Origin of the sequence: Streptomyces sp. NBC_01750 (assembly GCF_035918095.1) — a bacterium.
Taxonomy (GTDB): Bacteria; Actinomycetota; Actinomycetes; order Streptomycetales; family Streptomycetaceae; genus Streptomyces.
This window is the reverse complement of sequence record NZ_CP109137.1, coordinates 2,172,115-2,400,877: the sequence shown is the minus strand read 5'-3', so window position 1 is coordinate 2,400,877 and position 228,763 is coordinate 2,172,115. Positions and strand designations below refer to the sequence as shown.

The following is a 228,763-nucleotide window of genomic DNA, read 5'->3' as shown; positions in this document are numbered from 1 at the left end:
TCGGCTCGGGCGCGACCTCACTGCTGCTGGCCGTACGGGGCCGCATCGCGCGCGCCGGACTCGTCCAGGGACTCGCGCTGATCGTCGGCGCCGGGGCGATCGCCGTCCTCGCCATGGTGGCGCACATCGCCGCCGCGGTCGGTGTCGCCGTGATGATCGGACTGCTCGCGGGGCTGAGCGGCGCGCTGTGCAACGCCCTAGTGCAGACCCGGACCGATCCGGCCTACCTCGGTCGCGACCTTCTTCAGCCTCGGTGTCGCACCGCTCAGCTTCCCGGTCACCGGCGCGGCCGTCGGCCTGTGGGGCACCGCGCCCGTTTTCGGCTTCAGTGCGGCCGTCTGTGCCCTCGGAGCGGTCTACGGACTGTGCTCCGAGGGACTGCGCCGTGCCGAGCTGCCGCGCTGAGCCCCTCGTGCCGAGCCGCGCAGCCGCCGCGCCGAGCCGCCACTGGTCCGGCACGCTCATACCCCGCCGGGCTACATCCCGAGCTTGGCCTCGTACAGCCGCGCGATCGCGTCCTTGTCGCCCTCGAGGTCCACCTGCGCCGCTCCCTGCCGCCCGAACATGAAGATCGTCAGCTCGCTCGGCTCCCCGGTCACCGTCACCACCGGGGTGCCGCGGTGCCCGACCGCCGTCTGCCCGTTCGAACGGCGCAGCACCAGCCCGACCGGGGACCTGCGGCCCAGCAGTCGGGACGCCTTCTCCAGCCGTGACCACAGGGCGTTCTCGAAGATCCGGTCCAGCTCGCGACGCTTCCAGTCCGGCTGTGCCCGCCGTACATCCTCGGTGTGGACGAAGAACTCGACGGTGTTCGCCGCCTCGTCGATCTGCTTGATCGCGTACGGGGACATCCGCGGCGGTCCCGTACGGATCAGCTGGACCAGCTCCGCGTAGGGCTTCGCGGCGAACTCGGCCTGCACCCGGTCGAGGCGGCTCTTGAGCGGGCTCAGCACGATCCCGGCCGCCGCGTCCACCCGCCGCTCCCGGACCACCACATGGGCGGCGAGCTCCCGGGTGTTCCAGCCGTCGCACAGGGTCGGGGCTTCGGGGCCCGCCGATTCCAACATCTCGGCGAGCAGAAGTCGTTCACGCTTCGCATGGGTCGACATGACCGCCAGGGTACGACCGCGGCGCGGGGTCCGCCCAGTGGACGCACCGTCCGGCGACCCCGGCGGGCACGGCACAATGGCCCTATGACCAGCAGTGTCCCCACAGGTTCCCTCGATCCCGCCGTCGCCGACCGGCTCAAGCGCAGCGCCGACGGCCTGGTTCCGGCCATCGCGCAGCAGTACGACACCGGTGAGGTGCTGATGCTCGGCTGGATGGACGACGAGGCCCTGCACCGCACCCTGACCACCGGCCGCTGCACCTACTGGTCCCGCAGCCGCCAGGAGTACTGGGTCAAGGGCGACACCTCCGGCCATGTCCAGCACGTCAAGTCCGTCGCCCTGGACTGCGACGCCGACGCCGTCCTCGTCAAGGTCGACCAGGTGGGGGCCGCCTGCCACACCGGGGACCGTACCTGCTTCGACGCCGACGTCCTTCCTCTGGGCCAGTAGGGTCGGGCGCCATGGATCTCGACACCTTCCGCAAGCTCGCCGCCGACCGCCGTGTCATTCCCGTCAGCCGCAAGCTGCTCGCGGACGGCGACACCCCGGTCGGGCTCTACCGCAAGCTCGCCGCCGAGCGTGAAGGCACCTTCCTGCTGGAGTCCGCCGAGAACGGGCGCTCCTGGTCCCGGTACTCCTTCATCGGCGTACGCAGCGCCGCCACGCTCACCGAGCGCGAGGGCCAGGCTCACTGGCTCGGCACCCCGCCCGTCGGCGTACCGGTGGAAGGCGACCCGCTCCAGGCCCTGCGCACCACCGTCGAGGCGCTGCACACTCCCGCTACGCCTGGCGGTGTGGGAGGTACCCCCACGGACGACCTCGCCTCCGGGATGCCGCCCTTCACCGGCGGCATGGTCGGCTATCTCGGCTACGACATCGTGCGCAGGCTCGAGAAGATCGGGCCCGGCGAGCGCGACGACCTGCAGCTTCCCGAGCTGACCATGCTGCTCACCTCGGATCTCGCGGTGCTCGACCACTGGGACGGCACCGTCCTGCTGATCGCCAACGCCATCAACCACAACGACCTCGACACCGGCGTCGACGAGGCGTACGCGGACGCAGTCGCCCGCCTCGACGCCATGGAGGCGGACCTCTCGCGGCCGCTGGCCTCCGCGCCCGCCGCGCTGCCGCCCTCCGAGCTGCCGGAGTTCTCCGCGCTCTGGGGCGGCAAGGACTACCAGGACGCCGTCGAGGACATCAAGGAACGGATCAGGGCGGGCGAGGCCTTCCAGGTCGTACCGTCGCAGCGGTTCGAAACGCCCTGCCACGCCAGCGCGCTGGACGTCTACCGGGTGCTCAGGGCCACCAACCCGTCGCCGTACATGTATCTCTTCCGCTTCCACGGCTTCGATGTCGTCGGCTCGAGCCCGGAGGCCCTGGTCAAGGTCGAGGACGGGCGCGCCATGGTGCACCCGATCGCCGGCACCAGGCCGCGCGGCGCGACGCCGCAGGAGGACCAGGCCCTCGCCGACGAGCTGATGGCCGACCCCAAGGAGCGCGCCGAGCATCTGATGCTCGTCGACCTCGGCCGCAACGACCTGGGCCGGGTCTGCGAGCCCGGCAGCGTCGAGGTCGTCGACTTCATGTCGGTCGAGCGGTACTCCCACGTCATGCACATCGTCTCGACCGTGACCGGCCAGGTCGCCGCGGGCCGCACCGCCTTCGACGTACTGACCGCCTGCTTCCCGGCGGGCACGCTCTCCGGCGCCCCCAAGCCCCGCGCGATGCAGATCATCGACGAGCTGGAGCCATCGCGGCGCGGACTGTACGGCGGCTGCGTCGGCTATCTCGATTTCGCCGGTGACTCCGACACCGCGATCGCCATCCGCACCGCACTGCTCCGCGACGGGACGGCATTCGTGCAGGCGGGAGCGGGTGTGGTGGCCGACTCGGACCCGGTCGCCGAGGACACCGAATGCCGTAACAAGGCGGCCGCGGTGCTGCGCGCCGTCCATACCGCGAACCGCCTCAACAGCTGACGGGACGGTAAGGGATAGTGGGGGACGTGAGTGCTGTACCCGTACCCCAGCCCCGCGCCGAAGCCGCCTCCGCCGCCACGAGCAGCCGCCGTAGCCTCGCCGCCGCCCTGTTCCTCGGCGCCGTCGGCGCGGTCGTCGTGCTTCTCGCTGCCGGTCAGATCTGGGCCGAGGGCGAGGCCGCCGTCGGCGGCGGCAGCCTGCCGCTCGACGCCGAGGGCAGCGATGTCACCGGTGTCCCCACGGCGCTCGCCATCGTCGGCCTGGCCGCTCTCGTCGCCGTCTTCGCGGTACGCAGCGCCGGCCGGCTGCTCGTCTCCGCGCTGCTTGCCCTGAGCGGTGCCGGCGCGGCCCTCGCCGCCTTCCTCGGTGCCTCCGACAGCGCGGCACTCGACGAGAAGGCCGCGCAGACCACCGGTGACACGGCGGCCACGGTGGACGCGCTCACCCACACCGCCTGGCCCTACGCGACCGCGGTCGGCGGTCTGCTGATCCTGCTCGCCGGGCTGCTCGCGCTGCGCTACGGCAGGCAGTGGCCCGCCATGTCGGGCCGCTACGAGCGCGACGGCACCCCACGGCCGCGCAAGGCCGCGGTGGTGGACCCGGACCGGCCCGAGGACCTGTGGAAGGCTCTGGACCGCGGTGAGGACCCGACACGCGAGGCGTGACGCACCCCACGTCATGCCGCGCCACGGCGTACGGGACAATGAGAGGTGAGCTTCGCGCTCACCACCGAACAACAGCTCAGCCAAGCACATCGACGAGGAGCACATTCATGTCGGGCACCAGCCACGGACACACCCCGGCCGCCTGGACCGGTGTCACCATCTCGTTCATCGGCTTCTGCATCGCAGGCCTCTTCATGGTGGCGGCCAACCCCCTCGGCTTCTGGGCCGGTATCGGCGTCATCGCGCTCGGCGGTGTGGTCGGCGCGGCCATGAAGGCCGCCGGTCTCGGCATGCCGAAGGAGTCCGAGGCGTCGGTGCGGGCCAGGCACCACGCCGCCCAGGCGACGGCGCAGCCCGCACCGGCTCAGACCACCGCCTGACGCCGCGGTCCGGCCCCACGAGGCGCAGCCCTCGGGTCCGGCCCGACGAGGCGCAGCCCGAGCGAACGGGCTGCGCCTTTCCGTATGAGCTGCGCCTTTCCGTACGAACGGAGAGAATCACGGGGTGGACGTCATGCCTTCCTCCGCCACACGGGCCGGCGAGCCCGGCCAGGCCCCGCTCGCGCGGCGCCTGGCCACTCCGCTGGCCACCCTCGCCGTCGTCGCGGCGGCCTTCGCGTACGTCGGCGCGGTCGATCCCAATGAACCGGGCCACTACCCGGTCTGCCCGCTGTTCCGCGTCACCGGGATCTACTGCCCCGGCTGCGGCGGGCTGCGCAGCGCCCACGCTTTCATCCACGGCGATCTGGGCGCCGCCATCGGGTCCAACGCGGTGGCAGTCGTGGGCTATGGAATCTTTGCCGCGGTGTGGGTGATGTGGCTGATTCGCGCCGTACGGGGAGTGCCCCTGCGGATCACCCTCGGGCCCGCCTGGTGGTGGTCGCTCGGCGGCGTCCTGCTGATCTTCAGCGTGGTGCGGAACCTGCCGTTCGGCTCTGCGCTGGCTCCGTAAAGTCCCAGGTAGTGGGACGGGCGCCAACCGGATGCGAGCTCGAGGCCATCCTGCGGATACCATCGACATGGCTGATCCTGATCCATCTCCACGTCCCGGAAGGGGGCCGCTCGCGTGAGTGTGCTCGACGAGATCATTGAAGGCGTACGCGCCGACCTCGCAGAGCGGCAGGCGCGTGTCAGCCTCGACGAGCTCAAGGAACGTGCCGCCAAGGCTCCTGCGGCCAAGGACGGCGTCGCCGCGCTGCGTGGCGAGGGCGTCAAGGTGATCTGCGAGGTCAAGCGCTCCAGCCCGTCGAAGGGCGCGCTCGCCGCGATCGCCGACCCGGCCGCGCTCGCCGCCGACTACGAGGCGGGTGGCGCCGCCGTCATCTCCGTACTGACCGAGCAGCGCCGTTTCGGAGGATCGCTCGCCGACCTCGAAGCGGTCCGCGCCAAGGTCGACATCCCGGTGCTGCGCAAGGACTTCATCGTCACCGCGTACCAGCTGTGGGAGGCCAGGGCCTACGGCGCCGACCTCGTGCTGCTGATCGTGGCCGCCCTCGAGCAGGAGGCCCTGGTCTCGCTGATCGAGCGCGCCGAGTCGATCGGGCTCACCCCGCTCGTCGAGGTGCACGACGAGGACGAGGCCGAGCGGGCGGTCGAGGCCGGTGCGAAGATCATCGGTGTCAACGCCCGCGATCTGAAGACGCTCAAGGTCGACCGCACCGTTTTCGAGCGGGTCGCCCCCGAGATCCCGGCGCATATCGTCAAGATCGCCGAGTCCGGTGTGCGCGGTCCGCACGATCTGATCGCCTACGCCAACGTCGGTGCCGATGCCGTGCTCGTAGGCGAGTCCCTGGTCACCGGCCGCGATCCGAAGTCGGCCGTCGCCGACCTGGTCGCCGCAGGTGCCCACCCGGCCCTGCGGCACGGCCGGAGCTGACCGACTGATGACCGCCGCCGCCCGCACCGCCGCCACGCCGTACCGGACGCCTTCGCGCCCGGCGACGGCGGACGCGGCCCTGTGCGGATCCGCGGCTGCGGACTCCGGCGCCCCTCGGGGCGCCAGGACCGGCGCGGCTTCCCGAGGCGCGGCTTCCCGAGGCGCGGCACTCGTAGCGGCGCTCGTAGCGGCGCCGGGAACGAGCCCGGCGGCGAGCGCCGCACGCGACCCCTACGCTCGGCTCGCCCGTGGCTGCAAGCCCCGTGGCTGCCGGGCCCCGGCCCGCCGGGTGCACGGCCGCCGGGTGCGCTATGTCATCGGCTCCGAGCCGGGACAGGTCAACGGCATGCGATGGCGCCCGCGCGCCGCGCACCACTGCCGATAGGCACCGCCCGTCCCTGAGCCCCGCGCGCACTGTGCGCGGACGCGCAGCGGCTGCGGCCGGTGGTACCGCTGATCCGCTGTCGTTCGGCTTCGCTCCTCGTCGCCCGGACCCGCTGCGGCCGAAGCGGCCCGCCTGTCCGTCCGCCGCCGTGTGGCTTCTCGCCGCCCGGGGGCGTTGCGGCGGGTGCGGCATCACCGGTCCGCCGTACGGCTTTCCGCCGTCGCGCGAGCAGCGGGGCTGTCGGCATCGGGTTGTACCCGACGGCGGCCCCGGGCAGCCACGGCGGTTCGTGGCCGGGTGGTGATCCGTGATCCGATCACCGCGTCCGCAAGGAGCGGACCGCGGCGGCGCGTGCGCATACCGTGACCAGTGTCAGCCAGACTTCTGGGGCATACGCCCCGACAAGGAGCACGTCGCAATGTCGAGCGACTTCTTCATCCCGGACCCGGAGGGTCAGGTTCCCAGCGCCGAGGGCTACTTCGGCGCGTTCGGCGGCAAGTTCATCCCCGAGGCGCTCGTCGCCGCGGTCGACGAGGTGGCCGTCGAGTACGACAAGGCCAAGGCCGATCCCGCCTTCGCCGCGGAACTCAACGACCTGATGGTCAACTACACCGGCCGCCCGAGCGCACTCACCGAGGTTTCCAGGTTCGCCGAGCACGCCGGCGGTGCGCGGGTCTTCCTCAAGCGGGAGGACCTGAACCACACGGGATCTCACAAGATCAACAATGTGCTGGGCCAGGCGCTGCTCACCAGGCGGATGGGCAAGACCCGGGTCATCGCCGAGACCGGTGCCGGCCAGCACGGCGTGGCCACCGCGACCGCCTGCGCGCTCTTCGGCCTCGAGTGCACGATCTACATGGGCGAGATCGACACCCAGCGCCAGGCCCTGAACGTGGCGCGGATGCGGATGCTCGGTGCCGAGGTCATCCCGGTGGCCTCCGGCAGCCGGACCCTGAAGGACGCCATCAACGAGGCGTTCCGCGACTGGGTCGCCAATGTGGACCGTACGCACTATCTCTTCGGCACGGTCGCCGGGCCGCATCCCTTCCCGGCGATGGTCCGCGACTTCCACCGGGTCATCGGCGTCGAGGCCCGTCGCCAGATTCTGGAGCGGGCCGGGAGGCTGCCGGACGCGGCCGTCGCCTGCGTGGGCGGGGGGTCCAACGCGATCGGACTGTTCCACGCCTTCATCCCGGACGCGGATGTACGTCTCGTGGGCTGCGAGCCCGCGGGCCACGGCATCGAGTCCGGCGAGCACGCGGCCACCCTGACCGCGGGCGAGCCCGGCATCCTGCACGGTTCTCGCTCGTACGTCCTGCAGGACGAGGAGGGCCAGATCACCGAGCCGTACTCGATCTCCGCCGGGCTCGACTACCCCGGCATCGGCCCCGAGCACTCGTACCTCAAGGACAGCGGCCGGGCCGAGTACCGGGCGGTGACCGACGATGCGGCCATGCAGGCGCTGCGCCTGCTGTCCCGTACCGAGGGCATCATTCCGGCGATCGAGTCCGCGCACGCGCTGGCCGGAGCGCTGGAAGTCGGCCGGGAACTGGGCAAGGACGGGCTGATCCTCGTCAATCTGTCCGGCCGCGGCGACAAGGACATGGACACTGCCGCCCGTTACTTCGGGCTGTACGACGGGGAGGGGGACGCGAAGGTCGCCGCCGACGCCTCCGCGGAGAACGGTTACGCCGAGATCAGGAGGGACGCGAAGTGAGCGGCAACATTCAGTTGTTGAGCGACACCCTGGCGCAGGCCAGGGGCGAGAACCGGGCCGCGCTCATCGCCTATCTCCCGGCCGGCTTCCCGACCGTCGACGGCGGCATCGAGGCGGTCAAGGCCGCCCTGGACGGTGGCGCCGACGTCGTGGAGGTCGGGCTGCCGCACAGCGACCCCGTCCTCGACGGCCCCGTCATCCAGACCGCCGACGACATCGCGCTGCGCGGCGGAGTCAAGATCGCCGATGTGATGCGTACGGTCCGCGAGGCGCACGGGGCCACCGGCAAGCCGGTGCTCGTCATGACGTACTGGAATCCGATCGACCGGTACGGCATCGAGCGCTTCACCGCCGAACTGGCCGAGGCGGGCGGCGCGGGCTGCATCCTGCCCGACCTGCCGGTCGAAGAGGCGGGCGTATGGCGCGAGCATGCCGAGAAGCATGGCCTCGCCACCGTCTTCGTCGTCGCGCCGAGCAGCCGGGACGCACGGCTGGCGAAGATCACGGAGGCCGGTTCCGGCTTTGTGTACGCGGCTTCGCTGATGGGTGTCACGGGTACCCGCGCGTCCGTGGGCGAGCAGGCCCAGGACCTGGTCCGGCGCACCCGGGCCACCACCGCACTGCCGGTCTGCGTGGGCCTCGGGGTCTCCAATGCCGAGCAGGCCGCCGAGGTCGCCTCCTTCGCGGACGGCGTGATCGTCGGCTCGGCGTTCGTGAAGCGGCTGCTCGACGCGCCGGACCAGGCCGCGGGCCTTGAGGCGGTACGGGAGCTGGCGGCCGACCTCGCCAAGGGCGTGCGCAGGGGCGCGTAGCTCATACGGGTGGATATGGGGCCGGGGAGGCATGCACATGCCTCCCCGGTTCGTTTGCGGGATGTGAGCGAGAAGAACCAGGGACGTAGGCAGACCGCGCGCGAGCGGCTCCAGCAGGAACGTCAGCGGGTGAAGGCGCGCGACAAGCGCCGGCGGACCCTGATCGTGGTGGCGGCGGTGGTGGGCGTACTGGGTCTCGCCGCCGTGGTCGGCGTGATCGCCGCCAACTCCGGGAAGAAGAAGAGCGGCTCCGAGGCCGGTTCGCTCCTCGCACCCGCGGGCGCGCAGGGCAAGGACCAGCTCGCGATCCCGGTGGGCGCGAGCGACGCCCCGTCCACGCTCACGGTGTGGGAGGACTTCCGCTGCCCGATCTGCGCGCAGTTCGAGACCGCCGTCAGGGACACCGTCCACGAGCTGGAGCGGACGGGGCAGGTCAAGATCGAGTACCACCTTGCCACGATCATCGACGGGAACATGGGCGGCGCCGGCTCGCTTCGCGCCGCGAACGCCGCGGCGTGCGCGCAGGACGTCGGGAAGTTCGTCCCGTACCACGATGTCCTCTACCAGAACCAGCCTCCGGAGACGGACGACGCCTTCGGCGACAACAGCAGGCTGATCGAGCTCGCGGGCAAGGTCGACGGGCTCGACACACCGGAATTCCGCCGCTGCGTCGAGGACGGCAAGCACGACAGCTGGGTGGAGAAGTCGAACACCGTCTTCCGGCACAGCGGCTTCCGCGGCACGCCGACCGTGCTGCTCAACGGAGAGTCGATCTTCCCGGACAAGGGTGGCGAGCGGATCTCCGCGCCCAATCTGAAGAAGTGGGTCGAAGAGGCGAACAAGGGCAAGAAGCCGGGCACCGAGCGGTCGACGCCGAGCCCGGCTTCTCCGGCCTCCTGACGGGCCTGACGAGCCGCGCCGGGCCGCGGCTCGTTATCCATACGTTGCCGGGTGGGTTGCCGCGCGTCCCACCCGGCAGGGTAGCGTCGGTCCTGCCATGGATATTGCCTACATTCCCAGCCCGTCGACCGGAGTGATCCATCTCGGACCGCTCCCGCTGCGCGGCTACGCCTTCTGCATCATCATCGGTGTCTTTGTGGCCGTCTGGTACGGCAACAAGCGCTGGATCGCACGGGGCGGCAAAGCCGGCACCGTGGCCGACATCGCCGTCTGGGCGGTGCCCTTCGGCCTCGTCGGCGGCCGGCTCTACCACGTGATCACCGATTACCAGCTGTACTTCAGCGAGGGTGAGAACTGGGTCGACGCCTTCAAGATCTGGGAAGGCGGCCTCGGTATCTGGGGCGCGATCGCGCTGGGCGCGGTCGGTGCCTGGATCGGCTGCCGCCGCCGCGGGATTCCGCTGCCGGCCTGGGCGGACGCCCTCGCGCCGGCCATCGCCTTCGCGCAGGCGATCGGCCGCTGGGGCAACTGGTTCAACCAGGAGCTGTACGGCAAGCCGACGGACCTGCCGTGGGCCCTCAAGATCACCGAGGGGACCAACCGCGAAGCGGGCTTCTACCACCCCACCTTCCTGTACGAGTCCCTGTGGTGCGTCGGTGTCGCTGTACTCGTCATCTGGGCCGACCGCCGCTTCAAGCTGGGACACGGCCGGGCGTTCGCGCTGTATGTCGCCTCGTACTGTGTGGGCCGGGCCTGGATCGAGTACATGCGCGTCGACGAGGCGCACCACGTTCTGGGGCTGCGCCTCAACGTGTGGACCTCGATCGTCGTCTTCGTGCTGGCGGTGACCTACATCGTGATCTCGTCGCGGGTGCGGCCGGGGCGCGAGGAGATCGTCGAGCCGGAGACGGCGAAGTCGGAAGTGGCGAAGCCCGAGGCGGATGCCGCGGACGACAATTCTGCTGCGGACACGCCGGCGGATACGTCGGACGGGACAGCGCGGGACTCGGCCGGCGTGACGGCGCAGGACACGGCCGGCGGGGACGGGAAGACCGACGCGGACGCGGAGTCGGCCAAGAAGGGCTGACAACACGGGTCGTACGCAAGGCCGCCGGAATCGCGAGGATTCCGGCGGCCTTCGCATGTTGAGGACGTGCACGACGAGTCCTCAGGAGTACGCCGAGCCGTAGGGAATCAGGGTTCCTCGCGTCGTGCGAGGGCGAGGGTGCGCTGCGCCGCGGCCACGACCGCCGCGTCGACGAAGCGGCCGTCCGGCAGGGCCAGCGCGCCCTCGTCCGTGGCGGCCGCTTTGACGATCTCCTCCGCCGCCTCGATCTCCTCGGGTGTGGGGCGGAACGCTCGCTCGATGACCGGGAGTTGGTCGGGGTGGATGGCGGCCCGGCCCAGGAAGCCCAGGGAGCGGCCGTGGGTGCAGGAGGCGTAGAGGGCGTCCAGGTCGCGGATGTCGGGGAAGACGGACTGGGCGGGTGGGGGCAGTTGCGCGGCACGGGCGGCGATCACGATGCGGGTGCGTGGCCAGTCCAGGCCGGTGCCGTCCCGTATGCCGAGATCCGCCCGGAGATCGGACTCGCCGATGGCGATGCCGCGGACGGCGGGGTGGGCGGTGGCGATCGAGTACGCGTGCTCCACGGCCAGCGCGGACTCGAGGAGCGGGTAGAGCGGGACGCCCGGGGCCCGGGCCGCGATCCGCTGAATGTCAGTGGCGCGTGCGACCTTGGGGATACGCAGCGCACAGAGGCCCGGGAGTCCGGTGAGGGCCTCGATGTCATGGGGGGTGTTGATACGGACATGGACCGGGAGGGGATGGCGGGAGCCGAGGAGTTCGACGGTGGAGGCCAGCGCGTACTTCTTGCGGCCCGGGGACACCGCGTCCTCCAGGTCGACGATCACCACGTCGGCGGCGGAGGCGAGGGCCTTGTGCACGACCTCGGGCCGGTCCCCGGGGGCGTACAGATAGGTGAGGGGGATGGTCATAGGGCGCCCTGGGTGCGCAGTGCGGCGATATCGGCCCGGGACAGGCCGAGTTCGGTGAGCACCGCGTCCGTGTCGGCGCCGTGCGGGCGGCCCGCCCAGCGGATGGAGCCGGGCGTCTCGGAGAGGCGGAAGAGGACGTTCTGCATACGCAGGGGGCCGAGTTCCGGGTCGAGGACTTCGGTGATGGTGTCCAGCGCCCGGTACTGGGGGTCTTCCATGACATCGCGGATGTCGTAGATCGGAGCGATCGCCGCTTCGGCCTTCTCGAAGGCGTCCATGGCTTCGGAGCGGGTGCGGCGGGCGATCCAGTTGCCGACCGCATCGTCGAGTACGTCCGCGTGCTCCGCGCGGCCGCTGCCTGTGGTGAACCATGGCTCGTCGATCAGCTCGGGGCGGCCGACCAGATGCATGACGCGTTCGGCGATGGACTGGGCCGAGGTGGATACGGCCAGCCAGCAGCCGTCGGCCGTGCGGTAGGTGTTGCGCGGTGCGTTGTTTCGGGAGCGGTTGCCGGTGCGCTGCTGGATGTGGCCGAGCTGGTCGTACCAGAGCGGCTGCGGGCCGAGCACGGTCAGGATCGGTTCGATGATCGCCATGTCGACGATCTGGCCACGGCCCGTCGCGGTGCGGGCGGTGAGCGCGGTCATCACGGCGTAGGCGGTGGCGAGCGCCGCGATCGAGTCGGCGAGGCCGAAAGGAGGGAGGGTCGGCGGACCGTCGGGCTCGCCGGTGATGGAGGCGAAGCCGCTCATCGCCTCGGCGAGGGTTCCGAAGCCGGGGCGGTGGGAGTACGGGCCGAACTGCCCGAAGCCGGTGACGCGGGTGAGGACGAGGCGCGGATTGGCGGTGCTCAGTTCGTCCCAGCCGAGCTGCCACTTCTCCAGGGTGCCGGGGCGGAAGTTCTCGATGATCACGTCGGCGGTGCTCGCGAGGAGGAGGAGGGTCTCACGGCCGCCGGGGCTGGACAGATCGAGGGTGACGGTGCGTTTGTTGCGGCCGAGCAGCTTCCACCAGAGGCCGACCCCGTCCTTGGCGGGGCCGTGGCCGCGGGAGGGATCCGGCCGGGTGGGGTGCTCGACCTTGATGACCTCCGCGCCGAAGTCGCCGAGCATGGTCGCGGCGAGCGGGCCGGCGAAGAGCGTCGCCAGGTCGAGGACGCGCAGTCCGTGCAGGGGAGTTGGGGTCATGAGGCGTCGATCTCGGTGCGGTACGGCATGGAGGTGGACGCGCCCTCGCGCTGGACACACAGGGCTGCGGCGGCCGAGGCCCAGCTGAGGGCCTGCTGTACGGGGCGGCCCTCGACGAGCGCGACGGCGAGGGCGCCGACGAAGGTGTCGCCCGCCGCGGTGGTGTCCACGGCGGTGACCCGGGGCGCCGGGACGGTGAGGGGCACGGCCCCTCTCCGGGCGTACAGGCTGCCTGCCGCGCCGAGTGTGATCACGACCTCGGGGACCTGACGCAGCAGCGCCTCCGCCGCGGCGTGCGGGTCGGCGATGCCGGCGAGGGTGGCCGCCTCGTGCTCGTTGGGCACCAGCAGGTCGGTGGCGGCGAGGAGTTCTGGAGGGAGGGGCTGGGCGGGGGCGGGGGTGAGAACGGTCCGTACACCGTGGCGGCGGGCGGCTTCGGCGCCGTCGAGCACGGCGCTCAGCGGGAGCTCGAGCTGGAGGAGCAGCGCGTCGGCGGTGGCGATGAGGGCCTCGTCGCCGGGGACGAGGTGGGTGACGGCGCCGTTCGCGCCGGGGATCACGACGATCGAGTTGCCGCCTTCGTCGTCGACGACGATGTGCGCGGTGCCGGAGGGGCCGTCGGCGGTGCGGAGGAGGTCGGTGTCGACGCCGGAGGAGACGAGCGTCTGCCGCAGACGCACGCCGAAGTCGTCCGAGCCGACCGCGCCGATCATCGCGACATCGCCGCCTGCGCGGGCGGCGGCGACGGCCTGGTTGGCACCCTTGCCGCCGGGGATCGTACGGAACTCACGTCCGGTGACGGTCTCTCCGCGTTTCGGCGCGTACGCGACGTACGCCACGAGGTCCATATTGGTGCTGCCGAGCACCACGATGCCGCTCATGGGCGGAATGCCTCCTGGTGGGTGAGGTGGGCGAGGGTGTCGAAGCCGATGCCGTCGAAGCCGGCGACGGAGGTGGCGAGACGGTTCTTGAGCGGTGCGGTCCAGCGGTCGGGGATGGCGCCGGGGTGGCCGGCGAGCAGCCCGGCGACGGAGCCGGCGGTCGCACCGTTGGAGTCGGTGTCCCAGCCACCGGACACGGCGCGGCAGATGGAGCCGGTGAAGTCGCCGTCGGCGTGGGTGAGTGCGGCGGCGAGAAGGGCGGTGTTGGGGAGGACATGGACCCAGTGGTACTGGCCGTAGACGGTGTGGAGCCGGTCGACGGCTTGGTCGAAGTGCGGTTCCTTGTGGGCGGTGTCGATTCCGAAGCGGACGGCCTGTGCGAGGCGGGAGCGCGGGGGGACGACGCGGAGGCCGGTCCGCAGGCACTGGTGGACATCGCTCCGGCCGCCGGCCGCGGTGGCGATGGTGGCTGCGATGAACATCGCACCGTAGACGCCGTTGGCGGTGTGGGTGAGCACGGCGTCGCGGTGTGCCTGCGCGGCGGCGGCCGCGGGGTCGCCGGGGTGCGTCCAGCCGTGGACGTCGGCGCGGATGGTGGCGCCGATCCACTCCCGGAAGGGGTTGCGGTGGCGGGCGGTGAGCGGGGGCTCGATGCCGGAGAGGAGGTTGCGGTAGGCAACGCGCTCGGCGGTGAAGGTCCGGCCGGCCGGGAGCTCGTCGAGCCAGAGCTGGGCGACCTGGTCGGTGGTGAAGCTCCTTCCGTGGCGCTGGAGGAGGACCAGGTTGAGGAGGGGGTAGTTGAGGTCGTCGTCCTCGGGCATGCCGTCGATGTTCTCGGCGAGGGAGGTGGCGGCGGACCGGCGGTTCCAGGGGTGGGCGGCGGCGAGCTCGGCGGGGAGGCCCCTGGCGGTGAACCAGGTGTTGAGGGGCCAGTTGCCGGTGGCGCGGGCGAGGTCGCGGATGGCGATGAGGGGGAGCTTCTCGACGGGCTTGCCGAGAAGACACCCGACGGCACGGCCGAGCCAGGCGGCGTGCACGCCGTGGAGGTGGCTTTCGCCTGACCGCCCCGTCCCGGAACCGGGCGGCAGGCCACCGGACCCCGGTGCCCACGCCGCTGCGCGGGAGGAGTCGAGGTACGGCCAGAGGGCCGGCTGAGGGCCCGGCGCTTCCCACGAGCCGGACGGGGGTGGGTCGCCTTCGGCCCCGGGCGCACTCTGTGCCTCGGACGCGTCCTGTGGGGGCGGGCCGCCCTCGGGCAGCTGCGCCGCCTCCTGGGGTGGGCCGTTGGGCGTCGGGCCGTCGAGGTTTCGCGCCGGGTGCGACTCCGGCGGAGGTGGCCAGGTGGGGCAGGCCGTATGGATCATGGACAGGTCTGTCGGTTCCGCGTCCTTCAACGGGGAGGACAGCCGGGCGAGTTCGGCCAGGAGCTCGACCGCCAAGGCGCGCAGGTGCGGCGGGGCCGGGGTCGGGGAAGCCCCCGCGCGAGGTGGGGTTCCGGGGCCGCCCGCCGTCTGCCAGCGGGTACGGATCTCCGTCGTGTCGCGGCCGTCCTCCTCCGCCTGGCGCAGTTCATGGCCCAGCAGGTCCTCCGGCTGGACCCAGGTGAGTCGCAGGGCTGTCATCGTGCCTCCGTCAGGGTCTCGAACGCCGATTCGTGCGATCGGCGTCGTTCCGTGTCGCGGGTGAAGACCTCGCGGGTGACCGCGGCCAGTTCCCGGGCCGGCGCGTGCAGGTCGAGGCGGCTCGCCTCGGCCACCGCCTTCGCCCACTCGCCGGGGATCGCGGACTCGCCGTGGAGCGCTCCCGCGATCGCCCCGGCCATGGTCGCGATCGAGTCGCAGTCGCGGCCGTAGTTGATGGCGCCCAGGACCGTGCTGCGGTAGTCGCCCCCGCCCACCAGCAGCATTCCGAGCGCGATGGGGAGTTCCTCGATGGAGTGCAGCCGAGAGGGCCGGCGGGCGGCTAGGGAGGGGGTGCGGTAGTCCGGGCCGACTGTGTCGAAGGGGGCGACCGCCGTACGAAGAGGAGCGAGGGCCGATTCGAAGTCCGAGTGGCGCGCCGCGGTTTCTGCCACCGCCTCGATCGCCGACTGGGTGCCGTCCTTGGCCAGTGAGAGCGCCGTGTCGACGACCGAGGCGGGGGTGGCGCCGGGCACGCAGGCCGCGGAGACCGCCGCCGCGAAGACGCCCGCCCCCTCTCGCCCGTACGAGGACTGGTGCGCGCCCGCGATGTCGATGGCCTCGGCATAGGCGGCCTCGGGATGTGCCGCGTTCACCAGGCCCACCGGCGCCATGTACATCGCCGCGCCGCAGTTGACGATGTTGCCCGCGCCTGCCTCGCGCGGATCGTTGTGCCCGTAGTGGAGGCGGGCCACCATCCATTTCTCGGCGAGGAAGACGCGCTGCAGGGGCAGCGCCTCCGCCTCGAGCTCCGGGATCCAGCGGGGGCTCGACATGAGGTCGGGGACCAGATGGTCGGCGACGGCGTACGCGTCGAGATGGTCGCGTACGGCCGCGTACACGCGGATCAGCGCGTGCGTCATGAGGGTGTCGTCGGTGATGTGGCCGTCGCCCTTGTGGTACGGCGCGATGGGGCGGGCGGTGCGCCAGGCCTCGCCGTTCCACGGGCCGACGATGCCGTTGATGCGGCCGCCGTGCCGTTCCACGATCTGTTCCGGGCTGTAGCCCTCGACCGGGCCGCCGAGCGCGTCACCGACGGCCGCTCCGATGAGGCTGCCGGTGATCCGGTCATCGAGTGCGAGTGTCGTCGCGAGTGTCGTCGTCATGTCGGAATTGTCCACCCCGGGTGGTCAGTTCCGTGTGTGCGAGCAGCCCGGCGAGTTCGACCAGATCCGTGCCGGCGAGCCGGGGGAGCGCGCATCCTGCGAGGGTGCGGCAGGCGTCGCGCCAGGTGGCGGGGACGGATTCGCCGCCGCCCAGCGCGCCGGTCAGCGCGCCGGCGAGTGCGGGGGCGGAGTCGGCGACGCGGGAGAGGCAGGCTGCCGCGGGCACGGCTTCGGCGACCCGGCCGCGGGCGGCGGTGGCGAGGGCGAGGGCGACCGGGACGGTTTCGGCGGCGGCGATGCCGTAGCTGTAGACGTGGTCGACGATCTGGTGCTCGAGGAGCGGTACGAGTTCGAAGGCACCGTTCGCGTCGCGGGCGAGTTTGACGGCGTGCTGGGCGTTGCGGCCGATCTCGGTGGCGGCGGGCAACTCCGCGAGGGCGGCGTCGACGGCGTCGTCGACGGACGCGCCGCCGAGCGCCGCGGCCACGGCGGCGGCCATGGCGCGTGCGCCGTGCACTCCGTCGCCGTCCTGGGTGTAGCGCGCGTCGAACTCGGCGAGCGTCGCGGCGGCGAGCGGGTCTCCGGGGTGGACGACGGCGAGGACGGCGGCGCGCACGCAGGCGGCGTCGTCGAAGTAGTGCGGGTTGTCGTGGCCGGTGGCGGGCGGGCGGAGGCCGGTGGCGAGATTGCCGAGTCCGGCGCGTACGGAGATCCGGGCGCGGAGGGGGAGCACGGCGGACTCGACCTCGGGGGCGCGCTCGGCGGCTGCGGCGATCTCACTGGCGAGGGAGTTCCAGGCGAGGTCGACGGCGGCCCGCATACGGCGGCCGGGGGCGAGGCCGGCGAAGAGGTCACCGGCGGCGGTGAGCACGGTCTCGGCGGCGAAGGCGGCCCACTCGGCGTCGTCGGAGGGGCCGAGGAGGAGGGGTTCGGGGGGCTGGTTGAGGGCGATGGGCACAGGAAGGGTGGTGGTGGCGTTCTGCTCGGCGAAGGTGTCGAGCTCACGGGTGAGACGGCGGGTCCACTCGGGCATCCGGGCCGCGCGATGGCGGGCGGCGGGCCACCCGGCCGCGTCACCGGCGGCGAGCCCGAGGAGAAGACCTTCGATGGGGCGGGGCGGGTGACCCTCCCCGGTCCCGCCCGTTCCCGAAACCGGGGGCAGGCCCTGGGCCTCCCGGGGCGCGCTCGGCGCTTCGCGCGAGCCGGGGGCTCCGCCGGGTACGGGTTCCTGCGGGTCTGCCGGGCTGGGCGTTCCGGGTGGGCCCGGGCGCCCGTCGGGTACGGGGGGTGGTTCTGCGGGACCCGGTCCTTCGCGCGGGGCCAGGGGGCTGTCGGGCTCCCCAGGGCTCTGCCCCCCGGCCCCGGCCGGTGCGGGCTCCCGGAGGCCCGTCGCGGATTGCCCCTCGGGCCCGGCGGCCGCCGCCTCGCGCTCGGGCGTCATGACGCCACCTGCGGGTCGTCGTCCGGGGTCAGGAGCTCCGCGATGTCCAGCACGTGGTAGCCGCTCATCGACGGGAGACAGCTGCCCCGGACCGGGCCGATCGCCGACGACCATTCCGCCGGGATCGCCGTGGCACCCGACACCGCTCCCGCCAGCGCGCCGGCCACCGCCGCCGTCGTGTCCGCGTCGCGGCCCATGTTCACCGCGGTCAGGACCGACTTACGGAAGTCTCCGCGGGCCGCCGCGAACGCGCCGAACGCCAGACCCACCGCCTCCGGAGCCAGGTCCGTCCACGGGTAGCCCCCGATCACGACCGCTGAGCGGACCGCCCGTTCCATGGAGAGCGCGTCCGCGTACGTGTGCTGCGCCGCGACGACCGCTCGGCGCAGCGAGCGGGCCGTCCAGGAGTCCATCGGGACCACGGACAGGGCCGCCCCGATCACCCCGGCCGGTCCCGCTCCCGCCATCGCCGCGGCCACGCCGGCGGCCACCGCCTGGCCGCCGTAGATGCCCTCGCCACCGTGGCTGACGCCGCCGTCGATCGCGACCAGCCGCGCCGCCTCCGCCGGGTGGCCCGCAGCGAAGACGCCGAACGGCGCGGCGCGCATCGCCAGGCCGTCGCTCCAGGCGTGCCGGTGCTGCGCCGAGATGGGGGCGGCGAGCCCGCGCCGCAGGTTTTCGAGCGTGCCGCGTTCACTGAATCCCGCGCCCCGGAACGGGCCTTCGTCGAGGTCCGCGATCCATTGGTGCCACGCCTTCTCCACATGGGCCACGGTCAGGGCCGAGCCGTGCCGGGCGAGGAGGAGGCCGGAGAAGATGGCGTACTCCGTGTCGTCCGTGCCCGCCGGATGCTCGCTCACGAAGCCCTCGATACGGCCCCACCGGCGGCGGATCTCGGACGGCCGCATGTTCTCGGCGGGAGCGCCCAGGGCGTCGCCCACCGCGAGACCGAGCATCGCGCCGCAGGCCCGCTCGCGGATATCGGCGGAGGAGGGGCCGGCCGGATCAGCGGGATTGCATGCAATCAACTCCATGGGGCGGGCCCCTTTCGCGCGCACCGAGCCTGTTCCTCCATCTGTGCCACATGTGACGCGCGAGGAGTCTGAGAAACGTGTCTGTCACCCGGACTGTCTCCAGTTCCGTATCCGGACCGCCCCCAGCCGCACAGCCGCCCAGGTAAGTACGGCCTGCCTTGCTGGCGGACCCCTTACATCGTGCGTATTTTCGAGGGTGTTGGGGGAGCGGGACCACCGGGCCCGCCGTCGGACAAGGGGAGAACTGTGTCCATCATCGAGACCGAGGCGACGCTCCACGAGGCGCACCGCGACAATCACACACACCGTGATGTGAACGGCGGCTGGCTGCGCCCCGCGGTCTTCGGCGCGATGGACGGACTGGTCTCCAACCTGGCGCTGATGACCGGTGTCGCGGGCGGCTCGGTCTCCCAGCAGACCATCGTCATCACCGGCCTCGCCGGTCTCGCGGCGGGCGCCTTCTCCATGGCGGCCGGCGAGTACACCTCCGTCGCCTCCCAGCGCGAGCTCGTTCAGGCCGAACTGGATGTCGAGCGGCGTGAGTTGCGCAAGCACCCCGTCGACGAGATGGAGGAGTTGGCGGCGCTGTACGTCGCGCGCGGCGTGGAGCCCGAGCTCGCCCGCGAGGTGGCGATGCAGCTCTCCAGGGACCCCGAGCAGGCGCTGGAGATCCACGCCCGCGAGGAGCTCGGCATCGACCCGGACGACCTGCCGTCGCCGGCCGTCGCCGCGGTCTCGTCGTTCGGTTCGTTCGCGCTGGGCGCGCTGCTGCCCGTACTGCCGTATCTGCTCGGCGCCACCGCGCTGTGGCCGGCGGCGCTCCTGGCGCTCGTCGGGCTCTTCGCCTGCGGCGCTCTCGTCGCCCGCGTGACGGCACGCAGCTGGTGGTACAGCGGGCTGCGCCAGCTGGCCCTCGGCGGCGCGGCGGCGGCCCTCACCTACGGCCTCGGAGTGCTGTTCGGCGCCGCGGTCTGACACCCGGACCGTCCCCCGCCCACCTGCGCACCGGCCCCTCTCCAGGGAGCCGGTGCGCAGTCGTACGGGGACGGTCCGGCAAGTTGTGACGCACGTCCTCTCCACGGATCCGGCGAGGAGTGAGACACTATGCGAGCTACTACATAAGTAGCCGTTTACTCGGCGGTTTCGAGTTCTTAACCACCGGGCATGAGCCATAGACGCTGTGGGCAATGAAGCCTGCTCTGCGACGGGCCTGCGGACAACCGATCTGTCCGGCTCGCCCCAACTTCACCGCTTCGCGCGGTGTCCGCATGTTGGAACCAGCTATCCACTTTTCGAGAAGCACTCCATCATGTAATCTGCACGAAATTTCGCGGAGGGCCAACGTCGTCCCTCGGCAGTTGCATTTGCCACGACGACGACGGGAGAGCCGATGCGTTCCGACGCCTGGTCGCCCATGGACGGTCGCCCCGCCCCCCAGGGGATGTACGACCCCCGTAACGAGCACGACGCATGCGGCGTCGGGTTCGTGGCCACCCTCACCGGTGTTGCCAGCCATGAGCTGGTCGAGCAGGCACTGACCGTACTGCGGAACCTGGAGCACCGCGGTGCCACCGGCTCCGAACCGGACTCGGGTGACGGCGCCGGCATCCTGCTTCAGGTCCCGGACGCCTTCCTTCGCGAGGTCAGCGATTTCGACCTTCCCGAGGCCGGTGCGTACGCCGTCGGAATCGCCTTCCTGCCGGCCGACGACAGCACCAACGCCGTCTCACACATTGAGACGATCGCCGCCGAGGAGGGCCTGAACGTCCTCGGCTGGCGCGAGGTCCCGGTCACCCCGGATCTGCTCGGCAACGGCGCCCGCGCCACCATGCCGGCCTTCTCGCAGCTCTTTGTATCGGACGGTACGAGCACGGGCATCGCGCTGGACCGCAAGGCCTTCGTGCTGCGTAAGCGCGCCGAGCGCGAGGCCGGTGTCTACTTCCCGTCGCTCTCCGCCCGCACGATCGTCTACAAGGGCATGCTGACCACCGGCCAGCTGGAGCCCTTCTTCCCGGATCTCTCCGACCGGCGCTTCGCCACGGCCGTCGCGCTTGTCCACTCGCGGTTCTCCACGAACACCTTCCCGAGCTGGCCGCTGGCCCACCCGTACCGCTTCGTCGCGCACAACGGCGAGATCAACACGGTCAAGGGCAACCGCAACTGGATGCGCGCCCGTGAGTCGCAGCTCGTCTCCGACGCGTTCGGCTCTGCCGACAACAACGGAAGCGAGAAGCTGGCGCGGATCTTCCCGGTCTGTACGCCGGACGCCTCCGACTCGGCCTCCTTCGACGAGGTGCTCGAGCTCCTCCACCTCGGCGGCCGCTCACTGCCGCACAGCGTCCTGATGATGGTCCCCGAGGCGTGGGAGAACCACGACTCCATGGACCCGGCCCGGCGCGCCTTCTACCAGTACCACTCCACGATGATGGAGCCCTGGGACGGCCCGGCCTGTGTCACCTTCACCGACGGCACCCAGGTCGGCGCGGTCCTCGACCGCAACGGTCTGCGCCCCGGCCGTTACTGGGTCACCGACGACGGACTCGTCGTTCTCTCCTCCGAGGTCGGCGTCCTCGACATCGACCCCGCGAAGGTCGTCCGCAAGGGCCGCCTCCAGCCCGGCAAGATGTTCCTCGTCGACACCGCCGAGGGCCGCATCATCGAGGACGACGAGATCAAGTCCTCCCTCGCCGCGGAGCAGCCGTACCAGGAGTGGCTGGAGGCCGGCGAGATCGAGCTCGAGGACCTTCCCGAGCGCGAGCACATCGTCCACACCCACGCCTCGGTCACTCGCCGCCAGCAGACCTTCGGTTACACCGAGGAGGAGCTGCGCGTCATCCTCGCGCCGATGGCCCGTACCTCCGGGGAGCCGCTCGGCTCCATGGGTACGGACTCCCCGATCGCGGCCCTGTCCCAGCGGCCCCGGCTGCTCTTCGACTACTTCACCCAGCTCTTCGCGCAGGTCACCAACCCGCCGCTGGACGCCATCCGTGAGGAGCTCGTCACCTCGCTGCGCTCCTCGCTCGGCCCGCAGGGCAACATCCTGGAGCCGACCGCCGCGACCTGCCGCAGTGTCACCCTGCCCTTCCCGGTGATCGACAACGACGAGCTGGCCAAGCTCATCCACATCAACGCCGACGGCGACATGCCGGGCATGACCGCCGCGACGCTCTCCGGTCTCTACCGGGTCAGCGGCGGCGGCGACGCCCTCGCCGCCCGTATCGAGAAGATCTGCGCCGAGGTCGACGCGGCCATCGAGGACGGCGCCCGGCTGATCGTCCTCTCCGACCGGCACTCGGACGCCGAGCACGCGCCCATCCCTTCGCTGCTGCTCACCTCGGCCGTGCACCACCACCTCATCCGCACCAAGCAGCGCACGCAGGTCGGTCTGCTGGTCGAGGCCGGCGATGTCCGCGAGGTGCACCATGTCGCGCTCCTCATCGGCTACGGCGCCGCCGCCGTCAACCCGTACCTGGCGATGGAGTCGGTCGAGGACCTGGTCCGCGCCGGCACCTTCATCGAGGGCCTGGAGCCCGAGCAGGCCATCCGTAACCTCATCTACGCCCTCGGCAAGGGCGTCCTGAAGGTCATGTCCAAGATGGGCATCTCGACGGTCGCCTCCTACCGTGGCGCGCAGGTCTTCGAGGCCGTCGGTCTCGACGACGCCTTCGTCGAGAAGTACTTCAACGGCACCGCCACAAAGATCGGCGGAGCCGGTCTCGAGGTCGTCGCCAAGGAGGTCGCCGCCCGGCACGCCAAGGCCTACCCCGCCTCCGGCATCTCCGCCACGCACCGTGCGCTGGAGATCGGCGGCGAGTACCAGTGGCGCCGCGAGGGCGAGCCGCACCTCTTCGACCCGGAGACGATCTTCCGGCTGCAGCACGCCACGCGCTCGCGCAGCTACGACATCTTCAAGAAGTACACGGACCGGGTCAACGAGCAGTCCGAGCGCCTGATGACGCTCCGTGGTCTGTTCGGCCTGAAGACAGGTGAGAACGGCAGGTCGGAGCGGGAAGCGATCTCCATCGACGAGGTCGAGCCGGTCTCCGAGATCGTCAAGCGCTTCTCCACCGGCGCCATGTCGTACGGCTCCATCTCCCGCGAGGCGCACGAGACCCTCGCGATCGCCATGAACCGGCTGGGCGGCAAGTCCAACACCGGTGAGGGCGGCGAGGACGCGGACCGGCTGTACGACCCGGAGCGCCGTTCCTCCATCAAGCAGGTCGCCTCCGGCCGCTTCGGTGTGACGAGCGAGTACCTGGTCAACGCGGACGACATCCAGATCAAGATGGCGCAGGGCGCGAAGCCCGGCGAGGGCGGCCAGCTGCCCGGTCACAAGGTCTACCCGTGGATCGCCAGCACCCGGCACTCCACCCCGGGTGTCGGTCTGATCTCGCCGCCGCCGCACCACGACATCTACTCCATCGAGGATCTGGCCCAGCTGATCCACGACCTCAAGAACGCCAACCCGGCCGCGCGTATCCACGTGAAGCTGGTCTCCGAGGTCGGTGTCGGCACGGTGGCCGCGGGTGTCTCCAAGGCGCACGCGGACGTCGTCCTCATCTCCGGCCACGACGGCGGTACCGGCGCCTCGCCGCTCACCTCGCTGAAGCACGCGGGCGGCCCGTGGGAGCTCGGCCTCGCCGAGACCCAGCAGACCCTGCTGCTCAACGGCCTGCGCGACCGCATCGTCGTACAGACCGACGGTCAGCTGAAGACCGGCCGCGATGTCGTCATCGCCGCGCTGCTCGGCGCCGAGGAGTTCGGTTTCGCGACCGCGCCGCTCGTCGTCTCCGGCTGCGTCATGATGCGCGTCTGCCACCTGGACACCTGCCCGGTCGGCATCGCCACGCAGAACCCGGTGCTGCGCGACCGGTTCTCCGGCAAGGCCGAACACGTCGTCAACTTCTTCGAGTTCATCGCCGAGGAGGTCCGCGAGCTCCTCGCCGAGCTGGGCTTCCGTACGATCGAGGAGGCCGTCGGCCACGCCGAGCTGCTGGACACCGAGCGGGCCGTGGACCACTGGAAGGCACAGGGCCTCGACCTCGAGCCCCTCTTCTACGTCCCCGAGCTGCCGGACGGCGCCGTACGCCACCAGCTGGTCGAGCAGGACCACGGTCTGGAGAAGGCGCTCGACAACGAGCTGGTCGAACTCGCCGCCGAGGCCCTGAAGGCGGCCTCCGCCGAGGCCGCCCAGCCGGTCCGCGCTCAGGTCGCGATCCGCAACATCAACCGCACGGTCGGCACCATGCTCGGCCATGAGGTGACGAAGAAGTTCGGTGGTGCGGGCCTGCCCGACGACACCATCGACATCACCTTCACCGGATCGGCCGGCCAGTCCTTCGGCGCGTTCGTGCCGCGCGGAGTGACGCTGCGGCTGGAGGGCGACGCCAACGACTACGTCGGCAAGGGCCTCTCCGGCGGTCGCATCGTCGTCCGCCCGGACCGGGGCGCCGACCACCTCGCCGAGTACTCCACCATCGCGGGCAACACCATCGCCTACGGTGCCACCGGCGGCGAGCTGTTCCTGCGCGGCCGGACCGGCGAGCGGTTCTGCGTCCGAAACTCCGGTGCCACGGTCGTCTCGGAGGGCGTGGGCGACCACGGCTGCGAGTACATGACCGGCGGTCACGCGGTGGTGCTCGGCGAGACCGGACGCAACTTCGCGGCCGGTATGTCCGGCGGTATCGCGTACGTCATCGACCTCGACCGCGACAACGTCAATGTGGGTAACCTCGGCGCTGTCGAGACCCTCGACGAGTCCGACAAGCAGTGGCTGCACGATGTCGTGCGCCGCCACCAGGAGGAGACGGGCTCGACCGTCGCGTCGAAGCTGCTGGCCGAGTGGCCCAGCGCGGTGGACCGCTTCAGCAAGATCATCCCGACCACGTACAAGGCAGTGCTCGCCGCCAAGGACGCCGCTGAGCTCGCCGGTCTCTCCGAACAGGAGACCACCGAGAAGATGATGGAGGCGGCGACCAATGGCTGACCCCAAGGGCTTCCTGACCACCGGCCGAGAGGTCGCAAAGACCCGCCCCGTCGCGGATCGCCTCAAGGACTGGAACGAGGTCTACGTTCCCGGTTCGCTGCTGCCGATCATCAGCAAGCAGGCCGGGCGCTGCATGGACTGCGGCATTCCGTTCTGCCACAACGGCTGTCCACTGGGGAACCTCATCCCCGAGTGGAACGACTACGCGTACCGCGAGGACTGGTCGGCGGCGAGCGAGCGGCTGCACGCGACCAACAACTTCCCGGAGTTCACCGGGCGGCTGTGCCCGGCGCCCTGCGAGTCGGCCTGCGTCCTCGGCATCAACCAGCCGGCCGTCACCATCAAGAACGTCGAAGTCTCGATCATCGACAAGGCGTGGGACACCGGTGACGTCAAGCCGCAGCCGCCGGAGCGTCTGTCCGGCAAGACGGTCGCGGTCATCGGCTCGGGCCCGGCGGGCCTCGCCGCCGCCCAGCAGCTGACCCGGGCGGGCCACACGGTCGCCGTCTACGAGCGCGCGGACCGCATCGGAGGCCTTCTCCGGTACGGCATCCCCGAGTTCAAGATGGAGAAGGTGCACATCAACCGCCGTATCGAGCAGATGCGCGCGGAGGGCACCAAGTTCCGCACAGAGATCGAGATCGGTCGCGACATCGACGCGGCGAAGCTGCGGAAGCGGTACGACGCGGTGGTCATCGCGGCCGGTGCGACCGTCTCGCGCGACCTGCCGGTCCCGGGCCGGGAGCTGAACGGCATCCACTTCGCCATGGAGTACCTGCCGCTCGCCAACAAGGTGCAGGAGGGCGACTTCGTCGCTCCTCCCATCACCGCGGAGGGCAAGCACGTCATCGTCATCGGCGGCGGTGACACGGGCGCGGACTGCGTCGGTACGGCCCACCGACAGGGCGCGGCCTCCGTCACGCAGCTGGAAATCATGCCGCGACCCGGCGACGACCGTCCGGCGGGTCAGCCGTGGCCGACCTTCCCGATGCTCTACAAGGTCACCTCGGCGCACGAGGAGGGCGGCGAGCGGGTCTACTCCGTCTCCACCACCCACTTCGAGGGCGACGAGGACGGCAACGTCCAGTTCCTGCACCTCGTGGAGGTGGAGTTCAAGGGCGGCAAGCTGGAGCAGAAGCCGGGCACGGAGCGGAAGATCCCGGCGCAGCTGGTCACTCTGGCGATGGGCTTCACGGGCACGGACCAGGAGAACGGGCTGGTCCAGCAGTTCGGACTGGCGCTGGACGAGCGCGGCAACATCGCGCGGGACGCGGACTTCGCGACCAGCGTGGGCGGCGTGTACGTCGCCGGTGACGCGGGCCGTGGACAGTCGCTGATCGTGTGGGCGATTGCCGAGGGCCGCTCGGCGGCGCGCGGTGTGGACCGCTTCCTGACCGGTGTCAGTGAGCTGCCGGCCCCGATCCGCCCGACGGACCGTGCGCTGACTGTCTGATCACCGCGTCAACCCCTCATACGGTCCCGTACAACGGCGTACGGAACTCAACGCGGCGCCTGCCCTGTCCCCGACCGGACACTGGGTGGGCGCCGCGGCATGTTCCAGGGGTTCGCGCGGCTCATGGCGGTGCTCGTACCGGTCGAGGGCGTCGCGAGAGCCCGCTCACGGGTGACGTAGCCTCAACTCTCCCGTCGTAGCGAACGAACGGAGCCCCGCATGCCGGCCATCAGCCTCCGCAAGGTGCAGGAGACCGCGCCCGCGCTGGTCAGCCTCTACAAGAGCGCCGGTGTCTCGTTGGAGAAGCACCGGTTGAACGAGGAGCGCGCCGCCGTCTATCTGGTGCTCGACTACTCCGGCTCCATGAAGGAGTACTACAAGGACGGCAGCGTGCAGGCCCTCGCCGACCGGGTGCTCGGTCTGTCCGCCCATCTCGACGACGACGGCCGGGTGCCCGTCGTCTTCTTCTCGACGGACGTCGACGCGGTCACGGACATCGCCCTGGACAACCACCACGGGCGGGTCGACCAGATCGTCTCGGGCCTCGGGCACATGGGCAAGACGGCCTACCACCTGGCCATGGACGCCGTCATCGACCACTACCTCGACAGTGGCGCGACCGCTCCTGCGCTCGTCGTCTTCCAGACGGACGGCGGGCCGATCAGCAAGCCCGCCGCGGAACGCTATCTGTGCAAGGCGGCGAAGCTTCCGCTGTTCTGGCAGTTCATCGGCTTCGGCAACAAGCGCAGTTCGCAGTTCGACTTTCTGCACAAGCTCGACGAGCTGGCCGTACCTGCCAAGCGGGCCGTCGACAACGCCGGCTTCTTCCATGCCGGACTCGACCCGCGCCAGGTCCCGGACGCCGAGCTGTACGACCGGCTGGTCGCCGAGTTCCCGCTGTGGCTGACAGCGGCGCGTGCGCACGGCATCGTGCGATGACGGTACGGGTGCTGCGCGCTGCCGACCGTACGGCCGTGCCCTGGAAGAACGGTGGCGGCGTCACCCGCGAGATCGCCGCCTCGCCCGATGGCGCGCCCATGGACGCCTTCGACTGGCGGATCAGCCTCGCGGACGTCGGCGCGGACGGACCTTTCTCCGCGTTCTTGGATGTGGACCGGACCCTGACCGTGGTCGAGGGCGCGGGGATGGACCTCACGGTCGGCGGGCGGCGCACGCTCGCGGACGAGCGGTACCGGCCCTACGACTTCCCCGGCGACGAGGAGACCGAGGGTCGGCTGCTCGGCGGGCCGGTCGTCAACTTCAACGTCATGCGCCGCAGGAGCCGCACGGCGTGCCTGACCTCGGTGGTACGGGGCGAACTGCTGGTCGCGGTCCCGTCCGGCTCGACAGTGGTGATCGTCGCGCTGGACGGGACGACGGTCCTCGACGAGGCGGGCGTGACGCTCGGGCAGTACGACGCCGCGGTGCTGGACGCCTCGCCCGGCTCGCTGCACACGCACGGGCACGCGGCGATCGTCACACTGCTCAGTCGGTGAGCGGGTTCCGGCGGACCATGTACGCCCGGGAACGGCACGGGGGCCGCACCAAGAAGTGAATCCCGACAGAAGATGTCGTGATTTCGCGGTTCGATGGCGTCATGACATCGAGTACCTGGGCAGATTTCCGGACGGCGGAGCCGGACTTCGCCGAGACCGTTCAACAGCGGTTCCAGCAGTACAGGCACCATGTCCTGGCCACCCTCCGCAAGGACGGATCCCCGCGGGTGACCGGGCTCGAAGTGGACTTCCGCTTCGGCGAGATGTGGCTCGGCATGATGCCGGACTCCCGCAAGGCCCAGGACCTCCGGCGCGATCCGCGCTTCGCGGTGCAGGCGAATCCGGGCCCCGACGACTCCATGGCCGGCGGCGACGTCCGGATCGGCGGGCGTGCGGTGGAGGTGACGGATCCTGAGGTGGTCGGGCGATTCGTGGCGGAGGTCGGGCCGCCGCAGCCGTTTCATCTGTTCCGGGTCGAACTGGGCGAGGTGGTGCGGACGTCCGTCGAGGGAGATGAACTGGTCGTACGGTCCTGGCGGCCCGGCCAAGCCGTACGCACCGTAAGCCGTCGTTGAGTTCTCCGCTCATCCGGACAGCACTCGCGCCCTGCACCGGGCGGGGGTGCCCCAGGCATCCCGCAGCGGTCGTGCCTTGCGCAGCCATAGCGAGAGGTCGAGCTCATCGGTGTAACCGACCGCGCCGTGCAGCTGAAGAGCGGTGCGGGCGGCGGCGTACGCGGCCTCGCCCGCGGTCGCCTTGGCCGCGGCGATATCGGCGGGAGCCATCGAGAGGGCTGCTCCGTAGAGGAGCGGCCGGGCGAATTCGAGTCCGATCAGAGTGTCGGCCAGCCGGTGCTTGACCGCCTGGAAGGAGCCGATGGCGGCGCCGAACTGACTGCGCCGCTTGGCATGGGCAACAGTCCGGTCGAGCAGCGCGAGCCCGACGCCGAGGGCCTGCGCGGCGGTGGCGAAGGCGGCGACATCCGCGGCGTACGCGGCGGCGGCGGCCACGTGGGGCCCTTCGGCAAGGATCTCGCCCCCGGCGCCGGGTACGGACAGCCGCCGCGCTGGGTCGGCGGACGCGTGTACGGGGCCGTGCCCGGGGGCGATGAGCAGCCGCGCGTGCGGAGAGCCGCCGGGCGCGCCCGCGCGGGGGCCGACGGGTTTCGCGCCCGCGCGGGGAGTGACCTGCCCGGGGCGCGCGCCCGTGCCGGCTCGGGCTCCCGTACCCGTGCCGGCGGCTGTCGGTGGCCTCGCCTCCGTGCGGGGCGCCGCGCGGGGAGTGGCCTGCCCGGGGCGCGCGCCCGTGCCGGCTCGGGCTCCCGTACCTGTGCCGTCGGCTGCCTCCGGCTTCGCGCCTGTGCGAGCCGTCGCCCGCCCGGAGCCGGTGACCGTATCGCCCCACCCGCCCGCCGCGTCCTCTCCCGACACCACCAGTGTCACCGTCGCCGCGTCCGCGTCCAGTGCGTACGGCCCGCACCCCGCCGTCGACAGCGCCAGCGTCGCCGTCGACTCGCCCGTCGCCAGCCCCGGCAGCAGTCGCTTCGCCGGCGACGTGTCGCCGTGCTCGGCCAGATGGGTCAGCAGCGCCGCCGTCGCGACCGTCTCGACCACTGGGCCAGGTACCGCGTGGCGGCCCAACTCCACGAAGGAGACCGCCAGTTCCACCGGTAGCATCCCCACCCCCTCGTACGCCTCCGGGACCGCCAGCGCGAAGACGCCCGCCTGCGCGAGGCGCGAACAGAGCGCCCGGCCGGGGGCGTGGTCGCCCGCCGACCACGCCCGTACCGCCGCCGGCGTGTCCGCGGCGGTCAGCATCGCGTCCAGCGAGCGCGCGAGAGCCCGCTGTTCGTCGGTGAGCAGAAAACGCATCAGCGGCGGCCCTTCGGGAGGCCGAGCAGACGCTCGGCGATGATGTCGCGCTGGATCTCGTTCGTACCGGCGTAGATGGGGCCCGCCAGCGCGAAGACATAGCCCTCGGACCAGTCGGAGTCGGCCAGCTCCCCCGCCGGGCCCAGCAGATCGAGCGCGGTCTCGTGCAGCGCGATGTCGTACTCGGACCAGAAGACCTTGTTCAGGCTGGATTCGGCGCCGATGCTCTCGCCCGCCGCGAAGCGCGACGCGTTGGCGTAGGTGAAAAGCTGGTAGGCGCGTGCACCGATCACCGCGTCCGCCACCCGGTCGCGGAGCGCGGTGTCGTGACCATCCGGCCGCTCGGCCGTCGCGCGCCACTGCCGCAGCAGACGCTCCGCCGCAGCCAGGAAACGGCCGGGCGATCTCAGTGTCAGCCCCCGTTCGTTGCCGGTCGTGGACATCGCGATCCGCCACCCCTGGCCCGGCTCGCCGATCACGTCCCCGTCGGGGACGAAGACATCGTCGAGGAACAGCTCGGCGAAGGCGGGCTTGCCGTCGAGCCTGCCGATCGGCCGGACCGTCACACCCGGCGCCGACAGGTCGAACATCAGATACGTCAGCCCCTGATGCGGCCGCGGCCCCTCAGGACCGGTGCGGAAGATGCCGAACGCGCGGTCGGCGAAGGCGGCCCGCGACGACCAGGTCTTCTGGCCGCTGAGCAGCCAGCCGCCGTCCGTGCGCAGGGCCCGCGACTTCAGCGACGCGAGGTCCGAGCCGGACTCCGGCTCGGACCAGGCCTGCGCCCAGATGACCTCGCCGCTCGCCATCGCGGGCAGCACCCTGGCGCGCTGCTCCTCGGTGGCGTGGTCGAAGAGCGTCGGAGCGAGGAGGTTGATGCCGTTCTGCGAGACCCGTCCCGGCGCGCCCGCCGCGTAGTACTCCTCCTCGAAGACCAGCCAGCTGAAGATGTCGACGCCCCGGCCGCCGTACTCCCGCGGCCAGGAGACGACTGACCAGCGGTCCGCGTGCAGCCGCGCCTCCCACGCGCGGTGGGCCGCGAACCCCTTCTCGGTCTCCAGGGAGGGGAGGGGCTCGGCGGGCACGTTCGCGGCGAGCCAGGCGCGGGCCTCGGCCCGGAAGGCTGCCTCGCCGGCGTGGTCCAGGTCCATTCACCCAATCCTTCCCTAACAAGTGTTTGGTAGGTTAACGTGCTGTTGTGATGAGCAACAGGGCGCAGTACGTACCCGGTCATGGCCTGCTGAAGGGCCGTACCGCCGTCATCACCGCCGCGGCCGGAGCCGGGATCGGCGGAGCGACCGCCCGCAGATTCCTGGAGGAGGGCGCGCGCATCCTCATCAGTGACGCGCACGCCCGCCGCCTGAAGGAGTCGCGGGAGGCGCTCGCCGAGGAGTTCGGTGCGGCGGCCGTGTCATCACTGCCCTGCGACGTCACCGACGAGGCCCGGGTCCAGGCGCTGTTCGACACGGCCGTACGGGAGCACGGCGGCCTCGACATCGTCGTCAACAACGCGGGCCTCGGCGGCACCGCTGCCCTCGTGGACATGAGAGACGACCAGTGGGACAAGGTCCTCGACGTCACCCTGAACGGCACCTTCCGCTGCACCCGCGCCGCCCTGCGCGCCTTCAGGACTTCCGGACGCGGCGGAGTGATCGTCAACAACTCCTCCGTCGCCGGCTGGCGCGCCCAGGCCGGCCAGGCCCACTACGCCGCCGCCAAGGCCGGAGTCATGGCGCTCACCAGGTGCGCGGCGATCGAGGCGGCCGAGTACGGCGTACGCGTCAACGCCGTGGCCCCCAGCCTCGCCATGCACCCGCACCTGGTGAAGGTCACCTCGGCCGAACTGCTGACGGAGCTGACCGCCAAGGAGGCCTTCGGGCGATACGCCGAACCCTGGGAGATCGCCAACGCCATCGTCTTCCTCGCCAGCGGCTACTCCTCTTATCTCACCGGTGAGGTCGTCTCCATCAGCAGCCAGCATGCGTAGGACGAGAATGGTCCTGTGCCGACAAGAAGCAAGAAGAAGAACCAGGTGAGCGCCTCACCCGAGCGCCGCCGCGAGCTCCTCGACACCGCCGCCGAGGTGTTCGCCGCGCAGGGTTACAACGCCACCACCGTCCGCGAGATCGCGGACCAGGCCGGGATGCTCGCCGGCAGCCTCTACTACCACTTCGATTCCAAGGAATCGATGCTCGACGAGATCCTCTCGACCTTCCTGGACGAGCTCTGGCAGGGCTACGACGCCGTGCTCGCCGCCGGGCTCGGGTCCAGGGAGACCATCGAAGCGCTCGTCACCGAGTCCTTCCGGGAGATCGACCGGCACCGCGCCGCCGTCGCGATCTACCAGAAGGAGTCCAGGCATCTGGCGGCTCAGCCGCGCTTCCACTACCTCACGGACTCGCAGCAGAAGTTCGAGAAGGCGTGGCTGGGGACGCTGGAGCGCGGGGTCGCGGACCAGGTCTTCCGTGCCGACCTGGACATCCGGCTCACGTACCGGTTCGTGCGCGACACGGTGTGGGTCGCGGCGTCCTGGTACCGGCCGGGCGGGCAGCACAGCCCGGAGGAGATCGCCCGTCAGTACCTGTCGATGGTGCTGGACGGTATCGCCGTACGCAGCTGACCGATCGAGGAGTCGTCATGGCCGAGGCCTACATAGTCGGAGCGGTTCGCACGCCGGTGGGCAGGCGCGGAGGGGGCCTCGCCGCAGTCCACCCGGCCGACCTCGGCGCGCATGTTCTGGGGGCCCTGGTCCTGCGGACCGGTGTGGACCCCGCGGCGGTCGAGGACGTCGTCTTCGGCTGCCTGGACACGGTAGGGCCGCAGGCCGGCGACATCGCCCGTACGGCATGGCTGGCGGCCGGTCTGCCCGAGGAGGTGCCGGGCGTGACGATCGACCGGCAGTGCGGCTCCTCGCAGCAGGCGGTCCACTTCGCGGCACAGGGGGTGCTCTCCGGCACCCAGGACCTGGTGGTCGCCGGCGGCACCCAGAACATGACGCAGATCCCGATCGCCTTCGCGTCCCGGCAGGCGGCCGAACCGCTCGGGCTGACAGTGGGCCCCTTCGCGGGCAGCGAGGGCTGGCGGGCCCGCTACGGCGACCTGCCGGTCAACCAGTTCCACGGTGCGCAGTTGATCGCCGAGAAGTGGGGGATCTCGCGGCGCGACATGGAGGAGTTCGCGCTCCGTTCCCACCAGCGGGCGGTCCGCGCCGTCGACGAGGGCCGCTTCGAACGGGAGCTGGTGGCGTACGGCGAGGTCACGGCGGACGAAGGGCCGCGCCGCGACACAACGCTGGAGAAGATGGCGGGCCTCAAGCCGGTCCTGGAGGGCGGCACCATCACGGCGGCCTGCTCCTCCCAGGTCTCGGACGGCGCGGCGGCGATGCTGATCGCGAGCGAACGGGCGGTCGCCGAGCACGGTCTTGTGCCGCGCGCCCGTATCCACCACCTCTCGGTACGCGGCGAGGACCCGATCCGGATGCTGTCCGCCCCGATCCCGGCGACGGCGTACGCGCTGAAGAAGACCGGCATGTCGATCGACGACGTCGACCTGGTCGAGATCAATGAGGCCTTCGCGCCCGTGGTGCTCGCCTGGCTGAAGGAGACCGGCGCCGACCCGGACAAGGTCAATGTGAACGGCGGAGCGATCGCGCTGGGTCATCCGCTGGGCGCCACGGGCGTGAAGCTGATGACCACGCTGCTGCATGAACTCGAGCGCACCGGTGGGCGGTACGGACTGCAAACGATGTGTGAAGGCGGAGGCCAGGCGAACGTGACCATCATCGAGCGGTTGTGATCACGGGCCTTCTGGGCCCGTTCGTGCTACGGTAGCGGCGTTGCAGTTTTGGTACCCATGAACTTCGTGTGCGCCTGACGGGAATGCTTCCTCAGGCGCATATTTTGTTTGCCGGATTCTCCGGATGGGGCTCAATACAACAACGGGAAATTCGCGAAGTGTGAGTTTCCGGCTTGCCCCTGTTTTAGGAGAATGACATGGCTACTGGAACCGTGAAGTGGTTCAACTCGGAAAAGGGCTTCGGCTTCATTGAGCAGGACGGCGGCGGCGCCGACGTCTTCGCCCACTACTCGAACATCGCCACCTCGGGCTTCCGTGAGCTCCAGGAAGGCCAGAAGGTTTCCTTCGACGTCACGCAGGGCCAGAAGGGCCCGCAGGCGGAGAACATCGTCCCGGCCTAACATCCGGACGCGAACCTCGCAGCCGGGGCCCGCACCGTCAAGGTGCGGGCCCCGGCTTGTGCTGTCTCACATGCCCAGGAGGGCAATATCCGCATGACTCGCTCCGAACGCCCGGCCCGCCCGACTCGAAAGCGCCCGGTCAATTCCCGCGCCAATGGCCCCGCGAAGGGCTCCGGCAAGGCTCCCGCCCGCAAGGTGGCGGCCCCGCAGGAATTCACGTTGCCGGAATCCATCACCCCCGCGCTGCCTGCCGTCGAGGCGTTCGACGAGCTGGACATGCCGGCCGCCCTGCTGAAGACCCTCGTGGCCCAGGGCGTGACCGAGCCCTTCCCGATCCAGGCCGCCACGCTGCCGAACTGTCTCGCCGGCCGGGACATCCTCGGCCGCGGGCGCACCGGCTCGGGCAAGACCCTCGCCTTCGGGCTCGCGCTGCTCGCCCGCACCGCGGGCCGGCGGGCCGAGCCGCGGGCGCCGCTCGCGCTCGTGCTCGTACCGACGCGTGAGCTCGCGCAGCAGGTCACCGACGCACTGTCGCCGTACGCGACCTCGGTGCAGCTGCGGATGACCACGGTCGTCGGCGGTATGTCGATCAGCAAGCAGGCGGGCGCGCTGCGGCGTGGCGCCGAGGTGCTCGTGGCCACGCCCGGGCGGCTCAAGGACCTGATAGAGCGCGGCGACTGCGCGCTCGACCGGGTGTCGATCACCGTCCTCGACGAGGCCGACCAGATGGCCGACATGGGCTTCATGCCGCAGGTCACGGCGCTGCTCAAGCAGGTCGAGCCGGACGGTCAGCGGATGCTCTTCTCGGCGACGCTGGACAAGAACATCGACCGCCTCGTACGGATGTTCCTGACCGACCCCGTCGTGCACTCCGTCGACCCGTCCGCGGGCGCGGTCACCACGATGGAGCACCATGTGCTGCACGTCGCGGACGAGACGGACAAGAAGGCCGTGGCCACGCGTATCGCGGCCCGTGACGGCCGGGTGATCCTCTTCGTGGACACCAAGCGCGCGGCGGACCGTTTCGCCAAGCGGCTGCTGTCCAGCGGTGTACGGGCGGCGGCGCTGCACGGCGGCCGTTCGCAGCCGCAGCGCAACCGCACCCTCGACCAGTTCAAGAACGGGCAGGTCACCGCGCTGGTCGCCACCAATGTGGCGGCCCGCGGCATCCATGTCGACGATCTCGACCTGGTCGTGAACATCGACCCGCCCGTCGACCACAAGGACTATCTGCACCGCGGCGGGCGCACCGCCCGGGCCGGCGAGTCCGGCAGCGTCGTCACGCTTGTGCTGCCCGAGCAGCGCCGTGAGATGACCCGGCTGATGGCGGACGCGGGCATCAGCCCGCGCACCGCCAGGATCAAGTCCAGCGACGATGAGCTCAGCCGCATCACCGGGGCGCGCGAGCCCTCCGGTGTCGCCATCACCATCGAGGTGCCCGAGCCGGTGGTGCAGCAGCAGCGCCCGCAGCGCCGTCGTGCCCAGGTCCCCGGCCAGGGACAGGGCGGACGTTCCGCGCAGGGCGGCGGCAGTGGCGGCGGCAGTGGCGCCGGCCGCAGCCGTGGCCGGCGCGGTGGGCAGGGCGGGCAGAGTGCTCAGGGCGGACAGGCCCGTCAGAGTGCGCAGGGCGGACAGGCCCGTCAGAGTGCGCAGGGCGGACAGGGCGGACAGGGCGGACAGGCCCGGCAGGGCGGCCGGCCGGCGCGTGGTGCGCAGGGTGGTCGCCGAACCGCGGCGTAGCACCGGTCCTGTCGGGGCTCCGCCCCGAACCCCGCGCCTCAATCGGCGGCGGGGCTGATTGTCGCCGGAGGGGCTGGTATGGGCGGGAACCAGCTCGTCCGGCGATTGAGGACACGGCCGAAGGCCGCACGGGATCCGGGGGTTTGACCCCGCTCACGGGAAGGGGCGGGGCGGGGAAGAATCCCGCGGTAGCGCGCCGAGTACCCGCGCCGCCTCGGTCATCACGCGGGCGACGAGCTCCGCACAGCTCGGCAGATCCTCGATCAGCCCGGCGATCTGCCCCGAAGCCATCACTCCGAGGTCGGTTCGCCCCTCGACCATGGAAGCCTTCAGCAGCATGGGCGTGTTGGCGGCGAGCAGGACCTGGCTCCAGCTCAGGTCCCTGCCGTGCTTCATCGCCAGGCCGTCGCGGATCATCTGCGACCAGGACAGATCCGAGAGCTTCTTGAAGCCGGCGGCACGGCGTACGGCCTGCGCCAGGGCTCTCCAGCGGCCCGCCCGCTCGAGCGAGTCGACCAGTTCCGTACGGAGCATGCGGTGCGGGAGCCCGTCGACGGCCGTGGTGACCGTGATGTCCTTGACGGTCGCGGCGAGGTAGCGGGCCTTGACCGCGTCCGGCACCGTCGAGTCCGAGGTGAGCAGGAAGCGGGTGCCCATGGCGATGCCCGCCGCTCCGTAGGCGAGCGCCGCGACCAGTCCCCGCCCGTCGTGGAAGCCGCCTGCCGCGATCACCGGGATATCCACCGCGTCGACAACGTGCGGCAGCAGCACGGTCGTTGCGACATCGCCGGTATGACCGCCGCCCTCACCGCCCTGGACGATCACCGCGTCCGCGCCCCAGGCCGCCACTTTCTCCGCGTGCCGCCGGGCCCCGATGGACGGGATCACGACCACGCCCGCGTCCTTCAGTTCGGCGATCAGCTCGCGGGACGGCGCGAGCGCGAAGGACGCGACTTTCACGCCCTCGTCGATGATGATCCGGACCCGGTCACGGGCATCCCCGGCATCGGCGCGGAGATTGACCCCGAAGGGCGCGTCCGTACGGGACATGACCTCGCGGACGGCCTGGCGCAGCTGGTCGGCGGTCATCGTCGCGGAGGCGAGAATGCCGAGTGCCCCCGCGTTGGCGGTGGCGGAGACCAGGCGGGGCCCGGCGACCCAGCCCATGCCGGTCTGCACGATGGGGTGCCGGACTCCGGTGAGTCTGGTGAGGGCGGTCTCCATCACGCGGGGACCTCGCGCTCGCGCGTGCCCTTCGGGTCGATCACCTCGCGGATCAGGCGCAGTTCGGCGGCGGTGGGCTCGCGGGTGTACGGGACGTGGGCGGGGATCGTGAGCGCGAAGCCGGTCGCCCGCCGGATCTGGTCGACCGTGACACCCGGGTGCAGGGACGCGAGCCGCATCGAGCGGTCGGGGGTCGCGAAGTCGAAGACGCCCAGATTGGATACGACGCGCGGGATGCGGTGGAAACGGGACGCGGACGGGCCTGCGGCGGCCGCATTGTCGTAACCGACGCCGCTGACCATGTCGACGCGCTCGACGAAGACGCGGGAGGAGTGTCTGGGCACCCAGTAACTGACCTGATTGTTGAGGGTGTTGACGGGCGCGCCGCGTACGCCGAGCAGCTGGCGCGCCGGCCGCTCCCAGTCGCCTATGCAGGAGATGTTCTGGTTGCCGAAGCGGTCGATCTGGCTAGCTCCCATCATGACGTGCCGCTTTCCGCCGGTGACCATGGCCAGGTGCTGGCGGTACGGCAGCCAGCCCTCCGTCGCGCCGCCGAGGTCGACGAGCATCGCCTCGCCGTCGGTGAGGAGGAGGTCGGGGGAGAAGGTGCGCTTGGCCAGCCGGGCGCCGAAGGAGGAGACGGGGGCCATGGTGGCGGCCAGTATTTCGCCATTGCCCCGCCAGGCCTCGGCGCAGGCGACGACGCAGTACTCGGAACGGCTGATGGTCACTGCTGCTCCTTGTGCCAGGTCCGGACGGCGCACTGGTAGTCGCGCTCGGTCGTGCCGGAGAGGAAACGCTCGGCGAACTCCGGCCAGGGGGTGGACGCGTACAGCTTCTGGAAGGTCTCGTCACGGCCGTACTCGGGAGCGCAGGAGGTGAAGTGCGCGCCGTTCGGTGTCTCGACCACGCCGGTGACCGAGTGACGTTTGACCAGCAGGGTCTGCGGCGCGGCGTCCTTGGTGAGTTCGGCGGTCTCCACGAGTCGCTCGCAGGAGACGTACGCGGCGTCGGCGGCCTCGCAGAACAGATCGTCGAAGTACGGATCGGGACCCAGGTACTGGCCGTTGCCGAACCGGTCGGCGCGGTTGAGGTGGACGAGCGCCGCGTCCATCCGCAGGGCCGGTACGGCGACGAACTCCTCGCCGTCCTCGTACGGTGAAGTGACCGTCCGCAGCCCGGGGTTGACCCGCATGACGTCGGATCCGATTCCGGCCCGCACCGGGAGGAAGGGCAGCCGGTTGGCGGCGGCGTGCAGCCCCCACATGAACATCGCTTCGTCGATCTCGGTGAGCGCGAAGTCGCCGCGCTCGCGGGCGGCGCGGAAATGCGGTTCGAGCGGGATCGAGTCGAGGGTGACGAAGGCCGTCACGAGTCTGCGGATCCGGCCGGCGGCAGCGAGGAGGCCGATGTCGGGGCCACCGCAGGACACGACGGTGAGATCGGTGATCTCGGTACGCAGCAGTGCCCGCACCAGCGCCATCGGCTTGCGACGCGAGCCCCAGCCGCCGATACCGATCGTCATTCCGCTGCGGAACCCGGACACCGCCTCGTCGGGCGTCATGGTCTTGTCCGTCACGCTCGGTCCTCCTCGCCGAAGGTGTCCTTGCCGAAGGTGTCGCGGACGCGGTCGGCGACACCGCTGAGGTTGGCCTCGAAGGTGAAGCCCTGCTCGAAGCGGTAGCTGCGGTGTACGTCGACGGGGTCGATGCCGTTGATGGCGGCCTTGGCCAGCCGGATCAGGTATCCGTCCTTGCGTGCGATCTCCCGCGCCAGCTCCAGGGCCGCGGCGGTCAGTTCCTCGCGCGGGACGACCCTCCAGACCGAGCCGTGGGCGTGCAACTGCTGCGCGGTCGCGGTGCGCGAGGTGTAGTACAGGGCGCGCATCAGATGCTGCGGGACGAGACGGGCGAGATGAGTGGCCGCGCCGAGCGCGCCCCGGTCCAGCTCCGGCAGCCCGAAGGTGGCGTCGTCGGAGGCGACGATCGCGTCCGCGTTGCCGACAAGGCCGATACCGCCGCCCAGGCAGAAGCCGTTCACCGCCGCGACGACCGGCACCTCGCACTCGTAGACGGCGGCGAAGGCCTCGTAACAGCCGCGGTTGGCGCCGACGAGCGCGGAGTGTCCGGTGTCGCGCTGCATCTCCTTGATGTCGACGCCCGCGTTGAAGCCACGACCGGCGGCGGCCAGGACGACACAGCGGGTCCCGGGGTCGCGGCCGGCCGCGCGGAGGGTGTCGGCGAGGTCGTACCAGCCCTGTACGGGGAGGGCGTTGACGGGTGGGAAGTCGGCCGTGACAACACAAATGCCCTTCTCGGGGCGTGCGGTGGAGACACCCATGAGTGGATCAGCTACCTTTCCACCAAACATTTGTTAGGTGAGGAAGGTAGCAGCCGATGGAGCTGGACGGGAGGGTCGTCGTCGTCACCGGCGGCACACGGGGCGTGGGCGCGGGGATCGCGCGGGCCTTCCTGCGGGCGGGCGCCGAGGTGGTGGTCTGTGCCCGCAGGCCGCCGGAAGTCCCCGTCGCCGGAGCCGAGTTCGCAACCCTTGATCTGCGCGAACCGGCCGCGGTGGGGGAGTTCTTCCACTCGGTCGTGGCGCGGCACGGCCGGCTCGACGCCCTTGTCAACAACGCGGGCGGGACACCGTACCGGCTGCTCGGCGAAGGCGAAGCGGCCCGTCATGCCCGCGTGATCGAGCTCAATCTCACCGCGCCGCTGACCGCCTCGCTCGCGGCGTACGAACATCTCAAGGCGGCCCGCGGATCGATCGTGATGATCGGCAGCGTCAGTGGCGGCCGGCCGTCCCCGGGCACGGCGGCGTACGGGGCGGCGAAGGCGGGACTGGAGAACCTGGCCCGCTCCATGGCCGTGGAGTGGGCGCCCGAGGTGCGCGTGAACACGCTTGTCCTCGGCATGGTCCGCACCGAACTGTCCCCTCTGCACTACGGGGACGACGAGGGCGTGGCGGCGGTCGGCCGTACGGTGCCGCTGGGCCGGCTGGCCGAGCCGTCGGAGATCGGTGACGCGGCCGTCTTCCTCGCCTCGGAGCGGGCGGCGTACGTGAGCGGAGCCTCGCTGCTGGTGCACGGGGGCGGAGAGCGCCCCGCGTTCCTCGATGCCGCAACTGTCAACAAGGAGACGTGAGATGACTGGGGCAACCGGGATCTGTGAAGGACGCGTTGTGATCGTCACAGGTGCGGGGCGCGGTCTGGGGCGGGCCCATGCGCTCGCCTTCGCAGCCGAGGGGGCGAAGGTCGTCGTCAATGACCTCGGCGTCGGGCTGGACGGGGCGGGCTGCTCGGAGAGCCCTGCCCAGCAGGTCGTCGGCGAGATCACGGCGGCGGGTGGTGCTGCGGTGGCGCACGGCGGCGACATCGCCACGACCGACGGTGCCGCGTCCCTCGTCGCCGCCGCGCTGGAGACGTACGGCCGACTCGACACCCTCGTCAACAACGCCGGGTTTCTGCGAGACCGGATGCTCGTCAACCTCGACGAGGACGACTGGGACGCCGTCATGCGGGTGCATGTGAAGGGCCACTTCCTGCCGCTCAAGCATGCCGCGGCGCACTGGCGCTCCGAGGCCGGGGCGGGTCGGCCGGTGGCGGCCCGGGTGGTCAACACCACCTCCGGAGCAGGGCTGCTGGGCAGTGTCGGCCAGGGCAACTACGCGGCCGCCAAGGCCGGGATCATCGGGCTGACGCTGGTCGCCTCGGCCGAGATGGGCCGGTACGGCGTCCAGGTCAACGCCATCGCGCCGGCGGCCCGTACCCGTATGACCGAGGACACCTTCGCCGGTCTGTCCGCCCTGCCCGAGGACGTCTCGCCGCTCGTCGTCTGGCTCGGCTCCGCCGCCAGCACGGGCGTGACGGGCCGGGTCTTCGAGGCCGAGGCGGGCCGCATCACCGTCATGGAGGGCTGGCGGCCGGGACCCACCGCGGACAAGGGTGCGCGCTGGACCCCGTCCGGGGCGGGCGAGGCCGCACGGAAGCTGCTGGCTGACTCCGAGACTCCGCAACCGGTCTACGGCGCGCGGTAATGGCGCGGGCGTAAGCGGTGAGGATGCCGCCGGCCCGGGGGAGCGGGCCAAGTCCTTCACGGCGCCGGAGTCCTGCGTCCACCCAGGTTAACTCGTAGAAAACTAAAGGGCTTTGGGGTTGACGCGTTCATGTCTACGCGCGTCATGATGTCGGTATGCGAATCCCCCCACGAATCGCCGTTCTCGGCGGCATCGCCGCCCTCGCCTCCACCCTCCTCATCGGCGGACAGGCCACGGCCACCCCGACGACCGCGGCCGCGGTCGGTGACGTCTGCTACTCCGCCCTCCCCTCCCAGGCGCACGACACACTCGACCTGATCGAGTCCGGCGGGCCGTTCCCGTATCCCCAGGACGGCACCGTCTTCCAGAACCGCGACGGCGTCCTGCCGTCGCATTCGACCGGCTACTACCACGAGTACACCGTCAAGACGCCGGGCTCCTCCAACCGCGGCGCCCGCCGCGTCGTCACGGGCAACACGGCCCAGGAGGACTACTACACCGCCGACCACTACGCCTCGTTCGACCTCGTCGACTACGGCTGCTGAGCCGGTATCCTCCGCCCCGTGACGAAGACCTATGTGATCGACGGGGCGGAGGTCACCGACCTGGAGAGCTTCTGGCGGGTGATCGGCGAAGCGGTGAACGGGACCGGCGGGTACTTCGGCCGCAATCTCGACTCGTTCGCAGACTGCCTCGGCGGCGGCTTCGGTACACCGGACGACGGCGACTTCGTCATCGAGTGGCGCGACCACGAACTCTCCCGCCGGGCACTCGGGCGGGACGAGACCGTACGCCGGCTGCGGCTGCGGCTGGAACGCGGCCATCCGCTGAACAGGGCCGCCGTCCAGGCCGAGTTGGACGAGGCGGAGGCCGGTCGTGGTACGACCGTCTTCGACTGGCTGGCGCAGATCATCGAGGAGCGGAAACCCGGCGGGCTACGGCTCCGCTGAACCGGGTCAGCGGCAGCGCGGCGACGTCTGTTCCAGCCGACGCCTGAGCTGTGGGTCCTGCAGCTGCCGCACCGCGTCCACCGCCGTGTCCCGGGCATACCCGTCCGGATCCTCGTCGGCGAGGATCCTGGCCAACGCCGCGGCGGCACGCGGATCCTGACGCATCGCCAGTCCCCGGGCCGCCTCCGCCGCCGTGTCCGCGTCCGGGTCGTTGAGCCGTGCCGCCAGTGCCTCGCGGATCTCGTGACTATCGGCCTCGATGCCCGCCAGCGCCATCGTCGCCCAGTCCCTGACATGGGTGTCCGCGTCCCGGCTCAGAGTGATCACCGCCTCGACGCCCTCCGTATGGCCGCCCGGAACCAGCCCGCACAGCGCCAGCGCCACCCGGTGGCGTACCTCCGCGTCCGGATGCCCGGCATGCCGCAGGATCTCGGGCAGCGCGGCCGGATCCCCGTGGTGCCCGAGACCGAGCACGGCCGCCTGGATCAGCTCCGGATCCCGCGCCTCCCGGGACAGCTCGCGCAGCAGCGGCAACGCCCGCGCGGCGAACGGCCGCCGCGGGCCCGACCCGTCGGGCCCGGCGTCCTCGTCCGGCCCCGGACGCACGAACCCCAGCTGTGCCAGCACGTCCGCCGCGAACGCCTGGCGCAGGGGATCGTCGCTCGCGCACCACGCGGCCGCCGCCTGGAAGGTCTCCTCGTCGCCGCGGCTCCACAGCGCCGTCACCGACTCGACCCAGTCGTCCTGATCGGGATCCCCGCAACGCAGGGCCCGTTCGGCGAGCTCCGCGTACGGAGTCATTGTCCCCAGCTCGCCTTCCAGAAGTGTCGCGATCGCACCGTGGCCGGTCTGCCGCTCATTGCCGGCCGACGGGCTGCCGTCCCGTAGCAGCTCGACGACGACGGTCACCCCGCCGTCCTCCTCGACCCGGCGCGTGAAGATCTCGTACTCCTCGCTGTCCGCCACCTCGTACGCCCGCAGCAGCCCCTCCCGCAGCTCCCGCTCCACATCCCGTACGAGCCACTGCCTGGCCTCGGTCAGCGCTGCCTCCGTCGCGCCGGCGCCGTGCCGCAGCAGGGCCCGCACCGTCGAAGGAGAGCCGCGCCGGGCGGCGAGCACCAGTGGCGGCTCGCCGCTCGGGCCCGGCAGATCGGGGTCGGCGCCGTACTCCAGCAGCACCTCCACCGTCCCGGCGTGCCCCTGCTCCACCGCCCAGACCATGGCCCTGAAGCCGTACGCCTCCGGAAGATCGGGCCTGGCGCCCGCAGCGAGCAGCGCCCGCACCACCTCGGTGTGTCCGCCGACCGCGGCCCCGCACAGCGGCAGGTCCCCGGCGTCGGGGCCGCCCGCGCGCTCGGGCGCGGCTCCCGCGGCCAGCAGCAGCCGCACGATGCCCACCTCGTCGCTCACCGCCGCCAGATAGAGCGGCGTCTGCCCGTCCTCGTCGGTCACATCGGCGGGGATTCCGGCCCTCAGCAGCCCTACGACAGCGTCGTCCGCGCCGCCGTGCACCGCCTCGAACAGCTCGCGGGCGCCCGCTGTCGGCTCTTTCGTCATGGTTCGACCCTACGGAAGATCGGTCAGGTGTCGCATTCCAGAATCGTGCGGCACAGCCCGCAGCGGACCCGCGCCCGCCCCCTCACGGCAACCCGGATGCGCTGATGGCAGGTGGGACACGAGAAGGAGACGAGCAGCCCGTCAGCCCCGCGTTCGAAGGCGTAGGCGGACGATCCGGCAGTCGCGTGGGCGGAGCCCGGGTGCTCCCGGGCGTGGCGCCGGTCCTTGGCGTAGCGATGGCGGCCCGTCCAGCCCGCGGTCGTCAGCGGCGGCTGCTGTGCGTCGCGCAGTGCCTGGGCGCGGCCCTTGGTGTAGGCGGTGTACCCCTGCGGGCTGGTGAACCAGGGGGAGGGGTCCTCGTCGAAGGCGATCGCCCGCTTGGCGAGGACGTAGCCGAACTCCTCCGGGGTGAGGTAGCCGAGCTTCTGGCTGGAGACGCTGTCCTCCCGGAACGCGTCGAGGAGCAGCCAGCCGGAGCCGAGATACGTGGTCGCGGTGTCGGTGAGGATCTCGTTGTCGCGGGTGCCCGGGAAGGACAGGTCGAGCCGGTGCAGCAGCACATGCATGATCTCGTGGGCGAGGGCCGCCCCGATGTCCCTGCGATGGGTGCGGAAGCGGTCGTTGAGCTCGATGAAGTACTCCGGTCCCGCGGCGAGTTCGACGCTGGCGGCATGCTGCATCTCGCGGAAACTCACGATCATCCGGGCGTCCGGCAGCCGCAGATGCTGTACCAGGGCGCGGGCGACGCGCTGCGCGCCGAGATGCAGATCGTCCTGGTCGGAGAAGGCGACATCGGCCGGGACGACGCTCGGGGCGTAGGAGAGCACGGTATCCGGCGAGAGGCGCCTGTAGAGCGCGGTGATCGCCGCACGCACGGTGTCGAGGTGCGGAAAGCCGTGTACGACCTCGCTGCCGTTCGCCACCACGTCCCGTAACCCCCCATGCACGTCGGTCGGCCTGAATCAACTGTACGGGGGAGAGAGGGCGGATCCCCGCTGGTGACAGTGGCCGAAAACTGCTCCTTGTGGCCTGGTGATCCACTCTTCATAATCCGGATCACGCTTGTCCGGCCCATGTCAGCGCGCGCGATGCTGCGGCGGATTCCGGCGCGGGCGTAAGTCTCAACCCCCCACGAAAGGCACTCCGTTGAAGAAGCAGCTTGTGCGTGTGCTCCAGAGATGCGCCGCAGCCGGCGCCGTCGTCCTCGCGGCGATCAGTCTTCAGCCCGGCTCGGCCTCGGCCGCCACGCCGCCCGTCGTCGGCGGAACCCGGGCCGCTCAGGGCGAATTCCCGTTCATGGTCCGCCTCTCCATGGGCTGTGGCGGCGCGCTGTACGCCAAGAACATCGTGCTGACCGCCGCCCACTGTGTGAACGGCTCCGGCAACAACACCAGCATCACCGCGACCGCGGGCGTCGTGGACCTGCAGAGCTCCAGCGCCATCAAGGTGAAGTCGACCAAGGTCCTGCAGGCGCCCGGCTACAACGGCACCGGCAAGGACTGGGCGCTGATCAAGCTCGCCAAGAACATCGACCTGCCCACCCTGAAGATCGCCGACACGAAGGCCTACGACAAGGGCACCTTCACGGTCGCCGGCTGGGGCGCGGCCACCGAGGGCGGCGGCCAGCAGCGCTACCTCCGCAAGGCCCAGGTGCCCTTCGTCTCCGACGCCAGCTGTAAGCAGGCGTACCCCGAGCTCGTGTCCGGCGAGGAGATCTGCGCCGGGTTGCAGCAGGGCGGCGTGGACACCTGCCAGGGTGACTCCGGCGGCCCGATGTTCCGCAAGGACAACAACAACGCCTGGATCCAGGTCGGCATCGTGAGCTGGGGCGAGGGCTGCGCACGGCCCAACTTCCCGGGTGTCTATACCGAGGTGTCCACCTTCGCAGCCGCCATCAAGTCCGCGGCGGCAGGCCTCTAGCACTTCGAGCGGTACGCGCAAAGGGCCGGTCCTTCATGTGGGCCGGCCCTCTCCCGTGCGTACCGCCGGGAGAACCCGTGCGTACCGCCGGGAGAACCCGTGCGTACCGCTCACGAGAAGTGGGCGAACCGGTCGCCCGAGCCCTCCAGCTCCAGCACCCACACCTCGTTCGTGCCCACGCGCAGCACCGGCCCGGGAACGTACAGCGTCCGCTGCGGTCCTGCCGACCAGTAGCGGCCGAGACCGAAGCCGTTCACCCACACGAAACCCCGTGTCCAGCCCGGCAGTTCCAGCGACGCGTCGCCGGGTTCGCTCACCTCGAACGGGGCCCGGTACAGACCCGTCGCCCCGTCCTGCGCCGTCTCGCGGAACGGCACTTTCCCGACCGCGCCCGCTTCCTCGAAGGCATCCAGCCGCAGCCCCCGCGCCCGTACGCCGTGCAGATACTGCCGCTCGTGCAGTACGCCGCCGGAGATGCCCTTCGGCTCGCCCGTCCGCGGCCCGTAGTTGACGCGCCCCAGCGACTCCACCCACAGCTCCACCGCGGCGGGCCCGGCCACCGGTTCATCGAGCGCGGCGTCCTCGTCGCTCAGTACCCCGGCCCGCATCCCGTCGACGTACACGACGGCCCGGTCCCGCAGACCGGACACACTCAGCGGATACGGCTGCCGCGGGCCCGGAACGCCGACCCGGTAGCGGACCAGACCCCGGTCCACGCCAAGTTCCTCGAAGGTGGGTGGAACAGGCCCCTCCGACTCCTCGTCGCCGAGCGTCTCCAGTACCTCGTCGAGCGGTGCCCATTCGGTGAGCTCCGCCCGCACCGGCGCGCCCAGAACGGCGGGCGCCGGCGGCAGGTCCGGCAGCGGACCCTCCTGGTACAGCGCGAGCACGTCCCGGAACAGCCGGAACTTCTCCGTCGGCCGCCCGTACTCGTCGATCGGCGCGTCGTAGTCGTACGACGTGACATCCGGCTGGAACCCGCCCATGTGCAGGGCGCCGCCCGCCCGGTTGGCACCCGCCCAGCCGGCAAAGTTCGTGCCGCCGTGCGCCATATAGACATTGACCGAGGCGCCGCACTCCAGGATCTCGCGCAGCGCCGCCGCGGCATCCCCCGGATCCCGTACGACATGGTCCCCGCCCCAGTGGTCGAACCAGCCGCACCAGAACTCCATGCACATCAGCGGCCCCCGCGGCCGATGGCGGCGCAGCGTCGCGAAGCACTCACGGGCCCCCGACCCGAAGTTCACCGTCGCCAGCACCCCGGGCACCGAGCCGCCGGTGAGCATATGGTCCTCGGGCCCGTCGGAGGTGAACAGCGGCACGGTCACCCCGCAGCCCCGCAGCAGATCCACGAGATGACGCAGATAGCCCTGGTCGCAGCCGTAACTGCCGTACTCGTTCTCGACCTGCACCATGATCACCGGACCGCCGTGCCCGATCTGCCGCTCCACCACCTGCGGCAGCAGCCGGGTGAACCACCGCTCCACATGCCCCAGGTACTCGGCGTCGTCCGAGCGCACCCGCCGTCCCAGCCGTCCGGTCAGCCAGTACGGCAGCCCGCCGTTCTCCCACTCGGCGCAGATGTACGGCCCCGGCCGCACGATCGCACACAGGCCCGCCGCCTGCGCGGCGTCCAGGAACCGGCCCAGCGCGTCGGCGTCCGCGTACCGGCCGGGCTCCGGCTCATGCAGATTCCACGGGACGTATGTCTCGACGCAGTTGAGGCCCATGGCGCGCAGCATGGCCAGCCGGTGCTCCCACTGCGCCTCGTGCACCCGGAAGTAGTGCAGCGCTCCCGACAGCAGCCGCACGGGCCGCCCGTCCACCAGGAAGTCCGCATCACTCACAGTGAAATCAGCCACCGTCCACCCCTCGCTCGGCCTCGTACCGCGGCCAACCATCGCCCCCTGGCGGCGGGCCGGTCCATGGACAAAGATCGGCGCTGTTTGGACGCAACGCCGGCACCCGGAGCCCAGGGAGAGGACAGAGGCGGATGTACCACACCTGGATGCGCTATTTCACCCCGAGCCCCGTCCATCACCGCCTCGGTCTGGCCTGTCTCGGCGTCGGCCTCCAGCACGGCGTCCTGCCCACCGTCGGACCCCGTACCCTCGACCACCATGTCGCCGTCGTGATCAGCGCCGGCAGCGGCTGGTTCCGGGGCCCCGACGGACGGCGCGCCACCGTGACCGCGCCCGCTCTGATCTGGCTCACGCCCGGCGTTCCGCACCACTACGGTCCCGATCCGGCAGGCGGCTGGGACGAGAGCTTCGTCGACTTCACCGGGCCCGCGACCGCCACCTACACCGAGCTCGGCTACATCGAGCCGGACCGGCCCGTCGTCCCGCTCGCCGACGCGGCCGGGGCCCGCGCAGCCGTCGGCCGGATCGCCCGCGCCGCGCACAGCGGCAACCCGCTCCTCGAGGTCGAGACGGGCGCCGCTGTCCATGAACTCCTGGTCGCGCTGCGCCGCGCCCGCGCCGACACCAACGCCGAGGGCGACCCGGTGCTCACCGCGCTGGCCCGCGACGCCTTCCAGTCGCTGTCCGTCGCCGAACACGCCGCCCGGCACGGGATGACCCCCGCCGAACTGCGCGCCGCCGTTCGCCGCGGCGCGGGCCGCAGCCCCAAGGAGTACCTGCTCGGCATCCGCCTCGGCCGTGCGAAGGAACTGCTCGTGGCCACCGAGCTGCCCGTCGCCGCCGTCGCCCGCCGCGTCGGCTACGAGGACCCGGCGTACTTCTCCCGGCTGTTCACCCGTCGCGTCGGCATCGCGCCCGTCCGCTTCCGTGAGCAACAGGGCCACACCGTCCCCGGCGGCTGGAGCAACCGGATCCCGGACCCGGACCACCCCCCGACGATCACTATGGGATCGACGTAAGCTCGCTGACCATGACCACGAGTGACATCGACGATGCCGTACGCGCCGAACTGAACAGCCTGCGCGAGAGCATCGACAACATCGACGCGGCGGTCGTCCATATGCTCGCCGAGCGTTTCAAGTGCACCCAGCAGGTCGGCCACCTCAAGGCGCGGCACAATCTGCCGCCCGCCGACCCGGCCCGCGAGGCCCGCCAGATCGAGCGGCTGCGGCAGCTCGCGGAGAGCGCCAAACTGGATCCGGCGTTCGCCGAGAAGCTGCTGAACTTCATCATCGCCGAGGTCATCCGGCACCACGAGACGATCGCCCGCTCCTGACAGCTCGCCCCTGTGTACTTCATAAGGGGGAAAGCGCCGCACGTTGCTGGAAGTGCCGCGCGCCACTCGTAGCGTGGGTGCTATGACCACAAGAGTGCCGATCCGCCGGCTTCAGCAGCACGCGAGCGAACTCATCGAGAGGGTCGCGTCCGGGGAGCGCGTGGAGACCACGCGCAACGGCAGGCTCGTTGCGGTGCTCGCCCCGCCGGACCCGGAGCAGCGGGTGATGGAGGACCTCGTCCGCACGGGCACCGTCGACACGGAGAACGCGGAATCCGCGCGCGGGCTCGGCGACCGGCAGCCACTGGCCGCCCGTCCCGGTCCGCCCGCCCGGCTCTCCGAGGTCCTGCCGGCGATGCGAGAGGAAGAGGACCGTTGATCTACCTCGACTCCTGCGCGCTGCCGAAGCTGCTCCTCCCCGAGCCCGAGACGGACGCGCTGCGCACCTTTCTGGCCGCACGTGCCGCGGAAGGCCATGTCACCGCCGCGCTTACCCAGACCGAGGCGGCCCGCACACTCGTACGCGCAGGGGCGGACCCCGAAGTGGGGGACGCCGCCGAGGAGATGCTCGACCGCGTACTGCGCATCCGTCTCACCGACCCGATCCTGCGCGCGGCCGGCCAGTACCCGCAGCGCCACTTGCGCAGCCTCGACGCGATCCACCTCGCGTGTGCCGAAGACCTCGAACAGGCGCTGACCGCGTTCGTCACCTGCGACAAGCCGCTGGCCGCGGCGGCCACTGAGCGGGACTTGCCGGTCGAGGCCCCCGGCGCGTAGAAGCGCGTGCGCTGACAGCAGAACCCCCACCCCGTGTGCGGACCAGGACCCATCGGGCAGCATTGCCCTCATGCCCGTACTGACGCGCGACGAAGCGCAGACCCGAGCCCAGCTCCTCGACGTCCACCGGTACACGATCGACCTCGATCTCACCACCGGCGTGGGAGTCCCCCCGGCGGAGCCCGGGGAAGAGACCTTCACTTCCCGCACCGTCATTCACTTCACCGCGCGCGCGGCCGGGGACACCTTCGTCGAACTCAAGCCCGCCGTGCTGCGCGCCGTCACCCTCGACGGACAGCCGCTCGACCCCGAGAAACTGACCGGGAACCGGCTCGCGCTCACCGGTCTCACCGCGGGGGAGCACGAGCTGCGCGTCGAGGCGGACATGCGCTACTCCCGCACCGGCGAAGGCATGCACCGCTTCACCGACCCCACCGACGGTGAGGCGTACGTCTACACCCAGCTGTTCATGGAGGACGTCCAGCGCGTCTTCGCCGCCTTCGACCAGCCCGACCTCAAGGCCGTCTTCGAGCTGTCCGTCACCGCGCCCGAGGGCTGGAGCGTGCTCGGCAACGGCATCGCCACCCAGACCGCCCCGGGCCGCTGGACCTGCGCGGCAACGCCGCCGCTCGCCACCTACTTCGTCGCCGTCGCCGCCGGCCCCTGGCACTCCGTGCGCAGCGAGCACGCCGGACTGCCCTTCGGCATCCACTGCCGCCGCTCGCTGGCGCCGTACCTCGACGCGGACGCCGAGGAGATCCTCGAGATCACACGCCAGTGCTACGACCGGTACCACGAGAAGTTCGAGGAGCCGTACCCCTTCGACTCGTACGACCAGGCCTTCGTGCCCGAGTTCAACGCCGGCGCGATGGAGAACCCCGGCCTGGTCACCTTCCGTGACGAGTTCATCTACCGCTCCGCCGTCACCGACACCGAGCGGCAGACCCGCGCCATGGTCATCGCCCACGAGATGGCGCATATGTGGTTCGGCGACCTCGTCACCCTGAAGTGGTGGGACGACATCTGGCTGAACGAGTCCTTCGCCGAGTACATGGGCTACCAGACCCTCACCGAGGCCACCCGCTTCACCGACACCTGGGTGGACTTCGGCATCGGCCGCAAGTCCTGGGGTTACGACGCCGACCAGCGGCCCTCCACCCACCCGGTCGCTCCCGACCCGGACGCCGTCCCCGACACCGCGTCCGCGATGCTCAATTTCGACGGCATCTCCTACGCCAAAGGCGCCTCGGCGCTGCGCCAGTTGGTAGCCTGGCTGGGCGAGAAGGACTTCCTCGCCGGTATCAACACCCACTTCGCCCGGCACAAGTTCTCCAACGCCACCCTCGCCGACTTCATCGACTCACTGGCCCACGCCACCGACCGCGATGTGCACGGCTGGGCCGAGTCCTGGCTGCGTACGACCGGCGTCGACACCCTCACCCCGGCGATCTCCGAGTCCGAGGGCGGCTGGTCGCTGACTGTCGCGCGCGACGGCAGCCGCCCGCACCGCATCGCCGTGGGCACGTACGACGCCGACCCGGTGGACGCGGGCCGGCTCGTGCTGCGCGACCGTATCGAACTGGACATCCCGCAGAGCCGGAACGGCGCCCACCCGGGCCGCCGCCCGGCCCTCGTCGTCCTCAACGACGGCGACCTCAGCTACGCCAAGGTCCGCCTGGACACCGCCTCCTGGAACACGGCCGTACGTTCCCTGTCCGGCATCCCGGACCCGCTGACCCGCACCGTCGTCTGGAACGCCGCACGCGACATGGTCCGCGACGGCGAACTCGCCCCCACCGCCTATCTGGAGGCGGCCCGCGCCCACCTCCCGAGCGAGTCGGACCTCGCGGTCGTCCAGGGCATCCTCGCCTTCGCCGCGACGCAGCTCGCCGACCGCTATCTCCCCGCCGGGGACCGGCCCGCCGCACTCGCCGCACTCAGGGACATCTGCCGCGCACTGATGCGCCGCACCGAGGACGGCAGCGACCCGGGCCTGCGGCTCACCGGCGTACGTCACTTCATCGACGCCGCCGCGCAGCCGGAGACGCTCCAGGAGTGGCTCGGCGACGGCAGCGTGTCCGGCGGCCCGGAGCTCGACCCCGAGCTGCGCTGGCGCATCCTGTACCGCCTCGCCGTCCTCGGCGCGACCGACAACACCGCCATCGACGCGGAACTGGACCGGGACCCCAGCGCCACCGGCCAGGAAGGCGCGGCCCGCTGCCGTGCCGCGCTGCCCACCCCGGAGGCGAAGGCGGCCGCCTGGGATCGTCTGTTCACCTCCGACACCCTCTCCAACTACCTCTTCACCGCCACCGCCCAGGGCTTCTGGCAGCCCGAACAGGCGGATCTGGTACGCGAGTACGTGCCCCGTTACTACCAGGACTCGGTCGGGCTCGCCGCCCGCCGCGGCCCCGCCATAGCGGAAGCCGCGGGCCGCTACGCCTTCCCGCTGCACGCCGTGGACGCGGAGACGCTGCGCCTGGGCGAGGAGTGTCTGCGCGACGCGGAGATGATCCCTGCGCTGCGCCGCAAGCTTGTCGACCAACTCGACGATCTACGCCGGGCGTTGGCGGTACGCGGCGGGTAGCCGGTGCGTCCGGGGCTGCGTCCCCGGACGCCCTTCGGTGTGTCCTCGACCGCCGGACGGGCTGAGATCCAGCCCGTCCGGCGGAACCGGAACCCCGCCCGCCACATACCAGCGACCCCCACCCCCAACTCCCGCCCTTCCCACCGCAGTACCACTTTCGGGTCCGGATCGTTGAGCTCAGCGGACACCCCACGGGATTGCCCGTACACCCTGGGTTGTGCCACGTCCGCGCTCCCCGAAGGACCCCGTATGAGTACGCCGCAGCCCGACCCGGCCCTCGCCGGAGGCACCGCAGGACCCGACGCCCTGCGGCCGCTGCTCGCCGTCGTGCTCGAGGCACTCCACGACGGCGCGGCGGAACGCGGCGGGCCGCTCCCGGCAGGCGGCCCCGAGGCCGTGGCCGCGCGGGTGCGCGAGGCCGCCGAGCCGCTGTTCCCCGAGCGCGGCACCGGAGCCGAAGAGGCCCTCCGCAGCCTCGTCCGCGCCCTCGCCCAGGGCGCGGCCGACCCGGCGGACCCGCTGTGCGCCGCCCATCTGCACACCCCGCCGCTCGCGCTCGCCGTGGCCGCCGACCTCGCCGTGTCCGCGCTCAACCCCTCCATGGACTCCTGGGACCAGGCACCGGCGGCCTCAGAGCTGGAGGCCGCCGTCACCCGCACCCTCGCCGTCGAGGTCTATCCGAGCGGCCCCGACCCCGACGCCCTTGTCACCACCGGCGGCACCGAGTCCAACCAGCTCGCGCTGCTGCTGGCCCGCGAACGACACGGCGCCGTCCAGGTCGTCTGCGGAGCCGGCACCCACCACTCCGTACACCGTGCCGCCTGGCTGCTCGGCCTGCCCGAGCCGGTGACCGTCCCCGCACCCTCCGGCACCCTCGACCCGGCCGCCCTGGACGACGCCCTCACCGGTCTGTCCGGCCCGCTCCTCGTCGCCGCCACCGCGGGAACCACCGACACCGGGCGTATCGATCCGCTGCCCGAGATCGCCGGCCTCTGCGAGCGGCACGGCGCCGAGCTCCATGTCGACGCGGCCTACGGCGGACCGCTGCTCTTCAGCGCGTCCCGCCGCTCCCTGCTGAACGGCCTCGACCGCGCCCATTCCGTCACCGTCGATCTCCACAAGATGGGCTGGCAGCCGGTCGCCGCAGGCCTGCTCGCCGTGCCGGACCGGTCCCGCCTCGCCCCGCTCGGCCACACCGCCGACTACCTCAACGCCGACGACGACACCGAAGCGGGCCTGCCCGATCTGCTGGGCCGCTCCCTTCGTACGACACGACGCCCCGACATCCTCAAGATCGCCGTCACCCTCAGAGCGCTCGGCCGCACCGGCCTCGGCGCACTCGTCGACCGCACCTGCGCCGCCGCCCACCAGTTCGCCGATCTCATCGAGAAGACCCCCGGTCTCGAACTGTACGAACGGCCCACGCTCTCCACCGTCCTGTTCCGACCGGTCGCGGCCACCGACGAACGGACCGCCCGCATCCGCCGCACGCTCCTCGCCGAAGGCCGCGCCGTCCTCGGCCGGGCCCGCGCGAAGGACCGCCTCTGGCTCAAGGCCACCCTCCTCAACCCCCACGCCACCCCCGGTGACCTGGCAGCTCTGATCCAGGAAGTCCTGACCGAACTCGTGGAAGGCAGCACCCCCCGATGACCGGCACCCCCCTCACCGAACTCGATCAGCCCCGCGACCTCGTGGGCATCGGCATCGGCCCGTTCAACCTTTCCCTCGCCGCGCTCGCCGACCGCGTCCCCGGTGGTATCGCCGCCACCTTCTACGAGCAGCGGCCCGCCTTCCACTGGCATCCCGGCCTGCTGATCGAGGGCGCGACGCTCCAAGTCCCCTTCCTCGCCGACCTGGTGACCCTCGCCGACCCGGCCAGCCCCTGGACGTTCCTCAACTACCTGCGCGACCGGGACCGGCTCTTCCCCTTCTACTTCGCCGAGCGGTTCCACATCCAGCGCGCCGAGTACGACGCCTACTGCCGCTGGGTCAGCGATCACCTCCCGAGCCTGCACTTCGGCCACCAGGTCGACGCCGTCCGCTGGAACCCCGAACGCGCTCTCTTCGAGGTCGACTTCACCCAGCTCGACGCCGACGGCGGGGCGGAGGCGCTGGGCCGCGCGTACAGCCGGCACATCGCACTCGGCGTCGGCACCGAGCCCTACATCCCCGAGCCGCTCAAGCCGCTCGCGGACGCCCCCGCCGTCCCGGTCATCCACTCGGCGGACTATCTCGAGCACCGCGAACGGCTGCTGGCCGCCGAACACATCACGATCATCGGCTCCGGACAGTCGGGCGCCGAGGTCTTCCTCGATCTGCTGCGAGTCAGGCCCGAGGGAGCCGAGAAGCTCCACTGGCTGGCCCGTTCCGAGGCGTTCGCGCCGATGGAGTACTCCAAGCTCGGCCTGGAGCACTTCACACCCGACTACACGCGCTACTTCCACGCCCTGCCCGAGCCGACCCGCGACGCGCTCGTCCCGCGACAGTGGCAGCTCCACAAGGGCATCGACGCCGACACCATCGCCGCGATCCACGACGAGCTCTACCGCCGCACTCTGCACGGCGGCTGGCCCGATGCCGTCCTCACTCCGGGCGTCTGCGTACGCACCGCGGGCCGCGTCGCCACCACCAAGGTCGAACTGCACCTCGAACACGCCCAGCAGGGCACCCGCTCCCGCCTCACCACCGACGCCGTGGTCCTCGCCACCGGCTACCGCGAGCGCCCGCTCGACCGGATGCTCGCCGGCCTCGATCCGTATGTGCGCCGCGACGCGGCGGGCCGGCCGCATATCGACGAGCAGTTCCGGCTGGTCCTCGACGGCTCGGTCACCGGCTCCGCATACGTACAGAACGCCGAACGGCACACGCACGGCGTCGGCGCTCCCGACCTCGGCCTCGCAGCCTGGCGCAGCGCGAGCATCCTCAACTCCCTCACCGGCAAGGAGCCCTACCCGCTGCCGCGCCGCACCGCCTTCACCAGCTTCGGCCTGGAACGGCGCGAGGCGCCCAGCATCCCCGCACCGGCGCCGGAGCTGACGCCCCTCACCCGGGGAAACTGAACGCCTCGCGACGAGAGGGCTAGAAGACGGGCGTGCCGTCCCTGGTCAGCTTCCAGCCCACGGTCGCGAACTGCGCGGGGTCGACCGTGCCCTTCGCCTTCACCCAGTTGATGATCGTGTTCCGGATCTCCTCCGAATTCGCCCACAGCTGCTGGGACTTGGCTACATGCGGGAAGTTCCCGCCGCCGCTGGCACGGTAGTTGTTGACGGCCAGCACGAACTGCGCCGCGGCGTCGATCGGCTTGCCGTCGAAGGACAGATTCACGATCCGCGAACCCGCCGGCCTGGCGACGTCGATCTCGTACGTCAGACCCGAGACGGCGTCGTAGTTGTAGTCCGGAGTGTTGTCGGCGTTGGTCAACTTTGAGGTGTCGACAGGACCGCCGGCCGGAGTCTGCACGTAGTACCGCGCCGAGAACTCCAGATAGTCCTTGAGCTGCCCGCCGGTCAGCAGCCGCGCCTCCAGGGTGTTCTCGAAGACGTAGAGCCCGGCCGCGTCCCTGATGGTCACCTGGCCGGCCGGGATCGCCGCGGTACGGGAGAAGCAGGACGCCTGCGAGAGGACGGGCAGCGCCGCGTACTGGCCGCCGGCCAGCGCCGCCTTCACCGTCTCCGCCTGGACGTGATTGATCAGATCGATGATCGGCTCGTCCTTCCACGGCGCGTCGGCCGTGGTCATGGCGGTGGTGGAAGTGCCGATGACCTGGTTGACGTACGCGACGACCTTCTTGTGCTCGTCGCCGAGCAGCCCGGTGATCTTCGGGTCCTCATCGGCCGTGTTGGAGTTGAGGACCTGGGCGCCGACCTTCTCGACCGTCCAGCGGCCCTTCTCCCATACGAGGTCGAAATCGAACAGCGTGAGCCGCTGACCCCACTTCAGCGGCTCGGAGAGCACGACCTTCTTGCCGGTCTCCTTGTTGGCGACGAAGTACTCGGCGATCTCGGTGTGCGCGTGGCCGACCAGTATCGCGTCAATACCGGGCACCTGCTCCGCCACCAGACCGGCGGCGTTCTCGATGTACGGGAGCTGGTCACCGTAGGAGGAGGTGCCGCTGGAGCCCGAGTGGGCGGAGACGATCACTACGTCCGCGCCCAGGGAGCGCAGCTTCGGCACCCACTTCGCGGCCTGCTCCTCCAGGCCCGGGAACGTCATCTTCCCCTGCACATTGGCCTTGTCCCAGATGGCGATGCCGGGGTTGGTGAGGCCGAGGACGGCGACCTTCACATCGCGGCCGCACGGGGTACGCAGCCGGTGCATGCTGTACGGGCGGAAGGCCGGCCGGAGCGTCTTCGCGTCCAGCGCATTCGCACCGAGCAGGGGGAAGTCGCACTGCTCCTCGAACTTGCGCAGCACGGGAATGCCGTAGTTGAACTCGTGATTGCCGAGCGCCGCGGCGTCGTAGCCGATGGCGTTCATGGCCTGCGCCATGGGGTGCACGGGACCGCGCTTGGCCGTGATCGGGTCGACCTTGGCGTAGTAGTACGAGAGCTGGGTGCCCTGGATGGTGTCACCGGCGTCGATGAGCAGCGTGTTGCGCCGGCCCTTCTCCTTGCGGATCTTCTCCACGAGCGTCGATATCTTCGCCAGGCCCACATCGTTGTGGGTCTTGTCGTCGAACTCCTTGTCCGTGAAGTAGTCCCAGTTGAAGACATTGCCGTGCAGGTCCGTGGTGCCCATGACGGTGAAGGAGTACCGCTTCGGCGAATGTCCGTGGCCGTGGCTCTGTTCGGCGGCGCCTGCGGGCAGGGCGGTGGCGCCCGCGATGGCCACGCCGGCGCCGGCGGCGGCCGACCGCTCCAGGAACGTCCTACGGTTCAGCGGCATTTCGTCTCCCTCGTTTCGGTACACAACGCGCGTAGATTCTGGCGCAGGAGCAGTATCCGGCAACACCCCTCGAGGGTTTCGATCTGGTGTCCGCCGGTTGTCCCGCGCGGGATGCGAGAGTGTTCATGACGTTCCGGCACGACCACGACGTACGAGGGAGCCTCCCGTGACCACCGACGCACCCAACACCGCCGCGCCGTACGGCACACCGGAGACGCCGCGGGTCGCCGTGCGCGGCGAGGCGCGCCTGGAGTTCGACCCGGAGATCGCCAGGATCGGCGTCGCGGTCAGCGCGCGCGGCACGGACCGGCGCAGCGCGCTGGAGGACCTCACCCGCCGCAACTCCGCCGTCCTGGACCTGATCAAGTCCTACGGCGAAGCGGTGGAGAAGCTGGAGACCGGCGCCTTTTCGATCACTCCGGAGCTCACGCGGCACGGCCGCGGCGAACGCGTCCGCGCCTACTACGGCCGTGTCCACATCACCGCCGAGCTCAGCGACTTCACCGCGCTCGGCGAGCTCACCACGCGCCTCGCGGATCTCGAGCTGACCCGGGTGGACGGCCCCTGGTGGGCCCTGCGCCCGGACTCGCCGGCCCACGGTGAGGCCCGCCGTCAGGCGGTGAAGGAGGCCGTCCAGCGGGCCCGCGAGTATGCCGAGGCCCTGGGTGCGCGGCTGGCCGCGCTGGTCGAGCTGGCCGATCTCGGCGCGGAGAACGCCGTCGCGTACGGAATGCCTGCGGCACCCGGCATGCGCATGGCCGCGTACGGCGCGGCCGACAGCGCGGAGATGGCCCCGGCCCTCGATCTGGAGCCGCAGCGCCAGACCGTCTACGCCCAGGTCAACGCCCGCTTTACGATGACGCCGCCGCAGCTGTAGCGGGACGTGCTCCGGGGTGCGCCCCGGCGATAGGAAATGCTCATCGGAGCACCCCCGCGCACAATTCAACACTTGTCAATAAGGCTTCACGTAAAGGTTGTTGAGTAGTCATGCGCGGCCAATTCTCTACCGGCCGGTAAGCTCTAGGCTCGAATCATGCGCCGAGCAAAGATCGTCTGTACTCTTGGGCCCGCCACCGACACATACGACCAGATCAAGGCACTGGTCGAAGCCGGAATGGACGTCGCCCGCTTCAACCTCAGCCACGGCACCTACGCCGAGCACGAGGAGCGCTACCAGCGCGTACGAAAAGCCTCCGACGAATTGGGCCGCAGCGTCGGCGTCCTCGCCGACCTTCAAGGTCCGAAGATCCGTCTCGGACGCTTCCGTGAAGGACCCGTACTGCTTGAACGCGGCGATGAATTCACCATCACGGTCGAGGAGATGGAAGGCGACCGCCGGATCTGCGGCACCACCTACCAGGGCCTCGCCGGCGATGTGACCACCGGAGAGCGCATCCTCGTCGACGACGGCAAGGTCGCCCTCGAAGTGACCGCGGTCGACGGCCCCCGGGTCCACACCACCGTCGTCGAAGGCGGCATGATCTCCGACCACAAGGGTCTCAACCTCCCCGGTGTGGCCGTCTCCGTGCCCGCGCTCTCCGAGAAGGACATCGAAGACCTCCGCTGGGCCCTGCGCATCGGCGCCGACATCATCGCCCTCTCCTTCGTACGCAGCGGACGCGACATCCAGGACGTGCACCGCGTCATGGCGGAGGAGGGCCGCCACCTTCCCGTGATCGCCAAGGTCGAGAAGCCCCAGGCCGTCGAGAACATCGACGACATCGTGGCCGCCTTCGACGGCATCATGGTCGCCCGCGGCGATCTCGGTGTGGAAATGCCGCTCGAGCAGGTCCCGATCGTCCAGAAGCGCGCCATCAAGCTCGCCAAGCGCAATGCCAAGCCGGTCATCGTCGCGACCCAGATGCTCGACTCGATGATCGACAACTCCCGCCCCACCCGCGCCGAGGCGTCCGACGTCGCCAACGCCGTCATCGACGGCACCGATGCCGTGATGCTGTCGGGCGAGACGAGCGTCGGGAAGTACCCCGTCGAGACGGTGAAGACGATGAGCCGCATCGTCGAGGCGGCCGAGGAGGATGTCCTCGCCAAGGGCCTGCCGCCGCTGACCGAGCGCAACAAGCCCCGTACGCAGGGCGGCGCGGTGGCCCGTGCGGCAGCCGAGACGGGCGACTTCCTGGGCGCGAAGTTCCTGGTCGCCTTCACGCAGTCCGGTGACACCGTCAGGCGGCTCTCCCGCTACCGCTCGCCGATCCCACTGCTGGCCTTCACACCCGACGTGGCCACCCGCTCCCAGCTCAACCTGACCTGGGGAGTGGAGACCTTCCTCGGTCCGCACGTCGGGTCCACCGACGCCATGGTGGCCCAGGTCGACGAGGAACTGCTGAAGATCGGCCGCTGCGCGAAGGGCGACATCGTCGTCATCACGGCAGGCTCCCCGCCCGGAGTCGCGGGCTCCACGAACCTCGTGCGGGTACACCACATCGGCGAGGACGACAGCCCGAAGTAGGTGCAGGGGAAGCAGCTGTCGGGCCGGGGCGTCAGTACTTCGGCCCGACGTGTGCGTCCATGAGCGCGATGGACGCACACGGCCACCGAGATGTTCTGGGCCGCTCGACTCCCGCGAGCCGACTTCCACTCGACTGCCGTGATCTCGAAGAGCAGGCCTCGCATCGAAGGGAGGTTCACTGGCGTGAGTGAAGATCCCCGAAATGTGAGGTGACCTTGGAATTGAAGTAAAGGTGCCCCGGGTCGGACTCGAACCGACACTGTATGGGTTTTGAATCCATTGCCTGCTGCCAATTGGGCTACCGGGGCTCGCAGAATCAAAGGTTCCCCCCGACCTGCTGCAGCACCACCTTACCGCAGCTGGGTAGGCTCTTGGAGAGCTGTATATGTCCCGCACCGAGGAGTCCCGTGACCGCCCCCGACTCGCCCCAGCCCGCCCACGAGGACGACAAGTCGCACGTCCCTCCGCTGACGACCCGCGTCGTGATCGCCGAGGACGAGGCGCTCATCCGGCTCGACCTCAAGGAGATGCTCGAGGAAGAGGGCTACGCGGTGGTCGGCGAGGCCGGTGACGGTCAGCGGGCCGTCGAGCTCGCCCGGGAGCACCGCCCCGACCTGGTCATCCTTGATGTGAAGATGCCCGTCCTGGACGGGATCTCCGCGGCCGAGAAGATCGCCGAGGAGTCCATCGCCCCCGTCCTGATGCTGACCGCGTTCTCGCAGCGCGACCTCGTGGAGCGGGCCCGGGACGCCGGAGCCATGGCGTATCTGGTGAAGCCGTTCAGCAAGAGCGACGTCGTGCCGGCGATCGAGATGGCGGTCTCCCGCTTCGCCGAACTGAAGGCGCTGGAGCAGGAGGTCGCCGACCTTTCCATGCGGCTGGAGACGCGGAAGCTGGTCGACCGCGCGAAGAGCATTCTGCAGACGCAGTACGGGCTGACCGAGCCCGCCGCGTTCCGCTGGATCCAGAAGACCTCGATGGACCGGCGGCTGTCGATGCAGCAGGTCGCCGAGGCGGTCATCGAGGACGCCGAGGAGAAGAAGGCCGCGAAGGGCGAGTAGGGCATACGGAGAGGCCCGCACCCCGAGCTCGGGGTGCGGGCCTCTCCGTATGCGCGTACGGCTCAGTCCTCGCCGAGATACGTCTTGCGGACGTTCTCGTCGTGCAGCAGGTCCTGGCCGGTGCCCGTCAGCTTGATCTCGCCGACCTCCATCACATGGCCGTGGTCGGCCAGCGAGAGGGCGGCCTGGGCGTTCTGCTCGACGAGCAGGATGGTGGTGCCCTGGGACTTCAGCTCGACGATGGTCTCCATGATCTTCTGCATCATGATCGGGGAGAGACCCATCGACGGCTCGTCCAGCATCAGCAGCTTCGGCTGCGACATGAGCGCGCGGCCCATGGCCAGCATCTGCTGCTCGCCGCCCGAGAGCGTGCCGGACGCCTGCTTCCTGCGCTCTCCCAGGATCGGGAAGAGGTCGTAGGCGCGCTGGATGTCCTTTTCGATGCCCGCCTTGTCGGTGCGCAGGAACGCACCGAGCTGGAGGTTCTCGGCGATCGTCAGCCGCGGGAAGATGTGCCGTCCCTCGGGCGAGTGGGCCAGGCCCAGCGCGACGATCTTGTGGGCCGGAACGCCGCTCAGCGGCTTGCCGTCGAAGATGATCCGGCCGCCGGAGGGCTTGAGCAGCCCGGACAGCGTCCGCAGGGTGGTGGTCTTGCCCGCACCGTTGGTGCCGATGAGGGTGACGACCTGGCCGGCCTCGACGCTGAAGGAGATGCCCTTGACGGCTTCGATCTTGCCGTAGGCGACCCTGAGGTCTTCGACCTCGAGCAGAGCGGTCACTGGGTTTCCCCTTCCGTGCTGGTGGTGCTCTGTGCCTCGGCGGCCTCTACCTCGGCCGCCTCCGCCGCGCCCGGATCGCCCTCGAAGGGCGTGCCGAGGTAGGCGGCGATGACCCGCTCGTCGCCCTGGACGACCGAGGGCGTGCCCTCGACCAGCTTCTCGCCCTGGACCAGGCAGGCGACGCGGTCGCACAGATTGAAGATGAAGCGCATGTCGTGCTCGATGACGAGAACGGCGATGCCCTGGTCCCGGATGGCGAAGATGAGTTCTTCGGTGACCCGGGTCTCCTGCGGGTTCATTCCGGCGGTGGGCTCGTCGAGGAGCAGCAGGCCGGGCTCGCTGGCCAGGGCGCGTGCGATTTCGAGCTTGCGCTGCTCGCCGTAGGGGAGGTTGCGGGCGAGGTGATCGGCCTTGTGCGCCAGGCCGATGAACTCCAGCAGCTCCATTGCCCGCTCGTGCGAGGCGGCTTCGGCCTTCTTGAAGCCGGGGCCGCGCAGCAGGGCGGACCAGAGACCTTCCTTGGTCCGGGTGTGGCGTCCGACGAGGACGTTCTCCAGGACCGTCATGTTGGCGAAGAGCCGGATGTTCTGGAAGGTCCGGGCGACGCCTGCCTTGGTGACGAGGTGGGGCTTGGGCGGCAGGACGGTGCCCTTGTAGGTGACCTTGCCCTCGGTGGGGATGTACAGACCGGTGAGGCAGTTGAAGAAGGTGGTCTTGCCCGCGCCGTTGGGACCGATGAGGCCGACGATCTCGCCGGCCCGGACCGTGAGGTCGACCGAGCGTACGGCGGTGAGGCCGCCGAAGCGCATGGTGACTCCGCTGGCGTCCAGCACGGTGTCGGTCGTGGTGTTCGTGGTGGTGGTCGTCATGTCCTTCACGCCCCCGCCTTGGCGATGCCGACGCCGGAGTCCGGAAGGCCCTTGTCGGGTACGTCGAGTTGGTCGGTCTCGTGGAATTCGAGCTGGGCGCGGCGGTTGGCGATGAGGCCTTCCGGACGGAAGCGCATCAGCAGGATCAGCGCGATACCGAAGCCGAGGAGCTGGTAGTCCTGGAGGAACTGCAGCTTCGCCGGGATCATGTAGAGCAGCGTGGCGCCGATGAGAGGTCCGCTGATGGTGCCCATGCCGCCGAGGATGACGGCCGCCAGCAGGAAGGCGGAGTTGGGCGGGACCGGACCGGCGAACTGGTACATCTCGGGGACCACGGTGTGCTGGACGTGAGCCTGCACGGTGCCGGCGAGGCCGGCCAGAGTGGCGCCGAGGGCGAACGCGATGAGCTTGACCCGGAAGCCGTTGATGCCCATGGCGGTTGCCGCGGTCTCGTCCTCGCGGATGGCGACCCAGGCCCGGCCGATACGGGAGCTGCCCGCCCGGCTGAAGACCAGGATGACCAGGATCATCGCGAGCAGCATCAGCAGATAGTAGTTGGCGTAGCTGCCGAGCTCGACGCCCAGGACCGTGTGGGGCTCGCCGAAGTTGAACCCGAAGAACACCAGGTCCGGGATGTTCGGGATGCCGTTGGGACCGTTGGTGATCTGCGGTCCCGATACGCCGTCGAGGTTGCCCACGGTGATACGGAAGATCTCACCGAAGCCGAGGGTGACGATGGCGAGGTAGTCGCCGCGCAGTCGCAGGGTCGGAGCGCCGATGACGACTCCGAAGATCAGCGAGACGGCGGCGCCGGTGAGGACGGCGGCCCAGAAGGGGAACTGCACGTCGAACGCGGACGCCGTGGTCCCGGAGACGAGTGCGGCGGTGTACGCGCCGACGCCGAGGAACGCGACGTATCCGAGGTCGAGGAGACCCGCGAGACCGACGACGATGTTCAGGCCCAGGGCGACGGTCGCGAAGATGAGGATGTTGACCGCGATGAGTGTGTACGTGTCGGTGTTCTGCGTGAACGGGAACGCCGCGGCCGAGACGAATGCGGCGATGAGCGTCACCTGGCGGTACTTGGCGGTGAGCCCTGAGAGCCGCCCGACGAGGCCAGCCTTGAAGAGCGCGGCGACGGCGAAGCCGACGGCGATGAGGTAGCCGGTGAACAGCTCGGCGTACTCGGTGTCGATGCCGTAGGTGACCACGTACATGCCGACGCCGAAGGAGCCGACGATGATCAGGATCTCGGCCCAGGAGGGGAGCTTCCGTGCGGTTGGCACGGTGCGGTCGATGCGGCCGAGCCGGACGTACCGGTAGAGCGCGTAGAACACGAGGCCGAGGACGACCGCGAGGAACCAGTTCCACTTCGGCAGATCGGCCTTGGTACGCCGGTCGAGCGGCAGCCCAAGCGCACCGATGACGGCGATCAGGCTTCCGGCTGCGGCGACGTAGCCGCCAGGCTCCAGGTTGGCCAGGCCGCCCAGTTCGACCGCGATCGCGATGATGGCGAACCAAGTCGTGGCCAGGGAGCCGAAGGCCAGTACAGCTGTGGGGTTGTTGCTCCCCGCGGGGTTGAGCCAGCCGAGACCGCGGACTCCATAGCCCGCGACGGTGAACAGGAGCGTGACGATCCCGGCAACCAGCGTGAGGACTTGGAGTCCGCCCGGGTACCCGGTGACTGTGAGGTTGCCGGGGAAGTCGGCGGTCCATGTCCATGCGAGGAAGGTGGAGGCGATGGTCAGTACCGCGCCCGCTGTGGTGACCGCACGTGCGACGGCCGGCGACAGCGGGATGACCGGGGTCGTCTCAGTGGTGGTGTCGGTGGTCATGGTTCTCACGCCCGATCCGCGACGCGCTCACCGAGCAGACCCTGTGGCCTGACGAGAAGCACGACGATGAGAAGTACGAAAGCCCAGACGTTGGACCAGGCGCCGCCGCCGAGCTGCTGCATGCCGGGGATGTGCTCGATGTAGGCGATCGACAGCGATTCGGCGAGGCCCAGGACGATGCCGCCGACCATGGCGCCGTAGATGTTGCCGATGCCTCCGAGGACTGCGGCGGTGAACGCCTTCAGTCCGAGGATGAAGCCCATCTCGAAGTTGATCTGGCCCTTGTCCAGGCCGTAGGCGACCGCGGCGACCGCGGCGAACGCGGCGCCGATGGCGAAGGCCATCACGATGATGCGGTCGGTGTTGATGCCCATCAGCTTCGCGGTGTCCGGGTCCTGCGCGGTGGCCTGCATGGCCCGGCCGCTGCGGCTCTTCGAGACGAAGATGCCGAGGCCGAGCATGCACAGCGGGGCGAGGACGAGGACGAAGGCGTCGGCGCGCTGGATCGACAGGTTGTCCAGGATCTTGAAGGACTCACCCGTGAACTCCGGGAAGCTCCTGGCCTTCTTGGCGTCCGGGTAGAAACCCCAGACGAGTTGCTGCAGGGCGATGGAAAGGCCGATCGCGGTGATCAGCGGGGCCAGCCGTGGCGCACTGCGCAGCGGCCGGTAGGCGAAGCGTTCCGCGGCGGTGGCGACGGCGACGGAGGCGATTGCGCCGCCGATGATCATGAGGGGTATCGCCACCAGAAGTGAGGTTCCGCTGGGGAGCCAGATGTAGGTGGTGAGGGCGCCGAAGCCCCCGATCATGAAGATCTCGCCGTGGGCGAAGTTGATGAGCTGGACGATGCCGTAGACCATGGTGTACCCGATGGCGATGAGGCCATAAAGGGCACCGAGGGCAAGGCCGTTGGCCAGCTGTTGCGGCAGTTCGTTCACCGCAGGGCCTCCGATGAGCGTGTCGGATATGACACCGCGCGAGGGCGCTTGTTGCGCCCTCGCGCGGTCTGGTTCATTTGGTGCGGGGCAATGCGGTGGATCAGTCCTTGAACGTGGCGCTCTTGACGTCCGCCCAGTTGTTGCCCTTGACGGAGTAGACGGTGAGCTGCTTGTTCGTGGTGTCACCGAACTCGTCGAAGGCGACCTTGCCGGTCACACCGTCGAAGGAGACCTTGGACATGGCCTCGGTGACCTTGGCGCGGGCGTCGGCCGGCACCTTGCCGTCGTTGGCGGCGACGACAGCCTTGACGGCCTGGATGACGGCCCAGGCGGCGTCGTACGAGTAGCCGCCGTACGCCGCGTACGGGTCCTTGTAGCCGCCCGCCTTGTAGTCATCGATGAACTTCTTGGCGGTCGGGAGCTTCTCGACCGGGTAGCCGACGGACGTCGCGAGGTCGCCGTCGTTCGCCACACCGGAGGCCTTGATGAAGGCGGGGTCGTAGATACCGTCGCCACCCATGGTGGGGATCTTCGCTCCGGCCTTCTTGACCTGGTCGGAGAGGAGACCGCCCTCGGGGTACTGGCCACCGAAGTAGACCGAGTCCGCTCCGGAGGACTTGACCTTGTCGGCGGTGCTGGAGAAGTCGGTCTCCTTCACCGTGACGTGGTCGGTGCCGGCGATGGTGCCGCCGAGACGCTTGAACTCGTCGGAGAAGATCGCGGCGAGGCCGGCGCCGTAGGTCTGCTTGTCGTCGACGACGTAGACCTTCTTCTTCTTGGCGTCGTTGTACAGGTATTGGGCGGCGAACTTGCCCTGGACGACGTCCGTGGTGGCGGTGCGGAAGTACGTCTTGAACGTGCGCTTCTTCTCGCCCGAGCCCCACTTGTCGCCCTGGGTCAGCGACGGGTTGGTGTTGGCCGGAGAGACCTGCGTGAGGTTCGCCGTGTTGAAGACGCCCTGCATGGACTGCGAGACGCCGGAGTTCAGCGGGCCGACTACACCCAGAACGTCCTTGTTGCCTACGAGCTTGGTGGCGTTGGCCTGACCGGAGGCAGGAATTGCCTGGTCGTCGTAGGATTCGACCTTGAATTCAATGCCGGGGACTTCGTTGTTCTTGTTCGCGGTCTTGGCGGCGAGGTCCACGGAGTTCTTGATCCCCTGGCCCAGTGCGGACAGCGAGCCGGTCAGCGGTGCGTCGACGCCGATGACCACAGTGGTCTTGTTGCCGCTGTCGGTCCCCTTGCTGTCGTCGCGCGAGCCGCAGGCGGAGAGTGTGAGTGCTCCCGTGGTGACCACGGTGGTGAGGATGAGCAAGGAACGCTTTCGCACGATAAATCCTTTCCCTGGCGCGGCACCTCTCCTGAGGTGCCGTTTGGTCGCCGGGCCGTACTGGGGGGTACACGGCCGTGCTGTGATGCGCCCGGCGGCGCGGTGACTGGCCGTGACTCTAAGGGCAGCCGACGGGGTCAGGGAGGCAGGGAGTCAGGATGTGACGTTCTTGTTATGCCAAGGCCAAGGCTCCGTGGGGGGACTGTGGACAGATCGGGCTTTCGGCGCCCCGGAGTTTCGACCACATGGTGAGAACGTGCAGTTCCGCTATGGGGATTGAGTTGATCTTGAGGCCGGTGGCGGACAGGGGGCGCGGAGAGCCCCGGCAAGATCGGCGGCGCAGGCCCGGTTGGCAACGAAGCCCGGATTCTCGTTTACGCCGTTGTTACGTAGCGTTACGTCAAGGAAGAGCGGCACCACCTCGCGGGGATCCCCGCGCAGCTTCGCGCCAGTGGCTTGAACGGTGACGGTGTGGGTCGTACCAGGGCGTATGCGAAAGGCGGGGGGCCGGCCGGACGCTGGTCCGCATCATGGCGCCGGTCGGCGGGCGTCGTCACCGGTGACCGGTGATCGATGATCGGTGATCGGTGATTCGCGGGCGACGGCGCGTCGAAGGTGCGGTGTGGAAGACACGTGCGCGGACGTCCGGTTGGCCGATCGGCCCTTCGTGCGTGATGCGCGCATACGCGTGACGAGCCCGGATCGGGGTGGAGGTTCGGGCCGGTGCGGGGCGAGCTGGGCCGCGGTGGGGGCCGGAGCAGTGGCCGCGGCTGCAGCGAGCGCGTGGTGAGGCCAACGAGCCGTCCGGTAATCGGTGTTGGCGTTGCAGACGATCTCGGGCGGCTCGGTGTGCGGACCGCCGGTGGACAGTTCTACCGGTCCGAAGGTGCCGCTGATTTCGGCGGACGCCAGTTCTCCGAGCTGCCGGTCGCGCCGTTCCGGGCGGCGCACTTCTGCCGGGCCCGGACGTCGATCAAGGCGAGGGCCGCGTCCCGGCCTTGGCGCTTTTCCTCGGCGCGGGCCGCGGCGACGATCTCCTCGTGGATGGCGTACTGCTCGTTGGACAGCCCCTTCTGCTCCCAGTCGATTCCCGACCACTTGCTGCCCTTGAGTGTCTCTTTCGCCCAGTAGGAGACGAGACTTGTGCATATATCGGCAGGCGAGGACTTCTGCGGTACGGGTGTTGGCGTGGTGGGCTGCCCGGACGAGGAGGATTCCGTGCAGCCCGCCACGGCAAGCGTGACCAGAAGCGCGTAGGTGGCGTACCCGACCGAGATGTGCGGCTTGGTCCCCATGGGGGCAAGCTAGGCCGTCACGATCCGTGGCACAACAAGCCTGCGGATGATCAGCCGCTGAACCCGGCCGGCCCGTCGGAGTCGCGCAGCAGACAGGTGAGCCGGGCCGTACAGAGCCGCTTCTCCTGCTCGTCGGTGATGATGATCTCGTACGTGGCGGTGGAGCGGCCGCGGTGCACCGGTGTGGCGATTCCGGTGACCAGGCCGGAGCGGACGCCGCGGTGGTGGGTGCAGTTCAGGTCCACGCCGACGGCGATCTTGGAGGTCCCGCCGTGCAGCATCGAGCCGACCGAGCCGAGGGTCTCGGCCAGCACGGCGGACGCGCCGCCGTGCAGGAGCCCGTAGGGCTGGGTGTTGCCTTCGACCGGCATCGTGCCGACGACCCGCTCGGCCGAGGCCTCGAGGATCTGCACGCCCATGCGCCGGCCCAGATGTCCGGCGGAGAAGAGCGCGGGCAGATCGACCCCGAGCGCGGCGTATTCGTCGATGACCTCTTGCGGGAATTTCACATTGGTCTGCTCGCCCATGGGGTCCGGCTCCGATCGTCAGTACGTTGCGTGCTGTGTGCACCGTCTTATCAGATGCCTGAGCGAACGCTTAGACGGGAGGTCTCATTCCCCGTGCTCGAACCGGATCACCACGGACTTGCTCGCCGGGGTGTTGCTGGTGTCCGCCGTGGAGTCCAGCGGCACCAGCACATTGGTTTCCGGGTAGTACGCGGCCGCGCAGCCACGGGCAGTGGGGTAGTACACCACCCGGAAACCGGGGGCACGCCGCTCCACGCCGTCCTTCCACTCGCTGACCAGATCGGTGTACGAGCCGTCCGCCAGGCCCAGCCCGCGAGCGTCCTCGGGGTTCACCATGACCACCCGGCGACCGCCCTTGATACCGCGGTAGCGGTCGTCCAGGCCGTAGATCGTGGTGTTGTACTGGTCGTGCGAGCGCAGCGTCTGCAGCAGCAGCCGGCCGACGGGCAGCTCGGGAAACTCGACGGGTGCGGCGGTGAAATTGGCCTTGCCGGTGGCCGTGGGGAAGCGGCGTTCGTCGCGCGGAGCGTGGGGGAGCGTGAAGCCGTCGGGACGGGCGATCCTGGTGTTGAAGTCCTCGAAGCCGGGCACCACGCGCGCGATGCGGTCGCGGATGGAGCCGTAGTCCTTCTCGAAGTCCTCCCAGGGCGTGACCGAGCCGGGGCCGAGCACGGCACGCGCCATCCGGGCCACGATGGCCGGCTCGGACAGCAGATGGGGACTCGCCGGAGTGAGATTGCCGCGTGAGGCGTGCACCATGCCCATCGAGTCCTCGACGGTCACGAACTGTTTGCCCCCCGCCTGTACGTCCTTGTCGGTACGGCCGAGGGTGGGCAGGATCAGCGCCCTGGTGCCGGTGACGGCGTGCGAGCGGTTCAGCTTCGTCGACACATGCACCGTGAGGCGGGCCCTGCGCATCGCGGCCTCGGTCACTTCGGTGTCCGGCGTCGCGCCGACGAAATTGCCGCCCATGGCGAAGAAGACCTTCGCCTCCCCGTCGCGCAGCGCCTGAATGGACCGTACGACGTCGAAGCCGTGGTGACGCGGCGGAGCGAAGCCGAACTCCTTCTCCAGGGCATCCAGGAAGGCCGGGGCAGGCCGCTCGAAGATGCCCATGGTGCGATCGCCCTGGACATTGGAGTGCCCGCGCACGGGGCAGACGCCGGCGCCCGGGCGGCCGATGTTGCCGCGCAGCAGAAGGAAGTTGACCACCTCACGGATGGTCGGCACGGCATGCTTGTGCTGGGTCAGACCCATCGCCCAGCAGACGATGGTGCGCTTCGACGCCAGGACCATCTCGAGCGTCTGCTCGATCACGGCGCGTTCGAGGCCGGTCGCGACGAGGGTCTCGTCCCAGTCGGCGGCACGGGCCGCGGCCACGAACTCCTCGTAGCCATGGGTGTGTTCGCGTACGAACGCCTCGTCGACGGCCCCGTCCGTCTCGAGTATCAGCTTGTTCAGCAGCCGGAAGAGTGCCTGGTCGCCGCCGATGCGGATCTGCAGGAAGAGGTCGTTGAGCGCGACGCCCTTGACCATGCCCCGCGGGGTCTGCGGATTCTTGAACCGTCCAAGGCCGGCCTCGGGCAGCGGATTCACCGAAATGATCTTCGCACCCGCCGCTTTGGCCTTCTCCAGGGCCGAGAGCATCCGGGGATGGTTGGTGCCGGGGTTCTGCCCGGCGACGATGATCAGGTCCGCCTCGTGGATGTCCTCCAGCGAGACGCTGCCCTTGCCGATGCCGATCGTCTCGGTGAGCGCCGAGCCGGAGGACTCGTGGCACATGTTCGAGCAGTCGGGAAGATTGTTGGTGCCGAATTCGCGGGCGAAGAGCTGGAACAGGAACGCCGCTTCGTTGCTGGTGCGGCCCGAGGTGTAGAAGAGCGCCTCGTCGGGCGATGCCAGCGCCGTGAGCTCCTCCGCGATGATCGCGAAGGCTCGCTCCCAGGTCACCGCCTCGTAGCGGTCGGCGCCTTCCGGCAGGTACATCGGCTGCGTGATACGGCCCTGCTGCCCCAGCCAGTACCCGCTGCGCGAGGCGAGGTCCGTGACGGGATGCGCGGCGAAGAAGTCCGGCGTGACCCGGCGCAGCGTCGCCTCCTCGGCGACCGCCTTCGCGCCGTTCTCGCAGAATTCCGCCATGTGCCGCTTGTCGCCCTCGGGCCAGGCGCAGCCCGGACAGTCGAAGCCGTCCTTCTGATTGACCTTGAGCAGGGTCTGCGCCGTGCGGCGCACCCCCATCTGCTGCTGGGCGATGCGCAGGGTGTGCCCGATGGCGGGAAGACCGGCCGCCGCCTGATGCGGGGCCGCGACCTGCGGCGCGTCCTGGACCGGGTCACCAATGGGAGGCTTGCTGGCCATCGAGCTCTCCTTCGAGCCTGCGGCGTGCTGGGTGCCCCGATCCTGCCACGGTCGGGAATGTCAGTGGTACGTGGCAGGATCGGGGCCGTGGCTGAGACGGCATCGAAGAAGACCCCAGACAACCGACCGCGCCTGCTCCTCATGGACGGGCACTCCTTGGCGTACCGGGCGTTCTTCGCGCTGCCCGCGGAGAATTTCACGACCGCGACCGGTCAGCCGACCAACGCCATCTACGGCTTCGCGTCGATGCTGGCGAACACGCTGCGCGACGAGTCGCCCACGCATTTCGCGGTGGCTTTCGACGTCTCACGCAAGACGTGGCGCTCGCAGGACTTCCCCGAGTACAAGGCGAACCGCTCCAAGACCCCGGACGAGTTCAAGGGCCAGGTCGAGCTGATCGGTGAGCTCCTGGACACCATGAACGCCGTGCGGTTCGCGGTGGACGGCTTCGAGGCGGACGACATCATCGCCACCCTCGCCACCCAGGCCGAGGCCGCCGGCTTCGAAGTGCTGATCGTCACCGGCGACCGCGACTCCTTCCAGCTGGTCAGCGAGCACACCACCGTGCTCTACCCCACCAAGGGCGTCTCCGAGCTGACCCGCTTCACCCCGGAGAAGGTCGAGGAGAAGTACGGCCTCACGCCTCAGCAGTACCCGGACTTCGCCGCCCTGCGGGGCGACCCCTCGGACAACCTGCCGGGCATCCCGGGTGTCGGTGAGAAGACCGCCACGAAGTGGATCAGCCAGTTCGGTTCGTTCGCGGAGCTGATGGAGCGCGCAGAGGAGGTCAAGGGCAAGGTCGGGCAGGCCCTCCGCGACCACCTGGACTCCGTCAAGCTCAACCGCCACCTCACCGAGCTGGTGCGGGACGTGGAGCTGCCGAAGGCCGTCGCCGACCTCGAGCGCGCGCCGTACGACAGGAGCGCGCTGAAGGGGTTCCTGGAGGTCCTGGAGATCCGCAACCCGAGCCTGCGCGAGCGGCTCCTCGCGGTCGACCCGGGCGCCGAGGAAGAGGAGGCCCCGGCCCCCGCCGCCGGCGTCGAGCTGGACGGCACGGTGCTCTCCACCGGCGAGCTCGCCCCCTGGCTCGAGCAGCACGGCGGGCAGCCGCTCGGCGTGGCCACCGTCGACACCTGGGCACTGGGCACCGGCAGCGTCGCCGAGATCGCGCTCGCCACGGCCGCGGGACCTGCCGCCTGGTTCGACCCCACCCAGCTGAACGAGGCCGACGAGCGGGCCTTCGCCGACTGGCTCGCGGACGCCGGCCGGCCGAAGGTCATGCACAACGCCAAGGGCGCCATGCGGGTCTTCCCCGAGCACGGCTGGAGCGTCGACGGCGTCACCATGGACACCGCGCTCGCCGCCTATCTGGTCAAGCCCGGCCGCCGCTCCTTCGCGCTGGACGCGCTCGCCGTCGAGTATCTGGGCCGTGAGCTCGCCCCGGCCGCCGCCGACGGCCAGCTCGCCTTCGGCTCGGACGAACAGGCCGAGGCCGACGCCCTGATGGCGCAGGCCCGCGCGGTCCTCGACCTCGGCGAAGCGTTCACCGCCCGGCTGATCGAGGTCGGTGCGGCCGACCTGCTGCACGATATCGAGCTGCCCACTTCGGAGCTGCTGGCCCGGATGGAGCGGCACGGCATCGCGGCCGACCGCTCCCATCTGGAAGCGATGGAGCAGCAGTTCGGGGGTGCCGTGCAGCAGGCGGTGAAGGAGGCGCACGCCGCCGTCGGGCACGAGTTCAACCTCGGCTCGCCCAAGCAGCTGCAGGAAGTCTTCTTCGGCGAGCTGAATCTCCCCAAGACCAAGAAGACCAAGACCGGTTACACCACCGACGCGGACGCGCTGGCCTGGCTGGCGGCCCAGACCGAGCACGAGCTGCCGGTCATCATGCTGCGCCACCGTGAACAGGCCCGGCTGCGCTCCACCGTCGAGGGCCTGATCAAGACGATCGCGGCCGACGGCCGTATCCACACCAGCTTCAGCCAGATCGTGGCCGCGACCGGCCGGCTCTCCTCCACCGACCCGAATCTCCAGAATGTGCCGGTGCGCACGGACGAGGGCCGCGCCATCCGCCACGGCTTTGTCGTCGGCGAGGGCTTCGAGTCGCTGATGACCGCCGACTACAGCCAGATCGAGCTGCGCGTGATGGCGCATCTGTCCGAGGACGAAGGCCTGCTGGAAGCGTTCGCCTCCGGTGAGGACCTGCACACCACCGTCGCCTCCCAGGTGTTCGCCGTGGAGCGGTCCGCGGTCGACGCGGAGATGCGCCGCAAGATCAAGGCCATGTCGTACGGACTGGCGTACGGCCTCTCGGCGTTCGGCCTCTCCCAGCAGCTGAACATCGAGGCGGCCGAGGCGCGCGGCCTGATGGACACCTACTTCGAGCGGTTCGGCGGAGTCCGCGACTATCTGCGCCGCGCCGTCGACGAGGCCCGCGCCACGGGATACACGGAGACGATGCTCGGCCGACGCCGCTATCTCCCCGACCTCAACAGCGACAACCGGCAGCGCCGCGAGGCCGCCGAGCGGATGGCGCTCAACGCCCCGATCCAGGGCACGGCCGCGGACATCGTCAAGATCGCGATGCTGAACGTGGACCGGGCCCTGCGCGAGGCGAAGCTCTCCACCCGGCTGCTGCTCCAGGTCCACGACGAAATCGTCCTGGAGGTCTCGCCGGGCGAGCGCGACCGGGTTGAGGAACTGGTCCGCAGAGAGATGTCCTCGGCCGTGTCCCTGCGCGCACCGCTGGACGTCTCGGTCGGCGTCGGCCCCGACTGGGAGTCCGCCGCGCACTGACCGGACCGTGTGCCTTCCGGCTCGGGATCAGCCCGATCCCCTGCCGGAACGCACCGGCGGCAGCGAGGAGCCGGGAGCGTCCGCGCGCGAGCGGTGCCGCAGCCGCACCCCCACGGCATACAGCACCAGCCCCAGGGCGAGACCCGCGCCCGCCCCGAAGCACGCCGTCGGGATGATGTCGAGCGGCGTGTGGATCTCTCCCCAGTACGCGTACCAGCGCAGGCACCGGTGCACGCCCCCGGCCGCCACGCACCCCGCCAGCAGCGCCCAGGCCCACCACCGCTCCCGCCCGTGCAGTACGGGGAGGGAGTCGGGCGCCTGGGAGCGGGGCTGCCGCCACAGGGCGGACCCGGTGAACCAGCCGAGGACCAGCAGGGCGAGCGCGGAGCCGCCGTACTGGAAGTAGAGATACATCGGGAAGCCCGCCACCACCTCGCCGAGCAGCGGGAAGACCTTCATGCCCCAGCGGTCCAGATGAGTGAAGCTGTCCCACACCACATGGGTGGTCGATCCGAGGACGGCCGAGACATAGAACAGGGCCGCGAGCGTGGGGAGTCCACGCCCATGCCAGTCCTGTCCCCGGACAAAGGCGTAGGCCCTGCCGCGCCACGCGTGCGGCACCAGGGCCAGCAGCGGCTCGCGCAGCAGAAGCCACACCCCCGTCAGCGCCGCGGCGATCAGCACGTCCACCGTGAAGATGCCGACCACCGAGTGCGTCACATCGCCGAACTCCATGGCGCCCGGGATCGCGGTGTCGGCGAAGTAGGTCATGTCGGGGGCGAACGAGCCGGCGACGAGTGCCGACGCGACGAGCGGTCCGCGCGCGGTCCCGTCTCTCCTGATGCCCGGCAGCACCGCCGCGGCATGGCTCAGCGTGAACGGCATGGTGTCCCCCTGGACCGTCGTCGATCAATGGCGCCCAGTATGCGTGATGTTGCCGATCCGGAATCCGGGCGACCGGGAGGTGGCGGCTGGGTGAAAAACGGTCAAGGTCCGGTGTCCCGCGGCCCGTAGTTGTCGTAGGGTCACGTGAGTCCGCGCTGGGGAGCGCGAACAACCGCCGACGGGGAGGGAACAGACGTATGGCAGCGCAATTCGGCCGCCGACTGCGCAAGGGAGCGACGACGACCGCGGTTGCCGCGGTTGCCGTGGCCGCACTCTCCGCCTCGCAGGCGCCCGGCGTCACGCACGCCGCCTCGGGCGGCAGTCGGGAAGCGTCCGAGGCGACCCCGCCCCCCGGCACCCCGGTCACCGGCAACTCCCCGTACTACACCGACCTTCCGCCGCTGAACACGCCTGACAAACCGGGTACTTCGATAGATCTGCCCGCGACAGGCACGGCCGAAGCGGGCATACCGGCTACCGTCCTCGCGGCCTACAAGCAGGCCGAGCAGACCATCGCGGGCTCGGATCCCGGCTGCCATGTCCCGTGGCAACTGCTCGCCGCGATCGGCAAGGTGGAGTCCGGACAGGCTCGCGGCGGCAACGTCGACGCCAACGGCACCACGCTCTCCCCGATCCTCGGGCCGGTCCTCAACGGCGTCGGCTTCGCGAACATATCGGACACCGACAACGGCGCCTACGACGGCGACGCGACGCACGACCGCGCGGTCGGCCCGATGCAGTTCATCCCCTCCACCTGGGAAAAGTGGGGCGAGGACGCCAATAGCGACGGACGCAGGGACCCCAACAACATCTATGACGCCGCGCTCGCCGCGGGACGCTACCTCTGCGCCGACGGCCGCGACCTGGCGGTCAAGACCCACCTCGACCGCGCGATCCTCGGCTACAACCACTCGCAGGAGTATCTGCGTACGGTCCTGTCCTGGTTCGAGTACTACAAGCGCGGCACCCATGGGGTGCCGGACGGCACCGGTGTGCTGCCGGTCGGCAGGACACCCGACAGTTCGGTGCCTGCGCCGACCCACATTCCCACGCCGGCCCCGTCCACTCCCGGCAGCACCGGCCCGACCCCGACCCCGACTCCCTCGCCGTCGAAACCGGGTGGCCCGGGCGGAAAGCCCACCCCGACCCCGACCCCCACGCCGACGCCGACGCCGAGTCCCTCGCCCGTCACCCGTCTCGAGGACGCGGGCACCACGGAGCTGGCCGCCATGGCCGGCCACGAGTTCACCGCGCGGCCCACGGTGCGGGTGAAGAACGCCGCAGGCCGGACCGTCCCGCTGCAGGCCGTGGGCTTCGAGATCGTCGGCGACACGGATGCCCTTTTCGCCGGCGGGAAGAAGAGCGTCGTCCTCCACACCGGGGCGGACGGAACGGTCACGGCACCGGTCCTCCAGGCCGGTGAGAAGACCGGCACGTTCACGGTCCGGGCCAAGGTGGTGGGCCCACGGGTGCCCGTCGTCGACTTCACCGCGACCGTCACAGTCCGGGCCGCGGACGCGATCGCGAGGACCGAGGAAAAGGTTCTGACCGCCGCCCCCGGCACCGAGTTCGCAGACGCCGTCGAGGTCAAGGCCACCTACAAGGGCGCCATCGCCTCGGGTGTGGCGGTGACCGCCACCATGATCACCGCCGCGGACGACCCGGCAGTCAACGACAAGGGTCCGTACTTCAAGGACGCCGACGGCAAGACGGTCCGCACGCTCACCGAGCTGAAGACCGACCCCAACGGAGTCCTGAAGCTCCCGAAGATCTATGCGGACGATGCGACGGGCACCTTCCTGCTCCGTCTCACCACCGCCGGCGGCGCGACCGTGACCATTGAGCTCAAGGTTGCCGCACCGGCTGCCTGACCCGGCCGCCGGACCCGCCGGACTGCGCTCCCGCACCGCCCCTCTGCCGTGACAGGGCAGAGGGGCGGTTCGATGTGCCGGCGGTGCAACGTGTTCTCATCTCGCGGCCGGATTGCTACGGTGCCCTCGCCCTGACGCCGTATCAGATCCGAATCCGATCCGGATACGGGGTCCGATCCGAACTCCCCGGGAGGCCGAGCATGCGTGCCCTCGTCGCCGCCGCCCTCGGGCTGGCCGCCGCCTTCGCCCTCGTCCTCACCATCACCGCGATCGGCGCCCCTCCCGGCGAGACCTCGCCCGAGCCGCTGCTGACCACCGTCCCGGGCCCCAAGAAGTAGGAGGGCCGGACCATGCGCCGCAGAGCCAGCCTCGTACTCCTCGCCTTCGCCGTCTTCTTCACCGCGCTCTCGCCACTGCTGCGCTGGTACGCCTTCCCTCGGCTGGTGAAGATCCCGCCCAGCCAGTACCAGGAGATGGTGCTGGAGGCGAAGCCCGCGACCCTGCTCGACTACGGCACCCTGCAGGCGAAGCGGGTCGAGAAGGTCACCATCGTGCAGACCCTCAAGGGCAATGTGGAGGAGTCCGAGAAGATCGAGCGCAGCGCCGGCCGTGACGTCGTTGTCTGGGACTCGCTCTCCTACGTCCAGGGGCCCGACGGCAAGATGGTCTCCCAGATCCCCGAGCGCTACATCTTCGACGCACACAGCCAGGCGCCCGTGCACGCCACCGGCGAAATGGTCGACGGCGACGCGGTGCGGCGCGAGGGCATCGAGTTCAAGTGGCCGTTCCTCACCGAGAAGCGGGACTACCAGTACTTCGACGCCCAGGCCCGTACGTCGGCGCCCATCCACTACAAGGGGACGAAGAAGTTCCGCGGGCTCGACGTCTACTACTTCGAGCAGACCATCCCGTGGACCAAAGTGCCGTACCCGAGAAAGATGCCGATTCCCGGCGTCGACGCGACCACGCTGGAGAAGCAGACCGGCACCACCCGCTGGTACACCACCAAGCGGATGTTCTGGGTCGACCCGGTCACCGGCGGTCCCGTGAACGGCGAGGAGATCCACCGGGAGGAGCTGCGCGGCGGCACGCTGCTGGGCGGCCGGGACAAAGTGACCGCGTTCGCCGGGCATGTGAGGATGCGCCCGGACTATGTGGACTCCACTGTCGAACTGGTCAAGTCCCAGCGACAGTTGGTGCTGCTGATGACCTCGTACCTGCCCTGGGGCTTCCTGCTCCTGGGCGGTGGACTGCTGGCCCTCGCGCTGGTCCTCGAGGCGCGCGGCCGGCGGCCGCGCGCCCCGGCCGAGGAGCGCGAGCCGGAGCCGGTCCCCGCCTGACCGCACCCTGCGGCCCGCCCCCTCGGCTCCCGTGATCAGCCCCGGATCGGCTGATCAGGCCGTGATCCGCTCCGGATCGGCCCCGGATCGGCCCCGGATCGGCCCCGGATCAGCTTCCGGCTTCCCTGCCGAGCCGCGCCTTGGTGTGCCGGGTCGGCTCCGCCGTTGACGGGTCCTCGGGCCAGGGATGCTTGGGGTAGCGACCGCGCAACTCCGCGCGTACGGACCGGTATCCGTCCTTCCAGAAGGACGCCAGGTCCGCGGTGACCGCCGCGGGCCGTCCGGCGGGGGAGAGCAGATGCACCAGCACCGGCACGCCCGAGACCGTGGGAGTCTCCCGAAGACCGAACAGCTCCTGGAGCTTCACGGCCAGGACCGGCTGAGCCCCGCCGTACTCCACCCGGATCCGCGAGCCGCTCGGCACCTCGATCCGCTCCGGCGCCAGCTCATCGAGCCGGGCCGCGTCGCCGCTCGCCCATGGCAGCAGCCGCTGCAGCGCCTGACCGGCCTGGATACGCCCGAGATCGGCCCGCCGCCGGGCCCTGGACAGCTCCGGTTCCAGCCACTCATCGGTACGGTCCGGCAGCGCGGCATCCGACACATCCGGCCAGGGCGCGCCCAGCTCCCGGTGCAGAAAGGCGAGCCGCTCGCGCAGGCTCTGCGCCTCCCGCGTCCAGCGCAGCAACTGGAGCCCCTCGCGCCGCAGCCCCTCGAGCAGGGCTTCGCGTACCAGAGCGGGGTCCGGATTCTTCAGCGCGCGCACGGAGAGCTCGACGGCCCCGAGCCGCTCCACCTCGCGGGCGACGACATCGCCGTTCTCCCAGTGGACCTCCTCGCCTGCGACGAGCAGATGCGATGCGGCAGTACGCGCCGTGTCCTCGTCGATGACGGCGGCGAGGCGCACACGCGCCGAGGCGGCGTGCGCGGGCCGGTCCGCGACGGCGACGGCGAGCCAGGGCGCGCTGCGCAGCCGCGACCCGTCGGCGAGCTCGCCCCCGGTCCCGGAGGCCATCAGAAACGCGCCCTCGCCCCGGGCACGGGCCACCCGCTCGGGAAACGCGAGCGCCGCGACGAGGCCGGCGACGGCGTCGTCGGAACCAGGCCCCGCCGGCGATCGAGGCGCGGAGTCCGGGGCGGAGCCCCGCCCACTGCCGAGCCGCGAAGTGTCTGAGGAGGAAGCGTCGGAAGAGGAAGGGGCAGGGTGGGGACCGGGCAGCGACGACGCCAGCCGCCGGGCCTCCTGCCGCCAGCGCCCCGCATACCCGTCGCCACCACGGCGCGCCGTGCGCCAGGCCGTGGCCAGGTCGTCGCCGTACTCCCGCGGCGGCTCCTCACTGAGCAGCGCGACCACCTCGGCCGCCCGGCGCGCGCCCACCTCATGCGCGCCGTCCAGCAGCGCCCGCGCCAGCCGCGGATGCAGGCCCAGCCGGGCCATCCGCACGCCCCGTTCGGTCGCCCGGCCCGCCGCGTCCAGCGCGCCGATGGCGGCAAGAACCGAATGCGCCGCGGCCAGCGCGCCGGCCGGAGGCGGGTCGAGCAGCGCCAGGCCGGAGGCCGTCGGATCGCCCCAGCACGCCGCCTGCAGCGCGAACGCCGTCAGGTCGGCAACCTTGATCTCGGGCGAAGGGAAGCGAGTCAGCCTGGCGTCCTCCGCCTCGGTCCAGCAGCGGTACACCGTGCCAGGAGCCTCGCGGCCGGCCCGCCCCCCGCGCTGCCGCGCCGTCGCCTGCGAGGCCCGCAGTGTGGTCAGCGCGCTCAGGCCCCGTGCGTGATCGGTACGCGGCTCGCGCGCCAGACCCGCATCCACGACGATCCGCACTCCTGGCACCGTCAGGCTCGATTCCGCGACCGAGGTGGCCAGCACCACCCTCCGTCCTTCCGAAGAGCCCGCGAGCACCGCGTCCTGCACCGCCGCCGGGGCTCGCCCGTGGACCTGGAGCACCTCCGCCCCGATCTCCGCCAACTGCCTCGCGACCCGGCCGATCTCACCCACTCCGGGAAGGAAACACAACACATCGCCCGCGCGCTCGGCCAGCGCCCGCCGCACCACCGAGGCCACATGCGTCAGCAGCGCCGGATCGACCCGCATGCCGTGCGGCGGCCGCACGGGCTGCGGCGGCGGCGCCCAGACCACTTCCACCGGATGTGCGATCCCGGCCGCCTCCACCACCGGCGCATCGCCGAGCAGCCGCGCCCAGCCCTGCGCGTCCGTGGTCGCCGAGGCCGCGACCAGCCGCAGCTCCGGCCGCAGCGCGGCCCGTACATCCAGAAGAAACGCGGCCACGGTGTCCGCGTCCAGGTGCCGCTCGTGGCACTCGTCGAGGATCACCACGTCGACCCCGGCCAGCTCCTGGTCGCGCTGCAGCCGCTGCAGCAGCACACCGGTGGTCACGACCTCCACCACCGTCCCGCGCCCCACGACCCGCTCGCCGCGCACGGTGAAACCGACCTTCCCGCCGACCTGCTCGCCGAGCAGCCACGCCATCCGCCGGGCCGCGGCACGCGCCGCGATCCGCCGCGGCTCGGCGACCACCACACGCCGCACAGGACCGCCACCCACCAGCCCGGACAGCACCAGCGGTACGAGCGTGGTCTTGCCGGTCCCGGGCGGCGCGCACAGCACCGCGCAGCCGTGCGTGTCGAGCGCACGCCCGAGCGCGGGTACGGCGCTCTGTACGGGCAGGCCGGCGAGGACGTCTTCGCGGATCACCGCCCCAGTCTCGCAAGATGCCGGGACGGCTGATTCAGAAGGTGGCGTTCAGTAGGTCGCGCCATGCCCCCGACGCGACGGGGACGAGCGACCACCGCCCGGCCTCAGTCGCGCTCGCAGACGAAGATCGCAGTCCCCGGGATCAGATGTCCGCGCAGCGGGGACCAGCCACCCCACTCCTGGCTGTTCCAGGCAGGCCACTCCGGCTCGACCAGGTCCACCAGCCGGAAACCTCCCGCCACCACGTCCCGGACCCGGTCGCCGAGTGTCCTGTGGTGCTCGACGTAGACCGCGCGCCCCTGTTCGTCCTGTTCGACGTACGGAGTGCGGTCGAAGTACGAGGAGGCCACCGAGAGACCCTCGGGCCCCGGCTCGTCGGGGAAGGCCCAGCGGATCGGGTGTGTGACCGAGAAGACCCACCGCCCGCCCGGCCGCAGTACACGTCGTACCTCCTGGAAGACCTTCACCGGTTCGGCCACGAACGGAACCGCGCCGTAGGCCGAGCACGCCAGGTCGAAGGAGCCCTCCCGGAACGGCAGCGCCCCCGCGTCCGCCTCCACCAGCGGTACGCGGCCGGCGCTGTCGCCGATCCGGAGCGCGTGCTGGAGCTGACGGTGGGAGAGGTCCAGGGCCACCGGGCGCGCGCCCTGCGCGGCCAGCCAGCGCGAGCACTGTGCCGCGCCCGCGCCGATCTCGAGGACAGCGAGTCCCTTCAGCGACCCGGCGGGCCCCAGCAGACCGGCCTCCGCCTCGTCGAGACCTTCCGGCCCCCAGACGAAACGGTCGTCCCCGAGGAACGCACCGTGCTCGGTCTGGTACTCGTCGGCGTTCCGGTCCCACCAGCCGCGGCTGGCGCGGCTGCTCTCCGAGTCCCCGGCATTACGGCGGGTGGCTTCCGGCTCAAAATCTTGGAACATCGTCACCGTCGTTGTAGTTTGCGTTCAGCGCGACCACTGGCGGCCTGGCGGCCTCGGCAAACATTAGTTGTGCCGGGTATGGGACGTTCCGCCCCGGGTGTGCGCCTTCGCGCATTGACCGTGCCCGGCTGCCCCCGTATGCTACAAGTTGCGCTGCGGGCCTGCGCGCCTCAGACAGAGCAGGCCGCGCTCGCATCTGTATGCATGTCCCCTCGGTTCACGAGGCGCCGCCCAGGTTTCTTGGGTCGGCGCTTCCCAGGCTGTCCGGCTTCTGCAGCTGCGATACGGGCTCTCGGCGTAGCAGTACCTACGACTCACCGTCCGTACCGGAGCCCTTACCCACATGACGAGCAGCACCGAGACCACCGCCACCACTCCGCAGGTAGCGGTCAACGACATCGGTAACGAGGAAGCCTTCCTCGCCGCGATCGACGAGACGATCAAGTACTTCAACGACGGCGACATCGTCGACGGCGTCATCGTGAAGGTCGACCGGGACGAGGTCCTGCTCGACATCGGTTACAAGACCGAAGGTGTCATCCCGAGCCGCGAGCTCTCGATCAAGCACGACGTCGACCCGAACGAGGTCGTCAAGGTCGGCGACGAGATCGAAGCCCTTGTTCTCCAGAAGGAGGACAAGGAAGGCCGCCTGATCCTCTCGAAGAAGCGCGCTCAGTACGAGCGTGCCTGGGGCACCATCGAGAAGATCAAGGAAGAGGACGGCATCGTCACCGGTACCGTCATCGAGGTCGTCAAGGGTGGTCTCATCCTCGACATCGGCCTCCGTGGCTTCCTGCCGGCCTCCCTCGTCGAGATGCGCCGCGTCCGCGACCTCCAGCCCTACGTGGGCAAGGAGCTCGAGGCGAAGATCATCGAGCTGGACAAGAACCGCAACAACGTGGTCCTGTCCCGCCGCGCCTGGCTCGAGCAGACCCAGTCCGAGGTTCGCCAGACGTTCCTCACCACCCTGCAGAAGGGTCAGGTCCGCTCCGGCGTCGTCTCCTCGATCGTCAACTTCGGTGCGTTCGTGGACCTGGGTGGCGTCGACGGTCTCGTCCACGTCTCCGAGCTCTCCTGGAAGCACATCGACCACCCCTCCGAGGTTGTCGAGGTCGGCCAGGAAGTCACCGTCGAGGTCCTCGACGTCGACATGGACCGCGAGCGCGTCTCCCTGTCGCTCAAGGCGACGCAGGAAGACCCGTGGCAGCAGTTCGCCCGGACCCACCAGATCGGTCAGGTCGTCCCGGGTAAGGTCACCAAGCTCGTTCCGTTCGGTGCGTTCGTCCGCGTCGACGAGGGCATCGAGGGTCTGGTCCACATCTCCGAGCTGGCCGAGCGCCACGTGGAGATCCCGGAGCAGGTCGTCCAGGTCAACGACGAGATCTTCGTCAAGGTCATCGACATCGACCTCGAGCGTCGTCGCATCAGCCTCTCGCTGAAGCAGGCCAACGAGTCCTTCGGTGCCGACCCGGCCTCGGTCGAGTTCGACCCGACGCTGTACGGCATGGCCGCGTCGTACGACGACCAGGGGAACTACATCTACCCCGAGGGCTTCGACCCGGAGACCAACGACTGGCTGTCGGGCTTCGAGACCCAGCGCGAGGCGTGGGAGACCCAGTACGCCGAGGCGCAGCAGCGCTTCGAGCAGCACCAGGCCCAGGTCATCAAGTCCCGCGAGGCCGACGAGGCCGCTGCCGCCGAGGGCGCTGCTGCCCCGGCCGGTGGTGCCCCCGCGGGTGTCTCGGGCGGTTCGTACTCCTCGGAGTCGGACGACAACTCCGGCGCCCTGGCGTCGGACGAGGCCCTGGCTGCCCTGCGCGAGAAGCTGGCCGGCGGCCAGAGCTGACGCTCTGCCCCAGCTGGTGACTAGCTGAAAGTAAGGCCCGCTCCATCTGGGAGCGGGTCTTACTTCATTCCGCACTGCTGCATTCATTCCGCGGCGGCTCCTGCCTGGCCGGCCGGCAGGTCCGGACCGGTTCGGTGTGAACCCCCCTCTCGCTAACTCGGCTTCCCCTCCGAGGTGTTCATCGCGGCAGGCGGGAATGCCCGTACGTCACCACGCGTTCTCCTCTACGAACACGAGGAGGAGCGGTAATCGTGCTGGATCCGCAGGATTTGTACGAATGGGAGCCGAAGGGCCTCGCGGTCGTCGACATGGCGCTCGCGCAGGAGTCGGCGGGCCTGGTCATGCTGTACCACTTCGACGGATACATCGACGCGGGTGAGACCGGCGAGCAGATCGTCGACAACCTGATCGAGACGCTTCCCCACCAGGTCGTGGCCCGCTTCGACCACGACAGGCTCGTGGACTACCGGGCCCGACGTCCACTGCTGACCTTCCGGCGCGATCGCTGGAGCGGCTACGAGACCCCGACGCTCGACGTCCGGCTCGTCCAGGACGCCACGGGCGCACCGTTCCTGCTGCTGTCGGGACCCGAGCCGGATGTGGAGTGGGAGCGCTTCGCCGCCGCCGTCGCACAGATCGTCGAGCGGCTCGGAGTGCGCCTCTCGGTCAACGTGCACGGCATCCCGATGGGCGTGCCGCACACCCGCCCTGTCGGCCTCACCCCGCACGGCAACCGCACGGACCTCATGCCGGGTCACCGCAGCCCCTTCGACGAGGCGCAGGTGCCGGGTAGCGCGGAGTCGCTGATCGAGTACCGCCTGATGGAGTCCGGCCACGATGTCCTGGGCGTTGCCGCGCATGTGCCGCACTATGTCGCCCGTTCCTCGTACCCGGACGCGGCGCTGACCGCCCTGGAGGCGATCACGGCCGCGACGGGCCTGGTCCTGCCGGGCGTTGCGCACTCGCTGCGTACCGAGGCGCATCGCACTCAGACCGAGATAGAGCGGCAGATCGGCGAGGGAGACGAGGAGTTGGTGGCGCTGGTGCAGGGACTTGAGCACCAGTACGACGCCATGGCGGGCGCCGAGACCAGAGGCAGTCTGGTCGCCGAGCCGGTGGACCTGCCGTCCGCCGACGAGATCGGCCTCGAATTCGAACGCTTTCTCGCGGAGCGGGAGGGTGACGCGTAGAGCGCTCGCGTAGGCTGCGGATCATGCTGAAGGTGGGCCTGACCGGCGGAATCGGAGCCGGCAAGAGCGAAGTCTCCCGTCTGCTCGTCTCGTACGGAGCGGTACTGATCGACGCCGACAAGATCGCTCGCGAGGTCGTCGAGCCCGGAACCCCTGGGCTGGCCGCTGTCGTCGATGCCTTCGGCTCCGGGATCCTGGCCGCGGACGGCACCCTGGACCGGCCGAAGCTCGGCTCGATCGTCTTCGCCGACCCCGACCGGCTGGCGGCGCTCAATGCGATCGTCCATCCGCTGGTCGGAGCGCGCTCGATGGAGCTGGAGGGCACGGCAAGGCCGGACGCGGTCGTGATCCATGACGTGCCGCTGCTCACCGAGAACGGTCTGGCGGCGCTGTACGACCTGGTGGTCGTGGTGGACGCATCGCCCGAGACGCAGCTGGACCGGCTCGTACGGCTGCGCGGAATGGCGGAGTCCGAGGCGCGTGCGCGGATGGCCGCGCAGGCCACGCGGGAGCAGCGGCGGGCCGTCGCGGATCTGGTCATTGACAATGACGGGCCGCTGGAACAGCTGGAGCCGCAGGTACGGAAGGTCTGGGCGGAGCTGACCCGGCGGGCCGCCGCGGAGTCCGGCTCCCGTTAGGAATCCGCCCCTCGTGGGGTCGTGCCGCTGGGTGTCCTGCCGGCTTCGGGGAGCAGAGTGCACACCGAGTCGGCGTGCGGTCGCCCTGCCGAGCTGTCGGTTTGTCTTCTGTTCGGAATACGGCTGCCGGACCCGGTGTTGGAACCGTCCCAGCTAGGGGAAGGATGTGACCGTGCCCAAGAGCAACCCGGATACGCACGTCATCGACTACCGAGCGGCCGAGCATCTGCTGGCCGCGAGGGATCCGCGCGGGGCCGTGAAACTGCTGGACTCGGTCATCGCTGCCCACCCGGAGAACACCGCGGCGCGGCTGCTGAGGGCCCGTGCTTTCTTCGCGGCGGCACAACTGCGCCCGGCCGAGCTCGAGTTCGAGCTGGTCCTGGAGCGCGAGCCGGACAATGCTTTCGCGCACTTCGCACTTGCCCGCACCTTCGAGCGGGCCGGTCGCCCGGAACAGGCGAAGCGTCACTTCCGCCTGGCGGCGGCGCTGGACCCGAAGCCCGAGTATCTGAAGGCCGCGCGCTTCGACGCGGAGGCCTGAGGGAATCGCGACCAGGCCTGAAGGAAGCGCGACCAGGCCCGAGGAAGCGCGACAAGGCCCGACGGAGGCCTTGGGAAGGTCGTCCTGCTCCGTTGTCGGACCCACCCCCGTAACGTCGTGGACGAGGAGCCTGTCCTGGACGGACCCTTGCGAGCCTGGCGGCAGGCCGCATCCGCCGGCCTCGGGCTGTTCGGGGCCAACGTCCACATCTACTGACCGGGTCTGGGCCGACGGCCGCCGTGGTCCGGTTCGTACGGCGGTATGTCGCGACCGGGCTGGTAATGCGGGCCCTGGTGGATATGACGCAGAACCATGGCCAGATCGATCGTGACGATCAGCATCAGCGCTCCGCAGGCTGCCGCCCAGCCGGGGCGTCCGGCCAGGGTGAAGGCCGCTGTGCCCGCGGCGGCCCAGATCAGGCCCCATACAGTCAGCCAGAACCGCAACCGCAGGGGACTGCGTGCAGTTATCGGTTCACTCCCAGTGCGCATGACATTCGCATCTCCTACTCCAGGATGCACCAGTATCCGGTCCGTGTTCGGTCCGTTCCGGTCCCATTTTCCGAGTCCGATGTCGAGGAGCCGGGAAGTGGACAGGCAGCCCATGGCAGAGCACGGCAGTCCGCGGGCCGGGATCCGCGGATGTCCGGGGGAGGAGTCACTGGTGACAAACGCGTGGGTGGAGCTGCCGGCCGCGGACGGCCTGGCCGAGGCACTGCTGGATCTGGCGGTGCCGCACGAGGACATCAATGAACTCCTCGCCCTGCGGGACCCGATGATGGCGGACCCCGGTCTGCGCCGGCTCCTGGAGTCGGGGGTGCGGGAGCTGGTCCAGGACATGGGGAAGATCGGCGGTGGCGGGGAACTGCCGCGGCTGCCCGAGGAGTCGGGGGCGGTCGGCCGCTGGCTCCCGGTGTACGTCTTCGTCGCCGCGCTCCCGTATGTACGGGCGTACCACTGTGAGCAGTCCGTCCCGGACGATGTTTCCCGCCGTACGCTCGCCGACCTCGGGCGCAATGTCCTTGTTCACCGACGGCGCCGCGGCACGGGCGGGCTGTTGATACCGGGCTGGATCGGCCTGCACTTCCGGGGCGAGATCTACCAGTTGGGGCGGCTGCAGTTCCAGCGTTCCCGGCTCGGTGGCCGGACCGGTGCGGCCGTGCGGGCGGCGGGGCTGCCTTTCGGGCCCGGCGACCTCGCACTGAATGTGCACATCCCGGATTTCCTCGGGCCGATCACGCCCGAGGCATGCGACCGATCCCTTGCGAGAGCCCGGGAGTTCTTCGCCCGTCACTTCCCCGAAGAGCCGTACCGCGTGGCCACCTGCCACTCCTGGCTGCTCGACCCGCAGCTGGCCGAGTATCTGCCGAAGGACTCCAACATCGTCCGCTTCCAGGACCGTTTCCGGACCGCGTACAAGGAGAAGGAGGCTGACGACGGCGCTCCGCTCGCGTTCGTGTTCGGCGATCCGGAGCGGCCGCTGGACTCGCTGCCGCGCCGAACCGGCGTGGAGCGCGCCGTCGGCGACCATCTGCGAGCGGGCCGGCACTGGTACGGCGGGCACGGCTGGTTCGCGATATGAGCCGACCCAAAGCGCAGCCGGACAAGCGAAGTTGGGGATCCTGAAGTGGTGCCCCGGAGAGCGATGAGTCCTGGGCACCCTCCCGGTCTACCTCTGTGAAAGCACTGAGGAACGCATACCGGAGGAGACCACAATGTCCGCAACGAGCGCCGTCACCACCACGAACGTCACGGCCGCCACCGCCCCCGGAACGACGCTGAGCCGCCGCTCGCACCTCGCGGTACGCACGCTCCAGATCGTCCTCGCGGTGTTCATGGCGATCCCGAGCGCCGGGCCCAAGCTTGTCGCCCATTCCTCCGCGACGGAGGCTTTCGACAAGATCGGCTTCGGCGACTGGTTCATGTATCTGACGGGCGGTCTGGAGCTGGCCGGTGCGATCGCGGTCGTGATCCCGGTCCTCTCCGGACTTTCTGCGCTCGCCTTCATGGGCCTGATGATCGGCGCCTTCGTCACGCAGATGACCGTGTTCGACGGCCAGTACGCGATCACGCCCGTCATCCTCTTCGTCATCTTCGGCGGGATCGCCTGGGTGCGGCGCAATCACACGGCCGAGCTCGTCGCCCTCGTGCGCAAGCGCCTCTAGAAGTCGCTCCTGGCGGTTGGCGTCCGGCCTTCCTGCTGAGGCGGGGCGGCGGGGGGTGGTGAGGGCTCGACCAAGGGGGCATATCGGGCATACCGTAGTAATTGACATCCGGCTCGGACGGTAGGGGGTGCCCTGATGGTCGAGGAACTGGTGGCTGCCGGCGCGGCGGCAGCGTCCGCTTGTGTGCTGTACGCGATAGCGGGCGCGAGGGTGGTCAAGCAGTACGAGCGGGGCGTGGTCTTCCGCCTGGGCCGGCTGCGCAACGAGGTCCGGGCCCCGGGCTTCACCATGATCGTCCCCTTCATCGACCGGCTGCGTAAGGTCAATATGCAGATCGTGACGATGCCGGTGCCCGCGCAGGACGGCATCACGCGGGACAACGTGACGGTCAGGGTCGACGCCGTGATCTATTTCAAGGTCGTGGACGCCCCCGATGCCATTGTCCAGGTGGAGGACTACCGTTTCGCGGTCTCGCAGATGGCGCAGACATCACTGCGGTCGATCATCGGCAAGAGCGATCTGGACGATCTGCTCTCCAACCGCGAAAAGCTCAATCAGGGGCTGGAGTTGATGATCGACAGTCCGGCGATCGGCTGGGGTGTGCAGATCGACCGCGTCGAGATCAAGGACGTGTCCCTGCCCGAGGCCATGAAGCGCTCGATGGCGCGCCAGGCCGAGGCGGACCGGGAGCGCCGGGCACGGGTCATCAACGCCGACGCCGAGCTCCAGGCGTCCAAGAAGCTGGCGGAGGCCGCCAAGGAGATGTCCCAGCAGCCGGCCGCCCTTCAGCTGAGGCTGCTGCAGACCGTCGTCGCCGTCGCGGCCGAGAAGAACTCCACCCTGGTGCTGCCCTTCCCGGTGGAGCTGCTGCGCTTCCTGGAACGGGCCCAGCAGCCCGCGCAGTCCCCGTCCGAGGAGCAGCGGGCCCTGCAGTCACATCCCGCACAGCCGGCGTCGCAGCCCGAGTCACCGCCGGTGGAGAACCCGCCGGTGGAGTCGTCGCCGGTCCAGCCGGTGCCGCCGCTGCCGCCCGCGGTGCCTCCCGCCGCCTGAACGCCGCCGCGCAGGTCTCACCCAAAGCCCGCGGCCGCGCTGCCCGGGTGAGAGCGCGGACCCGGCCGGGTAGGAGACGTCCCGGCGCCCTGACGAGGGATGCCTGCCCCGGCCGAAGGAGCCTGACCTGTGACGCATGGTGAACCGGTGTGCACGACTCGGCAGGGTGTGGTCCGCGGCCGTCTCACCGGCTCGGGGGTGTCGGCCTTCCTGGGCATTCCGTATGCCGCCGCGCCCCGGTTCGCGCCGCCGGTCGGGCCCGAGTCGTGGCAGGGCGTACGAGAGGCATCGGCGTGCGGTCCGACCGCGCCCAAAGCCCCGTACGCACCGCCCTTCGACGCACTCATCCCCGAGGACTCGATCCCCGGAGGTGACGGCGAGCACGGCAGGGACTTCCTCAATCTGAACGTCTGGACGCCTTCGCCGGGGCCGGGCAGTCGGCTGCCGGTGCTGGTGTGGCTGCACGGCGGTGCGTTCGCGAACGGCTCAGGGTCGGCGTCGGCGTACAACGGCAGTGCGTTCGCGCGCGACGGTGTGGTGTGCGTGACGCTCAACTACCGCCTGGGTGCGGAGGGTTTCCTGCATCTGGACGGCGTACCGGACAACCGCGGGCTGCTCGACCAGATCGCCGCACTGGAGTGGGTACGGGACAACATCGGGGCCTTCGGCGGTGATCCGGACCGGGTGACCGTGTTCGGTGAGTCGGCGGGGGCGATGAGCATCGGCGTACTGCTGACGATGGACCGGTCGCAGGGCCTGTTCCGCCGGGCGATCCTGCAGAGCGGCGCCGCTCACCATTTCCTGCGTCCGGAGTCCGCCCGGCTGATCACGGCCAGGCTGGCGGAGAAGCTGGCCGTCACCCACCCCACTCGCGAGGCTTTCGCCGCCGTACCCCTGCCTGAACTCCTCCGTGCGCAGGCGGAGCTGAGGGCCGAGATCGGCGCGCGTCCCGACCCGGCGCTGTGGGGTGAGGCGGCGCTGAACATGATGCCCTTCGAGCCGGTGACCGACGGCCTGCGACTGCCGGCGCCGGAGTGCGGTGTCGAACTGCTCGTGGGCAGTAACCGGGAGGAGTACCGGCTGTTCCTGGTACCGACCGAGCGACTGGACGTGCTGTCCGAGCGGAAGCTGCGGGCGACGGCGGCGGCATACGGCCTCGATCCGGACAAGGCGCTTCCGGTCTACCGTGAGGCAAGGCCGGAAGCGGTGCCCGGAGAGATCTTCGACGCGTTGGCGACGGACTGGTTCTACCGGATTCCGGCGATCCGGCTGGCCGAGGCGGTGCCCGGCTCGTACATGTACGAGTTCGCCCGGTGCTCGCCGCGCTTCGACGGCAGTCTGGGGGCATGCCACGGCTCCGAGCTGGCGTTCGTCTTCGACAACCTCCACGATCCGGCGTACGCGCCCATGATCGGTGACGGGCCGCAGCAGGAGGTCGCGGACGCCATGCACGGAGCGTGGGTGGCGTTCGCGACGAGGGGGGACCCGGGCTGGGCTCCGTACGACGCCGGCGGATCGCGCACGACGATGGTCTTCGACGAGGTATCGGGGCCGGTGACGGACCCGCGGGGGCAGGAGCGGGCACTCTGGGACGGGGTGCGCTGAGGGTTGTCCGCGGGGCGTCGGCCGAGGCGTCCCGGCCGACTGCCGGAGCCCGTTGTCAGACCCCACCCGTAAGGTCGTAGATCCAGTACTTCGGTACGTGATCGGCAGAGGGAGGTGACCCGATGACGTCCGACATGCGGGAGCTGCTGCACACCTGCGCGGCGGTCTTCGTGCCGGCCGCACTGCCGCGCGAGGGGCGGGTCGCCTTCTGGGACCCGGACGGCGACCGGCTCCGGGACGCGAGCGACGAGCTCACGGTCGTGCGCGGGCACGGCACCGGCGTCCGCAGCCGCACCGTCCCCGCCACGCTGCTGCCGGTCGCGGAGGCCGTACCGCTGCTGACCCGGGCCCGCCGGAATCCGGCCGCCCACCCCGCCGCGGCCTGCTGGGGCGCGGCCGCGCTGCACGCAGTCCATCTGGTGGCGCGCGGCAGGCTGCTGCCCGGCCTGACCACGACCGACCATGACGCATGGCGGGCGGGCCCGCTGGACGCCGACGACATCGCCCAGCTGCGGGCGATCGCCGCCGCCATGCCGTACGAGGCGCATGCCGTCCCCGTCGGTGATGTGCGGCCGCTGCGGCTGCCGGATCCTGAGGCGCTGGTCCGGTCGTTCTTCGACGCCGTGGCCGACGGCCTGCCACGCACGCCCGCAGCCCCGTATGCCGCGGGAGCGCCGTTCGCGGCCCTTCCCGCGCAGCATCTGCCCGCCGCGCGGGAGTGGGCGGCGGAGGCCGCGGCGGGTATGGACGCGGGAGTGCGCGTCTCGCTGCGCCTCGACCTGTCCGCCCTGGAGCTCTTCGACATCGCCGAGGAGGACGGCGCGGAGCGCAATGCCGGCGCCGCCCTCGTCCAGGTGCACAGCCTCGCCGACCCGACGCTCGTCATCGACGCGGCCCGGCTGTGGGCGGGGGACGGCGACGAGGACTTCGGACCGCGCGCCAGGATCGACGCGGTGCTGGCGCTGCGCCGCGCGGCCCGTGTCTGGCCGCCCCTCGCCCGGCTGCTGGAACGGGACGTGCCCGATGTGCTCCCGCTGACCGAGAACGAGCTGTACGAGCTGCTGGGGCCGGGCGCGGCGCGCCTGGCCGCGGCCGGGGTCGCCGTGCACTGGCCGAAGGAGCTGGCGCGTACGCTCTCGGCCGCCGCGGTCGTACGCTCCGCGCCCGGCTCGGCGACGGACGGCACGCCGTTCTTCGACAGCGAGGAACTGCTCAAATTCAACTGGCAGTTGGCGCTGGACGGCGATCCGCTGACCGAGCGGGAGATGGACGCGCTGGCCGAGTCGCACCGCCCGATCGTGCGGCTGCGCGACCAGTGGGTGGTCGTCGACCCGGATCTCGTACGGAAGGCGCGCAAACGGGAGTTGGGGCTGCTCGAGCCGGTCGACGCACTGGCCGTGGCGCTGACCGGCACGGCCGAGGTGGACGGCGAGACGGTGGAGGCGGTCCCGACCGGCGCGCTGGCGGCATTGCGCGACCGGCTCACCGCTGCCTCCGCACCTGTCGCGCCCCCGGCGGGCCTCGCCGCCACACTCCGCGACTACCAGCTGCGGGGCCTGGCCTGGCTGGATCTGATGACCTCACTCGGACTCGGGGGCTGCCTCGCGGACGACATGGGCCTCGGCAAGACGGTCACGGTGATCGCCCTCCACCTCCACCGTGCCCGTACGGCCCCGACGCTGGTCGTCTGCCCCGCCTCGCTGCTCGGCAACTGGCAGCGGGAGATCACCCGCTTCGCGCCCGGCGTGCCGGTACGCCGCTTCCACGGCGCCGACCGGACACTTCCCGAGCCCGACGGCGGCTTCGTCCTCACCACGTACGGCACGATGCGGACGAGTGCGGACCGGCTGGCCGCGCACACCTGGGGGATGGTCGTCGCCGACGAGGCGCAGCACGTCAAGAACCCGTTCTCGGCGACCGCCAAAGCCCTGCGCACCATCCCGACCCCGGCCCGCGTCGCCCTCACCGGCACCCCCGTCGAGAACAACCTCTCCGAGCTGTGGGCGCTGCTGGACTGGACGACTCCCGGACTGCTCGGCCCGCTGAAGGCCTTCCGCTCCCGGCACGCGCGCCTCGTCGAGAACGGTGAGGACGACGACGCGGTCGAGCGGCTGTCCCGGCTCGTCCGCCCCTTTCTCCTGCGCCGCAAGAAGTCCGATCCGGGCATCGTGCCCGAGCTTCCGCCGAAGACAGAGTCCGACCATCCCGTCGCGCTCACCCGCGAGCAGGCGTCCCTCTACGAAGCGGTCGTACGGGAGACGATGGCGGCGATCGAAGGCGCGGAGGGCATCGCGCGCCGCGGTCTGGTGATGAAGCTGCTCACCGGGCTGAAGCAGATCTGCAATCATCCCGCGCAGTATTTGAAGGAGTACAGCCTGAAGGAGTACAGCCTGAAGGAGCACAGCCTGACGGGGCACGGCGCCGCGACGGGCGCCGGCACTGTCCGGCTGGCGGGCCGCTCAGGCAAGCTGGCTCTCCTCGACGAACTGGTGGAGACGATCCTCTCCGAGGACGGCTCGGTCCTGATCTTCACCCAGTACGTCTCCATGGCGCGCATCCTCTCGGCGCACCTCACGGCCCTGGCGATCCCTTCCCAGCTCCTGCACGGCGGCACCCCCGTGGCCGAGCGGGAGCGCATGGTGGACCGCTTCCAGTCCGGTGAGACCCCGGTCTTCATCCTCTCCCTCAAAGCCGCCGGCACCGGTCTGAATCTGACCCGGGCCGGCCATGTCATCCACTTCGACCGCTGGTGGAACCCTGCCGTGGAGGAGCAGGCCACGGACCGGGCGTACCGCATCGGCCAGACACAGCCGGTGCAGGTCCACCGACTGATCGCGGAGGGCACGGTGGAGGACCGCATCGCCGAAATGCTGGCGTCCAAACGCGCGTTGGCGGACGCGGTCCTCGGCTCCGGAGAGGCGGCCCTGACCGAACTGACCGACCGTGAGCTGGCCGATCTCGTCTCCCTGCGGAGGCCCTCATGACCCCGCGCTCGCAACCCGCCGGTCCCCGCCACGACGACCGCCGCCGTACGTTCCCCGCCCTGGAGCCGCTCACCGGCGAGGAATTCGCGTCCAGTTGGTGGGGCAACACCTGGGTGGCGGCGCTGGAGGGCTCGGCACTGGACCGGGCCCGCCTCCTCCGGGGCCGTGCGTACGCGGGTCGCGGCCATGTCGACGCGATCACGGTCACGCCGGGCCGGGTCGTGGCGTACGTACACGGCACCAGACCTCGCCCGTACCGTACGGAGATCCGCCTGCGCACCCTCTCCGACGACGACTGGGACGACTTCCTGGCCGCGGCGGCCGCCCGCCCCGACCACATCGCGGCCCTGCTCGACAAGGATGTGCCGCACGCGCTGGCGACCGTGGCGGACCTCCTGCCCACACCGGGCGACCTGATCCCCGACTGCTCCTGCCCGGACGACGGCTATCCCTGCAAGCACGCGGCGGCGCTCTGCTACCAGACGGCCCGGCTGCTGGACGAGGACCCGTTCGTGCTGTTCCTGATGCGCGGCATGGGCGAACGCGAAATCCTCGCCTCCCTCGCCCATCGCAACGCGGCCCGCTCGGCCGCCGAGCGCACCACCGCGGCCGCCGCCACCGCCGCGCCGACGGTCCCGGCCCACGAGGCGCTCGCCCCTCGCTCGCTCCCCGTCCTTCCGCCGCCGTTCCCGGCTCCGGCTCACCCGGGCCGTCCGCCGTCCTACCCCCACTCGCCCGGCGGGCCCGACCCCCTTGCCCTGGATCTCCTCGCCACCGAGGCGGCCGCCCGCGCCCACACCCTTCTCACCACCGGCACGGACCCCACCGCGGAGCTGACGGAATGGCAGGACGCGGTCCGCCTTGCCGCCGCCCACCCCGGCTCGGGCCTGACCGCCTCCACCCGCGCCCTCTACCGCGATCTCGCAGGCGCCACCGATCACACTCCCACCGACCTGGCCCGCGCGGTGGCGGCCTGGCGCCAGGGAGGGCGCGAAGCCCTCGCCGTACTCGAAGAACCCTGGGACCCGCCCGCCGGGCCCTTCGACCGCGCCCGCCCGGCCCTGATCGCTGCCGACTTCCCGCACTTCCGGCCCTGGCGCAACCACCTCTCCACCAGCACGCTGCAGCTCCGCTTCGGCCGCAACGGCCTCTGGTACGGCTATGAATCGGACGCGGACCGCGAGGAGTGGTGGCCCCGCGGTACTCCGGACACCGACCCGGTCGGCGCGCTCGCCGCACTGCTCGGCAGATGACGACCGAGCGACCGGGCTGCCTGCTTCAGGACCACGGATGTGTCGTCGGCCCGCCGGCAGGTCGGCCGCTTCCAGAGGCTGACGGGATCCTGGCCCAGTGATGCGGCCGAGTCACCTCGGCCACAGCGCCGCAAGGGCATCAGTGCACGGTCGATCCGGCCAACACGAGTTGATGTGTCAATCAACGCGGCGCTAATCTCGATCAGAATTTAGTAAATATATCAACCGTTATGTCCTGCGATCTCTGATCGGCATGACCATGAGCGCGACGCGTGTGTGCACCCGGACGGCGGATCAGCGCAAGGCTCTCTTCCAGCTCCCACCGGCGCCCACGGTGCCGCGCTCCGCCCGTCGGCTCGTCGAGGACGTCCTGGCCGATTGGTGCATCCCCATGGGCTGGTGGAGAGCCTACGGCTACTCGCGAGTGAACTGGTCACCAACGCCGTGGCCCACGGCGACGGCCGGGTCGGCCTCGCGCTCTTCTTCGCGGCGGCAACGGATGACAGCCCCCGCGCCGTCCTCCGGATGGAGATCGCCGATGCTTCCCCGAGCCCGCCCGCCAGGGACGGCTCGGGGGAGACGACGAGCACGGCCGTGGGCTCCTGCTCGTGGATGCGCTCTCCGGCCAGTGGGGTCAGGATCGTCTCGCGGAGGGAAAGCGCGTTTGGTGCGAGTTCGCTCTGGCTGGGGGCCCCGAAGGGTGCGCGCCCCGAGTCCTGAAGGAGACCGTGAGGCCGCAACCGGAAAGTCACGATCATGACGGATTCGCCCCACGCGCCGGAAGGTGACCGCGTCATGTCCGTCCATGCTCACCGCGAGGCGCTTCGCGTACTCGTGCTGTGCGGCTCCTTTCGGACCGGCTCAATGAACTCCCGGCTGGCGGCGCTGGTCGCCACGCTTGTGCACCGCAACGGCGCCACGGCCGAACTCGCCCACCTCCGTGACTTCGACACGCCCTCATACGACGGAGATGTCGAGGCGGCCCAGGGGCTGCCCGAGGGGCGCCTCCGCACTGCGCGACCGCATCCAGGAGGTCCATGCGGTCATCATCGCCTCCCCCGAGTACAACGCCTCGGTACCGGGCGTGGTGAAGAACGCCATCGACTGGGGGTGTCACGGTTCCGGCCTCAGCCGTTCAAGGACAAACAGGCGCTGCTCGTCTCAGCTTCCCCGTCCATGCTGGGCGGCAACCGAGGTCTGTGGTCGCTGCGCGTTCCGCTGGAACACCTCGGCGCCCGCGTCTACCCCGACATGTTCAGTCTCGCGCAGGCCCATCAGGCCTTCGCTGAAGACGGAGAACTGGTCGACGACGTACTTCAGGAGCGGCTGACAGCGACAGTCCACTCCTTCCTCGACCTCGTCGAGGCGGACACTCTCTACCCCTGCCTGCAGCGCCGCTGGTACGAGTTCCTGGGCGACTGTACGAGTGCCCCCGTGACACAACGCACCGAGTAGTGACCGATGTTCGACCGAAGGGCCCGGAGATGACGACCGACTTCCCCGGCGGAGCGGAGTTGACCCATCTGCTGGTGGTCGGCGACCTCTCCCGGTCCCGCGACTTCTACCGCGACGTCGTGGGCGCCGATCTCGTCCGCGAGTACGGTGGAACCAGCGCCGTCCTGCGCCTCTGCGGGACCTGGTTGCTGCTGGTCACTGGCGGCGGGCCCACAGAAGACAAGCCCACCGTGACATTCACCCCGCCCGCGGACGCCGACCGGGTGAGCCATGAGATGACCTTCCGCGTGGTCGACTGCCGCGCGGCCCATGCCACGCTGCGCGCCCGGGGCGCGCAATTCTTGACCCCGCCCGTGGAGCACGATGCGGAGGTTCGCTGCTTCTTCCGCGATCCCGACGGCCACCTGCTCGAACTGAGCGAAGGGCGCTGACACTTCACGGTCCGCTCCCGGCCGACTGGGGCACCGACCACAGTGGTCCGGTCTCGAAGACCGTTTGGTGCTCGATCGCCCCGGGCCCCAGCGTCGCTGGGGCCCGGGTCACAGGCCCTCCGCCCACCTGACCAGCGTGGCGAAGTCCTCCTCCTGCAGCCCCCGCCTCGGATGGATCCGCAACAGCAGTGCGGGAGCGTCGTGTTGGGCCGCGACGTGTGCCGTGTCCAGGTCCGAGATCATGTCGTCCACCCAGGCGAACGGGCGGCCCGCCGCCCACTCCAGCAGCGGCCGGGTCTTCCAGTACAGCCCGTCCGGGTCCTTCGCGAAGAGTTCCGGCCACTCGATCACCGGGAGGTCGGTGGGCAGGCCGATGCCCGGGGCGATCATGGTGTTGGCCTCGTGCATCCAGGTGGTGGCCCACGCCAGTTCAAAGGGAAGGCCCGTCAGCCTCGGCCCGTGGGCCGGGTTGAGATGGATGCGTAGGCCCCGGCGGTGGCGGCGGGAGCCCGGGGGCTGGTGGGAGAGCCAGTACGAGGGGTGCAGGCGGTGCGTCGCGTAGCCCCGCAGGCGCGGCAGACGCGCCGCGTACGGGTTGAGCGGGCCGTCGACGTCGAGGAGGAGCAGTGGGCGATCCGTCATGGGAAAGAACTGCCCGTTGCGCCGGCCGCACAAGCGGCTTGTCCGGGGCGGGCCATGGCCGCTTCCGTGCCGTCGACGGTACGCGCGACCGAGCCCGGGGCGCTGTCAGAAGTCGGCGAGCGTCGGCTCGTCCAGCCTGGCCACGGAATCCTGCGCGTACGCCTCGATGTACGCCTGTCTGATCCGCTCGATCAGCGGACCGCGGGTGGGGGCCTCGCCTGCCGGGTACAGCAGGATCAGCTCGTACGAACGCTCCTTCTCGATACTGCCGTTGGAGTCCCGCCACTGCCCGCGGCCGTCCTGGACCGTCAGCCCGGACGGGAAGCCCGGCGTCACACTCCGGTCGACGAAGGCCATGAACTGTGCGTCGGTCACATCCGGCCCGCCGTCCGGCCGCTCGGTACCGAAGAACAGCCGCGTCTCGATGTACGCGGCACCGCGCGCCGCGGCGTACGAGCCCGACGCGGCCGTGGGCGCCTTCGCCTGTTCGCTGTCGAGCGCGCCGGTGGCGGCGGGCGCACTCACCGCCAGTACGGCGACAGTTGCACCGGCGGCGGCGAGGAGAGTGCGCTGCTTCACAGTGGGCACGGGGATCGGGCCTTTCCTTCGGGGACCGCGGGGCGGCCGCGGCGTGCGTTGCGACTTTGGCAAGCAGGCCACGAAACCGTGCGTCGGCAATCCGGATTCGGCCGGCAACCACCCACATGAGCCGTAGGGCGTCGTATCCCGGCTGGGAAAGAAATTCGATAAGACGCACACTCGATGGAGTGAAAGGCGTATTTTTCCATAACTCGAATGGCCTCATCGGCGTTGGTTCGGGAGCGGGCGAGTGCCCGCGAATTTCTCCTGAAGGCAGGGAACCCATGAGGCAGGTTCACCGAAAGGGTCTGGTCACCGTGATGCTCACGGGTGGCGCGCTCGCCATGGCGGGGCACGCGCACGCAGACTCGAACGCGGACGGCGGTGCGGCCCACTCGCCCGGACTGCTGGCCGGCAACACGGTGCAGCTTCCGGTGAACGTCCCGGTCAACGTGTGCGGCAACACCGTCAACGTCGTGGGACTGCTCAACCCGTCGGCAGGCAACGACTGCGCCAACACCTCGCACGGCGCGCAGCTGAGGCCGGGCGCACACACGGCAGGCGCCGGCGCCGGAGGCAGCAAAAAGGATTCACCCGGAATTCTCTCCGGCAACGGCGTTCAGGTCCCGGTCGACCTGCCGGTCAATGTCACCGGGAACTCCGTGAACGTCGTCGGCATCGGCAATTCCGCCGGCGGCAATTCCTCGTCCAACACCTCCGGCAAGCCGCCCGTGCGGCCGAGGCCCGCCACGCCGCCGAAGGCAGCAGCGCCGCACAGGCCGACGCCCCGCGCAGTGACGCCCGGGCCCTCCGCCGCTCTGGCGCACACCGGTTCCGGACAGGTCGCCTTCGCCGTGCCCGCGAGCGCCGCGCTGCTGCTCGGCGGCATCGTCCTCTACCGCCGTACCCGGCCCGCCAGGGAGCGCGGCGGCGCGGCCTAGAAGCGCTCCGCCCAGGAGCACTTCACCCAGCAGCCGCCCTAGGCGCGCCAGGACGCCAGTACCGCATCGATCACCGACGCCACCCCGGCCCGCGCTTCATGGCGGGCGACTCCGGTCATCAGCAGGGTGTCGTACTCCGTGTCGAGATGCCGTACGGAAGCCCGCACCGCGGCCGTCACCGCTCCCTCCTCCAGGGAACGGCCCGCCGCGGTGCGGCCGACCCGGCCGCTGCCGCGCACCGAGGCGTGCGCGGCCACCTCGCGGGCACGCGCAGGCGGACAGCCCGGGAACAGCCGCAGGATCTCCGCGGCGAACGACGCGGTGAAACGCACATCCTCGGCCGCGCGGCGGACCACGTCCCGCTCGCGGCGGCGGGCCCGCGCGTCGGCGTCCGCAAGACACGACAACTCCGCCCTGGCCAGCGCCGCCTCCTCGACCAGCAGCCCCTGGCGTTCGTACCGCCTGCGGCGGCGATTGAAGCGGATCACCACCGCGCACAGCGAACTCGCCTCGCGGGCCCGCCGGGTGAGAGCCGTGGAGCCCCGCGGCAGATACACCAGATGGGCGAGGTCCGCACAGTCAAGACAGACCGGCGCGTTGAACTCGAGAAGATGCAGCGGAAGAGGGCCCTGACGGCACTCCGCGCAGTGCCGGCGCTTCAGTGGTTCGATCACCACCAGGTCCATGTCCGCAGCGTACTCACCGGGTACGCTCCGCTGCCATGACGCTGCACTGTGCCGTACTCGACGACTACCAGGATGTCGCGCTGTCCATGGCGGACTGGTCGGCCCTCGCTCGGGACATCGAAGTGCGGTCGCTGCAAAGCCACTTCACGTCCGAGCAAGAGGTTGCGGAAGCCGTCGGCGACTGCGAGATCCTTGTCGCGATGCGCGAACGCACCCCCTTCTCCGCATCTCTCTTCGCCCGCCTGCCGCTCCTCGAACTGCTCATCACCTCCGGTATGCGCAACGCCTCCATCGACCTCGAAGCCGCAGCCCGCCACGGCGTCACCGTCTGCGGCACCGCCAGCAGCTCCGAACCGCCCGCCGAGCTGACCTGGGCGCTCATCCTGGGACTGGCGCGGAATGTGGTCCAGGAGGGCTCGGCCCTGCGGCAGAACGGACCCTGGCAGAGCACGATCGGCGCCGATCTGCACGGACGCCGGCTCGCGCTGCTGGGCCTCGGCAAGATCGGCGCGAAAGTGGCCCGCGTCGGTCAGGCCTTCGGCATGGATGTCATGGCGTGGAGCGAGAACCTCACCGACGAGCGGGCCGCCGGGATCGGCGTCGCACGAGCCCGCACGCTGGGGGAGTTGCTCGAGGCCGGTGACTTCGTCTCCGTACATCTGCAGCTCGGCGACCGCACCCGCGGACTGATCGGCGCGAGCGAGCTCAGGCGAATGCGGCGTACGGCCTATCTGGTCAACACCTCGCGTGCGGCGATCGTCGATCAGGCGGCGCTGGTGCGGGCGCTGCACGACGGCTGGATCGCCGGCGCGGGCTCCGACGTTTTCGACACCGAGCCGCTGCCGGCCGACGATCCGCTGCGGTCCGCACCGAACTTCCTCGGCCTGCCGCACCTCGGCTACGTCACCCGGCGCAATTACGAGGGCTATTTCCAGGAAGCTGTCGAGGACATCGCCGGCTATCTCGAGGGCCGTCCACTGCGCATTCTCAGCGCACGCCCGGCGCCGCCGCCCCGATGAACTCGGACAGCGTCTCGCGGGCCTGCTCCGAACGCTGCGAGCGGTCTGCCTCGTCCGGTGCCTCATGCATGCAGTTCGTGACCTCGAAGGCGTACGCGGCCAGCTCCAGCGCCGCCGCGTCGTCGCAGACCAACTGGACACGGATCAGCGCTTGATGGGCGGAGGAACGCAGCCGGTAGGAGTCGATACGCGCCTCCTCGGCCACCGCGCTGTCCGGCCTCTCCTTCGCCCGGTGCCAGCGGTCGTTCTGGCCGCGCCGGTAGTCGACGAGCGCGCCCGCGAAGGCGCTGTACGCGGCGATCCGCTCCTGGCGGAGCTGTTCGGCACGGGTGAGAGCAGCGGCGCGCTCGGCGGTCTGGCGCTGGAAGTAGTGAGTGGCCACTGAGCCCAGCAGAGTGCCTATGACCGCAATGACGGCTGTCTCCATGGTCTTACTCCCCGAGGGATCTGAAAAATCGTTCGAGCGTGGGTGACAGGCGTTGCTAACTTGATCGACGTGGCGAAACTCAATCAGATCATCGCAGTGGAGAAAGGCGTCAAGTCCAAGGCGCACCAGGACCTGACGGCGGCCCATCACGGGCTGCAGAAGCCTGCGCTGCTGGCCGGCATCTCCCGTACGTACCAGCCCAAGGACGAGGAGGGTGAGCAGCTGCCGCCCGAGTCCACGCGGGTCCAGGTCAAGGCCGAGGACGTGCTGCGCGAGACCGCGAAGACGCTGACCCGGCTGTTCGACGTCACCGCCACCAAGGACTGGGCCAACTGCGCCGCGCGCGCCGATGTGACGGTGGACGGACGCGTCCTGGTGAGCGAGGTGCCGGTGGCGTATCTCCTCTTCCTCGAGAAGCAGTTGACGGACATCAACACCTTTGTGCGCAAGCTGCCTGTGCTGGACGCTTCGGAGTCGTGGACGCAGGACCCGTCGACCGACGCCTGGAAGACCGAGTCGGTACGGACTCTGCGTACGAAAAAGGTCCCGCGCAACCATGTGAAGGCCGAGGCGACCGAAAAGCACCCCGCGCAGGTCGAGGTGTACTACGAGGACATTCCGGTGGGTTACTGGACGACCGTGAAGTTCTCCGGTGCGCTGCCGGCCCGGCGGGTGAATGAACTGCTCGAGCGGGTGGAGAAGCTCCAGCAGGCCGTGAAGTTCGCCCGCGAGGAGGCGAACGGCGCGGATGTCACCGACCAGCGGGTGGGTGACGCCGTTTTCGGCTATCTGTTCGGGTAGTCTCAATGACTCCCCGTCCGCCTGTGTGCGGACGGGGTGCGCGAGGAGCGCAAGCTGAAACTGAAGCTTGTCGTGACTGAGCGGTTCCAGTGGAGGTTCGATTCCTCCCCGCGGCATTTTCCGTACGTGCGGGCCGCGGTAGCCCAATTCGGCAGAGGCAGACCGCGATCAATCTCAGACTATTGCTCCAGACTCAGCATTCGCCGCCGATCGCCGGATCGACCGGGCCCGGGCCCTGGTGCGTCGAGATGCCGGTTCAAGTCCGGCCCGCGTAGCTCGATACGCGGTGGTCCAAAGGCAGGACGCGGCGACATAACGACTGACCCGGGTTCTCAAGTGTGCCGGCGTGCGACATGGGTGGCATCACAGGGCTCGGGGGCCGGCTACGCCCCCGGGCCCGCTCCGTTTCCCGGCCCCTTTTCCAGGACCCCATTTCCTGCCCCTGTTTCCGGCTCCTGTTCCGGGAGCCTTTCCGGTCCCGGTCCCGACGCCGCTGCGGGGCCGAAGGAGACTCCCCGACCCGCGAAGAAGCGGGCGAAGTCGGCCAGCGGGAGGTCGGCCGCTCGCGTCCGAGGCGTCGTCCCGGACGGATTGTGGAAGTGCACGCGGTCCTCCGTGCGAGCGGTGAGCAGCACCAGATGGCCGCCTCTGCCCGGCGCCGGGCGGTCCGGGTTGCGGATCTCGTAGTGCACCGAAGCCATCACCGTCCGGCCCTCGTCGAGGAGCGCGAGGATCTCCTGCGGCGCCAGCCGGCGGTGGACGGTGGCGGTGAGCGCGTGTACTTCCCGCGCGTACGAGGCGAGCGGCGCGTAGATCAGGCCGCGGATGACACCGTCGGAGTCCTCGGTGTAGGCGCCGTACTTCAGCGCTCCGTCGCGCAGTTCGAAGAGCGAGGGGGATCCCGGACCGAGCGCCATGCGCAGACAGGTCATACCGCACAGATGGCCGCACCAGCGCCCGTACTCCTCCCGGGTCATCGCGCCCGAGGACTCCCAGGCCGGGTCGGTGGCCGGGTCCAGCCCGCCGTACACGATCTGCTCGATCAGGTCCGGGGAGGCGAACTGGGTGTGGACGGGGACGGAGCAGGTGGAGCAGCAGGTCATGGGAGGTATCCACTCAGGAAGCGGCGGATTCGGCAGGGACGGCAGATTCGGCAGGGACGGCAGGGACGGCAGGGACGGCAGGGACGGCCGATTCGGCCGACAGGGCTGATCGTGGTGTCGGGATCGTCAGCGTACGCGCCCGATCCGGCGCCCATCGGATACCTTGGGGCAGTTTTGGCGACGGTGTGGGCGGGTGTTCGCGAGGGAACGCCGGGGCCGCGCGGAGGAGTTGGAGGGTTCCATGGGGTTCAGAGGATTGCTGCCGCGGAACAGACGGCAGGGGCGTGCCCGCACTGCGATGGTCCTGGTCGGCTGTCTGGCGGCGCTCGCCACCGTGCCGTCCGCCGCGAACGCCACCCCCGGCAGCGGCGTCTCGGCGACGGTGCTCGCGCAGGGCGTGTCCCAGGGGACCCTGAAGCTGAAGGCCAAGGGCCGCACCGATGTGGTCGTACGGACGATCACCGTGGCGCCGGGCGGGTACACCGGCTGGCACACCCACGCCGGACAGCTCCTCGCCGTCGTCAAGTCCGGGACGCTGACGCGGACTCTCGACGACTGCTCCGTCGAGGTCAGCCCGGCCGGCACGGCCTTCATCGAGCCGTCCGGCAAGAACCACCGGCACATCGGGCGCAACCTCGGCAGCGAGCCGGTCGTGCTGTACGTGACGTATCTGCTGCCCGCGGGCAGCCCGCTGTCGGACGACGCGGACGCTCCGCCCTGCGCCGGTAAATCCGGTAAATAGGGGGTGGCCGGGCCGGCGGGCGGCTCCTGCGTGCCGCGCCGACACCCGGCAAGGCGATGATGAACGCGTGCGACTCGAAGCGATCACCTGGGATCGGCTGGCCGAGGCCCTCGTCGACCGGGTCATGGAGACCGGGGCCGAGGACGGCAGTCCGTGGCTGCGCGTCGGCATCGACGGGGCGCCCGCCTCCCCGGCAGGTGCGCTCGCGGAGCGGGTCGCCGAGGCGCTGCGGCTGCGCGGGCGGGGCGTGCTCGTGGTCGGGACGGGCGGGTTTCTGCGGCCCGCCTCGCTGCGGTACGAGTACGGGCGCGAGGATCCGGACACGTACTACAGCGGCTGGTTCGACACCGGGGCTCTGTGGCGGGAGGTCTTCGGGCCGCTGGAGGCGGGTGGCAGCGGGCGGGTGCTGCCCGATCTGTGGGATCCGGCGACCGATCGGGCGACCCGCAGCCCACATGTCGAACTTCCGCCCGGCGGCGTGCTGTTGCTGCATGGGCCGTTCCTTCTCGGGCACTGGTTCCCCTTCGATCTCTCCGTGCATCTGCGGCTGTCGTCCGCTGCACTCCGACGGCGTACGGAGGAGAGCGAGCGCTGGACACTGCCCGCGTTCGAGCGGTACGAGGACGAGGTGGGCCCGGGAGAGGCCGCCGATGTGCTCGTACGGGCCGACGATGCGAACCGTCCGGCGTGGGGCGGACTCGGCTGACGCGCTACGGCCGGCCGCCGATCACCGTCACCGCCTCCGCGCCGGCACGGCAGCCCTGCGCGGCGGCCTCGCGGGCCTCAGCCCCTGCCAGCCGGGCGGCGAGGAAGGCGCCGGTGAAGGCGTCGCCGGCGCCCGTGGAGTCCACCGCCTCGGCGGGGACCGGCGGGACGCGGGCCGTGACCCTGCCGGACTCCGCGACCAGCGCTCCCTCGGCACCGAGGGTGACGACGGTGAGCGGGACTCGGCGGCTCAGTACGGCGGCGGCGACGGCCGGGTCGGCGAGGCCGGTGAGCAGGCGGGCCTCGTCGGCGTTCGGGATGAGGACGTCCGCGCCGTCGACCGCTGCCAGCACGCGGTCCACGCCGAGTTCGGCGATGAAACCCGCCGAGGCGGGGTCCACGCTCACCGGTACGCCCCGGGCCCGCGCCGACTCAAGGGCAAGCAGAGCGAGTTGGCGACTGGTGTCGGCGAAGAGCAGATAGCCGGAGAGATGCAGATGGCCGACGCCGTCCAGCAGCGACGGCGACCAGTCGGTGGGGGATATCCGCAGTACCGCGCCGCTGTCGGTGAGGAACGTCCGCTCGGCGGTGCCGTCGACGAGGGCGATGACGGTGGCGGTCGGGGCCTCCTGGTCCGGGACGAGGAGAGGACGGACGCCCGCGTCCCGCAGCCGCTTCTCGTGCCAGCCCGCTTCGCCGTCGCCGACCCGCCCCAGCAGCCGGACGTCCGTGCAGCCCCAACGCGCCGCCCAGCAAGCCGCGTTGGCGCCCGCACCGCCCGGCAGGACACGGATCCGGGCCGCCGTGTCCGTCCCCCGGGCGAGCGGGGAGCGGTGGCGGGCCACCACATCCGTGACGACATCCCCGATGACGAGCAGCGCCCCTTTCGTCGTAGCGCCCCCGGCCGTCGTGTCCCTGGCTCTCGTGTCCCCGGCCGTCGTGTCCCCGGCCGTCGTGTCCGCGGTCAGGGCCTCCTCGGGCCCTGCCCCCTCGGTCACAGGGCCGCCGCGATCCTCGCCGACAGCCGCACATTGCCGCGCACCGCCGCCAGGTTGGCCTCCACCGAAGCCCCCTCGGTCTGCCGCATCAGATGGTCGAGAAGGAACGGGGTCACGGCCTGGCCGCTGATGCCCCGCTCCCGGCATTCGTCCAGCGCCTCGCCGAGCACCCGGTCGTGCAGCGCCGGATCCAGCTGCTCCCCCTCCGCCACCGGATTGGCGACGATCAGCGCCGACTCGGGGCCGCCGAGAGCCTCTTTCGCCCGGATCACTTCCGACACCTCTTCCGGAGTGCGGACCGTCCAGTCGACGGGCTCGCCGGACGAGGTCAGATAGAAGCCGGGGAAGCGGTCGGTGCCGTATCCGAGGATGCCGACGCCCAGCGTCTCCAGCCGCTGCAGCGTGGCCGGCACATCCAGGATCGACTTGACGCCCGCGCACACCACCGCGATCCGCGTCTGCGCCAGCAGCCGCAGGTCCGCCGACTCGTCCTGTGTCTCGGTCCACTCGCGATGTACACCGCCGAGCCCGCCGGTCGCGAAGACCCGGATACCGGCCCGCGCCGCCAGGAACGCCGTCGCCGAGACGGTTGTCGCCCCGCTGGCCCCGGCCGCCAGCGCGGGCGCGAGATCCCGATGGCCGAACTTTCGTACGTCGTCGTCCCGTGCGATCCGCTCCAACTGAACCTTGTTCAGTCCGATATGGGCCCGGCCGTCCAGTACGGCGACGGTGGCCGGAACGGCGCCCCCGAGCCGTACGAGCTCCTCCAGCTCCTCGGCGACGGCCAGATTGCGCGGACGCGGCAGTCCGTGCGCGATGATCGTCGACTCCAGGGCGACGACGGGGCGGCGCGCGGCGAGCGCTTCCCGCACTTCCTCGGACAGCACGAGTTCATGTGATGGCATGTCACCATCTCTGACACAGCGGCGGGTTGCGCAAACGTCAGCCGCACTTCGGCGGTTTCGGCAGCCGGTCCGCCCGTACCACCCGGATCACCGAGCGCGAGCCCGCCGCCTTCGTATCGCCCTCGCTGTGGGCGACGCCGGCGCACTGCCTCTGGCCTGGGCGTAGCCGTACTGCGGGGTAATGCGGGGGGTACGCCGCATAGCGGAGACCGAGGGCGTACGCGGCCTCCGGCGTACGCCAGGTGACCAACTCGCCGCCGATGCGCACCCGGTCGATTCCCTTGGCCGCGGCTGACCCGGTCACTCTCGCGACAGGCCCGAGCCGCCCGAGCCGCCCGAGGCCGCCGAGCCGTCCGAGGCCGCCGAGGCCGCCGAGCGGAAGTCGCGCAGCGGCGCGGCGCGCGCATCGCCGCGAGCGACACCGCCGACAGACGGGCGGCGGTGCCGGACGCCTCGGCCTCGCGCCAGGCGAGCGGCCCGGCCTCGGCTGCGGGTGCCCAAGCCTCCTCAGCGGCCCCCGTCGGCCGCCGGAACCGGCCGGCTGAGCGCCCTGCGCACCGCGAGCGCCGCCAGGGGCAGCAGCAGGCAGGCGCCGACCAGGTTCAGCCAGCCGTAGCTCGCCCGCGCGACGATCAGGCCGGCGGCCGCGCCGCCGATGCCCGCCGTTGTGCTCATGGCCAGATCGGAGAGGCCCTGCACAGCGGCGCGGGCGGGCTGCGGCACGGAGTCCGTGAGCAGCGTCGACCCGGACACCACGCCCGCCGACCATCCCAGACCGAGCAGAAAGAGACCGGCTGCGGTCTGCCCGTGGCTGGCTCCCGCCGTACCGGCCAGCAACGCGGCCGCGCAGAGGAGTCCCACGGCCAGCCCGATCACCGCAAGCCTGCCGATACGGTCGGCCAGCCAGCCCATCAGCGGCGAAAAGGCGTACATCCCCGCGATATGGCCGCTGATCACCAGGCCGATCAGCTGGATCCCCGCGCCGTGGTGGCTGAGGGCGACCGGAGTCATCGACATGATCGACACCATCGCGGTGTGCGATACGGCGACGGTGACGAGCGCGAGCCGGGCCATAGGAGACTCGCGCACGGCCCGCATCCCGGCCCGCAGCGAGCGTCCTTCGCGCGAGCGGTCGGCCGGGGACAGGGCGCGGGCGGTCAGCAGCGGATCGGGGCGCAGCAGGACGAAGACCATTACGGCGGAGACGAGGAACACCCCGGCAGCCCAGACGAACGGGCCCGCGGCGGCCGGAATGCCGATCCCGGAGACGCTGCGGCCAGCGGGGGCCGCGATATTGGGGCCGAGCACCGCACCGATCGTGGTCGCCCAGACGACATTGGAGATGGCCCGGCCGCGCCGCTCGGGCTCGGCCAGATCGGCGGCCGCGAAACGTGCCTGCAGATTTGCCGACGAACCGGCGCCGAACGCGGCCATGCCCAGAAGCAGCAGCGGAAAGTTCTCGATGACCGCGCCCAGTACGACCACCCCCGCGCCCAACGCCCCGATCACATAGGCGAGGACAAGCCCGGGCCGCCGTCCGCGTGCCGTCATCAGCGCGGCCAGCGGCATGGACAGCAGCGCGGTCCCGGCCACGGTGGCGGTGGGGGCGAGCCCGGACAGCGCCTCGGTCCCGCTCACCTGCTGCGCCAGTACGGCGGCCAGCGCGATACCGGTCGCGACGCCGAGCCCGCCGAGGATCTGGCTGGCGATGAGTACGGCGGTGATACGCCTGCGCAGCGCGGGCAGGTCGTCAGCCGAAACGGGGGAGAGAGCCGCGGCCTTGTCGATCGAGGTCACCGCGCGTACGCCGTTCCACCGCCGGCCGCGAGGGAGGCCGCGATCCTGATGTGGGCGGCGCGCCGCTCCGCGTCGGGCACCGGAGGCAGCACTTCCTCCCACAGTGGGAGGAGCGATCCGCGCAGCTGTGTCATCCCGGCGGGCCGGGCGATCAGCCAGAAGTGCAGATGGGCGGATCCGTCGCCCCAGCGGTTGATGTGCACCCGTGCGATGCCGCCGAGGGACAGCACCGCGCGCTCGGCACGCTGGAGGAGCGGACCGAGCTCCGCCGCACGCTCCGTCGGCAGGTCGGTGAAGTCGTGGTGGCCGCGCGGCCGCAGCATGACGACCGCCGGCAGCCGGTCCTGGTCCCCGACCGGGTCCAGCCGCCAGTGGTCGTCCGCCCAGAGCGACTCCTCCACCCCACAGGCGCAGGCACGGCACTCCCCGGGCCCGCCCTCGCCGCTGCGCGGAGGCTCGGGCAGCACCGGGGCCGTGAGCGCCTTGACCCGCAGCTCCCCCGTGAACGGGAACGTCTCCCAGGTGGTGAGTGAGTGGTCCCCGAGCGGCAGCGGCTCGCCGATCGGCAGCCGGGCGACGTACCTTCCGGGCTCGGAAGCGTCGGCGGCGTCAGGGGCGACGGATATGCCAGGTGCGTCTGGGCTGGTAGTCACTGACGCAGTGTGTCAGTCCGTACGCGCGTGCGAAACCGTGTCCGGGGTGCGCGGTCCCAGGAGCCGCCGGAGTGTCCGAGCGGCCGCCTGAACAGCCGGCGCAAGGGACTCTGGGGGCAGCAGTCCGCCTGGCCAGGCGCCGGTGAGCGGTGTCGGAGCGGAGGGTGGAGCCGCAATCGGGCACGGCGTTCAGAACAGCGGCTCGGGCAGCACCCCCTCCAGCGCCAGCAGCTTCCGCTTGGTCTCCAGGCCACCACCGAAGCCGCCGAGCCCGCCGTCCGTCTCCACCACCCGGTGGCAGGGGACCACCACCGGCAGTGGATTGGACCCCATCGCCGCGCCCACGGCCTGCGCGGCACCCGGCTGCCCCACGCGCGCGGCCAGATCGCCGTACCCGACGACCGTCCCGTACGGCACGCCGTCCGCCAGCTCCAGCAGTACCTGACGGTTGAACCCGCCGGACAGCGTCCAGTCCAGCGCTAGGCCGAACTCGCGCAGCCCGCCCGCGAAATACGCCGCCAGCTGACGTATCGGCTCGGCCAGCAGTCCTGTCGCGTCCTCGACCGGCTCGGCGCCCAGCCGCCCGGCCAGCCGCCCGAGCGCCTTGTCCCGCACGGCCGCGTCGGCATGGAAAACCACGCTCACCAGACCCTCGTCGGTCGCGGCGAGCAGCAGCGGCCCGATGTCCGTGCGAACGACGGTCCACTCGAAGCTCTTCATGCGGACCACCGTACGACCAGGCACTGACAACGCAGGTTCGGCCGGGCTCGGCCCACCTCCACGCTCGCGTCGGATCAAGGGACGGTCGGGGGGTGGCAGCAGTCGGCCGACGACGGACAGGCGAAGTGTGGACACAATGTGAACGTGACCGCCCAGAACGCTTCACGTGACAATTTCCCGTGCCGATAAGTCTCCGCTCAGATGTTTGCTTACGCTGGCGCCAGCCAGACTCTCGCCCCCGGACCAGACGTTGCGTCAGGGATCGCCGGGATCACACAAGGAGCGGAGGGCATACGGGCATGCAGGGCACTGTGGATGGATTCAGTTACGGCCTCGTCACACCCGTGGCGGCGTACGTCATGGCGTGCCTCGGCGGGGCCCTGGGCCTTCGCTGCACCATCAGGTCCGTCCAGAACCGACGCTCCTTCAAGCCGGGTTGGCTCGCACTCGGCGCGACCGCCATCGGCTCGGGCATCTGGACCATGCACTTCGTCGCGATGATGGGTTTCACCGTCGCGGGGGCGCCGATCGGCTACGACAGGCCGACCACCTTCGCCAGTCTCGCCGTCGCGATCGTCATGGTCGGCATCGGGATCTTCATCGTCGGCTACCGCGGCGCGAGCCCGATGGCTCTGGTCACCGGTGGCACGATCACCGGCCTCGGAGTGGCCAGCATGCACTACCTCGGTATGGCCGGCATGCGGCTCCAGGGACGCCTCGAGTACGACACCCCGACCGTCGCCCTCTCCGTGGTGATCGCGGTCGTGGCCGCCACCTCCGCCCTCTGGGCAGCCGTATCGATCCACGGCTTCATGGCGAGCCTGGGCGCCAGCCTGGTCATGGGCGTCGCGGTCAGCGGTATGCACTACACGGGGATGGCGGCGGTCAGCGTCCATCTGCACGGGGCGGCCGACTCCGCCGGCCGGGGCAGCTCGCCCGCCGCCCTGCTGGCGCCCATGCTGACCGGCCCGGTGGTCTTCCTGCTGCTCGCCGGAGTGGTGGTGATGTTCGACCCGCTGCTGGTGATGGGCGAGCCGCACTGGCGGCTCCCCGAGGCGGGGCAGGCCGCGCGCCCCGGCGTGCCCGCCCAGCGGAAGCCGTCGCACGGGCAGCCCGCCTGGGCTGCCGACCGGTCCCCGCGCCGCGCGGCCCAGCGCCAGGAAGCACCCCCCGCCACCGACTGGTGAACGGGTGACGTGAGCCACCGCGGATTCTCGGCCGGTTGTCAGTGGTGAGTCGTACGGTGGATCCATGCGGCCCGTTTCCAAGATCGAACGTACGGTGGCGCCTTTCGAGGTCATCAGCTCCTACCAGCCCAGCGGCGACCAGCCGACGGCCATCACCGACCTGGAGCGGCGTATCCGCGCAGGCGAGAAGGATGTCGTCCTGCTCGGCGCGACCGGCACCGGAAAGTCGGCGACGACCGCCTGGATGATCGAGAAGCTTCAGCGCCCGACGCTGGTGATGGCGCCGAACAAGACCCTGGCCGCCCAGCTGGCGAACGAGTTCCGCGAGCTCCTGCCGAACAACGCCGTCGAGTACTTCGTCTCGTACTACGACTACTACCAGCCCGAGGCGTACGTCCCGCAGTCGGACACCTATATCGAGAAGGACTCCTCGATCAACGAGGAGGTCGAGCGGCTGCGCCACTCCGCGACGAACTCCCTGCTCACCCGGCGCGATGTGGTCGTGGTCGCCTCCGTCTCCTGCATCTACGGCCTCGGCACCCCCCAGGAGTATGTCGACCGGATGGTGCCGCTCAAGGTCGGCGAGGAGATCGACCGCGACGAGCTGCTGCGCCGATTCGTCGGCATTCAGTACACACGCAACGACGTGGCGTTCGCACGCGGCACCTTCCGGGTCCGCGGCGACACCATCGAGATCTTCCCGGTCTACGAGGAGCTCGCCGTCCGCATCGAGATGTTCGGTGACGAGATCGAGGCCCTCTCCACCCTCCACCCGCTCACCGGCGAGATCATCAGCGAGGACCAGTCGCTGTACGTCTTCCCGGCCAGCCACTATGTCGCGGGCCCCGAGCGCATGGAGAAGGCGGTCAACGGCATCGAGAAGGAGCTCGAGGAGCGCCTGGCCGAGCTGGACAAGCAGGGCAAGCTGCTGGAGTCCCAGCGGCTGCGCATGCGCACCACGTACGACATCGAGATGCTGCGTCAGATCGGCTCCTGCTCCGGCGTCGAGAACTACTCCATGCACTTCGACGACCGCGAGCCCGGCACCGCGCCCAACACCCTCCTCGACTACTTCCCCGAGGACTTCCTGCTCGTCATCGACGAGTCGCATGTGACCGTGCCGCAGATCGGCGCGATGTACGAGGGTGACGCCTCCCGCAAGCGGACCCTCGTCGACCACGGCTTCCGGCTGCCGTCCGCGCTCGACAACCGGCCGCTGAAGTGGGAGGAGTTCCAGCAGCGGGTAGGTCAGACCGTCTACCTCTCCGCCACTCCCGGCAAGTACGAGCTCTCGCGCGGCGACGGCTTCGTGGAGCAGATCATCCGTCCCACCGGGCTCGTCGACCCGGAGGTCGTCGTCAAGCCCACCGAGGGCCAGATCGACGACCTGGTGCACGAGATCCGCGAGCGCACCGAGAAGGACGAGCGTGTCCTGGTCACCACGCTCACCAAGAAGATGGCGGAGGACCTCACCGACTATTTCCTCGAACTGGGCATCCAGGTCCGTTATCTGCACAGCGATGTCGACACCCTGCGCCGGGTCGAGCTGCTGCGCGAACTGCGAGCCGGTGAGTACGACGTTCTGGTCGGCATCAACCTCCTGCGTGAGGGCCTCGACCTGCCCGAGGTGTCGCTGGTGGCGATCCTCGACGCCGACAAGGAGGGCTTCCTGCGCTCCGGGACCTCGCTGATCCAGACCATCGGCCGCGCGGCGCGCAATGTCTCCGGACAGGTCCATATGTACGCGGACAAGATCACCGCGGCGATGGAGAAGGCCATCGAGGAGACCAACCGCCGCCGGGAGAAGCAGATCGCGTACAACACCGAGCGCGGTATCGACCCGCAGCCGCTCCGGAAGAAGATCAACGACATCGTCGCGACCATCGCGCGCGAGGAGGTCGACACCGAGGAGCTGCTCGGCTCCGGCTACCGGCAGGGGAAGGCCGACAAGCCCGGCAAGGGAGCAAAGGCCCCGGTCCCGGCGCTCAGCGGCAAGGCGAGCAAGGCCGGCAAGAAGGGCGAGGTGCTCACCGACCGTCCCGCGGCCGAACTGGCCGGGATCATCGAGGAGATGACCGACCGGATGCGGGCCGCGGCAGCGGACCTGCAGTTCGAGGTCGCTGCGCGGTTGCGCGACGAGGTGGGCGAGTTGAAGAAGGAACTGCGGCAGATGAAGGAGGCGGGACTCGCCTGAGCCCCGCACACGTGTGTGTTTCAAGACCGACACAAAATCGAGCCAACTGTGCTGTGCGTCCGGCGCCACTGCGTAGGGTGCAGGGCAACCGCACATGGGGGCGGCTGCAATTCGGGAGAAGGGGACAGCGCGTGACGGTCAACATGACCAAGGGTCAGGCCATCAGCCTGCAGAAGAGCGACGGGGGCACCCTCACTGCGGTGCGGATGGGGCTCGGCTGGCAGGCAGCTCCGCGCCGCGGTCTGTTCGGCTCGCGCACCCGGGAGATCGACCTGGACGCCTCGGCGGTGCTGTTCGCCGACAAGCAGCCGGTGGACGTGGTCTTCTTCCGCCACCTCGTCAGCGACGACGGCTCGGTCAAGCACACCGGCGACAACCTGGTCGGCGGAGCGGGCTCGGGCGGCGACGACGAGGCGATCCTCGTCGACCTGCAGCGGGTGCCGGTCCACATCGACCAGATCGTCTTCACGGTGAACTCCTTCACCGGCCAGACGTTCCAGGAAGTGCAGAACGCCTTCTGTCGCATCGTCGACGAGACCAACGGCCAGGAGCTCGCCCGCTACACGCTGGCCGGCGGCGGCCAGTACACCGCGCAGATCATGGCGAAGGTGCACCGGGTGGGCGGTGGCTGGCAGATGACGGCTCTCGGCACCCCTGCCAACGGCCGTACCTTCCAGGACCTGATGCCTGCGATCCTGCCGCACCTGTAGGGACGGCTCGTACGCAAGACGCAGCTCCCGGAGGCACCAGGCCGCCGGGAGCTGCACCCATTACCACCACCGAACACCGCACAGCATTGAGGGGACAGAGGCGATGACGGCCGAGCTGGTCCGGGGGCAGAACCACCCCTTGCCCGACACCTGCCTGGAGATACGGGTGTCCGCCGGCCATCCGGTCGTGGCCTGCACCACCTGCGCCGACGAGCGGGGGACGGTACGGGACGAGTGGATCGCGCACCCCGGAGCGCCGACGCTGCCCGGGGTCGAGGTGTCCCCGCAGGCCACCGAAGCACCCCGGTTCACCATCGACCTGGAGGCAGTGCCTGTTGCGGTGCACCAGGTGAACGTGCTGCTCGCGCTACCCGAAACCGGTGGTGGCCCGGCTCTCTTCGGCGCCACCGCGGCTCCCTTCGTGGCGGTCGTCGGCCGGGACGGCACCGAGCTGGCCAGCTTCACCATCACCGGCCTCGACGCCGAGAACGCGCTCGTCGCGGTCGAGCTGTACCGCCGCCAGGGCGCCTGGAAGGTGCGCGCCGTCGGCCAGGGATACGCGGGCGGGCTCGCGGAGCTGCTGGCCGACCAGGGGCTGCCGAAGGCCCGCGAGACGGCCGCAGGTATCCAGCAGACGGCGGCGCCGCGCGCACCCCGGGCCGAACCGGCGCAGCTGCGTACGCGTGGCGCGGACGGTGTGTTCACCACGCCGTCCACGCCGGCCATGCCGCGGCCGGACCCCGGCCCCGCGGCCGGACCGGACGCCACACTTCCCGACGGTCCCCCCGGTCCCGGCCCCGGTCGCCAGCTCGGCGCACCGGGCGGACCCGTGAGTCCGCAGCAGACGCCCACGCCCGATCTTGCGCCGGGTCCCGGCGGGCCCATCGACTACGCGCACCCGCGCCGCCAGTCCGCCGCACCCCCGCCGCCGCCCCCGACCGCACCGCCCGCCCAGCCGGGTCGGCCGGCTCAGCCCGTCGCGGGCGACGCCACCGGCTGGTCCATGGAGGAACGGCTCTACAACCAGATCTGGGGCATGTTCGAGGATCTGGCCCGCAGCGCGGCCGCGTACCGCAGCGCCGTCGACTTCGCCGAGTCCCGGATGGACAAGGAGCTCGACACGGCCCTGTCCGACCCGCGCAGCCGTATCGGCGGCGCCGGGGACGCCGCCCGCGAGGCGGCCCGCACCAAGTACGAGCAGCTGACCGACCAGGCCCGCCAGGTCCTCGACCGGGACCTGGCCCAGCTCGCCGCCGAGTCCGACGTCGTCGAGCCGGCCCTGCCGCCCGCCTTCGCCCGCTGGGACAACCCCGCCTGGCACGCGTACCGCGTCCCCATGGAGATCCCGATGGCGCTGCGCGTCGGCGATCTCCATCTGCCCGAGAGCCCGGATCTGCGCATCCCGCTCCTGGTGCGGCTGCCGCTGGAGCGCGGGCTGTGGGTGGACAGCGGTCGCTCGGGCTCGGAGGCCGCGATGGAGCTGGACGAGGCGCAGCTGCGCAAGCTCGCCCTGGACTCTGCGGTGGCGCACGCCGCCCGACTGCTCGCGGTCTATCCCCCGGGCGAGTTCACGGTCCATGTCATCGACCCGGCGGGCACGGCGGCTGCCTCACTCGCTCCGCTGGTCGGCTCCGGGGCCCTCGCCGGGCCGCCGGCGGCCGGTGCCCAGGGCGTGAGCGCCGTACTCGCCAAGCTCACCCAGCGCGTGGACCTGGTGACGATGGCGGTGCGCGGCGGCGCGGCAGACTCGCTCCCGCCCGATCTGGACACCGCGGAACAGCTGCTGATCGTCAATGACTTCCCGCACGGCTTCGACGACCGCGCGGTCACCCAGCTGCGCTATCTCGCCGACGAGGGTCCGGCGGTCGGCGTCCATCTGCTGATGGTCGCGGACCGCGAGGACGCGAGCGCGTACGGCCCGGTGCTCGACCCCCTCTGGCGCTCGCTGCTGCGCATCACTCCGGTCCCCGACGACCATCTGGCCGACCCCTGGGTCGGGCATGCCTGGACGTACGAGCCGTTGCTGGTGCCACCGGGCAGCGGGGTGCTGCGGCAGGTACTGGATCAGGTGACCGAAGCCCGTCGCTCCTGGCGCCGCTGACCTGCGAACTTGGCATCCGCTTTACTGAAACCTTTACCTCCCTTTGGTCTTTCCTGTACTCTTCTTTGCGCGGAGGGGAGTACTCCCGACTCGCGGCGTTCCCGTCAGTACGGACCGGCATCGGTCCCGGGGCGTCGGCCCGTTCTGCGGCAGCGGCCGCTCGGGTGGAGGAGACCTCCGGCAGCGACGACGCTGATCAGTAGCCGTACGACGCCGGAGGCGCAGTGGACGTTTCATGGACCCTTTGGGCGCTCACCATTCTTGGTCTGAGCGCTCTGATCGCCATCGACTTCTTCATCGGGCGCAAGCCCCATGACGTGTCTGTCAAGGAAGCCGGAATCTGGACCGTCGTCTGGATCGTCCTCGCCGCACTCTTCGGGCTCGGTCTGCTGATATTCGGCAACAGCCAGGCGTCGGGCGAGTTCTTCGCGGGCTTCATCACCGAGAAGTCGCTCAGCGTCGACAATCTCTTCGTCTTCGTCCTGATCATGGCGAAGTTCTCGGTACCGTCCCACCTCCAGCAGCGGGTGCTGCTGGTAGGCGTGCTGATCGCTCTCGTCCTGCGCGCGATATTCATCGCCGCCGGCGCCGCGATCATCGCCAGCTTCTCCTGGGTCTTCTTCATCTTCGGCGCGTTCCTGATCTACACCGCCTGGAAGCTCATCCAGGAGGCGCGCTCCGACGACGAGGAGGACGAGTTCGAGGAGAACCGGCTCCTCAAGTCCATCGAGAAGCGCTTCGGTGTCGCCGACAGGTACCACGGCACCAAGCTCTTCATCCGGGCGAACGGCAAGCGCGTCCTGACCCCGCTGATGATCGTCATGCTCGCCATCGGCACCACCGATGTGCTCTTCGCGCTGGACTCCATCCCCGCGATCTTCGGCCTGACCCAGGACCCGTACATCGTCTTCACCGCCAACGCCTTCGCCCTCATGGGGCTGCGGCAGCTGTACTTCCTCATCGGCGGACTGCTCACGAAGCTGGTCCACCTCAGCTACGGCCTGTCGGTCATCCTCGGCTTCATCGGAGTCAAGCTGGTCCTGCACGCCCTGCATGAGAGCGGCGTGCAGGTCCCGGAGATCTCGATTCCGTTCTCGCTCGCGGTCATCTGCGGCGTGCTGGTCATCACCACCATCACCAGCCTGATCGCCTCCAGGAAGAAGGCCGAGCGGGAAGCGGCCGAGGCGGCCCAGAAGGCAGGCGTCGAAGTCTGACGGGGGGCGTATGGCGGCCTCTGCTTGCGCTGAAGTGGCGGCTGCCCCGGGGCAGCCGCCACTGCGCAGTACGGCGCTGTACGTGAAAGCGCTCAGTACGTCACGGTGATCCGGCGAGCCGGACCGTCGACGCGGACCGATCCGCCGTAGGGGATGACCAGCTGAGGGTCGGTGTGCCCGAGGTCGACGTCGAAGACCGCCATGGTCTTCGGGGCGTACGTCGCGAGCGCGCGCTGAACCGCCTCGCGCTGCTCGCCGGCGTAACGCGCGGCCGAGGACGGGTCGTTGGGCTGCTCGAACGACCAGGTCTTGGGACGTCCCATCAGGAGCGCGGGGAAACGCCGCAGCAGTCCGCGCTCGCCCATGTTCCGCAGTATCCGGAACACCTCCGTGGCAGGCGGCAGCTCTTCGGACGTCTCCAGGAACAACACGCAGCCGTCGTACGCGGAGAGGTCGGCGCGGATCTCACGATTCGCCATCAGCAGCCAGGAGAGAATCTCCAGATTCCCGCCCCAGCTCCGGCCCTCCACCACCCGCTGCGGCCCGTACCAGCTCCAGCCGCCGCCCGGCCGGGTTTCCGGCTCCGCCGCGAACGTTGCCGGGTCGGCCCAGTCGCGGTCCACGTCACGGAACCGCTCGGCAGGCCGCAGCTCGAAGGGACCCGTGGTGAACAGCGCGGCGCGCAGCGACTCCGCCGTCCGGGGAGCCATCGCTCCCGGCCGTCCCAGCTCGCACATCACGCTGGCACCGTGGTAGCCGACGATCCCGGTGTTCCACAGCCGGGCCAGCAGATTGGTGTTGTCGCTGTAGCCGAAGAAGGGCTTCGGATTGGCCCGGATCAACTCCCGGTCCAGCAGCGGCAGTACGGTGATCTGGTCATCCCCGCCGATGGACGCCATCACCGCCCTGATGGAGGTGTCCGCGAAGGCGGCATGAATGTCATCGGCCCGTTCCTGTGGTGTGGACCCCATCTTCCGGGTCGCCGGATACTCGACCGGTACAAGCCCGAAGTCCTTCTCCAGCCGCCGGAGCCCGAGTTCGTACGGCGTCGGCAGCAGCCCGGGCAGGCCGCTGGACGGCGAGATCACGCCAATCCGGTCACCGGGGCGGGGCTTGGGCGGATACGCAGGCGATTCCATGGGGGCGGAGACTACTGGGGGTGCCCCGTGGAGTCGCGCGAATTCCGGGCCCGGGCGGCACTGTCAGCGGCCCCCCGCTGGCTGTACCGCTTCCGGGAGTTGGACAAGCCCACGGAGCTGTGGGACGCCCACACCCTCGCGTACGCCGCCGACATGGCGGGGTTGCGAGAGACGGACCGCCGCGCGGTCACCGGGCCGCCCCGCCGCTGGGTGGAGATGGCCGAAGACAGCCCGCCGCTGCCGTGATCCGCCGGACTACCAGCCGCGTTCGCGCCACTCCGCCAGATGGGGCCGCTCGTCGCCGAGCGTCGTGTCCTTGCCGTGGCCCGGGTAGACCCATGTCTCGTCCGGAAGTTGGTCGAAGAGCTTCGTCTCGACGTCGTTGATCAGGCTGGCGAAGGCTTCGGGATCCTTCCAGGTGTTGCCGACCCCGCCGGGGAAGAGGCAGTCGCCGGTGAAGACGTGCGGCGGGCCGTGCGGGTCGTCGTAGACCAGGGCGATGGAGCCCGGGGTGTGGCCCACCAGATGGCGGGCGGTCAGCTCCACGCGGCCGACGCGGATTGTGTCCCCGTCCTCGACCGGTACGTCGGTCGGGACGGGAATGCCCTCGGCGTCGTAGCGGCCGGCGAAAGTGCGGGCGCCGGTTGCCGCGACGACCTCGGCCAGTGCCTGCCAGTGGTCGCCGTGCCGGTGGGTGGTGACGACGGACGCGATGGAGTCGTCACCGATCAGATGGAGCAGGGTCTCCGGCTCGTTGGCCGCGTCGATGAGCAGCTGTTCGCCGGTGGTCCGGCAGCGCAGTAGATAGGAGTTGTTGTCCATCGGGCCGACCGCGACCTTGGAGATCATCAGGTCGGTCAACTCGTGCACATCGGCCCGGCCGCCGACCTTCACCACTCCGCTGTACGTCATGCACCAAGCCTATAGCGGGGGCAGCGAGGGAAGCAGGGCTCCCGCGGTGTCCAGGTCCGCTCCGTCGCGGCGGCCCGCGAGCCAGCCGAGCAGCGAGGGGGCGGCGCCGGAGACCGTGACCGGGGTGCCGTCCTCGCCGCCGGTCCGCCACTCACCGCTGTCCGCGACGATCCGGGTCGGCGGGACGTCCGCACGGCCGGAGAAACGCTGTGCGAGGAAGGCGATCTCCCGCCCGGTGAACTCCTCCGGCAGGTCCTCCAGCTCGTAGCCGATGCCCAGATCCACGTGGTGCAGCTCGACCTCGATGAGACGGCGGAAGGGGACGCGGGCCGCGGCGTCCGTCACGCCGTTGCGGAGCTCGACGGTGCGGCTCCAGTCGGCGGGGACGGCGCCCGCGGCCTGGAAGCGGGCGGTGGTGTTCCGCACATCGGCCAGCTGGACGCCGAGGGGGCGGAGAGCGTCCCGCTCGATGTCGGCCTCGCGCGCCTCGGCGCTCACATACATGGGGCGGCCCTCGAGAATATTCACGAGTGCGTCGGCGTTACGCGAGAGATGGGCCAGGACGTGACCGCGGCTCCAGCCCGGAAGCCGGGACGGCTCGGCGCACGCTGCGTCTTCCATTCCGGCGGCTGCGGCGAGGAGCCGTTCGGTCGCTTCGCGTACAGAGACCAGGTCGCGCACGGGATCGATCATGGGGAAGACGATAGCCCCGCCACACGTTCGAGTGAAGGTGTCTTGGCACCGCCGAAAATCGAATGCACGTGCTATAGGCTCGGTGGAGGCATCCTTGACCGTCGGGCGTTCGTTTGTCCGGCTGTCATTGATCTCGTGGTCCCCCTAGCCTGGACAGTCCGGGGCGGGGGCTGTGCCCCCGATTCTTCTACGACCTCTTCAAGAAAGGTGCGGACCCGGCGTGGCCGACCGTCTCATCGTTCGTGGCGCTCGCGAGCACAATCTCAAAAACGTCTCGCTCGACCTCCCGCGTGACTCCCTCATCGTTTTCACCGGGCTCTCGGGGTCGGGCAAGTCTTCCCTCGCGTTCGACACGATCTTCGCCGAGGGGCAGCGCCGGTACGTCGAGTCGCTCTCCTCGTACGCCCGGCAGTTCCTCGGACAGATGGACAAGCCGGACGTCGACTTCATCGAGGGCCTCTCTCCGGCCGTCTCCATCGACCAGAAGTCGACCTCGCGCAACCCGCGCTCGACGGTCGGCACCATCACCGAGGTCTACGACTACCTCAGGCTGCTCTTCGCCCGTATCGGCAAGCCGCACTGCCCCGAGTGCGGCCGGCCCATCGCGCGCCAGTCGCCGCAGGCCATCGTCGACAAGGTCCTCGAGCTGCCCGAGGGCAGCCGCTTCCAGGTGCTCGCGCCGCTGGTGCGCGAGCGCAAGGGAGAGTTCGTCGACCTCTTCGCCGATCTGCAGACCAAGGGGTACAGCCGGGCGCGGGTCGACGGGCAGACCATTCAGCTCTCCGAGCCGCCCACGTTGAAGAAGCAGGAGAAGCACACCATCGAGGTGGTCATCGACCGCCTCACTGTCAAGGACAGCGCCAAGCGGCGGCTGACCGACTCGGTCGAGACCGCGCTCGGCCTCTCCGGCGGCATGGTCGTGCTCGACTTCGTCGACCTCGCCGAGGACGACCCCGAGCGTGAGCGGATGTACTCCGAGCACCTCTACTGCCCGCACGACGACCTCTCCTTCGAGGAGCTGGAGCCCCGCTCCTTCTCCTTCAACTCGCCCTTCGGCGCCTGCCCCGACTGCAGTGGCATCGGCACCCGCATGGAGGTCGACCCCGAGCTGATCGTCCCGGACGAGGAGAAGTCCCTCGACGAAGGCGCGATCCACCCCTGGTCGCACGGCCACACCAAGGAGTACTTCGGGCGACTGATCGGCGGCCTCGCCCAGGCCCTTGGCTTCTCCACCGACATGCCCTGGTCCGGACTGCCGCAGCGCGCCAGGAAGGCCCTGCTGTACGGACACAAGACCCAGCTCGAGGTCCGCTACCGGAACAGGTACGGACGGGAGCGCGCCTGGACCACCCCCGCCTTCGAAGGGGCGGTGCAGTTCGTCAAGCGGCGGCACAGCGAGGCCGAGAGCGACTCCAGCAGGGAGCGCTTCGAGGGCTATATGCGCGAGGTGCCCTGCCCGACCTGTCATGGCACCCGGCTGAAGCCGATCGTCCTCGCGGTCACAGTGATGGAGAAGTCCATCGCCGACATCGCCGCGATGTCGATCAGTGAGTGCGCGGAATTCCTCGGCGCGCTGAAGCTGAACGCCCGCGACAAGAAGATCGCCGAGCGGGTGCTGAAGGAGGTCAACGAACGGCTGAAGTTCCTGGTCGACGTCGGCCTCGACTATCTCTCGCTGAACCGCGCGGCCGGCACCCTCTCCGGCGGCGAGGCACAGCGCATCCGGCTCGCCACCCAGATCGGCTCCGGCCTGGTCGGCGTGCTCTACGTCCTGGACGAGCCGTCCATCGGGCTGCACCAGCGCGACAACCACCGGCTCATCGAGACCCTCGTCCGGCTGCGCGACATGGGCAATACGCTCATCGTCGTCGAGCACGACGAGGACACCATCAAGGTGGCCGACTGGGTCGTCGACATCGGCCCGGGCGCCGGTGAGCACGGCGGCAAGGTCGTGCACTCCGGCTCCTTGAAGGACCTGCTGGGCAACAAGGCGTCGATCACCGGTCAGTATCTGTCCGGGAAGCGGGCCATCCCGACGCCGGACATCCGCCGGCCAACTGACCCGGGACGCCGGCTCACCGTCCACGGTGCCCGTGAGAACAATCTGCGCGACATCGACGTCTCCTTCCCGCTCGGGGTACTGACGGCCGTTACCGGCGTCTCAGGATCCGGCAAGTCGACGCTGGTCAACGACATCCTCTACACCCACCTTGCCCGCGAGCTGAACGGCGCAAAGTCGGTACCGGGACGCCACACCCGCGTCGACGGCGACGACCTCGTCGACAAGGTGGTGCACGTCGACCAGTCGCCCATCGGCCGTACGCCCCGGTCCAACCCGGCGACGTACACCGGCGTCTTCGACCATGTCCGCAGGCTCTTCGCGGAGACGATGGAGGCCAAGGTCCGGGGCTACCTCCCCGGCCGGTTCTCCTTCAACGTCAAGGGCGGCCGCTGCGAGAACTGCTCCGGCGACGGCACCATCAAGATCGAGATGAACTTCCTGCCGGATGTGTATGTCCCGTGCGAGGTCTGCCACGGAGCGCGCTACAACCGGGAGACCCTGGAGGTCCACTACAAGGGCAAGTCCATCGCCGAGGTGCTGGACATGCCGATCGAGGAGGCGCTGCACTTCTTCGAGGCCGTCCCGACGATCTCCCGCCATCTGCGGACGCTCAACGAGGTGGGCCTCGGCTATGTCCGGCTCGGCCAGTCCGCGCCGACGCTCTCCGGCGGTGAGGCACAGCGGGTGAAGCTGGCCTCGGAGCTCCAGAAGCGCTCCACCGGCAGTACGGTCTACGTCCTGGACGAGCCGACGACCGGTCTGCACTTCGAGGACATCAGCAAGCTGATCCACGTGCTGTCCGGGCTGGTCGACAAGGGCAACACGGTCATCGTCATCGAGCACAACATGGATGTCATCAAGACTGCCGACTGGGTCATCGACATGGGCCCGGAAGGTGGCAATGGCGGCGGCCTGGTCATCGCCGAAGGCAGTCCGGAACAGGTCGCGGGAGTCCCGACCAGCCACACCGGCAAGTTCCTGCGGGACATCCTGGACGCCGAGCGGATCAGCGACGCGGTGGTGCCCGCGCCGCGCAGCGCCACGAAGAAGGCGCCGGTGAAGAAGACGCCGGTGAAGAAGGCCGCAGCGGTGAAGAAGACGGTCGCCGCGAAGGCGGCCCCGGCGAAGAAGACGGCCACGGCGCGCACCAGCCGGGCCCGCAAGGCCTGACGCGGTCACCGTCGTGTCCCCGAGCGCCGGGCGGGCAGGAGTTCCCAGCCCGTCCGGCGCTCGATGACGAACCGGCTGCCGGACAGCCCCGGCTCCGCCCGCAGCCGTCAGCCTTCCAGCTCCGAGGCGTACGGCGGCTCCGCACCCGTGCGGGAGCACGTGATCGCCGCCGCCCGGGACGCGAACCACAGCACCTCACGCCAGCCGTCCGCGTCCAGCGCCGCCGAGGCGTCCGCCGACAGGGCGTTTCGGCCCGCGAGGCTGTGCAGCAGCGCCGCGTTCACCGTGTCGCCCGCGCCGATCGTGTCGGCGACCGACACCGGCGTGGCCGGAACCGAGACCTCCAGTCCGCCCCGCGTCCGTACCGTCAGTCCCGCCGCGCCCCGCGTCAGTACCACCACCGCAGGCCCCTCGGGTACACCGCCGAGCCACTCCGCATCATCCTCGGAGAGCTTCAGCAGCGACACATACGGCAGCCAGCCGGCGAACCGTGCCCGATAGGCGTCCGCGTCCGGGATCAGGCCGGCCCTGATGTTCGGGTCGAGCAAGGTGAAGACCCCGCGCCCCGCCTCCCGCCGCAGCAGCGCCTCGTACGCGGTAGCGCCCGGCTCCAGCACCAGCGAGCAGGTCCCGAGCGCCAGGGCCCGTACCGAATCCGGCAACGGCCCCGGCAGCTCGAAGAGCCGGTCCGCAGTGCCCTGCACATAGAAGCCGTACCCGGCGGAGCCGTCCGTGCCGATGGCCGCGACCGCGAGGGTCGTCGGCTCGGGGCCACGCTGTACCAGCGACGTCCCGACCCCCGCCGAATGCAATCCGGCCAGCAGCGCCTCGCCGAACCCGTCCGTCGAGACACGCGAGCAGAAGGTGACCGGTGCGCCGAGCCGTCCCAGGGCGACGGCCATGTTGTACGGACCGCCGCCGAGCCGCGGCAGCAGCACCGGCAACGCCTCGCCGCCCCCCTGCGGGACCAGGTCGATCAAGGACTCTCCGGCGACGACAATCACGGCCCAGAACGTAACCCATGGCCCCAGGACGTGACAGGTGGCCCGCACGAAGGGCCACCGATCTCCGCCGGTATCGTCGGGTCTGTCACCGACACCCCGTCCGCGACGCCGCCGTCCGACCGATGCCCTGATCAGTGGAGACTTCATGTCCGGCCAGCCCACCGCCCGCCGCACCGTGCTGAAAGGCGCCGCCCTCGCCGGGGCCGCCGGGCTGGGGGTCGCCGCCTGCTCCACCGAGTCGAAGCTCGGTCACGCCGAGAACCCCACGCCGACCGCGCCCGTCGACCTCGGCGCGGCCGACGCCGTCCCGGTCGGCGGCGCCAAGCTCTACCGTGAGCAGCGCCTGGTCGTCAGCTGCCCTGCCAAGGGCCAGTACAAGGCTTTCAGCGCACAGTGCACCCACGCGGGCTGCGTCCTCGACAAGCTCGAGGGCACCGAGGGCAACTGCCCCTGCCACGGCAGCCGCTTCGACGTCACGACCGGCAAGGCGGTCCAGGGCCCGGCGACCGTGCCGCTCCCCGAGGTCCCGGTCAGGGTGACGGACGGCAAACTCGTCGCGGCCCCCGACGCGTAAGCCGTCGACAGGCCGCCGGCTCAGTCCCAGTCCCAGTCGATCCCGAGGATCCCGGGCCGTACGCCCTGCTCGACGGTGTGGACCGTACGGTGCCGTCCGCTCAGCGTCAGATCCGTCCGGGCACCCCGCGGCGTACCCGTCGTGGCCTGCGCGAATCTGCGGCACCGCACCGGCAGCGCCCCCTCGTCGAAGCGCACCTGCAATACGTACTGCCCGCCCGCGAAGCTGAAGCCCCGCACATACTCACGGCTCGGCCCGCCGGTCCCGTCCTCGAAGCCGTAACCGAAGAAGTACGTCTCACCGGCGCGCAGCCGGGCGTCGAACAGCAGCTCCGCGACGAGCACCCCGGTCTCCCGGTGCCACCGCACCCGCCCGGTGCGGCAGTTCTCCAGCGCGCTCACCTCCACCCGGGCCGGGTCACAGCCCGGGTCGCCGTGATGGATGGCCAGATAGCGGTCGATGCCGTCGCGGTGGGCGCGTACGACGTGCTGCGAGTCGCGTCCGACCAGTTCGCGCCCCGCCCCGATCCGTACCCGCTCGTGGTGCCCCACCGTGTGCAGCCCGCCGTCCGTCGGCTGCTCCAGGTCCGCCAGCAGCTGCTCGACCGCGCCGGAGGCCTCCAGCAGTGAGCGGTACGAGCGCGCGGCCGGGCGCTCGACATCGCCGCGCGCGCTGCCCTCGCCGGCACCGAGCAGCCTTACCAGTGAATTCCCGGGCAGCTCGAGCACCTCCTCCAAGGCGCGTACGGCACGCAGCGACTCGGGGCGTTGCGGGCGGCGCGCACCCTGCTGCCAGTAACTGAGGCTGGTCACGCCGACCTTGATCCCGCGGTGGGCGAGATGGTGCTGGACCCGCTGGAGCGGCAGTCCACGGACCGCGAGGGCGGCGCGCAGAGCCAGATGGAACGGGCCGGTGTGCAGCACCTGTGCCAGATCGGCCTCGGTGTGCCCCATGGTTTCTCCAGCGGATTTCAGGGATCTCAGGGATCACAGGGGTTTCAGGGATCGCGTGAATGTTCACGGGGGTGGCTAACCGCTGAGGGTGGGCGGTGACAGGCGTCCAGGTGGAGCGGGACGGAGGTTTTCACATCCCGGCCGCAGCATTCACAGCGCCGTGTCACTCCGCATTGAAGCGTGTTGACCTGGCCTCGACAAGGACTGATGCTCATCCGCAGCGTCCGGACGCGCTCTTTGCCTCCGCCGCCGCCGGAACGGGCGCCCTCGTTGCCCTCCCTGCGCGGTGCCACGGCCCTCCGGCTGCGCCGCCGGCCTTGAAAGCCCCGGGCGCCCGGCGCTACCCCCACGGTGCCGGGCGCCCGGACATGACCGCTCCGTCACACCCCGCCAGTAGGGTGGTCAACATGGCAGACCCCTCCAGCTACCGCCCCAAGCCGGGACAGATCCCCGACTCCCCGGGGGTCTACAAATTCCGCGACGAGCACCGCCGGGTGATCTACGTCGGGAAGGCCAAAAGCCTGCGCCAGCGCCTGGCCAATTACTTTCAGGACCTGGCGAATCTGCACCCGCGCACCCGCACCATGGTCACCACGGCCGCCTCCGTCGAGTGGACCGTCGTCTCCACCGAGGTCGAGGCGCTGCAGCTGGAGTACTCCTGGATCAAGGAGTTCGACCCCCGGTTCAACGTCAAGTACCGGGACGACAAGAGCTATCCGTATCTCGCGGTCACCCTCAATGAGGATTTTCCACGGGTCCAGGTCATGCGCGGCGCCAAGAAGAAGGGTGTGCGCTACTTCGGTCCGTACGGACATGCCTGGGCGATCCGCGAGACCGTCGACCTGATGCTCCGCGTCTTTCCCGTACGCACCTGCTCCGCCGGGGTCTTCAAGAACCACGCCCAGAAGGGCCGGCCCTGCCTGCTCGGCTATATCGGGAAGTGCTCGGCGCCCTGTGTGGGCCGGGTCACCCCCGAGGAACACCGCGAACTGGCCGAGGAGTTCTGTGACTTCATGGCCGGCCGCACCGGCACGTACATCCACCGCCTGGAGAAGCAGATGATGGCGGCCGCCGACGAGATGGAGTACGAGAAGGCCGCCCGGCTGCGCGACGACATAGGGGCCCTCAAGCGGGCCCTGGAGAAGAACGCCGTCGTGCTGGCCGACGCCACCGACGCCGATCTGATCGCCGTCGCCGAGGACGAGCTCGAAGCCGCCGTGCAGATCTTCCACGTCCGCGGCGGACGCGTCCGCGGCCAGCGCGGCTGGGTCACCGACAAGGTCGAGGCCGTCGACACCGCCGGCCTGGTCGAACACGCCCTGCAGCAGTTGTACGGCGAGGAGCGCGGCGAGGCCGTCCCCAAGGAGGTCCTCGTCCCCGCCCTCCCCGAGGACACCGACGCCGTCACCCAGTGGCTGAGCGACCGCCGCGGCTCGCACGTCTCGCTCCGCATTCCGCAGCGCGGCGACAAGAAGGACCTGATGACGACGGTCCAGCGCAACGCCGTACAGGCGCTCGGCCTGCACAAGACCAAGCGCGCCAGCGATCTCACCACCCGCTCGCGCGCACTGGAGGAGATCGCCGGGGCACTCGGCCTCGACTCGGCGCCGCTGCGGATCGAGTGCTTCGACATCTCGCATCTGCAGGGCGAGGACGTCGTGGCGTCCATGGTGGTCTTCGAGGACGGCCTGGCCCGCAAGAGCGAGTACCGCCGCTTCCAGATCAAGGGCTTCGAGGGGCAGGACGACGTCCGGTCCATGCACGAGGTGGTCACCCGCCGCTTCAAGCGCTATCTGGCCGAGAAGGACAGGACGGGGGAGTGGATCGGTGACGACACCCCCGATGACGACGGAAAGCCCAAGCGCTTCGCGTACCCGCCCCAGCTCGTCGTCGTCGACGGCGGACAGCCGCAGGTGGCCGCCGCCAAGCGCGCCCTCGACGAGCTCGGCATCGACGATGTCGCCGTCTGCGGCCTCGCCAAGCGTCTCGAAGAGGTCTGGCTGCCGCACGACGACGACCCCGTGGTCCTGCCACGTTCGAGCGAGGGTCTGTATCTCCTTCAGCGCGTCCGTGACACGGCTCACGACTTTGCCATCCGCTACCAGCGGAGCAAGCGGACCAAGCGCATCAGGACAAGCCCGCTGGACGCGGTACCCGGTCTCGGCGACACCCGCAAGCAGGCTCTGATCAAGCATTTCGGCTCGGTGAAGCGGCTGAAGCAGGCGACAATCGAGCAGATCTGCGGGGTACCCGGCATGGGCCGGAAGACGGCGGAGGCCGTCGCTGTGGCCCTCGCCGAGGCGGCTCCTGCCGCGCCTGCCGTGAATACGGCAACAGGAGAGATCATTGAAGAGAGCGACGGGGGAGCACGACATGACTGAGCACGATGGAGACGGAGCAGCAGACGTGAGTACGGGCACCACGACCGAGCCCGGCGGAGCCGCTGACGCGGCCATCCCCGAGCTGGTGATCATCTCCGGAATGTCGGGCGCCGGGCGCAGCACGGCCGCGAAGTGTCTCGAGGATCTCGGCTGGTTCGTCGTCGACAATCTGCCGCCGGCGTTGATCCCCACCATGGTGGAGCTCGGTGCCCGCTCGCAGGGCAATGTCGCCCGGATCGCCGTCGTCGTCGACGTACGCGGCCGGCGGTTCTTCGACAACCTCCGGCAATCCCTCGCCGACCTCGACTCCAAGCAGGTCACCCGGCGCATTGTCTTCCTCGAGTCGTCCGAGGACGCCCTGGTCCGCCGTTTCGAGTCGGTCCGCAGGCCGCACCCCCTCCAGGGCGACGGCAGGATCGTCGACGGCATCGCCGCCGAGCGCGATCTCCTGCGTGAGCTGCGCGGCGATGCCGATCTGGTGATCGACACCTCCAGCCTCAACGTCCATGAGCTGCGCGCCAAGATGGACGCCCAGTTCGCGGGCGACGAGGAGCCGGAGCTGCGTGCCACGGTGATGTCGTTCGGATTCAAGTACGGACTGCCGGTCGACGCGGATCTCGTCGTCGACATGCGCTTCCTGCCGAACCCGCACTGGGTCCCGGAGCTGCGTCCCTTCACCGGCCTCAACGAAGAGGTCTCGAACTACGTCTTCAACCAGCCCGGCGCCAAGGAGTTCCTGGACCACTACACCGAGTTGCTCCAGCTGATCGCCGCGGGCTACCGGCGCGAGGGCAAGCGGTACGTCACCATCGCCGTCGGCTGTACCGGCGGCAAGCACCGCTCCGTCGCCACGTCCGAGAAGCTGGCCGCCCGGCTCTCCTCCGCCGGGATCGAGACCGTCGTCGTCCACCGGGACATGGGGCGCGAGTGACCGGACGCAATCTCCGTCTGCGGCGGCTGCGCAGGTCCACACACGCACCGTCGGGCCGGAAACGCGGCGCGCAGCCCAAGGTCGTCGCGCTCGGCGGCGGCATGGGCCTGTCCGCGTCGCTCACCGCGCTGCGCCGTATCACCGGCGACCTCACCGCGGTCGTCACCGTCGCCGACGACGGCGGCTCGAGCGGCCGGCTCCGCGACGAGCTCGGCGTGCTGCCGCCCGGTGACCTGCGCAAGGCCCTGGCGGCGCTGTGCGGCGACGACGACTGGGGCCAGACCTGGGCCCGGGTGATCCAGCACCGCTTCCAGTCCCAGGGCGAACTGCATGAACACGCGGTCGGCAATCTGCTGATAGTGGCCCTGTGGGAGCAGCTCGGCGACCATGTCCTCGCCCTTGACCTGGTCGGCAAGCTGCTGGGTGCGCACGGCCGGGTGCTGCCGATGTCGGCCGTGCCACTGGAGCTGCAGGCGCTGGTACGGGGCCACGACCCGGCGCGCCCCGACGATGTGGACACGGTGCGCGGCCAGGCGACCGTCGCCCTCACACCCGGTGAGGTGCAGTCGGTGCACCTCGTCCCGCACGACCCGCCCGCTGTCCCCGAGGCCGTTGCCGCCGTCCTGGACGCCGACTGGGTGGTTCTCGGCCCCGGCTCCTGGTTCTCCTCCGTGATACCGCATCTTCTGGTGCCCGAGCTGCTGGACGCGCTGATCGAGACGAAAGCCCGCCGGGTCCTCGCGCTCAACCTCGCGCCGCAGCCCGGTGAAACAGATGGCTTCTCACCGCAGCGTCATTTGGAGGTTTTGGGACGACACGCGCCTAAACTCGCCCTGGACGTGGTGCTGGCCGACGAGGCCGCCGTGCCCGACCGCGAGTCCCTCGCCGATGCCGCCAAGCGGTTCGGCGCCGCGGTCGAGCTGGCGCCGGTGGCCTCGCCCGACGGCGTTCCGAAGCACGACCCGGAGCTGTTGGCCGCCGCGTACGACCGTATTTTTCGGATGCATGGAAGGATCGGCCCATGGCGATGACGGCAGCGGTGAAGGACGAAATCTCCCGGCTTCCCGTCACCCGGACCTGCTGCAGAAAGGCAGAGGTCTCGGCGATTCTTCGGTTCGCGGGCGGACTGCACCTGGTCAGCGGGCGCATCGTGATCGAGGCGGAGCTGGACACAGGGATCGCGGCACGACGGTTGAAGCGGGACATCCTGGAGATCTTCGGCCACAGCTCCGAGCTGATGGTGATGGCGCCGGGTGGACTGCGCCGAGGCTCCCGTTACGTCGTACGGGTGGTGGCAGGCGGTGACCAGCTCGCGCGTCAGACCGGTCTGGTGGACGGCCGCGGCCGCCCGATCCGAGGACTGCCGCCGCAGGTCGTCTCCGGCGCCACCTGTGATGCGGAGGCCGCCTGGCGCGGCGCGTTCCTGGCGCACGGTTCGCTCACAGAGCCGGGCCGCTCCTCGTCGCTCGAGGTCACCTGCCCCGGTCCGGAGGCCGCCCTCGCCCTGGTCGGCGCGGCCCGTCGGCTCTCCATCGCCGCCAAGGCACGTGAGGTACGTGGCGTGGACCGTGTCGTCGTACGTGACGGGGACGCGATCGGCGCGCTGCTGACCCGTCTCGGGGCGCACGAGTCCGTACTCGCCTGGGAGGAGCGGCGGATGCGGCGCGAGGTGCGCGCCACCGCCAACCGCCTCGCCAACTTCGACGACGCCAACCTGCGCCGCTCGGCGCGCGCCGCGGTCGCCGCCGGTGCCCGGGTGCAGCGCGCGCTGGAGATCCTCGGCGAGGAGGTGCCCGAGCATCTCGCCGCTGCCGGCCGGCTGCGGATGGAGCACAAGCAGGCCTCGCTCGAGGAGCTGGGGGCGCTCGCCGACCCGCCGCTGACCAAGGACGCGGTCGCGGGCCGGATCCGCCGGCTGCTGGCGATGGCCGACAAGCGGGCCCAGGACCTCGGCGTTCCGGGTACTGAATCCAATCTCACCGAGGAGATGGCGGACGGCCTCGTCGGCTGAATGTGTCCGCCCCTCCATATTTCACCCAAGCTGTCGGCGCCCTCGCGGCGCCGGCAGCGGTGTTATGTCCGCACACGGCACTCTTGACATGATCATGAGGTGATATGAGCCTGGCGTCCGGCCACTTTCGTGGCACACAACAGCAAGGGGGGCTAATGAGACGCAGAGCGAGATCGATCCTCGCAGCGGCTTCACTGCTGGCAGCCGGACTGGCGGCGGCACCGATCGCCCACGCCCAACAGGGGGGCGAGGGCGGCGACGGACTCTCCGTATGGCATGCGAAAGTCAGTCGGGCCCAGGTCCCGCTGATCCTCGCGGCAGGCACCGACGGTCATGAACTGACCGAGCAGGTGCCCGGCAAGGGCACCGCCACCGTCGAGCTGTTCCTCACCAGGAAACAGGCCGGCGAACTGCGCGGGCAGGGCGTCGACATCACCGAGCACACGATCCCGGCCAAGTCCGAGAGGCGCGTGGCGGCCGCGGGCGACGGCGTCTTCCGCCCGTACAGCGGCGACAACGGCCTGCAGCGCGAGATCCTCGCCACCGGGCAGGCCAACCCGGACCTGACCAAGGTCGTCAGCATCGGCAAGACCCTCAAGGGCCAGGACATCCTCGCTCTCAAGATCAGCAAGGGTGCCAAGAAGTACAGGGACGGCTCCAAGCCCTCCACGCTGTACCTCTCCAATCAGCACGCCCGCGAGTGGATCACCCCCGAGATGACCCGGCGGCTGATGCACTACTACCTCGCCAACTACGGCAAGGACCCGCGGATCACCAAGATCGTGGACTCCACCGAGCTGTGGTTCGTCCTCTCCGCCAATCCCGACGGCTACGACTACACCTTCACCGGCACCGACGAGCGTCAGTGGCGCAAGAACCTGCGCGACAACAACGGCGACGGCAAGATCGCCCCCGGCGACGGGGTGGACCTCAACCGCAACTTCGCCTACAAGTGGGGCTACGACAACGAGGGTTCGTCCCCCGACCCGGCCGACGAGACCTTCCGCGGCACCGGTCCGGCCTCCGAGCCCGAGACCAAGGCCCTCGACGCCTTCGAGCGGCGCATCGGTTTCGAGTACGGCATCAACTACCACTCCGCGGCCCAGCTGCTGCTGTACGGAGTCGGCTGGCAGGTCGCGACCCCGACGCCGGACGACGTCCTCTACACATCCCTTGCCGGTACGCCTGAGAAGTCCGCGGTTCCCGGCTACCACCCGCAGGTCTCGTCCGAGCTCTACACCACCAACGGCGAGGCCGACGGACACGCTGCCAACGTCAACGGGATGATGATGTACACCCCGGAGATGTCGACCTGCGGAACCGCCTCGCGCATCGACCCCAACGACCCCTGGAACCCGGCCGACTGCGCCTCGGTCTTCACTTTCCCGGACGACGAGAAGCTGATCCAGCAGGAGTTCGCCAAGAACATCCCGTTCGCGCTCTCCGTCGCCGAGACCGCCGCCCACCCCGACCAGCCGTCCTCCTCGGTCGGTCTGACGGCCGCGGACTTCACACCCGACACCTTCACCACCTCCTATGCGCGCGGCGGTGACCAGGAAGTGTCCGTCGTCGCCCGCAAGTCGGTACGCGACAAGGAGCTCAGGTACCGCGTCAACGGCGGCCGTACGCACGACCAGGCACTCAGGACCTGGAAGGGCGGCGAGACCTACGGCGGCGACGACAACATCCGCTTCGACGAGTACCGGGCCAAGGTTCGGGACGGCGACGTCGGGGACAAGGTCGAGGTCTGGTTCACCGGCGAGACCAGGGCCGGAAAGCCCACCGCCAGCGAGCACTTCACGTACACGATCGCCGAACGGCCGCGCGGCGACACGCTGGTGATCGCGGAGGAGGGCGGTACCGCCGCGGCGCAGCACACCGCCGCGTACACCAAGGCCCTCGCCGACAACCGCCACGGGGCCGCGGTCTGGGACGTCGCCACACAGGGCGCTCCGAACGCCCTCGGTGTGCTCGGCCACTTCAAGACGGTCGTCTGGTACACCGGCACCAATCAGCCCTCCGCGGCGACCACCGGGGCCGTACGGGACTTCCTCAACGAGGGCGGCAAGCTGATCAACGCCGGTGAGCAGGCCGGCGGGAGCATCGACCTCGGTGGCGCCGAGTCCAACGACTTCTCCCAGTACTACCTCGGCGCCTACAACCGGATCGGGCTCAAGTCCCCGCCGTCCTTCGCGGGCGCCGGGAGGCTCGCGGGTGCGAAGGCCTCTCTCGCCGACGCGCCGGGCAACCCGCTCGACCTGGCCGGGGCGTACACCGTCACCTCGGACACTCTGAAGCCCGAGCTGTTCCCGAAGTTCAAGAGCGCGTCCGCGGGAGGCTACCCGGGCATCCGCACCCCGTTCGAGCCGGCCGAAGGCTCCTGGTTCGCGGCGGCGAAGCACCAGGACAACGCTTACATGCGGCTGGCACGGACCGTGGACCTGTCCGGCACGGCGGCGGGAGCCAAGCCGAGTCTGCAGTTCCAGCTCAGCTACGACACCGAGCGCGGCTTCGACAACGTCATCGTGGAGGCGCACACAGTCGGCCAGGACGACTGGACAACCCTGCCGGACGCCAACGGCGGCACCACCAACCAGGTGCCCGTCCAGTGCGAGGAGGGCTACTACGTGGCGGGTCACCCCTTCCTCGCCCGCTACCTGACCGTCGCCAACAGCGGCTGCACGGCGACGGGCACCAGCGGCGCCTGGAACCGCTTCACCGGCTCCTCCAACGGCTGGCAGCCGGTCTCCGTCGACCTCAGCGCCTACGCGGGCAAGCAGGTCGAGCTCTCCATCTCGTACGTCTCGGACCCGGGCACCGGCGGAATCGGCGCCTTCGTCGATGACACCAGGCTCGTTGTCTCAGGTACCCCGCAGGGTTCCGAGGGCTTCGAGACCGTCCTCGGCCCGTGGAGCGTCCCCGGACCGCCGGCCGGCAGCCCCGGGAACGCGGGCGACTGGGCACGCTCCCAGGCGCTCTTCCAGTCGCAGGCGGCCGTCACCACCCGGGACACCGTGCTGCTGGGCTTCGGCCTGGAGCATGTGCCCGGAGCGGCCGACCGCAAGCAGCTCATCGGAAAGGCGCTGAGCGCCCTCCGACGCTGACGCCTGCGCAGCCGGGAGCGGGGCCGGACACCACTGATCGCCCTGGTCCCGGCGAGGTCCCGGCGGCTCCTGCCCCTACTGGTGGGTAGGAGTTCGCCGGGCCGCGCGCGGACCTCTCGATGTCACTCCGGGGTCGTCAGAGAGGTAGGGTCGTAAGCGGTCGGGGACATCCCATACAACTCGCCGGCGTCGAAAACCGGCGTACCAACGAGGAGATCGGTTCGTGACGATCCGCGTAGGCATCAACGGCTTTGGCCGCATCGGTCGTAACTACTTCCGCGCGCTGCTGGAGCAGGGTGCTGACATCGAGATCGTGGCTGTCAACGACCTTGGTGACACCGCGACCACCGCCCACCTGCTGAAGTACGACACCATCCTGGGCCGCCTCAAGGCCGACGTGTCGCACACCGAGGACACCATCACCGTCGACGGCCGCACCATCAAGGTGCTGTCCGAGCGCAACCCCGCCGACATTCCGTGGGGCGAGCTGGGCGTCGACATCGTGATCGAGTCCACCGGTATCTTCACGAAGAAGGCCGACGCCGCGAAGCACATCGCCGGCGGCGCCAAGAAGGTCCTCATCTCGGCTCCGGCCAAGGACGAGGACATCACCATCGTGATGGGCGTCAATCAGGACAAGTACGACGCGGCCAACCACCACGTCATCTCCAACGCCTCCTGCACCACCAACTGTGTGGCGCCGATGGCCAAGGTTCTCCTCGAGAACTTCGGCATCGTCAAGGGCATGATGACCACGGTCCACGCGTACACGAACGACCAGCGCATCCTGGACTTCCCGCACTCGGACCTGCGCCGCGCCCGCGCCGCCGCCGAGAACATCATTCCGACCACCACCGGTGCCGCCAAGGCCACCGCGCTGGTGATCCCGGAGCTGGCGGGCAAGCTCGACGGCATCGCGATGCGCGTCCCGGTCCCCACCGGCTCCGTGACCGACCTGGTCATCGAGCTCGAGCGTGAGGTCACCAAGGACGAGGTCAACAGCGCGTTCCAGAAGGCCGCCGAGGGCCAGCTCAAGGGCATCCTGGACTACACCGAGGACGCGATCGTCTCCTCGGACATCGTCAACTGGCCGGCCTCCTGCACCTTCGACTCCTCCCTGACCATGGTCCAGGGCAAGAGCGTCAAGGTCATCGGCTGGTACGACAATGAGTGGGGCTACTCCAACCGTCTGGTCGACCTCACGGTCTTCGTCGGCGGTCAGCTCTAATAAGCAACGCGAGCAGCAAGATGTGAGCGACAGGGCTCGGGCAGCGCAGCGCAGCGCAGTCCGAGCCCTGTCGCACGTCCAGCCTGAGGAGCCCTATTCATGAAGACGATCGACGAACTTCTCGCCGACGGGGTCGCCGGCAAGCGGGTATTCGTCCGCGCCGACCTCAATGTGCCGCTCGACGGCACCACCATCACCGACGACGGCCGCATCCGAGCCGTTGTGCCGACTGTCGCCAAGCTCGCCGAGGCGGGCGCGCGCGTCATCGTCGCCTCCCACCTGGGCCGCCCCAAGGGTGCCCCGGACCCGGCCTTCTCGCTCGCCCCGGCCGCGAAGCGTCTCGGTGAGCTGCTCGGCACCGAGGCCGCGTTCGCGACCGACACCGTCGGCGCTTCGGCCAAGGCCGTCGTCGCGGGCCTCGCCGACGGCCAGGTCGCCGTCATCGAGAACCTCCGCTTCAACGCCGGTGAGACCAGTAAGGACGACGCCGAGCGAGGCGCCTTCGCGGACCGGCTCGCCGAGCTCGCGGATGTGTACGTCGGCGACGGCTTCGGAGCCGTCCACCGAAAGCACGCCTCGGTGTACGACCTCCCGGCCCGCCTGCCGCACGCCGCCGGCTACCTCATCGCCACCGAGGTCCGTGTCCTCAAGAAGCTCACCGAAGAGGTCGAGCGCCCCTATGTCGTGATCCTCGGCGGCGCCAAGGTCTCCGACAAGCTCGGTGTCATCGACGCGCTGCTCGGCAGGGCCGACCGCATCCTCATCGGCGGAGGCATGGCCTACACCTTCCTCAAGGCCAAGGGCTACGAGGTCGGCATCTCCCTCCTCCAGGAGGACCAGATCCCGACCGTCACCGAGTACATGGAACGCGCCGAGAAGAACGGCGTCGAGCTGGTGCTGCCGGTCGACGTCCTGGCCTCGGGCGAGTTCCCGGACCTGAAGACCAAGGCCCCGGCCGACTACATCGTTGTCGACGCGGACAAGATCCCCGCCGATAAGGAGGGCCTGGACATCGGCCCGAAGTCGCGCGAGCTCTTCGCGTCGAAGATCGCCGACGCCCAGACCGTCTTCTGGAACGGCCCGGTCGGCGTCTTCGAGCACCCTGACTACGCTCAGGGCACCAAGGCCGTTGCCGAGGCGCTGCTCGGCAGCAAGGGCTTCACTGTCGTCGGCGGAGGTGACTCGGCCGCGGCCGTGCGCACGCTCGGCTTCGACGAGAACGCATTCGGCCACATTTCCACCGGCGGTGGCGCCAGCCTCGAGTACCTCGAGGGCAAGACGCTCCCCGGCCTCGCCGCACTGGAGGACTGACCCCCTTATGACTGACATTGCTCAGGACCGTTTCCCGATCATGGCGGGCAACTGGAAGATGAACCTCAACCACCTCGAGGCCATCGCGCACGTCCAGAAGCTCGCCTTCGCCCTGTCGGACAAGGACTACGACGCCGTCGAGGTCGCCGTTCTGCCGCCCTTCACCGACCTGCGGTCCGTACAGACCCTGGTCGACGGCGACAAGCTCAAGATCAAGTACGGCGCCCAGGACCTCTCGGCGCACGACGCCGGTGCGTACACCGGTGAGATCTCGGGCTCCATGCTGTCCAAGCTGAAGTGCACCTATGTCGTGGTCGGCCACTCCGAGCGCCGGCAGTACCACGCCGAGACGGACGAGCTCTGCAACGCCAAGGTGAAGGCGGCCTACCGGCATGGCCTGACCCCGATCCTCTGCGTCGGCGAGGGCCTGGACATCCGCAAGGCGGGCAACCAGGTCCAGTACACGCTGGCGCAGCTCGACGGCGGACTGAAGGACATCCCGGCCGAGCAGGCCGAGTCCATCGTGATCGCGTACGAGCCGGTGTGGGCCATCGGTACCGGCGAGGTCGCGACACCCGAGGACGCGCAGGAGGTCTGCGGGGCGATCCGCGGGCGTCTCGCCGAGCTGTACTCCCAGGAGCTGGCCGACAAGGTCCGGATCCAGTACGGCGGCTCGGTGAAGTCCGGGAACGTCGCCGCGATCATGGCGCAGCCCGATGTGGACGGTGCTCTGGTGGGCGGCGCGGCGCTGGACGCCGAAGAGTTCGTCAAGATCGTCCGGTTCCGCGACCAGTAAGTATGCGGTAGCGCGGATCCGTCGTACCCTTGCGGGGGCCGGGTAGGCATCATGGAAATGCCGCTCGGCCCCCGTCGTCCATTCAGTCCGAGGAAGTTGGTCCAGCCGTGATTGTCGGGTTCTCGATTGCCCTGATCGTCTTCAGCCTGCTGATGATGCTGCTGGTGCTGATGCACAAGGGGAAGGGCGGCGGTCTCTCCGACATGTTCGGTGGCGGTATGCAGTCCTCCGTCGGTGGTTCCTCGGTCGCCGAGCGCAACCTCGACCGCATCACCGTGGTTATCGGTCTGCTGTGGTTTGCGTGCATTGTCGTACTTGGTCTGCTGATGAAGCTGGACAGCTGACCGACGCCTTCCGCGTCCCGGGGTCGGGTGTAACTCCAATCACTGGACGAGCGTTGGGCCTTACGTAGACTGGGGCACTCGCGGCGCAGCCGCTGTGAGACGCTGTGCAGCACCATCACGCAGGGAGTTACGACCGTGGCAAGTGGCAACGCGATCCGGGGAAGCCGGGTCGGAGCGGGGCCGATGGGCGAGGCTGAGCGAGGCGAGTCCGCGCCACGCCTCCGCATCTCCTTCTGGTGCTCCAACGGGCACGAGACGCAGCCGAGCTTCGCCAGTGACGCACAGGTCCCGGATAGCTGGGACTGCCCGCGCTGCGGGTTCCCGGCCGGCCAGGACCGGGACAACCCGCCGGACCCGCCGCGCACCGAGCCGTACAAGACGCACCTCGCGTATGTACGCGAGCGGCGCAGCGACGCGGACGGCGAGGCGATTCTCGCCGAGGCGCTCGCCAAACTGCGGGGCGAGATCTAGAAGTTGCGGTCCGGCCGGACACCCAAGGTGTCCGGCCGAACTTTTGCTTCATTGTCAGTGGCACCCCTTACGGTTCTGAATCACGGACCGGAAGGGGATGTTGTGACGGCGACCGAAGCGGCACAGACGCGAACACCCGCATGGCGCGGGGGGTTCGGACGGCTGTGGACGGCCGCCGTCGTCTCGAAGTTCGGCGACTCGCTCCAGACGGCGGCGATGCCGCTGCTCGCCGCCTCACTGACCGACGACCCGCTGCTGATCGCCTCGGTGACGGCGTGCGGCTATCTGCCCTGGCTGCTGTTCGGACTGCTCGGCGGCGCGGTCGCCGACCGGGTGGACCAGCAGCGGGCGATGTGGGCCGTCGATCTGCTGCGGGGCGCGCTGATGGCCGCCTTCGCCGTCGCGGTGTGGCTGGACCTGAGTTCGATGGCCCTGCTCTTCGGGCTCGCCTTCGCGCTCACCACGCTCCAGACGCTCTTCGACAACGCTGCCACAGCACTGCTGCCCTCACTGGTGCCGGCCGAGGCGCTGGGCAGTGCCAACGCCAGGCTGATGACCGCACAGCAGATCGTCGGCAGCTTCCTGGCCGCCCCGGTGGTGCCGGCGCTGCTCGTGGTGGGCGCCGCCATGCCGTACGCGGCGGATGCGGCGACGTATGCCGTGGCGGCGGTGCTGGTCGCCTCACTGCGGGTCGGGGCGCCTTCGAGGGCTCCAGGAGCGGCCGGCAGCACCCTGCGCGGCGAGATCGGGGAAGGGCTGCGGACCCTGTGGCGGGACCGCGTGCAACGCGGACTCTGTATCGCCACCACCCTCTGCAATATCGGCATGGGTGCCCTCGTCGCCACCCTCGTCGTCCATGTCACCGGCTGGCTGGACGCCGGGAACGGCGGGTATGCGGCGGTGATCACGGCTGCCGGGGCGGGCAGTGCGGTCGGCGGTCTGCTGGCCCGCCGTTTCTCCGAGCGTTTCGGCCGAATACGGAGCGTGTTCGCAGCCGGCATCGTGCAGACCGGATGCCTGGTCGCGATGGGATCCGTGCGCGAGCTGTGGGTGACGATCACCTCGATGGCGGTCTTCGGGGTCATGGGCATGGTGTGGAACGTCAACCGGATGACGCTGACGCAGGAGCGCAGTCCGGCGGCGATGCTGGGCCGTATCAACTCCGCCTTCCGTACGCTCGCGGTCGCCGGAGCCCCGCTCGGCGCCCTGCTGGGCGGTGCGGCGGCCGCCGCCTGGGGACCGAACGCACCCGCTCTGCTGACGGCCGTACTCTTCGTGCCCGCTGTCGCGTCGCTGACCCCGCTGATCAATTAGGTTGGAGACGCAGTGGGGCATGCAGGCAGGTACGAGAAGAAGTGGGCTGATGTCCAAGATGCTGTGTCTTCCCGGGGGGAACCCCCCGGACCCCCGGCCGAAAAGCAGGTCAGCGGGGCTGAACCGACCGTCCACGCGAGGTGAATCTCTGTGAACGCAGAAGGCCGTACCAGGCTCAACCAGACGCCCGAATGGACTGCTCTCGGCAAGCACCGCGAGCAGCTGGGGGAGACGCATCTGCGGGAGCTGTTCGCAGCCGATACGGCGCGCGGCACCGAGTACACCCTCGAGGTCGGAGATCTGTATCTCGACTACTCCAAGCACCGGGTGACCGACGAGACGCTGGCGCTGCTGCGCGAGCTGGCCGTGGCCACCGATGTATTCGGACTGCGGGACGCGATGTTCCGCGGCGAGAAGATCAACATCACGGAGGACCGCGCCGTCCTGCACACGGCGCTGCGCGCCCCGCGTGACGCAGTGATCGAGGTGGACGGCGAGAACGTGGTGCCCGCGGTGCACGCGGTGCTCGACAGGATGAGCGCCTTCTCCGACCGGATCAGGTCGGGCGAGTGGACCGGACACACCGGCAAGCGCATCAAGAACGTCGTGAACATCGGCATCGGCGGTTCCGATCTGGGCCCGGCGATGGCGTACGAGACACTGCGCTCCTACACCGCACGCGAGCTGACCTTCCGCTTCGTGTCGAACGTCGACGGGGCCGATCTGCACGAGGCCGTAAGGGACTTGGACCCGGCCGAGACGCTCTTCATCATCGCCTCCAAGACCTTCACCACCATCGAGACCATCACCAACGCCACCTCAGCCCGCGACTGGCTGCTCACCGGTCTCCAGGCCGGCCAGGAAGCCGTGGCCAAGCACTTCGTGGCGCTGTCGACGAACGCCGAGAAGGTCGCCGACTTCGGCATCGACACGGCGAACATGTTCGAGTTCTGGGACTGGGTCGGCGGGCGGTACTCCTTCGACTCCGCCATCGGCCTCTCGCTGATGATCGCGATCGGCCCGGACTGCTTCCGGGAGATGCTCGACGGTTTCCACCTGGTCGACGAGCACTTCCGTACGGCCCCGGCAGAGGCCAACGCGCCGCTGCTGCTGGGCCTGTTGGGGGTCTGGTACGGCGAGTTCTTCGACGCGCAGACGCATGCGGTGCTGCCGTACTCCCACTATCTGAGCAAGTTCACCGCCTACCTCCAGCAGCTCGACATGGAGTCCAACGGCAAGTCCGTGGACCGCGAGGGCAATCCGGTGGACTGGCAGACGGGTCCGGTGGTCTGGGGCACGCCGGGCACCAACGGCCAGCACGCGTACTACCAGCTGATCCACCAGGGCACGAAAATGATCCCGGCGGACTTCATCGGCTTCGCCCATCCGGTCGCGGACCTGCCGCCCGGTCTGGTCGCCCAGCACGATCTGCTGATGGCCAACTTCTTCGCGCAGACACAGGCGCTCGCCTTCGGCAAGACTCCGGAGGAGGTACGGGCGGAAGGCGTCCCCGAGGAGCTGGTGCCGCACAAGACGTTCGCGGGCAACCACCCGACGACGACGGTCCTCGCCGAGGGGCTGACGCCGTCCGTGCTGGGGCAGTTGATCGCACTGTACGAGCACAAGGTGTTCGTACAGGGCGCCATCTGGAACATCGACTCCTTCGACCAGTGGGGCGTCGAGCTCGGCAAGGTCCTGGCGAGGAAGATCGAGCCGGTGCTGACCGCAGGAAAGGGCGGCGAGAACCTGGACAGCTCGACCTCGACGCTGGTCACCAAGTACCGCACGCTACGCGGTCGTTGAGCCGACGACGGGGGAGGGCTCGGTGCGGCTGCGGCCGGCGGACAACACGCCCGATGAGCGGGTCGTCGGCTGGTGGCGGGTGCGGTGGCTCCTGACCACCGCCGTACCGGTGGTGGTCCTGGCCGTGCTGGGCGCGTTGACAGCGCCCGCACGGCCGTGGCTGCTGACACCCGCCCGGGTGCCGGCGGTGCTGAGTCCGGCCTGCACCGTCTTCTTCACCGCGTGGTGGTTCCGGGTGCACCGCCGGGAGGGCACGGGGCCGCTGGAGCCGTTCTGATACGGGAGGAGCGGACGGCGGGATGCGATGCGGCCGAGGACGGCGCGACAATCCCCGTATGACCACATCCGGCTACCCCGGCACTCCGCTGGCCAAGAAGCTCGGCATCAAGCCGGGTCAGCGCGTCGCGCTCAGACACCGGCCCCAGGACTGGACACTTCCCGAACTGCCCGAAGGAGTCAGAGTCGGCGAGCGCGGCTCGCGCGACGCCGATGTGACGCTGGCCTTCTACCGTGCGCACTCCGATCCTGGCAGCCGACGCGGCGGCGCTCGTCGAGCACTTGGCGGACCCGGCCATGCTCTGGATCGCCTGGCCGCGCAAGGCTGCCGGCCATGAGAGCGACATCACCGAGAACGCGCTGCGGGACCTCTTCCTCCCGCTCGGCATCGTCGATGTGAAGGTCGCGGCGCTGGGTGAGGACTGGTCCGGGCTGAAGTTCGTCCGGCGGGTGGAGAACCGGGCGGGATGAGCGCCCGCGGCGGGGCCTGTTCCGGGACCCGCCCCTTCCCGCTGCATCGATGTCCGGCTCCGCCGCGTGGGGGCGAGCCCCGGACCCCGTACGCCGCCCTGCGGGCGCGTGGGGTCCGGGGCGGAGCCCCACGGTCAGGCCGACGCCGGCGGATACAGGCCGCGCGGCAGCTGTGCGGCCGCCGCAGCGTCCAGCAGCCACAGCGTCCGGCCGCGTCCGTACGCGCCCGCCGCGGGAGCCTGCACCTCGCCCGCGCCAGACAGCGTGATCTTCACGGCCTTCGCCTTGTCCTCGCCCGCCGCCAGCAACCACACCTCGCGTGCCGCGCGAATCGCCGGAAGCGTGAGCGAGATACGGGTCGGCGGCGGCTTGGGCGCGCCGTGGACGCCGACCACCGTGCGCTCCCTCTCGCGGACCGCGGGGAGCTCCGGGAAGAGGGACGCCACATGGGTGTCCGGGCCGACACCCAGCATCAGTACGTCGAACGTCGGCACCGGACCATGGTCCTCAGGACCCGCCGCGGCCGCGAGTTCGGCCGCGTACGCGGCAGCAGCCGCGTCCGCGTCGTTGCCGTACTCGCCGTCCGACGCGGGCATCGCGTGCACCCGGGCCCGATCCAGCGGCACTTTGTCCAGCAGGGCCTCGCGGGCCTGCGTGACATTGCGCTCCGGGTCGCCCTCCGGGAGAAACCGCTCGTCGCCCCACCACAGGTCGAGCCGCGGCCAGTCGATCGCGTCCCGGGCCGGTGAGGTGCCGAGAGCGCCCAGCAGGGCGTTGCCGTTGCGACCGCCCGTGAGGACCACCGATGCCGAGCCGCGCGCGGACTGGGCGTCCACGATCTTCGTGATCAGCCGGGCCGCGGCGGCCTGTGCCATCAACTCCTTGTCCCGGTGGACAACGAGTTGTGGAGCACTCACTTCGCAGCCGCCTTCTTGGCCGGAGCGGACTTCTTGGCCGCGGAGGCGGGTTTGGCATCGGACTCCGACGTATCGTCAGCCCCGGTTTCCTCCGGACCGGCCAGCCGGTCCACGCCGAACCGCAGCGCCGAGGCGTAGATGTCGTCCGGGTCGAGCCGCCGCAGTTCCTCCGCGATCAGCTCGGCCGTATCACGCCGGTGGAGGGCCACCGCCCGGTCCGGCTGGCCCTGGATCGACAGCGTCGCCAGCGAGCCGTCCGCCCGGTCCAGCACGATCGGACCGCAGCTGGTCTCCATCCGTACGGCGGTGAGGCCGGGACCGGCGGAGGACGAGCGCTTCACCGGCACCTTCAGCCGGTCCGCGAGCCACATGGCGAGCAGCTCGCAGCTCGGGTTGAACTCCTCGCCCTCCACCTCCGCCCCGGTGACGTCGCAGTTGACCTGGTCCAGAGCGGCCGCGAGCATCGAGCGCCACGGCGTGATCCGGGTCCAGGCAAGATCGGTGTCGCCGGGGGTGTACACCTCGGCTCGCGCCGCCAGCTCCCGCACCGGCTTCTCGGAGGCGTAGATGTCCGTCACCCGGCGCTGTGCCAGCGCGCCCAGCGGGTCCTTGGCCGGGTCGGTCGGCGCGTTAACCGGCCACCAGACCACTACCGGCGCGTCCGGCAGGAGCAGCGGCAGCACCACCGACTGGGCGTGGTTGATGACCTCGCCGTACAGCCGCACGACGACCGTCTCACCGGTGCCCGCGTCAGCGCCCACCCGTACCTCGGCGTCCAGGCGTGCCTTCGCCCGGTCGCGCGGCGAACGCGAGACCCGCTTGATGACGACGAGCTTTCGCGAGGGGTGCTCGCGGGACGCCTCGTTGGCAGCCTTCAGCGCGTCGTAGGCGTTCTCCTCGTCGGTGACCATGACAAGGGTGAGCACCATGCCGACGGCCTGCGTGCCGACGGCCCGCCGTCCCTGCACCAGCGCCTTGTTGATCTTGCTGGCTGTGGTGTCCGTAAGGTCGATCTTCATGGCCGACGCCAGCTCCGTCCGTCGCGTGCGAGCATTTCGTCCGCCTCGACCGGACCCCAGGTCCCGGCCGGGTACTGCGCGGGCTTGCCGTGCTCGTCCCAGAACTTCTCGATCGGGTCGAGGATCTTCCAGGACAGCTCGACCTCCTCCACACGCGGGAAGAGGTTGGAGTCGCCGAGCAGGACATCGAGGATGAGGCGCTCGTACGCCTCCGGGCTGGACTCCGTGAAGGACTCGCCGTACGCGAAATCCATCGAGACGTCCCGCACCTCCATCGAGGTGCCGGGCACCTTCGAGCCGAACCGTAGGGTCACGCCCTCGTCCGGCTGGACGCGGATGACCAGGGCGTTCTGGCCCAGCTCCTCCGTCGCCGTGTGGTCGAAGGGGGAGTGCGGGGCGCGTTGGAAGATCACCGCGATCTCCGTGACACGGCGGCCGAGCCGCTTGCCGGTACGGAGGTAGAACGGGACTCCGGCCCAGCGGCGGTTGTCGATCCCCAGCTTTATGGCCGCGTAGGTGTCGGTCTTCGACTTGGGGTCGATGCCCTCTTCCTCGAGATAGCCGACGGCCTTCTCGCCGCCCTGCCAGCCGGCCGTGTACCGCGCGCGCACCGTGTTCTTGGACAGGTCCTTGGGCAGCTTCACCGCGCCCAGCACCTTGGTCTTCTCGGCCGCGAGCGCGTCCGCGTCGAAGGAGGCGGGTTCCTCCATCGTGGTCAGCGCGAGCAGCTGGAGCAGGTGGTTCTGGATGACGTCACGGGCGGCGCCGATACCGTCGTAGTAGCCGGCACGGCCGCCGATGCCGATGTCCTCGGCCATGGTGATCTGGACATGGTCGACGTACGACCGGTTCCAGATCGGCTCGAAGAGGGTGTTGGCGAAGCGCAGCGCCAGAATGTTCTGGACGGTCTCCTTGCCGAGATAGTGGTCGATCCGGAAGACCTCGTTGGACGGGAAGACCTCGTGCACCACCTGGTTGAGCTCCTGGGCGGAGACCAGGTCGTGGCCGAACGGCTTCTCGATGACCGCGCGGCGCCAGGAACCCTCCTTCTGGTCGGCGAGCCCGTGCTTCTTGAGCTGCTGGACGACCTTCGGGAAGAACTTCGGCGGTACGGAGAGATAGAACGCGAAGTTGCCGCCGGTGCCCTGCTTCTTGTCGAGGTCATCTATGGTCGACTTCAGCCGCTCGAAGGCGTCGTCGTCGTCGAAGTTGCCCGGGACGAAGCGCATCCCCTGGATGAGCTGCTGCCAGACCTCCTCGCGGAACGGCGTACGGGCGTGAGCCTTGACGGCGTCGTGGACCTCCTGTGCGAAGTCCTCGTCCTTCCACTCACGGCGGGCGAAACCGACGAGCGAGAAGCCCGGCGGCAGCAGCCCGCGGTTGGCCAGGTCATAGACGGCTGGCATCAACTTTTTACGTGACAAATCGCCCGTGACGCCAAAGATGACCAGGCCCGACGGCCCCGCGATACGCGGGAGCCGTCGGTCTGCAGGGTCACGGAGCGGGTTGGCTCCGCTGAGACCGGACAAGTTGGTCAGCCCTCCGAAGGAGCGAGGCGCTTGAGCTCGGCCTCGGTCGAGTTGAGCAGGTCGTTCCAGGACGTCGCGAACTTCTCCACGCCCTCGTCCTCGAGCAGCTGCACGACCTCGTCGTAGGAGATCCCGAGCTTCTCGACGGCGTCGAGGTCGGCGCGGGCCTGCTCGTACGTGCCGCGGACCGTGTCACCGGTGATCCGACCGTGGTCGGCGGTGGCCTCCAGGGTGGCCTCCGGCATGGTGTTCACCGTGCCCGGGGCGACCAGCTCCTCGACGTACATGGTGTCCTTGTACGCCGGGTCCTTGACGCCGGTCGAGGCCCACAGCGGACGCTGCTTATTGGCCTGCGCCTTGTCGAGCGCGGCCCAGCGGTCGCTGCTGAAGACCTCTTCGTACGCCTCGTACGCCAGACGGGCATTGGCGAGAGCCGCCTTGCCGCGGGCCTCCTTGGCCTCCGGGGTGCCCTGGGCGTCCAGCCGCTTGTCGATCTCGGTGTCCACACGGGACACGAAGAAGGACGCCACGGACTGGATCCTGGAGAGGTCCAGGCCCGAGGCCTTCGCCTTCTCCAGACCGGCCAGGTACGCGTCCATGACCTCGCGGTAGCGCTCCAGCGAGAAGATCAGCGTGACATTGACGCTGATGCCCTTGCCGATGACCTCGGTGATCGCCGGCAGGCCGGCCTTCGTCGCCGGGATCTTGATGAGCGTGTTCGGACGGTCCACCAGCCAGGCCAGCTGCTTGGCCTCGGCGATGGTCGCCGCGGTCTTGTGCGCGAGCCGCGGATCGACCTCGATGGAGACCCGGCCGTCCTGGCCGCCGGTGGCGTCGAAGACCGGACGCAGGATGTCGGCGGCGTCCCGGACGTCGGCCGTCGTGATCATCCGTACGGCTTCCTCGACGGTCACCTTGCGCACGGCGAGGTCGGCGAGCTGCTGCTCGTAACCGTCGCCGCTGCTGATGGCCTTCTGGAAGATCGAGGGGTTGGTGGTGACGCCCACGACGTGCTGCTGGTCGATCAGTTCGGCGAGATTGCCGGAGGTGATCCGCTTGCGCGACAGGTCGTCGAGCCAGATCGCGACGCCTTCGTCGGAGAGGCGCTTGAGTGCGTCTGTCATGAGAATTGCATCTCCTACTTGTCGTATACCGGCGTCAGCGCGCGGCGGCTTCCAGCCCATTGACAGTTTCAAGCGAGTCCCGGGCGGCAGCGGCCACGTTGTCGGCAGTGAAGCCGAATTCGCGGAAGAGGACCTTGCCGTCGGCCGAAGCGCCGAAGTGCTCCAGCGAAACGATGCGTCCCGCGTCGCCGACGAAGCGGTGCCAGGTCAGACCGATACCTGCCTCGACCGCGACACGGGCCTTCACGGCCGGCGGCAGGACGCTGTCCTTGTACGCCTGGTCCTGCTCCTCGAACCACTCGACGGACGGCATCGAGACCACCCGGGTCGCAACGCCCGCGGCCTGCAGCTGCTCGCGCGCCTCGACAGCCAGCTGGACCTCCGAGCCGGTGCCGATGAGGATGACCTGCGGCGCCGTGCCCTGCCCTTCGGGCCCTTCGGCGTCGAACAAGACGTAACCGCCCTTGGCGGCATCCTCGTTGGCCTCGTATGTCGGCACACCCTGGCGGGTCAGCGCCAGGCCGTGCGGGGCGCCCTTGCCGAACTTCTTGGTGTAGCGCTTGAGGATTTCGCGCCAGGCGATGGCGGTCTCGTTCGCGTCGGCCGGCCGGACGATGTTCAGGCCCGGGATCGCGCGCAGCGAGGCCAGGTGCTCCACCGGCTGGTGGGTCGGCCCGTCCTCGCCCAGGCCGACCGAGTCGTGCGTCCACACGTACGTCACCGGCAGGTGCATCAGCGCCGAGAGACGTACGGCGTTGCGCATGTAGTCGGAGAACACCAGGAAGGTGCCACCGTAGATACGGGTGTTGCCGTGCAGCGCGATGCCGTTCATGGTCGCGGCCATGGCGTGCTCGCGGATGCCGAAGTGGATCGTGCGGCCGTACTTGTCCGCGCCCGGCAGCGGGTTGCCGTCGGGCAGGAACGACGACGTCTTGTCGATCGTCGTGTTGTTCGAACCGGCCAGGTCGGCGGAGCCGCCCCACAGTTCGGGAATGACCGCGCCCAGCGCCTGCAGGATCTTGCCGGAAGCGGCGCGGGTGGCGACACCCTTGCCGGTCTCGAACTCCGGGAGCTTCTCCTCCCAGCCCACCGGGAGCTCGCCGGAGCGGATCCGGTCGAACTCGGCGGCGCGCTCCGGGTTGGCGGTGCGCCACGCGGCAAACGTCTTCTCCCACTCGCCCTTGGTCTCGCGGCCGCGGTCGAGCGCCTCACGGGCGTGCGCGAGGACCTCGTCGGAGACCTCGAAGCTCTTCTCCGGGTCGAAGCCGAGGACGCGCTTGGTGGCCGCGACCTCCTCGTCGCCGAGCGCCGAGCCGTGCGCGGCCTCGGTGTTCTGTGCGTGCGGGGCGGGCCAGGCGATGATCGAGCGGACCGCGATGAAGGAGGGGCGCTCCGTCTCGGCCTGCGCCGCCTTGAGGGCCTTGTAGAGACCGGCCGGGTCGAGGTCGCCGTCGGGCTTCTGCTCGACACGCTGGACGTGCCAGCCGTACGCCTCGTACCGCTTGAGGGTGTCCTCGGAGACGGCCGTCTCCGTGTCGCCCTCGATGGAGATGTGGTTGTCGTCCCACAGCAGCACCAGGTTGCCGAGCTTCTGGTGCCCGGCCAGCGAGGACGCCTCGGCGGAGATGCCCTCCTGGAGACAGCCGTCACCGGCGACGGCCCAGATGGTGTGGTCGAACGGCGAGGTGCCCGGGGCGGCATCCGGGTCGAACAGGCCGCGCTCGTAGCGGGAGGCCATGGCCATGCCCACGGCATTGGCGACGCCCTGGCCGAGCGGGCCCGTCGTCGTCTCGACGCCCGGCGTGTGCCCGTACTCCGGGTGGCCCGGGGTCCTCGAACCCCAGGTCCTGAAGGCCTTCAGGTCATCGAGCTCCAGGCCGTACCCGGCCAGGAAGAGCTGGATGTAGAGGGTCAGGGACGTGTGCCCCGCGGAGAGCACGAACCGGTCGCGGCCGGTCCAGTCCGGATCGGCGGGGTCGTGCCGCATGAGCTTCTGGAACAGGACATAGGCGGCGGGCGCGAGGCTCATGGCCGTACCGGGGTGGCCGTTGCCGACCTTCTGTACGGAATCCATGGCCAGGACGCGGGCGGTATCAACGGCCCGCTGGTCCAGATCGGTCCACTCGAGGTCTGTGGTGGTCGGCTTGGTGCTCACCCTGGGTCAGGGCTCCTCTCCACATGTTCGTATCCCGGTGACGACGGAAGACCGGGCGCTGTCGAGCCTACCCCCGGAGCAACGCGCCTCTTTTCGAGTGCACGCCTTTCAAAAAACCGGACACAGCCAGGGTGCCGTCAGAGCGTCGTCTCCGCCTGTCGGCGGTGTATACGCGTGCCGTGCGGCCACCGCTCAACACGAGCCCACCCCCGCGAAGATCGGTGTCCGGGCAACGTCTAGAGTGGCGTGGTACGCGCAAGTCTTCACGGGTATTCACTTCCCCCATAGCCCATCGGGCATGGGAGGTACCCCCCGGAGCTTGCTGGGATTTCTCTGTCAGGGGTGTGCGTGACGGCCGTCGAGTCCCGACCCGCAGGGGTCGTCTTGACTCCCAGCCCGGGGGGCCATCGGCCGTTCGGGGCTCGCGTCAAGGCATTCGTGGCGCTGACCAAGCCACGGATCATCGAGCTGCTGCTGATCACCACAGTTCCGGTGATGTTCCTCGCCGCGCAGGATGTTCCCGACCTCTGGCTCGTGCTCACGACGTGCATCGGCGGTTACCTCTCCGCAGGCGGCGCCAACGCACTGAACATGTACATCGACCGCGACATCGACGCCCTGATGGACCGTACGTCGCAGCGTCCGCTGGTCACCGGCATGGTGTCGCCGCGCGAGTGCCTGGTCTTCGGTCTCGCCCTCGCCGTCGTCTCGACGCTCTGGTTCGGGCTCCTCGTCAACTGGCTGTCGGCCGCGCTGGCGCTGGGCGCGCTGCTCTTCTACGTCATCGTCTACACGATGATCCTTAAGCGCCGTACCTCACAGAACATCGTCTGGGGCGGCATCGCCGGCTGCATGCCGGTCATGATCGGCTGGTCCGCCGTCACCAACTCGATGTCGTGGGCCGCGGTCATCCTCTTCCTCGTCATGTTCTTCTGGACGCCGCCGCACTACTGGCCGCTGTCGATGAAGGTGAAGGAGGACTACGCGCGCGTGGGCGTGCCGATGCTTCCGGTCGTCGCCTCCAACACCGTGGTGGCCCGGCAGATCGTCCTCTACAGCTGGGTGATGGTCGCCGTCTCGCTGCTGCTGACGCCGCTCGGCTACACCGGCTGGTTCTACACCGCGGTGGCGCTGGTCACCGGCGGCTGGTGGCTCTGGGAGGCGCACTCGCTGCAGCGCCGCGCCAAGTCCGGGGCGACGGGCGGCAAGCTCAAGGAGATGCGGCTCTTCCACTGGTCCATCACCTATGTGTCGCTGCTCTTCGTGGCGGTCGCGGTGGACCCCTTCCTGCGCTAGCCGCACTCCGGCCCTTCGGACACCCGAGGACCGGGGGTCCGGGCGGGCACCAGTGGCCCACACCACGTGACCCGGCGTCGCCAGGGCGCCGTACCCGCAAGTAGCATCGATGCATGGCAGACACCAAGCAGGCAGAGCGCAAGGCGGCCAAGCTCGCCAAGCAGATCGGCGCCTTCGCCAAGGCGCACGGCGGCGCCGAGGGGCAGCTCGAGTACATCGGTCAGGCGGGCACCCGCCTCGTGCTCGTCGGCGAGGACGGCGGCTGGGGCGACCTTGTCGCGCCGAGCCACTCCATCGCACAGGCCGCGGCCGAGAAGGCCGGGATCACGCTGCACGAGTCGTTCGACGGCGAGTTCGCGGCGAAGGTCCGCACTGGGCCGTACGAGTGGACCCGGATGGCGGGCATCCAGGTCGGCGGTCCGTCCAACGACTGAGCAACACCTCGTCGGGGTGTCACCCGTTAGGACTGTGGAAGCACGGTCCACGAATGGGAGACCGGATGATCGACACCCCGACCCTTGTGGACCAGTACTGCCACGGAGTGCTCCGTACGGAGCTGGGCCTCGGCACCTTCGAGGCCCAGCTGGGCAGGACTGCGGGGCCACCCGCGCCCGGCACCACCTTCTTCGACACCCAGACAGGCTTCGCCGTACGGCGCTGGTGCCCGCCGCTGCTGGGTCTTGAGCCGCACTGCCCGCCCGCCCGCTATCTCGCCCGCCGCCGCGAGCTCGGCGTGCTCGAGGCGGGCAGACGGCTGCTGCGGGGCAGCGGAATCTCCACCTATCTCGTGGACACCGGGCTGCCCGGTGACCTCACGGGCCCGCGCGAGATCGCCGCGGCCGGTTCGGCCGACGCGCGCGAGATCGTCCGTCTCGAACTCCTCGCCGAGCAGGTCGCCGACACCTCGGGCACCGTGGAGAGCTTCCTCGCGAATCTCGCCGAGGCCGTGCACGGGGCCGCCGCCTCCGCCGTCGCCTTCACCTCGGTCACGGCCGTGGGCCACGGACTCGCCCTCGCCCCCGAGCCCCCGGGCCCCGGGGAGGTGCGCGGGGCCGCCGGACGCTGGCTGGCCGGGCGGCAGGTCGGCGGCAGACTCACCGATCCCGTACTGGTGCGGCATCTGCTGTGGATCGCGGTCGCCTCAGGTCTGCCGCTCCAGCTGCATGTCGGGGTCGAGGATCCGATGCTGCTCACCGGCTTCGCGGCCGCCACCGCCGGTCTCGGCACCGATCTGGTGTTGCTGCACGGCTATCCGTACCACCGGCACGCCGCGCATCTGGCGAGCGTCTACCCGCATGTGTACGCCGATCTCGGGCCCGCTCTCGTGCACACAGGGGCTCGGGCCGCCGCCGTCCTCGCGGAGATCCTGGAGCTCGCGCCATTCGGGAAGCTGCTGTTCTCCAGCGGTGCGCGCGGCCTGCCGGAGCTGCATGTGGTGGGTGCCCGGATCTTCCGGGAGGCGCTCAGCCGGGTGCTCGGCGGCTGGGTCGGCGACGGCGCCTGGGCCCGTACGGACGCGGAACGGGTCGCGGGGATGATCGCGGCGGGCAATGCCCGACGGGTCTACGCACTGCCGGACGCCTGACGGTCGGGCGTCCGGCAGCCGGACGCCCGACCGTCAGACGCGGGAGAGCGCCGAGTCGGCCTGCGCCGGGATCTCCGCGTCGTTCTGCGGACGCTCGCGCAGGCTCAGCGCGAGGCGCACCACCGCGATCCACATCAGCGCGGAGCCGAGCATATGGGCGGCGACCAGCGTCTCCGGGACGTGCGTGAAGTACTGGACATAGCCGATGACGCCCTGGGCGAGCAGCACGATCAGCAGATCGCGGGCGCGCGCCCGGGTGTCGTCCGGGGCGTCGACCACCCGTAGCACCAGCCACATCGCCACGGCCAGCGCGCAGACCGCCCAGGCGGCGAAGGCGTGGATATGCGCGGCGTCCGCCCAGTCCCACGGCATACGCGGTACGTCGCTGCTGTCGCCGGCATGCTTGCCGGAACCGGTCACCGTCGTGCCCAGTGCGATGAGCAGCACCGAGACGGCGACGATCGCCCAAGACAGCTTGCAGACGGGGCGCGGGACGCGCGGGCGCGGCGTGCCGTCGCCCTCGCGGGTGCGCTGCCAGGTGATGGTGGCGACCGTGAGCAGCCCGGTGGCGAGCAGGAAGTGCCCGGCCACGGTCCAGGGGTTGAGGCCCGCCCAGACCGTGATGCCGCCGAGCACGGCGTTGCCCATCACGATCCAGAACTGTGACCAGGCGAGCCGGGTCAGTCCGCGCCGCAGCGGCTTGGTGGCGCGTGCCGCGACGATCGTCCAGCCGACCGCCGCCGACAGGACGTATGTCAGCATCCGGTTGCCGAACTCGATCGCGCCGTGGATGCCCTGCTCGGGGGTGGCGAAGAGGCTGTCGTCCGTGCACTTGGGCCAGGCGTCGCAGCCGAGACCGGAGCTGGTCAGCCGGACCGCGCCGCCGGTGACGATGATGACCACGCTCATCACGACCGCGGAGAGCGCAGCGCGCCGGAGGGTCCGGGGTGTGGGCGTCCAGCGCCGGGCGATTTGGGCGAGTGGGGTCTGCACGGGCTCTATCGTAGGCGGGCGATTGTGCACGTTTTCACGAGGGGTCGGGTCCGGGGATCCCGCCGGTCCGGTCAGGACGGCGCGTACGCCAGCCGGAAGCGCGAGTCGTCGAGATGGTCCTCCTCCTCCCACCACACGGCGATCCGCCAGTGCGCCGAGGGCGGCGGGCGGTCGGGCGAGTGCAGGAACGCGTCGGCCAGCTCCGCCGCCACCGCCTCCGCGCTGCGGTCCGTGACGGCGTCCGTGCCACGCCACGGGTGCGTCAGCGGGGTCCAGGGCCCGTCGGCGCCGTCCCGTACGTCGAACCGCCACACCGCCCGCCACGACCGGGCCCGCAGGATCCGCCTGACCTCCGCGCCGTCCAGCCCCAGCCCTCCGGCGATGGCATCCGGATCCACACCCTCGATCCGTGCCGCCAGGACCGCGAGCGGCAGCAGCCGCTCCGGAAGCAGGTTCTCCGCCCGCAGATGTGTCAGTCCACCGTCGAAAGGGCAGCGCCGCAATCTGCGTTCCAGCTGGTCGTCGAGGTGCTCGAGGGCCACGGCGTGCGCCGCCTCGGGCCGGTCGCACGCGGACCACAGGGCGTGGAACTCACGCTCGGCCCGCACGGCCCAGGACGCCGCCTCCACCGGCAGGCCCAGCTCCTCCAGCCGGTCGCCGAGACAGGCATGCGCCTGAGCGAGGCCCTCCCGGTTGCGCGGGTCCGAGCGGTCGAGGCTCTCCCAGACCTCGATGGCGCGGCGGGTGGCGGTCAGGGCGGCGAGTCCGTCCTCGCGCTCGCCGCGCGAGGGCTGCTCGCCCATCGGATGGAGGGCGTAGCGGGGCAGACCCAGCTCGTCGCTGAGCGGCTCGGCCAGGTAGACGGCCTGACTGATCAGCGCGCGGGCGTACCAGCGGGCGTGCTTCTCGTCATGTCTGGCCGGCTCCTCGCAGCGCCGGATCGCAATGTCGACGGCGGCCAGCGCGTCGTCGCGGCGGCCGGTGTCGAAGTGGTGGCGCGCAAGATCGCCGTACCGCAGGCTCAGCCGCGCGGTGAGTGAGAGATCGTCCTCGGCATGCGCGGCGAGCGCCGCGATCAGGTCCGTCAGCATGCGCTCGCGCTCCCGGGGGGAGGCACCGGCCCTTCCGGACCTCACCTTCGCCCACTCCGCGTCCAGTCGCAGTGCGGCAGTCCGCTCCATAGACGCCTCCCACCGTGCCCGGATCTTGCAGGCTCATACTGGCCCGTGAGTCAGTCCCAGCGGAAGGTCCGTGCGGCTGCGCCGAGTCCGAGCACCGCCCAGACAGCGAGGATCCCGAGATCGCCCCACGGCACTCCGGCGCCGTGCTGGAGCACATCGCGCAGACCGTCCGAGAGCGCCGAGATCGGCAGCAGCGCGAGCACCGACCGGACGCCGTCCGGGAACCTGTCCAGCGGCACGATCACCGAGCCGCCCACCAGGAGCAGCAGAAAGACCAGATTGGCGGCGGCCAGGGTGGCCTCGGCCCTGAGCGTCCCCGCCATCAGCAGGCCGAGGCCGGAGAAGGCGGCGGTGCCGAGGACGAGCAGCAGGAGTACGGACGCAGGGTTGCCGTGCGGAGACCAGCCGAGCGCGAAGGCGATGACGGTCAGCAGCACGATCTGGAGGACTTCGGTGGCCAGGACGGAGAGCGTCTTGGCGCTCATCAGGGCCCAGCGGGGGAGCGGCGACGCGCCGAGCCGCTTGAGGACTCCGTACCGCCGCTCGAAGCCTGTCGCGATGGCCTGGCCGGTGAAGGCGGTGGACATCACGGCGAGGGCGAGCACGCCGGGTGCCAGGAAGTCGACGGCCTTGCCGCTGCCGCCCGTTGTCGCGGTGGGCAGAGTGAGGATGTCGACGGTGGAGAAGAGGACCAGCAGCAGCGACGGGATGACGACGGTGAGCAGCAGCTGCTCGCCGTTGCGCAGCAGCATCCTCGTCTCGAACGCGGTCTGCGCCGCGATCATGCGGGGCAGCGGCGCGGCGCCGGGCTTCGGCGTGTACGTACCGAGGCTCATGAACGCAGCTCCTTGCCGGTGAGTTCGAGGAAGACATCTTCGAGGGTGTGGCGCTCGACGGCGATCCCGTCGGGCATCACGCCGTGCTGCGCGCACCAGGACGTGACGGTCGCCAGCAGCTGCGGATCCACCTCGCCGGTGATCCGGTACGCCCCGGGCGTGAGCTCGGCCGCCGCGGTACCGTCCGGCAGCGCCTTGAGCAGCGAGCCGACGTCCAGCCCGGGCCGCCCGGTGAAGCGCAGCGTGTTCTCGGCGCCGCCCCGGCACAGCTGCTCGGGACTGCCGCCGGCGATGACCCGGCCCGCGTCGATGATCGCGACATCGTCGGCGAGCTCCTCGGCCTCGTCCATGAAGTGGGTGGTGAGGACGGTCGAGACACCGTCGGCACGGAGCTCGCGTACGAGCTCCCAGGTGGATCGGCGGGCCTGCGGGTCGAGGCCGGCGGTCGGCTCGTCCAGGAAGACCAGTTCGGGGCGGCCGACGACGGCCATCGCCAGCGCGAGCCGCTGCTGCTGGCCGCCGGAAAGCCGCCGGTATGCCGTACGGCCGCAGCTGCCGAGCCCCAGCCGCTCGATCAGCACGTCCACATCCAGCGGATGGGCGTGCAGTTTGGCCATATGGCGCAGCATCTCGTCGGCCCGGGCGCCCGAGTACACACCGCCGGACTGGAGCATCACGCCGATCCGGGGGCGGAGTCTGCCGGCGTCGGCGACGGGGTCGAGGCCCAGGACGCGCACCGTGCCCGCGTCGGCGCGCCGGTAGCCCTCACACGTCTCGATCGTGGTGGTCTTGCCGGCTCCGTTGGGGCCGAGAACGGCGGTCACGGAGCCCTGGAGGACCTCGAGATCGAGGCCGTCCACGGCCGTCTTGGATCCGTACTGCTTGACCAGGCCACGGATCTGGACGACGGGCTCGCTTCGCATGCCGGGAAGTCTAGGCGGGGGGCCGAGGGCCCCGGGGCGCGGGGGCCCGGGACCGTCGCACACCGATTCCGTCACGCGGTGGACCCGGCACCTCAGGGTGACTGCCGGTGGCCGATGCGACCCGTGCGGCGGAGCGCCGGGGGCTTCGCGGAGCTGAGCCGAGGGGACGCAGTACGTGCCCAACCTCGATCCGGCGCCGGAGGCGGCCATCCGTTCGGTCCATGACCGGGCCTCGAGTTCCGGGTCACGGACGGGGGCAGGCGGGCTGGTCAACCTGTGGTCGGTGGCACATTTCGGCAAGGCTCCGGTGCATTCGATCAGGGTCGCCGACCGCCCGGATCCGGCCGGTTGATTTCGTAGCAATGACCTGGTCAGGACCCGTCCGGCAGCCGCTGGACGGCCCCGGCGCTTAGGTGACCCTTAGTGATGAAGCGCACCGGACCACGTCTTGGACGTCGGTTGTCACGGCCAGAGGAATTACGCAACAATGGCGTTGTGAAAAACGTTGGCGAGGCTCCTCACGAGGAACTTGCGACCGGGGAGCGCTCCACGCGCAACCGGGTCGCCCGGTCCGTCCTGGACCACGGCCCGTCCACCGTGGCCGACCTCGCTACGCGCCTCGGCCTCACCCAGGCAGCTGTACGCCGTCACCTCGACTCGCTCGTCTCCGACAATGTCGTCGAGCCCCGTGAGCAGCGGATCTACGGCGCGCGCACCCGCGGGCGACCCGCCAAGGTGTTCGCCCTCACCGACTGCGGCCGGGACGCCTTCGACCAGTCGTACGACACGCTGGCCGTCGACGCGCTCCGCTGGATCGAGCGGACCGCGGGTGGCGGAGCGGCGGGAGAGGCGGCCGTCGCCGCCTTCGCCCGGGACCGGATGGCCACGCAGGCGGAGGCCTACCGCAAGGCGGTGGACGCCGCGGCGCCCGAGGAACGCACCGAAGCGCTGGCCAAGGCCCTGAGCGTCGACGGGTACGCTGCTACGGCGCGTAACGCACCGGTCGGCCAGCAGCTCTGTCAGCACCACTGCCCGGTCGCTCATGTCGCCGAGCAGTACCCCCAGCTGTGTGAGGCTGAGACCGAGGTCTTCTCTCGTCTCCTGGGAACGCATGTACAGCGTCTGGCCACCATCGCCCATGGTGACGGCGTCTGTACGACGTTCATCCCGCACAGCTCACCCCAGACCACCACACAGTCAGCATCTGCAAATACGGCCGGGAGGAACCCCGCATGACTCTCCCCACGGAGACTGCCCACCCCGAACTCGAGGGTCTGGGTACGTACGAATTCGGCTGGGCCGACTCCGACGCGGCCGGTGCCACGGCCAAGCGCGGCCTCTCCGAGGCGGTCGTCCGCGACATCTCGGAGAAGAAGAACGAGCCGGAGTGGATGCTGAAGCTGCGGCTCAAGGGTCTGCGGCTGTTCGGCAAGAAGCCCATGCCGAGTTGGGGCTCGGACCTGTCGGGCATCGACTTCGACAACATCAAGTACTTCGTGCGCTCCACGGAGAAGCAGGCGGAGTCCTGGGAGGACCTGCCCGAGGACATCAAGAACACGTACGACAAGCTCGGCATCCCGGAGGCGGAGAAGCAGCGCCTGGTCGCCGGTGTCGCGGCCCAGTACGAGTCCGAGGTCGTCTACCACCAGATCCGTGAGGACCTGGAGGAGCAGGGCGTCATCTTCCTCGACACGGACACCGCGCTGAAGCAGCACCCGGAGCTCTTCCAGGAGTACTTCGGCACGGTCATCCCTGTCGGCGACAACAAGTTCGCCTCGCTGAACTCCGCCGTGTGGTCCGGTGGCTCCTTCATCTACGTCCCCAAGGGCGTGAAGGTCGACATCCCGCTTCAGGCCTACTTCCGTATCAACACGGAGAACATGGGCCAGTTCGAGCGGACGCTGATCATCGTCGACGAGGACGCCTACGTCCACTACGTCGAGGGCTGTACCGCCCCGATCTACTCCTCGGACTCGCTGCACAGCGCCGTTGTCGAGATCATCGTCAAGAAGGGCGGCCGCTGCCGCTACACGACGATCCAGAACTGGTCGAACAACGTCTACAACCTGGTCACCAAGCGCGCCGTGGCGTACGAGGGCGCGACCATGGAGTGGGTCGACGGCAACATCGGCTCCAAGGTCACCATGAAGTACCCGGCCGTCTACCTGATGGGCGAGCACGCCAAGGGCGAGACCCTGTCCATCGCCTTCGCGGGCGAGGGCCAGCACCAGGACGCCGGCGCCAAGATGGTCCACATGGCCCCGAACACCTCCTCGAACATTGTTTCCAAGTCGGTGGCGCGAGGCGGCGGCCGTACCTCCTACCGCGGTCTGATCGAGATCGGCGAGGGCGCTGCGGGCTCGAAGTCCAATGTGCTCTGTGACGCGCTGCTGGTCGACACGATCTCCCGCTCCGACACATACCCGTACGTGGACGTCCGCGAGGACGACGTGTCCATGGGCCACGAGGCGACCGTCTCCAAGGTCTCCGACGACCAGCTCTTCTACCTGATGAGCCGCGGTATGACGGAGTTCGAAGCGATGGCGATGATCGTGCGCGGCTTCGTCGAGCCGATCGCCAAGGAACTGCCCATGGAGTACGCGCTGGAGCTCAACCGGCTGATCGAGCTGCAGATGGAGGGGTCGGTCGGCTAAGGCCCCGCCCTCCCCGAGCAGCGACTGTTTTTCGACGTAGGAAGAGAGCAAGACGACAGCCATGGCTGAGGCTCAGAACATTCCGGCGGGCTCCACCACTGCCGGTTCGATCGCGGTGGCCGCCGAGTCGACCGTCGCCACCCGCATGAGTGCACCGCCGTCCTTCGACGTGGCGGACTTCCCGGTCCCGCACGGCCGGGAGGAGGAGTGGCGCTTCACTCCGCTCGAGCGGCTGGCCGGTCTGCACGACGGCACCGCCGTCGCTACCGGCAGCGCCGTCAAGGTCGCGATCGACGCCCCCGAAGGCGTGATCATCGAGACCGTCGGCCGTGATGACCCACGGCTCGGCAGGGCGGGCACCCCGGTGGACCGTGTCGCCGCCCAGGCGTACTCCTCCTTCGAGACGGCCTCGGTCGTCACCGTGCCCAAGGAGACGGTGCTCACCGAGCCGGTCCGTATCGCCGTGCACGGAGAAGGCGGCACCGCCTACGCCCACCAGATCATCGAACTCGGCGCCTTCGCCGAGGCCGTCGTGGTCATCGACCACACCGGTGACGCGGTGCTCGCCTCCAATGTCGACTACCTGCTCGGCGACGGAGCGAAGCTCACCGTCGTCTCCGTCCAGGACTGGGACGACAAGTCCGTCCACGTCTCCCAGCACAATGCGCTGGTCGGCAGGGACGCCTCCTTCAAGTCGATCGTCGTCACCTTCGGCGGCGACGTCGTACGCCTGCACCCCCGCGTTTCCTACGCGGGCACCGGTGGCGAGGCCGAGCTTTTCGGCCTGTACTTCACCGACGAGGGTCAGCACCAGGAGCACCGCCTCTTGGTCGACCACAACGCCCCGCACTGCCGCTCCAACGCCGCCTACAAGGGCGCGTTGCAGGGCCAGGACGCGCACGCGGTGTGGATCGGCGATGTCCTGATCGAGGCCGTGGCCGAGGGCACGGACACATACGAGATGAACCGCAACCTCGTCCTCACGGACGGCGCGCGCGTCGACTCCGTACCGAACCTGGAGATTGAGACCGGCGAGATCGTCGGCGCCGGTCACGCCTCCGCCACCGGCCGCTTCGACGACGAGCAGCTCTTCTACCTGCAGTCCCGTGGCATCCCGGCCGACGAGGCGCGCCGCCTGGTGGTCCGTGGCTTCTTCGCCGAGCTGGTCCAGAAGATCGGCCTGCCCGACGTCGAGGAGCGCCTGCTGGCCAAGATCGACGCGGAGCTGGAGGCATCCGTCTGATGGCAGCCTTCGTCCGAGCCTGTGGGCTGAGCGAGCTGGAGGAGGGCACCCCGAAGCGGGTGGAACTCGACGGCACGCCGGTGTCCCTCGTCCGCACCGAGGGCGAGGTGTTTGCGATCAACGACATCTGCTCGCACGCGAATGTCTCCCTGTCCGAGGGCGAGGTGGAGGACTGTCAGATCGAGTGCTGGCTGCACGGCTCCAGCTTCGACCTCCGCACCGGTAAGCCGTCCGGCCTTCCCGCGACGCGCCCCGTCCCCGTATACCCCGTAAAGATCGAAGGGGACGATGTGCTCGTCTCCGTCACCCAGGAGTCCTGAGTCACCCATGGCAACGCTTGAAATCCGCGACCTGCACGTCTCCGTCGAGGCCGAGAACGGCCCCCGGGAGATCCTCAAGGGCGTCGACCTGACCGTGAAGCAGGGCGAGACACACGCCATCATGGGCCCCAACGGCTCCGGCAAGTCGACCCTCGCCTACTCCATCGCGGGCCACCCCAAGTACACGATCACCAGTGGCACCGTGACTCTGGACGGCGAGGACGTCCTGGAGATGACCGTCGACGAGCGCGCCCGCGCAGGCATGTTCCTGGCCATGCAGTACCCGGTCGAGGTCCCCGGCGTCTCCGTCTCCAACTTCCTGCGTACGTCGGCGACGGCGATCCGCGGCGAGGCCCCCAAGCTGCGTACCTGGGTGAAGGAGGTCAAGTCCGCCATGGAACAGCTCCAGATGGACCCGGCCTTCGCCGAGCGCAATGTGAACGAGGGCTTCTCCGGCGGTGAGAAGAAGCGCCACGAGATCCTTCAGCTGGAACTTCTCAAGCCGAAGATCGCGATCCTGGACGAGACCGACTCCGGCCTGGACGTCGACGCGCTGCGTCAGGTCGCCGAGGGCGTCAACCGCGTCCACGGGACCGGCGAGGTCGGCACCCTGCTGATCACGCACTACACGCGCATCCTGCGCTACATCAAGCCCGACTTCGTGCACGTGTTCGCGAACGGCCGCATCGCCGAGTCCGGCGGCGCCGAGCTCGCCGACAAGCTCGAGGCCGAGGGCTACGAGGCATACACGAAGGGTGGCGTATCCGCGTGACACAGCTGCCGGGCCTCCTCGACACCGAGGCGATCCGCAAGGACTTCCCGATCCTGGACCGCCTGGTCCACGACGGGAAGAAGCTCGTGTACCTGGACAACGCGGCGACGTCACAGACGCCGCGCCAGGTGCTCGATGTGCTGAGCGAGTACTACGAACAGCACAATGCCAACGTCCACCGCGGTATTCATGTGCTCGCCGAGGAGGCCACGGCGCTGTACGAGGGTGCCCGCGACAAGGTCGCCGCCTTCATCAACGCGCCCAGCCGCGACGAGGTCATCTTCACCAAGAACGCCTCGGAGTCGCTCAACCTCGTGGCGAACATGCTCGGCTGGGCCGATGAGCCCTACCGCGTGGACCACGAGACCGAGATCGTCATCACGGAGATGGAGCACCACTCCAACATCGTTCCGTGGCAGCTGCTCTCGCAGCGCACCGGCGCGAAGCTGAGGTGGTTCGGCCTCACCGACGACGGCCGTCTCGATCTGTCCAACATCGACGAGATCATCACCGAGAAGACGAAGATCGTCTCCTTTGTGCTGGTCTCCAACATCATGGGCACCATCAACCCCGTCGAGGCGATCGTCCGCCGTGCGCAGGAGGTCGGCGCGCTGGTCCTGATAGACGCCTCGCAGGCCGCCCCGCACATGGTGCTCGACGTGCAGGCGCTGCAGGCCGACTTTGTGGCCTTCACCGGCCACAAGATGTGCGGCCCGACCGGTATCGGTGTGCTGTGGGGCCGCCAGGAGCTGCTCGAGGACCTGCCGCCGTTCCTCGGCGGCGGCGAGATGATCGAGACCGTGTCGATGCACTCGTCGACGTACGCTCCGGCGCCGCACAAGTTCGAGGCCGGTACGCCCCCGATCGCCCAGGCCGTAGGCCTCGGCGCGGCCGTGGACTACCTCACCTCGATCGGCATGGACAAGATCGCCCAGCATGAGCACGTCCTCACCGAGTACGCGGTGAAGCGGCTGCTCGAGGTCCCGGACCTGCGCATCATCGGCCCCACCACGGCCGAGGACCGCGGCGCGGCGATCTCCTTCACGCTCGGCGACATCCACCCGCACGACGTGGGCCAGGTCCTCGACGAGCAGGGCATCGCGGTCCGGGTCGGCCACCACTGCGCGCGGCCCGTCTGCCTGCGGTACGGAATTCCTGCGACCACGCGAGCGTCGTTCTATCTGTACTCCACGCCGTCGGAGGTCGATGCCTTGGTCGACGGGCTGGAGCACGTACGGAACTTCTTCGGCTAGGGGCTGGGACGTGTTGTGCCTTCCCGGGGGAACCCCCGTCCCCCGGCAGGAGAGGCACCTGGACGGACCGGCGAGAGGACGCGAGGTCAATCGCAGTGAAGCTTGATTCGATGTACCAGGAAGTCATCCTGGACCACTACAAGCACCCTCATGGGCGTGGTCTGCGGGATGGCGATGCCGAGGTGCACCACGTCAATCCGACGTGCGGCGACGAGATCACACTCCGCGTACGGTACGAGGGCTCGCTCATCGCGGACATCAGCTACGAGGGTCAGGGCTGCTCCATCAGCCAGGCCAGCGCGTCCGTACTGAACGAGCTGCTCGTCGGCAAGGAGCTCACCGAGGCGCAGAAGATCCAGGCCACCTTCCTGGAGCTGATGCAGTCCAAGGGTCAGACCGAGCCGGACGACGCGATGGAGGAGGTGCTGGAGGACGCGGTCGCGTTCGCCGGCGTCTCCAAGTACCCGGCCCGGGTTAAGTGCGCTCTGCTGAGTTGGATGGCCTGGAAGGACGCGACCGCCCAGGCACTGGGAGACGGCGCGGAGAGGAAGACGGCATGACCGAGAACGCAGGAGCCGCACTGAAGCCGGCCTCCGAGGAAGAAGTCCGCGAGGCGCTGTACGACGTCGTCGACCCCGAGCTGGGCATTGACGTCGTCAACCTCGGCCTGATCTACGGCATCCATATCGACGACGCCAATATCGCCACCCTCGACATGACGCTGACGTCCGCGGCCTGTCCGCTGACCGATGTCATCGAGGACCAGGCGAAGGCGGCGACGGACGGTATCGTCAACGAGCTGAAGATCAACTGGGTCTGGATGCCGCCGTGGGGCCCGGACAAGATCACGGACGACGGCCGCGAGCAGCTGCGCGCGCTCGGTTTCAACGTCTGAGCCGACGTCTGAGCCTGGCCTGAGCCCACGTCTGGGCCGGCCACCCCGAGATCCGGCAAACGGCCATGCCCGCCAGGCAGACTGGCGGGCATGGCCGTTTCTCTGTACACCGTCGTCATCGACTCCCACGATCTGCCCGCGCTCGCCCGCTTCTGGAGTCAGGTCCTGAACTGGAAGGTGGCCTTCGAGGCCGAGGACGAGATCGTCATCGGGGCCGACGAGTCCACCCTGCCGGGGATCACCTTTGTGCCTGTGGGCGAGCGGAAGACCGTCAAGAACAGACTGCACATCGATCTCACGCCCGACGACCAGGCCGCCGAGGCGAGCGAAGCGAGATGGGGGTCCCCCCGGCCGAAGGCTGGGGGAGGATCATCGGGCTCGGGGCGCGGCGGGCCGACGTCGGGCAGGGGCCGGACGTGACCTGGGTGGTGCTCGCCGACCCCGAGGGCAATGAGTTCTGTGTGCTGCGGCCGAAGAAGACCCTGATCGACCAGACCGACCGGATCGACTAGTACGCGGGCGGTACGGCGGCGGCCTCGGCGAGGACCGGGGCCAGGTTCTCCTTGCGGATGCGCTGGTCGACGTAGAGCAGGCTGGTCACCAGCTGCGGGAAGGTGGCGACGAAGATATCGCCGATCAGCTGGCTCAGCAGCAGCACGATCAGCAGACCGCCCATGGAGACCAGCACTTGCGAGGCCGTGGGATCCGGACCCAGGTCCGAGGTGCCGATCGCACCCGGGAACATCCCGATCAGGTTCACCGGAAGCTGGATGATGTAGCTCGCCGCCGCGGCGATGCCGAAAGCGAGCAGTGTGCTGCCGAAGATCCGCCACCAGCCGCCGCGTACGAGGTGGGAGGAGCGGCGCAGCGCCGCCAGCGAACCCTGGCCCTCGAAGACGGCGGCGGCCGGGGCGAGGCTGAACTTCACCCAGAGCCAGGCAGCGAGCGGTGTGGTCGTCAAAGCGCCCAGGAAGGCCAAGGGCGGCACGACGAGCGGCCCGCTCCCCATGGCGAGGAGCGCGATCATGAGGGTGACGAAGGCCAGCAGGAACAGCGCGACCGGGACCAGCAGGATCAGGCTGGTGAGGAAGACCGCGCCGATCACCGCGGGTACCCGGGCGCGGGCCCGGCGCCAGACGGCGCCGAAGGTGGTGGGCCGGCCGAGCACCGCTTCCTGCACGATCGCCGCACAGCCGGCGTAGATCATCGTCGTGGCGAGCAGCATCGCCAGCAGGCCGACGAGCCAGACGCAGCCGAAGGCGATGAGCAACGGCCGGACGTCCTCCCAGGCGGGAGTCCCTTCGTCGGCGAAGACCCGCGGGAGATGACTCCCCACAGCCGCATAGGCGCCGGCGAACGCCGCCGCGACCACGGCTACCGCCGCTCCGTAGACGACCGCGGCTATGCCGAACAACTGCTTCCAGTAGCGGCCGATCGTTGCGAATGCCCCGCCCAGGACATCGCCGAGGCCGAGCGGAGCCAGCGGGATCACTCCGGGCTTCGGTGGCGGCGGGGGCATCCAGCCGCCCCAGCCCGGAGGGCCTGCGTGCGGCGTGTTCCCGTATGCCATCGGTGTGTCTCCCGCGCGTATTGTGCCTGGTCGGACGGGACACCGTAGCGGGACGGGCGGCGGCGGGTTACGGCGCCCCCTTCGCCTTGCCCTTCGTCGCGGCCCGTGCCCCGCTCCTGGTCTCGGCCGTCGCCTCGCGGAGCGCGGGCCCGGCCTGCTCGAAGTAACGGACGAGGACGCGCAGTTCGTCGGCGCTGAAGCCGTCGAAGACCTCGGCCATCCGGCGGCGGCCCGCGCCGAAGGCCGCCTCGTCCTGCTCGCGGGTGAGCGGCACCGCCTCGACAACGACCCGTCGGCGGTCGGCCGGATCGGGGCGGCGGTGGATCCAGCCGGCCTGTTCGAGGCGGTCGACGAGCCGGGTCGTGGCGCTCTGCGAGAGTCCGATGCGTGCGGCGAGCCCACCGGTGGTCAAGGGTCCTGCGAGTTCCAGGGCGTTGAGCGCGTACACATCGGTGGGGTTCTGCCCGAGAGTCTCGGCCGCCGCCTGGCCGTGCAGGACGACGGCGGTGAGGTAGTCGCGGTAGACGCGCGCGAGCTGCCCGGGCAGCGGTCCGTATTCCTGGTCGGACATCGTCCGCCACCTTTCCCGGGACACCTGGCCGTCTGTTGTTTGCGCCCGTACATATATTGCACGATGCGCCGTTGTGTACGGTCGTACGCAACGATGTGTACACTCGTACGCATGGGATACGGACTGCTGGCCGCGGCGATCGCGGCGGAGGTGGCCGGGACGACGGCCATGAAGTACAGCGAAGGCTTCACCAGGCTGTGGCCCTCGCTGCTCACCGTCGTGGGCTATCTGCTCGCCTTCTCGCTGCTCGCACGCACGCTGAAGACGATGTCGGTGGGCACCGCGTACGCGATCTGGGCCGGCGTCGGCACGGCCGCGATCGCCGTCATCGGCATGATGTTCCTGGGCGAGTCGACCAGCCTGGTCAAGATCGCGGGCATCGCCCTGGTGATCGCCGGAGTCGTGGTGCTCAGCATGGGCGGAGCCCACTGATGGCGCGAAGGTACGACCCCGAACGGCGCGAGCGCATCATCGACGCCGCGATCCGGGTGGTCGGGCGCAACGGGATCGCCGGGCTCAGCCACCGCACCGTGGCGGCCGAGGCGGATGTGCCGCTCGGCTCGACGACGTACCACTTCGCCTCCCTCGACGAGCTGTTGGTCGCCGCGTTGCGCCAGGCCAACGAGGGTTTCGCGGCGGCGGTACGGGACAGTGGCGCGCTCGCCGACCCGGACGCCGATATCGCGGAGGAGCTCGCGCGGCTGATGGGGGAGTGGCTCGCGGGTGACCGCACCGGGGTCGAGCTGGAGTACGAGCTCTATCTGGCTGCCCTGCGGCGGCCCGCGCTGCGGCCGGTCGCGGCTCAGTGGTGCGAGGGCCTCGCCGAGACGCTGGCCCGGCGGACCGATCCGGTCACCGCGCGGGCCCTGGTGGCGCTGATGGACGGGATCTGTCTGCAGGTGCTGCTGACGGGCGCGCGCTACGAGGCGGAGTACGCGCGTGAGATCCTGGCGCGGATCATCGGCTGAGCGGTGCGGCTGCCGGCCTCCGGCGGGGACACCGTGGTGGGTACCGACACCCTCGTGGAGACCGCCGTCCTCGGCAACCCTCACCTCCGCCCCTGGTCCGGCCCGGGGTGGACGCGAGACCGGCACCTGAGACCGGTTCGCCCCGGCCCGCCCCGGCCGGTTAAGTTTTCTGTCATGACCGACACCACTGCTCCTCGCACCACCGGCGCCGTCGCCGCCGGACTCGCCACCCTCACCGCCGACGGCACCGTCCTCGACACCTGGTTCCCCGCCCCCGTGCTCGCCGCCGAGCCCGGTCCGGCCGGCACCGAGCGGCTGACCGGCGAGCAGGCCGCCGAGCTCCTTGGAGCGGGCGCCGCGAAGGCCATCGGGTCCGACCCCCGCCGCGGGGTCGAGGTTGTCGCCGTCCGTACGGTCATCGCCTCGCTCGACGACAAGCCGCTGGACGCCCACGACGCGTACCTGCGTCTGCACCTGCTCTCGCACCGCCTGGTCAAGCCGCACGGCCAGAGTCTGGACGGCCTCTTCGGGCTGCTCGCCAATGTCGCCTGGACCTCGCTCGGTCCGGTCGCCGTCGACGACGTGGAGAAGGTCCGGCTGAATGCCCGTGCCGAGGGTCTGCACCTGCAGGTGACGAGCATCGACAAGTTCCCGCGGATGACGGACTACGTCGCGCCCAAGGGTGTACGCATCGCCGACGCCGACCGGGTCCGCCTCGGCGCGCACCTCGCCGAGGGCACCACGGTCATGCACGAGGGCTTCGTCAACTTCAACGCCGGCACGCTCGGCACGTCGATGATCGAGGGCCGGATCTCCGCGGGCGTCGTCGTCGGGGACGGCTCCGACATCGGCGGTGGCGCCTCGACCATGGGCACGCTCTCCGGTGGCGGCAACGTCCGTATCGTCATCGGCGAGCGCTGCCTGATCGGCGCCGAGGCGGGCGTCGGCATCGCGCTCGGCGACGAGTGTGTCGTCGAGGCCGGTCTGTACGTCACCGCCGGCACCCGGGTCACCATGCCCGACGGGCAGATCGTCAAGGCGCGCGAGCTGTCCGGCGCGAGCAACATCCTCTTCCGCCGCAACTCGGTCACCGGCGCCGTGGAGGCCCGCCCGAACAACGCGGTCTGGGGCGGCCTCAACGAGGTACTGCACAGCCACAACTGATCATTGGTGGCCGTGAGCTGCGGCCGTGTTTTCGATCAGTGCTCTGGCCTGCTGCTGAGCTGTCGGCAGTTGTCGGCGTTGGTCATCATTGAGCGCCCTTCCACGGCCCGGAGACGGCCCGGGGGAGGGCGCTCAACTCGTTGGGGTGACATCTGCTTTGTAAGCCTGGCGCCGAACGTAGGACGGTCTTGGCTGGTCAGCAGCCGTACAGCAGGGCCAAGCCTGTCAGCGCGTACCTGCACCGCCTCACACCCCAATTGACCGTGACTGACCGCTCGATCTGGCACGGATCTGGCACGCGCGCGCCGCCAACACGTGCCTTGTAAATGCGATCACGGCACGGAGGCGGCCCCGGCCTACCGCTTGTGTGCTTCGAACCAGCGGATCGCGGTGATGGCTAGCTGGACTTCTGGCAGTGGGACTCTGCACCGAGTTCTCCCGATGGGTGGTCCGGTCCTTCGACCGTCGCCGCGGCACTCGCAAGCGTCACGAACGGCGATCGGCTGCAACTCGCCCTCTTCTCTCCTGGGTCTGAGAGCCTTGGAGATCCGGCGAATAGCAAGGAGCAGGCTGTGGCGGTTGAGTTACCGGCGGAGGTACAGGAGCGGGGCGAGAGGCTGGGGAGGGGTGTCAGGTACGCCTTGAAGGTGCTGTGCGGGCAGCTTGAGGACAATCCCCTGCTGGGGAGCCCCACGGGAGAGCCGTCTATGTACGCGGCACGGATCGACGGTGAAACCTTCGAGGACTGCCCGGAACTGGACGTGCAGTACGCCTACGGACCTCCCGTGCTGGCCGAGGGGCAGGTACGGATCGTGAGCGTCGAGGCAGCGCAACCGGCTGCCGTCGCCCCGGAACGGGAGCCCGTAGCGGCCCCAGATCCCCGCCTGGAGGAGATGGCGGCGCGGCAGGTCACTGCCGCCTGGCAGCGCGTCGAAACGTGGCTGCGCGACCATGCGCCCGTGTCGTTCGATTCGCTGCAAGAAGGGGCGTCAAGCGAGGAGATCGACAGGGCGGAGAGGGAACTCGGCGTCAGGGTTCCGGGTGACTTGAGAGCTCTGTGGCATCTGCATCGCGGCGTCCAGTCCAGCTCCGGTGCCGCGTTCTTGCCGGATAATGCGAAGCTCATGACCATTGCCGAGGCCATCGAACTTCACCAGCGCTGGGGGCAGATCTACGACTTCGGCGACGGCCTGTGGGACCACCGCTGGATACCCGTCTGCACGCTCGGCGAACACAGCTGGTCGAACGGCCTCTACCTGGATGCCGGCACGGGCGAAGTGTGGTCCTGGGACGAGTTCGCCAACCGGCGGGTCGAGTTCGAGTCTTTGACCACCCTTCTTGAGGAGATGGCCGACGCCCTTGAGGCGCCTTCCCTGGCGGGTTCGGCCAAGCCTGGCCTGGTAGACGGCGCCCTCGTGTGGGGAACTCCTTGACCTGCTGACGGGCCACGAGACGGGGCGGGGGCCAGCAATGTTGGCCCCCGCCCCCTGCTTCGGTCGATGTCAGGCCTTGCGCCAGGAGCAGGTGGTGCTTGCGTTCACGCAGTGCTCGAATCCGGGGTTGCTGACGAAGAATCCGTCGTTGTCCAGGAGACGCCAGATGGAGGGCTGGAGCTTCTTGAAGGCACCTCGGTTCTGGTCCGCGTTGATTCCGGCCCGCCCGCACCGCTCTTTCCCAGTGGGCCCCTTGGTGGCCTTGCGGGTGTCGGCGAACAGGCCGAAGTTGGCGCTGCCGTCACCCATCTTGTCGGTGTTGAGCTGGGCACACTCGTCGCCGGAGGTGACCTGGTTGACACCGCCGGGGAAGCCGCCGCTCTCGTGGGTGGAGGCCATGGCGTACTCGTCGCAGTCCATGGTGCCCACCGAGGCATCCGCCTTGGGTACTGTCCAGTTGCCACATACCTTGTTACGGCTCTTGTCCGAGTCCCACGGCTTGCCGTCGGGACCAGTCGCGGTCGAGTCGGGGCCGAAGTAGTGCAGGAGCGAATCCCACCTCACCGAGCCGGCGTGGTCGGGCATCTTCTCCTGCATCAGCCAGTAGTAGGCGCCCGCGGCAGGGTAAAGGTTGGTGTCGACGGTGTAGGTCGGCTTGAAGAACGGCAGCACGCATCCGGGCGCCACGCCATTGAGGATGTCGTCGCAGCGCGGGGCGAGTTCCCGTACGGACTCGACTCCACTGGTACCCAGACCGACGGTCACCTGAAGGGCATTGCTGGCGTCCACGGTGCCGGTGATCGACCAGCCGAGGTCGATTGTCTCCTTGCCGGTGCCGTTCCATTGAGTCAGGTATCGTCCCCAGCGCCCGCTGAACTCCGTCCAGTCGTTGGCGTCCCAGTGTGCGTCGGACGTGTTGTTCTGGTTGTCCGCCCACTTGGTCTGGGAGACAACGCAAGAGTCGCAGTTGTCTCCGGCGTTCCACTTGAGGGTGACGCCCTCAAGATCTGGGTCGATTCGCGTCGGGACCAGGTAGATCTGTTGGTCGAACTCCGCGAAGTTGCTGCCGCTGGAACCCTTGTTGGGGTAGGCCTTGATGCGTTGCTCGATCTCGAAGTGGGCCATGCCGAGCGCGGGGCTGTCCGGATCGGTGCTGAGGAAGTACATGTCAACGCCACCGACGTTCTTCAAGCAGGCTTCGGTGCGGTTCATGTAGTCCTTGCCCGCCGGCTTTTCGTAGCACCAGTCCACCAGCTCGACGGCAGGGCTCCCGGGAGCCAGTCGAGGGTCAGCAGGCGGGCCATCCTTGGACGGCGGGGTCATCTCGATACACAGCTTGCGGCCCTGGGGATCGGCTGCAGAGCACTTCCGGTCGCTCTTGCGGGCGCTGGGAGGATCGGCGTTGGTGCGCGTGAACTCTCGTACCTTCTGCGCGACCGGGTCGATGATGGACGAGGTCTGGGGCGCGGGGAAGGTCACGTAGGGGTTGATGCGGAAGTTCGCGTACGGCGACCATTCGGTCTCGTACAGGCTGCCGTCGTAGGCGGAGGTGCGGAACGTATACGTCACGCCCGGCTTCAGCTTCCCGTACGGGACAGGGACCTGCGCGAGCTTGCCCGAGTCGACGTAGCCCGATACCAGAACCCCGTACTCGCCGGGGCCGTCCAAGTCGACCTTGGTCTTGGGCTTGCCGTTGGCGTCAGTCGTCCATACCTCGAAGGTCAGGTTCGCCTTGTCGCGGTCTGGATCGGTGACGGTGTTGCGCAGCACGACATCGGGAGTGATGACGTTCCAGGTGCTGCCGCTCTTGACGAACTGCGGGCCGGCCGACGGGTTCTTGCCCGATTCGGGGCGTTGCCCGCCGGCCGCGAGGTCTTCCGGGCCGGCAGCCGCAAGCGACGCCGGAGAATAGGAGGGGGTGGGGCTGGGTGCGGAGTCGGCGGCCGTGGCCGTGCCTATTCCCGCGAGCAGAGCCAGGACGGCGCCCGCAGCAACGTTCCGTAGCCCTGACAGAGTGCGTAAGGGTCTCAACCTAGAGCCTTCCATGAGCGTACGTATGTTCGATGCAAGCTCATCAGAAAACGTCCGCCGACACGATGGCCTAACCAGCCACAGTGCGACGGGAGTCGGCCGCGGGCCAGAACGGCAAAGATGGTTCCAACCTCGGTATCTGGCACGGGGGCAACCACGGCGGCACCATATTCCCTGTTCACTCGTCAGCCGCTACCTTCACGTCCGCCGTTGTTTCGCCCCTGCAGCGCCAGAGGAGGTGCGGCGCCAACAAGCCCTCTCTAGAAGATCCAGCTCGTTGAGTAGAGCCCCGCTGACGCTGCGGACGGGCTCCTTGGCGAGGTCGGCGGAGCGGGTTTGGCCGGTGTCCTGCCTGGTTTGGGGTCGTGCATGATCAGGGGGCCGTACGCTTGCCGGCTACTCGGGCAGGTTTCACCCCTGCCCGCAATGTGTCCGAGTGGCCCCCTGGTCTTGCTCGACGCGGGTCCCGAATCGGGGAGTGTGGGTAAAGCCGTGGAGCCGTCCGTCCCCACCCCCGGCCTGGTTCTTTCGCCCCCTTGTGGGCGCGGGCGGGCGACGACGTGCGGCCCCGGTGGCGTAGACATGGAGGGGCAAGCGCGGCGGCGTCCGGCCGGCGCCGCCGCACTCCGTGCGGCACCTCTGATCTCTGATCAGACTGCTACCGCAGTTCAGGAGGCCGGGAAAGCAGACGCCCCAGGCGTCAACTGTGGTCATTCTCCTGAGCTTCCACCGTTCTCCCGATGGGCCAGTTCCCTGGTGTCGTTGAAGCCTTCTGGGGGCCACGCGGGCCCATGGCGGGCAAGGGGAAGAAGCCATCCCGTGGGGCTGGGCTGCGTGGCGGTGGCTGGGTTGGTAATGATCCTCGCTCGCTGACCGAATGCCGGTCGGACAGCGAGCGCAGCGAGCCTTGATCGAGGTAGAGAAACCTGTAACAGGTCCCCTGGAACTGCTTAGTTCAGGTCGTACTCCGCCGTGAGCTGGCGTCCCGCCCCCATGAAGTCGGTGGCGTACTCCGTCACAGAACCGTGCTGGTCCCAGTAGTAGTTGCTCATGGTCAGGGCGAGAGTGCCCGCCTCGATATCGAGCAAGGCAGCCGCGTCTTCGGGCACAGGCTGCACGCACACAACGTCACGCCTCCGCACGGCACGCCGCCCGGTCCGGTCCTCGATCAGACCGAACGTCATCTTCGGCAGCTTCTCCGGCACGGCCAGCTCGGGGGCGCTCTCGGCCAGTTCACCCGGCAGCCACGACGTGGACAGGGTGATGACACCCTCGTCGTCCAGGTACCGCCGCTGGCGACGGACGACCTGTGCGCCCTCGTCCAGCCCGAGAGCCTCGGCGACATTGGCCGGCGCGGGCACCAGACCAGCGCTCACGATCTCAACGCGCTCGCCGGGGCGGAAGCCGCTACCCGTCGCCCGCTGGAGCTGGAGGCGGTCCGAGCCGCTCGTCAGCTTCCGTCCGAGGTCCACGAACGTGCCCTGCGTCGAGGACCGCACGTACCCCTCGGCCTGGAGCTGCTTCACGCCCTTCGCTGCCGTGGCGGTGGCTACACCCCACTCTTCGGCGATCTCAGCGATAGACGGCAGCTTGGTGTCCTGTGGCAGGGCGCCGTCGACGATCTGCTGTCGGAAGTGATCCGCGATCTGCATGAACGGCGGCGCGGCCCGTTGGACTCGCGGTGTCATTTCTCCTCCTCCGAGCTCGTCTGCTAGCACACAGAGAAGAGTACCCCGCAAAGCCCTTGCGATTGTGTACTAGCACACGTATACATGGACGTGAGCTAGTACACGTCGCCGGGGGCGACGGCCTACCGCCAAGCAGAATCGCCGCCCCCGGCTCCCTCGAAGGGAGCTTCCATCATGCCTGCGACGCCTACCGCTCCGCACTCGGCCTTATCTCCGGCTGCTGTGGCTGAACTGCCTGACGTGTCGTTGATTCTCGCGCTGTACGCATCGGACTGGGTGAACGAGCGTCGTCCGGACCTGTCGAAGGTCGCCGCGTTCATGGTTGACGGCGCGAACCGCTGGGGCCTGCGCGAGATCATCGTTCGGACCTGCGACCTGGTGACCTTCTGGAGCCACTGCGCCGACAAGACGGCGACGGCGGAAGTATGGGACGCCCACTACGGCCGGTTCGACAACTACCGGGTCATCCACTGCTCGTTCCCGCCTCGGCAGTTGGTCACGGTCCGGCGTCATCTGGTCGCGATGGCCGCTGAGGCGGTGGCTGCGTGATGGGAATCTTCAGCCGCAAGGAACGCGACTCCGACCGCGATGTGAACGCCGACATCGAGAAGGCCAAGCGAGAGGGCAGTGAGCTGCTGAAGGTGGCTCAGTTCCACGACAACTACGAGAACCCGCGCTCTGGTCAGGCGACGAAGAACCGGCGGGACACCTCCGGGCCGTCCTGCGAGTCGGCCAGCACCCATCAGAGGGGGCGACGCTGGTGACCCAGCTTGCTGTTTCCCCGGCGGCCGTGGCTGACACTGCGGCCGCTGTGGGCGTTGACCCCGTGACCCTGGCCGACATGCTGCGGGTCGCCAACTCGCCTCGCTTCGAGCGCTGGCAGGAACAGGTCCGGCGGACCGGTGGCTGTGCCAACCCCATCCACTTGAGCGGCTTCTCGCGGACTGTGGACACGCGCACGGGTGAATTCTTCGAGTACTCCACCAGCGACGAACCGGGCGGCCGGTTACGGATCGCGTGCGGCAACCGCCGGGCCTCGCGCTGCCCCTCCTGCGCGTGGACCTACGCGGGGGACACCTATCACCTGATCATGGCCGGACTGGTCGGCGGCAAGGGCATTCCTGCCACCGTGGCCGAGCGCCCTCGCGTCTTCGCGACGCTGACCGCTCCGTCGTTCGGCCCGGTTCATAATCGGCCTGCCTCCGGCCGCTGCCTCTGCGGCACCGCCCACATGGAGGACGATCCCGCGCTGGGTACGGCGCTTGATCCGGAGCGCTACGACTACGCGAGTGCGGTGCTGTGGAACAACCACGCTGGCGCTCTGTGGCAGCGCTTCACCATCTACCTTCGCCGTGAGGTCGCCGCCCGCGCTGGGCTCACCCAAGCTGCGCTTCGGGACCATGCCCGGGTCTCGTTCGGGAAGGTGGCGGAGTTCCAGAAGCGCGGGGCGGTCCACTTCCACGCCATCATTCGTATCGACGGATCAGAGGGGCCCGAGTCTCCGGCTCCGGCCTGGGCCACGGTCGCACTCCTTGACGACGCGATCCGCGCTGCTGCCTCGCGGGCCACGGTTCCGGTGGCTGCTGCCGGCCGCTTCCCCGCCCGGACGCTGCACTGGGGAACGCAACTCGATGTGCAGCCAATCGGCAGTCTGGAAGACCGGGCCGACGTCACCGAGCATGCCGTGGGCGCGTACGTCGCCAAGTACGCCACCAAGGCAGCGGAGACGACCGGCACACTGGATCGTCGTATCGGGGAGCTGAGGGAACTGGACGGCCACCCCGAACTGCCGGAGCACACCCGGCGTCTAATCGAGGCCTGTTGGGACCTGGACGCGGACTATCCGGAACGGCTGCTGGCCCACTGGTCTCACATGCTCGGTTTCCGGGGCCACTTCTCGACCAAGACGCCTCGGTACTCGACCACGCTCGGAGCTCTGCGCGGCGCACGGGCCGACTGGCGTGCCCAGCAAGAACGCCGGGAGAAGGGCTTGCCCGCCCTCGACCAGGACGACGACACAGCAGAGGACACGACCCTGGTGCTCGCGCACTGGGAGTACGCCGGGCAGGGCCACACCCCCGGCGAATCCTGGCTCGCCGCCTCCATCGCCCAAGACCTCAAGGACAACCGCGACATCGGCCGTGAGATGCGGGCGGAACTTGAAGCCGAGGGGGAGTGGTGACCATGGACCGACTGCTCCCCGACCGCTACCTGACCCCGGTTGATCTCGCTGACCTCCTCGGCGTCCCGATCGAGACGGTCTATCAGTGGCGGCGCAAGCGCACCGGGCCCCGCGGCTTCCGCGTCGGCCGACACCTTCGTTACGACCCGCAAGACGTACGGGTCTGGGTCGAATCCCTCATGGAAGGGGCTGCCTGATGGCTGGACACGTCCAAGACCGCTGGTACAAGACTGAACCGGGACCCGACGGCAGGGCCACCAAGACCAAGACCGACCGCTTCGGCGTGGGCCACCGGTACCGCGCTCGCTACATCGGTCCGGACGGCTCCGAGAAGAGCAGGAGTTTCCCGGATAAGCAGAAGCGCAAGGCCGAAGCCTGGCTGTCCAACATCGAATCGGACATGTCGCAGGGGCGCTACATAGATCCGACTGCGGGCGCGGTGACCTTCGGCAAGTACGCCAAGACGTGGATGGCTGCGCTCACGACGGACCCGGTTACGCGCGAGAGTGTCGAGATCCGGCTGAGGGTGCACGCGATCCCGTACCTGGGTGATCGGCCGATGGCATCCTTCCGACCTTCTCATCTGCGTGTGTGGATACGGGAGTTGGAGGCAACCGGCCGAGCAGCCTCGTACCGGCGGTCGATCTTCGCCAACGTATCTGCGGTGTTCACCGCTGCCGTGGAAGACCGGATCATTTCCGAGAACCCTTGCCGTGCGCGTTCGGTGAGGGCGCCGAGATTGGACCCTCGCAAGGTCAAGCCGTGGCCGGTTGATCGCGTCATGGCTGTGCACGAGGCACTACCCGACAACTATCGCGAGATGATCGCGGTCGGTGCAGGCTGCGGCATGCGACAGGGAGAGATCTTCGGCCTGGCCGTTGAAGATGTGGACTTCCTCGGCGGCACGGTTCACGTGGTCCGTCAGGTCAAGCTGATCCGTGGAACTCGGCCCGTGTTCGGGCCTCCGAAGGGCGGCAAGGAACGTGACGTGCCGCTGCCCGAAACCGTGGCCTTTGCGCTGGCTGCGCACATCACGCGACATGAGCCGGTTGAGATCACCTTGCCGTGGAAGACGCTGGACGGCCCGCCGGTGACTGCCTCGCTGATCTTCCTCAGTGCGCATGGCAAGTCTCTGCACCGAACTCGTTTCAACCAGCACGTGTGGAAACCGGCACTTCGGGCCGCTGCTGTACCTCTCGGTCGTGAGAACGGCATGCATGCGCTGAGGCACTTTTACGCCTCAGTGCTCCTGGACGCGGGGGAGAGCATCAAGGCCCTGAGCGAGTACCTCGGCCACCATGACCCGAGCTTCACACTCCGGACGTACACGCACCTGATGCCGGCGAGTGAGACCCGGACGCGGGCTGCGGTGGATCACGTCTTCAAGAACCATGACGTCGCAGATGACGGCCCCGACACGGCCCACGGGGCGGATTGATCCTCTGGCCTGCAACAACATCAGAACAGCCACAACTGAGGTGTCTTCAGGGGGCGGCCCCGCCGCAGGTCCTCAGGCGGACGGGCCGGATGTTGATGCGAGCAGTTCCTCGTATGCCCTTCGCAGCCCGTCGGCCGCCTCCCGGCCGGCGGGCTGCAGCGGTGCACGGACCGGTCCCGAGTCGATCAGTGCCTTCACGGTCACCGTGCCTGGCAGCCCCGACGCCATCATCAACTCGCTCAGCGGGGCGGTGAGTTGATTCAGGCGGGCGGCTTCGGTGACCTGCCCCGTGTCGTACGCGTCGAGCACCGCCCGCAGCTGCCGCGGCGCGACATTCGCGACCGTGCTGACGAAGCCCGCTCCGCCCACCGCGTACAGCGGAAGATTCAGTTCCTCGGAGCCCGAGTAGTACGCCAGCGAGGTCCGGGCAATCACTTTCGTCGAGCCGAGCAGGTCGTACGCGCAGTCCTTGACGGCCATGATCCGCGGATGCCCGGCCAGCCGCAGCAGCGTGTCCGGCTCGATACGGGTGCCGGTGCGGCCCGGGATGTCGTACAGCATGAGGGCGATGCCGACCGCGTCCGCGACCTGCCTGAAGTGCGCCTCGACAGCTGCCTGTGGCGGACGGCTGTAGTACGGCGTCACCACCAGCAGCCCGTCGGCGCCCGCCGCCTCGGCGGCCCGCGCCAGCTCCACGGTGTGCCGGGTGTCCGCGCTGCCCACGCCGGCGACGACGGCCGCGCGGTCGCCCACCGCCTCCACCACCGCCCGGACGAGAGCGGTCTTCTCCGCGTCCGAGGTGGTCGGCGACTCACCCGTGGTGCCGTTCAGTACGAGGCCGTCGCAGCCCTCGGTCACCAGTTGGTCCGCGAGATTCTGGGCGCCGCCCAGGTCCAGCTCACCGGCGTCGGTGAAGGGCGTGATCATCGCGCAGAGCGCGCGGCCGAAAGGGCGGGATATGGCCATACCGCAGTTTCGGCCGGGCAGAGGGTGAAGGTCTACTTAAATTCTCTTGGGGTGAAAGGTAAGTGGAGCTGAACTGTTGGATGCTCGGGCGGCCTTGGGCGCCGGATCCTCGTACGCCCCAGGGGGTTCGGCGGCGGGAACCACGCACTCCGCTACCCGTCACCGAACGGTGATCGCGGCCAGGGCCGGTTCTCCGTAGGGCACCCGGCAGGATGTATCCATGTTCCGAGCCGCGCGCCACCTCCCGCTGATCCTGCTGCTGCCCCTCGCCCTGACCGCCTGCGGCACCGAGAAGGCCGCGTCAGGAGCCTCAGGGACCCCGGGGCGGACGGGGTCCTCGGGACCGGCGCCCGACCGGTCTCGACTGGAGGCGAGGGCCCGCTATATGCAGTCCGCGATGGAGCACATCTATGTCACGGCCGTCGACGGATACAACCTCGCGAAGCAGTCCGTCGGAGTCCTGGGCGGCGACGGCTTCTCCAGCGTGTATGTCTCCAAGAGCGGCGAGCAGATACGGCTGGAGGTCGACCGGGGAACGCTGACCGAGGCCAACTGCACGGAGCGTTCCCTGTATCCGGCGGAGGGGCGGCCGGTGAAGTGCGAGCGGGACGGCACGTACTGGTACCGGACGTCCGGCGACGCCCACGAGTACGCGCGGGCCGAGGACGGTCATGTCGTACGGATCGGCGCCGACGGAGCCGTGGACCGCGACACCCTGCGGCGTGCCGCGAAGGCGGCGCACCCGGCGGACGACCGGGAGCTGGACGAGATACTGCCGCAGCAGCAGGAGCCCACCGCGCCGGTCGAGCGCGGCGATCTGCCGCCGGTGGGCGACGGCGCACCCAACAACGACGTGGGCGTCGGCGGTTGACCGGGACGAGGACGCGTACCAGGATTTCCTCCGCGCCCACCGGGACGACAGGAACGAGGAGATCGACGCGGCCGTGCCCGGCATCCAGCGGCTCGGGCCGCACTGCTACCAGCTCTACCGCAGCGGCGGCCTTGGGACGGACGACCGGCGGATCGCGGGCTGCGCGGTGATCGTGGACGTGGCGTTCGACGAGCCGGACACCGAGCGCCAACGAGCCTGGGTGGACGGTGTCTTCGAAGCCCTGGAAACGGAACCGCACCCCGATCCGGGCGGCATCGCCGGGCACTTCCACGTCAGCGTCGACGGGACCCGGGTGCTCAACTACGCCGAGTGGGAGAGCGCCGAGGCACACCGCGAGGCGCTTACCGCGCCCGGCGACGGAGTCGGGTCGAGGCCCCGCAGTGGGCGAAGGTGCAGAGCTTCCCCGGCGTGACAGGTGGCGGCGTGAACCGGTACACGCCCGCGCTGAGCCTCAGCGCGGGCGTGTAGCCGGTTGGTGCCGCGGTTCACCTCGGCGGTGCTGCGGTGCCGCGGCGGCATTGCGGTATGCGCTACGTCGCCGGTAGGGCGAGCGGCTACGGGCGGAAGCGCAGGACCTGCGGGTCGTGGTCGCTGTTCTGGTCCGAGAACTCCGCGTTGATGTGCACGCTGTCGTACGCGAAGTCATGGATCGACGGGCTCGTCAGGATCTGGTCGAGAACCTGGCTGTTGCCCTGGAAGACGTAGGAGTAACGCTCCGAGCAGGGGAGGGACTTGACCGCCGGGTAGAGCGCGCCGCCGTCCGTCAGAGCCTTTGTCGTCGCCGAGAACTCGAAGTCGTTGATGTCTCCGAGGGCCAGGACATCGGCGCGGCGGTCGGCCTTCAGGATGTCCTTGACGAAGGCGTTCACGGCCTGCGCCTGCAGGAGGCGCTTGGTCTCGGAGGAACGGTTCGGCGGCTGGTGGTGCGAGGTCAGCGACTCGTCGCCGCCCTTCGAGCCGAAGTGGTTGGCGATCACGAAGACCGTACGGCCGCGGAAGGTGAACTCGCCGGCCAGCGGCTTGCGGCTGTCGCTCCAGGCGGCGTTGGACGGGTCGATCCGGCCGGGTGAGAGGGTCAGGGCCGCGTGGCCCCCCTCCTGGGCGACCGCGGTCGCCGTCTTCGCGTCGCCGCCCGGGCGGTCGGTGAAGGACACCCGCTCCGGGTTGAAGAGGAAGACCTGACGGATGTTTCCGCCCGGCTCGCCGCCGTCCTTGTTGTTCTCGGGGTTGATGGTGCGCCACTGGTACGCGGGACCGCCGGCCGCAGTGATCGCCGCCGTGAACTTCTTCAGCGTCTCCTCGGCCGAGACGGTGCCGTCGTTCTTGGCGCCGTTGTCGTCCTGGATCTCCTCCAGGGCGACGATGTCGGGCGAGGCGAGGTTGGTCACGACCGCGGCCGCCAGCGCGTCGAACTTCGCCTGCGGGTCGGACGGGTCCAGGTTCTCCACGTTGTAGGTGGCGACCGCGAGTTCGCCCTTGCGCTGCTTGCGCGTCGCCTCACGCTTCAGACCGAGGTTCTGCACCGTGCCGAGGGTCCGCGCCGTCAGGGTGTAGCCGCCGAACTGGTTGAAGTCCAGGGGCCCTTCGGTCGTTCCGGACAGTACGTCCCCGACGTTCGCCGTGGGGAAGGGCTTCTCGGCCAGCGGCGTCAGCGACTGGATCTGGAGCCGCCCGGTGTTCTGCGCGGTGTACGAGCTGTAGAGCGTGCCGCCGCGCGGGACCGGGTTCTCGTGCGGCTTCACGGTCACCCAGAGCTCGGCATGCGCGTCGGTCGCGCCGACGACGCGCGAGGTGCCGACGCGTACGTTGCTGCCCTCGAGCGACTCGTAGTAGTCCAGAGCGTAGGCGCGGGGCTTCAGCGGCAGCGCGTTGATGCTGCCGGCCGCCGCCGCGTCACTGGCCGGGGCGTACGCCGAGGGGACCGACCGGGCGGAGACGGTCACCGGCGCGGGCAGCGGGTTCTGGGACGAGACCACGGTGACGGTCGGCTTGGCGATCTGGGTGAGCGACTGGTTGCCGGAGGAGGTGCCGCCGGGGATGTACTCGCCGACAGTGCCGGAGACCAGCACCTGGTCGCCGACGGCGACGGTCGGGTTGGAACCGGTGTAGACGAAGACGCCCTCGCTGGTGGCCGGGTCCGCGTCGGCCTGCGGGTCCTGGAACCAGAAGCCCTTGGATCCGTAGGTCCGTACGCCGGTGACGATGCCGGGTACCTCGGTGACCTGCTGCCCGACCAGCGGGGATATCCGGGTGGAGCCCTGGATGTCATGGATCCGGACCTCCGCGGCGGAGGCGGCGGAGGAGCCGGCGAGCAGGCCCGCGGCCAGCGCGACGGCGACGACGGCCGAGACGGCGGTGGTTCTCGGTACGACGGAGGAAGGCATCAACGAACTCCGGGAGTGAGGGATGAGGGGTGGCGCAAAAATGGTTCTACGCGCGTCAATCTCTTGGTTCCACAGGGGAGTTGTCAAGGGTTGACGGGTGTACGGCGACCGGCGGGCGGATGAACCGGCGTGGGGGAGCCCGCTCGTTGCCCGGCGTGCACTGCGCGTACTGCCCGGGCTCGGCGAAACGCGGTGAAATGCGTCTACGCTGGGGGCCGCCCACCGGGCCGCCCGCACCCGTACGCCCCGAGGAGAACCACCAGATGTCGGAAGACCGCCCCACCCTGCCGCCGGTGCGGCTGCACTCGGACGCGGAGCTGGCGCGGGACGCGCTCGCCACGCCGCTGCTGACCAGGGCCGTCCGTCTTGCCCGCTGGGCGGGTCCCGGGACGCGGGTCGGCGCCGGCAGCGAACTCGTCGACGAGCAGCTGCCCATGGCCGCGGAAGAGCTGGGGCTCGGCGGGGCCGACGGTCCGGCGTACGCGAGCGAGGCGTGGCGCCTCGCCGTCGACGCCGGGCTGGTGGAAGTCCAGGATCCGCAGGACGACGATGCGAAGTACGGCACGGTCACCGCGGGGGAGAACCTCGAACTGATCGTCTCGGGCGGACCGCAGGACATCCTCGCGATCTGGCAGGACGCCCTGGAGGCCGTGCACGCGGACGCCACCGCTCCTGTTCTGGAGGACCTGGCCGGCGCCATCGACGAGGACGGTGAGATCGACTTCGAGACGCTCGACTGGGACCCGGAGGCGGAGTCCGAGTTCCTCGATGGGGTCCTCGGGAACCTGTATCTGCTGACCGTCGCCGAGGGCGGCGCGCGCGATGAGCCGGTGCCGCTGCCCGCGCTGGCCGCGTCGATGATCGTGCCCGACGACATGGGCGAGCCCACCGACGACGTACTGGAGCAGGTCTCGGACGCGATGATGCGGCTGGACGACCAGTTCCGGCTGCTCGAGCCGATCGGTCTGGTCGAATACCGGCCGGTGGACGAGGCGTTGATGGCGGAGGAGGGCGAGGAGGAATCGGCGCCTCCGGCCGAAGACGAGGACGTGTCCCGGTACGGGATGGTCAAGCTCACCCCGCTCGGCCTCTACGGCGTCAGGGCCAGGATGCGGGAGGCGGGCATCGACGCGCCGGCGGTGGGGGACTTGGCGGACGAGGACGCGGACGCACTTCTGGACGGGCTGGCGCACTACCCGGAGCTGTCGGCCCGGGCCGAGACCGAGCAGTGGCTGGCCCGGCGCACCCCCGCCGACTCCGCGCGCGAACTCCTCGCGGCGGCGCGTGGCGCGGACGAGGGCGCTCCACTGCGCCGCCTCCACTGCCAGCAGGCTCTGACCCTGGTGGGCCCGCAGGCCGAGCCGGCGGTCCGCGCAGTGCTCGACGATGCGGAGCTGGGCGGCCTGGCGCGGGTCTGGCTGGCGGAGCGGGGCGCGTCGGACGTGCCGGCGCCGTCGGAGTCGATGATCTTCTGGCTGGCCATCGACACGATCGCGGCGCAGCTGGGCACGGAGGGGGACCTGGAGGAACTCCGGGACCTGGTGGAGGGACTGGTCGGCCAGCACAGCGGCTTCTTCGAGGCGGCGTGGCGGGTGGATCACCCGGCGACGGCGGACGTACTGGAAGCGATGGGCCGGCTGCACCCGGACAAGAGGGCGGCGAAGGAAGCCCGCAAGGCGGCGTTCAAGGCACGGTCGCGGACCGGCGGTTGAGGCGGCTGCCGTCCCGATCGGGCCGGACCGGCAGGCTTCGGGGCGTGGCACGCTTGTAGCGGACGGGACGGCGGCGGGCACCCTGCGGTGTCCGCCGCCGGCAGGTAGGCCCTGTCTATTGCCGCGCCCATCGGCGGTCAAGGCGTTCTGCGCTAAATCTTGGGTTCAGTGGTGATCCACACCTGCTGACCTTGTTACCAAGATCTTTCGGATGGTCCGTCAGGTACGCAGATACGAAGCGCCGTTGAGGTCGAGCACCGCACCGGAGGACCACTCGGCCACCGGCGATGCCAGCCACAGCACCGCCGCGGCGATCTCCTCCGCCGACGCCACCCGCCCGAACGGGCTCTGGGCCCGGATCGCCTCGCCCTGCGCCCCGCTCAGCCGGTGCGCCACCCGCTCGGTGTCGAAGAAGCCGGGTGCGACGGACGCGACCCCGATGCCGTACGGGGCGAGAGAGACGGCGAGCGACTGGCCCAGCGCGTGCACGGCCGCCTTCGTCGCACCGTACGCCGGATGGTCCGGCTCCCCGCGGAACGCACCGCGCGAACCGATGTTGACGATCCGGCCGCCCGTGCCCGCCTCGATCATGCGGCGGGCGGCGAGATGGCTGAGATTGGCCGTGGCGAGAAGGTTGACCGATACATGCCGCTGCCAGAGCGCCGACCAGTCCTCGTACGAGGTATCGGCGAGCGGATGGGGCAGATTGACGGCGGCGTTGTTGACGAGCACATCGATGCCACCGAGTTCACCGGCCGCGGCGCCCGCGATACGGGCCGCCTCCGCCGGGTCCGACAGATCACCGCCGACCAGCACATGGCCCGTACCGGCGAGGGATTCCAGCGTGCGGCACGCCTCGTCCTCGCGCGATCCGTAGTGCACCGCGACCCGGTCGCCGTTGGCTGCGAAGGCCCGGGCGACGGCACGGCCGAGACCCCGGGAGGCTCCGCTGACCAGGACGCGGCGGCCGGTGGCTGGGATATTCATGGGCAGCGGGGCCTCTCGATGTCGGGCGGTGTTCAAGTGCCGTTTATACGCGGGCGGAAGGGTGGGGCCGTCATCAGCCAGTCGGATGCGTCCCCTCAGGAGACCTCGATGCCGCTCACCCGCAGGGAATTCACCAGACAGTCCGCGCTCACCGGCGCGGGAGTCGTCCTCACCGGCGCCGTCGGTACGCTCGCCACCGCGCCCGGCGCTCTCGCCGCGGAGGACGCCGCCGACACCGCGGAGCAGACCGGCCACGGCGAGCACGGCGGCCACGGGCCCGGTTACGGACCGCTGCTGTCCGACCCCAAGAAGATCCTCGCACTGCCCGCCGGATTCTCGTACCGGATCATCACCCACAGCGGCGTCACCAAGCTGGAGTCGGGCGAGTCCACCCCCTCCAACCACGACGGCACCGCCACTTTCGACGGCCCGCGCGGCGTGACCCTCCTCGTCAACAACCACGAGCTCAAGGGCCCCCGCTCCGGCTGGAAGTACCCGGTGCCGCTCAGCGAGGGCCTCGTCTACGACCCCGCGGCCTCCGGCGGCTGCTCGGTCGTCGAGGTGCACCGCAGCGGTGAGGTCGCCCAGTGGGTCGGCATCGCCGGCACGTCCACCAACTGCGCCGGCGGCCGCACCCCGTGGGGCACCTGGCTCACCTGCGAGGAGACCGAGGACCTCGCCGGCAAGAACGGTATGACCAAGGACCACGGCTATGTCTTCGAGGTCGACCCCTACGACCGGCGCGCCAACCGCGACCCGAAGCCCGTCAAGGCCTTCGGCCGGTACGCCCACGAGGCCGTTGTCATCGACCCCAAGCGCGGCCACGCCTTTCTGACCGAGGACGCCTCCGGACCCAACGGGCTGCTCTTCCGCTGGGTCCCGCCGCACGGCTTCAAGCACGGCCGCGGACAGCTGCGCCAGCTCGCCGACGATGCCGGCGTACTCCAGGCGACCAAGTGCTACGACTCCGGCGGCCGCTTCGTCGACGATCTGTCCCGCGCCACGAAGATCGGCACCGTCTACGGCGTGGACTGGGTCGACGTGCCCGACCGCGACGGCCGCACCGTCCCCGTGCGGAAGCAGTTCGCCGACAAGGACATCACCCGCGCCCGCAAGCTCGAAGGCATGTGGTGGGGCGACGGCGGCGTGTACATAGTCTCCTCGTACGCCCGTGAGGAGAGCCCCGTCCAGCACGACGGCCAGGTCTGGTTCTACGACCCCAAGCGCCGCACCCTCACGCTGAAGGTGCTGCTCGGCGTCAACCCCGACCCGTCCAAGGACGGCGCCTTCGACGGCCCGGACAACATCACCGTCTCGCCGTACGGCGGCCTGGTCATCGCCGAGGACGGCGAGGGTGTCCAGCACCTCTTCGGCGCGACCGAGCGCGGCCGTACGTACCCGATCGCGCGCAACGAGCTGAACATCGGCACCGAAGCGGAGCCCGAGTACAGCGAGTTCACCGGAGTCGTGTTCTCGCCCGACGGCCGGACGCTCTACGCCAACATCCAGACCCCGGGCATCATGCTCGCGATCACGGGGCCCTGGAAGCGCCAGCCGCACCACCACTGACAGCGCCACTGCCGGCGCCACTGACGCCGCCGCGGTTGTCCGCCCGTACCGTCCTCGTGCCGGTACGGGCGCACCGTTCTCTCGGCCTTCACGGTCTTCACAGCGCCACTGCGGTCGCGGAAAACCCTTGGCACATCCGGACGTTGCCCTCCTAAAGTGATTCTCGTCCAGGTGCGAAGGCAGGACCTACTTCCACTCTTCATGGGGAGGCCGCGGGTTCGAGTCCCGTCACCGGCTTCGGGCCGGTGTAGCTCAGTTGGCAGAGCACCTTGTCGGTTCCGCCGGCCTCGATCTCTGGACACACCAAAACTTCATGCACCTCCCGGTGCGAAGGCCGCGGCTACTTCTTCCAACGAAATCACGCCGCAGCCACTCTTGATCTCGGGAGGCGCAGCATTCGGGGTGCCCGGTGCGCAGGCAACGGTTACTTCCTCCGACCTGGAGGCTGCGGGTTCACATCCCGTCCAGCCACGGCTGGTGGTGAAATCCGGAATCACGCCCGGCACAAGTCCGTCGCCGACTCCTGATCCCGGGCACCCCTTTGCTGCGCTTCCCCCAAAGAATTCGGGGGAATTCACATGGCACGCTTCAACACCCGCACCGCCAAGGCAGGGGCCACGTCGCCCGTGCGGTCGACCGGCCGCGCCGTCCGCACCCACCAGGCCGGCGTCGGCGCCGAGCGCGACGCACGCTCCGAGCTCTTTCTGCTGGCCGTCGCCAACTTCGTTTCGCAGCAGACCTTTTACGAGTCGGGCGGCGACCGCGACGACCGCTTCACCGCCCTTGTACGCCGGCTCGCCGTCGAGGACCCGGAGTGGACCGCCGGCCTGCTCGCGTGGCTGCGCGGCGAGGGCAATATGCGGACCGCCTCCATCGTCGGCGCCGCCGAATACGTCAAGGCGCGCCTCGACGCGTCCGTGACCGCGGGTCCGGCGAACCGTCAGGTCGTCGACTCCGTGCTGCGGCGTGCCGACGAGCCCGGTGAAATGCTCGGCTACTGGACCTCGCAGTACGGCCGCAATGTCCCCAAGCCCGTCAAGCGCGGCATCGCGGATGCCGTCTCCCGCCTCTACAGCGGAAAGTCGCTGCTGAAGTACGACACCGCCTCCAAGGGCTACCGCTTCGGCGACATCCTCAACCTTGTGCACGCCTCGCCCGACCCCGGGAAGCCGTGGCAGGGCGCGCTGTTCCAGTACGCCCTCGACCGTCGGCACAACCCGGACACGGCCGAGCCGCCCGCCTCGAACCGCACGCTCACCGCCCACCGGGCGCTGATGGCGGTGCCCGTCGCCGAGCGGCGCGCGGTGATCACTGCGGCCGACGGCGCGGCGCGCCTCGCCGGGGCAGGCATGACCTGGGAGGCGCTCGCAGGCTGGCTGCAGGGCCCGATGGACGCGGCGGCCTGGGAGGCCGTCATCCCGTCGATGGGGCCGATGGCGCTGGTCCGCAACCTGCGGAACTTCGACGAGGCCGGTGTCTCGGACCGGGTCGCCGCGCGCGTTGCCGCGGAGATCTCGGACCCCGACGTGGTCGCCGCGTCGCGGCAGTTCCCCTTCCGCTACCTTGCCGCGTACCAGCACGCACCTTCGCTGCGCTGGTCGTACCCGCTGGAGCGGGCCCTGGGCCACTCGCTGGCCAATGTGCCCGCACTGCCCGGCCGGACGCTGATCCTGGTCGATCGTTCGGGCTCCATGTGGGCGCGGCTTTCGGACCGCTCCGAGCTCAATCGCGCCGACGCGGCCGCGGTGTTCGGTGCGGCGGTGGCGATGCGGGCGGACCGAGCGGATCTCGTCGAGTTCGGTACGAGCAGTGCACCCGTGAAGTACCGCGAGGGTGAGTCCGTACTGAAGGTCCTTGAGCGGTTCGGCGATCTCGGTGGCACGAACACCACCGAGGCGGTCCGCGAGCACTACAAGAAGCACGACCGGGTGCTGATCGTCACCGACGAGCAGGCGGCTGACAGCTACTGGGGCGACCCGACCGAGCAGGTCCCGGTGGACATCCCGGTCTACACGTGGAACCTGGCGGGTTACCGGGCCGGCCACGCACCGTCGGGCAAGCCGAACCGGCACACCTTCGGGGGGCTCACGGACGCGGCCTTCCGCATGGTGCCGCTGCTCGAGCGGGGCCGGGACGCGGACTGGCCCTGGAAGTGATCCCTGCCCCAGGGCTGCGACACCCTGGCGCCCATCGGTGGAGCGCGGTCCAGCCACACCCGCCAGGGCGCGGCCGTCGCGGCCCCCGGGCTCCGTCTGCTCGGTCACCGGCAGTACACAGGCGGGAATGATCGTGGGCTCCGCGGGCTTCACGGGCTTCGCGGCGCTCAAGGAGGCCGGCGGCCGGCCGAGGCGCGTGATCGGTATCGATGCTTCGGACGCCCCGGAGCGGAGCCGGGAGCAGATCGTACGCATCGCGCGCAAGACCGCCTCACTCATCGGAGTGGAGCGGGAGCTATGGGATCAGGACATCGGGCATCCCCGCGCGATATCACGCGGGAACATACGGCGTCCCGGAAGACGCGACGCCGGAGGCGATGCGTCCTTCGGGACGAACCGAGGGGACGGTGACGGATCCGGTGTACGAGGAGAAGTCGATGGCCGGGATGACAGACCTGGTCACACGTGGTGAGATCGGGTCCGAAGCGACCGTGCTCCATGCCCGTCCCGGCGGCCGGCCGGCGCCCGATGCCTATAGCGCGCTGTTCTGACGTGGCGTGGCGGGGGCCCGAGGGCGCATACTCGAGGTAATGACAAAGTCAGCCGGATCCCGGCGCTACCTGCCCTCCAGTCCCTTCAACAAACCGGCCGCGGCGTCCCCACCCATTGAGCAATACCAAGTGGGGGACCGGGTCTCGCACGACCAGTTCGGACTCGGAAGAGTCATCGCAGTCGAGGGCGACAACGCCGCTGTGCTCGTCGACTTCTCCGGGCGCCAGGGAAGAATCCTGAGCCCATACTCCAAGCTGGCCAAACTCTGAGGACCTGGCCCCCGGGCCCGCCATCACCTAGCAGCGATGGCGGCCCCGGTGGGGCGGGTCACGGTGCTTTGTGGGTCACAGTGCCTGGGCGGCCGGCTTGACCATGCCGCGCACGGTGCGGGACTTCACGAAATCGCCCATGGCTGTCATGTCCCACTCGCCCGAGAACTGCTTGATCAGTTTCGCCATCATGACGCCGGTCTGCGGCTCCGCGCCGGTGAGATCGAAGCGGACCAGCTCCTCGCCCGTCGCCGCGTCGATCAGCCGGCAGTAAGCCTTGGCCACCTCGGTGAACTTCTGTCCCGAGAATGAGTTGACGGTGAAGACCAGGCCCGTCGCATCGGCAGGAAGCCGGCCCAGATCAACGACGATCACCTCGTCGTCGCCCGCGCCCTCACCTGTCAGATTGTCGCCGGAGTGCTTGATCGCGCCGTTCAGGATCGAGAGCTTGCCGAAGTAGCAGCTGTCCAGGTGGTTGCGGTTGGGGCCGTAGGCGATGACGGACGCGTCGAGGTCGATGTCCTTGCCGCGGAACGCGGGCTCCCAGCCGAGGCCCATCTTGACCTGCGAGAGCAGCGGCCGGCCGCCCTTGACCAGGGAGACGGTCTGGTTCTTCTGGAGGCTGACCCGCCCCTTGTCCAGATTGATCTTTCCGGCGCCGGCGGCGGGAGCGGCCGGGGGCGCGGAGGGGACGGGCGGAGCCGACGCGGCCAGTCGCGGATCGGCCGGCGGCGCTGCCGGTGCGGACGCGGGGGTGGGTGCGGCGGCCGGAGCGGGCGCGGCGGCGGGCTCCTCGTCGACGGAGACGCCGAAGTCGGTGGCGATGCCCGCCAGCCCGTTCGCATAGCCCTGGCCGACCGCACGGGCCTTCCAGACGCCGTTACGGAGGTAGATCTCCACGACGACCAGCGCGGTCTCGGCACCGAGCTGCGGCGGTGTGAAGGTGGCGAGCACGCTGCCGTCGTCGGCGCTGCGGATGGTGGCGGTCGGCTCGATGCCCTGAAAGGTCTGTCCCGCGGCGTCCGGGCTCGCCGTGACGACGATCTTCTCGATGCCCGGCGGGACGGCAGCGGTGTCCACCACGATCGCGTCGGGCGCACTGCCGCCGCCGGAGCGGTAACTGACACCAGGGCCCGTCGGCTGGTTGTAGAAGATGAAGTCGTCGTCGGAGCGCACCTTGCCGTCGGCGGTGAGCAGCAGGCCCGATACGTCGAGCCGCACCGGGGCGGCGACGTCCACCGCCACGCGGGCGACGGAGAGAGGGATGTTCGAGCCGGGGGTCATAGCTGTCATGCCTGGGGTAACGAGCGAGGGCGCTTTACCGTTCCCTTACCTTCGGGCTATCGGTTGCGCGGGTGGTTGCGGGCCGTGCGTTCGTTGCCGAACTTGTATGCGCCGGTCCAGCGGGCCATGACCAGCTGCGCGTCGCCCGACTCCACCTCGGCCAGGAACTTCTCCGCGCGGGCGCCGCGCAGCGTGCCGGCCGCGCGGCCGCGGTGGGTGATGACGACGCTGCCGTCGCCGTGCTGCGCGTAGTTGAATCCGAAGGGCCTGGCCATGGCCCACATCATGGCCGGAGCACGTCCCGCCCGGCACGCGAATATCCACGTCCCGCCCGGCAAACGGATATCCGGGGTGCGATCAGTACGGCCACTGGGGCGGGTTGGTGGTGAAGTGGCCGCCGAGGTGCGCGTGGTCCGGGTTGTCCGGGTCGAGCTCGCCCTGTTGCGCGACGAGCTTCTCGGCGTACTGCTCCGAGTCGTCCTGCGGCTCGTAGCCGAGAGCGCGCGCCGTCGTGAGATCCCACCACAGGCGGCTGTTGGCGGAGGAGCCGTAGACGACGGCGTGGCCGACGTGCTCGGCGGTGAGCGCGGCGTGGAAGAGGCGGGCGCCGTCGCCCGGGCTCATCCAGACCGACAGCATCCGTACGGACGTCGGCTCCATGAAGCAGGAGCCGATGCGGACGGAGACGGTCTCGAGGCCGTGCAGATCCCAGTAGAGCTGGGCCAGATCCTCGCCGAAGCACTTGGACAGGCCGTAGAAGGTGTCGGGGCGGCGCGGGGTGTCGATGGGGATCAGCTGGTCCGGCGCGAAGGGTGGCTGCCCCAGGGGGCGCGGGGTGAAGCCGACCGCGTGGTTGCTGGAGGCGAAGACGATGCGTCCGATGCCCTCCTCGCGGGCCGCCTCGTAGAGGTTGTACGTCCCTTCGATGTTCGCGCGCAGGATCTTCTCGAAGGGGGCTTCCAGCGAGATTCCCGCGAGGTGAATGATCGCGTCAACGCCCTGTACCGCTTCGCGCAGCGCCTCCTTGTCGGCGAGGTCGGCGGTGACCGCCTCCGGCACCCCCTCGATGGGAGTGGCGTCGAAGAGGCGGAGCTCGTAGCCGTACGCGGGCAGCAGCCCCCGCATCAGTGTGCCGAGGCCGCCTGCGGCGCCGGTGAGCAGGACGGTGCGGGGAGCGGGCATGGGTGGATCTCCTCGAGGTGCTCAGGTCCGTAGACGGCATTCACATGTGTGGACATGCTGAGGGGCGGTCCGGGCACCGTCAAGTGTGGCGTGGAGGGACCGGCTCCGCCTCTGGGTTGCGGTTTTCCGTCTTGACCGGCGCCATGCGGCTGCCTTAGCGTGACGGCGTTCAGAAGTGTGGACATCGATCAGAATGGTGCACGGGTCGCGGAGGCTCTGTGCACGGCCCAGGGAGCGCCCGTGACTTCAGCCCCGCTCGCCGCCCGGCTCGCCCGGGCCCAAGGACCGCTGTTCTTCCCCGTCACCGCGTACGGGCCGGACGGCGCCCTCGACCTCGATGCCTTCCGCGCACATGTGAGAACCGGTATCGACGCCGGCGCGGCCGCGGTCTTCGCCTGCTGCGGCACGGGAGAGTTCCACGCCCTGACCCCCGAGGAGTTCCGCGACTGCGTCGCCGCGGCCGTCGAGGAGACGGCGGGCGAGGTGCCCGTCGTCGCCGGCGCCGGCTACGGCACCGCGCTCGCCGTCCGGTTCGCGACGCTCGCCGAAGAGGCGGGCGCGGACGGGCTGCTCGCCATGCCGCCCTACCTCGTCATCGCCGACCAGCGCGGACTCCTGCGCCACTACACCGCGCTCGCAGCCGCCACCTCCCTCGACGTCATCGTCTACCAGCGCGACAACGCCGTCTTCGCTCCCGAGACGGTCGTCGGACTCGCGCAGGTCGACGGCATCATCGGCCTCAAGGACGGCTACGGCGACCTCGATCTGATGCAGCGCATCATCAGCGCGGTCCGCCGCGACCTGCCCGACCAGGACTTCCTCTACTTCAACGGGCTGCCCACCGCCGAACTCACCGGCCTCGCCTACCGGGGTATCGGCGTCACCCTGTACTCCTCCGCCGTCTTCGCCTTCGCGCCCGACATCGCCATCGCCTTCCACCGAGCGCTGACCACCGGCGACGACAAGACGGTCGGCAGACTGCTGGACGGCTTCTACGTGCCGCTGGTCGAACTGCGCAATCTCGGCCGCGGATACGCCGTGTCGCTCGTCAAGGCGGGCGTGCGGCTGGGAGGTCTGGACGTCGGCGAGGTGCGGCCGCCGCTGAGCGAACCCCTGGCTCTCCACATCAAGGCCCTGGCGGCACTGATCGAGCGCGGCCGTGCCCTGCTGGAGGAGAGCGCGTGAAGACCTCCGCCTTCCTCTACCCTTGGGACGTCGTCGGCGACCCGGACGCCGCCTCCCGTATCGCGGACCTCGGCGTCCAGCAGGTCACCCTGGCCGCCGCCTACCACTCCACCCGGGCCCTGACACCGCGCCACCCCCGGCGCCGGGTCGTCACCGCGCAGCACGCCGCCGTGCTCTATGAGATGGACGAGGTGCGCTGGGCGGCCCGGGAGCTGCGCCCGTATGCCGCCGGGGCCTGGGCTCCCGGTGACGCCTACGGCGAAGCGGCCGCCGTCCTCACCGAAGCAGGACTCGAGGTGCACAGCTGGGTGGTCCTCGCGCACAACTCCCGCCTCGGCGCCGAGCGTCCGGACACCTCCGTGGTCAACGCCTACGGCGACCGCTACCCCTGGGCGCCCTGTATCGCGCAGCCCGCCGTCCGCGCACTGGTGGTGGAGCTGGCGGCGGAGGCGGCGACGCGGCCCGGTGCGCGCGGCACCGAGCTGGAGTCCTGCGGCTGGTACGGCTTCGCGCATCTGCACGCCCACGACAAGACCGCGGGTGTGGGTCTCGGCGATGCGGCGCAGTATCTGATGTCGCTCTGCTTCTGCGCCGCCTGCCGCGCCGGCTACGTACAACAGGGCCTGGACGCCAATCTGCTGGCCGCCGCTGTACGGCACGGCCTGGAACCGGTCTGGCAGGGCGCGGCGCCGGCCGACGCCGGGATCGAGAAGCTGCTCGGCGCCGAACTCGCCGCGGTCACCCTGGAGTTCCGGGCGCGAACCGCCCGTACGCTCCAGGAGGATACGGTCGCCGCGGTACGGGCCGCCGCCCCGGCGGGCTTCCAGGTGCTGCTGCACGCCGACCCCGTCGCGTACCACTGCGGGGCGAACGCCGGCGTCGACCCGGCGCACATCCTGTTCGTCGCCGACGGCGTGGTCGTGCCCTGCACCGCCGGGCCTCAACTGCTGACACCTTTCGCGGACCAGCGGGCCGAAGGCTCCGTGCTCGCCGCCAACTTCACGGTCGTCGGCGGTATGGGCGGCAGCCCCGGCGCGCTCGCGGACGACGCCGCCCGGGCGGCGGGACTCGGGGCGACCGAACTCCGGCTCTACCATGCGGGACTGGCGTCGGACACGGACCTGGCGCTGGTGTCGGACGCGCTGTCCCGCGCGGGTTGAGGCTCCGGGCCGGGTCTCGGCGTGCCGCTCACCGTCGCGCTGTTCGGCCCGGCGCTCTTCCTCGCCCCGTCGCGACCGCCGTCCCGGCCGGGCCGCGATCGACCCTGCCGAGCAGCTGCTCGGCGCCGAGCAGCCTCGCCCGACGTCAGGCAGCACCCGCCCCGGGGGTGAGCGTCCCCGCTCCTCACTCCAGGGCGGCCGCCATCATCTTCTGCGCGATCGGCGCGGCCAGACTGTTGCCGCTGACCTCCGAGCGGGCCGCGCCCGAATCCTCGATCATCACGGCGACCGCGACCTCCTTGCCGGTGTCGGCCTTTGCGTACGAGGTGAACCAGGCGTACGGCGTCTTGCTGTTCTTCTCGCCGTGCTGCGCGGTGCCCGTCTTGCCGCCCACCTCGGCCCCGTCGACCTTGGCGTTGGTCCCGGTGCCCTCGTTCACGACCGTCACCATCGCGCTGCGCAGCTGTTCGGCGGTCGAGGAGGAGACGATCCGCTGCGACTTCTCGTCCTCGAAGGACTGCAGTGTGTCGTTGTCCGCGTCGACGACCTTGGAGACCATGTGCGGCGACTCCAGTACGCCGTCGTTGGAGATCGCCGCAGAGACCATGGCCATCTGCAGTGGCGTCGCGGTCACATCGAACTGGCCGATGCCCGACAGCGCCGTCTGCGCCTTGTCCATGCCCGTCGGATACAGACTCGCCGAGGCCCGCACCGGCACGTCCTGCGTCGTGTCGTTGAAGCCGAACTTCTCCGCCATCGACCTGACCTTGTCCTGCCCGAGATCGGCGGCCATCTTCCCGAAGACGTTGTTGCAGGAGTACTGCAGTGCCGTGCGGATGGAGGCGTTCTCGCAGGGCGCGGCGGTGTTCTCGTTCTCCAGCACCGTGCGCGTGCCGGGCAGTGTGTAGGGATTCGGGCTCTCGGTCTTCTCGTCGGCCGAGCCGTAGAGGCCGTCTTCCAGCGCCGCCGCCGCGACGACCAGCTTGAACGTCGAGCCGGGCGGCAGCGGCTGTCGCAGCGCCCGGTTGACCAGCGGCTTGTCCTGGTCCGCGAGCAGCTTCTGCCAGGCGTCACCGTCCGTCGTCCCGCTGATCTTCGACGGGTCGTACGAGGGCGTGCTGACCATTCCCAGGATCTTCCCGGTCTTGGGGTCGATGGCGACGGCCGCGCCCTTGGTGTCGCCGAGCGCCCGGAAGCCGGCCTTCTGCACCGCCGGGTCGATGGTCGTCACCACATCGCCGGGCTCCTGCTGCTTCCCGGTGAGCGCGTCGACCGGGTTCTTCAGCCGGCTGTCGGTCCCGTCCAGGACCTCGCTGTAGATGCCTTCGAGCTGCGTGGCTCCGTACGCCTGCGAGCTGTAGCCGGTGACGGCCGAGTACAGCGAGCCGTGGGTGTAGGTGCGCTTGTACGCGAGATCATCACCCGCCGTCCTCTTCGAGCCGGTGACCGGTGATCCGGCCACGATGATGTCGCCGAGCGGCTGCGCGTACTGCGCGATGATCTTCCGCCGGTTGTGGTCGTCGTCCGCGAGCGCCCGGCCTTTGTACGCCTGGACCCAGGTCGCCCGCAGCAGCAGGGCGAGCACCAGCAGCAGGCTGAAGACCGCGGCATTCCTGATCGTCTTGTTCATCCCGCAGAAGAGACGAACGGGGCGGAGCGTGACGTTCCCTGTCTGCCCGGTTTCTCATGAATTCTTCATCCGGAGTGGCGGCGGACGGGCCTCACCGCGGCGAGATGAAGCCCGACTCGTACGCCGCGATCACCGCCTGCGTACGGTCCCGGGCGCCCGTCTTCGCCAGCACCGACGCCACATGGGTCTTCGTCGTCGCAGGTCCTACGCCCATCCGTCCGGCGATCTCCGCGTTGGTCAGGCCCTTGGCCATCAACCGCAGTACATCGGCCTCGCGCCCGGTCAGCCGCGCCGCCCACGGCGGCGGAGCCGCGGGCCGGCTGCGGCCGTACTCGGCGGCCAGCGAACGCACGGCGGCCGGGAAGAGCAGCGAGTCGCTCCGGGCGACCAGCCGGACCGCCTGGACCAGGTCCTCGGCCGCGGCGCGCTTGAGCAGGAATCCGGCCGCTCCGGCCCGCAGTGCGTCGTACACATAGGAGTCGTTCTCGAACGTCGTCACCACCACGATCCTCAACGGGGTCCTCCCGCCGGAGGCAGCCGGCGAGCCCAGGATCTGCTCGGTGGCCCGGATGCCGTCGATCTCCGGCATCCGGACATCCATCAGCACCACGTCGGGCCGCAGCTCACGGGCCACCGACACTGCCTCCGCGCCCGTGGCCGCCTCGCCGACGACCTCCAGATCGGGCTCGGCCTCGAGGATGACGCGCAGTGCCGTACGGACCATCCGCTCGTCGTCGGCGATGACCACCCGGATCGCGCTCATCGGCGGCCCGCCAGCGGGAGCCGGGCCGAGAGCCGCCACACCGCGTCCCGCGGGCCCGCCTGCGCGTGTCCGCCGAGCAGGGCGGCCCGCTCGGCGATACCGCGCACTCCGCGGCCGCCTCCCGGGCGGATGACCGGGGCCCTGCCGGGCAGCGGATTCTCCATCGTGATCTCCAACTCCTCGCCGCTCAGGACGATCCACAGGGATACCGGGCACGCTCCGGCATGGCGCAGAGCATTGCTCAGCCCCTCCTGGACGATGCGGTACGCCTCGCGCGAGACGAGCGCGGGGACAGCGGCCAGATCGCCGTCGGTGGTGAGCGAGACGGGAACACCGCTGCGGTCGAGCAGACCGTCCAGGGTGTCCAGGGCCGGTCCGGTGACCTGTCCGGCGGCGGCACCTTCGCGTTCGTCGGACCGGCGCAACAGGCCCAGTACGGAGTCGAGTTCGCCCACGGTCCGCCGGGTGGTCTCCTCGATCGCGGCCAGCGCTTCCCGTACGAACTCCGTATCGCTGTCCAGGACCTTGCGGGCCGCGCCCGCCTGCAGCGTGACGGCACTCAGCGCATGGCCGACCGAGTCGTGCAGCTCGCGGGCGAGGCGGTTGCGCTCGGCCAGCTCCGTCGCCCGCCGCTCCGCGGCGGCCAGCCGGTCCGCGGGGCTCGGCCCGAGCAGCACCGGGGCCTGGCGGGCCAGCAGGGCCCCGGCCGCCGCGGCGCAGCCCGCGAGCGCCACCAGCATGGCGATCCCGGCCGGCGGTGCCAGGGCCAGCGCCCACGGGTGGTCGAGGTGGTCGGGCACCATCATCAAGTCCCGCAGCCCGGCGGAGAGCGGCAGCGCGATCAGTGTCACCGCGAACGGCGGCAGCGCCAGGGACGCACCGCTGATCAGGGCGCCGAGCCCCACATGCAGCGTGAACCACCCCGAGGTCCGCACGCGCGCGGCCCCGGAGCGTGCCGGGCCGTCCGCGAACCGATCCGCCGGTACTCCGCACAGCGCCCGGGCCGCCGCCACCGAAAGCGGCCTGGCCAGCGGGAACAGTGCCGTGGCCGCGGCTATCGGGAGGGCGATGCCGTAGGCGCCGAACTGGAGCGGCAGGGAGTTGGAGAACATGCCCTTCGCGTCGACGAGTGGGCCGACGACCACGGTGCCGAGGAGCCAGTACGGCATCAACAGCGCGCCGCCCAGGATCAGATGGAGCCAGCGCAGCCTGGCCCGCGCACCGAACAGCGCCCCGAGGACTCTCTTCACGCGCCGCGCCGCCGCAGGAAGGAGACGGTGCCGGTGACGACGAGCAGACCGACGATCACGCCCACAGCGTAGGTCAGGGCCATCAACCCCGAGGCCCGCTCGCCTTCTTCGCCCCCCGGCAGCACTGCCGCGATCAGCAGCCAGACGCCCCAGCAGCCCACCGCGCCCGAGCCGAGCCAGGCCATGGCCAGCGGCGTCCTCAGCGGCAGCGCGCGGCCCCGGCGGAAGGCGATCAGCAGCACCCCGGTCACCGCCACGGCCACGAAGAGGGCGCTGATCCCTTCGAGCACGTAGAAGTCGGCCGTACGCTGCTCGATCCGCGTCGCGGAGAGACCGGTCGTCGCGCCGCACGCCCACAGCAGGCGCATCGTGGCGGGGAAGAGCGCGAGTACGGCGGCGGTCACAGCGGTCACCTTCAGTGTCCGCCCGGTGGCTGCGGTGGGCAGGTCCCAGACCCGGCCCCGCCACACATGGCTCCAGCGCTCACGCGCGTACAGCACGAAGAGTGTTCCAAGGGCCAGGCCCTGGACGATGAAGCCGGTGTAGACGACCCCGAAGACCCACTCGTCGAGGAAGGGCTTGTCCCCGGCCCGCCGGGACGGGGCGCCGGTGAAGGCGTGGGTCAGCAGCTGGACCGGGAAGCCGACCATGATCGGGAGGAGCAGGCCGCCCGCGATCCACAGGGGCACGGCCGGCAGCCAGGCGGGGACGCGGCGGCCCCAGGCCTGGGTGAGCAGTAGCGCGAGGACGATGACGGCGCCGTCCATCAGGACGGTGACGCTGTTGGCGACGGCCATCAGAGCGCGGTGCTCGAGCAGCACGCTGCCGTCCGGGATGCCGATCCGGCTGCCGGCTATCCAGGCGGTCTTGAGCGAGAGATACGGGACGCAGGAGGCGATCGCGACGGCGCACACCACGGTGCGGGTCCGTCCGGGGCCTGCCGGATCCGTGACCGGGAGAGCGGGAGTGAGCGGTGTCTCTGTCATGACGACAACGCTCCGGGACCCGGCCTCCCCGCACCTCCTGCGCTGCGACGATCCCCCTCCGCCGTGCGGTGGAGACGGATCGGCCCGCCAGGGTGAGAAGCGCCTCGGCGGTCTCCGCACCAGGTACGTGGGCGAAGCCCCGGTCAGTGCCGGTGACGACCGGCAGATCGCTGTCGTTCACTTCGCGCAGCGCGATCTGCGGGGCATTCAGAGCCTCCGGGTCGCCAGCGTCAGCCGGTCGCGCGCGTCGAAGAGCGCGTCCTTGATCATCTGCTCATGGCCGGGGGTCAGCCGGGCCACCGGCACCGAGCAGCTGATGGCGTCCCGCGCCGGGGTGCGGTACGGGATGGCGATGCCGAAGCAGCGCAGCCCGAGGGTGTTCTCCTCGCGGTCCACGGCGTAGCCCTGCTCACGGATGAGGTGCAGCTCCTCGATGAGCCTCTCCCGGTCGGTGATGGTGTGCTCGGTCAGCGGCGCCATGGTTTCCGGCAGCATCTTGCGCACCTGCTCGTCGCTGTGGGTGGCGAGCAGAGCCTTGCCCAGCGAGGTGGAGTGGGCGGGCAGCCGGCGGCCGACGCGGGTGAAGGGGCGCAGATAGTGCTGCGACTGACGGGTGGCGAGATAGACGACGTTGGTGCCGTCGAGCCGGGCGAGGTGAATGGTCTCGGTGGTGTCGTCGGAGAGCCGGTCCAGGGTGGGGCGGGCGGCCGCGACCACCTCGTCGCCGTCGATGTAGGAGGTGCCCACCAGCAGGGCGCGCACACCGATGCCGTACCGCGTGCCCGTCGCGTCCGTCTCCACCCAGCCGAGCTCGACCAGGGTGCGCAGCAGCATGTAGAGGCTGGACTTGGGGTAGCCGACGGCCTCCTGGACCGCGGCGAGGGAATGCATGCCGGGACGCCCCGCGAAGTATTCGAGCAATTCCACCGTCCGCACCGCGGACTTGACCTGAGCTCCACCGGAATCCGCAGTTGACATTGCTCTTCGCCCCTTCTTGACCGAGCAGAACGCCCGGAAATAGAGTCCCCATATATTCATCATCAGGAACACTGTTCAGAATACCGAACAAATCCTGCTGGATGGCAGAAGACCGGGAAGGAAGCCGCGGTGGCAGCAGCACCAGTCTGGAGTGTCGACCCCCGAACCGGGAACCCGCGTGAGCAGGTTGCGATCGAGTCATCACCTGAGGAGATCGACCTCGCGGTCCGCGCCGCGCACGCCGCCCGCCCCGCACTCGCCGACCGGAGTGTACGCGCGCGTCTGCTCCGCACCGCCGCCGACCTCCTCGACGAGGCCGGTGAGCATGTCATCGAGGCCGCCGACGCGGAGACCGCGCTCGGTCCCACCCGCCTCACCGGTGAACTCGCGCGCACCACCGCTCAGTTGCGGGCCTTCGCCGAGGTCGTGGACGCGGGCGCCTTCCTCGACATCCACATCGACCACGCCGACGGCAGCCGTACGCCGCCATGGCCCGATCTGCGCCGCTTCAAGATCCCGCTGGGCGTCGTCGCCGTCTACGCCGCCAGCAACTTCCCGCTCGCCTTCTCCGTACCCGGTGGCGACACCGCGAGCGCGCTGGCGGCCGGCTGCCCGGTCGTCGTCAAGGCCCACCCCGACCATCCCGGCACCTCCGAACTGTGCGCCTCCGTACTGCGCAGGGCGGCCCACCAGGTCGGCGTGCCCGAAGACGTCGTCACCCTCGTCCACGGCTTCGAGGCGGGCGTCGAGCTGGTCAGGCACCCGCTGGTCGCGGGCGCAGGCTTCACCGGATCCGTACGCGGCGGGCGTGCGCTCTTCGACGCCGCGGCCGCCAGGCCCGCCCCCATCCCCTTCCACGGTGAGCTCGGCTCCCTCAACCCCGTTGTGATCACCGAAGCGGCCGCCGGGGAGCGGGCCGAGCAGCTCGGCGCCGGGCTCGCGGGCTCGATGACCCTGGGCGAGGGCCAGTTCTGCACCAAGCCCGGCTTTGTGCTCGCTCCCGCCGGCGACGCGGGCGACCGGTTGCTCAAGTCCCTGACGGCGGCGGTCAGCGAGACCGAGCCCGGCGTGATGCTCGACCACCGGATGCGCGACGCCTTCGTCGCGGGAGTACGCGACCGGGCCGAACTGCCGGGGGTGGAGGCCCCGATCACCCCCGGCGCGGGCGGCGATCACACCGTGAGCGCCGGCTTCCTCTCCGTACCGGCTCGGCTGCTGGCTGCCGAAGGGCCGCACGATCTGCTGCTCGAGGAGTGCTTCGGCCCGGTAACCGTCGTCGCGCGGTACGAGTCCGAGGCCGAGATCACCGGAGTCCTCGGCCGGCTGCCCGGCAACCTCACCGCCACCCTGCACCTCTCCGACAGCGAGGCCGCGGGCGAGGGCCGGGGCGCGGAGCTGCTCGCCGAACTCACCCCGCTCGCGGGCCGCATCCTGGTCGACGGCTGGCCGACCGGTGTCGCCGTCGCCCCCGCCCAGCACCACGGCGGCCCCTACCCGGCCTCCACCTCCGGTTCCACCTCGGTCGGGGCCACCGCGATCGAGCGCTGGCTGCGCCCGGTCACGTACCAGACGACGCCCGGCGCGCTGCTCCCGCCCGAACTGCGCGACGAAAACCCGCTGGGGCTGCCGCGCCGGGTGGACGGCCGCCTCGAGACTCCGCGAAGCTGAGTCCGTGACCGAGCCCATCGACCTGCCCGAACTCCCTTTCCCGTTGCGCTCCTACGGCCCCGAGGCCAACTGGTCCTACGAGAAAGGGGTGCTGACCGGCTGGGCGGGAGCCAGGCAGGACCGCTTCGTACCGCCCGCCGGCGAGGCGCTGGAACCCGCCTCCGACGCGCCACGCCTGCTCGGTTCGCCGGAGGGCGACTTCCAGCTCATCGCGCGGGTCACCGTCGGCTTCGCCGCGGCCTTCGACGCCGGCGTGCTCTATCTGCACGTCGGCGAGCGGGAGTGGGCCAAGCTCTGCCTGGAGCTCTCCCCGGACAAGCCCACCATCTGCACGGTCGTCACCCGCGGCCACTCCGACGACGCCAACTCCTTCGAGGTGGCGGGCAGCGCATGGCTGCGGATCAGCCGGACGGGCAAGGCCTTCGCCTTCCACGCCTCGACGGACGGCGAGCACTGGACCTTCGTGCGGATCTTCGCCCTCGGGACGGAGGAGCAGGCCGGGGCCGCGCTCGTGGGCTTCCTGGCACAGTCCCCGGTGGGTGAGGGCTGTGTGGTGACGTTCGACCGGATCGAGTTCCGCGCGGGCTGGCCCGAGGGACTGCGCGACGGCAGCTGAGGGCGGACTGCCGACCGTGGGGCCCCGGGCCCGGATCCGGGCCCGCGCCTGGACCGCCCGGAAACCGGGCGGCGCCCGGCCGCATGCGGAGACCCAGCAGTGACTGCTCCACCGGCGCATCGAGCGTGCCCGCCAACTCCTCGAGACCACCGCCCTGCCGATGGAACAGCCCGCCCGCGCCGGCGGCCTCGGCACGGCTGACTCGCCGCGCCGGCACATCCGGCACCGCGTCGGCCGCACACCGAGCGCCCACCGAGCGCCTCCTCAGCCGGACCGCAACCGCCGGCTGATCTCCCGGCGTCACCACCACCGTGATCAGAACAGCCGTTCCCGCCGACCTGGACGCCATCGCCGCCCTCCACGCCGAGGCCCGCGCGAGCTACTACCGCGGCCATCTCCCGGACGACGCCTTCGACGGCCACGCCGAGCACGCCCGCACCCGCGCGGGCTGGGCCACCGCCATCGAGCGCGGGGCGGTGCTCTGCGCCGAGAAGGACGGGACCGTCGCCGGAGCCGCCGCTTTCCGCGAGGTCGGTACGGTCATGACACTCACCCAGCTCCATGTGGACCCCAAGCGGTGGCGCGACGGCATCGGCACCGCCCTGCACGCCGCCTGCGTCCAGGCCTGGCAGCGCGCCGGGGTCCGCACCGCCCGCCTCGAGGTCTTCGAGCACAACAGGCGCGCGCAGGCCTTCTACGCGTACCACGGCTGGCTCCCCGACCCGGACGAGCCGCGCGCAGACACCCATCTCGTGCTGCGCCTCACAGTGCCGCCCGCGGCGGAATGAGCCGCACCCGCAGCACGTTGACGCCGGAGCGGAGGAGGCCTCCGCGCCCCGGCCCCGTACAACCCTGGAGAGAATGAGCATGCGCGTCGAGATCTGGAGCGATATCGCCTGCCCTTGAACCAACGGAACACCAGGTTATCGCGGGCGGTCTGACCAGCGGGGATGAACCCAGAGAAAGCCCCGCCCATGACCCACGGGGGCAGGTCACAGACGGGGCCGGTTCCGACTCGCTGAGCTGTCTTGCTGCCGTCGCTCAGCGGGCCGGGGCTACTCGGCGCGGGTCACTCGGGCATGGTCTACGTACTCACGGCGGAACAGGTCGTGCCCGGTCCGGCCAGTGTGGGCAAGGGCCCAATCCTGGGCGTCGTCGGCATCATCCCGGGGTCCGCTGGTGTCACCGCATCCATGCGCCACGCACGTGATCAGCGCCGTGAGTCCGCCGTCTGGTACGTGTCTGATCACGTGGGCGACATACCGCAGTACGGAGCGGGTCACCGTTGCCCCCTTCCGTGAGGGTGCCGTCTGATCTCCACCGCCAGATCAGTGGCGTGCGAGGGGTCGTACGCGGGAGACCCTGCCTCTATCGCTTGTCCCCACTGTCCTGCCAGCGCTTTGCAGACGTCGCAGCCAGGCACGGGAATGGGCTTCTCCTGGGAGGGCTCCGTTAATTGGACTGCCGCTGTCATGGTCGTACTGCGCGCCATCGCTCGCACCCTCCGCCGTGTCTCGGATGCGCTGAGGATCTCGCCATGCCATGAGGGACTACAGGGACGGAACGGCCTACTTTTGCGGCCTAGTTGGCGACTCCCAGGAACTCAGCGAGTTTGCGCAAACCAGGGGGACGGGACGGCCCTGCCCACAGATCGCTGACTATGGCCACAGCGAGCGTGTGATGACGCATCCATGCCGGGGCAATCTGCCGCAGCCGCTCAAGAGCCTTCACAGCCCCCTCAGCGTTCCCTAGGTCGGCATGAGCCCGCGCTACGTCGAGCAAGAGCCACGTACGCCAGGAAGGGGGAGTATCGGCGCTCAGGCGCATTCCCTTTGCGAGGCTCAGTGCCTCTTCCGGCCGTGCATGTTGTACAGCGAGCCGGACACGCTCAATTCGTACGGACGACCGACTGAAGACCGAAACCATCTTGCTGTCGGCCGGAGCGGGCAGCGTGGCTAGGCGTCGCGTCGCATTCTCCGCTGTGGTCATCATGTCGTTCGCTGTGTCGTAGTCGCCGGAACGGGCAGCAGACGTTGCAGCGGACATGATCAGTCCACCCCATACGCGTAGCCCCTCAGCCGTCTGCCCGTGCTGCTTCTCGACACCATCAGCCGCGTAAACGGCAAGGTGCTCCGCGTCGTCCAATCGGTTCTGCCGCTGATAGTTCCAAGCCACAGAGTTACTGATCATCGGGGCTAGCAGCGGGTCGGAAGAGTCGGACGCAGCATTCATGGCGCGCTCAAGAGCTGACAGCGCAAGGTCCGTCTTGCCTAAACGGATGGCAAGGTGTCCGCCCAATTGCAGCGCCTTACCCAACGCAGCCTGCCCCGCTGCTCTCTCGTCGGTATTGCCCACAGCAGCAGTGAAGCGAGCGTCAGCGATGATGCCGGGCAGCACTTCCATAAGGCGGCCGAACTCGGCGTCGTGGTACAGGGTCCAGCCGTCAGCAATCTCGCGGCGGAGCAGCGCCAGGGACAGCCGCTCAGCACCGTTCGGCTCCGGGGGTGGGGCGAACAGCGGGGGTGAGATTGCGCGGCGCACAGCGACTAGCTGAGGGGGGTCCGCGTCGCCGTTGCTGGGCACTCCCGGCGGGTCGCCCAGCAGCGCCGTCAGCTCAACCCCTAGCCCACGAGACAGCGCGTGCAGGGTCGGCAGTCGTGCGCTGTGCTTCCGTCGCTGCTCTAGCTTTCGTACTACGTCCACGGACACGCCGGAGCGCTCCGCCAACCCCTCTTGCGTCAGATCAGCAAGACGGCGCAGACGCGCTAGCCGGTCGCCCAGGTGCTCAGCCATACAGCAAGCCTACGGGCGCAACTCCCCAGCGGGCAGGGCCGAACGCACGGAAGCCCCGCACCGGCCACCAGGAAGGCAGCGAGTACGGGGCTTCTGGTCATTCGGTCGGCGCGAATTCAAGAACGGCTGTGTGAGCCTCTGACGGCTGGTACACGTCCTCTGGGGATTCGGGGACCCAGCGGGCAAAGCGGCGTCTCTCGCGGGCGCGTATGACGTCTCTGCGCTGATCCGGCAGCCATTCCCACAGCGGGCGGCAGAGTTCCATGTCTGACAGCGCGAGTAGGGCTTTCAGCCGGTCGTCACCCATGCGTGTGCCCTGTCACCCGCAGCGGGTCACCCGGGTTCATTCGCAGGTAATCCCGGTACAGGTGCAGCGAGTTGGTCACTATCTCGCTGACGCTTGTCACCCCGGTAGCCGCCGTGATGTCACCCAGGTACTCCCGTGTGGCGTCGCTGTGTCTGACGCTGATTCGGTCTGTCATACGCTGTGCCTCCTCATGGAAAAGCCCTGGCCCTCCCGCCGGGGAAGACCAGGGCAGCTAGTTTTGAACGTGTTCAGTTTCAGTCGTCGTGTCGGCGTGGCTTGTCCCGCCGGGTGTATTTCCGGTAGCAGTCAGCGCAGCGAGGAACACGCGGGTCGGGCAGTAGAGAGCGGTGCACAAACTCTGTGTGTGGCTTACGCTCACCGCAGGTGCGGCAATACAGGGTCACATTCCGTCACCTTCTGAACTGGGCATCGTGTCTTTGAACCGGGCAGATCTCTTTCGGCCCTCCCCCGCGTTGTTCGTCCCCACATGATCGTTTAAGAACCCCCCACTCTCCGTGACCGCTCACTGTTGACGACCAGCGAGGACAGATCATTGATCGCTGCATAGACGTCAGCGCGGTCAGCGTTAGTAGGCAACTGCACTTGCGCTGCGATCACCTGGGCAATGCGCGGTGCATCGTTACCGAAATGCCAAAGGTCACCAGCGGCTGGCTGATGGTCAGTCAGCAATGCCTCAACAATGCGGAGCGCAGCCCAGTATTCAGGGTCACGTGTGGGCACCAGGTACGGCGCGAGGATGATTAGTGGGTTGGGCATTTGCCCTCCGTTCAGCAAGAGGGGGCCGACCAGCATTACGCCAGCCAGCCCCCAGGGGTGGTAGTCACCTACTCATTTCAGTAGGTGGGTGGGTGCGCTGCGCGCCTTACTCGCTGACGCCGTCCATGCGGCCCAGAAGAGCGTCTAGCCGCCCCTCACGCTTGGCGCTGACAATGTCCGCAGGGCTCATACCGTCGAGATCAGCGCGGGTTAGCTGCCCCTCGGGCCAAGGCTGCACGGCAGGCGTCGACGGCTCAAGCTCGGCAGGCTTGGGCTCAGTCGCGCGCCGGTAATTGGCCAGGGCTGCGGACTGCTGCACTGCCTTGATTTGGTACGGGTACATCAGGCGTCACCCTCAGCGATTCGGATTTCATTGTTGGCAGACCTTGCCAGCGCTACAGCCTGCGAACGCTGTATCTCCATCGACTTTCCGTCACCGAACGTGACCGTTACCAGCGGGTCAGGCTCGCGGGCCGTCTTGAAGCTGCCCAGTACCTCGCGAATCTCAGCGATCGGCTCAGTGAAGCTCGGCACAAGACCATCAGCGCACTGCGGATTGCAAACGCTGTCGTTGTAGTCCGGGCGGCCGGAACCCTGCCAGGCACGCACGTAGTTGACGAATGACGTTGCAGCGCCGAAAGCATCGCGGGCAGCGAGGAATGCGCGGTAAGCCTCCTCGGTGCGCTGTGCGGCCGCCTGAAGGCCGTTCATGGCCTCCGGCAGGAGAGTGCCAGCCACCGGCCGGTAAGCCTCCACAGCAGCCCTGTCAGCGTTTCGCACGGCAGAGGTGAGGGCCTGGTGTACGCCGACCACTCGCGGGCGGGCATCCCGGGCCTTGGCCACCTCGCTGGTGCCTTTTAGCCCGTCCTTCCCCTCGGCCACAGCGTCAATCGCGCTGCGAATGTCCTTGCCCTCAGCGATAGCCCGCCAGTTCTCAGCGAGGACGTCAGCCCACTTGTCCTCGAAATCAGTCAGCCGCTCATGGGTTAGGTCGCGCTCGGCGATTAGCTCAGCGACAGCCTGCGGAAGCAGCTCGGACGGCGGGAACATGGTGATGTCAGTCATGGGTGGTTCTCCCTAGTTGGTGCGCTGTCGCGCGTTGTTGGTCTGGCGAGCCTTGCTCCACCAGGGGTTAGTCAGCCCGTACAGGCGTCGCTCGTCCATGCGGAACCCTGCGTGAGTAACTACAGCGAGAAAGGCGCCGAATGGGACGGTTGGCTTACCGGCACCGGTCAGGTACGCATTTACGACCAGCCAGAGGGTGTCCCGGAATATGAAGCGCTCTTCGTCGTCGACCGTTACGGCCCTCAGCGCGTCGAATACATCTGCTGTGCGGTCGCTCATCGGGCAGCCTGCCGATACGTGGTGGCCTTAGAAGCAGCCTGCGCGTTGACCAGCCGGGCCAGCGAGTCAGTCACATTGCACAGTGCCTGGATGTCCTCGACCTTTGGTGCGTCGTCGTCAAGCAGGCGGGCGGCCATGACGGTAATCAGGACTTCAAGCGACTGGCGAGTGCGCGGGCGGTTAGCGATGTCAGCGGGGGTGGGCATGGCACATACTCATTTCAGTAGGTGGTGGGGGTTGCGTTAGCTATCTGATGGCCGGTCAGGGTTCTGGCCGGCTCGGGTGTCAGGGCAGGTCAGCACGCTGCGGGGCAGGCATCGCCCTTTGCGCTGCGGTTTGCGGTGGAGCGGAGAGGGTGCACAATTTTTTGACACCGGTAGGAACTCTCCATATACGTTAGGGAGTTATGACCGGTGCAAGATTTTTGTGCACCCCTCCGGCCCGCTGTTGCTTACGCGCTTTGCTGCTGTCCGAAGATGTCCGTAACGCCATCAGCGGTCTGCTGCCGCTCGCTGGCCCGGTCCTCCGGGAACCGAATCCCCGCGTACTTCCAACCGTCCTTGGATCGTCGCTCGATGACCCCACGGTTTAGAAGCTGCTTCTTGACGCTGCCAGGCTTGTACTTGGCGGAGGTGTCGCCGTTGTCGGCGCACCATTCCTTGAGCCGCCGATTGAAGTCGGTACGCGAGATCTCGTAGCCATCGTCGTATTCGAAGATCTCACCAACCAGCGCCTTCAGCGGGTCGACCGCCTCTTTGTGCTGCTGAGTTGCTTCGCGGACCTCGTCAATGTCGTACAGCCTGCCCGCTGTGTAATAGCGCTTCGCGCCCTCAACGATCCATGCGGCGACGCCTTGCAGCTCCGCGCCTTGAATCGTCGGCTCTAGCTCCGGGTCCTCCCTGCCAGCGAAAGACTCGCCAAACAGAATGGCCTTAGTTCGGGCCCATAGCGCTGCTCCGCCCGCTGCAAACTCCGGCAGATGGTTCGTGGCCAGTACCAGCGTGAACGTGGGAACGAACGTGAATTCCTTGCCGTACAGGTGGCGCGCCTGGATTCGGTCGCCGCCCGTGTGCTTCTTCAGCCTCGCTGTGTTCATGGGCACTTCGGCTTCGCCCTCTTGGGCAACCACCATGCGAGCACCCCTCAGCGCGGCTATCTGCTCCGTGTGCGGCTCCCGACCCCGGCCACCCTCGTACAGCCCGAAATCGACTTCACGGACGATCTGAGGGCCGAACGCAGCCTGCATGGTCCGGACGTCGTGCCCTTGCCATTGCGGCCGTGAGCGCCGTACCAGACGCCTAGCAGGTGGTCCCTGACTTCGCCCGTGATGCAGACGCCTAGGAAGTCTTGGTAGTACCGCTGTAGCTCCGGCTTGCCCGGAAAGACTTCAGCGATGAACTGTTCCCAGCGGGGGGCCTTAGCGTCGGGGTCGTAGTCGACCAGCGCAGCGAAGGTGAGTCGGTCATCAGGGTCATGCGGCCGGATCTCGCCGGTGCGCAAGTCCACGGTTCCGTTCTGGAACGTCAGCAGGTGCCGGGCGTTGTCGAAGTCGTCGACGGTGGCCCGGAATTCCGGCAGCGCTGTCATTTCGCGGACCATGACGGAGCGTTCCCGCCCGTTGAGCATCTTGGATACCGCAGCGCCACCCCATGAGCGGTCATCCTCGCTGGCGACCATGCGCTGAATCAGTGCGTTGGATGCTTCGGTCACTGCCTGGAGCGCTGCCCCATCGTCGCCAGTCGGCGCCCACACCTTTCCGTCCCAGCGATACCAGCCGAGCCCTTCAACGAACTTGAGACGATCGGCGCAGTGGTCAGCAACGAACTTGGCGAAATTCGTGTGCCGCACGTCGACGCTAACGTTTAGGGCTTTGGCCGTGCGCGACCAGTAGGCGTCATCGAAAGTCGTCAACGTCAGACCCCATCCGGCAGAAAGTCAGCGGCGGCAGATGCGCTCTTGTCCGCTGCCCTGCGCTTGCGCGCTTCGCGCTCCGGGGACTCAAGTCCGTTGCCTGCGTACAGGTCGCGCTTGAAGTTCGTCGCGTCAGCGGTAGCGGCAGCGAGTGCGAGCGTTGCGTGAACCTGGGCTTGCGCGGAAAGCCGGTTGGCCTCCTCGTCGCTGACAAGGCACATGTCCATCCCGTTGAGGGAATTTCGCACAGTGTGCGTAGCCTGCGCCATCAGTACTTCGGCGCGCTGGTAGTGCTCGTATCCGTTCATGGGTGTTTCCTCTCATGGTCTGTCAGACCGGTTAGGCGCCCTGGGTCCAAAGGCGGATTGTGGGGATGCCCAGTGCACAGGCGTCGCGGATTGCTTCCTGACTCATGACTCCGCGCGCTGTGGGCATTAGCGTCTTCAGTTCGCTGTCAACGGCAGCGAGTTGGGCCCGCAGTTCCTTGCGTCGGATACCGAGGGTCTTAATCCTGGTTTCGACTTCGCGTGCATTCACGCTGTCTCCGTTCCATGTTTGGGTTCAGTTGATGGGCAACAAAAAACCCGACAGCGCGTGGCTACCGGGTTTCCTGTTGACAGACCAGCAGGAGGAAGGGGGGCGGTTCGTTTCCCTCTCACCGTGTATCTAGCGAGTCGGTTACTCGTTGTCGTCAATTTGACGCTAAGTGTCATCAGCGCCGCGCGCCGTCCCTCTCGAAGTAGGTCTAGCGAGTCGGATACCAGCGGGCAGCAGAAAGCCCCGGCATCCGTACTGGGACACCGGGGCCTGTCTCGCTGGTCTAGCGGCTAAGCGCCCCAACGTCCCCCATCAGCGCGTCCATAAGGGCCTCGACGCGCTCTAGACGCTGCCGGATCAATACCGACTCCCCTTCGGCCGTCAGGCGGGCGCTCAGGACTTCCCAGCGGGCCGACAGGGCGTTGTACTCCGCAGCCCAATCGGCTGCCTCAGCGCGGCTCATCGGGCATCCCAGGCATCCCACGCAGCGTCTTCCTGGCTACTGTCTTTGTCCCGCCAGTCAGGGTCCAGCCGGTCAAGGATCGGCGTTCGGTCACCGCGATAGCGCGCAGGTGCCAGCGTCACACCCTTTAGCGCTGCCCGCAGTAGTGCGCGCTGCCCGCTGATGCCTGCCCCTTGCCAGAGTCCCGCAATGCCCTCAGGGTCCATCAGCGGAGTGAGGTCAGCCTCTTGCGCCAGTTCTGCCAACTCTGCTTTCAGTGAGTCGATTTGGGCGTTGAGTGACCGCCACAGGTACTCGTAATCAGCCTCGCTGATCCGGTTGAGAACGAACCGTTCCTTACGGAGCTGCATCTCTCGCCCTACCGCTGATTCCAGGGCCGCATTTGCTTGCGCCTTACGCGCTTCCGCCTCAGGGTCCTGATACGCCAGCCAGTCACGCGCGATGTCTCGGATAACCGGCGAGGTGGGTGCCAGGTTCAGCACGTGGTTAATCCACATCGTGGAGACAGCGTCATCAGCGCGGGATCGCTCCGTGGAAACCCCCTTGCAGGATGACGGACCCTCGACCTGCCGCGCATAACAGCGGTAGTTCACCCCGCCATTGGCCATGGGTCCTCCACAGTGCCCGCAGCGAAGCGTGCCGCTGAGAAGTGCCACGGTTTCCCGCTTGCCTCGCGTCCGGTCGCCAATGCTGGTACCAGGCTGAGCACGACCGGCGAGAATGGCGGAAATCTTGACGTGCTCGGCGAACGTGATGACTCCCTCTCCCAGCGAGATCGGGTGACCATCCTTGCTCAGCAGCGGAGTACCGCCACGGTGGTACTTACCGAGATCCTTTCCGTTCCCGTCGAGCAACTTTTCCCGGTTGGCAACCAGGCCAGCCCAAGTCACGCTGTGCGCCAGGCTGATGATTCCGGGCCCCGTCCACTTCTTTCCGTGGCGGGTTTTCACCTTCTCGCTGTTGAGCCTGTCAGCGATCCAGCCGGGCGTTTTGCGGTCGAGTAGGTACTCAGCGATGCGGCGCGCTGTGGCGTACTCCTGCGGGTCGTGAGACAGCTTCCCGGAACCAGCGACACAGCGCAGACCGTACGGCGTCACTCCGCCGGTAAAGCGGCCCTCAGCCTTGTTCGAGTCGATGCCCAGTTTGGTGAACGTCGAGATATCCGCCGCTTGCTCCCGCGCTTGCTCGCTGAGAATCGCCAGGATCATGCGGCTACGCGTCGAATCGATGTTCTCGGCGACGACGTAGATACGCGCCTGTCGCTCTTCCAGGGCATCCAGCAGCAGACCGACTTGGCCCATGCCCCGGCGTGACAGGCGGGAGGTTTTGAAGACGTACAGAGTCTTGGACAGACCAGCGCCGACGATTGCCGCTGTTGCTCCGTCGAATTCCTCGCGGCGAACGTACGCCTTGCTAGCACTCTTCTGCTCAAACCAAACGTGGCGGATTCGCTTACCCTCGTGGGCAGCGTGGGCACACATTCGGCGAACCTGCTCCCTCAGTGAGCTAACGGTGTCCTTCTGCTTTGAGCGCCGGACGTACATCTCAGCGAGATCAGCGGGGGTGCCGGTGGCAGGGGTCCAGAGATTCAGCTCTTTCAGCTCGCTGTCCTCGAATCCCAGCGCGCGCAGGGCTGGCAGGTCGTCGCGTTCCATGGGGCGTCCCGTTCGGTCGGAGATGGCGACCTCTTCTAGGGAGTCGGTTACCTAGAACCGGCAAAACCCCAGGTCAGAGGCCATATGGCTCCGTTGGTCCATGGGTGTCCCTGGTGCTACATCGGGAAGGCACGCTTCGAGCAGGGTCTCGCGGCCTTCGCCCACCGCGACCAGGTCGAGGTGGTGCACCGCTCCTTCGAGCTCGACCCGAACCGCGCCAAGGGCGAGACCGGCCCGGTGATCCCCATGCTGGCGAAGAAGTACGGGCGCACCCTCGAGGAAGCGCGGTCGATGGAGGAACACGTCGCTTCCAACGCGCGCGCCGAGGGCCTCGACTACCGTGCCGAGGGCCGCGACCACGGCAACACCTTCGAGATCCACCGGCTGCTGCACCTGGCCAGGGCCTGCGGCCGCCAGGACGAGCTGCTGAACCTCGCCTACCGGGCGAACTTCGCCGAGGAGCGGTCCGTCTTCGACGCCGAGACCCTCCTCGAGCTCGCCGTGGAGGCCGGTCTGGACGCGGACGAGGCCCGGGCGGTCCTTGCCGACGAGGACGCGTATGCCGACGAGGTACGCGCGGATGAGCGCGAGGCAGCCGAGCTGGGCGCCACCGGCGTGCCGTTCTTCGTCCTCGACCGGCGCTACGGCGTCTCCGGCGGCCAGCCGGCAGAGGTCTTCACCCAGGCGCTGGAGCAGGCGTGGCAGGGCCGGGCGATCACCCCGATCGGCGCGGACGCGGCCGCCTGCGACACCGACGGCTCCTGCGAGGTTCCGCAGCCCGGAGCACATGCTTGAGCGCTGCTGAGCGGTTCCCCTCGACAATTCGCGGTTGACCAGCCGTTGGGGGGCACCGCAGGGTGATCCCATGGAGACCCTGGGTGGCGCCGAGTTCGCGCCTGACACGACGTATCTGAACACCTCCACCTGCGGGCTGCTGCCCAGCAGGACCGTCGCGGCCGTCACGGCGCTGGCCGAGGAGCTCGCGGCAGGGCGGCCGGGCGGCGCGGGTGACTACTCGGAGGTGACCGCCGCCCGGCAGTCCTTCGCACGCCTCACCGGTGTGGACGAGGAGCGGGTCGCCGTCGGCGGTTCGGTCTCCGTGCATGTCGCACTGATCGCGAGCTCGCTGCCGACCGGCGCCGAAGTCCTTTTCCCCGAGGGGGAGTACGCCTCGGTCATCACGCCCTTCACGGTGCGCGGGGATCTCAAGCTGCGGTACGCACCGCTGGACGAGCTGGCCGATGCGGTGCGTCCGGGCACCGCGCTGGTGGCCTTCTCCTCGGTGCAGTCGGCCGACGGCCGGATCGCCGATACGCGGGCCATCCGGGCCGCCGCGGCCGCGCACGGCGCCCGTACGCTTCTCGACGCCAGCCAGTCGGCGGGCTGGCTGCCGCTTGACGCGGGCGCGTGGGACTACACCGTCACCGGCGGCTTCAAGTTCCTGCTCTGTCCGCGCGGCGCCTCCTTCCTCACCGTGACCGAGGAGGCGCAGGAGGCCCTGGTGCCGATCCACGCGGGGACCTTCGCCGCCGAGGAGCTGTGGGGGACCACATACGGACCGATCGAGGAACTGGCGAACTCCGCGCGCCGGTTCGACGAACCCACCGCTTTCCTCTCGTACCACGGAGCGAAGCAGTCACTCGCGCTGCTGGAGGAGACCGGAATCGACGCCGTACACGCCCACAACACCTCGCTCGCCCGGCGGTTCCGGGCGGGGCTGGCGGAGCTGGGCCATGAACCGGTGCCCGGTGAGTCCGGCATCGTCGCCGTCCCGGGGCTCGGCCACCGCGTCGCGGAGCTGGCCCGCGCGGGAGTCATCGTCGCGGACCGGGCGGGAAATCTGCGCGCCGCCTTCCACCTCTACAACTCCGCCGCCGAGGCGGACCGGGTGCTGGACGTCCTGTCGGGCTGAGGGTGCGAGATCAGCAGCCCGGCTGTGCGCCCGGGCCGCCGTGGAGCTCCGAGCCCGGGTCGGGGCAGCCCTCGGTCTCGGTGCAGAGATTCGCCTCGACCTTGGCGAGCAGCCGGGTGAGCTCGCGGCGCTCGTCCGCGTCGAGCCCGGCGAGCGTGTGCTCCTCCAGCTCGCCCCAGGCGGCCTTCACATCGGTGAACAGAGCGCAGCTGTTGTCCGTGGCCTCGACGAGCACCGCGCGCCGGTCGTCCGGGTCCGGGGAGCGGCGTACATGCCCGGTCTGTTCCAGGCGCTGGAGCATCTTGGTGACGGTCGAGGGGTCGAGGTCGACGGCCTTGATGAGCTCCGACTGCCGTACGGGCCCGGCGTCCCACAGGCGCATCATCAGGAACTCCTGACCGGGGTAGAGGCCGGCTCCCTTGAGCAGCTTGCCCGCGGCGATGCGGTGGAGTCGGGCGACCCGGGACAAGGCATGGCTGACCGGGCCGCCGCGGGCGGCCCTGGGCAGCTCGCTACAGACAGGATCTGTCTGCGCCGCGGATGTGGCGGACATCGTGGCCTCCTCGGACCTCCGGGTTTGAGGTACTGAGAGTACTCACAGAGATATTAACTTGGCCGACCAAGTAATGCGCTACAGTGGCCCCCGTCGTATTTACTTGGCCGACCACATAAATCTTGGGGGCTCCCATGACCACCGCCTTCGACCCGATCGACCTGTCCGGTACCCAGCTCGGCAACCGGATCGCCATGGCACCCATGACCCGCAGCCGGGCGTTCGGCGAAGGACTCACCGTCACCGACTCCACCGTCGAGTACTACGGCCAGCGCGCTTCGGCCGGCCTGATCATCACCGAAGGCATCCAGCCCTCGGTCGTCGGCCGCGGCTACCCGAACACCCCGGGACTGCACAGTGCCGAGCAGGTCGCCGCGTGGCGCAAGGTCACCGACGCCGTGCACGCCAAGGGCGGCAAGATCTTCGCCCAGATCATGCACGCCGGGCGTATCGGCCACCCGGTGCTCTGGCCGGACCAGGAACTTCTCAGCGTGGCCCCCTCCGCCGTCGCCGCCGCCGGGCAGCTCTACACGCAGGAGGGCCCCAAGGACTTCATCGCCCCGCGGGAGCTGTCCGGCGACGAAGTACGCGCCATCATCGGCGAGTTCGTCGACGCGTCCCGCAACGCCATCGAGGCCGGCTTCGACGGCGTCGAACTGCACGGCGCCAATGGCTATCTCATCCACCAGTTCCTCGCCCCCAACACCAACCTGCGCACCGACGAGTGGGGCGGATCCGTCGAGAACCGCATCCGCTTCGCCGTCGAGGTGACCAAGGCCGTGGTGGCCGAGATCGGTGCCGAGCGGACCGGGCTGCGGGTCTCTCCCGGCAACGCGTACAACGACATCGCCGAGACGGACACCGAGGCGGTCTACCCCGCGCTGGTCAAAGAGCTGGAGCCGCTGGGCCTCGGCTATCTGCACGTCGTCGAGATGACTCCGGGCTTCCGGGATGTGACGCTCGCGCTGCGCAAGCAATTCAGCGGCACCTTCATCCTCAACCCGTCGACCGAGGGCCCCACCGACCACGGGGCGCTGGGGCTGATCGAGGACGGCATCGCGGACGTCCTCGCCTTCGGCGCGCTGTTCCTGGCCAACCCGGACCTGCCGGCCAGGCTCAAGGCCGAAGGCCCGTACAACACCCCGAACACGGCCACGTTCTTCGGCGGTGACGACAAGGGTTACATCGACTACCCGGCCCTGTAAGGCAGTCGCACGCGGCAGGGCCCGGCGCCCCTCGGTGCGAGGGGCGCCGGGCCCTGCCGTGGATGGCTACCGCACCGGAGTGAAGTCCCGTGCCCCGATGCTGTGTCCATGGCGGCTTCGCCGCGGGCCGGCCGTCGGCCAGAAGTGGCTTACCGCACCGGAGTAAAGTCCCGCGCTCCGATGTACTCCGGCCTGGGCACCGGCGCCGCGAACGGCTTCACGGCAGCGTTCTCCACGCTGTTGAAGACGATGAAGACATTGCTGCGCGGGTACGGGGTGATGTTGTCCCCGGAGCCGTGCATGCAGTTGCAGTCGAACCAGGTCGCCGAACCGGCCCGGCCGGTGAAGAGCCGGATGCCGTGCCGGTCGGCGTACCGGGTCAGCGCTTCGTCCGAGGGAGTGCCCGCGTCCTGCATCTGCAGTGACTTCTTGTAGTTGTCCTTCGGCGTCTCGCCCGCACAGCCCAGGAACGTCTTGTGCGAACCGGGCATGATCATCAGGCCGCCGTTGGTGTCACGGTTCTCGGTCAGCGCGATCGAGACGGAGACGGTGCGCATGTTCGGCAGACCGTCCTCGGCGTGCCAGGTCTCGAAGTCCGAGTGCCAGTAGAAGCCCGAGGCGCCGAAGCCCGGCTTCACATTGATACGGGACTGGTGGACGTACACGTCCGAGCCGAGGATCTGCCGGGCTCTGCCCACCACCCGCTCATCGCGCACCAGACCGGCGAAGATCTCGCTGAGCCTGTGCACCTCGAAGACCGAGCGCACGTCTCTCGACTTCGGCTCGATGATCGAGCGATCGTCGGCACGTACCGCGGGGTCGGTGACCAGCCGTTCCAGCTCGGCTCGGTAGAGCGCGACCTCGTCCGGCGTGATCAGCTCGTCGACGGTCAGGAAGCCGTCCCGCTCGAAGCCCATGAGTTCGGAGGGGACGATCGGCCCCGGCGCCCCGGGCGCGGACCACACAACCGGGTCCTGGCGCGGAGTGGTCACCTCGCCCGCGCCGCGTGTCGGGTACAGGTCGGTGCGTACAGGGGCGGTGGTCATCGTTCAGCCCTCCTCGGTGAGCAGCGGGTAGACGCCGTTCTCGTCGTGGTCCTCCCGTCCGGTGACCGGCGGGTTGAAGACGCAGACACAGCGGAAGTCGGTCTTGGGGCGCATGGTGTGGCGCTCGTGGCCGTCCAGCAGATACATCGTGCCGGGCTCGATCCAGTGGGTCTCGCCGGTCTCGTCATCGGTGAGCTCGGCCTCGCCCTCCACGCAGAGCACGGCCTCGATGTGGTTCGCGTACCACATCGACGTCTCCGTACCCGCGTACAGCACGGTCTCGTGGAGCGAGAAGCCGACCTTCTCCTTGGCGAGCACGATGCGCTTGCTCTCCCAGGTGCCGGAAGAGGCCTTCACATGGCGCTCGGTGTTCTCGATGTCCTTGAACGATCGGACGATCACGGTGAGTCGCTGCCTTTCTCGTACGGTGGTGTCAGGCCGTTTCGCGGACGGAACGGGCCAGGGTGCGCAGGCCCTCGTCCAGCTCGTCGGGGGAGATGGTGAGCGCGGGCAGAAGCTTCACCACTTCGCTCTGGGGACCAGAGGTCTCCAGCAGCAGCCCCAGCTCGAAGGCGCGGGCGCAGACCGCCGAGGCACGTGCCTTGTCCTCGAACTCCAGGCCCCAGACGAGGCCGCGGCCGCGGAAGCTCAGTCCGGTCCCCGCGCTCTCGTCGACGATGGCCAGCAGCGCACGCTCGACCTGCTCGCCCCGCGCCAGAGTCTGCTTCTCCATCTGGCCGTCGGCCCAGTAGGTGTTGAGCGCGGCGGTGGCGGTGACGAACGCCGGGTTGTTGCCGCGGAAGGTGCCGTTGTGCTCGCCCGGCTCCCAGATGTCCAGCTCCGGCTTGAACAGGCAGAGCGACATGGGCAGTCCGTAGCCGCTGATGGACTTCGACAGGGTGACGATGTCCGGCGTGATGCCGGCCTCCTCGAAGGAGAAGAAGCCGCCGGTACGGCCGCAACCCATCTGGATGTCGTCCACGATCAGCAGCATGTCCTGGCGGTGGCACAGGTCCTGAAGGGCTCGCAGCCACTCGGCGCGGGCCACATTGATGCCGCCCTCGCCCTGCACCGTCTCGACGATGACGGCGGCCGGCTTGTTGAGGCCGGAGCCCTGGTCCTCGAGCAGCCGCTCGAACCAGATGAAGTCCGGGACCTGGCCTTCGAAGTAGTTGTCGAAAGGCATCGGCGTGCCGTGCACGAGCGGGATGCCGGCGCCGGCGCGCTTGAAGGCGTTGCCGGTGACGGCGAGCGCGCCCAGCGACATGCCGTGGAAGGCGTTGGTGAACGAGACGACGGACTCGCGCCCCTTCACCTTGCGGGCCAGCTTGAGCGCCGACTCGACCGCGTTGGTGCCGGTCGGGCCGGGGAACATGACCTTGTACGGCAGATCGCGCGGCCGCAGGATCACGTTCTGGAACGACTCGAGGAAGGCGCGTTTGGCGGTGGTGGCCATGTCCAGGCCGTGGGTTATGCCGTCGCGCTCGATGTAGTCGATCAGCGCGCGTTTCAGCACCGGGTTGTTGTGCCCGTAGTTGAGCGATCCGGCGCCGGCGAAGAAGTCGAGGTAGGTGTGGCCGTCCTCGTCGTGGAGGTAGCTGCCCTGCGCGCGGTCGAACACGGCGGGCCAACCGCGGCAGTAGCTGCGTACCTCCGACTCCAGGGTCTCGAAGACACTCAGGGCGGGCGGGGTGATGGTCACAGCAGTCTCCAGATGTGGGGGAGGTCAGGCGGAGAGGGGGCCGATGCGGTAGAGCACTTCCGGCTGGTGCGTTCCTTCGGGGAACAGCCCGCCGTCGAAGAGGACTTCGCGCTCCAGCCGCGCCCCGTGGCGCTGGGCGTAGGAGGTGAAAAGGCGGTCGGACGCGGCGTTGTCCGGGGTGATGGTCGTCTCGATCTCACGGACCCCGCGGCCGTCGGTGACCCTGACGGTCAGCGCGTCCAGCAGTACGCCGGCGAGTCCACGGCCGCGGTGCGCCTGGTCGACGGCGACCTGCCAGACGACAAGTGCCTCGGGGCGGTCAGGGCGTACGTAGCCCGTGACGAAGCCGATGGGCTCACCGTCGGAGCCGCGCGCCACCACGGAGGTGGCGGCGAAGTCGCGACACCACAGCAGATAGCTGTACGAGGAGTTGAGGTCCAGGACCTCGGAGTCGCGGGCGATGCGCCAGATCGCGGCTCCGTCCTCCACTCGTGGGGTATCGATCTCCAGAAATTCGCTCGGGGTCTTGGCTCGTACAAGGTCTTCTTGTGCGGCGGTCATGCAGAGGAAATTTACCGAGCAAATTCAAAAAATGCATCGAGGGAAGGGGTTGGGTGATGCGCCTCCTTGTGTTATCGCGCGGGCGCGAGCCTCGGGGCGGCGAGGCGCCATTTTCAGGGCTTTTGCGCCGGAATTATGGGGGTTAATCGGACGCGCTGTGGAGTCGGTCACACGCAGGTAACCCTCTTGAGATCCGTCCGAATTACGTCAGTCGATCCTGTCGAAAGCTTGGTGTTTAGGATCGGCAAACCGGGGCAGACGAATACGGGAAGCTGCCCGTAATAAAGCGGCTTCCGTCTATTCCAATTTAACGCGACTTTAAATCCCCGAGGAATGCTTTGCGCCGTGACCGCGGTCACTTCACGGATGGCGTCAGGCCACGGCGGCCGTGCGCCGGGCCGCCTCAGGGTCCACCCGCACACCCGACTCGCCTGGCGCCGCGCCCAGCAGCGCCGGCGTGGATCGCACGGTGGCGAGGGTGGCGTCCGCGCCGTAGTGGTTGCCCCGGAGAATCTCCTGGGCACGTACCCAGCCACCCGCGATCAGCGGCAGCGACGGGTCGGCCGCGAGAGCGTCGCGACCAGCTCGGAGGCGTCGACTCCGGCCGGGGCACGCAGCGTTGTGGCCACCGGCGCCGCCTCCCGCACCTCGTGGACGTACGGCTCGAGACCGCCGCCGAGCACCGGTGCGCCGGTGCGCGTGCCGCCGTGTCCGGTCGGCCGCGCCGAGGGTACCCAGCGCCTCGTACAGTGCTGGACATGAGCGATCGCGTGGTGCTGCATGTGAAGGGGCGGGTGCTCGCCGGTCCCGACGACGTCAGGGACGAGCTGTGGGCGGTGGACGGCCGGATCACGTACGAACGGCCGCGCGCCGAGGCGCTCACCGTCGCGGGCTGGGCGCTGCCCGGTCTGGTCGACGCGCACTGCCATGTCGGTCTTGACCATCACGGCGCGGTCGACGAGACGACCAGCGAGAAGCAGGCGTTCACCGACCGGGACGCGGGCACGCTGCTCATCCGCGACGCCGGATCGCCGTCCGACACCCGCTGGATCGACGACCGCGAGGACCTTCCGAAGATCATCAGGGCGGGCCGGCACATCGCGCGCACCCGCCGCTACATCCGCAACTACGCCCATGAGATCGAGCCGGGCGACCTTGTCGCGTATGTCGCGCGGGAGGCGCGGCGCGGCGACGGATGGGTCAAGCTCGTCGGGGACTGGATCGACCGGGACGCGGGCGATCTGACCGCCTGCTGGCCGCGCGGCGAGGTCGCTGCGGCGATCGCCGAGGCGCACCGGCTGGGCGCGCGGGTGACCGCGCACTGCTTCGCCGAGGTCGCGCTCCGGGACCTGGTCGAAGCGGGCATCGACTGCATCGAACACGCCACCGGGCTCACCGAGGACACCATCCCGCTGTTCGCGGAGCGGGGCGTCGCGATCGTCCCGACGCTGGTCAACATCGCGACGTTCCCGGACCTCGCCGCGGGCGCCGAAGCGAAGTTCCCCGACTGGTCCGCCCATATGCGCCGGCTGTACGAGCGCCGCTACGACACGGTGCGCGCGGCGTACGACGCGGGCATCCCGGTCTTCGTCGGTACGGACGCGGGCGGCTCGCTGGCCCACGGTCTGGTCGCCGCGGAGGTGGCGGAACTGGTGAAGGCGGGCATCCCGCCGGTCCAGGCGCTGTCGGCGACGGCCTGGGGGGCGCGTCAGTGGCTGGGCCGCCCCGTGCTGGAGGAGGGCGCGCCGGCGGACCTGGTGGTCTACGACACGGATCCGCGGGCGGACGTCAGGGCGCTGGCGGCGCCGCGGCGGGTGATCCTCAACGGCCGTGTGATCGGCTGACGAGCGCCGCTCCCCTCCGGCAGTCGTGGTGACCCAGCGTGACCGAGGCTGCCGCCGTTCGTCGAGGCACTTCACGTGCGAGCCGGTTCGATCGACCGGCGCACCACCCGTTCGCGGCCACAGGGTGGCCCCGCAGGAACACTCGTACCTCAAGAATCGAATACGGACACGGAAACTCCACGTTGGGGTGAACTCGCTCCAGGTGTCTGTTGGTTCACTCTCGGTGCGCAAGGATTCCGGTGTCCCAAGTCGCCGCCGTCCGTGCGTCCCAGCGGGGCGGCAGCGGCGCCGTGTCTCCTGTGGGGGTTCCACCATCTTGAACAGCAACACCTTCCGCATGCCCGCACGCCGCTGCGCCGCCGCGGCGGCAGCTGCCGCGCTGGTCGCAGGACCCGTCGCGGTCGCCGGGCCGGCGCACGCCACAGGGGGTGGCGGCGAGGGACGGGCGAGTGCGGTCGTGCTCCGCACCGGGCTCGATGTGTCCCTGCTCGACAAGACCGTCGACGTCCCGCTCAAGGCCACGCTCAACGAGGTGCGGGCCCCTGCCGGTGCCGAGAAGACCGCGCTGACCGTGCAGTTGGACGGGGTCGACCGGGGCAGGCCCGTCCAGGTGCTGCGCGCGGACGTGGCCACCGCGAAGGCCACCGCTGACCGGCGCCGGGCCGAGGGTTACGCAAACCTCGCCCGCGCCAGGCTGCATGTGCCCGGACTGCCGCTGCTCTCGCTCGTCGAGATCGAGGAGGTCACGTCGAAGGCCGTCTGTGAGGCGGGCAAGCAGCCGGTGGCCGAGTCGAATCTGCTCGGCCGGGTGACCGTGCTCGGCAAGAAGGTCACGCTCTCCACCAGCGGCCCCACCCGGGTCGAGGTGCCGGGGGTCGGCGAGGTGACGCTCGATCTGTCGAAGACACACACCACGTCCCGTACGGCCGCCGCCACCGCGCTCGAGCTGAAGGTGTCGGTCAACCCGCTCAAGCTGAACGTCGCCGACGTCACCGGCGTGGTCACGCTCGCCGAGGCGACATGCGAATCGCCCGCCGCGCGGGAACCGTCCTCGGGACCGAGCGGCGGTGTGCGGGCGCAGTCCGGCGAGGCCCCCGCCGAGGAGGACCTCGCCGAGACCGGCGGCAACTCCATGACCCGGTACCTCGCGGGCGGCGCGGTGCTGCTGCTGGCGGCGGGCGGCGCCGCGATGGTGCTGGCCCGAGCCCGGTCCAGGAGCTGACACCCGGCGTCCGGTCGCCCCGCACGCGAGGCCGTGCGGGGCGTCAGCCGCCGACCATGGTGAGCGCCTGGTCGAGCGCCTGCAGAAAGCGGTTGGTGGTCACCCGGTCGCGTACCGCGAGCCGCAGCCAGTCGGGCCCGAGCCCCGGAAACGTATCGCCGCGCCGGGCCGCGAAGCCCAGACCGCGCAGCCGCTCCCGCACCTCGGCGCCACGCCGCACATGTACGAGGACGAAGGGAGCCTCGGCCGCCTCCACCACCCGTACCTCGTCGAACTCCGCGAGCCCCGCGAGCAGATGCGTCCGCTCCGTCGCGATCCCGTGCGCGGCCTGCGCGGCCTCCTTGAGCGCGGCCGGCTCCATGCATGCCTCGGCCGCGGCCAGCGCGGGTGTCGCGACCGGCCACAGCGGCTGGGTCCGCTCCAGCGCCTCGACCGTCTCCGGCTCGGCGAGCACATAGCCGATCCGCAGACCGGCCAGACCCCAGGTTTTGGTGAGGCTCCGCAGCACCACCAGCCCCGGGACGTCGGTCCGTCCCGCGAGTGACTCGGACTCACCGGGCACCGCGTCCATGAAGGCCTCGTCGACCACCAGCACCCGTCCGGGGCGGGCCAGTCCGGCGATGTCAGCGGCCGGATGCAGTACGGACGTGGGGTTCGTCGGATTGCCGATCATCACCAGGTCCGCCGCGTCGGGAACGGCCGCCGGGTCGAGCCGGAAGCCGTCCGCCTCGCGCAGCAGCACCCGCGCCACCTCGTGGCCCGCGTCCCGCAGTGCCGCCTCCGGCTCGGTGAACTGCGGGTGCACCACCAGCGGTTGACGTACCGTCAGTGCGCGTGCCAGCAGCACGAACGCCTCGGCGGCCCCCGCCGTCAGCAGCACCCGCTCCACCGGCACACCGTGCCGCTGTGCGACCGCCGCGCGCGCCGCGCGCCCGTCCGGATAGGCCGCCAGGGCCGTCAGCGAGCAGGCGATGCGCTCGCGCAGCCAGTCCGGGGGAGTGCCGGCCCGGACATTGACCGCGAGGTCCGTGAGGTGCGCGTCCCGCACCTCGGCGTCACCGTGGTGACGCAGATCGTGTGCGTCAGTGTGAGTGCGCATGGCTGCCGTGGTGGTGCCCGTGGCTGTGGTGGTGGCCGTCGTCGTCCGGGTGGAAGTGGGGCTGCTGCGGGATGCCCACCTTGTCCTCGAAGCCCGGCAGCGCGATCCGGTACACGCAGGAGTCGCAGTTCATCCGGATGTCGCCGGCGACGGCCTCCCGGTAGCGCTCCATGACCAGGTCCAGCAGCTCCTCGGCGGGGCCGATCACATCGGCCGACACGACCTCGACCTCGGGATGAGCCTCCGCCCAGCCCTGCGTCTGCTGACGTACCCGGTCCGGCAGGATGCCGGTGAACAGGAAGTACGGGAGTACGACGATCCGGCGCGCCCCCAGCTTCATGCACCGGTCGAGACCGCTCGGTACATCGGGAGCGGCGAGCGAGACGAACGCCGTCTCCACACCCGCGTACCCCCGCCCCTCCCACAGCAGCCGGGCCGCCTTGAGTACTTCGGCGTTGGCGTCCGGGTCGGTCGAACCGCGGCCCACCAGCAGCACGGTCACATCGGCGCGGTCGGACGGCGTACGGACCGTGGAGGCCAGCGCCTCGTCGAGCCGCCGCTCCAGGACACGCAGCAGCGACGGGTGCGGGCCGAGCGGGCGGCCGTAGGTGTACGAGATCCCGGGGTGCCGCTCCCGCTCGCGGGCAAGCGCCGCCGGAATGTCGCCCTTGGCGTGCCCGGCGGACACCAGCATCAGCGGCACCGCGGCGAAGCGCTTCACGCCCCGCTCCACCAGCTCGGTGACGGCGTCGCCGAGCGGCGGCGGGGACAGCTCGATGAAGCCGCCGGCCACGGGGAGTTCGGGATGGCGCCGCCCCAGCTCCCGTACGAAGTCCCGGAAGGCCTCGGCCCCGGCTTCGTCGCGGGTGCCGTGGCCGGCGATCAGCAGTGCGGGCGGGGTGGTCACGCGTTCTCCTTGGTGTGGGGGTGGTACAGCAGAGCATTGAGTGCGGCCGCGGCGACGGCGCTGCCGCCCTTTTCGGACAGGTTGCTGACGGCCGGCAGCCCGCTCTCGCGCAGCGCGGCCTTGGACTCGGCCGCGCCGACGAAACCGACGGGCAGCCCGATGACCAGCGCGGGAGCGGCGTCGAGGACGAGTAGCTCCTCGAGAGCGGTCGGCGCACAGCCGATCACCCAGATCGCGCCGGGCCCGACCTGCTCGTACGCGAGGCGGATCGCGTGCGCGGAACGGGTGAGCCCCGGGCCGGACCTGGCGTCCCTCAGCCTGCAGACGGTCTCGCGCCGGGTGATCCCGGCGGCGACCATCTCGACATCGGCGACGACCGGCGAACCGGTGTGCAGCGCGTCGTGCGCTGCGGCGAGGGAGGTCTCGTCGCAGACGAGATCGGTGGCGTACTCGAGATCGGCGGCGGAGTGGATGACCCGCTCCACGACGGCCCGCGTCAGTGGCTGAAACCCGCTGGTATCGAGCCGGGACCGGAGCCGTCGGAACGACTCCTGCTCGATGGGATGGACGACGCGGGTCACGAGGCGACTCCGGGGTGGCGGCGGTGGGTGAGGGGTGCGGTGCCGGCGGTCGCCGGCGGGCGCGAAGGGGTGAGCGGTCCGCGCCATGTGGCTGGGGTGCTGCGGAGGGCCGAGGACCGGGCGGGAGCGCCACCGGCGGAGCGGGCCGTGGGCGCGTGGTCCAGTCCCGCTCGGGCGGGCGCGGCCGGCGGCGACGGCGGACAGGCCTGGGCGCTGCCGGGACGCGACACGGGTGTGCCGTGCTCGCCTGCGCGCCTGCCTGTGCCTGCGCGCCTGCCTGTGCCTGCGCGCCTGCCTGTGCCCGTGCTCGCGCATGTGCCTGTGCCTGCGTCCGTGCCTGCGTCCGTGCTCGTGCCTGTGCCCGTGCCCGCGTGACGGGGTGCCCTTCCGGCGGTCGACCCGCCGCCGGGGCAGGGCACACGCGCCCCGCGCCCCTCCGCGCTCGCGAGCGCGTCGCCGCGCGCCCTCACGACTGCCACCGGTAGCCGCGCGGCGTCACCATACGGCCCGCGATCTCGCGCGTGGCCGTGTTGCCGACCGTCACGACCGTCATCATGTCCACCGTCGTCGGATCCAGTCCGGCGAGTGTTGTCACGCGGCTGGATTCGTCCACGCGCGACGCGTTGCGTACGACACCCACGGGCGTCCCCGGCTCCCGGTGCCCGGCGAGGATCGTCAGCGCCTTCGGGAGCTGCCAGTCGCGGCCGCGGCTGCGCGGGTTGTAGAAGGTGACGACGATGTCCGCCTCCGCGGCGGCCCGCACCCGGCGCTCGATGATCTCCCACGGGGTGTGCAGATCGGACAGGCTGATCGAGACATGGTCGTGCCCGAGCGGCGCACCCAGGATCGCTGCTGCCGCGAGCGCCGCAGTGACGCCCGGTACGCCGACCACGTCGATGTCGTCGGACGCCTCGGCGAGCGCGGGCGAGGCCATCGCGTACACGCCCGCGTCACCGCTCCCGATCAGTGCGACCGCATGTCCGGAGCGGGCCTCGGCCACTGCCGTACGGGCCCGTTCCTCCTCCGCCCCGAGGCCGGACTCGATCACGCGCGTGCCGGGCCTGAGCAGGTCGCGGATCTGGTCGACGTACTGATCGAGCCCGACCAGTACGGAGGCGCGCCGCAGCTCCTCGGTGGCGCGCGGAGTGAGGAGATCGCGGGCCCCGGGCCCGAGTCCGACCACGGCCAGCCGGCCGCGCCGCGGCCTGCGCACGACCGCGCAGGTCGCCATCGCCGCGCGCCCCTCGGGGTTCGACTTCCGCTTCGGGACCAGGAGTTCGCCTCCGCCCATGAGCGCGGCGGCCTCCGCGACCGACGGAGTCCCCACGGCGGCGAGCGGCGCGCCGGAGGGGTTCGGCACGGTGACCGAGGACAGCTGCTGCGCCGCGTACGTGACGACCGGCACTCCGAGCCGCTCCGCGGCTCCGACGATCCCGGGCTCCTCCGCCTTCGCCTCGACCGTCGCCAGCTCCACGACGCTCAGCACGGAGAGCCCGGCGTCGCGCAGCGACTCCTCGACGAGCCCGAGCACCTCCTCGACGGAAGCGCCCTTGGACGCTCCGACCCCGACGACGAGCGACGCGGGCCGCAACACGGCTTCCCGTGCGCCCGGTTCGACGAGCCGGTCGGTCACCCGGAGGACCGCGGTCGCGCCGGCACCCACGTTCGGGGCACCGTCAGTACCCGCCTCAGCACGCACATTCGGCGGCAGCGGCGGCAGCGGCCACACCGCGTCCGCCCGCAGCGCCACCGGCTCGCCGTCCAGCACCGCCCGCGTCACCGCCGCGACCGCGCCCTCCACCGGCAGGCCCAGCGTGTCCAGGCCATGGATGTCCGTCGCGTCCGTCGCCGTCGTCACCACCGGAGCGCAGCCCAGGACGTCCGCGACGTCCGCCGCCAGCTCGTTCGCGCCGCCGCCGTGGCCGCCCAGCAGCGACACCGCGAACCGCTGCGCCTCGTCCACGCACACCACGCCCGGGTCCGCCGACTTGCCCGCGAGCAGCGGGGCGATCAGCCGTACCACCGCACCCGTCGCCAGGAAGCACACCAGCTGCTCGCACTCCGCGAACGCGCGCTCCACCGACTCGCGCACCGGGCCCTCGTACACCCGGGTGCGGCCGGGCCAGGCCGCGGCCAGCCGGTCGCGGGCGGCGGCGCCCGCCGCCGTCGCGGAGATCAGGCCGATCACTGAATTGCTCCTTCGTTCACCGAATCCGCGGGGCGGTCGCCCCACAGCAGGAAGACGGGGTTGACGGCCGCCAGCCGTGTCACATCTCCGGGCAGCGGGGCCAGCCGTGACGAGTGCAGCAGTACGCCGTCGGACACCAACCCGGCGGCGGCCAGCGCGGCCCGTACCGCCGCCACCCGGTCCAGCGCGGCCAGCGCGATCACCACCGTGCGCCGGGCCCGCCGCGCGCACGCGGTGACGATCGCGGGCAGTTCCGCGCCGCCCCCGCCGATGAACACCGCGTCAGGGTCCGCCAGATGGGAGAGCACCGTCGGTGCCGCGCCGTGCACGGCCCGTACGTCCACACCGTGCGCGGCCGCGTTCGCGCGGATCCGCTCCACGCCGTCGGAGGTCTTCTCCACGGCCACCACCGCCGCGCCGAACCGCGCGCACTCCACGGCGACCGAACCGGACCCCGCGCCGATGTCCCACACGAGGTCGCCCGTACGCGGCCCGAGCCGGGCCAGCGCCAGCGCCCGCACCTCGAACTTGGTGATCATCGAGTCGCGGTGTTCGAACTCTCCCTCGGACAGCGCCCACCGGTCCGGACCGGTGGGCACCGAGACCGTCCGCTGCGCCGGCGACAGCGCCCGCCGCTCGTCCAGGCAGAGCACCACGCTCACCGCGTCCCACTCGCGCGCCGCCGCCTCCGCGGGCGACATCCTCTCGATCCGCTCGTGCGCCGGGTCGCCGAGCGCCGTCGCCACCACCAGCGTCCGCTCCGTGGCCCGGTACGCCAGCTCGGCGCCCAGCTCCGCGGGCCCCGAGCCGGGACCGGTCAGCACAACGGTCTTGGGATGCGCTCGGCACACATTGACCGCGGTTCGCAGATCACGGCCGTGCGCGCTGACGACGACCGCGTCGTCCCACGGCAATCCGATCCGCGCGAAGGCGACCGCCACCGACGGCGCCCCCGGCCGGACGTCCAGCGCGTCCGCGCCGAACCGCTCGGCCAACGCCCGTACGATCCCGAAGAATCCGGGGTCGCCCGAGGCCAGCACCACCACCCCGGCCGCGCCGCCGGCCAGCTTCTTCCCGATCACATCGAGCGCCGGCGCGAGCGGCCCCAGCACCAGCTGTTGCGCGTCGGCGGGCACATCGGCCGCACGGCACGCCGCCGTCAGATGCCGCCGGGCACCCACCACCAGCGTGGCCGCGGCGAGCGCCTCGCCGTCGCGTACGGAGAGCGGTACGCCCGTCCCCGTACCGATGACCGTGATCACGGTGTCGCGCCCTGCGCGCGCAGCGCCTTGCGGGCGGCCGGATCGGCCTTCCGGAAGCCGTGGAAGTGCCCCGGGTGGTACAGGTGCGAGCGCGTACCGGAAGCCGCCAGCGCCGGACCGACCAGGAACAGCGTGTGCTTCCAGAGCTTGTGCTCCTTGACGGTCTCCTCCAGCGTGCCGATCGTGCAGCGCAGGATCAGCTCCTCCGGCCAGGTCGCCTGGTACGCGATGACCACCGGCGTACTCGTCGGATAGCCGCCCTCCAGCAGCTCCTGCGTCAACTGGCCCGAGCGTGCCGCCGACAGGAAGAGGGCCATCGTCGTGCCGTGCCGCGCGAACTCCCGTACCTCCTCGCCCGGCGGCATCGGCGTCTTGCCGCCGCCGAGCCGGGTCAGGATCACGGACTGCGCGACCTCCGGGATCGTCAGCTCGCGCTGCGCGATCGCGGCGACCGCCGAGAACGACGAGACGCCCGGCACGATCTCGACCTCCAGGCCGAGATCCACACACCGGTCGAGCTGCTCCTGGGTGCCGCCCCAGAGGGCGGGGTCGCCGGAGTGGATCCTGGCGACCCGCAGGCCCTCGTCGAGCGCCCGCTCGTACACGGCGACGACGTCCTCGAGCGACATGGCCGCCGAGTCGAGGATCTCGGCGCCCTCGCGGGCGTGGTCAAGGACGTCGGCCTGCACCAGGCTCGCCGCCCAGATGACGATGTCGGCGTCGGCGATGGCACGGGCGGCGCGGAACGTCAGCAGATCGGCGGCGCCAGGGCCGGCGCCGACGAAGGTCACCTTGCCGTGAGTGGCGGCATCGGCCATGAGCGGGGGTCCTCTCGGGTCATTCGGGTGATTCGGGCGGATCTCGATGGGGAGCGTGCGAAGAGGCGGGTCAATCGGCTAGCAAGGGCGCATGGCGGTGTTCGTCGCGCTCGGCGCGTTCCTGATGACGCTGTTCGGCGGCTGGACGGCGCAACGCGTCACCGACCGCCGCCACCTCGTACTCGGTCTGGCCGGCGGGCTGATGCTCGGCGTGGTCGGCCTGGACCTGCTGCCGGAGGCGCTGGAGGCGGCCGGCCACAAGGTGTTCGGGGTGCCGCAGGGGCTGCTGCTCTTTGTCGGCGGCTTCCTCGCGGCGCACCTGGTGGAGCGGCTGCTGGCCGTTCGTCAGGCGGCGCACGGGGCTGACGAGGCCGAGCGGGTGCCCCAGGTGGGGCTGACGGCGGCCGCGGCGATGGTCGGCCACAGCCTGATGGACGGGATCGCCATCGGCGCCGCGTTCCAGGTGGGCGGCGGCATGGGCGCGGCCGTGGCGCTCGCCGTCGTCACCCACGACTTCGCGGACGGTTTCAACACGTACACGATCACCAGCCTGTACGGGAACACGCGCAGAAAGGCGATCGCGATGCTCGTCGCGGACGCGCTCGCGCCGATCGCCGGTGCGGCGTCCACGCTGCTGTTCACGCTGCCGGTGGAACTCCTCGGCAGCTATCTCGGCTTCTTCGCAGGCGCCCTGCTCTATCTCGCCGCGGCCGAGATCCTCCCCGAGGCACACCACGCCCACCCCGCCCGCTCCACCCTGCTGTGCACGGCGGGAGGCGTGGGCTTCATCTGGCTGGTGGTCGGCCTCGCCGAGTGACTCGCGGAGCGACTCGGCGCGCCGGCAGGGTGGCGAACTCACAGCTTGCCTCCGCGGCCACCGTCGCGCGGCGCCGGCACGATCAGCGTCGAGAGGTACGGCAGCGGCTCCCCGGCAAGGTCCGCGGCCGGCCGGATCGACTCCTCGGGCAGTCCGAGCGCCGACCCCCACACCGCGCCCTCGGTTCGTCCCGTCTCGCGCAGCGCGGCGGCCACCTCCGCCGCGAGCCGCCCGAACTTGTACGCGACGACCGTGCCGGGACCTTCCAGGGCATCCTTGAGCACGGCGGACCCCGCGGTCACGGGCACCAGGGTCAGCGGCTCGGTGCCCTCGGTGAGGACGGCGCCGCTGCGGGCCGCCAGATCCTGCATGGCGGTGATGCCGGGCACGGTCTCCACGGCGGTTCCGGGGACCAGTTCGGCGATGGTGTGCGCGAGATACGTGAACGTCGAGTAGACATTGGGATCGCCGATCGTCGCGAAGGCGACGGACCCGTGCGCGCGCAGCAGCTCGGCCACGCGCTCCCCCGCGGCATCCCAGGCGGCCTCACGACGGCCACGGTCGGTGCGCTCGTTGAGCGCGAAGACGACGCGTACGACCTTCTCCGCGCCCACGTAGTGCAGGACGGTCGCCTCGGCGCGCCCGGGCTCACCCCCGTCGGTTCCATCGGTCCCGGCCATCACAGGTACGACGACGGCATCGGCCTCCTGAAGCGCGCGTACGCCCTTCACGGTCACCAACTCCGGGTCGCCCGGCCCGACTCCGACACCGATCAGCCTGCTGCTCATGCTCCGCACCTCTCAGTGAATCTTCGTGCCATGCCGGGCGTGGCCGCCCAGTGCGTATGCAGATAGCTCGCGTGCACGCCCTGCTGTACGAATCCCTCCACACGCCGTTCGGGCCGGTGCATCCCCCACGCGGGGCCCGGCCCCGCGGCCGGCTCGATGACCGTGCGGTGGAACTCGTGCCCGTGCAGGCGTGTCCCGGCCGCCGCGAGGACGCTGTCGCTCACGGCGACGGCCTCCCGGTATCCGAGCGTGAGCCGCTCGTCCATCCGCGCCTCGGCGTCCAGGACACCGCACATCGGCAGCCCGTCCAGGGCGCGTGCGAGATACAGCAGCCCGGCGCACTCGGCGGCGACGGGCGCGCCGGAGTCCGCCAGCTCGGCGACGGCCTTGCGCAGCGCGTCGTTGGCGGACAGTTCGGGCGCGTACACCTCGGGAAAGCCGCCGCCTATGACGAGCCCCGCCGTCCCTTCGGGCAGTTGCTCGTCCCGGAGAGGGTCGAACGTGACGACGTCCGCGCCCGCGGCGGCGAGCAGTTCGGTGTGCTCGGCATAGGAGAACGTGAACGCGGGCCCGCCGGCAACGGCGACGACGGGCCGCTCGCGGCCGTTCGCCGGTCGCCCGAGGGGCTCGACGGGAGCCTGTCCGGTGCTCGAGGACACGTCCGGGGCGGGTACGACATCCGCGGCGTTCCACGGCGCGTCCGTCAGCGCGGGCGCGCTCCGCGCCAGCGCGAGCAGCCCCTGAAGGTCACACCCCTGCCGTACCTGCTCGGCCGTCGCCGCCACGGAGGCCACCGCCTCCGCCCGCCGCTCGGCGACGGGCACAAGCCCCAGGTGCCGGCTCGGCGTCCCCACCGAGCCCGCCCGCCGCAACACCCCAAGCACCGGCACCCCCGACTCGTCCAGCGCCTCCCGCAACAACTCCTCGTGCCGCTGAGAGGCCACCTTGTTCAGAATCACGCCCCCGATCCGCACCTGCGGATCCCAGGACGCGAAACCGTGCACCAGCGCCGCCACCGACCGCGACTGCGAGGACGCGTCCACCACCAGCACCACCGGCGCCCGCAGCAGCTTCGCGACCTGAGCGGTGGACGCCAGCTCACCGGCACCCGCCGCACCGTCGTACAGCCCCATCACGCCTTCGACCACGGCCAGATCGCAGCCCGCCGCGCCGTGCGCGAACAGCGGCGCGATCAGCTCCGTACCGCACAGATACGCGTCCAGATTCCGCCCCGGACGTCCCGTGGCGAGCGAGTGATAGCCCGGGTCGATGTAGTCGGGTCCGACCTTGTGCGGGGACACGGAGAGGCCCGCCGCGACGAAGGCCGCCATCAGGCCCGTCGCGACGGTGGTCTTGCCGCTGCCGGACGACGGCGCGGCGATGACGAGACGTGCTACCACTCGATGCCCCGCTGCCCCTTCTGACCGGTGTCCATCGGGTGCTTGACCTTGGACATGTCGGTCACCAGATCGGCGAACCCGACGAGCTCCGCCGGAGCGTTGCGCCCGGTGATCACCACATGCTGCGTCCCCGGCCGGTCCCGGAGCACCGAGATCACCTCGTCCGTGTCCACCCACCCCCAGTGCATCGGGTACGCGAACTCATCCAGCACGTACAGCTGATACGTCTCGGCCGCCAGATCGCGCTTGACCTGCTCCCAGCCCTCGCGCGCCGCCTCCTCGTTGTT

General features: G+C 69.9%; 210 protein-coding genes, 1 tRNA gene and 9 pseudogenes (2 of these 220 running past the window's edge). 123 read left to right on the top strand and 97 right to left on the bottom strand.

All coding sequences use genetic code 11. The annotated features are described in order from the left end of the window. A pseudogene (locus tag OG966_RS10910) lies at positions 1-405 on the top strand (MFS transporter) (it extends 829 nt beyond the left edge of the window). Between the two features lie 71 nt (positions 406-476). Here the strand turns inward: OG966_RS10910 and OG966_RS10905 are convergent. After that, positions 477-1,109 carry a TIGR03085 family metal-binding protein gene (locus OG966_RS10905; RefSeq protein ID WP_326649305.1) on the bottom strand — a complete coding sequence of 211 codons (633 nt, stop codon included), beginning with the start codon at positions 1,107-1,109 and terminating at the stop codon, positions 477-479. Between the two features lie 84 nt (positions 1,110-1,193). On the opposite strand from OG966_RS10905, the gene hisI reads away from it, so the two are divergent. From hisI to lgt, 11 genes and pseudogenes are all read left to right on the top strand, one after another. Next, entirely contained in the window at positions 1,194-1,559 is a 366-nt protein-coding gene (gene hisI, locus OG966_RS10900) for a phosphoribosyl-AMP cyclohydrolase (RefSeq protein WP_326649304.1), read from the top strand. Between the two features lie 11 nt (positions 1,560-1,570). Continuing rightward, entirely contained in the window at positions 1,571-3,088 is a 1,518-nt protein-coding gene (locus OG966_RS10895) for an anthranilate synthase component I (RefSeq protein WP_326649303.1), read from the top strand. Between the two features lie 17 nt (positions 3,089-3,105). After that, positions 3,106-3,753, top strand: coding sequence for a TIGR02234 family membrane protein (locus tag OG966_RS10890; protein WP_326649302.1), 648 nt, complete (start codon positions 3,106-3,108; stop codon positions 3,751-3,753). Between the two features lie 107 nt (positions 3,754-3,860). Continuing rightward, a complete protein-coding gene (locus OG966_RS10885) occupies positions 3,861-4,133 on the top strand; it encodes an HGxxPAAW family protein (protein ID WP_326649301.1) in 273 nt (90 codons plus the stop codon). Between the two features lie 133 nt (positions 4,134-4,266). Next, complete coding sequence (locus OG966_RS10880) at positions 4,267-4,704, top strand: DUF2752 domain-containing protein (RefSeq protein ID WP_326649300.1); 438 nt, start codon at positions 4,267-4,269, stop codon at positions 4,702-4,704. A gap of 114 nt (positions 4,705-4,818) precedes the next feature. Further along, on the top strand, positions 4,819-5,628 hold the full coding sequence (trpC, locus tag OG966_RS10875) for an indole-3-glycerol phosphate synthase TrpC (protein WP_326649299.1): 810 nt from the start codon (positions 4,819-4,821) through the stop codon (positions 5,626-5,628). A gap of 193 nt (positions 5,629-5,821) precedes the next feature. Then, positions 5,822-6,013, top strand: a pseudogene (gene trpM / locus OG966_RS40785) (tryptophan biosynthesis modulator TrpM); the annotation flags it as partial. Between the two features lie 418 nt (positions 6,014-6,431). Further along, positions 6,432-7,730 carry a tryptophan synthase subunit beta gene (gene trpB, locus OG966_RS10865; RefSeq protein ID WP_326649297.1) on the top strand — a complete coding sequence of 433 codons (1,299 nt, stop codon included), beginning with the start codon at positions 6,432-6,434 and terminating at the stop codon, positions 7,728-7,730. Further along, complete coding sequence (gene trpA, locus OG966_RS10860; protein WP_326649296.1) at positions 7,727-8,542, top strand: tryptophan synthase subunit alpha; 816 nt, start codon at positions 7,727-7,729, stop codon at positions 8,540-8,542. The genes trpB and trpA overlap by 4 nt, the downstream gene beginning before the upstream one ends. A gap of 63 nt (positions 8,543-8,605) precedes the next feature. Then, positions 8,606-9,442, top strand: coding sequence for a DsbA family protein (locus tag OG966_RS10855; protein WP_326649295.1), 837 nt, complete (start codon positions 8,606-8,608; stop codon positions 9,440-9,442). A gap of 97 nt (positions 9,443-9,539) precedes the next feature. After that, a complete protein-coding gene (gene lgt, locus OG966_RS10850) occupies positions 9,540-10,529 on the top strand; it encodes a prolipoprotein diacylglyceryl transferase (RefSeq protein WP_326649293.1) in 990 nt (329 codons plus the stop codon). A 107-nt stretch (positions 10,530-10,636) separates the two neighbouring features. Here the strand turns inward: lgt and OG966_RS10845 are convergent, their stop codons facing one another. Genes OG966_RS10845 through OG966_RS10815 form a run of 7 tightly spaced genes read right to left on the bottom strand, consistent with a single transcriptional unit; the run spans position 10,637 to position 18,765 of the window. Then, positions 10,637-11,437: an HpcH/HpaI aldolase/citrate lyase family protein gene (locus OG966_RS10845; RefSeq protein WP_326649292.1), complete on the bottom strand. Its 801-nt coding sequence runs from the start codon at positions 11,435-11,437 to the stop codon at positions 10,637-10,639. After that, on the bottom strand, positions 11,434-12,624 hold the full coding sequence (locus OG966_RS10840) for a CaiB/BaiF CoA transferase family protein (RefSeq protein ID WP_326649291.1): 1,191 nt from the start codon (positions 12,622-12,624) through the stop codon (positions 11,434-11,436). The genes OG966_RS10845 and OG966_RS10840 overlap by 4 nt, the downstream gene beginning before the upstream one ends. Then, on the bottom strand, positions 12,621-13,505 hold the full coding sequence (gene rbsK, locus OG966_RS10835) for a ribokinase (protein WP_326649290.1): 885 nt from the start codon (positions 13,503-13,505) through the stop codon (positions 12,621-12,623). The genes OG966_RS10840 and rbsK overlap by 4 nt, the downstream gene beginning before the upstream one ends. Then, complete coding sequence (locus OG966_RS10830) at positions 13,502-15,127, bottom strand: ADP-ribosylglycohydrolase family protein (protein WP_326649289.1); 1,626 nt, start codon at positions 15,125-15,127, stop codon at positions 13,502-13,504. Before OG966_RS10830 ends, rbsK begins: the two co-directional genes overlap by 4 nt. Continuing rightward, entirely contained in the window at positions 15,124-16,290 is a 1,167-nt protein-coding gene (locus OG966_RS10825; protein WP_326649287.1) for an ADP-ribosylglycohydrolase family protein, read from the bottom strand. The genes OG966_RS10830 and OG966_RS10825 overlap by 4 nt, the downstream gene beginning before the upstream one ends. Continuing rightward, positions 16,253-17,731, bottom strand: a complete 1,479-nt coding sequence (locus OG966_RS10820) for an ADP-ribosylglycohydrolase family protein (protein WP_406732395.1) — start codon at positions 17,729-17,731, stop codon at positions 16,253-16,255. The genes OG966_RS10825 and OG966_RS10820 overlap by 38 nt, the downstream gene beginning before the upstream one ends. Further along, positions 17,728-18,765 carry an ADP-ribosylglycohydrolase family protein gene (locus OG966_RS10815; protein WP_326649286.1) on the bottom strand — a complete coding sequence of 346 codons (1,038 nt, stop codon included), beginning with the start codon at positions 18,763-18,765 and terminating at the stop codon, positions 17,728-17,730. The genes OG966_RS10820 and OG966_RS10815 overlap by 4 nt, the downstream gene beginning before the upstream one ends. 246 nt (positions 18,766-19,011) lie before the next feature. Between OG966_RS10815 and OG966_RS10810 the strand changes: the two genes are divergently transcribed. The 6 genes from OG966_RS10810 (at position 19,012) to OG966_RS10785 (ending at position 28,275) form a co-directional block, all read left to right on the top strand. After that, positions 19,012-19,740: a VIT1/CCC1 transporter family protein gene (locus OG966_RS10810; protein ID WP_326649285.1), complete on the top strand. Its 729-nt coding sequence runs from the start codon at positions 19,012-19,014 to the stop codon at positions 19,738-19,740. 415 nt (positions 19,741-20,155) lie between these two features. Then, positions 20,156-24,751 (top strand): glutamate synthase large subunit, encoded by a 4,596-nt coding sequence (gene gltB / locus OG966_RS10805; RefSeq protein WP_326649283.1) that lies wholly within the window; start codon positions 20,156-20,158, stop codon positions 24,749-24,751. Continuing rightward, the gene (locus OG966_RS10800) at positions 24,744-26,204 is read left to right on the top strand and encodes a glutamate synthase subunit beta (RefSeq protein ID WP_326649282.1); all 1,461 of its coding nucleotides are present in this window, start codon (positions 24,744-24,746) and stop codon (positions 26,202-26,204) included. The genes gltB and OG966_RS10800 overlap by 8 nt, the downstream gene beginning before the upstream one ends. A gap of 219 nt (positions 26,205-26,423) precedes the next feature. After that, entirely contained in the window at positions 26,424-27,143 is a 720-nt protein-coding gene (locus OG966_RS10795; protein WP_326649281.1) for a vWA domain-containing protein, read from the top strand. Further along, complete coding sequence (locus OG966_RS10790) at positions 27,140-27,700, top strand: HutD/Ves family protein (RefSeq protein WP_326649279.1); 561 nt, start codon at positions 27,140-27,142, stop codon at positions 27,698-27,700. The genes OG966_RS10795 and OG966_RS10790 overlap by 4 nt, the downstream gene beginning before the upstream one ends. Before the next feature lie 101 nt (positions 27,701-27,801). After that, positions 27,802-28,275, top strand: a complete 474-nt coding sequence (locus OG966_RS10785; protein ID WP_326649277.1) for a pyridoxamine 5'-phosphate oxidase family protein — start codon at positions 27,802-27,804, stop codon at positions 28,273-28,275. 9 nt (positions 28,276-28,284) lie between these two features. Here OG966_RS10785 and OG966_RS10780 read toward each other — a convergent pair whose 3' ends face one another. Continuing rightward, entirely contained in the window at positions 28,285-29,571 is a 1,287-nt protein-coding gene (locus OG966_RS10780) for an acyl-CoA dehydrogenase family protein (RefSeq protein WP_326649276.1), read from the bottom strand. Next, positions 29,571-30,722: an acyl-CoA dehydrogenase family protein gene (locus OG966_RS10775; RefSeq protein WP_326649275.1), complete on the bottom strand. Its 1,152-nt coding sequence runs from the start codon at positions 30,720-30,722 to the stop codon at positions 29,571-29,573. The genes OG966_RS10780 and OG966_RS10775 overlap by 1 nt, the downstream gene beginning before the upstream one ends. Positions 30,723-30,772: 50 nt before the next feature. Between OG966_RS10775 and OG966_RS10770 the strand changes: the two genes are divergently transcribed. The 5 genes from OG966_RS10770 to OG966_RS10750 all read left to right on the top strand — a co-directional run bounded on the left by OG966_RS10770 (position 30,773) and on the right by OG966_RS10750 (position 35,507). Beyond that, positions 30,773-31,558, top strand: a complete 786-nt coding sequence (locus OG966_RS10770; RefSeq protein ID WP_326649274.1) for an SDR family oxidoreductase — start codon at positions 30,773-30,775, stop codon at positions 31,556-31,558. A gap of 15 nt (positions 31,559-31,573) precedes the next feature. Beyond that, a complete protein-coding gene (locus OG966_RS10765; protein WP_326649273.1) occupies positions 31,574-32,191 on the top strand; it encodes a TetR/AcrR family transcriptional regulator in 618 nt (205 codons plus the stop codon). Positions 32,192-32,208: 17 nt separating this feature from the next. Further along, complete coding sequence (locus OG966_RS10760; RefSeq protein ID WP_326649272.1) at positions 32,209-33,366, top strand: acetyl-CoA C-acetyltransferase; 1,158 nt, start codon at positions 32,209-32,211, stop codon at positions 33,364-33,366. A gap of 197 nt (positions 33,367-33,563) precedes the next feature. Beyond that, on the top strand, positions 33,564-33,767 hold the full coding sequence (locus OG966_RS10755) for a cold-shock protein (protein WP_003969786.1): 204 nt from the start codon (positions 33,564-33,566) through the stop codon (positions 33,765-33,767). Between the two features lie 93 nt (positions 33,768-33,860). Beyond that, positions 33,861-35,507, top strand: a complete 1,647-nt coding sequence (locus OG966_RS10750; protein ID WP_326649271.1) for a DEAD/DEAH box helicase — start codon at positions 33,861-33,863, stop codon at positions 35,505-35,507. 153 nt (positions 35,508-35,660) lie between these two features. Here the strand turns inward: OG966_RS10750 and OG966_RS10745 are convergent, their stop codons facing one another. The 4 genes from OG966_RS10745 to OG966_RS10730 are packed head-to-tail and all read right to left on the bottom strand — an operon-like array spanning position 35,661 to position 39,071. Then, entirely contained in the window at positions 35,661-36,731 is a 1,071-nt protein-coding gene (locus tag OG966_RS10745) for an NAD(P)H-dependent flavin oxidoreductase (protein WP_326655155.1), read from the bottom strand. Then, positions 36,731-37,462: a CoA-transferase subunit beta gene (locus OG966_RS10740; protein WP_326649270.1), complete on the bottom strand. Its 732-nt coding sequence runs from the start codon at positions 37,460-37,462 to the stop codon at positions 36,731-36,733. The genes OG966_RS10745 and OG966_RS10740 overlap by 1 nt, the downstream gene beginning before the upstream one ends. Beyond that, a complete protein-coding gene (locus tag OG966_RS10735) occupies positions 37,459-38,310 on the bottom strand; it encodes a CoA transferase subunit A (RefSeq protein WP_326649269.1) in 852 nt (283 codons plus the stop codon). Before OG966_RS10735 ends, OG966_RS10740 begins: the two co-directional genes overlap by 4 nt. After that, positions 38,307-39,071 (bottom strand): enoyl-CoA hydratase family protein, encoded by a 765-nt coding sequence (locus OG966_RS10730; RefSeq protein ID WP_326649268.1) that lies wholly within the window; start codon positions 39,069-39,071, stop codon positions 38,307-38,309. Before OG966_RS10730 ends, OG966_RS10735 begins: the two co-directional genes overlap by 4 nt. 56 nt (positions 39,072-39,127) lie before the next feature. On the opposite strand from OG966_RS10730, the gene OG966_RS10725 reads away from it, so the two are divergent. The 4 genes from OG966_RS10725 (at position 39,128) to OG966_RS10710 (ending at position 41,722) form a co-directional block, all read left to right on the top strand. Further along, the gene (locus OG966_RS10725; protein WP_326649266.1) at positions 39,128-39,880 is read left to right on the top strand and encodes an SDR family oxidoreductase; all 753 of its coding nucleotides are present in this window, start codon (positions 39,128-39,130) and stop codon (positions 39,878-39,880) included. Position 39,881: 1 nt separating this feature from the next. Continuing rightward, entirely contained in the window at positions 39,882-40,772 is an 891-nt protein-coding gene (locus OG966_RS10720) for an SDR family oxidoreductase (protein ID WP_326649265.1), read from the top strand. Positions 40,773-40,927: 155 nt separating this feature from the next. Then, on the top strand, positions 40,928-41,317 hold the full coding sequence (locus OG966_RS10715) for a ribonuclease (protein ID WP_326649264.1): 390 nt from the start codon (positions 40,928-40,930) through the stop codon (positions 41,315-41,317). A gap of 18 nt (positions 41,318-41,335) precedes the next feature. After that, positions 41,336-41,722 (top strand): barstar family protein, encoded by a 387-nt coding sequence (locus OG966_RS10710; protein ID WP_326649263.1) that lies wholly within the window; start codon positions 41,336-41,338, stop codon positions 41,720-41,722. A 6-nt stretch (positions 41,723-41,728) separates the two neighbouring features. Here OG966_RS10710 and OG966_RS10705 read toward each other — a convergent pair whose 3' ends face one another. Together OG966_RS10705 and OG966_RS10700 are read right to left on the bottom strand one after the other, a co-directional pair. Further along, complete coding sequence (locus tag OG966_RS10705) at positions 41,729-43,279, bottom strand: ankyrin repeat domain-containing protein (RefSeq protein ID WP_326649262.1); 1,551 nt, start codon at positions 43,277-43,279, stop codon at positions 41,729-41,731. A gap of 23 nt (positions 43,280-43,302) precedes the next feature. Next, entirely contained in the window at positions 43,303-44,202 is a 900-nt protein-coding gene (locus OG966_RS10700) for a hypothetical protein (protein ID WP_326655153.1), read from the bottom strand. 238 nt (positions 44,203-44,440) lie between these two features. Here OG966_RS10700 and OG966_RS10695 point away from each other — a divergent pair, with 238 nt between their 5' ends. Next, positions 44,441-45,199, top strand: coding sequence for a S1 family peptidase (locus OG966_RS10695; RefSeq protein WP_326649261.1), 759 nt, complete (start codon positions 44,441-44,443; stop codon positions 45,197-45,199). Between the two features lie 110 nt (positions 45,200-45,309). Here OG966_RS10695 and OG966_RS10690 read toward each other — a convergent pair whose 3' ends face one another. Further along, the gene (locus OG966_RS10690; protein ID WP_326649260.1) at positions 45,310-47,061 is read right to left on the bottom strand and encodes a glycoside hydrolase family 35 protein; all 1,752 of its coding nucleotides are present in this window, start codon (positions 47,059-47,061) and stop codon (positions 45,310-45,312) included. Positions 47,062-47,192: 131 nt separating this feature from the next. Between OG966_RS10690 and OG966_RS10685 the strand changes: the two genes are divergently transcribed. The 7 genes from OG966_RS10685 to OG966_RS10655 all read left to right on the top strand — a co-directional run bounded on the left by OG966_RS10685 (position 47,193) and on the right by OG966_RS10655 (position 54,820). Continuing rightward, the gene (locus tag OG966_RS10685) at positions 47,193-48,080 is read left to right on the top strand and encodes a helix-turn-helix domain-containing protein (protein ID WP_326649259.1); all 888 of its coding nucleotides are present in this window, start codon (positions 47,193-47,195) and stop codon (positions 48,078-48,080) included. An 11-nt stretch (positions 48,081-48,091) separates the two neighbouring features. Continuing rightward, positions 48,092-48,397, top strand: a complete 306-nt coding sequence (locus OG966_RS10680; RefSeq protein WP_326649258.1) for a chorismate mutase — start codon at positions 48,092-48,094, stop codon at positions 48,395-48,397. Positions 48,398-48,479: 82 nt separating this feature from the next. After that, positions 48,480-48,776, top strand: coding sequence for a type II toxin-antitoxin system Phd/YefM family antitoxin (locus OG966_RS10675; RefSeq protein WP_326649257.1), 297 nt, complete (start codon positions 48,480-48,482; stop codon positions 48,774-48,776). Continuing rightward, positions 48,773-49,174, top strand: a complete 402-nt coding sequence (locus OG966_RS10670) for a type II toxin-antitoxin system VapC family toxin (RefSeq protein ID WP_326649256.1) — start codon at positions 48,773-48,775, stop codon at positions 49,172-49,174. Before OG966_RS10675 ends, OG966_RS10670 begins: the two co-directional genes overlap by 4 nt. Positions 49,175-49,244: 70 nt before the next feature. Then, complete coding sequence (gene pepN, locus OG966_RS10665) at positions 49,245-51,761, top strand: aminopeptidase N (RefSeq protein ID WP_326649255.1); 2,517 nt, start codon at positions 49,245-49,247, stop codon at positions 51,759-51,761. 249 nt (positions 51,762-52,010) lie between these two features. Further along, positions 52,011-53,411 (top strand): pyridoxal phosphate-dependent decarboxylase family protein, encoded by a 1,401-nt coding sequence (locus OG966_RS10660; RefSeq protein ID WP_326649254.1) that lies wholly within the window; start codon positions 52,011-52,013, stop codon positions 53,409-53,411. Then, complete coding sequence (locus OG966_RS10655; RefSeq protein ID WP_326649252.1) at positions 53,408-54,820, top strand: lysine N(6)-hydroxylase/L-ornithine N(5)-oxygenase family protein; 1,413 nt, start codon at positions 53,408-53,410, stop codon at positions 54,818-54,820. Before OG966_RS10660 ends, OG966_RS10655 begins: the two co-directional genes overlap by 4 nt. Before the next feature lie 19 nt (positions 54,821-54,839). On the opposite strand, the gene OG966_RS10650 is transcribed toward OG966_RS10655, so the two are convergent. Then, positions 54,840-56,645: a bifunctional metallophosphatase/5'-nucleotidase gene (locus tag OG966_RS10650; RefSeq protein WP_326649251.1), complete on the bottom strand. Its 1,806-nt coding sequence runs from the start codon at positions 56,643-56,645 to the stop codon at positions 54,840-54,842. Positions 56,646-56,811: 166 nt separating this feature from the next. Between OG966_RS10650 and OG966_RS10645 the strand changes: the two genes are divergently transcribed. Next, positions 56,812-57,522 carry an SIMPL domain-containing protein gene (locus OG966_RS10645; RefSeq protein ID WP_326649250.1) on the top strand — a complete coding sequence of 237 codons (711 nt, stop codon included), beginning with the start codon at positions 56,812-56,814 and terminating at the stop codon, positions 57,520-57,522. Between the two features lie 156 nt (positions 57,523-57,678). Further along, a complete protein-coding gene (gene pyk / locus OG966_RS10640) occupies positions 57,679-59,112 on the top strand; it encodes a pyruvate kinase (RefSeq protein ID WP_326649249.1) in 1,434 nt (477 codons plus the stop codon). Positions 59,113-59,345: 233 nt separating this feature from the next. On the opposite strand, the gene OG966_RS10635 is transcribed toward pyk, so the two are convergent. Then, positions 59,346-59,420 (bottom strand) — tRNA-Leu (locus tag OG966_RS10635). 99 nt (positions 59,421-59,519) lie between these two features. On the opposite strand from OG966_RS10635, the gene OG966_RS10630 reads away from it, so the two are divergent. Next, positions 59,520-60,173: an ANTAR domain-containing response regulator gene (locus OG966_RS10630; RefSeq protein WP_326649248.1), complete on the top strand. Its 654-nt coding sequence runs from the start codon at positions 59,520-59,522 to the stop codon at positions 60,171-60,173. Positions 60,174-60,235: 62 nt separating this feature from the next. On the opposite strand, the gene OG966_RS10625 is transcribed toward OG966_RS10630, so the two are convergent. From OG966_RS10625 to OG966_RS10590, 8 genes are all read right to left on the bottom strand, one after another. Continuing rightward, positions 60,236-60,952: an ABC transporter ATP-binding protein gene (locus OG966_RS10625; RefSeq protein WP_326649247.1), complete on the bottom strand. Its 717-nt coding sequence runs from the start codon at positions 60,950-60,952 to the stop codon at positions 60,236-60,238. Then, positions 60,949-61,821, bottom strand: coding sequence for an ABC transporter ATP-binding protein (locus OG966_RS10620; RefSeq protein WP_326655152.1), 873 nt, complete (start codon positions 61,819-61,821; stop codon positions 60,949-60,951). The genes OG966_RS10625 and OG966_RS10620 overlap by 4 nt, the downstream gene beginning before the upstream one ends. 5 nt (positions 61,822-61,826) lie before the next feature. Next, positions 61,827-63,656 (bottom strand): branched-chain amino acid ABC transporter permease, encoded by a 1,830-nt coding sequence (locus tag OG966_RS10615; protein WP_326655151.1) that lies wholly within the window; start codon positions 63,654-63,656, stop codon positions 61,827-61,829. Positions 63,657-63,661: 5 nt separating this feature from the next. Then, positions 63,662-64,594 (bottom strand): branched-chain amino acid ABC transporter permease, encoded by a 933-nt coding sequence (locus OG966_RS10610; RefSeq protein WP_326649246.1) that lies wholly within the window; start codon positions 64,592-64,594, stop codon positions 63,662-63,664. A 100-nt stretch (positions 64,595-64,694) separates the two neighbouring features. Beyond that, the gene (locus OG966_RS10605) at positions 64,695-65,924 is read right to left on the bottom strand and encodes a branched-chain amino acid ABC transporter substrate-binding protein (protein WP_326649245.1); all 1,230 of its coding nucleotides are present in this window, start codon (positions 65,922-65,924) and stop codon (positions 64,695-64,697) included. An 872-nt stretch (positions 65,925-66,796) separates the two neighbouring features. After that, entirely contained in the window at positions 66,797-67,219 is a 423-nt protein-coding gene (locus OG966_RS10600; protein ID WP_326649244.1) for a hypothetical protein, read from the bottom strand. Between the two features lie 50 nt (positions 67,220-67,269). Next, positions 67,270-67,746: a PaaI family thioesterase gene (locus tag OG966_RS10595; RefSeq protein WP_326649243.1), complete on the bottom strand. Its 477-nt coding sequence runs from the start codon at positions 67,744-67,746 to the stop codon at positions 67,270-67,272. An 84-nt stretch (positions 67,747-67,830) separates the two neighbouring features. Further along, entirely contained in the window at positions 67,831-70,104 is a 2,274-nt protein-coding gene (locus OG966_RS10590) for an FdhF/YdeP family oxidoreductase (RefSeq protein ID WP_326649242.1), read from the bottom strand. An 87-nt stretch (positions 70,105-70,191) separates the two neighbouring features. Between OG966_RS10590 and polA the strand changes: the two genes are divergently transcribed. After that, entirely contained in the window at positions 70,192-72,900 is a 2,709-nt protein-coding gene (polA, locus tag OG966_RS10585; protein WP_326649241.1) for a DNA polymerase I, read from the top strand. Positions 72,901-72,927: 27 nt separating this feature from the next. On the opposite strand, the gene OG966_RS10580 is transcribed toward polA, so the two are convergent. Beyond that, entirely contained in the window at positions 72,928-73,785 is an 858-nt protein-coding gene (locus OG966_RS10580) for a DUF4184 family protein (RefSeq protein WP_326649239.1), read from the bottom strand. 197 nt (positions 73,786-73,982) lie between these two features. On the opposite strand from OG966_RS10580, the gene OG966_RS10575 reads away from it, so the two are divergent. The 3 genes from OG966_RS10575 to OG966_RS10565 all read left to right on the top strand — a co-directional run bounded on the left by OG966_RS10575 (position 73,983) and on the right by OG966_RS10565 (position 76,996). Further along, on the top strand, positions 73,983-75,656 hold the full coding sequence (locus tag OG966_RS10575; RefSeq protein ID WP_326649237.1) for a lytic transglycosylase domain-containing protein: 1,674 nt from the start codon (positions 73,983-73,985) through the stop codon (positions 75,654-75,656). A gap of 200 nt (positions 75,657-75,856) precedes the next feature. After that, the gene (locus tag OG966_RS10570; RefSeq protein ID WP_326649236.1) at positions 75,857-75,994 is read left to right on the top strand and encodes an SPW_0924 family protein; all 138 of its coding nucleotides are present in this window, start codon (positions 75,857-75,859) and stop codon (positions 75,992-75,994) included. 12 nt (positions 75,995-76,006) lie between these two features. Next, entirely contained in the window at positions 76,007-76,996 is a 990-nt protein-coding gene (locus OG966_RS10565; RefSeq protein WP_326649235.1) for a DUF3068 domain-containing protein, read from the top strand. Between the two features lie 109 nt (positions 76,997-77,105). Here the strand turns inward: OG966_RS10565 and hrpB are convergent, their stop codons facing one another. Together hrpB and OG966_RS10555 are read right to left on the bottom strand one after the other, a co-directional pair. After that, complete coding sequence (gene hrpB / locus OG966_RS10560; RefSeq protein WP_326649233.1) at positions 77,106-79,706, bottom strand: ATP-dependent helicase HrpB; 2,601 nt, start codon at positions 79,704-79,706, stop codon at positions 77,106-77,108. Positions 79,707-79,810: 104 nt separating this feature from the next. Next, a complete protein-coding gene (locus OG966_RS10555; RefSeq protein WP_326655150.1) occupies positions 79,811-80,623 on the bottom strand; it encodes a class I SAM-dependent methyltransferase in 813 nt (270 codons plus the stop codon). 343 nt (positions 80,624-80,966) lie between these two features. Between OG966_RS10555 and rpsA the strand changes: the two genes are divergently transcribed. The 4 genes from rpsA to OG966_RS10535 all read left to right on the top strand — a co-directional run bounded on the left by rpsA (position 80,967) and on the right by OG966_RS10535 (position 84,838). Next, positions 80,967-82,469 (top strand): 30S ribosomal protein S1, encoded by a 1,503-nt coding sequence (rpsA, locus tag OG966_RS10550; protein ID WP_326649232.1) that lies wholly within the window; start codon positions 80,967-80,969, stop codon positions 82,467-82,469. Positions 82,470-82,720: 251 nt separating this feature from the next. Next, positions 82,721-83,659, top strand: coding sequence for a PAC2 family protein (locus OG966_RS10545; protein WP_326649231.1), 939 nt, complete (start codon positions 82,721-82,723; stop codon positions 83,657-83,659). A gap of 23 nt (positions 83,660-83,682) precedes the next feature. Beyond that, positions 83,683-84,297 carry a dephospho-CoA kinase gene (coaE, locus tag OG966_RS10540; RefSeq protein ID WP_326649230.1) on the top strand — a complete coding sequence of 205 codons (615 nt, stop codon included), beginning with the start codon at positions 83,683-83,685 and terminating at the stop codon, positions 84,295-84,297. A gap of 172 nt (positions 84,298-84,469) precedes the next feature. Then, a complete protein-coding gene (locus tag OG966_RS10535) occupies positions 84,470-84,838 on the top strand; it encodes a tetratricopeptide repeat protein (protein ID WP_326649229.1) in 369 nt (122 codons plus the stop codon). A gap of 209 nt (positions 84,839-85,047) precedes the next feature. Here OG966_RS10535 and OG966_RS10530 read toward each other — a convergent pair whose 3' ends face one another. Continuing rightward, the gene (locus tag OG966_RS10530; protein ID WP_326649228.1) at positions 85,048-85,329 is read right to left on the bottom strand and encodes a DUF6343 family protein; all 282 of its coding nucleotides are present in this window, start codon (positions 85,327-85,329) and stop codon (positions 85,048-85,050) included. 172 nt (positions 85,330-85,501) lie between these two features. Between OG966_RS10530 and OG966_RS10525 the strand changes: the two genes are divergently transcribed. From OG966_RS10525 to OG966_RS10490, 8 genes and pseudogenes are all read left to right on the top strand, one after another. Then, positions 85,502-86,419, top strand: coding sequence for an acyltransferase domain-containing protein (locus tag OG966_RS10525; RefSeq protein ID WP_326649227.1), 918 nt, complete (start codon positions 85,502-85,504; stop codon positions 86,417-86,419). A gap of 133 nt (positions 86,420-86,552) precedes the next feature. After that, positions 86,553-87,002 (top strand): DoxX family protein, encoded by a 450-nt coding sequence (locus tag OG966_RS10520; protein WP_326649226.1) that lies wholly within the window; start codon positions 86,553-86,555, stop codon positions 87,000-87,002. A 135-nt stretch (positions 87,003-87,137) separates the two neighbouring features. Next, entirely contained in the window at positions 87,138-88,055 is a 918-nt protein-coding gene (locus OG966_RS10515; protein ID WP_326649225.1) for a slipin family protein, read from the top strand. Between the two features lie 129 nt (positions 88,056-88,184). Continuing rightward, entirely contained in the window at positions 88,185-89,660 is a 1,476-nt protein-coding gene (locus tag OG966_RS10510) for a carboxylesterase/lipase family protein (protein ID WP_326649224.1), read from the top strand. A gap of 122 nt (positions 89,661-89,782) precedes the next feature. After that, a complete protein-coding gene (locus OG966_RS10505) occupies positions 89,783-92,644 on the top strand; it encodes a DEAD/DEAH box helicase (protein ID WP_326649223.1) in 2,862 nt (953 codons plus the stop codon). Further along, positions 92,641-93,897 (top strand): SWIM zinc finger family protein, encoded by a 1,257-nt coding sequence (locus OG966_RS10500; RefSeq protein ID WP_326649222.1) that lies wholly within the window; start codon positions 92,641-92,643, stop codon positions 93,895-93,897. Before OG966_RS10505 ends, OG966_RS10500 begins: the two co-directional genes overlap by 4 nt. A gap of 399 nt (positions 93,898-94,296) precedes the next feature. Then, positions 94,297-94,617: a hypothetical protein gene (locus OG966_RS10495; protein WP_326649221.1), complete on the top strand. Its 321-nt coding sequence runs from the start codon at positions 94,297-94,299 to the stop codon at positions 94,615-94,617. A 36-nt stretch (positions 94,618-94,653) separates the two neighbouring features. Then, positions 94,654-94,836 (top strand): annotated as a pseudogene (locus OG966_RS10490) (hypothetical protein); the annotation flags it as partial. A gap of 18 nt (positions 94,837-94,854) precedes the next feature. Here the strand turns inward: OG966_RS10490 and OG966_RS10485 are convergent. Continuing rightward, entirely contained in the window at positions 94,855-94,998 is a 144-nt protein-coding gene (locus OG966_RS10485) for a hypothetical protein (protein ID WP_326655571.1), read from the bottom strand. On the opposite strand from OG966_RS10485, the gene OG966_RS40780 reads away from it, so the two are divergent. Both OG966_RS40780 and OG966_RS10475 read left to right on the top strand, forming a co-directional pair. Continuing rightward, entirely contained in the window at positions 94,943-95,227 is a 285-nt protein-coding gene (locus OG966_RS40780; protein ID WP_442806804.1) for an NADPH-dependent FMN reductase, read from the top strand. The two genes, OG966_RS10485 and OG966_RS40780, sit on opposite strands and share 56 nt — an antisense overlap. Positions 95,228-95,381: 154 nt before the next feature. After that, positions 95,382-95,783 carry a VOC family protein gene (locus tag OG966_RS10475; RefSeq protein ID WP_326649220.1) on the top strand — a complete coding sequence of 134 codons (402 nt, stop codon included), beginning with the start codon at positions 95,382-95,384 and terminating at the stop codon, positions 95,781-95,783. A 108-nt stretch (positions 95,784-95,891) separates the two neighbouring features. Here OG966_RS10475 and OG966_RS10470 read toward each other — a convergent pair whose 3' ends face one another. Then, positions 95,892-96,425, bottom strand: a complete 534-nt coding sequence (locus OG966_RS10470; RefSeq protein ID WP_326649219.1) for a hypothetical protein — start codon at positions 96,423-96,425, stop codon at positions 95,892-95,894. Positions 96,426-96,530: 105 nt separating this feature from the next. Beyond that, the gene (locus OG966_RS10465) at positions 96,531-97,019 is read right to left on the bottom strand and encodes a DUF3574 domain-containing protein (protein ID WP_406733907.1); all 489 of its coding nucleotides are present in this window, start codon (positions 97,017-97,019) and stop codon (positions 96,531-96,533) included. Between the two features lie 269 nt (positions 97,020-97,288). On the opposite strand from OG966_RS10465, the gene OG966_RS10460 reads away from it, so the two are divergent. Then, positions 97,289-97,945, top strand: a complete 657-nt coding sequence (locus OG966_RS10460; protein ID WP_326649217.1) for a chaplin — start codon at positions 97,289-97,291, stop codon at positions 97,943-97,945. Positions 97,946-97,983: 38 nt separating this feature from the next. On the opposite strand, the gene OG966_RS10455 is transcribed toward OG966_RS10460, so the two are convergent. Then, positions 97,984-98,631: a DUF2293 domain-containing protein gene (locus tag OG966_RS10455; protein WP_326649216.1), complete on the bottom strand. Its 648-nt coding sequence runs from the start codon at positions 98,629-98,631 to the stop codon at positions 97,984-97,986. Positions 98,632-98,666: 35 nt separating this feature from the next. Between OG966_RS10455 and OG966_RS10450 the strand changes: the two genes are divergently transcribed. After that, positions 98,667-99,650 carry a D-2-hydroxyacid dehydrogenase family protein gene (locus tag OG966_RS10450; protein WP_326649214.1) on the top strand — a complete coding sequence of 328 codons (984 nt, stop codon included), beginning with the start codon at positions 98,667-98,669 and terminating at the stop codon, positions 99,648-99,650. Here OG966_RS10450 and OG966_RS10445 read toward each other — a convergent pair. Then, positions 99,619-100,077 (bottom strand): hypothetical protein, encoded by a 459-nt coding sequence (locus tag OG966_RS10445; RefSeq protein ID WP_326649213.1) that lies wholly within the window; start codon positions 100,075-100,077, stop codon positions 99,619-99,621. The two genes, OG966_RS10450 and OG966_RS10445, sit on opposite strands and share 32 nt — an antisense overlap. Positions 100,078-100,146: 69 nt before the next feature. Here OG966_RS10445 and OG966_RS10440 point away from each other — a divergent pair, with 69 nt between their 5' ends. Further along, positions 100,147-100,878 (top strand): DUF7873 family protein, encoded by a 732-nt coding sequence (locus OG966_RS10440; protein ID WP_326649212.1) that lies wholly within the window; start codon positions 100,147-100,149, stop codon positions 100,876-100,878. A 383-nt stretch (positions 100,879-101,261) separates the two neighbouring features. On the opposite strand, the gene OG966_RS10435 is transcribed toward OG966_RS10440, so the two are convergent. Continuing rightward, the gene (locus OG966_RS10435; protein WP_326649211.1) at positions 101,262-101,981 is read right to left on the bottom strand and encodes a peptidase; all 720 of its coding nucleotides are present in this window, start codon (positions 101,979-101,981) and stop codon (positions 101,262-101,264) included. A 241-nt stretch (positions 101,982-102,222) separates the two neighbouring features. On the opposite strand from OG966_RS10435, the gene OG966_RS10430 reads away from it, so the two are divergent. Beyond that, the gene (locus OG966_RS10430; RefSeq protein ID WP_326649210.1) at positions 102,223-102,723 is read left to right on the top strand and encodes a cupin domain-containing protein; all 501 of its coding nucleotides are present in this window, start codon (positions 102,223-102,225) and stop codon (positions 102,721-102,723) included. 67 nt (positions 102,724-102,790) lie between these two features. Beyond that, positions 102,791-103,429, top strand: a complete 639-nt coding sequence (locus OG966_RS10425) for a uridine kinase (RefSeq protein ID WP_326649209.1) — start codon at positions 102,791-102,793, stop codon at positions 103,427-103,429. A gap of 4 nt (positions 103,430-103,433) precedes the next feature. Here the strand turns inward: OG966_RS10425 and OG966_RS10420 are convergent, their stop codons facing one another. The 6 genes from OG966_RS10420 to OG966_RS10395 form a co-directional block, all read right to left on the bottom strand. Continuing rightward, positions 103,434-104,306 (bottom strand): carbohydrate kinase family protein, encoded by an 873-nt coding sequence (locus OG966_RS10420; RefSeq protein WP_326655149.1) that lies wholly within the window; start codon positions 104,304-104,306, stop codon positions 103,434-103,436. Between the two features lie 116 nt (positions 104,307-104,422). After that, positions 104,423-105,331 carry a pseudouridine-5'-phosphate glycosidase gene (locus OG966_RS10415; protein ID WP_326649207.1) on the bottom strand — a complete coding sequence of 303 codons (909 nt, stop codon included), beginning with the start codon at positions 105,329-105,331 and terminating at the stop codon, positions 104,423-104,425. Positions 105,332-105,368: 37 nt separating this feature from the next. Next, positions 105,369-105,635 (bottom strand): hypothetical protein, encoded by a 267-nt coding sequence (locus OG966_RS10410; RefSeq protein WP_326649206.1) that lies wholly within the window; start codon positions 105,633-105,635, stop codon positions 105,369-105,371. Positions 105,636-105,838: 203 nt separating this feature from the next. Beyond that, a complete protein-coding gene (locus tag OG966_RS10405; protein ID WP_326649205.1) occupies positions 105,839-107,128 on the bottom strand; it encodes an MFS transporter in 1,290 nt (429 codons plus the stop codon). Beyond that, positions 107,125-107,781: a hypothetical protein gene (locus tag OG966_RS10400; protein WP_326649204.1), complete on the bottom strand. Its 657-nt coding sequence runs from the start codon at positions 107,779-107,781 to the stop codon at positions 107,125-107,127. Before OG966_RS10400 ends, OG966_RS10405 begins: the two co-directional genes overlap by 4 nt. 189 nt (positions 107,782-107,970) lie before the next feature. Then, positions 107,971-108,501, bottom strand: a complete 531-nt coding sequence (locus OG966_RS10395) for a methylated-DNA--[protein]-cysteine S-methyltransferase (RefSeq protein WP_326649203.1) — start codon at positions 108,499-108,501, stop codon at positions 107,971-107,973. 299 nt (positions 108,502-108,800) lie between these two features. On the opposite strand from OG966_RS10395, the gene OG966_RS10390 reads away from it, so the two are divergent. From OG966_RS10390 to OG966_RS10370, 5 genes are all read left to right on the top strand, one after another. Then, the gene (locus tag OG966_RS10390) at positions 108,801-109,688 is read left to right on the top strand and encodes an MHYT domain-containing protein (protein WP_326649202.1); all 888 of its coding nucleotides are present in this window, start codon (positions 108,801-108,803) and stop codon (positions 109,686-109,688) included. 64 nt (positions 109,689-109,752) lie between these two features. Continuing rightward, positions 109,753-111,882: an excinuclease ABC subunit UvrB gene (gene uvrB / locus OG966_RS10385; protein ID WP_326649201.1), complete on the top strand. Its 2,130-nt coding sequence runs from the start codon at positions 109,753-109,755 to the stop codon at positions 111,880-111,882. Between the two features lie 131 nt (positions 111,883-112,013). Further along, a complete protein-coding gene (locus OG966_RS10380) occupies positions 112,014-112,592 on the top strand; it encodes a TerD family protein (protein ID WP_326649200.1) in 579 nt (192 codons plus the stop codon). 103 nt (positions 112,593-112,695) lie between these two features. Then, positions 112,696-114,693, top strand: a complete 1,998-nt coding sequence (locus OG966_RS10375) for a TerD family protein (RefSeq protein ID WP_326649199.1) — start codon at positions 112,696-112,698, stop codon at positions 114,691-114,693. A gap of 224 nt (positions 114,694-114,917) precedes the next feature. After that, positions 114,918-115,907, top strand: a complete 990-nt coding sequence (locus OG966_RS10370; RefSeq protein ID WP_326649198.1) for a TerC/Alx family metal homeostasis membrane protein — start codon at positions 114,918-114,920, stop codon at positions 115,905-115,907. A 92-nt stretch (positions 115,908-115,999) separates the two neighbouring features. Here the strand turns inward: OG966_RS10370 and OG966_RS10365 are convergent, their stop codons facing one another. Then, positions 116,000-117,046, bottom strand: a complete 1,047-nt coding sequence (locus tag OG966_RS10365) for a S66 family peptidase (protein ID WP_326649197.1) — start codon at positions 117,044-117,046, stop codon at positions 116,000-116,002. A 27-nt stretch (positions 117,047-117,073) separates the two neighbouring features. Between OG966_RS10365 and OG966_RS10360 the strand changes: the two genes are divergently transcribed. Then, on the top strand, positions 117,074-117,292 hold the full coding sequence (locus tag OG966_RS10360) for a hypothetical protein (protein ID WP_326649196.1): 219 nt from the start codon (positions 117,074-117,076) through the stop codon (positions 117,290-117,292). Positions 117,293-117,301: 9 nt separating this feature from the next. Here the strand turns inward: OG966_RS10360 and OG966_RS10355 are convergent, their stop codons facing one another. Together OG966_RS10355 and OG966_RS10350 are read right to left on the bottom strand one after the other, a co-directional pair. Continuing rightward, entirely contained in the window at positions 117,302-117,958 is a 657-nt protein-coding gene (locus tag OG966_RS10355; protein WP_326649195.1) for an MBL fold metallo-hydrolase, read from the bottom strand. A 9-nt stretch (positions 117,959-117,967) separates the two neighbouring features. Further along, positions 117,968-118,651, bottom strand: a complete 684-nt coding sequence (locus OG966_RS10350; protein ID WP_326649194.1) for a maleylpyruvate isomerase family mycothiol-dependent enzyme — start codon at positions 118,649-118,651, stop codon at positions 117,968-117,970. 220 nt (positions 118,652-118,871) lie between these two features. On the opposite strand from OG966_RS10350, the gene uvrA reads away from it, so the two are divergent. Further along, complete coding sequence (gene uvrA / locus OG966_RS10345) at positions 118,872-121,883, top strand: excinuclease ABC subunit UvrA (RefSeq protein ID WP_326649193.1); 3,012 nt, start codon at positions 118,872-118,874, stop codon at positions 121,881-121,883. Positions 121,884-121,990: 107 nt separating this feature from the next. On the opposite strand, the gene OG966_RS10340 is transcribed toward uvrA, so the two are convergent. After that, positions 121,991-122,887, bottom strand: coding sequence for a carbohydrate kinase family protein (locus OG966_RS10340; protein ID WP_326649192.1), 897 nt, complete (start codon positions 122,885-122,887; stop codon positions 121,991-121,993). A 145-nt stretch (positions 122,888-123,032) separates the two neighbouring features. Here OG966_RS10340 and OG966_RS10335 point away from each other — a divergent pair, with 145 nt between their 5' ends. Next, entirely contained in the window at positions 123,033-123,461 is a 429-nt protein-coding gene (locus OG966_RS10335; RefSeq protein ID WP_326649191.1) for a Rieske (2Fe-2S) protein, read from the top strand. Between the two features lie 20 nt (positions 123,462-123,481). On the opposite strand, the gene OG966_RS10330 is transcribed toward OG966_RS10335, so the two are convergent. Further along, positions 123,482-124,414, bottom strand: coding sequence for a hypothetical protein (locus OG966_RS10330; RefSeq protein ID WP_326649190.1), 933 nt, complete (start codon positions 124,412-124,414; stop codon positions 123,482-123,484). A 407-nt stretch (positions 124,415-124,821) separates the two neighbouring features. On the opposite strand from OG966_RS10330, the gene uvrC reads away from it, so the two are divergent. The 14 genes and pseudogenes from uvrC (at position 124,822) to OG966_RS10260 (ending at position 140,855) form a co-directional block, all read left to right on the top strand. After that, on the top strand, positions 124,822-126,795 hold the full coding sequence (gene uvrC / locus OG966_RS10325) for an excinuclease ABC subunit UvrC (RefSeq protein ID WP_326649189.1): 1,974 nt from the start codon (positions 124,822-124,824) through the stop codon (positions 126,793-126,795). Then, the gene (gene rapZ, locus OG966_RS10320) at positions 126,788-127,726 is read left to right on the top strand and encodes an RNase adapter RapZ (protein ID WP_326649187.1); all 939 of its coding nucleotides are present in this window, start codon (positions 126,788-126,790) and stop codon (positions 127,724-127,726) included. The genes uvrC and rapZ overlap by 8 nt, the downstream gene beginning before the upstream one ends. Then, the gene (locus tag OG966_RS10315) at positions 127,723-128,757 is read left to right on the top strand and encodes a gluconeogenesis factor YvcK family protein (RefSeq protein ID WP_326649185.1); all 1,035 of its coding nucleotides are present in this window, start codon (positions 127,723-127,725) and stop codon (positions 128,755-128,757) included. Before rapZ ends, OG966_RS10315 begins: the two co-directional genes overlap by 4 nt. Further along, complete coding sequence (gene whiA, locus OG966_RS10310) at positions 128,748-129,737, top strand: DNA-binding protein WhiA (RefSeq protein WP_326649184.1); 990 nt, start codon at positions 128,748-128,750, stop codon at positions 129,735-129,737. Before OG966_RS10315 ends, whiA begins: the two co-directional genes overlap by 10 nt. 155 nt (positions 129,738-129,892) lie before the next feature. Beyond that, positions 129,893-132,841 carry a M14 family metallopeptidase gene (locus OG966_RS10305; protein ID WP_326649182.1) on the top strand — a complete coding sequence of 983 codons (2,949 nt, stop codon included), beginning with the start codon at positions 129,893-129,895 and terminating at the stop codon, positions 132,839-132,841. Between the two features lie 223 nt (positions 132,842-133,064). After that, positions 133,065-134,069: a type I glyceraldehyde-3-phosphate dehydrogenase gene (gap, locus tag OG966_RS10300; protein ID WP_326649181.1), complete on the top strand. Its 1,005-nt coding sequence runs from the start codon at positions 133,065-133,067 to the stop codon at positions 134,067-134,069. A 99-nt stretch (positions 134,070-134,168) separates the two neighbouring features. Further along, the gene (locus OG966_RS10295; protein WP_326649179.1) at positions 134,169-135,380 is read left to right on the top strand and encodes a phosphoglycerate kinase; all 1,212 of its coding nucleotides are present in this window, start codon (positions 134,169-134,171) and stop codon (positions 135,378-135,380) included. 7 nt (positions 135,381-135,387) lie between these two features. After that, on the top strand, positions 135,388-136,176 hold the full coding sequence (gene tpiA, locus OG966_RS10290) for a triose-phosphate isomerase (RefSeq protein WP_326649178.1): 789 nt from the start codon (positions 135,388-135,390) through the stop codon (positions 136,174-136,176). Between the two features lie 107 nt (positions 136,177-136,283). Continuing rightward, positions 136,284-136,520, top strand: coding sequence for a preprotein translocase subunit SecG (gene secG / locus OG966_RS10285; protein ID WP_326649177.1), 237 nt, complete (start codon positions 136,284-136,286; stop codon positions 136,518-136,520). A gap of 135 nt (positions 136,521-136,655) precedes the next feature. Continuing rightward, entirely contained in the window at positions 136,656-136,991 is a 336-nt protein-coding gene (locus OG966_RS10280; RefSeq protein ID WP_078503510.1) for an RNA polymerase-binding protein RbpA, read from the top strand. Positions 136,992-137,093: 102 nt separating this feature from the next. Further along, positions 137,094-138,305, top strand: a complete 1,212-nt coding sequence (locus OG966_RS10275) for an MFS transporter (protein ID WP_326649176.1) — start codon at positions 137,094-137,096, stop codon at positions 138,303-138,305. A gap of 150 nt (positions 138,306-138,455) precedes the next feature. Further along, positions 138,456-140,108 (top strand): glucose-6-phosphate isomerase, encoded by a 1,653-nt coding sequence (gene pgi / locus OG966_RS10270; RefSeq protein WP_326649175.1) that lies wholly within the window; start codon positions 138,456-138,458, stop codon positions 140,106-140,108. A gap of 22 nt (positions 140,109-140,130) precedes the next feature. Then, a pseudogene (locus OG966_RS10265) lies at positions 140,131-140,364 on the top strand (PH domain-containing protein); the annotation flags it as partial. A gap of 254 nt (positions 140,365-140,618) precedes the next feature. After that, the gene (locus tag OG966_RS10260) at positions 140,619-140,855 is read left to right on the top strand and encodes a hypothetical protein (RefSeq protein ID WP_326649174.1); all 237 of its coding nucleotides are present in this window, start codon (positions 140,619-140,621) and stop codon (positions 140,853-140,855) included. A 134-nt stretch (positions 140,856-140,989) separates the two neighbouring features. On the opposite strand, the gene pgl is transcribed toward OG966_RS10260, so the two are convergent. Genes pgl through tkt form a run of 5 tightly spaced genes read right to left on the bottom strand, consistent with a single transcriptional unit; the run spans position 140,990 to position 147,599 of the window. Next, positions 140,990-141,772: a 6-phosphogluconolactonase gene (pgl, locus tag OG966_RS10255; RefSeq protein WP_326649173.1), complete on the bottom strand. Its 783-nt coding sequence runs from the start codon at positions 141,770-141,772 to the stop codon at positions 140,990-140,992. Further along, the gene (opcA, locus tag OG966_RS10250; protein ID WP_326649172.1) at positions 141,769-142,791 is read right to left on the bottom strand and encodes a glucose-6-phosphate dehydrogenase assembly protein OpcA; all 1,023 of its coding nucleotides are present in this window, start codon (positions 142,789-142,791) and stop codon (positions 141,769-141,771) included. Before opcA ends, pgl begins: the two co-directional genes overlap by 4 nt. Further along, on the bottom strand, positions 142,788-144,320 hold the full coding sequence (gene zwf, locus OG966_RS10245) for a glucose-6-phosphate dehydrogenase (RefSeq protein ID WP_326649171.1): 1,533 nt from the start codon (positions 144,318-144,320) through the stop codon (positions 142,788-142,790). Before zwf ends, opcA begins: the two co-directional genes overlap by 4 nt. A gap of 5 nt (positions 144,321-144,325) precedes the next feature. Next, on the bottom strand, positions 144,326-145,444 hold the full coding sequence (tal, locus tag OG966_RS10240; protein ID WP_326649170.1) for a transaldolase: 1,119 nt from the start codon (positions 145,442-145,444) through the stop codon (positions 144,326-144,328). A 34-nt stretch (positions 145,445-145,478) separates the two neighbouring features. Beyond that, positions 145,479-147,599, bottom strand: coding sequence for a transketolase (gene tkt / locus OG966_RS10235; protein WP_326649169.1), 2,121 nt, complete (start codon positions 147,597-147,599; stop codon positions 145,479-145,481). A 348-nt stretch (positions 147,600-147,947) separates the two neighbouring features. On the opposite strand from tkt, the gene OG966_RS10230 reads away from it, so the two are divergent. The 3 genes from OG966_RS10230 (at position 147,948) to OG966_RS10220 (ending at position 150,480) form a co-directional block, all read left to right on the top strand. Beyond that, a complete protein-coding gene (locus OG966_RS10230) occupies positions 147,948-148,895 on the top strand; it encodes a heme o synthase (protein WP_326649168.1) in 948 nt (315 codons plus the stop codon). A 113-nt stretch (positions 148,896-149,008) separates the two neighbouring features. Further along, on the top strand, positions 149,009-149,329 hold the full coding sequence (locus OG966_RS10225) for a hypothetical protein (protein WP_326649167.1): 321 nt from the start codon (positions 149,009-149,011) through the stop codon (positions 149,327-149,329). A gap of 65 nt (positions 149,330-149,394) precedes the next feature. Beyond that, a complete protein-coding gene (locus OG966_RS10220; protein ID WP_326649166.1) occupies positions 149,395-150,480 on the top strand; it encodes an amidohydrolase family protein in 1,086 nt (361 codons plus the stop codon). 33 nt (positions 150,481-150,513) lie between these two features. Here the strand turns inward: OG966_RS10220 and OG966_RS10215 are convergent, their stop codons facing one another. The 4 genes from OG966_RS10215 to OG966_RS10200 form a co-directional block, all read right to left on the bottom strand. Further along, complete coding sequence (locus OG966_RS10215; protein ID WP_406732455.1) at positions 150,514-151,473, bottom strand: COX15/CtaA family protein; 960 nt, start codon at positions 151,471-151,473, stop codon at positions 150,514-150,516. A gap of 71 nt (positions 151,474-151,544) precedes the next feature. Further along, positions 151,545-152,654, bottom strand: a complete 1,110-nt coding sequence (locus OG966_RS10210) for a hypothetical protein (RefSeq protein WP_326649164.1) — start codon at positions 152,652-152,654, stop codon at positions 151,545-151,547. Positions 152,655-152,704: 50 nt separating this feature from the next. Then, a complete protein-coding gene (locus OG966_RS10205; RefSeq protein WP_326649163.1) occupies positions 152,705-153,490 on the bottom strand; it encodes an ABC transporter permease in 786 nt (261 codons plus the stop codon). Continuing rightward, on the bottom strand, positions 153,487-154,413 hold the full coding sequence (locus tag OG966_RS10200; RefSeq protein WP_326649162.1) for an ABC transporter ATP-binding protein: 927 nt from the start codon (positions 154,411-154,413) through the stop codon (positions 153,487-153,489). Before OG966_RS10200 ends, OG966_RS10205 begins: the two co-directional genes overlap by 4 nt. A 495-nt stretch (positions 154,414-154,908) precedes the next feature. On the opposite strand from OG966_RS10200, the gene OG966_RS10195 reads away from it, so the two are divergent. The 9 genes and pseudogenes from OG966_RS10195 to OG966_RS10155 all read left to right on the top strand — a co-directional run bounded on the left by OG966_RS10195 (position 154,909) and on the right by OG966_RS10155 (position 162,062). Beyond that, positions 154,909-155,649 (top strand): helix-turn-helix transcriptional regulator, encoded by a 741-nt coding sequence (locus OG966_RS10195; protein WP_326649161.1) that lies wholly within the window; start codon positions 154,909-154,911, stop codon positions 155,647-155,649. Next, the gene (gene sufB / locus OG966_RS10190; protein ID WP_326649160.1) at positions 155,646-157,067 is read left to right on the top strand and encodes a Fe-S cluster assembly protein SufB; all 1,422 of its coding nucleotides are present in this window, start codon (positions 155,646-155,648) and stop codon (positions 157,065-157,067) included. The genes OG966_RS10195 and sufB overlap by 4 nt, the downstream gene beginning before the upstream one ends. Before the next feature lie 61 nt (positions 157,068-157,128). Then, complete coding sequence (gene sufD / locus OG966_RS10185) at positions 157,129-158,310, top strand: Fe-S cluster assembly protein SufD (RefSeq protein ID WP_326649159.1); 1,182 nt, start codon at positions 157,129-157,131, stop codon at positions 158,308-158,310. Then, entirely contained in the window at positions 158,310-158,630 is a 321-nt protein-coding gene (locus tag OG966_RS10180; RefSeq protein WP_326649158.1) for a bifunctional 3-phenylpropionate/cinnamic acid dioxygenase ferredoxin subunit, read from the top strand. The genes sufD and OG966_RS10180 overlap by 1 nt, the downstream gene beginning before the upstream one ends. Positions 158,631-158,637: 7 nt before the next feature. Then, entirely contained in the window at positions 158,638-159,402 is a 765-nt protein-coding gene (gene sufC, locus OG966_RS10175; RefSeq protein ID WP_326649157.1) for a Fe-S cluster assembly ATPase SufC, read from the top strand. Further along, positions 159,399-160,655 carry a cysteine desulfurase gene (locus tag OG966_RS10170; RefSeq protein ID WP_326649156.1) on the top strand — a complete coding sequence of 419 codons (1,257 nt, stop codon included), beginning with the start codon at positions 159,399-159,401 and terminating at the stop codon, positions 160,653-160,655. The genes sufC and OG966_RS10170 overlap by 4 nt, the downstream gene beginning before the upstream one ends. Before the next feature lie 95 nt (positions 160,656-160,750). Next, positions 160,751-161,215 (top strand): Fe-S cluster assembly sulfur transfer protein SufU, encoded by a 465-nt coding sequence (gene sufU / locus OG966_RS10165; protein WP_326649155.1) that lies wholly within the window; start codon positions 160,751-160,753, stop codon positions 161,213-161,215. Further along, positions 161,212-161,550, top strand: coding sequence for a metal-sulfur cluster assembly factor (locus tag OG966_RS10160; RefSeq protein ID WP_326649154.1), 339 nt, complete (start codon positions 161,212-161,214; stop codon positions 161,548-161,550). The genes sufU and OG966_RS10160 overlap by 4 nt, the downstream gene beginning before the upstream one ends. A gap of 90 nt (positions 161,551-161,640) precedes the next feature. Next, positions 161,641-162,062, top strand: a pseudogene (locus OG966_RS10155) (VOC family protein). Here the strand turns inward: OG966_RS10155 and OG966_RS10150 are convergent. After that, positions 162,059-163,120, bottom strand: coding sequence for a DUF7847 domain-containing protein (locus tag OG966_RS10150; protein ID WP_326649153.1), 1,062 nt, complete (start codon positions 163,118-163,120; stop codon positions 162,059-162,061). The pseudogene OG966_RS10155 and the gene OG966_RS10150 sit on opposite strands and share 4 nt — an antisense overlap. 67 nt (positions 163,121-163,187) lie before the next feature. Then, entirely contained in the window at positions 163,188-163,691 is a 504-nt protein-coding gene (locus OG966_RS10145; protein WP_326649152.1) for a MarR family winged helix-turn-helix transcriptional regulator, read from the bottom strand. 111 nt (positions 163,692-163,802) lie between these two features. Between OG966_RS10145 and OG966_RS10140 the strand changes: the two genes are divergently transcribed. From OG966_RS10140 to OG966_RS10125, 4 genes are all read left to right on the top strand, one after another. Then, complete coding sequence (locus OG966_RS10140; protein ID WP_326649151.1) at positions 163,803-164,123, top strand: DMT family transporter; 321 nt, start codon at positions 163,803-163,805, stop codon at positions 164,121-164,123. Next, a complete protein-coding gene (locus OG966_RS10135) occupies positions 164,123-164,659 on the top strand; it encodes a TetR/AcrR family transcriptional regulator (RefSeq protein ID WP_326649150.1) in 537 nt (178 codons plus the stop codon). The genes OG966_RS10140 and OG966_RS10135 overlap by 1 nt, the downstream gene beginning before the upstream one ends. 174 nt (positions 164,660-164,833) lie before the next feature. Beyond that, the gene (gene dapD, locus OG966_RS10130; RefSeq protein ID WP_326649149.1) at positions 164,834-165,823 is read left to right on the top strand and encodes a 2,3,4,5-tetrahydropyridine-2,6-dicarboxylate N-succinyltransferase; all 990 of its coding nucleotides are present in this window, start codon (positions 164,834-164,836) and stop codon (positions 165,821-165,823) included. A 707-nt stretch (positions 165,824-166,530) separates the two neighbouring features. Next, positions 166,531-167,256: an SMI1/KNR4 family protein gene (locus OG966_RS10125; protein ID WP_326649148.1), complete on the top strand. Its 726-nt coding sequence runs from the start codon at positions 166,531-166,533 to the stop codon at positions 167,254-167,256. 69 nt (positions 167,257-167,325) lie between these two features. Here OG966_RS10125 and OG966_RS10120 read toward each other — a convergent pair whose 3' ends face one another. After that, positions 167,326-169,287: a hypothetical protein gene (locus OG966_RS10120; RefSeq protein WP_326649147.1), complete on the bottom strand. Its 1,962-nt coding sequence runs from the start codon at positions 169,285-169,287 to the stop codon at positions 167,326-167,328. 950 nt (positions 169,288-170,237) lie between these two features. Further along, positions 170,238-170,975, bottom strand: coding sequence for a GntR family transcriptional regulator (locus tag OG966_RS10115; protein WP_326649146.1), 738 nt, complete (start codon positions 170,973-170,975; stop codon positions 170,238-170,240). Positions 170,976-171,215: 240 nt separating this feature from the next. Between OG966_RS10115 and OG966_RS10110 the strand changes: the two genes are divergently transcribed. Genes OG966_RS10110 through OG966_RS10090 form a run of 5 tightly spaced genes read left to right on the top strand, consistent with a single transcriptional unit; the run spans position 171,216 to position 174,595 of the window. Then, the gene (locus tag OG966_RS10110; protein ID WP_326649145.1) at positions 171,216-171,524 is read left to right on the top strand and encodes a hypothetical protein; all 309 of its coding nucleotides are present in this window, start codon (positions 171,216-171,218) and stop codon (positions 171,522-171,524) included. Beyond that, entirely contained in the window at positions 171,524-171,739 is a 216-nt protein-coding gene (locus OG966_RS10105) for a hypothetical protein (RefSeq protein WP_326649144.1), read from the top strand. The genes OG966_RS10110 and OG966_RS10105 overlap by 1 nt, the downstream gene beginning before the upstream one ends. Positions 171,740-171,765: 26 nt before the next feature. Then, positions 171,766-173,157: a replication initiator protein RepSA gene (repSA, locus tag OG966_RS10100; RefSeq protein WP_326649142.1), complete on the top strand. Its 1,392-nt coding sequence runs from the start codon at positions 171,766-171,768 to the stop codon at positions 173,155-173,157. Positions 173,158-173,159: 2 nt separating this feature from the next. Beyond that, a complete protein-coding gene (locus tag OG966_RS10095) occupies positions 173,160-173,354 on the top strand; it encodes a helix-turn-helix transcriptional regulator (protein ID WP_326649141.1) in 195 nt (64 codons plus the stop codon). After that, entirely contained in the window at positions 173,354-174,595 is a 1,242-nt protein-coding gene (locus tag OG966_RS10090) for a tyrosine-type recombinase/integrase (RefSeq protein ID WP_326649140.1), read from the top strand. The genes OG966_RS10095 and OG966_RS10090 overlap by 1 nt, the downstream gene beginning before the upstream one ends. Before the next feature lie 72 nt (positions 174,596-174,667). Here the strand turns inward: OG966_RS10090 and dapA are convergent, their stop codons facing one another. Beyond that, the gene (gene dapA / locus OG966_RS10085) at positions 174,668-175,561 is read right to left on the bottom strand and encodes a 4-hydroxy-tetrahydrodipicolinate synthase (RefSeq protein WP_326649138.1); all 894 of its coding nucleotides are present in this window, start codon (positions 175,559-175,561) and stop codon (positions 174,668-174,670) included. Positions 175,562-175,781: 220 nt separating this feature from the next. On the opposite strand from dapA, the gene OG966_RS10080 reads away from it, so the two are divergent. Further along, entirely contained in the window at positions 175,782-176,432 is a 651-nt protein-coding gene (locus OG966_RS10080) for a hypothetical protein (RefSeq protein WP_326649136.1), read from the top strand. A 7-nt stretch (positions 176,433-176,439) separates the two neighbouring features. Continuing rightward, positions 176,440-176,921, top strand: a pseudogene (locus OG966_RS10075) (antibiotic biosynthesis monooxygenase); the annotation flags it as partial. 86 nt (positions 176,922-177,007) lie between these two features. Here the strand turns inward: OG966_RS10075 and OG966_RS10070 are convergent. Then, complete coding sequence (locus OG966_RS10070) at positions 177,008-178,837, bottom strand: endonuclease/exonuclease/phosphatase family protein (RefSeq protein ID WP_326649135.1); 1,830 nt, start codon at positions 178,835-178,837, stop codon at positions 177,008-177,010. A 263-nt stretch (positions 178,838-179,100) separates the two neighbouring features. On the opposite strand from OG966_RS10070, the gene OG966_RS10065 reads away from it, so the two are divergent. After that, positions 179,101-180,549: a hypothetical protein gene (locus OG966_RS10065; protein ID WP_326649133.1), complete on the top strand. Its 1,449-nt coding sequence runs from the start codon at positions 179,101-179,103 to the stop codon at positions 180,547-180,549. A 219-nt stretch (positions 180,550-180,768) separates the two neighbouring features. Here the strand turns inward: OG966_RS10065 and OG966_RS10060 are convergent, their stop codons facing one another. Next, positions 180,769-181,536: an SDR family NAD(P)-dependent oxidoreductase gene (locus OG966_RS10060; RefSeq protein WP_326649132.1), complete on the bottom strand. Its 768-nt coding sequence runs from the start codon at positions 181,534-181,536 to the stop codon at positions 180,769-180,771. A gap of 108 nt (positions 181,537-181,644) precedes the next feature. Between OG966_RS10060 and OG966_RS10055 the strand changes: the two genes are divergently transcribed. From OG966_RS10055 to OG966_RS10040, 4 genes and pseudogenes are all read left to right on the top strand, one after another. Continuing rightward, on the top strand, positions 181,645-183,105 hold the full coding sequence (locus OG966_RS10055) for an alkaline phosphatase PhoX (RefSeq protein ID WP_326649131.1): 1,461 nt from the start codon (positions 181,645-181,647) through the stop codon (positions 183,103-183,105). 578 nt (positions 183,106-183,683) lie between these two features. Beyond that, entirely contained in the window at positions 183,684-185,261 is a 1,578-nt protein-coding gene (locus OG966_RS10050; RefSeq protein ID WP_326649130.1) for a TROVE domain-containing protein, read from the top strand. A gap of 94 nt (positions 185,262-185,355) precedes the next feature. Continuing rightward, a pseudogene (locus OG966_RS10045) lies at positions 185,356-185,812 on the top strand (1-aminocyclopropane-1-carboxylate deaminase); the annotation flags it as partial. A 39-nt stretch (positions 185,813-185,851) separates the two neighbouring features. Beyond that, positions 185,852-186,082, top strand: a complete 231-nt coding sequence (locus OG966_RS10040) for a hypothetical protein (protein WP_326649129.1) — start codon at positions 185,852-185,854, stop codon at positions 186,080-186,082. A 75-nt stretch (positions 186,083-186,157) separates the two neighbouring features. Here OG966_RS10040 and OG966_RS10035 read toward each other — a convergent pair whose 3' ends face one another. From OG966_RS10035 to OG966_RS10025, 3 genes are all read right to left on the bottom strand, one after another. Next, positions 186,158-187,375 carry a TerD family protein gene (locus OG966_RS10035; RefSeq protein ID WP_326649128.1) on the bottom strand — a complete coding sequence of 406 codons (1,218 nt, stop codon included), beginning with the start codon at positions 187,373-187,375 and terminating at the stop codon, positions 186,158-186,160. Positions 187,376-187,422: 47 nt separating this feature from the next. Continuing rightward, positions 187,423-187,641: a hypothetical protein gene (locus tag OG966_RS10030; RefSeq protein WP_326649127.1), complete on the bottom strand. Its 219-nt coding sequence runs from the start codon at positions 187,639-187,641 to the stop codon at positions 187,423-187,425. A gap of 82 nt (positions 187,642-187,723) precedes the next feature. Further along, a complete protein-coding gene (locus OG966_RS10025) occupies positions 187,724-188,548 on the bottom strand; it encodes an NAD-dependent epimerase/dehydratase family protein (RefSeq protein ID WP_326649126.1) in 825 nt (274 codons plus the stop codon). A gap of 240 nt (positions 188,549-188,788) precedes the next feature. Between OG966_RS10025 and OG966_RS10020 the strand changes: the two genes are divergently transcribed. Further along, positions 188,789-189,733: a 5-dehydro-4-deoxyglucarate dehydratase gene (locus OG966_RS10020; protein WP_326649125.1), complete on the top strand. Its 945-nt coding sequence runs from the start codon at positions 188,789-188,791 to the stop codon at positions 189,731-189,733. Then, positions 189,730-190,893, top strand: a complete 1,164-nt coding sequence (locus OG966_RS10015; RefSeq protein WP_326649124.1) for a hypothetical protein — start codon at positions 189,730-189,732, stop codon at positions 190,891-190,893. The genes OG966_RS10020 and OG966_RS10015 overlap by 4 nt, the downstream gene beginning before the upstream one ends. 184 nt (positions 190,894-191,077) lie before the next feature. On the opposite strand, the gene OG966_RS10010 is transcribed toward OG966_RS10015, so the two are convergent. The 5 genes from OG966_RS10010 to OG966_RS09990 form a co-directional block, all read right to left on the bottom strand. Continuing rightward, positions 191,078-192,523, bottom strand: a complete 1,446-nt coding sequence (locus tag OG966_RS10010; protein WP_326649123.1) for a peptidoglycan D,D-transpeptidase FtsI family protein — start codon at positions 192,521-192,523, stop codon at positions 191,078-191,080. Positions 192,524-192,614: 91 nt separating this feature from the next. Beyond that, a complete protein-coding gene (locus tag OG966_RS10005; RefSeq protein WP_326649122.1) occupies positions 192,615-193,286 on the bottom strand; it encodes a response regulator transcription factor in 672 nt (223 codons plus the stop codon). After that, on the bottom strand, positions 193,283-194,536 hold the full coding sequence (locus OG966_RS10000; protein ID WP_326649121.1) for a sensor histidine kinase: 1,254 nt from the start codon (positions 194,534-194,536) through the stop codon (positions 193,283-193,285). Before OG966_RS10000 ends, OG966_RS10005 begins: the two co-directional genes overlap by 4 nt. Next, positions 194,533-195,522: a hypothetical protein gene (locus OG966_RS09995; RefSeq protein WP_326649120.1), complete on the bottom strand. Its 990-nt coding sequence runs from the start codon at positions 195,520-195,522 to the stop codon at positions 194,533-194,535. Before OG966_RS09995 ends, OG966_RS10000 begins: the two co-directional genes overlap by 4 nt. Positions 195,523-195,729: 207 nt before the next feature. Next, positions 195,730-196,500: an IclR family transcriptional regulator gene (locus tag OG966_RS09990; protein ID WP_326649119.1), complete on the bottom strand. Its 771-nt coding sequence runs from the start codon at positions 196,498-196,500 to the stop codon at positions 195,730-195,732. Positions 196,501-196,629: 129 nt separating this feature from the next. Here OG966_RS09990 and OG966_RS09985 point away from each other — a divergent pair, with 129 nt between their 5' ends. The 4 genes and pseudogenes from OG966_RS09985 (at position 196,630) to OG966_RS09970 (ending at position 199,572) form a co-directional block, all read left to right on the top strand. Next, positions 196,630-198,168: an aldehyde dehydrogenase (NADP(+)) gene (locus tag OG966_RS09985; protein WP_326649118.1), complete on the top strand. Its 1,539-nt coding sequence runs from the start codon at positions 196,630-196,632 to the stop codon at positions 198,166-198,168. A 4-nt stretch (positions 198,169-198,172) separates the two neighbouring features. After that, positions 198,173-198,784 carry a DUF1349 domain-containing protein gene (locus OG966_RS09980; protein ID WP_326649117.1) on the top strand — a complete coding sequence of 204 codons (612 nt, stop codon included), beginning with the start codon at positions 198,173-198,175 and terminating at the stop codon, positions 198,782-198,784. A gap of 103 nt (positions 198,785-198,887) precedes the next feature. Further along, positions 198,888-199,043: pseudogene (locus OG966_RS09975) on the top strand (AraC family transcriptional regulator); the annotation flags it as partial. A gap of 52 nt (positions 199,044-199,095) precedes the next feature. Then, entirely contained in the window at positions 199,096-199,572 is a 477-nt protein-coding gene (locus tag OG966_RS09970; protein ID WP_326649116.1) for a GNAT family N-acetyltransferase, read from the top strand. A gap of 267 nt (positions 199,573-199,839) precedes the next feature. Here OG966_RS09970 and OG966_RS40775 read toward each other — a convergent pair whose 3' ends face one another. From OG966_RS40775 to OG966_RS09925, 10 genes are all read right to left on the bottom strand, one after another. Beyond that, entirely contained in the window at positions 199,840-200,067 is a 228-nt protein-coding gene (locus OG966_RS40775; RefSeq protein ID WP_442806677.1) for a DUF7848 domain-containing protein, read from the bottom strand. A gap of 298 nt (positions 200,068-200,365) precedes the next feature. Continuing rightward, complete coding sequence (locus tag OG966_RS09965; RefSeq protein ID WP_326649115.1) at positions 200,366-201,577, bottom strand: helix-turn-helix domain-containing protein; 1,212 nt, start codon at positions 201,575-201,577, stop codon at positions 200,366-200,368. A 299-nt stretch (positions 201,578-201,876) separates the two neighbouring features. After that, positions 201,877-202,059: a hypothetical protein gene (locus OG966_RS09960; RefSeq protein WP_326649114.1), complete on the bottom strand. Its 183-nt coding sequence runs from the start codon at positions 202,057-202,059 to the stop codon at positions 201,877-201,879. 944 nt (positions 202,060-203,003) lie between these two features. Continuing rightward, positions 203,004-203,726: a hypothetical protein gene (locus OG966_RS09955; RefSeq protein WP_326649113.1), complete on the bottom strand. Its 723-nt coding sequence runs from the start codon at positions 203,724-203,726 to the stop codon at positions 203,004-203,006. Between the two features lie 12 nt (positions 203,727-203,738). Further along, positions 203,739-204,005 carry a hypothetical protein gene (locus tag OG966_RS09950; RefSeq protein WP_326649112.1) on the bottom strand — a complete coding sequence of 89 codons (267 nt, stop codon included), beginning with the start codon at positions 204,003-204,005 and terminating at the stop codon, positions 203,739-203,741. After that, positions 204,002-204,211, bottom strand: coding sequence for a hypothetical protein (locus tag OG966_RS09945; RefSeq protein WP_326649110.1), 210 nt, complete (start codon positions 204,209-204,211; stop codon positions 204,002-204,004). Before OG966_RS09945 ends, OG966_RS09950 begins: the two co-directional genes overlap by 4 nt. Before the next feature lie 245 nt (positions 204,212-204,456). After that, entirely contained in the window at positions 204,457-205,137 is a 681-nt protein-coding gene (locus OG966_RS09940; protein WP_326649109.1) for a hypothetical protein, read from the bottom strand. Positions 205,138-205,157: 20 nt separating this feature from the next. Next, positions 205,158-205,916, bottom strand: coding sequence for a hypothetical protein (locus OG966_RS09935; RefSeq protein ID WP_326649108.1), 759 nt, complete (start codon positions 205,914-205,916; stop codon positions 205,158-205,160). A gap of 2 nt (positions 205,917-205,918) precedes the next feature. Next, positions 205,919-206,224, bottom strand: coding sequence for a hypothetical protein (locus tag OG966_RS09930; protein ID WP_326649107.1), 306 nt, complete (start codon positions 206,222-206,224; stop codon positions 205,919-205,921). Positions 206,225-206,912: 688 nt separating this feature from the next. Further along, positions 206,913-208,571, bottom strand: a complete 1,659-nt coding sequence (locus OG966_RS09925; protein ID WP_326649106.1) for a recombinase family protein — start codon at positions 208,569-208,571, stop codon at positions 206,913-206,915. Positions 208,572-208,655: 84 nt separating this feature from the next. Here OG966_RS09925 and OG966_RS09920 point away from each other — a divergent pair, with 84 nt between their 5' ends. Both OG966_RS09920 and OG966_RS09915 read left to right on the top strand, forming a co-directional pair. Then, a complete protein-coding gene (locus tag OG966_RS09920) occupies positions 208,656-209,366 on the top strand; it encodes a DsbA family oxidoreductase (protein WP_326649105.1) in 711 nt (236 codons plus the stop codon). A gap of 70 nt (positions 209,367-209,436) precedes the next feature. Next, on the top strand, positions 209,437-210,483 hold the full coding sequence (locus tag OG966_RS09915; RefSeq protein WP_326649104.1) for an aminotransferase class V-fold PLP-dependent enzyme: 1,047 nt from the start codon (positions 209,437-209,439) through the stop codon (positions 210,481-210,483). A 10-nt stretch (positions 210,484-210,493) separates the two neighbouring features. On the opposite strand, the gene OG966_RS09910 is transcribed toward OG966_RS09915, so the two are convergent. Then, positions 210,494-211,036 (bottom strand): MarR family winged helix-turn-helix transcriptional regulator, encoded by a 543-nt coding sequence (locus tag OG966_RS09910; protein ID WP_326649103.1) that lies wholly within the window; start codon positions 211,034-211,036, stop codon positions 210,494-210,496. A 134-nt stretch (positions 211,037-211,170) separates the two neighbouring features. Here OG966_RS09910 and OG966_RS09905 point away from each other — a divergent pair, with 134 nt between their 5' ends. Further along, positions 211,171-212,241 (top strand): alkene reductase, encoded by a 1,071-nt coding sequence (locus tag OG966_RS09905; RefSeq protein ID WP_326649102.1) that lies wholly within the window; start codon positions 211,171-211,173, stop codon positions 212,239-212,241. A gap of 149 nt (positions 212,242-212,390) precedes the next feature. Here the strand turns inward: OG966_RS09905 and thpD are convergent, their stop codons facing one another. The 5 genes and pseudogenes from thpD to OG966_RS09880 form a co-directional block, all read right to left on the bottom strand. After that, positions 212,391-213,287: an ectoine hydroxylase gene (gene thpD, locus OG966_RS09900; RefSeq protein WP_326649101.1), complete on the bottom strand. Its 897-nt coding sequence runs from the start codon at positions 213,285-213,287 to the stop codon at positions 212,391-212,393. A 3-nt stretch (positions 213,288-213,290) separates the two neighbouring features. Then, positions 213,291-213,689, bottom strand: a complete 399-nt coding sequence (locus OG966_RS09895) for an ectoine synthase (RefSeq protein ID WP_326649099.1) — start codon at positions 213,687-213,689, stop codon at positions 213,291-213,293. 31 nt (positions 213,690-213,720) lie between these two features. Further along, positions 213,721-214,989, bottom strand: a complete 1,269-nt coding sequence (gene ectB, locus OG966_RS09890) for a diaminobutyrate--2-oxoglutarate transaminase (RefSeq protein ID WP_326649098.1) — start codon at positions 214,987-214,989, stop codon at positions 213,721-213,723. A gap of 24 nt (positions 214,990-215,013) precedes the next feature. Further along, positions 215,014-215,550 (bottom strand): diaminobutyrate acetyltransferase, encoded by a 537-nt coding sequence (gene ectA / locus OG966_RS09885; protein WP_326649097.1) that lies wholly within the window; start codon positions 215,548-215,550, stop codon positions 215,014-215,016. A 372-nt stretch (positions 215,551-215,922) separates the two neighbouring features. Further along, positions 215,923-216,251: pseudogene (locus tag OG966_RS09880) on the bottom strand (alanine--glyoxylate aminotransferase family protein); the annotation flags it as partial. A gap of 57 nt (positions 216,252-216,308) precedes the next feature. On the opposite strand from OG966_RS09880, the gene OG966_RS09875 reads away from it, so the two are divergent. Next, the gene (locus tag OG966_RS09875; protein ID WP_326649096.1) at positions 216,309-217,394 is read left to right on the top strand and encodes an amidohydrolase family protein; all 1,086 of its coding nucleotides are present in this window, start codon (positions 216,309-216,311) and stop codon (positions 217,392-217,394) included. Between the two features lie 316 nt (positions 217,395-217,710). Then, positions 217,711-218,616, top strand: coding sequence for an SCO1860 family LAETG-anchored protein (locus tag OG966_RS09870; RefSeq protein ID WP_326649095.1), 906 nt, complete (start codon positions 217,711-217,713; stop codon positions 218,614-218,616). A gap of 43 nt (positions 218,617-218,659) precedes the next feature. On the opposite strand, the gene cobC is transcribed toward OG966_RS09870, so the two are convergent. The 6 genes from cobC to cobM form a co-directional block, all read right to left on the bottom strand. After that, positions 218,660-219,715 carry an Rv2231c family pyridoxal phosphate-dependent protein CobC gene (gene cobC / locus OG966_RS09865; RefSeq protein WP_326649094.1) on the bottom strand — a complete coding sequence of 352 codons (1,056 nt, stop codon included), beginning with the start codon at positions 219,713-219,715 and terminating at the stop codon, positions 218,660-218,662. Beyond that, complete coding sequence (locus OG966_RS09860; protein WP_326649092.1) at positions 219,699-220,622, bottom strand: sirohydrochlorin chelatase; 924 nt, start codon at positions 220,620-220,622, stop codon at positions 219,699-219,701. The genes cobC and OG966_RS09860 overlap by 17 nt, the downstream gene beginning before the upstream one ends. After that, positions 220,619-221,203: a precorrin-8X methylmutase gene (locus tag OG966_RS09855; RefSeq protein ID WP_326649091.1), complete on the bottom strand. Its 585-nt coding sequence runs from the start codon at positions 221,201-221,203 to the stop codon at positions 220,619-220,621. The genes OG966_RS09860 and OG966_RS09855 overlap by 4 nt, the downstream gene beginning before the upstream one ends. Positions 221,204-221,669: 466 nt before the next feature. Further along, positions 221,670-223,391, bottom strand: a complete 1,722-nt coding sequence (gene cobJ / locus OG966_RS09850) for a precorrin-3B C(17)-methyltransferase (RefSeq protein WP_326649090.1) — start codon at positions 223,389-223,391, stop codon at positions 221,670-221,672. After that, positions 223,388-224,653: a precorrin-6y C5,15-methyltransferase (decarboxylating) subunit CbiE gene (gene cbiE, locus OG966_RS09845; protein WP_326649089.1), complete on the bottom strand. Its 1,266-nt coding sequence runs from the start codon at positions 224,651-224,653 to the stop codon at positions 223,388-223,390. Before cbiE ends, cobJ begins: the two co-directional genes overlap by 4 nt. Further along, complete coding sequence (cobM, locus tag OG966_RS09840; protein WP_326649088.1) at positions 224,650-225,471, bottom strand: precorrin-4 C(11)-methyltransferase; 822 nt, start codon at positions 225,469-225,471, stop codon at positions 224,650-224,652. The genes cbiE and cobM overlap by 4 nt, the downstream gene beginning before the upstream one ends. Positions 225,472-225,562: 91 nt before the next feature. On the opposite strand from cobM, the gene OG966_RS09835 reads away from it, so the two are divergent. Next, the gene (locus OG966_RS09835) at positions 225,563-226,288 is read left to right on the top strand and encodes a ZIP family metal transporter (RefSeq protein ID WP_326649087.1); all 726 of its coding nucleotides are present in this window, start codon (positions 225,563-225,565) and stop codon (positions 226,286-226,288) included. Between the two features lie 38 nt (positions 226,289-226,326). Here the strand turns inward: OG966_RS09835 and cobI are convergent, their stop codons facing one another. The 3 genes in view from cobI to cobO are tightly spaced (each overlapping or abutting the next) and all read right to left on the bottom strand, a layout consistent with a single transcriptional unit that may run on beyond the window. Then, positions 226,327-227,076, bottom strand: a complete 750-nt coding sequence (gene cobI / locus OG966_RS09830; protein ID WP_326649086.1) for a precorrin-2 C(20)-methyltransferase — start codon at positions 227,074-227,076, stop codon at positions 226,327-226,329. Then, positions 227,073-228,476, bottom strand: coding sequence for a cobyrinate a,c-diamide synthase (locus OG966_RS09825; RefSeq protein WP_326649085.1), 1,404 nt, complete (start codon positions 228,474-228,476; stop codon positions 227,073-227,075). The genes cobI and OG966_RS09825 overlap by 4 nt, the downstream gene beginning before the upstream one ends. Further along, positions 228,470-228,763: the 3' end of a cob(I)yrinic acid a,c-diamide adenosyltransferase gene (cobO, locus tag OG966_RS09820; protein WP_326649084.1), read on the bottom strand. It continues 306 nt past the right edge of the window; the window shows 294 of its 600 coding nt (coding positions 307-600); its start codon lies beyond the right edge, outside the window — the gene reads right to left on this strand; it ends in the stop codon at positions 228,470-228,472. The genes OG966_RS09825 and cobO overlap by 7 nt, the downstream gene beginning before the upstream one ends.

Bases quoted from the DNA above. Each gene is read 5' to 3' on its own strand.
- OG966_RS10905 (WP_326649305.1), bottom strand. From the start codon at position 1,109: ATGTCGACCCATGCGAAGCGTGAACGACTTCTGCTCGCCGAGATGTTG.
- hisI (WP_326649304.1), top strand. From the start codon at position 1,194: ATGACCAGCAGTGTCCCCACAGGTTCCCTCGATCCCGCCGTCGCCGAC.
- OG966_RS10895 (WP_326649303.1), top strand. From the start codon at position 1,571: ATGGATCTCGACACCTTCCGCAAGCTCGCCGCCGACCGCCGTGTCATT.
- OG966_RS10885 (WP_326649301.1), top strand. From the start codon at position 3,861: ATGTCGGGCACCAGCCACGGACACACCCCGGCCGCCTGGACCGGTGTC.
- OG966_RS10880 (WP_326649300.1), top strand. From the start codon at position 4,267: ATGCCTTCCTCCGCCACACGGGCCGGCGAGCCCGGCCAGGCCCCGCTC.
- trpB (WP_326649297.1), top strand. From the start codon at position 6,432: ATGTCGAGCGACTTCTTCATCCCGGACCCGGAGGGTCAGGTTCCCAGC.
- lgt (WP_326649293.1), top strand. From the start codon at position 9,540: ATGGATATTGCCTACATTCCCAGCCCGTCGACCGGAGTGATCCATCTC.
- OG966_RS10845 (WP_326649292.1), bottom strand. From the start codon at position 11,437: ATGACCATCCCCCTCACCTATCTGTACGCCCCCGGGGACCGGCCCGAG.
- OG966_RS10840 (WP_326649291.1), bottom strand. From the start codon at position 12,624: ATGACCCCAACTCCCCTGCACGGACTGCGCGTCCTCGACCTGGCGACG.
- rbsK (WP_326649290.1), bottom strand. From the start codon at position 13,505: ATGAGCGGCATCGTGGTGCTCGGCAGCACCAATATGGACCTCGTGGCG.
- OG966_RS10830 (WP_326649289.1), bottom strand. From the start codon at position 15,127: ATGACAGCCCTGCGACTCACCTGGGTCCAGCCGGAGGACCTGCTGGGC.
- OG966_RS10825 (WP_326649287.1), bottom strand. From the start codon at position 16,290: ATGACGACGACACTCGCGACGACACTCGCACTCGATGACCGGATCACC.
- OG966_RS10820 (WP_406732395.1), bottom strand. From the start codon at position 17,731: ATGACGCCCGAGCGCGAGGCGGCGGCCGCCGGGCCCGAGGGGCAATCC.
- OG966_RS10815 (WP_326649286.1), bottom strand. From the start codon at position 18,765: ATGGAGTTGATTGCATGCAATCCCGCTGATCCGGCCGGCCCCTCCTCC.
- gltB (WP_326649283.1), top strand. From the start codon at position 20,156: ATGCGTTCCGACGCCTGGTCGCCCATGGACGGTCGCCCCGCCCCCCAG.
- OG966_RS10800 (WP_326649282.1), top strand. From the start codon at position 24,744: ATGGCTGACCCCAAGGGCTTCCTGACCACCGGCCGAGAGGTCGCAAAG.
- OG966_RS10795 (WP_326649281.1), top strand. From the start codon at position 26,424: ATGCCGGCCATCAGCCTCCGCAAGGTGCAGGAGACCGCGCCCGCGCTG.
- OG966_RS10790 (WP_326649279.1), top strand. From the start codon at position 27,140: ATGACGGTACGGGTGCTGCGCGCTGCCGACCGTACGGCCGTGCCCTGG.
- OG966_RS10785 (WP_326649277.1), top strand. From the start codon at position 27,802: ATGACATCGAGTACCTGGGCAGATTTCCGGACGGCGGAGCCGGACTTC.
- OG966_RS10780 (WP_326649276.1), bottom strand. From the start codon at position 29,571: ATGCGTTTTCTGCTCACCGACGAACAGCGGGCTCTCGCGCGCTCGCTG.
- OG966_RS10775 (WP_326649275.1), bottom strand. From the start codon at position 30,722: ATGGACCTGGACCACGCCGGCGAGGCAGCCTTCCGGGCCGAGGCCCGC.
- OG966_RS10770 (WP_326649274.1), top strand. From the start codon at position 30,773: ATGAGCAACAGGGCGCAGTACGTACCCGGTCATGGCCTGCTGAAGGGC.
- OG966_RS10760 (WP_326649272.1), top strand. From the start codon at position 32,209: ATGGCCGAGGCCTACATAGTCGGAGCGGTTCGCACGCCGGTGGGCAGG.
- OG966_RS10755 (WP_003969786.1), top strand. From the start codon at position 33,564: ATGGCTACTGGAACCGTGAAGTGGTTCAACTCGGAAAAGGGCTTCGGC.
- OG966_RS10750 (WP_326649271.1), top strand. From the start codon at position 33,861: ATGACTCGCTCCGAACGCCCGGCCCGCCCGACTCGAAAGCGCCCGGTC.
- OG966_RS10745 (WP_326655155.1), bottom strand. From the start codon at position 36,731: ATGGAGACCGCCCTCACCAGACTCACCGGAGTCCGGCACCCCATCGTG.
- OG966_RS10730 (WP_326649268.1), bottom strand. From the start codon at position 39,071: ATGGGTGTCTCCACCGCACGCCCCGAGAAGGGCATTTGTGTTGTCACG.
- OG966_RS10725 (WP_326649266.1), top strand. From the start codon at position 39,128: ATGGAGCTGGACGGGAGGGTCGTCGTCGTCACCGGCGGCACACGGGGC.
- OG966_RS10720 (WP_326649265.1), top strand. From the start codon at position 39,882: ATGACTGGGGCAACCGGGATCTGTGAAGGACGCGTTGTGATCGTCACA.
- OG966_RS10715 (WP_326649264.1), top strand. From the start codon at position 40,928: ATGCGAATCCCCCCACGAATCGCCGTTCTCGGCGGCATCGCCGCCCTC.
- OG966_RS10705 (WP_326649262.1), bottom strand. From the start codon at position 43,279: ATGACGAAAGAGCCGACAGCGGGCGCCCGCGAGCTGTTCGAGGCGGTG.
- OG966_RS10685 (WP_326649259.1), top strand. From the start codon at position 47,193: ATGTACCACACCTGGATGCGCTATTTCACCCCGAGCCCCGTCCATCAC.
- OG966_RS10680 (WP_326649258.1), top strand. From the start codon at position 48,092: ATGACCACGAGTGACATCGACGATGCCGTACGCGCCGAACTGAACAGC.
- OG966_RS10675 (WP_326649257.1), top strand. From the start codon at position 48,480: ATGACCACAAGAGTGCCGATCCGCCGGCTTCAGCAGCACGCGAGCGAA.
- pepN (WP_326649255.1), top strand. From the start codon at position 49,245: ATGCCCGTACTGACGCGCGACGAAGCGCAGACCCGAGCCCAGCTCCTC.
- OG966_RS10660 (WP_326649254.1), top strand. From the start codon at position 52,011: ATGAGTACGCCGCAGCCCGACCCGGCCCTCGCCGGAGGCACCGCAGGA.
- OG966_RS10655 (WP_326649252.1), top strand. From the start codon at position 53,408: ATGACCGGCACCCCCCTCACCGAACTCGATCAGCCCCGCGACCTCGTG.
- OG966_RS10650 (WP_326649251.1), bottom strand. From the start codon at position 56,645: ATGCCGCTGAACCGTAGGACGTTCCTGGAGCGGTCGGCCGCCGCCGGC.
- pyk (WP_326649249.1), top strand. From the start codon at position 57,679: ATGCGCCGAGCAAAGATCGTCTGTACTCTTGGGCCCGCCACCGACACA.
- OG966_RS10620 (WP_326655152.1), bottom strand. From the start codon at position 61,821: ATGACGACCACCACCACGAACACCACGACCGACACCGTGCTGGACGCC.
- OG966_RS10615 (WP_326655151.1), bottom strand. From the start codon at position 63,656: ATGACCACCGACACCACCACTGAGACGACCCCGGTCATCCCGCTGTCG.
- OG966_RS10600 (WP_326649244.1), bottom strand. From the start codon at position 67,219: ATGGGGACCAAGCCGCACATCTCGGTCGGGTACGCCACCTACGCGCTT.
- OG966_RS10595 (WP_326649243.1), bottom strand. From the start codon at position 67,746: ATGGGCGAGCAGACCAATGTGAAATTCCCGCAAGAGGTCATCGACGAA.
- OG966_RS10590 (WP_326649242.1), bottom strand. From the start codon at position 70,104: ATGGCCAGCAAGCCTCCCATTGGTGACCCGGTCCAGGACGCGCCGCAG.
- OG966_RS10580 (WP_326649239.1), bottom strand. From the start codon at position 73,785: ATGCCGTTCACGCTGAGCCATGCCGCGGCGGTGCTGCCGGGCATCAGG.
- OG966_RS10575 (WP_326649237.1), top strand. From the start codon at position 73,983: ATGGCAGCGCAATTCGGCCGCCGACTGCGCAAGGGAGCGACGACGACC.
- OG966_RS10570 (WP_326649236.1), top strand. From the start codon at position 75,857: ATGCGTGCCCTCGTCGCCGCCGCCCTCGGGCTGGCCGCCGCCTTCGCC.
- OG966_RS10565 (WP_326649235.1), top strand. From the start codon at position 76,007: ATGCGCCGCAGAGCCAGCCTCGTACTCCTCGCCTTCGCCGTCTTCTTC.
- OG966_RS10555 (WP_326655150.1), bottom strand. From the start codon at position 80,623: ATGTTCCAAGATTTTGAGCCGGAAGCCACCCGCCGTAATGCCGGGGAC.
- rpsA (WP_326649232.1), top strand. From the start codon at position 80,967: ATGACGAGCAGCACCGAGACCACCGCCACCACTCCGCAGGTAGCGGTC.
- coaE (WP_326649230.1), top strand. From the start codon at position 83,683: ATGCTGAAGGTGGGCCTGACCGGCGGAATCGGAGCCGGCAAGAGCGAA.
- OG966_RS10530 (WP_326649228.1), bottom strand. From the start codon at position 85,329: ATGCGCACTGGGAGTGAACCGATAACTGCACGCAGTCCCCTGCGGTTG.
- OG966_RS10520 (WP_326649226.1), top strand. From the start codon at position 86,553: ATGTCCGCAACGAGCGCCGTCACCACCACGAACGTCACGGCCGCCACC.
- OG966_RS10515 (WP_326649225.1), top strand. From the start codon at position 87,138: ATGGTCGAGGAACTGGTGGCTGCCGGCGCGGCGGCAGCGTCCGCTTGT.
- OG966_RS10505 (WP_326649223.1), top strand. From the start codon at position 89,783: ATGACGTCCGACATGCGGGAGCTGCTGCACACCTGCGCGGCGGTCTTC.
- OG966_RS10500 (WP_326649222.1), top strand. From the start codon at position 92,641: ATGACCCCGCGCTCGCAACCCGCCGGTCCCCGCCACGACGACCGCCGC.
- OG966_RS10485 (WP_326655571.1), bottom strand. From the start codon at position 94,998: ATGGCGTTCTTCACCACGCCCGGTACCGAGGCGTTGTACTCGGGGGAG.
- OG966_RS10475 (WP_326649220.1), top strand. From the start codon at position 95,382: ATGACGACCGACTTCCCCGGCGGAGCGGAGTTGACCCATCTGCTGGTG.
- OG966_RS10470 (WP_326649219.1), bottom strand. From the start codon at position 96,425: ATGACGGATCGCCCACTGCTCCTCCTCGACGTCGACGGCCCGCTCAAC.
- OG966_RS10460 (WP_326649217.1), top strand. From the start codon at position 97,289: ATGAGGCAGGTTCACCGAAAGGGTCTGGTCACCGTGATGCTCACGGGT.
- OG966_RS10455 (WP_326649216.1), bottom strand. From the start codon at position 98,631: ATGGACCTGGTGGTGATCGAACCACTGAAGCGCCGGCACTGCGCGGAG.
- OG966_RS10450 (WP_326649214.1), top strand. From the start codon at position 98,667: ATGACGCTGCACTGTGCCGTACTCGACGACTACCAGGATGTCGCGCTG.
- OG966_RS10445 (WP_326649213.1), bottom strand. From the start codon at position 100,077: ATGGAGACAGCCGTCATTGCGGTCATAGGCACTCTGCTGGGCTCAGTG.
- OG966_RS10435 (WP_326649211.1), bottom strand. From the start codon at position 101,981: ATGACCTGCTGCTCCACCTGCTCCGTCCCCGTCCACACCCAGTTCGCC.
- OG966_RS10430 (WP_326649210.1), top strand. From the start codon at position 102,223: ATGGGGTTCAGAGGATTGCTGCCGCGGAACAGACGGCAGGGGCGTGCC.
- OG966_RS10415 (WP_326649207.1), bottom strand. From the start codon at position 105,331: ATGCCATCACATGAACTCGTGCTGTCCGAGGAAGTGCGGGAAGCGCTC.
- OG966_RS10395 (WP_326649203.1), bottom strand. From the start codon at position 108,501: ATGAAGAGCTTCGAGTGGACCGTCGTTCGCACGGACATCGGGCCGCTG.
- OG966_RS10390 (WP_326649202.1), top strand. From the start codon at position 108,801: ATGCAGGGCACTGTGGATGGATTCAGTTACGGCCTCGTCACACCCGTG.
- uvrB (WP_326649201.1), top strand. From the start codon at position 109,753: ATGCGGCCCGTTTCCAAGATCGAACGTACGGTGGCGCCTTTCGAGGTC.
- OG966_RS10375 (WP_326649199.1), top strand. From the start codon at position 112,696: ATGACGGCCGAGCTGGTCCGGGGGCAGAACCACCCCTTGCCCGACACC.
- OG966_RS10365 (WP_326649197.1), bottom strand. From the start codon at position 117,046: ATGGAATCGCCTGCGTATCCGCCCAAGCCCCGCCCCGGTGACCGGATT.
- OG966_RS10355 (WP_326649195.1), bottom strand. From the start codon at position 117,958: ATGACGTACAGCGGAGTGGTGAAGGTCGGCGGCCGGGCCGATGTGCAC.
- OG966_RS10350 (WP_326649194.1), bottom strand. From the start codon at position 118,651: ATGATCGATCCCGTGCGCGACCTGGTCTCTGTACGCGAAGCGACCGAA.
- OG966_RS10335 (WP_326649191.1), top strand. From the start codon at position 123,033: ATGTCCGGCCAGCCCACCGCCCGCCGCACCGTGCTGAAAGGCGCCGCC.
- OG966_RS10330 (WP_326649190.1), bottom strand. From the start codon at position 124,414: ATGGGGCACACCGAGGCCGATCTGGCACAGGTGCTGCACACCGGCCCG.
- uvrC (WP_326649189.1), top strand. From the start codon at position 124,822: ATGGCAGACCCCTCCAGCTACCGCCCCAAGCCGGGACAGATCCCCGAC.
- rapZ (WP_326649187.1), top strand. From the start codon at position 126,788: ATGACTGAGCACGATGGAGACGGAGCAGCAGACGTGAGTACGGGCACC.
- whiA (WP_326649184.1), top strand. From the start codon at position 128,748: ATGGCGATGACGGCAGCGGTGAAGGACGAAATCTCCCGGCTTCCCGTC.
- OG966_RS10305 (WP_326649182.1), top strand. From the start codon at position 129,893: ATGAGACGCAGAGCGAGATCGATCCTCGCAGCGGCTTCACTGCTGGCA.
- OG966_RS10295 (WP_326649179.1), top strand. From the start codon at position 134,169: ATGAAGACGATCGACGAACTTCTCGCCGACGGGGTCGCCGGCAAGCGG.
- tpiA (WP_326649178.1), top strand. From the start codon at position 135,388: ATGACTGACATTGCTCAGGACCGTTTCCCGATCATGGCGGGCAACTGG.
- opcA (WP_326649172.1), bottom strand. From the start codon at position 142,791: ATGAAGATCGACCTTACGGACACCACAGCCAGCAAGATCAACAAGGCG.
- tal (WP_326649170.1), bottom strand. From the start codon at position 145,444: ATGACAGACGCACTCAAGCGCCTCTCCGACGAAGGCGTCGCGATCTGG.
- OG966_RS10225 (WP_326649167.1), top strand. From the start codon at position 149,009: ATGGCAGACACCAAGCAGGCAGAGCGCAAGGCGGCCAAGCTCGCCAAG.
- OG966_RS10220 (WP_326649166.1), top strand. From the start codon at position 149,395: ATGATCGACACCCCGACCCTTGTGGACCAGTACTGCCACGGAGTGCTC.
- OG966_RS10210 (WP_326649164.1), bottom strand. From the start codon at position 152,654: ATGGAGCGGACTGCCGCACTGCGACTGGACGCGGAGTGGGCGAAGGTG.
- OG966_RS10205 (WP_326649163.1), bottom strand. From the start codon at position 153,490: ATGAGCCTCGGTACGTACACGCCGAAGCCCGGCGCCGCGCCGCTGCCC.
- OG966_RS10200 (WP_326649162.1), bottom strand. From the start codon at position 154,413: ATGCGAAGCGAGCCCGTCGTCCAGATCCGTGGCCTGGTCAAGCAGTAC.
- sufB (WP_326649160.1), top strand. From the start codon at position 155,646: ATGACTCTCCCCACGGAGACTGCCCACCCCGAACTCGAGGGTCTGGGT.
- sufD (WP_326649159.1), top strand. From the start codon at position 157,129: ATGGCTGAGGCTCAGAACATTCCGGCGGGCTCCACCACTGCCGGTTCG.
- OG966_RS10180 (WP_326649158.1), top strand. From the start codon at position 158,310: ATGGCAGCCTTCGTCCGAGCCTGTGGGCTGAGCGAGCTGGAGGAGGGC.
- sufC (WP_326649157.1), top strand. From the start codon at position 158,638: ATGGCAACGCTTGAAATCCGCGACCTGCACGTCTCCGTCGAGGCCGAG.
- OG966_RS10160 (WP_326649154.1), top strand. From the start codon at position 161,212: ATGACCGAGAACGCAGGAGCCGCACTGAAGCCGGCCTCCGAGGAAGAA.
- OG966_RS10150 (WP_326649153.1), bottom strand. From the start codon at position 163,120: ATGGCATACGGGAACACGCCGCACGCAGGCCCTCCGGGCTGGGGCGGC.
- OG966_RS10145 (WP_326649152.1), bottom strand. From the start codon at position 163,691: ATGTCCGACCAGGAATACGGACCGCTGCCCGGGCAGCTCGCGCGCGTC.
- OG966_RS10140 (WP_326649151.1), top strand. From the start codon at position 163,803: ATGGGATACGGACTGCTGGCCGCGGCGATCGCGGCGGAGGTGGCCGGG.
- OG966_RS10135 (WP_326649150.1), top strand. From the start codon at position 164,123: ATGGCGCGAAGGTACGACCCCGAACGGCGCGAGCGCATCATCGACGCC.
- dapD (WP_326649149.1), top strand. From the start codon at position 164,834: ATGACCGACACCACTGCTCCTCGCACCACCGGCGCCGTCGCCGCCGGA.
- OG966_RS10125 (WP_326649148.1), top strand. From the start codon at position 166,531: ATGTACGCGGCACGGATCGACGGTGAAACCTTCGAGGACTGCCCGGAA.
- OG966_RS10115 (WP_326649146.1), bottom strand. From the start codon at position 170,975: ATGACACCGCGAGTCCAACGGGCCGCGCCGCCGTTCATGCAGATCGCG.
- OG966_RS10105 (WP_326649144.1), top strand. From the start codon at position 171,524: ATGGGAATCTTCAGCCGCAAGGAACGCGACTCCGACCGCGATGTGAAC.
- OG966_RS10095 (WP_326649141.1), top strand. From the start codon at position 173,160: ATGGACCGACTGCTCCCCGACCGCTACCTGACCCCGGTTGATCTCGCT.
- OG966_RS10090 (WP_326649140.1), top strand. From the start codon at position 173,354: ATGGCTGGACACGTCCAAGACCGCTGGTACAAGACTGAACCGGGACCC.
- dapA (WP_326649138.1), bottom strand. From the start codon at position 175,561: ATGGCCATATCCCGCCCTTTCGGCCGCGCGCTCTGCGCGATGATCACG.
- OG966_RS10080 (WP_326649136.1), top strand. From the start codon at position 175,782: ATGTTCCGAGCCGCGCGCCACCTCCCGCTGATCCTGCTGCTGCCCCTC.
- OG966_RS10070 (WP_326649135.1), bottom strand. From the start codon at position 178,837: ATGCCTTCCTCCGTCGTACCGAGAACCACCGCCGTCTCGGCCGTCGTC.
- OG966_RS10065 (WP_326649133.1), top strand. From the start codon at position 179,101: ATGTCGGAAGACCGCCCCACCCTGCCGCCGGTGCGGCTGCACTCGGAC.
- OG966_RS10060 (WP_326649132.1), bottom strand. From the start codon at position 181,536: ATGAATATCCCAGCCACCGGCCGCCGCGTCCTGGTCAGCGGAGCCTCC.
- OG966_RS10055 (WP_326649131.1), top strand. From the start codon at position 181,645: ATGCCGCTCACCCGCAGGGAATTCACCAGACAGTCCGCGCTCACCGGC.
- OG966_RS10050 (WP_326649130.1), top strand. From the start codon at position 183,684: ATGGCACGCTTCAACACCCGCACCGCCAAGGCAGGGGCCACGTCGCCC.
- OG966_RS10040 (WP_326649129.1), top strand. From the start codon at position 185,852: ATGACAAAGTCAGCCGGATCCCGGCGCTACCTGCCCTCCAGTCCCTTC.
- OG966_RS10035 (WP_326649128.1), bottom strand. From the start codon at position 187,375: ATGACAGCTATGACCCCCGGCTCGAACATCCCTCTCTCCGTCGCCCGC.
- OG966_RS10030 (WP_326649127.1), bottom strand. From the start codon at position 187,641: ATGGCCAGGCCCTTCGGATTCAACTACGCGCAGCACGGCGACGGCAGC.
- OG966_RS10025 (WP_326649126.1), bottom strand. From the start codon at position 188,548: ATGCCCGCTCCCCGCACCGTCCTGCTCACCGGCGCCGCAGGCGGCCTC.
- OG966_RS10010 (WP_326649123.1), bottom strand. From the start codon at position 192,523: ATGAACAAGACGATCAGGAATGCCGCGGTCTTCAGCCTGCTGCTGGTG.
- OG966_RS10005 (WP_326649122.1), bottom strand. From the start codon at position 193,286: ATGAGCGCGATCCGGGTGGTCATCGCCGACGACGAGCGGATGGTCCGT.
- OG966_RS09995 (WP_326649120.1), bottom strand. From the start codon at position 195,522: ATGACAGAGACACCGCTCACTCCCGCTCTCCCGGTCACGGATCCGGCA.
- OG966_RS09990 (WP_326649119.1), bottom strand. From the start codon at position 196,500: ATGTCAACTGCGGATTCCGGTGGAGCTCAGGTCAAGTCCGCGGTGCGG.
- OG966_RS09965 (WP_326649115.1), bottom strand. From the start codon at position 201,577: ATGGCTGAGCACCTGGGCGACCGGCTAGCGCGTCTGCGCCGTCTTGCT.
- OG966_RS09960 (WP_326649114.1), bottom strand. From the start codon at position 202,059: ATGACAGACCGAATCAGCGTCAGACACAGCGACGCCACACGGGAGTAC.
- OG966_RS09955 (WP_326649113.1), bottom strand. From the start codon at position 203,726: ATGACTGACATCACCATGTTCCCGCCGTCCGAGCTGCTTCCGCAGGCT.
- OG966_RS09950 (WP_326649112.1), bottom strand. From the start codon at position 204,005: ATGAGCGACCGCACAGCAGATGTATTCGACGCGCTGAGGGCCGTAACG.
- OG966_RS09945 (WP_326649110.1), bottom strand. From the start codon at position 204,211: ATGCCCACCCCCGCTGACATCGCTAACCGCCCGCGCACTCGCCAGTCG.
- OG966_RS09940 (WP_326649109.1), bottom strand. From the start codon at position 205,137: ATGGTGGTTGCCCAAGAGGGCGAAGCCGAAGTGCCCATGAACACAGCG.
- OG966_RS09930 (WP_326649107.1), bottom strand. From the start codon at position 206,224: ATGAACGGATACGAGCACTACCAGCGCGCCGAAGTACTGATGGCGCAG.
- OG966_RS09925 (WP_326649106.1), bottom strand. From the start codon at position 208,571: ATGGAACGCGACGACCTGCCAGCCCTGCGCGCGCTGGGATTCGAGGAC.
- OG966_RS09920 (WP_326649105.1), top strand. From the start codon at position 208,656: ATGGCTCCGTTGGTCCATGGGTGTCCCTGGTGCTACATCGGGAAGGCA.
- OG966_RS09915 (WP_326649104.1), top strand. From the start codon at position 209,437: ATGGAGACCCTGGGTGGCGCCGAGTTCGCGCCTGACACGACGTATCTG.
- OG966_RS09910 (WP_326649103.1), bottom strand. From the start codon at position 211,036: ATGTCCGCCACATCCGCGGCGCAGACAGATCCTGTCTGTAGCGAGCTG.
- OG966_RS09905 (WP_326649102.1), top strand. From the start codon at position 211,171: ATGACCACCGCCTTCGACCCGATCGACCTGTCCGGTACCCAGCTCGGC.
- thpD (WP_326649101.1), bottom strand. From the start codon at position 213,287: ATGACCACCGCCCCTGTACGCACCGACCTGTACCCGACACGCGGCGCG.
- ectA (WP_326649097.1), bottom strand. From the start codon at position 215,550: ATGACCGCCGCACAAGAAGACCTTGTACGAGCCAAGACCCCGAGCGAA.
- OG966_RS09875 (WP_326649096.1), top strand. From the start codon at position 216,309: ATGAGCGATCGCGTGGTGCTGCATGTGAAGGGGCGGGTGCTCGCCGGT.
- cobC (WP_326649094.1), bottom strand. From the start codon at position 219,715: ATGCGCACTCACACTGACGCACACGATCTGCGTCACCACGGTGACGCC.
- cobM (WP_326649088.1), bottom strand. From the start codon at position 225,471: ATGGCCGATGCCGCCACTCACGGCAAGGTGACCTTCGTCGGCGCCGGC.
- OG966_RS09835 (WP_326649087.1), top strand. From the start codon at position 225,563: ATGGCGGTGTTCGTCGCGCTCGGCGCGTTCCTGATGACGCTGTTCGGC.
- cobI (WP_326649086.1), bottom strand. From the start codon at position 227,076: ATGAGCAGCAGGCTGATCGGTGTCGGAGTCGGGCCGGGCGACCCGGAG.